Annotated in this window: 196 protein-coding genes and 15 pseudogenes (2 of these 211 cut by a window edge); 122 read left to right on the top strand and 89 right to left on the bottom strand. The window is 69.4% G+C overall.

Annotated elements, in window-relative coordinates:
• From RIN75_RS10905 to RIN75_RS10890, 4 genes and pseudogenes are all read left to right on the top strand, one after another.
• Positions 1–767, top strand: partial view of a PLP-dependent aminotransferase family protein gene (locus RIN75_RS10905; protein ID WP_309111713.1) — the 3' portion only. 685 nt of this gene lie to the left of the window's left edge; the window shows 767 of its 1,452 coding nt (coding positions 686–1,452); its start codon lies off the left edge, out of view; it ends in the stop codon at positions 765–767.
• Positions 768–1,454: 687 nt separating this feature from the next.
• The gene (locus tag RIN75_RS10900; protein WP_309111712.1) at positions 1,455–1,592 is read left to right on the top strand and encodes a hypothetical protein; all 138 of its coding nucleotides are present in this window, start codon (positions 1,455–1,457) and stop codon (positions 1,590–1,592) included.
• 25 nt (positions 1,593–1,617) lie between these two features.
• Positions 1,618–2,901, top strand: a pseudogene (gene eno / locus RIN75_RS10895) (phosphopyruvate hydratase).
• 735 nt (positions 2,902–3,636) lie between these two features.
• Positions 3,637–4,041: a VOC family protein gene (locus RIN75_RS10890; RefSeq protein ID WP_309111711.1), complete on the top strand. Its 405-nt coding sequence runs from the start codon at positions 3,637–3,639 to the stop codon at positions 4,039–4,041.
• Between the two features lie 44 nt (positions 4,042–4,085).
• On the opposite strand, the gene RIN75_RS10885 is transcribed toward RIN75_RS10890, so the two are convergent.
• Positions 4,086–5,120 carry an IS110 family transposase gene (locus tag RIN75_RS10885; protein WP_309111710.1) on the bottom strand — a complete coding sequence of 345 codons (1,035 nt, stop codon included), beginning with the start codon at positions 5,118–5,120 and terminating at the stop codon, positions 4,086–4,088.
• A gap of 291 nt (positions 5,121–5,411) precedes the next feature.
• Between RIN75_RS10885 and RIN75_RS10880 the strand changes: the two genes are divergently transcribed.
• Both RIN75_RS10880 and RIN75_RS10875 read left to right on the top strand, forming a co-directional pair.
• Complete coding sequence (locus RIN75_RS10880; protein ID WP_309111709.1) at positions 5,412–6,155, top strand: transposase family protein; 744 nt, start codon at positions 5,412–5,414, stop codon at positions 6,153–6,155.
• A gap of 310 nt (positions 6,156–6,465) precedes the next feature.
• Positions 6,466–6,690, top strand: coding sequence for a hypothetical protein (locus RIN75_RS10875; protein ID WP_309111708.1), 225 nt, complete (start codon positions 6,466–6,468; stop codon positions 6,688–6,690).
• 240 nt (positions 6,691–6,930) lie between these two features.
• On the opposite strand, the gene RIN75_RS44055 is transcribed toward RIN75_RS10875, so the two are convergent.
• On the bottom strand, positions 6,931–7,170 hold the full coding sequence (locus RIN75_RS44055; protein WP_375295936.1) for an integrase core domain-containing protein: 240 nt from the start codon (positions 7,168–7,170) through the stop codon (positions 6,931–6,933).
• On the opposite strand from RIN75_RS44055, the gene RIN75_RS10870 reads away from it, so the two are divergent.
• Entirely contained in the window at positions 7,069–7,302 is a 234-nt protein-coding gene (locus tag RIN75_RS10870) for a hypothetical protein (RefSeq protein WP_309111707.1), read from the top strand. The genes RIN75_RS44055 and RIN75_RS10870 overlap by 102 nt on opposite strands.
• A 54-nt stretch (positions 7,303–7,356) precedes the next feature.
• Here the strand turns inward: RIN75_RS10870 and RIN75_RS10865 are convergent, their stop codons facing one another.
• The 7 genes from RIN75_RS10865 to RIN75_RS10835 all read right to left on the bottom strand — a co-directional run bounded on the left by RIN75_RS10865 (position 7,357) and on the right by RIN75_RS10835 (position 13,514).
• A complete protein-coding gene (locus RIN75_RS10865) occupies positions 7,357–8,013 on the bottom strand; it encodes a hypothetical protein (protein WP_309111706.1) in 657 nt (218 codons plus the stop codon).
• Positions 8,014–8,037: 24 nt separating this feature from the next.
• Positions 8,038–9,501, bottom strand: a complete 1,464-nt coding sequence (locus RIN75_RS10860; RefSeq protein WP_309111705.1) for an NF041680 family putative transposase — start codon at positions 9,499–9,501, stop codon at positions 8,038–8,040.
• Between the two features lie 96 nt (positions 9,502–9,597).
• Complete coding sequence (locus RIN75_RS10855; protein ID WP_309111704.1) at positions 9,598–10,431, bottom strand: type II CAAX prenyl endopeptidase Rce1 family protein; 834 nt, start codon at positions 10,429–10,431, stop codon at positions 9,598–9,600.
• Positions 10,432–10,535: 104 nt separating this feature from the next.
• Entirely contained in the window at positions 10,536–11,579 is a 1,044-nt protein-coding gene (locus RIN75_RS10850; protein WP_309111703.1) for a hypothetical protein, read from the bottom strand.
• Positions 11,576–12,193: a TetR/AcrR family transcriptional regulator gene (locus RIN75_RS10845; RefSeq protein WP_309111702.1), complete on the bottom strand. Its 618-nt coding sequence runs from the start codon at positions 12,191–12,193 to the stop codon at positions 11,576–11,578. The genes RIN75_RS10850 and RIN75_RS10845 overlap by 4 nt, the downstream gene beginning before the upstream one ends.
• Before the next feature lie 221 nt (positions 12,194–12,414).
• Positions 12,415–13,062: a carbonic anhydrase gene (locus RIN75_RS10840; RefSeq protein ID WP_309111701.1), complete on the bottom strand. Its 648-nt coding sequence runs from the start codon at positions 13,060–13,062 to the stop codon at positions 12,415–12,417.
• Positions 13,059–13,514: a Sua5/YciO/YrdC/YwlC family protein gene (locus RIN75_RS10835; RefSeq protein WP_309111700.1), complete on the bottom strand. Its 456-nt coding sequence runs from the start codon at positions 13,512–13,514 to the stop codon at positions 13,059–13,061. The genes RIN75_RS10840 and RIN75_RS10835 overlap by 4 nt, the downstream gene beginning before the upstream one ends.
• Before the next feature lie 1,238 nt (positions 13,515–14,752).
• Between RIN75_RS10835 and RIN75_RS10830 the strand changes: the two genes are divergently transcribed.
• Together RIN75_RS10830 and RIN75_RS10825 are read left to right on the top strand one after the other, a co-directional pair.
• Positions 14,753–14,902 (top strand): reverse transcriptase domain-containing protein, encoded by a 150-nt coding sequence (locus RIN75_RS10830; protein WP_309111699.1) that lies wholly within the window; start codon positions 14,753–14,755, stop codon positions 14,900–14,902.
• Positions 14,903–15,007: 105 nt separating this feature from the next.
• Complete coding sequence (locus tag RIN75_RS10825; RefSeq protein WP_309111698.1) at positions 15,008–15,457, top strand: group II intron maturase-specific domain-containing protein; 450 nt, start codon at positions 15,008–15,010, stop codon at positions 15,455–15,457.
• 172 nt (positions 15,458–15,629) lie between these two features.
• On the opposite strand, the gene RIN75_RS10820 is transcribed toward RIN75_RS10825, so the two are convergent.
• The 3 genes from RIN75_RS10820 to RIN75_RS10810 all read right to left on the bottom strand — a co-directional run bounded on the left by RIN75_RS10820 (position 15,630) and on the right by RIN75_RS10810 (position 18,801).
• Complete coding sequence (locus tag RIN75_RS10820) at positions 15,630–16,391, bottom strand: transposase family protein (RefSeq protein WP_309111697.1); 762 nt, start codon at positions 16,389–16,391, stop codon at positions 15,630–15,632.
• Between the two features lie 74 nt (positions 16,392–16,465).
• Positions 16,466–16,948, bottom strand: coding sequence for a hypothetical protein (locus tag RIN75_RS10815; protein WP_309111696.1), 483 nt, complete (start codon positions 16,946–16,948; stop codon positions 16,466–16,468).
• A 230-nt stretch (positions 16,949–17,178) separates the two neighbouring features.
• Entirely contained in the window at positions 17,179–18,801 is a 1,623-nt protein-coding gene (locus RIN75_RS10810; RefSeq protein WP_309111695.1) for a SulP family inorganic anion transporter, read from the bottom strand.
• 795 nt (positions 18,802–19,596) lie between these two features.
• On the opposite strand from RIN75_RS10810, the gene RIN75_RS10805 reads away from it, so the two are divergent.
• The 11 genes from RIN75_RS10805 to RIN75_RS10755 all read left to right on the top strand — a co-directional run bounded on the left by RIN75_RS10805 (position 19,597) and on the right by RIN75_RS10755 (position 29,283).
• Complete coding sequence (locus RIN75_RS10805) at positions 19,597–20,901, top strand: N-acetylneuraminate synthase family protein (protein ID WP_309111694.1); 1,305 nt, start codon at positions 19,597–19,599, stop codon at positions 20,899–20,901.
• 415 nt (positions 20,902–21,316) lie between these two features.
• Positions 21,317–21,892, top strand: a complete 576-nt coding sequence (locus tag RIN75_RS10800; protein ID WP_309111693.1) for a Na+/H+ antiporter subunit E — start codon at positions 21,317–21,319, stop codon at positions 21,890–21,892.
• On the top strand, positions 21,889–22,167 hold the full coding sequence (locus RIN75_RS10795) for a monovalent cation/H+ antiporter complex subunit F (RefSeq protein ID WP_309111692.1): 279 nt from the start codon (positions 21,889–21,891) through the stop codon (positions 22,165–22,167). Before RIN75_RS10800 ends, RIN75_RS10795 begins: the two co-directional genes overlap by 4 nt.
• On the top strand, positions 22,164–22,478 hold the full coding sequence (gene mnhG / locus RIN75_RS10790) for a monovalent cation/H(+) antiporter subunit G (protein ID WP_309111691.1): 315 nt from the start codon (positions 22,164–22,166) through the stop codon (positions 22,476–22,478). Before RIN75_RS10795 ends, mnhG begins: the two co-directional genes overlap by 4 nt.
• Positions 22,475–23,464 (top strand): DUF4040 domain-containing protein, encoded by a 990-nt coding sequence (locus tag RIN75_RS10785; RefSeq protein ID WP_309111690.1) that lies wholly within the window; start codon positions 22,475–22,477, stop codon positions 23,462–23,464. Before mnhG ends, RIN75_RS10785 begins: the two co-directional genes overlap by 4 nt.
• Positions 23,461–23,829, top strand: a complete 369-nt coding sequence (locus RIN75_RS10780) for a cation:proton antiporter subunit C (protein WP_309111689.1) — start codon at positions 23,461–23,463, stop codon at positions 23,827–23,829. The genes RIN75_RS10785 and RIN75_RS10780 overlap by 4 nt, the downstream gene beginning before the upstream one ends.
• On the top strand, positions 23,826–25,304 hold the full coding sequence (locus RIN75_RS10775) for a monovalent cation/H+ antiporter subunit D family protein (RefSeq protein WP_309111688.1): 1,479 nt from the start codon (positions 23,826–23,828) through the stop codon (positions 25,302–25,304). Before RIN75_RS10780 ends, RIN75_RS10775 begins: the two co-directional genes overlap by 4 nt.
• Positions 25,297–26,796: a proton-conducting transporter membrane subunit gene (locus RIN75_RS10770; RefSeq protein ID WP_309111687.1), complete on the top strand. Its 1,500-nt coding sequence runs from the start codon at positions 25,297–25,299 to the stop codon at positions 26,794–26,796. The genes RIN75_RS10775 and RIN75_RS10770 overlap by 8 nt, the downstream gene beginning before the upstream one ends.
• The gene (locus RIN75_RS10765; RefSeq protein WP_309111686.1) at positions 26,793–27,062 is read left to right on the top strand and encodes a hypothetical protein; all 270 of its coding nucleotides are present in this window, start codon (positions 26,793–26,795) and stop codon (positions 27,060–27,062) included. Before RIN75_RS10770 ends, RIN75_RS10765 begins: the two co-directional genes overlap by 4 nt.
• On the top strand, positions 27,052–28,737 hold the full coding sequence (locus RIN75_RS10760) for a Na(+)/H(+) antiporter subunit D (protein WP_309111685.1): 1,686 nt from the start codon (positions 27,052–27,054) through the stop codon (positions 28,735–28,737). Before RIN75_RS10765 ends, RIN75_RS10760 begins: the two co-directional genes overlap by 11 nt.
• Positions 28,738–28,839: 102 nt before the next feature.
• On the top strand, positions 28,840–29,283 hold the full coding sequence (locus tag RIN75_RS10755; protein ID WP_309111684.1) for a GNAT family N-acetyltransferase: 444 nt from the start codon (positions 28,840–28,842) through the stop codon (positions 29,281–29,283).
• 82 nt (positions 29,284–29,365) lie between these two features.
• On the opposite strand, the gene RIN75_RS10750 is transcribed toward RIN75_RS10755, so the two are convergent.
• From RIN75_RS10750 to RIN75_RS10725, 6 genes and pseudogenes are all read right to left on the bottom strand, one after another.
• Positions 29,366–30,073, bottom strand: a complete 708-nt coding sequence (locus tag RIN75_RS10750; RefSeq protein ID WP_309111683.1) for an IS630 family transposase — start codon at positions 30,071–30,073, stop codon at positions 29,366–29,368.
• On the bottom strand, positions 29,989–30,444 hold the full coding sequence (locus RIN75_RS10745) for a helix-turn-helix domain-containing protein (protein WP_309111682.1): 456 nt from the start codon (positions 30,442–30,444) through the stop codon (positions 29,989–29,991). Before RIN75_RS10745 ends, RIN75_RS10750 begins: the two co-directional genes overlap by 85 nt.
• A 65-nt stretch (positions 30,445–30,509) precedes the next feature.
• Positions 30,510–30,971 (bottom strand): CBS domain-containing protein, encoded by a 462-nt coding sequence (locus RIN75_RS10740; protein ID WP_309111681.1) that lies wholly within the window; start codon positions 30,969–30,971, stop codon positions 30,510–30,512.
• 306 nt (positions 30,972–31,277) lie between these two features.
• Positions 31,278–31,607 (bottom strand): DUF3040 domain-containing protein, encoded by a 330-nt coding sequence (locus tag RIN75_RS10735; RefSeq protein WP_309111680.1) that lies wholly within the window; start codon positions 31,605–31,607, stop codon positions 31,278–31,280.
• Between the two features lie 551 nt (positions 31,608–32,158).
• Complete coding sequence (locus RIN75_RS10730) at positions 32,159–34,126, bottom strand: acyltransferase family protein (protein WP_309111679.1); 1,968 nt, start codon at positions 34,124–34,126, stop codon at positions 32,159–32,161.
• A 1,178-nt stretch (positions 34,127–35,304) separates the two neighbouring features.
• A pseudogene (locus RIN75_RS10725) lies at positions 35,305–35,457 on the bottom strand (Imm1 family immunity protein); the annotation flags it as partial.
• A 92-nt stretch (positions 35,458–35,549) separates the two neighbouring features.
• Between RIN75_RS10725 and RIN75_RS10720 the strand changes: the two are divergent.
• Both RIN75_RS10720 and RIN75_RS10715 read left to right on the top strand, forming a co-directional pair.
• On the top strand, positions 35,550–36,518 hold the full coding sequence (locus RIN75_RS10720) for an IS30 family transposase (RefSeq protein WP_309111678.1): 969 nt from the start codon (positions 35,550–35,552) through the stop codon (positions 36,516–36,518).
• A gap of 101 nt (positions 36,519–36,619) precedes the next feature.
• Entirely contained in the window at positions 36,620–36,832 is a 213-nt protein-coding gene (locus RIN75_RS10715; protein WP_309111677.1) for a hypothetical protein, read from the top strand.
• A gap of 65 nt (positions 36,833–36,897) precedes the next feature.
• Here the strand turns inward: RIN75_RS10715 and RIN75_RS44050 are convergent.
• The 3 genes and pseudogenes from RIN75_RS44050 to RIN75_RS10705 all read right to left on the bottom strand — a co-directional run.
• Positions 36,898–37,116, bottom strand: a pseudogene (locus RIN75_RS44050) (DddA-like double-stranded DNA deaminase toxin); the annotation flags it as partial.
• Between the two features lie 537 nt (positions 37,117–37,653).
• A pseudogene (locus RIN75_RS10710) lies at positions 37,654–38,639 on the bottom strand (IS5 family transposase).
• A gap of 71 nt (positions 38,640–38,710) precedes the next feature.
• Positions 38,711–39,748, bottom strand: a complete 1,038-nt coding sequence (locus RIN75_RS10705) for a diguanylate cyclase (protein WP_309111676.1) — start codon at positions 39,746–39,748, stop codon at positions 38,711–38,713.
• Between the two features lie 58 nt (positions 39,749–39,806).
• Between RIN75_RS10705 and RIN75_RS10700 the strand changes: the two genes are divergently transcribed.
• The 3 genes from RIN75_RS10700 to RIN75_RS10690 all read left to right on the top strand — a co-directional run bounded on the left by RIN75_RS10700 (position 39,807) and on the right by RIN75_RS10690 (position 43,470).
• Positions 39,807–40,187, top strand: a complete 381-nt coding sequence (locus RIN75_RS10700) for an NACHT domain-containing protein (RefSeq protein WP_309111675.1) — start codon at positions 39,807–39,809, stop codon at positions 40,185–40,187.
• 442 nt (positions 40,188–40,629) lie between these two features.
• Complete coding sequence (locus RIN75_RS10695; RefSeq protein WP_309111674.1) at positions 40,630–41,328, top strand: hypothetical protein; 699 nt, start codon at positions 40,630–40,632, stop codon at positions 41,326–41,328.
• A 60-nt stretch (positions 41,329–41,388) separates the two neighbouring features.
• Positions 41,389–43,470, top strand: coding sequence for an NB-ARC domain-containing protein (locus tag RIN75_RS10690; RefSeq protein ID WP_309111673.1), 2,082 nt, complete (start codon positions 41,389–41,391; stop codon positions 43,468–43,470).
• Between the two features lie 173 nt (positions 43,471–43,643).
• Here RIN75_RS10690 and RIN75_RS10685 read toward each other — a convergent pair whose 3' ends face one another.
• The 4 genes and pseudogenes from RIN75_RS10685 to RIN75_RS10675 all read right to left on the bottom strand — a co-directional run bounded on the left by RIN75_RS10685 (position 43,644) and on the right by RIN75_RS10675 (position 47,308).
• On the bottom strand, positions 43,644–45,077 hold the full coding sequence (locus tag RIN75_RS10685) for a hypothetical protein (protein ID WP_309111672.1): 1,434 nt from the start codon (positions 45,075–45,077) through the stop codon (positions 43,644–43,646).
• 470 nt (positions 45,078–45,547) lie between these two features.
• Complete coding sequence (locus RIN75_RS10680; RefSeq protein ID WP_309111671.1) at positions 45,548–46,654, bottom strand: hypothetical protein; 1,107 nt, start codon at positions 46,652–46,654, stop codon at positions 45,548–45,550.
• Positions 46,655–46,788: 134 nt separating this feature from the next.
• A pseudogene (locus tag RIN75_RS44045) lies at positions 46,789–46,965 on the bottom strand (glycoside hydrolase family 15 protein); the annotation flags it as partial.
• A 7-nt stretch (positions 46,966–46,972) separates the two neighbouring features.
• Positions 46,973–47,308: a hypothetical protein gene (locus RIN75_RS10675; protein ID WP_309111670.1), complete on the bottom strand. Its 336-nt coding sequence runs from the start codon at positions 47,306–47,308 to the stop codon at positions 46,973–46,975.
• Positions 47,309–47,401: 93 nt separating this feature from the next.
• Between RIN75_RS10675 and RIN75_RS10670 the strand changes: the two genes are divergently transcribed.
• Both RIN75_RS10670 and RIN75_RS10665 read left to right on the top strand, forming a co-directional pair.
• Positions 47,402–48,151, top strand: a complete 750-nt coding sequence (locus RIN75_RS10670) for a phage Gp37/Gp68 family protein (protein WP_309111669.1) — start codon at positions 47,402–47,404, stop codon at positions 48,149–48,151.
• 572 nt (positions 48,152–48,723) lie between these two features.
• Positions 48,724–49,785, top strand: coding sequence for a three-Cys-motif partner protein TcmP (locus RIN75_RS10665; protein ID WP_309111668.1), 1,062 nt, complete (start codon positions 48,724–48,726; stop codon positions 49,783–49,785).
• A gap of 858 nt (positions 49,786–50,643) precedes the next feature.
• Here RIN75_RS10665 and RIN75_RS10660 read toward each other — a convergent pair.
• Positions 50,644–51,126, bottom strand: coding sequence for a hypothetical protein (locus tag RIN75_RS10660; RefSeq protein WP_309111667.1), 483 nt, complete (start codon positions 51,124–51,126; stop codon positions 50,644–50,646).
• Positions 51,127–52,464: 1,338 nt separating this feature from the next.
• Here RIN75_RS10660 and RIN75_RS10655 point away from each other — a divergent pair.
• The 8 genes from RIN75_RS10655 to RIN75_RS10620 all read left to right on the top strand — a co-directional run bounded on the left by RIN75_RS10655 (position 52,465) and on the right by RIN75_RS10620 (position 67,356).
• Positions 52,465–54,036, top strand: a complete 1,572-nt coding sequence (locus RIN75_RS10655; RefSeq protein WP_309111666.1) for an NERD domain-containing protein — start codon at positions 52,465–52,467, stop codon at positions 54,034–54,036.
• Complete coding sequence (locus RIN75_RS10650) at positions 54,033–57,200, top strand: helicase-related protein (RefSeq protein WP_309111665.1); 3,168 nt, start codon at positions 54,033–54,035, stop codon at positions 57,198–57,200. The genes RIN75_RS10655 and RIN75_RS10650 overlap by 4 nt, the downstream gene beginning before the upstream one ends.
• The gene (locus tag RIN75_RS10645; RefSeq protein WP_309111664.1) at positions 57,197–58,978 is read left to right on the top strand and encodes a DUF1998 domain-containing protein; all 1,782 of its coding nucleotides are present in this window, start codon (positions 57,197–57,199) and stop codon (positions 58,976–58,978) included. Before RIN75_RS10650 ends, RIN75_RS10645 begins: the two co-directional genes overlap by 4 nt.
• Complete coding sequence (locus RIN75_RS10640; RefSeq protein WP_309111663.1) at positions 58,975–62,136, top strand: RNA polymerase sigma factor RpoD/SigA; 3,162 nt, start codon at positions 58,975–58,977, stop codon at positions 62,134–62,136. The genes RIN75_RS10645 and RIN75_RS10640 overlap by 4 nt, the downstream gene beginning before the upstream one ends.
• Positions 62,123–63,868 carry an AIPR family protein gene (locus RIN75_RS10635; protein WP_309111662.1) on the top strand — a complete coding sequence of 582 codons (1,746 nt, stop codon included), beginning with the start codon at positions 62,123–62,125 and terminating at the stop codon, positions 63,866–63,868. Before RIN75_RS10640 ends, RIN75_RS10635 begins: the two co-directional genes overlap by 14 nt.
• Before the next feature lie 145 nt (positions 63,869–64,013).
• Positions 64,014–65,882 carry a DNA cytosine methyltransferase gene (locus RIN75_RS10630; RefSeq protein ID WP_309111661.1) on the top strand — a complete coding sequence of 623 codons (1,869 nt, stop codon included), beginning with the start codon at positions 64,014–64,016 and terminating at the stop codon, positions 65,880–65,882.
• 869 nt (positions 65,883–66,751) lie between these two features.
• A complete protein-coding gene (locus RIN75_RS10625; RefSeq protein ID WP_309111660.1) occupies positions 66,752–67,003 on the top strand; it encodes a hypothetical protein in 252 nt (83 codons plus the stop codon).
• Positions 67,000–67,356, top strand: a complete 357-nt coding sequence (locus tag RIN75_RS10620; protein WP_309111659.1) for a hypothetical protein — start codon at positions 67,000–67,002, stop codon at positions 67,354–67,356. The genes RIN75_RS10625 and RIN75_RS10620 overlap by 4 nt, the downstream gene beginning before the upstream one ends.
• A gap of 285 nt (positions 67,357–67,641) precedes the next feature.
• Here RIN75_RS10620 and RIN75_RS10615 read toward each other — a convergent pair whose 3' ends face one another.
• Positions 67,642–68,325 carry a spore photoproduct lyase family protein gene (locus RIN75_RS10615; protein ID WP_375295935.1) on the bottom strand — a complete coding sequence of 228 codons (684 nt, stop codon included), beginning with the start codon at positions 68,323–68,325 and terminating at the stop codon, positions 67,642–67,644.
• Here RIN75_RS10615 and RIN75_RS10610 point away from each other — a divergent pair.
• From RIN75_RS10610 to RIN75_RS10580, 7 genes are all read left to right on the top strand, one after another.
• Positions 68,276–68,413: a hypothetical protein gene (locus RIN75_RS10610; protein WP_309111657.1), complete on the top strand. Its 138-nt coding sequence runs from the start codon at positions 68,276–68,278 to the stop codon at positions 68,411–68,413. The two genes, RIN75_RS10615 and RIN75_RS10610, sit on opposite strands and share 50 nt — an antisense overlap.
• Before the next feature lie 185 nt (positions 68,414–68,598).
• Positions 68,599–68,937, top strand: a complete 339-nt coding sequence (locus tag RIN75_RS10605; RefSeq protein ID WP_309111656.1) for a hypothetical protein — start codon at positions 68,599–68,601, stop codon at positions 68,935–68,937.
• Between the two features lie 1,215 nt (positions 68,938–70,152).
• The gene (locus tag RIN75_RS10600) at positions 70,153–73,581 is read left to right on the top strand and encodes a LamG-like jellyroll fold domain-containing protein (protein WP_309111655.1); all 3,429 of its coding nucleotides are present in this window, start codon (positions 70,153–70,155) and stop codon (positions 73,579–73,581) included.
• A gap of 33 nt (positions 73,582–73,614) precedes the next feature.
• Positions 73,615–80,412 carry a polymorphic toxin-type HINT domain-containing protein gene (locus tag RIN75_RS10595; RefSeq protein WP_309111654.1) on the top strand — a complete coding sequence of 2,266 codons (6,798 nt, stop codon included), beginning with the start codon at positions 73,615–73,617 and terminating at the stop codon, positions 80,410–80,412.
• Positions 80,413–80,418: 6 nt separating this feature from the next.
• Positions 80,419–81,060: a suppressor of fused domain protein gene (locus RIN75_RS10590; protein WP_309111653.1), complete on the top strand. Its 642-nt coding sequence runs from the start codon at positions 80,419–80,421 to the stop codon at positions 81,058–81,060.
• A gap of 271 nt (positions 81,061–81,331) precedes the next feature.
• Positions 81,332–81,610 carry a hypothetical protein gene (locus RIN75_RS10585; RefSeq protein ID WP_309111652.1) on the top strand — a complete coding sequence of 93 codons (279 nt, stop codon included), beginning with the start codon at positions 81,332–81,334 and terminating at the stop codon, positions 81,608–81,610.
• Between the two features lie 231 nt (positions 81,611–81,841).
• The gene (locus tag RIN75_RS10580) at positions 81,842–82,273 is read left to right on the top strand and encodes a polymorphic toxin-type HINT domain-containing protein (RefSeq protein ID WP_309111651.1); all 432 of its coding nucleotides are present in this window, start codon (positions 81,842–81,844) and stop codon (positions 82,271–82,273) included.
• On the opposite strand, the pseudogene RIN75_RS10575 reads toward RIN75_RS10580, so the two are convergent.
• Positions 82,274–83,094: pseudogene (locus RIN75_RS10575) on the bottom strand (transposase family protein). It lies immediately after the preceding gene.
• Positions 83,095–83,284: 190 nt separating this feature from the next.
• Between RIN75_RS10575 and RIN75_RS44040 the strand changes: the two are divergent.
• Positions 83,285–83,725 (top strand): annotated as a pseudogene (locus RIN75_RS44040) (hypothetical protein); the annotation flags it as partial.
• Between the two features lie 110 nt (positions 83,726–83,835).
• Positions 83,836–84,090, top strand: coding sequence for a hypothetical protein (locus RIN75_RS10570; protein WP_309111650.1), 255 nt, complete (start codon positions 83,836–83,838; stop codon positions 84,088–84,090).
• Positions 84,091–84,627: 537 nt separating this feature from the next.
• Here RIN75_RS10570 and RIN75_RS10565 read toward each other — a convergent pair.
• Together RIN75_RS10565 and RIN75_RS10560 are read right to left on the bottom strand one after the other, a co-directional pair.
• The gene (locus RIN75_RS10565; RefSeq protein ID WP_309111649.1) at positions 84,628–85,797 is read right to left on the bottom strand and encodes a site-specific integrase; all 1,170 of its coding nucleotides are present in this window, start codon (positions 85,795–85,797) and stop codon (positions 84,628–84,630) included.
• A 177-nt stretch (positions 85,798–85,974) separates the two neighbouring features.
• On the bottom strand, positions 85,975–86,337 hold the full coding sequence (locus RIN75_RS10560) for a hypothetical protein (RefSeq protein WP_309111648.1): 363 nt from the start codon (positions 86,335–86,337) through the stop codon (positions 85,975–85,977).
• Between the two features lie 488 nt (positions 86,338–86,825).
• Between RIN75_RS10560 and RIN75_RS44035 the strand changes: the two are divergent.
• From RIN75_RS44035 to RIN75_RS10530, 8 genes and pseudogenes are all read left to right on the top strand, one after another.
• A pseudogene (locus RIN75_RS44035) lies at positions 86,826–87,164 on the top strand (IS30 family transposase); the annotation flags it as partial.
• Positions 87,055–87,477 carry an IS30 family transposase gene (locus tag RIN75_RS10555; protein ID WP_309111647.1) on the top strand — a complete coding sequence of 141 codons (423 nt, stop codon included), beginning with the start codon at positions 87,055–87,057 and terminating at the stop codon, positions 87,475–87,477. The pseudogene RIN75_RS44035 and the gene RIN75_RS10555, both read left to right, overlap by 110 nt.
• A 60-nt stretch (positions 87,478–87,537) precedes the next feature.
• Positions 87,538–87,696, top strand: a pseudogene (locus tag RIN75_RS44030) (hypothetical protein); the annotation flags it as partial.
• Complete coding sequence (locus RIN75_RS10550) at positions 87,696–88,118, top strand: Imm10 family immunity protein (RefSeq protein WP_309111646.1); 423 nt, start codon at positions 87,696–87,698, stop codon at positions 88,116–88,118. The pseudogene RIN75_RS44030 and the gene RIN75_RS10550, both read left to right, overlap by 1 nt.
• A gap of 1,205 nt (positions 88,119–89,323) precedes the next feature.
• Positions 89,324–91,798 (top strand): ABC transporter substrate-binding protein, encoded by a 2,475-nt coding sequence (locus tag RIN75_RS10545; RefSeq protein ID WP_309111645.1) that lies wholly within the window; start codon positions 89,324–89,326, stop codon positions 91,796–91,798.
• Positions 91,799–92,072: 274 nt separating this feature from the next.
• Positions 92,073–92,714, top strand: a complete 642-nt coding sequence (locus RIN75_RS10540) for a hypothetical protein (protein WP_309111644.1) — start codon at positions 92,073–92,075, stop codon at positions 92,712–92,714.
• Positions 92,715–92,938: 224 nt separating this feature from the next.
• Entirely contained in the window at positions 92,939–94,024 is a 1,086-nt protein-coding gene (locus tag RIN75_RS10535; protein WP_309111643.1) for an IS630 family transposase, read from the top strand.
• 55 nt (positions 94,025–94,079) lie between these two features.
• Positions 94,080–94,325: a cellulose binding domain-containing protein gene (locus tag RIN75_RS10530; protein WP_309111642.1), complete on the top strand. Its 246-nt coding sequence runs from the start codon at positions 94,080–94,082 to the stop codon at positions 94,323–94,325.
• A 41-nt stretch (positions 94,326–94,366) separates the two neighbouring features.
• On the opposite strand, the gene RIN75_RS10525 is transcribed toward RIN75_RS10530, so the two are convergent.
• Together RIN75_RS10525 and RIN75_RS10520 are read right to left on the bottom strand one after the other, a co-directional pair.
• A complete protein-coding gene (locus tag RIN75_RS10525; protein ID WP_309111641.1) occupies positions 94,367–96,718 on the bottom strand; it encodes a family 43 glycosylhydrolase in 2,352 nt (783 codons plus the stop codon).
• Between the two features lie 58 nt (positions 96,719–96,776).
• Positions 96,777–99,698 (bottom strand): family 43 glycosylhydrolase, encoded by a 2,922-nt coding sequence (locus RIN75_RS10520; RefSeq protein ID WP_309111640.1) that lies wholly within the window; start codon positions 99,696–99,698, stop codon positions 96,777–96,779.
• A gap of 561 nt (positions 99,699–100,259) precedes the next feature.
• Here RIN75_RS10520 and RIN75_RS10515 point away from each other — a divergent pair.
• From RIN75_RS10515 to RIN75_RS10505, 3 genes are all read left to right on the top strand, one after another.
• Entirely contained in the window at positions 100,260–101,288 is a 1,029-nt protein-coding gene (locus RIN75_RS10515) for a LacI family DNA-binding transcriptional regulator (protein WP_309111639.1), read from the top strand.
• 666 nt (positions 101,289–101,954) lie between these two features.
• Positions 101,955–110,795: a LamG-like jellyroll fold domain-containing protein gene (locus RIN75_RS10510; protein WP_309111638.1), complete on the top strand. Its 8,841-nt coding sequence runs from the start codon at positions 101,955–101,957 to the stop codon at positions 110,793–110,795.
• Between the two features lie 16 nt (positions 110,796–110,811).
• Positions 110,812–111,423, top strand: coding sequence for a hypothetical protein (locus RIN75_RS10505; protein ID WP_309111637.1), 612 nt, complete (start codon positions 110,812–110,814; stop codon positions 111,421–111,423).
• Positions 111,424–112,253: 830 nt separating this feature from the next.
• On the opposite strand, the gene RIN75_RS10500 is transcribed toward RIN75_RS10505, so the two are convergent.
• The 10 genes from RIN75_RS10500 to RIN75_RS10455 all read right to left on the bottom strand — a co-directional run bounded on the left by RIN75_RS10500 (position 112,254) and on the right by RIN75_RS10455 (position 124,015).
• The gene (locus RIN75_RS10500; RefSeq protein ID WP_309111636.1) at positions 112,254–112,496 is read right to left on the bottom strand and encodes a hypothetical protein; all 243 of its coding nucleotides are present in this window, start codon (positions 112,494–112,496) and stop codon (positions 112,254–112,256) included.
• A gap of 30 nt (positions 112,497–112,526) precedes the next feature.
• A complete protein-coding gene (locus RIN75_RS10495) occupies positions 112,527–112,937 on the bottom strand; it encodes a hypothetical protein (RefSeq protein ID WP_309111635.1) in 411 nt (136 codons plus the stop codon).
• Positions 112,938–113,353: 416 nt separating this feature from the next.
• Positions 113,354–114,619 (bottom strand): cation:proton antiporter, encoded by a 1,266-nt coding sequence (locus tag RIN75_RS10490; protein WP_309111634.1) that lies wholly within the window; start codon positions 114,617–114,619, stop codon positions 113,354–113,356.
• A 525-nt stretch (positions 114,620–115,144) separates the two neighbouring features.
• A complete protein-coding gene (locus RIN75_RS10485) occupies positions 115,145–116,260 on the bottom strand; it encodes a histidine kinase (RefSeq protein WP_309111633.1) in 1,116 nt (371 codons plus the stop codon).
• Positions 116,257–116,910 carry a response regulator transcription factor gene (locus RIN75_RS10480; protein WP_309111632.1) on the bottom strand — a complete coding sequence of 218 codons (654 nt, stop codon included), beginning with the start codon at positions 116,908–116,910 and terminating at the stop codon, positions 116,257–116,259. Before RIN75_RS10480 ends, RIN75_RS10485 begins: the two co-directional genes overlap by 4 nt.
• Positions 116,911–117,035: 125 nt before the next feature.
• Entirely contained in the window at positions 117,036–118,265 is a 1,230-nt protein-coding gene (locus tag RIN75_RS10475; RefSeq protein ID WP_309111631.1) for a heparan-alpha-glucosaminide N-acetyltransferase domain-containing protein, read from the bottom strand.
• A gap of 198 nt (positions 118,266–118,463) precedes the next feature.
• The gene (locus tag RIN75_RS10470) at positions 118,464–120,911 is read right to left on the bottom strand and encodes a DUF2156 domain-containing protein (RefSeq protein ID WP_309111630.1); all 2,448 of its coding nucleotides are present in this window, start codon (positions 120,909–120,911) and stop codon (positions 118,464–118,466) included.
• Between the two features lie 27 nt (positions 120,912–120,938).
• Positions 120,939–122,237 (bottom strand): alpha/beta hydrolase-fold protein, encoded by a 1,299-nt coding sequence (locus tag RIN75_RS10465; RefSeq protein WP_309111629.1) that lies wholly within the window; start codon positions 122,235–122,237, stop codon positions 120,939–120,941.
• Between the two features lie 151 nt (positions 122,238–122,388).
• A complete protein-coding gene (locus tag RIN75_RS10460; RefSeq protein ID WP_309111628.1) occupies positions 122,389–123,498 on the bottom strand; it encodes a sporulation protein in 1,110 nt (369 codons plus the stop codon).
• A gap of 247 nt (positions 123,499–123,745) precedes the next feature.
• A complete protein-coding gene (locus RIN75_RS10455; protein ID WP_309111627.1) occupies positions 123,746–124,015 on the bottom strand; it encodes a GlsB/YeaQ/YmgE family stress response membrane protein in 270 nt (89 codons plus the stop codon).
• Between the two features lie 462 nt (positions 124,016–124,477).
• Between RIN75_RS10455 and RIN75_RS10450 the strand changes: the two are divergent.
• Positions 124,478–124,787: pseudogene (locus RIN75_RS10450) on the top strand (C40 family peptidase); the annotation flags it as partial.
• Positions 124,788–124,848: 61 nt separating this feature from the next.
• On the opposite strand, the gene RIN75_RS10445 reads toward RIN75_RS10450, so the two are convergent.
• Entirely contained in the window at positions 124,849–125,613 is a 765-nt protein-coding gene (locus RIN75_RS10445; protein WP_309111626.1) for a hypothetical protein, read from the bottom strand.
• Positions 125,610–126,524, bottom strand: coding sequence for an ATP-binding cassette domain-containing protein (locus RIN75_RS10440; RefSeq protein WP_309111625.1), 915 nt, complete (start codon positions 126,522–126,524; stop codon positions 125,610–125,612). The genes RIN75_RS10445 and RIN75_RS10440 overlap by 4 nt, the downstream gene beginning before the upstream one ends.
• 110 nt (positions 126,525–126,634) lie before the next feature.
• Between RIN75_RS10440 and RIN75_RS10435 the strand changes: the two genes are divergently transcribed.
• From RIN75_RS10435 to RIN75_RS10380, 12 genes are all read left to right on the top strand, one after another.
• Positions 126,635–127,993 (top strand): histidine kinase, encoded by a 1,359-nt coding sequence (locus tag RIN75_RS10435; protein ID WP_309111624.1) that lies wholly within the window; start codon positions 126,635–126,637, stop codon positions 127,991–127,993.
• Between the two features lie 4 nt (positions 127,994–127,997).
• Positions 127,998–128,642 (top strand): response regulator transcription factor, encoded by a 645-nt coding sequence (locus RIN75_RS10430; protein WP_309111623.1) that lies wholly within the window; start codon positions 127,998–128,000, stop codon positions 128,640–128,642.
• A gap of 374 nt (positions 128,643–129,016) precedes the next feature.
• The gene (locus tag RIN75_RS10425; protein ID WP_309111622.1) at positions 129,017–129,604 is read left to right on the top strand and encodes a family 43 glycosylhydrolase; all 588 of its coding nucleotides are present in this window, start codon (positions 129,017–129,019) and stop codon (positions 129,602–129,604) included.
• 182 nt (positions 129,605–129,786) lie between these two features.
• Entirely contained in the window at positions 129,787–131,268 is a 1,482-nt protein-coding gene (locus tag RIN75_RS10420; RefSeq protein WP_309111621.1) for a family 43 glycosylhydrolase, read from the top strand.
• Positions 131,269–131,468: 200 nt separating this feature from the next.
• Positions 131,469–133,784, top strand: coding sequence for a glycoside hydrolase family 97 catalytic domain-containing protein (locus RIN75_RS10415; RefSeq protein WP_309111620.1), 2,316 nt, complete (start codon positions 131,469–131,471; stop codon positions 133,782–133,784).
• Between the two features lie 396 nt (positions 133,785–134,180).
• Positions 134,181–135,383: an urea ABC transporter substrate-binding protein gene (gene urtA, locus RIN75_RS10410; RefSeq protein ID WP_309111619.1), complete on the top strand. Its 1,203-nt coding sequence runs from the start codon at positions 134,181–134,183 to the stop codon at positions 135,381–135,383.
• Positions 135,359–136,342 carry an urea ABC transporter permease subunit UrtB gene (urtB, locus tag RIN75_RS10405; protein WP_309111618.1) on the top strand — a complete coding sequence of 328 codons (984 nt, stop codon included), beginning with the start codon at positions 135,359–135,361 and terminating at the stop codon, positions 136,340–136,342. The genes urtA and urtB overlap by 25 nt, the downstream gene beginning before the upstream one ends.
• Positions 136,339–137,439 carry an urea ABC transporter permease subunit UrtC gene (gene urtC, locus RIN75_RS10400; protein ID WP_309111617.1) on the top strand — a complete coding sequence of 367 codons (1,101 nt, stop codon included), beginning with the start codon at positions 136,339–136,341 and terminating at the stop codon, positions 137,437–137,439. Before urtB ends, urtC begins: the two co-directional genes overlap by 4 nt.
• A complete protein-coding gene (urtD, locus tag RIN75_RS10395; RefSeq protein ID WP_309111616.1) occupies positions 137,436–138,212 on the top strand; it encodes an urea ABC transporter ATP-binding protein UrtD in 777 nt (258 codons plus the stop codon). The genes urtC and urtD overlap by 4 nt, the downstream gene beginning before the upstream one ends.
• Positions 138,213–138,905, top strand: coding sequence for an urea ABC transporter ATP-binding subunit UrtE (urtE, locus tag RIN75_RS10390; RefSeq protein WP_309111615.1), 693 nt, complete (start codon positions 138,213–138,215; stop codon positions 138,903–138,905).
• Positions 138,906–138,918: 13 nt separating this feature from the next.
• Entirely contained in the window at positions 138,919–139,695 is a 777-nt protein-coding gene (locus tag RIN75_RS10385; RefSeq protein WP_309111614.1) for a GntR family transcriptional regulator, read from the top strand.
• A 90-nt stretch (positions 139,696–139,785) separates the two neighbouring features.
• Positions 139,786–139,923: a hypothetical protein gene (locus tag RIN75_RS10380; RefSeq protein ID WP_309111613.1), complete on the top strand. Its 138-nt coding sequence runs from the start codon at positions 139,786–139,788 to the stop codon at positions 139,921–139,923.
• Positions 139,924–139,936: 13 nt separating this feature from the next.
• Here RIN75_RS10380 and RIN75_RS10375 read toward each other — a convergent pair.
• Positions 139,937–140,134: pseudogene (locus tag RIN75_RS10375) on the bottom strand (ADP-ribosylglycohydrolase family protein); the annotation flags it as partial.
• A gap of 59 nt (positions 140,135–140,193) precedes the next feature.
• Here RIN75_RS10375 and RIN75_RS10370 point away from each other — a divergent pair.
• From RIN75_RS10370 to RIN75_RS10350, 5 genes are all read left to right on the top strand, one after another.
• A complete protein-coding gene (locus RIN75_RS10370; protein ID WP_309111612.1) occupies positions 140,194–140,490 on the top strand; it encodes a hypothetical protein in 297 nt (98 codons plus the stop codon).
• 254 nt (positions 140,491–140,744) lie between these two features.
• Positions 140,745–141,986, top strand: coding sequence for an extracellular solute-binding protein (locus RIN75_RS10365; protein ID WP_309111611.1), 1,242 nt, complete (start codon positions 140,745–140,747; stop codon positions 141,984–141,986).
• A complete protein-coding gene (locus RIN75_RS10360; RefSeq protein ID WP_309111610.1) occupies positions 141,983–142,894 on the top strand; it encodes a sugar ABC transporter permease in 912 nt (303 codons plus the stop codon). The genes RIN75_RS10365 and RIN75_RS10360 overlap by 4 nt, the downstream gene beginning before the upstream one ends.
• Positions 142,895–142,905: 11 nt before the next feature.
• Positions 142,906–143,775, top strand: a complete 870-nt coding sequence (locus RIN75_RS10355; RefSeq protein ID WP_309111609.1) for a carbohydrate ABC transporter permease — start codon at positions 142,906–142,908, stop codon at positions 143,773–143,775.
• Positions 143,772–145,127 (top strand): GH1 family beta-glucosidase, encoded by a 1,356-nt coding sequence (locus tag RIN75_RS10350; RefSeq protein WP_309111608.1) that lies wholly within the window; start codon positions 143,772–143,774, stop codon positions 145,125–145,127. The genes RIN75_RS10355 and RIN75_RS10350 overlap by 4 nt, the downstream gene beginning before the upstream one ends.
• Here the strand turns inward: RIN75_RS10350 and RIN75_RS10345 are convergent.
• Together RIN75_RS10345 and RIN75_RS10340 are read right to left on the bottom strand one after the other, a co-directional pair.
• Entirely contained in the window at positions 145,124–145,540 is a 417-nt protein-coding gene (locus tag RIN75_RS10345; protein WP_309111607.1) for a hypothetical protein, read from the bottom strand. The genes RIN75_RS10350 and RIN75_RS10345 overlap by 4 nt on opposite strands.
• A 96-nt stretch (positions 145,541–145,636) precedes the next feature.
• The gene (locus tag RIN75_RS10340) at positions 145,637–148,570 is read right to left on the bottom strand and encodes a BTAD domain-containing putative transcriptional regulator (protein ID WP_309111606.1); all 2,934 of its coding nucleotides are present in this window, start codon (positions 148,568–148,570) and stop codon (positions 145,637–145,639) included.
• A 331-nt stretch (positions 148,571–148,901) separates the two neighbouring features.
• On the opposite strand from RIN75_RS10340, the gene RIN75_RS10335 reads away from it, so the two are divergent.
• From RIN75_RS10335 to RIN75_RS10305, 7 genes and pseudogenes are all read left to right on the top strand, one after another.
• A complete protein-coding gene (locus tag RIN75_RS10335) occupies positions 148,902–150,068 on the top strand; it encodes a beta-ketoacyl synthase N-terminal-like domain-containing protein (protein WP_309111605.1) in 1,167 nt (388 codons plus the stop codon).
• The gene (locus RIN75_RS10330; protein WP_309111604.1) at positions 150,058–150,660 is read left to right on the top strand and encodes a histidine phosphatase family protein; all 603 of its coding nucleotides are present in this window, start codon (positions 150,058–150,060) and stop codon (positions 150,658–150,660) included. The genes RIN75_RS10335 and RIN75_RS10330 overlap by 11 nt, the downstream gene beginning before the upstream one ends.
• Positions 150,661–150,857: 197 nt before the next feature.
• Positions 150,858–151,616: pseudogene (locus RIN75_RS10325) on the top strand (sigma factor-like helix-turn-helix DNA-binding protein); the annotation flags it as partial.
• Between the two features lie 216 nt (positions 151,617–151,832).
• A complete protein-coding gene (locus RIN75_RS10320; RefSeq protein WP_309111603.1) occupies positions 151,833–152,201 on the top strand; it encodes an HNH endonuclease signature motif containing protein in 369 nt (122 codons plus the stop codon).
• A gap of 34 nt (positions 152,202–152,235) precedes the next feature.
• The gene (locus tag RIN75_RS10315) at positions 152,236–153,189 is read left to right on the top strand and encodes a bile acid:sodium symporter (RefSeq protein ID WP_309111720.1); all 954 of its coding nucleotides are present in this window, start codon (positions 152,236–152,238) and stop codon (positions 153,187–153,189) included.
• 249 nt (positions 153,190–153,438) lie between these two features.
• Positions 153,439–154,092 (top strand): MFS transporter, encoded by a 654-nt coding sequence (locus RIN75_RS10310; protein ID WP_309111602.1) that lies wholly within the window; start codon positions 153,439–153,441, stop codon positions 154,090–154,092.
• Complete coding sequence (locus tag RIN75_RS10305) at positions 154,089–154,250, top strand: hypothetical protein (RefSeq protein WP_309111601.1); 162 nt, start codon at positions 154,089–154,091, stop codon at positions 154,248–154,250. Before RIN75_RS10310 ends, RIN75_RS10305 begins: the two co-directional genes overlap by 4 nt.
• Here RIN75_RS10305 and RIN75_RS10300 read toward each other — a convergent pair.
• On the bottom strand, positions 154,198–154,683 hold the full coding sequence (locus RIN75_RS10300) for an NUDIX domain-containing protein (RefSeq protein WP_309111600.1): 486 nt from the start codon (positions 154,681–154,683) through the stop codon (positions 154,198–154,200). The genes RIN75_RS10305 and RIN75_RS10300 overlap by 53 nt on opposite strands.
• A gap of 15 nt (positions 154,684–154,698) precedes the next feature.
• Positions 154,699–155,322: a class I SAM-dependent methyltransferase gene (locus tag RIN75_RS10295; RefSeq protein WP_309111599.1), complete on the bottom strand. Its 624-nt coding sequence runs from the start codon at positions 155,320–155,322 to the stop codon at positions 154,699–154,701.
• A gap of 146 nt (positions 155,323–155,468) precedes the next feature.
• Here RIN75_RS10295 and RIN75_RS10290 point away from each other — a divergent pair, with 146 nt between their 5' ends.
• From RIN75_RS10290 to RIN75_RS10280, 3 genes are all read left to right on the top strand, one after another.
• Positions 155,469–156,881 (top strand): MFS transporter, encoded by a 1,413-nt coding sequence (locus RIN75_RS10290; RefSeq protein ID WP_309111598.1) that lies wholly within the window; start codon positions 155,469–155,471, stop codon positions 156,879–156,881.
• 65 nt (positions 156,882–156,946) lie between these two features.
• Positions 156,947–157,162 (top strand): heavy metal-associated domain-containing protein, encoded by a 216-nt coding sequence (locus RIN75_RS10285; RefSeq protein WP_309111597.1) that lies wholly within the window; start codon positions 156,947–156,949, stop codon positions 157,160–157,162.
• A 74-nt stretch (positions 157,163–157,236) separates the two neighbouring features.
• Positions 157,237–157,647 carry a hypothetical protein gene (locus tag RIN75_RS10280; protein WP_309111596.1) on the top strand — a complete coding sequence of 137 codons (411 nt, stop codon included), beginning with the start codon at positions 157,237–157,239 and terminating at the stop codon, positions 157,645–157,647.
• 33 nt (positions 157,648–157,680) lie between these two features.
• On the opposite strand, the gene RIN75_RS10275 is transcribed toward RIN75_RS10280, so the two are convergent.
• Complete coding sequence (locus RIN75_RS10275; protein WP_309111595.1) at positions 157,681–158,298, bottom strand: DUF305 domain-containing protein; 618 nt, start codon at positions 158,296–158,298, stop codon at positions 157,681–157,683.
• 52 nt (positions 158,299–158,350) lie between these two features.
• Positions 158,351–158,734, bottom strand: a complete 384-nt coding sequence (locus RIN75_RS10270; RefSeq protein WP_309111594.1) for a hypothetical protein — start codon at positions 158,732–158,734, stop codon at positions 158,351–158,353.
• 137 nt (positions 158,735–158,871) lie between these two features.
• Between RIN75_RS10270 and RIN75_RS10265 the strand changes: the two genes are divergently transcribed.
• Together RIN75_RS10265 and RIN75_RS10260 are read left to right on the top strand one after the other, a co-directional pair.
• Positions 158,872–159,456, top strand: a complete 585-nt coding sequence (locus RIN75_RS10265) for a DUF4396 domain-containing protein (RefSeq protein ID WP_375295934.1) — start codon at positions 158,872–158,874, stop codon at positions 159,454–159,456.
• A 39-nt stretch (positions 159,457–159,495) separates the two neighbouring features.
• Positions 159,496–160,005, top strand: coding sequence for a DUF1360 domain-containing protein (locus RIN75_RS10260; protein WP_309111593.1), 510 nt, complete (start codon positions 159,496–159,498; stop codon positions 160,003–160,005).
• 50 nt (positions 160,006–160,055) lie between these two features.
• Here RIN75_RS10260 and RIN75_RS10255 read toward each other — a convergent pair whose 3' ends face one another.
• Positions 160,056–160,382: a hypothetical protein gene (locus RIN75_RS10255; RefSeq protein ID WP_309111592.1), complete on the bottom strand. Its 327-nt coding sequence runs from the start codon at positions 160,380–160,382 to the stop codon at positions 160,056–160,058.
• Positions 160,383–160,460: 78 nt separating this feature from the next.
• On the opposite strand from RIN75_RS10255, the gene RIN75_RS10250 reads away from it, so the two are divergent.
• From RIN75_RS10250 to RIN75_RS10235, 4 genes are all read left to right on the top strand, one after another.
• The gene (locus RIN75_RS10250; RefSeq protein WP_309111591.1) at positions 160,461–160,661 is read left to right on the top strand and encodes a hypothetical protein; all 201 of its coding nucleotides are present in this window, start codon (positions 160,461–160,463) and stop codon (positions 160,659–160,661) included.
• 136 nt (positions 160,662–160,797) lie between these two features.
• Positions 160,798–161,994, top strand: coding sequence for a S8 family peptidase (locus RIN75_RS10245; RefSeq protein ID WP_309111590.1), 1,197 nt, complete (start codon positions 160,798–160,800; stop codon positions 161,992–161,994).
• Between the two features lie 148 nt (positions 161,995–162,142).
• On the top strand, positions 162,143–162,361 hold the full coding sequence (locus tag RIN75_RS10240; RefSeq protein WP_309111589.1) for a hypothetical protein: 219 nt from the start codon (positions 162,143–162,145) through the stop codon (positions 162,359–162,361).
• Positions 162,362–162,990: 629 nt separating this feature from the next.
• The gene (locus RIN75_RS10235) at positions 162,991–163,197 is read left to right on the top strand and encodes a hypothetical protein (RefSeq protein ID WP_309111588.1); all 207 of its coding nucleotides are present in this window, start codon (positions 162,991–162,993) and stop codon (positions 163,195–163,197) included.
• A 108-nt stretch (positions 163,198–163,305) separates the two neighbouring features.
• Here RIN75_RS10235 and RIN75_RS10230 read toward each other — a convergent pair whose 3' ends face one another.
• Positions 163,306–163,767 (bottom strand): VOC family protein, encoded by a 462-nt coding sequence (locus RIN75_RS10230; RefSeq protein ID WP_309111587.1) that lies wholly within the window; start codon positions 163,765–163,767, stop codon positions 163,306–163,308.
• A gap of 414 nt (positions 163,768–164,181) precedes the next feature.
• On the opposite strand from RIN75_RS10230, the gene RIN75_RS10225 reads away from it, so the two are divergent.
• From RIN75_RS10225 to RIN75_RS10210, 4 genes are all read left to right on the top strand, one after another.
• A complete protein-coding gene (locus RIN75_RS10225; RefSeq protein ID WP_309111586.1) occupies positions 164,182–164,943 on the top strand; it encodes a TIM barrel protein in 762 nt (253 codons plus the stop codon).
• Between the two features lie 230 nt (positions 164,944–165,173).
• Positions 165,174–166,040, top strand: coding sequence for a maleylpyruvate isomerase N-terminal domain-containing protein (locus tag RIN75_RS10220; protein WP_309111585.1), 867 nt, complete (start codon positions 165,174–165,176; stop codon positions 166,038–166,040).
• A 41-nt stretch (positions 166,041–166,081) separates the two neighbouring features.
• Positions 166,082–167,473, top strand: a complete 1,392-nt coding sequence (locus RIN75_RS10215; RefSeq protein WP_309111584.1) for a 3' terminal RNA ribose 2'-O-methyltransferase Hen1 — start codon at positions 166,082–166,084, stop codon at positions 167,471–167,473.
• Positions 167,473–169,959 (top strand): polynucleotide kinase-phosphatase, encoded by a 2,487-nt coding sequence (locus RIN75_RS10210; protein WP_309111583.1) that lies wholly within the window; start codon positions 167,473–167,475, stop codon positions 169,957–169,959. The genes RIN75_RS10215 and RIN75_RS10210 overlap by 1 nt, the downstream gene beginning before the upstream one ends.
• Positions 169,960–169,999: 40 nt before the next feature.
• Here RIN75_RS10210 and RIN75_RS10205 read toward each other — a convergent pair whose 3' ends face one another.
• From RIN75_RS10205 to RIN75_RS10195, 3 genes are all read right to left on the bottom strand, one after another.
• The gene (locus RIN75_RS10205; protein WP_309111582.1) at positions 170,000–170,179 is read right to left on the bottom strand and encodes a hypothetical protein; all 180 of its coding nucleotides are present in this window, start codon (positions 170,177–170,179) and stop codon (positions 170,000–170,002) included.
• The gene (locus RIN75_RS10200) at positions 170,180–170,311 is read right to left on the bottom strand and encodes a hypothetical protein (RefSeq protein ID WP_309111581.1); all 132 of its coding nucleotides are present in this window, start codon (positions 170,309–170,311) and stop codon (positions 170,180–170,182) included.
• A gap of 135 nt (positions 170,312–170,446) precedes the next feature.
• Positions 170,447–171,058 carry a hypothetical protein gene (locus tag RIN75_RS10195; RefSeq protein ID WP_309111580.1) on the bottom strand — a complete coding sequence of 204 codons (612 nt, stop codon included), beginning with the start codon at positions 171,056–171,058 and terminating at the stop codon, positions 170,447–170,449.
• Positions 171,059–171,191: 133 nt separating this feature from the next.
• On the opposite strand from RIN75_RS10195, the gene RIN75_RS10190 reads away from it, so the two are divergent.
• Together RIN75_RS10190 and RIN75_RS10185 are read left to right on the top strand one after the other, a co-directional pair.
• The gene (locus RIN75_RS10190; RefSeq protein ID WP_309111579.1) at positions 171,192–172,472 is read left to right on the top strand and encodes an FAD-dependent monooxygenase; all 1,281 of its coding nucleotides are present in this window, start codon (positions 171,192–171,194) and stop codon (positions 172,470–172,472) included.
• 147 nt (positions 172,473–172,619) lie between these two features.
• Positions 172,620–174,071 (top strand): DHA2 family efflux MFS transporter permease subunit, encoded by a 1,452-nt coding sequence (locus RIN75_RS10185; RefSeq protein ID WP_309111578.1) that lies wholly within the window; start codon positions 172,620–172,622, stop codon positions 174,069–174,071.
• Positions 174,072–174,252: 181 nt separating this feature from the next.
• Here the strand turns inward: RIN75_RS10185 and RIN75_RS10180 are convergent, their stop codons facing one another.
• Positions 174,253–174,642, bottom strand: coding sequence for a GNAT family N-acetyltransferase (locus RIN75_RS10180; RefSeq protein ID WP_309111577.1), 390 nt, complete (start codon positions 174,640–174,642; stop codon positions 174,253–174,255).
• 413 nt (positions 174,643–175,055) lie between these two features.
• On the opposite strand from RIN75_RS10180, the gene RIN75_RS10175 reads away from it, so the two are divergent.
• Both RIN75_RS10175 and RIN75_RS10170 read left to right on the top strand, forming a co-directional pair.
• A complete protein-coding gene (locus tag RIN75_RS10175) occupies positions 175,056–176,123 on the top strand; it encodes a hypothetical protein (protein ID WP_309111576.1) in 1,068 nt (355 codons plus the stop codon).
• Complete coding sequence (locus tag RIN75_RS10170) at positions 176,120–176,347, top strand: hypothetical protein (protein WP_309111575.1); 228 nt, start codon at positions 176,120–176,122, stop codon at positions 176,345–176,347. The genes RIN75_RS10175 and RIN75_RS10170 overlap by 4 nt, the downstream gene beginning before the upstream one ends.
• A gap of 14 nt (positions 176,348–176,361) precedes the next feature.
• Here the strand turns inward: RIN75_RS10170 and lexA are convergent, their stop codons facing one another.
• Together lexA and RIN75_RS10160 are read right to left on the bottom strand one after the other, a co-directional pair.
• Entirely contained in the window at positions 176,362–177,015 is a 654-nt protein-coding gene (lexA, locus tag RIN75_RS10165; protein ID WP_309111574.1) for a transcriptional repressor LexA, read from the bottom strand.
• Positions 177,016–177,086: 71 nt separating this feature from the next.
• A complete protein-coding gene (locus RIN75_RS10160; protein WP_309111573.1) occupies positions 177,087–178,001 on the bottom strand; it encodes an LLM class flavin-dependent oxidoreductase in 915 nt (304 codons plus the stop codon).
• Between RIN75_RS10160 and RIN75_RS10155 the strand changes: the two are divergent.
• From RIN75_RS10155 to argG, 3 genes and pseudogenes are all read left to right on the top strand, one after another.
• Positions 177,995–178,522 (top strand): annotated as a pseudogene (locus RIN75_RS10155) (hypothetical protein); the annotation flags it as partial. The gene RIN75_RS10160 and the pseudogene RIN75_RS10155 sit on opposite strands and share 7 nt — an antisense overlap.
• 51 nt (positions 178,523–178,573) lie before the next feature.
• Positions 178,574–178,750 (top strand): hypothetical protein, encoded by a 177-nt coding sequence (locus tag RIN75_RS10150; RefSeq protein WP_309111721.1) that lies wholly within the window; start codon positions 178,574–178,576, stop codon positions 178,748–178,750.
• Positions 178,751–179,165: 415 nt separating this feature from the next.
• Positions 179,166–180,611, top strand: a complete 1,446-nt coding sequence (gene argG / locus RIN75_RS10145) for an argininosuccinate synthase (RefSeq protein WP_309111572.1) — start codon at positions 179,166–179,168, stop codon at positions 180,609–180,611.
• A 424-nt stretch (positions 180,612–181,035) separates the two neighbouring features.
• On the opposite strand, the pseudogene RIN75_RS10140 reads toward argG, so the two are convergent.
• Both RIN75_RS10140 and RIN75_RS10135 read right to left on the bottom strand, forming a co-directional pair.
• A pseudogene (locus RIN75_RS10140) lies at positions 181,036–181,191 on the bottom strand (DUF2867 domain-containing protein); the annotation flags it as partial.
• Positions 181,192–181,276: 85 nt separating this feature from the next.
• On the bottom strand, positions 181,277–181,480 hold the full coding sequence (locus RIN75_RS10135; protein ID WP_309111571.1) for a hypothetical protein: 204 nt from the start codon (positions 181,478–181,480) through the stop codon (positions 181,277–181,279).
• A gap of 173 nt (positions 181,481–181,653) precedes the next feature.
• On the opposite strand from RIN75_RS10135, the pseudogene RIN75_RS10130 reads away from it, so the two are divergent.
• Positions 181,654–182,262 (top strand): annotated as a pseudogene (locus RIN75_RS10130) (MMPL family transporter); the annotation flags it as partial.
• A gap of 46 nt (positions 182,263–182,308) precedes the next feature.
• On the opposite strand, the gene RIN75_RS10125 reads toward RIN75_RS10130, so the two are convergent.
• Positions 182,309–182,752: a GNAT family N-acetyltransferase gene (locus RIN75_RS10125; RefSeq protein WP_309111570.1), complete on the bottom strand. Its 444-nt coding sequence runs from the start codon at positions 182,750–182,752 to the stop codon at positions 182,309–182,311.
• Between the two features lie 145 nt (positions 182,753–182,897).
• Between RIN75_RS10125 and RIN75_RS10120 the strand changes: the two genes are divergently transcribed.
• A complete protein-coding gene (locus tag RIN75_RS10120) occupies positions 182,898–183,239 on the top strand; it encodes a helix-turn-helix transcriptional regulator (RefSeq protein ID WP_309111569.1) in 342 nt (113 codons plus the stop codon).
• A 22-nt stretch (positions 183,240–183,261) separates the two neighbouring features.
• A complete protein-coding gene (locus RIN75_RS10115; RefSeq protein WP_309111568.1) occupies positions 183,262–183,981 on the top strand; it encodes a DUF2330 domain-containing protein in 720 nt (239 codons plus the stop codon).
• 117 nt (positions 183,982–184,098) lie between these two features.
• On the opposite strand, the gene RIN75_RS10110 is transcribed toward RIN75_RS10115, so the two are convergent.
• On the bottom strand, positions 184,099–185,370 hold the full coding sequence (locus tag RIN75_RS10110; protein ID WP_309111567.1) for an AAA family ATPase: 1,272 nt from the start codon (positions 185,368–185,370) through the stop codon (positions 184,099–184,101).
• A 55-nt stretch (positions 185,371–185,425) separates the two neighbouring features.
• Between RIN75_RS10110 and RIN75_RS10105 the strand changes: the two genes are divergently transcribed.
• The gene (locus RIN75_RS10105) at positions 185,426–186,652 is read left to right on the top strand and encodes a tetratricopeptide repeat protein (RefSeq protein ID WP_309111566.1); all 1,227 of its coding nucleotides are present in this window, start codon (positions 185,426–185,428) and stop codon (positions 186,650–186,652) included.
• On the opposite strand, the gene RIN75_RS10100 is transcribed toward RIN75_RS10105, so the two are convergent.
• A complete protein-coding gene (locus tag RIN75_RS10100) occupies positions 186,649–187,002 on the bottom strand; it encodes a BlaI/MecI/CopY family transcriptional regulator (protein ID WP_309111565.1) in 354 nt (117 codons plus the stop codon). The two genes, RIN75_RS10105 and RIN75_RS10100, sit on opposite strands and share 4 nt — an antisense overlap.
• A 337-nt stretch (positions 187,003–187,339) precedes the next feature.
• Between RIN75_RS10100 and RIN75_RS10095 the strand changes: the two genes are divergently transcribed.
• The 7 genes from RIN75_RS10095 to RIN75_RS10065 are packed head-to-tail and all read left to right on the top strand — an operon-like array spanning position 187,340 to position 194,218.
• A complete protein-coding gene (locus RIN75_RS10095; protein WP_309111564.1) occupies positions 187,340–188,545 on the top strand; it encodes an MFS transporter in 1,206 nt (401 codons plus the stop codon).
• Between the two features lie 11 nt (positions 188,546–188,556).
• Positions 188,557–189,393 carry a cupin-like domain-containing protein gene (locus RIN75_RS10090; protein WP_309111563.1) on the top strand — a complete coding sequence of 279 codons (837 nt, stop codon included), beginning with the start codon at positions 188,557–188,559 and terminating at the stop codon, positions 189,391–189,393.
• A complete protein-coding gene (locus tag RIN75_RS10085) occupies positions 189,390–190,601 on the top strand; it encodes an aminotransferase class I/II-fold pyridoxal phosphate-dependent enzyme (RefSeq protein WP_309111562.1) in 1,212 nt (403 codons plus the stop codon). The genes RIN75_RS10090 and RIN75_RS10085 overlap by 4 nt, the downstream gene beginning before the upstream one ends.
• The gene (locus RIN75_RS10080) at positions 190,598–191,455 is read left to right on the top strand and encodes an aldolase/citrate lyase family protein (protein WP_309111561.1); all 858 of its coding nucleotides are present in this window, start codon (positions 190,598–190,600) and stop codon (positions 191,453–191,455) included. The genes RIN75_RS10085 and RIN75_RS10080 overlap by 4 nt, the downstream gene beginning before the upstream one ends.
• A complete protein-coding gene (locus RIN75_RS10075) occupies positions 191,452–192,315 on the top strand; it encodes an acetaldehyde dehydrogenase (acetylating) (protein ID WP_309111560.1) in 864 nt (287 codons plus the stop codon). Before RIN75_RS10080 ends, RIN75_RS10075 begins: the two co-directional genes overlap by 4 nt.
• Complete coding sequence (dmpG, locus tag RIN75_RS10070; protein ID WP_309111559.1) at positions 192,312–193,316, top strand: 4-hydroxy-2-oxovalerate aldolase; 1,005 nt, start codon at positions 192,312–192,314, stop codon at positions 193,314–193,316. The genes RIN75_RS10075 and dmpG overlap by 4 nt, the downstream gene beginning before the upstream one ends.
• The gene (locus RIN75_RS10065; protein WP_309111558.1) at positions 193,313–194,218 is read left to right on the top strand and encodes an ornithine cyclodeaminase family protein; all 906 of its coding nucleotides are present in this window, start codon (positions 193,313–193,315) and stop codon (positions 194,216–194,218) included. The genes dmpG and RIN75_RS10065 overlap by 4 nt, the downstream gene beginning before the upstream one ends.
• Here the strand turns inward: RIN75_RS10065 and RIN75_RS10060 are convergent.
• Positions 194,196–194,681: a MaoC family dehydratase gene (locus RIN75_RS10060; RefSeq protein ID WP_309111557.1), complete on the bottom strand. Its 486-nt coding sequence runs from the start codon at positions 194,679–194,681 to the stop codon at positions 194,196–194,198. The two genes, RIN75_RS10065 and RIN75_RS10060, sit on opposite strands and share 23 nt — an antisense overlap.
• 64 nt (positions 194,682–194,745) lie before the next feature.
• Between RIN75_RS10060 and RIN75_RS10055 the strand changes: the two genes are divergently transcribed.
• Positions 194,746–196,098 (top strand): hypothetical protein, encoded by a 1,353-nt coding sequence (locus RIN75_RS10055; protein WP_309111556.1) that lies wholly within the window; start codon positions 194,746–194,748, stop codon positions 196,096–196,098.
• Between the two features lie 88 nt (positions 196,099–196,186).
• Here the strand turns inward: RIN75_RS10055 and RIN75_RS10050 are convergent, their stop codons facing one another.
• The 5 genes from RIN75_RS10050 to RIN75_RS10030 all read right to left on the bottom strand — a co-directional run bounded on the left by RIN75_RS10050 (position 196,187) and on the right by RIN75_RS10030 (position 199,833).
• Positions 196,187–196,642, bottom strand: coding sequence for a hypothetical protein (locus tag RIN75_RS10050; RefSeq protein ID WP_309111555.1), 456 nt, complete (start codon positions 196,640–196,642; stop codon positions 196,187–196,189).
• A complete protein-coding gene (locus RIN75_RS10045; protein ID WP_309111554.1) occupies positions 196,639–197,187 on the bottom strand; it encodes an LD-carboxypeptidase in 549 nt (182 codons plus the stop codon). Before RIN75_RS10045 ends, RIN75_RS10050 begins: the two co-directional genes overlap by 4 nt.
• Before the next feature lie 300 nt (positions 197,188–197,487).
• Positions 197,488–197,697, bottom strand: a complete 210-nt coding sequence (locus RIN75_RS10040; protein ID WP_309111553.1) for a radical SAM-modified peptide, FtsH ternary system-associated — start codon at positions 197,695–197,697, stop codon at positions 197,488–197,490.
• Positions 197,694–198,710: an AmmeMemoRadiSam system radical SAM enzyme gene (gene amrS / locus RIN75_RS10035; RefSeq protein WP_309111552.1), complete on the bottom strand. Its 1,017-nt coding sequence runs from the start codon at positions 198,708–198,710 to the stop codon at positions 197,694–197,696. The genes RIN75_RS10040 and amrS overlap by 4 nt, the downstream gene beginning before the upstream one ends.
• Before the next feature lie 148 nt (positions 198,711–198,858).
• Positions 198,859–199,833, bottom strand: a complete 975-nt coding sequence (locus tag RIN75_RS10030; RefSeq protein WP_309111551.1) for an iron-siderophore ABC transporter substrate-binding protein — start codon at positions 199,831–199,833, stop codon at positions 198,859–198,861.
• 99 nt (positions 199,834–199,932) lie between these two features.
• Between RIN75_RS10030 and RIN75_RS10025 the strand changes: the two genes are divergently transcribed.
• Genes RIN75_RS10025 through RIN75_RS10015 form a run of 3 tightly spaced genes read left to right on the top strand, consistent with a single transcriptional unit; the run spans position 199,933 to position 202,786 of the window.
• Entirely contained in the window at positions 199,933–200,958 is a 1,026-nt protein-coding gene (locus RIN75_RS10025; RefSeq protein ID WP_309111550.1) for an iron chelate uptake ABC transporter family permease subunit, read from the top strand.
• Positions 200,955–201,998, top strand: coding sequence for an iron ABC transporter permease (locus RIN75_RS10020; RefSeq protein WP_309111549.1), 1,044 nt, complete (start codon positions 200,955–200,957; stop codon positions 201,996–201,998). Before RIN75_RS10025 ends, RIN75_RS10020 begins: the two co-directional genes overlap by 4 nt.
• Entirely contained in the window at positions 201,995–202,786 is a 792-nt protein-coding gene (locus tag RIN75_RS10015; RefSeq protein WP_309111548.1) for an ABC transporter ATP-binding protein, read from the top strand. Before RIN75_RS10020 ends, RIN75_RS10015 begins: the two co-directional genes overlap by 4 nt.
• 700 nt (positions 202,787–203,486) lie before the next feature.
• On the opposite strand, the gene RIN75_RS10010 is transcribed toward RIN75_RS10015, so the two are convergent.
• The 13 genes from RIN75_RS10010 to RIN75_RS09950 are packed head-to-tail and all read right to left on the bottom strand — an operon-like array spanning position 203,487 to position 218,869.
• Positions 203,487–206,540, bottom strand: coding sequence for a WD40 repeat domain-containing protein (locus RIN75_RS10010; RefSeq protein ID WP_309111547.1), 3,054 nt, complete (start codon positions 206,538–206,540; stop codon positions 203,487–203,489).
• Entirely contained in the window at positions 206,540–208,468 is a 1,929-nt protein-coding gene (locus RIN75_RS10005) for a hypothetical protein (RefSeq protein ID WP_309111546.1), read from the bottom strand. The genes RIN75_RS10010 and RIN75_RS10005 overlap by 1 nt, the downstream gene beginning before the upstream one ends.
• Complete coding sequence (locus RIN75_RS10000) at positions 208,465–209,085, bottom strand: hypothetical protein (RefSeq protein WP_309111545.1); 621 nt, start codon at positions 209,083–209,085, stop codon at positions 208,465–208,467. The genes RIN75_RS10005 and RIN75_RS10000 overlap by 4 nt, the downstream gene beginning before the upstream one ends.
• Positions 209,082–209,345 (bottom strand): hypothetical protein, encoded by a 264-nt coding sequence (locus RIN75_RS09995; protein ID WP_309111544.1) that lies wholly within the window; start codon positions 209,343–209,345, stop codon positions 209,082–209,084. The genes RIN75_RS10000 and RIN75_RS09995 overlap by 4 nt, the downstream gene beginning before the upstream one ends.
• Before the next feature lie 3 nt (positions 209,346–209,348).
• Positions 209,349–210,143 carry a hypothetical protein gene (locus RIN75_RS09990; RefSeq protein WP_309111543.1) on the bottom strand — a complete coding sequence of 265 codons (795 nt, stop codon included), beginning with the start codon at positions 210,141–210,143 and terminating at the stop codon, positions 209,349–209,351.
• An 8-nt stretch (positions 210,144–210,151) separates the two neighbouring features.
• Entirely contained in the window at positions 210,152–211,306 is a 1,155-nt protein-coding gene (locus tag RIN75_RS09985; protein WP_309111542.1) for an AAA family ATPase, read from the bottom strand.
• Positions 211,303–213,180 (bottom strand): ATP-binding protein, encoded by a 1,878-nt coding sequence (locus RIN75_RS09980; RefSeq protein ID WP_309111541.1) that lies wholly within the window; start codon positions 213,178–213,180, stop codon positions 211,303–211,305. Before RIN75_RS09980 ends, RIN75_RS09985 begins: the two co-directional genes overlap by 4 nt.
• Positions 213,177–213,980, bottom strand: coding sequence for a hypothetical protein (locus RIN75_RS09975; protein WP_309111540.1), 804 nt, complete (start codon positions 213,978–213,980; stop codon positions 213,177–213,179). Before RIN75_RS09975 ends, RIN75_RS09980 begins: the two co-directional genes overlap by 4 nt.
• The gene (locus RIN75_RS09970; protein ID WP_309111539.1) at positions 213,931–214,971 is read right to left on the bottom strand and encodes a JAB N-terminal domain-containing protein; all 1,041 of its coding nucleotides are present in this window, start codon (positions 214,969–214,971) and stop codon (positions 213,931–213,933) included. Before RIN75_RS09970 ends, RIN75_RS09975 begins: the two co-directional genes overlap by 50 nt.
• The gene (locus RIN75_RS09965; RefSeq protein WP_309111538.1) at positions 214,953–216,410 is read right to left on the bottom strand and encodes an effector-associated domain EAD1-containing protein; all 1,458 of its coding nucleotides are present in this window, start codon (positions 216,408–216,410) and stop codon (positions 214,953–214,955) included. Before RIN75_RS09965 ends, RIN75_RS09970 begins: the two co-directional genes overlap by 19 nt.
• The gene (locus RIN75_RS09960; RefSeq protein WP_309111537.1) at positions 216,407–217,408 is read right to left on the bottom strand and encodes a ThiF family adenylyltransferase; all 1,002 of its coding nucleotides are present in this window, start codon (positions 217,406–217,408) and stop codon (positions 216,407–216,409) included. The genes RIN75_RS09965 and RIN75_RS09960 overlap by 4 nt, the downstream gene beginning before the upstream one ends.
• Before the next feature lie 4 nt (positions 217,409–217,412).
• Positions 217,413–218,042: a hypothetical protein gene (locus RIN75_RS09955; RefSeq protein WP_309111536.1), complete on the bottom strand. Its 630-nt coding sequence runs from the start codon at positions 218,040–218,042 to the stop codon at positions 217,413–217,415.
• The gene (locus RIN75_RS09950; protein ID WP_309111535.1) at positions 218,039–218,869 is read right to left on the bottom strand and encodes an effector-associated domain EAD1-containing protein; all 831 of its coding nucleotides are present in this window, start codon (positions 218,867–218,869) and stop codon (positions 218,039–218,041) included. The genes RIN75_RS09955 and RIN75_RS09950 overlap by 4 nt, the downstream gene beginning before the upstream one ends.
• Before the next feature lie 203 nt (positions 218,870–219,072).
• Here RIN75_RS09950 and RIN75_RS09945 point away from each other — a divergent pair, with 203 nt between their 5' ends.
• Genes RIN75_RS09945 through RIN75_RS09925 form a run of 5 tightly spaced genes read left to right on the top strand, consistent with a single transcriptional unit; the run spans position 219,073 to position 224,443 of the window.
• Positions 219,073–220,074 carry a hypothetical protein gene (locus RIN75_RS09945; protein ID WP_309111534.1) on the top strand — a complete coding sequence of 334 codons (1,002 nt, stop codon included), beginning with the start codon at positions 219,073–219,075 and terminating at the stop codon, positions 220,072–220,074.
• Positions 220,075–220,105: 31 nt separating this feature from the next.
• On the top strand, positions 220,106–221,176 hold the full coding sequence (locus RIN75_RS09940; protein WP_309111533.1) for a hypothetical protein: 1,071 nt from the start codon (positions 220,106–220,108) through the stop codon (positions 221,174–221,176).
• Positions 221,173–222,873, top strand: a complete 1,701-nt coding sequence (locus RIN75_RS09935; RefSeq protein WP_309111532.1) for a hypothetical protein — start codon at positions 221,173–221,175, stop codon at positions 222,871–222,873. Before RIN75_RS09940 ends, RIN75_RS09935 begins: the two co-directional genes overlap by 4 nt.
• A complete protein-coding gene (locus RIN75_RS09930) occupies positions 222,870–223,934 on the top strand; it encodes a hypothetical protein (RefSeq protein ID WP_309111531.1) in 1,065 nt (354 codons plus the stop codon). The genes RIN75_RS09935 and RIN75_RS09930 overlap by 4 nt, the downstream gene beginning before the upstream one ends.
• Positions 223,935–223,957: 23 nt before the next feature.
• A complete protein-coding gene (locus tag RIN75_RS09925; RefSeq protein ID WP_309111530.1) occupies positions 223,958–224,443 on the top strand; it encodes a hypothetical protein in 486 nt (161 codons plus the stop codon).
• Between the two features lie 410 nt (positions 224,444–224,853).
• Here RIN75_RS09925 and RIN75_RS09920 read toward each other — a convergent pair whose 3' ends face one another.
• Positions 224,854–226,212, bottom strand: coding sequence for an MFS transporter (locus RIN75_RS09920; RefSeq protein WP_309111529.1), 1,359 nt, complete (start codon positions 226,210–226,212; stop codon positions 224,854–224,856).
• Between the two features lie 186 nt (positions 226,213–226,398).
• Between RIN75_RS09920 and RIN75_RS09915 the strand changes: the two genes are divergently transcribed.
• On the top strand, positions 226,399–226,545 hold the full coding sequence (locus RIN75_RS09915; RefSeq protein ID WP_309111528.1) for a hypothetical protein: 147 nt from the start codon (positions 226,399–226,401) through the stop codon (positions 226,543–226,545).
• A gap of 324 nt (positions 226,546–226,869) precedes the next feature.
• On the opposite strand, the gene RIN75_RS09910 is transcribed toward RIN75_RS09915, so the two are convergent.
• Complete coding sequence (locus RIN75_RS09910) at positions 226,870–227,700, bottom strand: NAD-dependent epimerase/dehydratase family protein (RefSeq protein WP_309111527.1); 831 nt, start codon at positions 227,698–227,700, stop codon at positions 226,870–226,872.
• Positions 227,701–227,790: 90 nt separating this feature from the next.
• Between RIN75_RS09910 and RIN75_RS09905 the strand changes: the two genes are divergently transcribed.
• Positions 227,791–228,333, top strand: a complete 543-nt coding sequence (locus RIN75_RS09905; protein WP_309111526.1) for a MarR family transcriptional regulator — start codon at positions 227,791–227,793, stop codon at positions 228,331–228,333.
• On the opposite strand, the gene RIN75_RS09900 is transcribed toward RIN75_RS09905, so the two are convergent.
• The 4 genes from RIN75_RS09900 to RIN75_RS09885 all read right to left on the bottom strand — a co-directional run.
• Positions 228,330–229,061, bottom strand: a complete 732-nt coding sequence (locus tag RIN75_RS09900; RefSeq protein ID WP_309111525.1) for a MoaF C-terminal domain-containing protein — start codon at positions 229,059–229,061, stop codon at positions 228,330–228,332. The genes RIN75_RS09905 and RIN75_RS09900 overlap by 4 nt on opposite strands.
• 112 nt (positions 229,062–229,173) lie before the next feature.
• A complete protein-coding gene (locus RIN75_RS09895) occupies positions 229,174–229,719 on the bottom strand; it encodes a YdeI/OmpD-associated family protein (protein ID WP_309111524.1) in 546 nt (181 codons plus the stop codon).
• Position 229,720: 1 nt separating this feature from the next.
• Complete coding sequence (locus RIN75_RS09890; protein ID WP_309111523.1) at positions 229,721–230,122, bottom strand: VOC family protein; 402 nt, start codon at positions 230,120–230,122, stop codon at positions 229,721–229,723.
• 85 nt (positions 230,123–230,207) lie between these two features.
• On the bottom strand, positions 230,208–230,686 hold the 3' portion of the coding sequence (locus tag RIN75_RS09885) for a BTAD domain-containing putative transcriptional regulator (RefSeq protein ID WP_309111522.1). It continues 2,257 nt past the right edge of the window; 479 of the gene's 2,736 nt are visible here — the last part of the coding sequence; its start codon lies beyond the right edge, outside the window; its stop codon occupies positions 230,208–230,210.

Genomic DNA, 230,686 nt, shown 5'->3' with positions numbered 1-230,686 from the left:
GACCAGTGCCGGTACCGGTCGACGGCGACGGACTCGACGTCGATCTCGCGACCGACCTCGCACCGCACGCACGCGCTGCCTACGTCACCCCGTCCCACCAGTTCCCGACTGGCAACGTGATGGGACTCGCGCGGCGACTGCGCCTGCTCGATTGGGCCGCCCGCAACGGAACCTGGATCGTCGAGGACGACTACGACAGCGAGTTCTGTTACGACAACCGGCCACTGCCCGCGCTGCAAGGTCTCGACGACCACCAGTCCGTCGTGTACGTGGGCACCCTCAACAAGATCGCCTATCGTGGCTTGCGCCTCGGCTACCTGATTGCGCCGCCCGCCGTCACGGACGCCTTCCTCGCCGTGGCGGACACGATGTCGACGTCCCCGCCGGTTGCCGTGCAGTCCGCCATGGCGGACTTCATCTCCGAGGGCCACCTCAGCCAGCACATCGGCCGGATGCGCACGACCTACCGCGAACGCCGCCAACTCCTCGTCGACGAACTCCACCGCGTCCTCGGCGACCGGATCCAGCTCGAACCGGCCTCACGTGGCATGCACATCCTGGCCACGCTCAACGCTGTTCCCAACGAATACCTGGCCAGACGCGGTACGGCACGCGGCCTGGACCTGCGAATGCTGTCCGACTACACGCAAACCCCGATGTCTCGCGAGGCGATTGTGCTCGGATACACCCACCTCCGACCAGAACAGATCCGATCCGCAGTGGTCGACCTCGCCTCACTCCTGTCCACAACAGACAGACGACTGTGAAGGTGGGACAGCAGGCATCGAGTATAAACCGTGCCGGAGGCGACATCGAACCCATCGGCCAAACGGGCGCGAGTGTCGTCGGTGCGCGAGCACGAGCAGCACTGCTGACCAGGAGCGGGCCGCCGCCACAGCGATCGGCCCTGTGTTCGGTGCTCACGGAGCAGGTCGCCTCCGTAGGGCACGTACCGAACCTGGGCTGACCTGGGGATCTGTGTCTCCCGGCCGACCGCGCGCTTGTGCGTGGCTGGGGAGACCTGGTTTGAGCTGGGGAAATTCTTGAGGTCTTGGCTTGAGCCCAGGTGCGGGCGCCTGGTTGTGAGGGCTTGGCCACGGGCGTGACGAGATCACGGATGGTGACTCATTCACATTGGGCTACTTGCGGAGCGTGATCGTCGTGTCGGGCTGGTCGGGTCTGCAGTTCCGTCTCCGGAAGAGGACATCCATGACTGTGGCTATGCGTTCGCGTACTCCAGAGGACCGCCTGAGTCGACTGCGGGAGCGGCTGCGGGGTGTCCACGCTGGCCGAGGGGCGGGTGGAGTCCTCGAAGAGGGCTCAAGGGGTGCGGCCAAGGTAGGCCCAAAGCCGCCATAACCCGAGTTCCCGCAGATCAACGCCTTGAGCCCGGAGGCTGATCAAGAGTTGGAGATGGCCCTGCGGTCGAACTGCGGGTCGGCTCGATCGTCCGGGTGGGCGGGCTGGCGGCCGCCGGCCGGTACCGCATGTCCCGCAGGAGGTTGGCCGAGGCGACCGGGGTGACCGGGGTGACCACCGAGGCGGAGGCGGTGCTGGCTCGTTGCGCCGAGTACGTGCAAGATGCTTCTTGACCGATACACCCACCAGAGGAGTGAGATGACCGCGATCGTGCGCGTCTTGGACCGGCAGGTCCTGGACAGTCGTGGCAATCCGACCGTCGAAGTCGATGTCCACCTCGATGACGGCTCGTTCGGCCGCGCCGCGGTGCCGTCCGGCGCGTCGACCGGCACCAACGAGGCCGTCGAGCTTCGTGACGGCGACAAGTCCAGGTACCACGGCAAGGGCGTGCGCAAGGCGGTCGGCGCGGTGAACGGCGAGATCGCCGACGCCGTGCGCGGCCTCGACGCCGAGGACCAGGCCTCGTCGACCGGACCATGATCGAGCTGGACGGCACGCCGAACAAGGGTCGCCTGGGGGCCAACGCCACCCTCGGCGTCTCGCTGGCCGTGGCCAAGGCGGCCGCCGCCGCGCACCGGCAGCCGCTGTACCGCTACGTCGGCGGCGTGTTCGCGCACCTGCTGCCGATGCCGATGATGAACATCATCAACGGCGGCGCCCACGCCGACAACGCCATCGACTTCCAGGAGTTCATGATCGCGCCGGTCGGCGCGGAGAACTTCGAGGAGGCCGTGCGGATCGGCTCCGAGGTGTTCCACACCCTGCGCAAGACGCTGCACGACGCCGGCCACAACACCAACGTCGGCGACGAGGGCGGCTTCGCGCCGAACCTCAACTCGGCGGACGAGGCGCTGGAGTTCGTCGTAGGCGCGATCGAGAAGGCCGGCTACACCCCGGGCGAAGACGTCGCGCTGCTGCTGGACCCGGCCGCGTCGGAGTTCTACGCCGACGGCGTGTACGACTACAAGGGCGAGGGCCGCAAGCGCTCCGTCGAGGAGCACGTCGCCTACCTGACCGAGCTGGTCGACAAGTTCCCCATCGTGTCCATCGAGGACGCGATGGCGCAGGACGACTTCGACGGCTGGAAGCAGATCACCGACGCCATCGGCGACCGCTGCCAGTTGGTCGGCGACGACCTGTACTGCACCAACGTCGAACTGCTGCGCAAGGGGCATCGACCTGGGCATCACCAACTCGATCCTGGTCAAGGTCAACCAGATCGGCACGCTCACCGAGACGCTGCTGACCGTGAACACAGCCTTCAAGGCCGGCTACTCGGTGGTCATGTCGCACCGCTCGGGTGAGACCGAGGACTCCACCATCGCCGACCTCGCGGTGGCGGTGAACTGCGGCCAGATCAAGACCGGCTCGCTGTCCCGGTCCGACCGGACCGCCAAGTACAACCAGCTCATCCGCATCGAGCAGGAACTGGGCTCGCAGGCCGAATACGCGGGCCGCACCTCGCTCGCCGGCCGCCGCTGATGCCGTGTGTTGGGGTGCGCCCCGCGGCCCGCACCCGACCACACGCAGGCCAGGCCCAGGAGTCCGGGGCCGGGTTGCCGATCAGTCTCGTCTCGCCGCGCTCGTCGCGCACGATGCGGCTCGCACCGATCGTGGCGAGGTCCCAGTGGTCCAGGGCCGCCCCGCTCTCGTGCGACGAGCCCAATTCGTCAGAGTTTTCGGCACGCTGATTGCCTGCTTCATCGGCATCTTCCGTGTCGCGCAACAGCCGGATGCGGATCAGCGACGAACGACGCATGGTACGGGCTGGCCGACCCGCTCAGCGGTCTGACCCAGGGACATGTCGGAGGCCGACGGACGCCGCCTGGTAGTCGGGATTGCCTCGGTGATCAAGATCCTTGTAGACGCTGCCAGGCTCCTTGCCTGACCGGCCTGGTCCTTGCAGCCGGTGGCGCGTCTCGGAGGGGTGACCCGGTGATCGGTCCTGTGGGCTGATCGGCCAGGCTGATCCCGCATGTCGAGTGCGGGAGGTGGGCGGAGTCGGACGATCGGTGGGGCGACCCGCACCTTCACCGACCCGCGGCTCTGCGCGGCGATCACCGACCGGCTCGCCTTCGCCGGCAACATCATCGAGACCGGCACACACAGTCTTACCGGCTCGCCCACGCCCGCAGCACCCGCGCGAGCTGAAACCACTGCCGCGACACGCCACCTGCTGCTGCCGGCCCGAGACCGGATGCGACCACAATTACGTTCATGGCGTTCCTGCAGCTCACCGCGATCATCGTCGAGGACTACGACGACGCGATCGCCTTCTTCACCCAGGCACTGGGATTCGAGCTGGCCGAGGACTCGCCGGCCCGCACCAACGACGGCCGTCCCAAGCGTTGGGTAGTCGTCCGCCCGCCGGGCGCGGAGACCGGGATCCTCCTTGCCCGCGCCGACGGCGAACACCAGGGCGCTGCGATCGGCAACCAGCACGCCGGTCGGGTCGGCTTCTTCCTCCGAGTCGATGACTTCGACGCCACCTACCAGCGCATGGACGCCGCCGGGGTCGAGTTCCTCACCGAACCCCGAACTGAGCCCTACGGCCGGATCGTCGTCTTCCGCGATGTCGCCAGCAACCGCTGGGACCTCCTAGGCCCCGCCACCTCTTCCTGATCTCAGTCCGGGGCCACATCGGGGGACTGTAAAACGCTCCTCTGTCAAGCGGGGGTTGGCCGGGTGCTGGTGGCGTCGGCGTGTAGGGCGCGGTAGACGACGTCGGAGAGGTGTCGTTTGAGCCTGCGGAGGGCTTCGAGTCCGCCGTCATTGGCGGCTCGGCGGCGGGCGAGCAGGTTTCGGGCGTCGGGGTGGCAGCGGGCCTGGGTGAGGGCGATGCGGTGCAGGGCGGCGTTGAGTTGTCGGTTGCCGGTGCGGCTGAGTCGGTGGCGGGTGCGGTTGGATGACCAGACGGGTAGTGGCGCGGTGCCGTTGTGGCGGGCGTAGGCGTCGCGGGAGCGGAACCGGCGGATGTCGGCGGTCTCGCCGAGGATCTCGGCCGCGGTCAGTGCTCCGCGGCCGCGGATGCCGAGCAGGGTGGGGGCGAGTTGTGCGACGAGCGGACTGATCTCGTCGAGCAGCGCATTGATCTGTTCGGTGAGACGTCGGCAGTGCTCGACCAGGGCGCGGGCCAGGCGGGCCACCGTCCCGTGGTGGGAGTCCAGTCGGGTGATGATGGCCTGGTGTGCGCTCATCCGGTCCGGTGATCGGGCGGCGGGGTCCCGATCCGGTTCGAGTTCGTGCAGGTGCCACCGCAGGCGGTTGATCGTGCGGGTTCGCTCGTCGACCAGGGCTTCGCGCATGTCGACCAGGAGCCGGACTTCGCGGTCCGGGCCGTCCGGTTGGGCGGCGGGCAGGTCGGGTTCCCGCAGGGCGGCGCGTGCCACGGCCAGGGCGTCGATGGGGTCGGATTTGCCGTGGGTGCGGGCGGCGTCCCGGGCGCCGGTCATCAGCTTGGTCGGGACGCGGACGACGCGTTCGCCGGCGCCGAGCAGGTCGGCTTCGAGCCGTCGGGTCATGTTGCGGCAGTCCTCGACCGCCCATACCCGCTGTTGGTCGTGTTCGGCGGCCCAGCGCAGCAGGGCCAGGTGGTCGGCGCTGGTGGTTCCGACGGTCTTGGTGGCGGGTTTGCGGCCCGGCTCGTTGACGATGACGGCGGTGTGGGAGCGCTTGTGGGCGTCGATCCCGATGACGATCACGGCTGAGGATGTTCTCCTTGGCGGGACGGTGGATCAGCCGGTGGCATGTCCCAGTCGAGATGGGTGATCATGCTCCTCTCAAGCCATACCGGCAGTCCTGGAGTCCGGCGGGCCGCAGGATTTACAACAGCCACCATGTGGGGCAACGATGCGGCCGGGCGAACCCACCGGACTTGATCAGAATGACACTGGAACGAGCGGTTCTGTCGCTGATTGCGTGATCAACGAGTTCAGGTGTCCACTGGCAGCTTCGGCGAGTCTGTGATCATTTTCTGGTGTGGTCATGACTGGTTGGACGTTCTGCTGCCGCACCTTGCCGGCGTGGTGGTGGAGCGGGTCGAGCGGACCTCCTCGGGCATGCGGATCTGGGCGTGTACGAAGGTACAGACCGCGCCTTGCCCATCCTGCGGTGTGCGGTCGGGTCGGGTGCACAGCCGCTACGACCGGAAGCTGGACGACGCTCCGGTGGCCGGTCGGCCGGTGGTGCTGCGACTACGGGTGCGCCGGTTCTTCTGCGATCACCCGGAGTGCGAGGTGGGGACGTTCTCCGAACAGGTCGACGGTCTGACCGTCGGTCACGCACGGCGCACCCTGTCGTCGCGCACCGCGTTGGAGTGCATCGGATTGGCGTCGGCGGGCCGGACCGGAGCACGCCTGGCCGCCGGTCTCGGACTGCCGACCAGTCGAAGCACGCTGCTGGCTGACCTGTCCGCTCTTTCCACCCGGCAGGTGGTGTCCGCGTCGGTCTCCGAGGACCGCCGGATGTTGATCGAGCTGTTCTCGCGGATGCGGTCGGGTCGAGGCTTCCTCAACGACCTCACCGCTGTTCCGACGGACGCGAGGGGTGTCATCAAGCCCACTCTGGTGATCGCCGGCCGCAACGACGGTTCGGTGCCGTTCGCCCGTGCCGAGGCGCTTGCCTCCGCGGTCCCGCACGGCAGTCTCGTCGAAAGCAGCGCCGACGGCCACTTCATCTGGCTCGGCCTCGACTGGCCGGTGATCAGCGGCAGGATCCGCGACTTCCCGGCTGCCTGAGTACCGGCCGACACGGGTCCGGAGGAGTCGGCAGGCGGGTGCCTCGTCCGTGCCGGTAGTCGGGGCCTGCGCCGTCGGTCCGGGCAATGCCGCCCGCGTGGGCTGTCGCCGGCACGTGCTGGTACGCGCGGGCAGGCGTCGTGACCGCTACGTGCGACGTCGCGCCGTTGCGTTGATGCCCCGTGAAGGACCGGGTGCTCCATCCCGGTGGTCGTGCGTGTCGATACGGCCATAGGTGGCGAAGCAGACGTGGGGGCTCGATAGGGTGGCACGGTCATGATCGACTACGTAACGTGAGGGGAAGTCACCAGTGGCTGTTTCCGTGGACTTGGCCAAGCAGTTGGACAAGGCGTACGAGGGGCTGACCGTGGCCGAGGTCCTCGACGCGCCGGTCGCGGCGTTGGCCGGGGTCAGTGAGGGTGACGCGGAGAAGTTGGCCGCGGCCTTCGGGATCAAGACCGTGCGGGACCTGGGGACCAGCAAGTACTTCAAGCTCGCCGCAGCTCTGGTGGACCTGGACCGGGCTGCCGAGTAGCGTCGCGGACAGTGCTGTTTCGGCGGGGTGCGGGCCGAAGCGCCCGCGCCTCGTCGGACCGGCCCGGCTGTGGGCGTGAATACCGGGACAGTCCGGCTCCTGTCCATGCCATCGTGCCTGGTGCCGCCCGGCAGTTCCTGATCCACGTCGCGCTGTGGAGCGTTCGGTTGACCACCGCGCTGGGAACGGTGGTCCGGCATGGGACTGATAGTGTGCCGCTCGAAAAGTCATCGCTGCTGTTCAAGCGGCTTGTCTGTACTCGTTGACGAGGCCGCCGAAGATGCGGGTGCGGAGCACTCTGTGGGCGGCAAGGTCGTGTACTGCGGCAGGGTGCTGCTGAGCCTCGAGTGGTAGTTGGTCGCGGGCCTGGTGGGGTCGGTGGCGGTTGTAGTGGTCCTCGCAGGTCTTGAGGACCTCACGTGCGTGGCTCTCACCCGTGATCAGGATGTGGTCGAGGAGTTCGCGTCGGAGGGTGCCGATGACCCGTTCGCAGTGGGCGTTCATCCTTGGTGCCTGCGGCGCGCACTTGATCACGCGCAGGTCGTCGCCCTGAAAGATGGCGTCGAACGTCTGGCTGTACTTGCCGTCGCGGTCACGGAGAAGGAAGCGTAAGGACTCCGTCCGGCGACCGAGGTCGGCGGCGAGGTTCCTGGCCTGCTGCGCGGTTCATGCCTGTGTGGGGTGGGCGGTGACGCCGGTGATGCGAAGGCGCCGGATGCCGTGTTCGAGGAACGCCAGTGCGTACAGACGTCTACCGAGCGCGGTGTCGATGTGGAGGAAGTCCGCCGCGATGATGCCCTGAACCTGGGCGGTGAGGAACTGCCGCCAGGTTGGACCGGTGCGGCGTGGTGCCGGGTCGATGCCCCGCGTCGTGAAGGATCTGCCAGACCGTCGAGTAGGCGATGCGGTGGCCGAGCCGGGCCGGTTCACCCGGATCCGGCGGTGACCCCATCGTGGACTCTCCCTGGCGAGCCGCAGCACGAGCGACTTGACCGCCGCTCGTGTCGGTGGGCGTCCGGTGTGTGGCCGCGCGGAGTAGTCCCGCCTACGGGCCACGAGTGTGCGGTGCCAGGCGAGTAGGGTGCCCGGCGTCACCGGGAGGACCTCCCGCCACCGCCGACGACCCACCAGTCCAGCGAGGGCGGCGAACCACAACCGGTCGGCGGGCTCATAGCGGACCGGTCCCGCGACTTGCCGACGGAGCACCGCGTTCTCGTGCCGCAGCACGAGCAGCTCGGCATCTTTCGCCGCCTCGCTGCGCAGCAGCACCGACGGAACGGACAACAACCTCCGGGTCACCGAGTACAGCAGGGACACGATCACCCGGACATGCTCTCAACCTGCCATTTAACTTGTTCGGCGGGGTTTGGTGCCCTTCTTGTAGTGGGTTGGTCGGGTGTATGCCTGGCCGGTGGCCAGGAGTAGTCCGACGTCGAACCGTTGCGCGGTAACGCGGTTCCTCGATCCGGGTGGTCGTCCTGGTCCGGGTCGGGTGGATTTCGGTGCCGCCGCTGGACGTGCGATCTTCGTGTGGAGGTTGCGAAATCCGCGGCGGACGCGGGCCGGGGTGAGTCTGTCGGGTTCGACAGGGCGTTCCCAGGGGTGGCGTAGGTCGGCGACCAGTGGTCGGGCCAGGCGGAGTTGGGTGTGGGCGGCGAGGATCAGCCAGGTCCAGCGGTCGGCGGCCTCGGGGCTGCGCAGTCGGGGCTTGGTCCAGCCGAGGGTCTGTTTGAGCAGGCGGAATGTGTGCTCGATGTCGAAGCGCCGCAGGAACATCTGCCAGTAGCGGTCGACCTCGGCGGGTCCGGCGTCGGTGTCGGAGCACCACAGCCAGACGGGCTTGTTCACCCCGCCGCTGGGCAGGTGTTGCACCGTCAGGCGGATGACGGTGCCCTCGATGAGCGGCAGCGGCCCGTCGTGGTCGATCCAGGCGGCCCGGCGGGTCATTCGCGGGTGCAGCCGGTTCCAGGCCTGTGCGGTGGCGGTGCCGTAGAGACGGGTGTCGGTGCGGGTCGTCACGTCCTCGGCGCCCCAGGTGGCCGGATCACCGAAGACGAACTCGCTGCCGTGCTTGGGCCGACGTCCCCTGGACGGATTGCGGACCGGGGTCGGTGCCGGGCGGAGCAGCACCCGGTCCGACCGCATCCGCCCCAGCACTTGCACCGGCAGATCCGCCAACAGGTAGGCGATGCGGGGTGCGTCGTAGCCGGCGTCGAGCACCACCAGGATCTCCGGATCGCCCTGCTTCCACTGACCGGCGGCGATCAACCGCCCGACCACCGCGCGCAGTTGCGTGACGGTCACCGCGGCGACGTCCGCGCCCGGCGGCAACCGGACCGCGTCCAACAAGGCGGTCCACGACGTGCCACCGGTCTCCAATGCGGCCACGAAGGAGTACGGCCGTCCCGGGATCATGCGGTGCTCGTTGCGGCCGCGGCCGTAGGTGTGGCAGAAGGAGCGGTCCGGGCAGGTGTTGCCGTCCGGACGCAGCCACGGCGAGACGTCCACCGCCAGCACCAGGCGACCGTCCGCCGCACGGGACAGCGGCAGCCCGGCCAACGCGTCACGTAACCGTTCCGAGTCGATCCGGCCGTTGTTGACCGCGTCGTACAACCCGCCGTGCCCTCGTCGATGCTCCGGCGCCAGCGACAGGCCGACCAGCGTCCGCACCGGCCCATCGGCGCACAGCACGGCAACGGCCAGCTCGAACAGCCCGTCCGCCCGGCGGGTCAGGCAACGGTGGAACTCACGCCGGAACCCGGACAACTCCCCGAGTGCCGGCCCGGAGTCGAGATGGTGCACACTGATCACGCAGCCCTTTGGTCGATCATCCTTCTGTCGCAAGAGCGATGATCAACCAAGGGCTGCTTCCATGATCAACCGGAGTGCACGTCACCGACCGGGACCTTAAACAGCAAGCTCAAGCGGCGGCAGCACTGCTCTGCCGGCGACGATGACCTTTCGAGCGGCACAAAGGGCTGGGTCAGGACGGTTCCCGGCCGAGCAGCGCGGGCTGCGCCGCGCTAGGCGTGCCACCATCACGATCGCGACCGCCAGGGGCAGGATGCCGAGGAGGATCCGCACCTGTGTCTCGTCGGTCATGTGGAGGGTGTCGTTGTTCAGTAGGTAGCCGAACGATGTGCTGGTGGCGTGGACCGCCGCGCAGAACCAGACTGTTCCGGATACGGCCCGCAGATAGGTGAGACCGATGCCGGTGCCGAACGCTGTCGCGACAGCGGGGAGGCCTGCGGTGGGCGTGATCGCGAGGAGCACGAGGGTCTGGAGGGTCGTGGTGGCCGTGAGGAGGGGCCAGCCGCGCATCCGCTCGGCGAGGTTCGTGTACACGTATCCGCGGAAGAGCGACTCCGCGGGTAGCGAGTAGACGACGAACGTGACCACGATGGTGAGCGGGAGGAGCAGGGCGAGCCGTCCCACGGCTGGTGGATCGGCCGCTGGGGCGATGTCCAGCGCGCCTGTGCCCAGCACAATGCCGAGCCCGGCCACCACTGGCAGGAGCCAGGCGAGGATGCCGGCGGCGGCCGGGCGCCAGCCGCGGTGGGGCGACGCCAGTGCGAGGTCGGACCACGAGCGGCGGTCGGCCGGCCGCACGGCGAGTACGACGAGCGCGGCCCAGCACAGGCCCTGCACGGCGAGTGGGAGGTGCCGGTCCAGCCAGCCGTCGTTCGTGGCGGGCAGGAGAGCACGGCTCAACGCCCCGGTGCCCGATGCCGCCGCGGCCATCAGGATCCCCTTCGCGCGGGGTGCCCTCTCGCCGGACCGCGCCCAGTACGCGGGATCGGGGTGCGGGTGTCGTCCTGTCCGTTCGTCATGTCCGTCCTTCGTGCTCAGGTCGCGTGATCGGCGGCGCGTGCCGCGTGCGCCGCGTAGCGCTCGGCGATGGTGTGGAAGGCGCGTTTCTGGCGCCAGTGCTCGGGTTCGTCCGGGTCGCCGGTGCGTGGCGGTGACACCGCGACCACCCCGAAGCTGGCCATGTCCTCGTCCCGCACGGGATCGGGCCGGTGCGGCAGTTCGGGATGACTGAAGACATATACGAAGACCCCTCGGACGCCCATTCGCTCGAAGAGGTCGAACGCCCTGTCCAGGTAGTCGGCCTGCACCTGCTCGTCGCGGACGGGGCGGCCACGCAGCGGCCGGTCGCGCCTGCCGGAGAGCACGTCGAACCCGCCGGCCCCCTTCTCCGCGGCGCCCCGGTAGGTGCAGCACCCGACTTCCGTGGCCAGCACCGGTGCGTCGTGCGCGGTCCGGGCGGTGAGGCCTGCCTCGAACCGCCACTCGTTGGTGGCGTCCGGGTAGGCGTCGAGCCCGACGTAGTCGAACCTGGTCCAGTCGACCCGCTCCCAGTCGCCCGAGGAGTAGGTGAGCGGGCCGTCGAAGTGCTCGCGGGCGACGTCGACGGCGCGGTCGAGAACCCGCCGCAGGCGCCGGTTGAACCAGGGCAGCAGCGGCGCGGCCCAGGCCAGGTTCCGACTGCGCCGGACGAAGGTACGGCCCGGCACGATACCGGCCATCGAGGTGCTGACCTCGCAGCCGAGGTTGAGCCCGACCTGTGCGGCGCCGGGCACGCGCCGCAACCCGGCGGCAATCCGCGCCGTCTCGGCGATGTCGGCCAGCAGCCGAGGGTCCGGCAGGTCGAAGGGCCGGGGCTGGAGCCAGGTGTGGAGCCCCAGCCCACTCGCGATCTCGCCTGCCTCGGCGAGCCGCCGGGTGCTCGTCGCCATGACGGACACAGCGTTGCAGTGCAGCTCGTCGCGGATCACCCGCAGGTCCCGTTCCACATCGGGGAGCCGCCATCGCGTGCGTGACCACCAGTCCTTCTCGTAGCGCACGCCCGCGTCGTAGCAGATGCCCCGGAACTCGAAGGTGGTCATGAGGCGCCCGGCCGGACCGCGCGCAGGATGAACGCCACCAACCGCCTGCCGTAGTCGTCGAGGTCGAGCGACTCGTCCTTCTGCCATTCGGTGAGCACGCCGTCGAGCCCGTGTACCACGGTCAGAGCGGCGATGCGCACGTCGAACGCACCGAACTCGCCCGCGTCCCGGCCGGCCTCGAGGATCCCCACGATCCCCTCGATCTCCTCATCGCCTGACTGGAGGTACAGGGGAGTGCCGGACTCGTCCCGATGACTGATCACGATCTCGGACGCGGCGAGCCACCTGGTCCGGTGGTCACGCAGGTACTCCAGTTGCCCGGTGATGGTCGCGGCCAACCGTTCCGTCCATGTGCGGCAGCTCGCGAGTGCGGCACCGACCGCCTCGCCGCACTCGTCGAAGACGGCGGTGACCACCTCGCGCAGCAGTTCCTCCTTGCCGGCGAAGTGGTAGGAGATCACGCTCTTCGAGATGCCCGCGGTCGTCGCGATGTGGGCCAGCGAGGCGTTCGCGTAGCCACGCTCCGCAACCGTCTCGATCGCGGCATCGATGATCTGCCGGCGCCGTGCCACCTCGACAAAGGATCGGCCGGTCGACCCGTTTTCTGAACGCATGGACAAAAATTAGGCCGATCGGCCTGATCGGTCGAGGGCGTTCGGAGCCGTCCGCCAAACCGCCTGTGGGGTGCCAGAAGTCGGCCGCACGGTTTGACCTGCGGTTAGGTGGCTGCGTGTTCAAACCGGCGTCCCCTGTCTCCCACGGGACAACCATCCCTCTTGGTTCAGGTCTCCACGCTACGAGGGGAAGCACACATCGGCCGATGGCCCGGCGGTGGTCATGGAGCGGGGTTTGGGGCAGCGGCTTCCATCGGCAGGCCGCGGGCCGTGACGACCCGGGCGCCGCCGTCTGCCAACTGGTATGACAGGCCCACCACGGCGGTCTGCCCGGTCGTGACCTGGTCGGCGAGCACCCGGGAGCGATCAAGGAGGAGAGCGACGGTATGCCGGATGTGCTCGGCGATGATGTCGTCGTCCTGGGTGAGTCCGGTGGCGCGGGCGGACAGGACGCTGGGCGTGACGCGCTCGATGAGGTCGCGCACGTATCCGGTGGCGACGACACCGTCGGTGAGAGCGGCGCGGGTGGCGGCGACCGCGCCGCACGAGTCGTGTCCCAGCACCACGACCAGCGGACAGTCCAGCATGCTCGCGCCGTACTCGATGCTGCCCAGCACCTCCGGCCCCACCACATGGCCTGCGGTGCGGACCACGAACAGGTCACCCAGGCCCCGGTCGAAGATGATCTCGGCGGCCAGGCGCGAGTCGGAGCAGCCGAAGAGCACGGCGAACGGGCGCTGGCCGGGTGCGGTCTCGGCACGGCGCGCGGCGTCCTGGTGCGGGTGCTGCGGCGTGCCCGAGATGAAGCGCTGATTGCCGGCCAGCAGCAGATCGAGAGCTTCGGACGGAGTCAGCGGAGCATCGGTCATAGCCGCAGGCTACGACCAGGCCGCACCTGCCCGCCACCTGCTCGATGGGCCCGCCACATCAGCCGCGAGCGGCGTCCCGCCGAACGGGTGGTTCCAGGAGGCCGCCCGCTCACCGCCGGTGTCGGTGGCCTGGGGTCACGGAACGGCGTGTAGGTCGGGCGCCACCGTCCACCGGTGATCGCGCCCGCGCGGGTGAGGACGGGGACCGCACCGGTGAGATCCACGATGGAGAAGGCGACGGCGGCCGCGGTGGGCCCGCCGTCCAGGTAGACGGCGACCGGGTCACCGAGCATGCCCTGCGCGGCATCGCAGTCCTGTGGGGAGGGCTGTCCGGTCAGGTTGGCGCTGGAGAGGACCATCGGCCCGGTCTCAGCGAGCAGGCCAAGCACCATCGGATGGGACGACATCCGCATCGCGACCGTGCCGTGGGTCTCGCCGAGGTCCCGGGTCATCGACGGCTGGTGGCAGACGATCAGGGGCAACCCACTGGTCAGAACGCCTCCACCAGAGCCCACCCGCGCTCGGGAAGATCAGTGAGCCTTTTCCGTGCGTCCAGTAGAGCGGGGGTTGATCATGTAGGTGGTTGATCGTCGTTCGTAAGCTCGTCGTCGCCTGCCGGTGTGAGTCCGGTCCGGGTAGCTGCCAGGAGGCCCGGTAGCAGACTGGCGGCTTGGTCTGGAAACGGGCCGGGTCGAAGCTAGTGTCGAAGGCCCTATGGGGGAGCGACTGAGCGGTCCGTAGCGTGAAGCGAAGCCTGCGGCGTCGTTACTCAGCTGCCTGTTGTGGGTGGCACTAGGGAGAGCCGAGCCCTTCGAAATCGGGGTGAAGGCCATGGAAGCGGTGTAGCGCCTGGATTGCAGCCGCGAGGAACTCCCGGGCGTATGGGGCTCGGAACGTTCAGATGGTGGCGGCGGGAATTGGAGAGGCCCTCCCCGGTCCGGCGATCTGCGGGTGGTGTTGTCGGAGCGTGGTGTCCTATAACCGATGATCTCGGGAAATGGATCACTGGCCGGGAGGGGGTCGGAGGCGGCCGTAGTGCCGGTTGAGCCGAGCGGACAACACAACCGCCGGTGATGGGAAGGGCCGCTACTTCGTCGACGCGCCTGATGTTGAGGAGGAGCCCGGTGAGTGCCGGTTTGGCTGGTCCCGCCGCTTCGGGATCGATCGTTGATCCGGTTCGCGCCTTGCGCACATGCGCTGTACCGGGCGGCCAAGGCCGATCCCGGACGTCGGTTCCATGCGCTGCGAGACGAGATCTTCCGCAGGGATGTCTTGTGGCGGGCGTGGGTCGCGGCGCGCCGTAACGACGGTGCACCGGGCATCGACAAGACCACCCTGGACCAAGTCGAACAGCACGGGGTTGCTCGTCTGCTGGGCGAGTTGGCCGGCGAACTGGGGGGCGGCAGCCATCGGCCGTTGCCGGCGCGGCGGGTGTTCATCCCCAAGCCGGGCAGCAGCGGGTTGAGGCCGCTGTCGATACCATCGGTGCGTGACCGCATCGTGCAGGCCGCGGTGAAGATCGTGCTCGAGCCGGTCTTCGAAGCGGACATGCTGTCGGGCGGTTTCGGGTTCCGCCCGAAACGCTCGGCGCACGGCGCCCTGCAGGTCCTCATCGAGGAGTCCGCGCGGGGGCAGGCGGTGGGTGATGCTGTGCGCAGGGGTGATAGAGCACGGTCTGGTTCGTCGGGAGATGGCCGGCAGTCCGCAAGGCGGGGTGGTTTCCCCGCTGCTGTGCAACGTCTACCTGCACCGGATGGACCGGCAATGGTCGACACGAGAGCAGGGGGTGCTGGTCCGGTATGCCGACGACGTGCTGGTGATGTGCAAGTCCCGCGAGTAGGCCGAGGCTGCCCTGCAGCGGCTTCGACAACTGCCGGCCGAACTCGGCTTGCAACCGAAGGAGACCAAGACCAGGATTGTGCACCTCCAAGTCGGTGGGGAAGGTGTGGGCTTCCTCGGCTTCCACCACCGGCTGGTGACATCCCGGCCTCGCGACGGACGACGCCCGTTCACCTTCCTCGCCCGCTGGCGCGCGAACAAGGCCAAGCAGCATGCCCGTGACCGGATCCGGGAACTCACCGCCCGGCGCCGGCTGCTGCTGCCCGTTGAAGTGATCGTGCAGGATGTCAACGCGTTCCTGCGCGGCTGGGCCGGGTACTTCCGTTACGGACACTCGGCGGAACGCTTCAGCAAGATCAGACAGTATGTGCGGATGCGGATCGCGTTATGGCTCAGCAAGCGCCACCGCCGCAGCCGCCACTTCGGCCGTTGGGCACTGCTGCACTTCACGCCCGACGAGTTCGGTCTGATCCGGCTCTACGGAATCGTCGTGCAACCCAGGGCTGGCAAACCCTGGCGGGACAAGCCGAATGCCGGCGGTGGACGACGTCGGTAAGCCGTGTGCGGGAGAACCGCATGCACGGTTTGACGGGCGAGAGCTGGAAACGGACCCAAGACCGGCCACGGCCATGGAGAAGAACACCCTGACCGGGAAACCAGTCGGGCACTGCGGCTCCATGCCCTACCGCCGAGCAGCAGGCACCGCGCCAGCTCCCGACCCTCCAACCTCATCCAGCGTTGAGGTGGAGTGTGAGGACGGCTCGGGTCAGGTCGGTGATGCGGGTGGTGGAGCAGCGGAGTCTGCGCAGCAGCCGCCAGGCCTTCAGGACCGAGACGGCTCGTTCGCCGAGGGCGCGGATGCGGCCATGCGAGCGGTTGACCGCCTGCTGACCGGGCGAGAGGTTGTGCCACTTGCCGCGATAGGGCACGCGGACCGGGCCGCCGGCGCCCCGGTAGGCCCTGTCCGCCCAGCATGGGATGTCCGCTGCGGCTAGGGCGTCGACGATGCCGTGGGTGCGGGCCGTGGTCAGGTCGTGGGTCGAGCCGGGCAACGCGGGCGAGGTCCAGAGCAGTCGCCCGGCGGGGTCGGCGGGGACTTGGATGTTCATGCCGTGGCGCTTGTGTTTTCCCGAGTGGTACGGGCGGTCGGCGGCGATGCGGTCGATGGGCGGCAGGGTGCCGTCGAGGATGATGTAGGCCTTGCGCGTGGCGACTTTCAGCGCGTCGGCCAGGTCCGGTGCCAGTGCGGCCAGGAGTTGGACGGCTTCGTGGATGTAGCGGCAGACGGTGGCCGGGCCGACGCCGAACCCCGCGGCCAGGCGGCTGTAGGTGTCGCCGCAGCGCAGATGCGCCAGCACCAGCAGGGCCTGGTGTCCGGGCTCGAGCCTGCGCCACCTACTGCCGATCCGGCGCCGGTGCGTGGTCAGTTCCCGCGCAAGGAGCTGAAGGTGTGAACTGGACAGGTCGATCGCGGATGGGTAGACAAGCACTCGAAGCTCCTGGCGATGGCCTTGCTCTTGGTCGAGAAGTCATCTACCAGGAGTTCGCCATGCTTCCACCACGGTCACCGCCCACACCGCCAGGTTGGAAAGGCCTCAGTGACCAAGTCGTGCAGGGCGTCCGGGGAGGCGCCCAGCACCGGCGAGGGCATGGCACGGCCCCGGCCCTTGGCCTGCAGCGCGACGATCACCATGGCCAACGCGGTGGACAGCTCGATCCGCTCGCGCAGCACGACGCCGACCGCCGCACAGGCGGCCGGCAGCACCAGGGCCAGTGCCCACCCGGCGATCCTATGCGACCGGGTCAAGGCTCCGATGACGGGATTGCGCCCGATCCGCCACCACACACCCCGACGGGCCTCGTGGTGGGTGACCATGTGCATGTCGATCGGACCGGACGCCTGGAGGACCGCCGCGCCGATGCCCTCGTCGAACACCTGGGCCAGCCGCGAGCGCCGGGGCGTGCCGAGCACCAGTTGGGTGGCGTTCACCCCGCGGGCGAACTTTAACAGCGCCGTCGGCACGTCGTCGCCGACTACCGTGTGCAACGTCGCGCCAATGTCATCGGCGAAGCTGCGGCACTTGGCGAACGCCGCGTGAGCGCCGGACCCCGAACGTAATCCGGCGCACTGGAACAAGACCGTGTCGCCTGTGTTCCGGTGCGTTGATCGGTTCACGGTCGGCGGCTCCACGGCGGCAGGACGCAAAGTCCACAGTGAACTCGCCCACAAGCACCCACCGGCTGAGCGGGAACCTGCGGAGCCGCCCTCGATGTCGGTTACAAGACATCCCTTGGTCGGTTTTCGACGGCGGCGTCGAGCCTGCCCCGTTGGTCCTCGGTCGCGAGCGCGATCAGCCTGCTCTCGATGTGCGGTGGCAGGTCTTTGATGTCCACCTCGACGCCGGACTTGTGCGAGTGGTCGATGAAGGTCAGCAACGCCTTCGCCCCGGACATGTCCATGTAGTCCACGTTCCGCAGGTTGAGCGACAGATCCGACCGGCTGTTGCGCAGAGTGGAGAAGACATGGTCGACGGACAGGAACGACAGGGGCCCTTCGATGCGGTAGGTGTCGCCGCCTTCCGGCACGATCAGGGCTTTCCGCCGGCGTGACTGCACGAAGTGGACGATGAGGGCCAGGGTGACGCCGACCGCGACGGCCACGGTCAGGTCGACCAGCACGGTGACGATCATCGTCGCGAACATCACGACGACGTCACCTCTCGGGGAGACCCGTGCTTTGCGCAGGCTCTCCCAGTCGAACATGCCCAGCGCGGTCAGGATCAGGATGCCCGACAGGACCGGGAGGGGGATGTACTGCACGACGGCCCCGAGGCCGGCCACCAGAGCGAGCAGGAGGACGCTGTGCGTCGCGGCTGACAGCCCGGTGCGGCCACCGCTTCTGACGTTGACCACGGACCTGACCGTCGCGCCGGCGCTCGCCAGGCCGCCGAACAACCCGCTGGCCATGTTGCCGAGCCCCTGGCCGACGAGTTCCCTGTTGCTGCGGTGCCGGCCGCCGGTGATGTTGTCCATGACCACCGAGGTCAGCAGCGAGTCGATCGAGCCCAGCAGCGCGATGCTGAGCGCGGGCAGCACGAGGGTGAGGATCAGCGAACCGCTGAAGTCGGGAATGGCGATCGAGGGGATCGACTCCGGGATCCGACCGATGTAGTCGACCGCGGTGTTGAGCGTGACCGGACCGATGCGCACGTCGCGCAGCAGTGGGTCGGCCAGCGGCAGGATCGCGGTGATGGTCACGAGCGCGATCAGGCTCGACGGAATCGACTTGATCACCCGTGCGGACACGAGCATGAGCACGATCGTGGCCGCGACCACCAGGAAGCTTCTCCGCACCTGATCGAGCTCGCCCAGGATGATGATCAGTGCGATCCCGCCCATAAACCCCGACACCACGGGGTGGGGTATGTAGCGGATGAGCGATCCGAGCCTGCACAGCCCGAACAGGATCTGGAACGCGCCCGCCATGACGAACGCGATGAACGCGGACTCCAGTCCGTGCGCGGCGATGACCCCGGTGGCGACCACGGTGATGGGGCCGGTGGGCCCGGTCACCTGACCCGGCGTGCCGCCGAACACCGCGGCGAAGAAGCCGGCGAAGATCGCGCCGTACAGTCCGACGAGCGCCCCCTCGGAGGTGCCGGTCGCGGTGACGCCGAAGGCGATCGCCAGTGGTAGCGCGACGACGGCGACCGTCAGCCCTGAGAGAATCTCTGTGGTGATTCGCCGGCCCATGGGCTCCCCTCGCTCCACGACATGCTCACCTGCGCACCGCGAGCAGAGCTGCCGATCGGACTCCCCGCACTCCTGCTCCTGATTGCAAAGGTGTCGTAAAGATCTTTTCAAGGCAAGATCAAGGCAACCCCATCGAAGCCTGTCCACATGCCCTTGACAGCCGCCGGCGGCGACACGCGGCCGAGCTCCCCCACTTCACGCCAACAGCCCTGGCCTGCGCGGAATCGCCCGGCCGATCGAGCAGACGGGCGATATTCCACATCAAAACGAATGAAAATTCCCATAATGTGGACTGCGTTTTGTGACCAGTGACACACACACCGTGACATCGTCACCCGCTCGGCATGCGCATGGTCACGAACGCCCTCAGGCGCCCCCGGACGAACGCCCACTGCGAACGAGTCATCGGCACCATCCGACGCAAAGCCCTCGACACCCGCAGACTGCTGCACACCTGGATCCCGGCCGGACTCGTCAACGAGTACAGACACGCCGCGCGATCAGCGGCGATGACTTTCGAGCGGAACGGGGGGTTGCGGGTCTCCACGCGCGAGCCGGGTGGTCCGTCGCCGCCGACCGCCACCCAGGCAAGCGCAAGACCACCGGACGACGGCCGCGAACACTCCGCGCCCGTGCTTCACCGTCCGACTTGTTGAATTTACAACGATCAGCAGATGAAGGTTGACAGCGGGGCACACCCCTCGGGTAGGTTCAGCGCGCTGATGCGACCGGATCGACGGTCTGATCACGATGTGCCGGGAAGCCTGGTCGGCGTGTGCTTCGCCGTCGACTGGAGTTGATCTTTATGTTACCCCTGCCACACGAGTCTGCCGTGCCCGAATTCCACATCGGCGCGCGCCCCATCAGGCCCGCCCACCCGGCCGTTGGTGATCGCCGAGACCGGCATCAACCACGAGGGCGACCCCGCCAAGGCCCACCGGGATGATCGACGACGCACTCGACGCCGGCGTCGAGTGCGTCAAGTTCCATCCAGACGCACGTCGTCGAAGACGAGACGATCCCGACGACGTCGTGCCGGGCAATGCCGACGAACCCATCTCCATCTACACGATGACGCAGCGCTGCGCCCTGTCCGCGGAGGTCGAGCGGGACGTCAAGGACCACGCCGAGGAACGCGGCCTGATTCTCCTGTCCACACGGTTCTCCCGGGCCGCGGCGGACCGGCTCGCGGCGCTGGACGTGCCCGCGTACAAGATCGACTCCGGCGAGTGCGACAACTACCCACTGGTCAAGCACATCGCGGGACTCGGCAAGCCGGTGATCCTCCGAGCAGCCCACCATCGACTTCGCCTACGCCTGCGTCGTCACGACCCGCCCGGTGGCGCGGGCGAGGTGTTGACCGAGGGCAACACGTGGGTCAAGCGACCCGGTACCGGGCAGATCAGGGTGCGGACCACTCGTCCGTCCTCGGCAGGCGTGTCCTGCGCGATCTGCCCGCGGACCGGCAGGTCGCCTGGAACGACCTCGCGGATGCCTGACCGTTCCCGCGAGGTGCCGTTCGTCACCGACACCCGTGCGGACTTCAGCAAACTTCGCCAGGTCATGCTCGCCGTCCAGGACAGCGAACGCCTGACCGCCCGCATCGTGTCGGCCCGGGATGCACCTGCTGCGCCGTCACGGCTACACCGTCCGGGAGGTCGAACGCGCCGGGTTGCGCAATCTGCACCTGATCCCCAACCAGGTCGACGGCGAGCCGATGGCGCCGGCGCTGCCACCACCGTCCAGGCGCTCACCCGACTGGTCCACGAGGAGCGGCCCGACGCGATCGTCGTCCACGGCGACCGAGTCGAGGCACTGGCCGGCGCGCTCGTGGACAACCCCGCGCAGACCACGTTCGAGCACGCCTGGGGCGCCCCCGTCCACGTACGCCCGAACACCGCCTGCGCCGGGAAGCGGACCTGCTCAAGCAACGATTTCCAACACCACACGAGGCTGCTCGCCGAGCAGGTGGCCGCGATCGAGGTCAGACTCGGCACCCTGGAAGCCGACCGGAGGCTTCCGGTGGGTGGTGCCGGCGACGGTGACGACTCCGGCGAAGCTGCGGCGCTGCTCGACGCGGTCAGGAGCGAGCACAGCCGTGTCCGTGCCCGAATAGCTGCGGTCGCGAGCTACGAGGAGCGCATCCACCGCCTGGAGAACGCGCTCGCGCACCAGCCGTCGCAGGCGGAGGAACCTGCCTCATCTGCACGACTGCCCGGCCGCACCGCGTGCCCGGCACGGGAATGACTCGATCGTCACCCCGCGCCGGGCACAGCGCCCACAGCCGTCCATGACCGCGCGAAGCCTCTCATGTGCAAGTGGGCGTCGGACGGGTGTGGCACGCGGCGCCGCACCGGACAATATTGTCGCTATTGTCCGGTTCAGGTAGGTTCATCCAGTAACAACGTGCCGCTGTCTCGAGAGTAGGCGATCATGTGACTGTCCGGAGAGGCGTCCGCTGACCGCGAAGCGGAAGTCGTTCCGGCCTGTAGCCATCCATCGGGAGGATGCCGCGTCGATGCTGTTGCCCGACCATTGCCGAATCGGTCCTGGCGACAAGGACGACCACCGACGCCGGAGCGCATTCGTCCCCCGAGACCAGCGCACCCGGCGGCGGGGCCGATCGCGGCGATTCCTCCCATCGCCCAGTCCGCGAGCCCCGATGCCCAAGCGCATCGGGACCCGACCGCGTTATGGCACGCCGGTCGGAGACCTCGATCTGACCGGCAATTTTAGCGCCGTTCGACGATTGGAGTGGTTCGTGCAGTGGGTTCTCCGCATGGCGCCTACCTTCGTCCTGTTCTGGCTGGTTCTGTCCGGGCATCTCGACGCGCTGTTCCTGACGCTCGGGGCGCTTTCGGTCGTCGTGGTGTGCTGGATTTCCGTCCGCGCGGGCATCGCCGACTCCCAGAACATCACCGCACGCCTGTTGCTGCGGCTGCCGATGTACTTCCTCTGGCTCGGCAAGGAAGTCCTCACCTCTTCATGGGTTGTCGCGCAGAAGGTGTGGTCGCCTCGCGTCGTGTTGCGCCCGGCTGTCGATGACACGCCCGCCCGGGACATGTCCACCATCTCGCGGGTGATCTACGCGAACTCGGTCACGCTCACCCCGGGCACGCTCTCCCTGGACGTGGGCGAGGGGCATGTGGAGATCCACAGTCTCGACGCGTCGGACATCGCGAAGCTCCAGGACGAGAAGAACCTGCGCCGGGTGCGACTCTTGGAGGCACGTAAATGATCTACGCGGTGATGGCCGCGCTGCTCGTCACCATGGCCTTGGTCCTGATCCGGGCGTTCGTCGGTCCTGGCCTCTACAACCGCATCCTCGCCGTCAACATGTTCGGCACCAAGGCCGTGCTCTTCGTCGCGGTGGCGGGGTTCCTCTTCGGACGACCGGAGTTCCTGGACATCGGCATCCTGTACGCGCTGGTCAACTTCGTCGCGGTCATCGCCGTGCTCCGGCTGACCCACCACGACGGACCGATCGGCGACGGAGAGGGCGAGCGAGCATGACCGTCATCGAGGTGCTGAGCGGTGTGCTGCTGGCCGCCGGCGCCTTCTTCGTGGTGACCGGCGCGGTGGGATTGGTCCGGTTCCCGGACTTCTACACCCGCATCCACGCCGTCGGCGTGACCGACTCGGCGGGCGCCGGTCTCATCCTGCTCGGCCTGCTCCTGCGGACCACGGAGTGGGAGGTCGGGCTCCGCCTGCTGATCATCTTGCTGTTCATGGTGATCACCAGTCCGACCGCGGCGCACACCCTGGCGCAGGCGGCACGCCGGGACGGTGTGCCGGTCTGGCGTGCGGGGGACACCAGGCGATGACAGCGTTCGTGCTGGTGAACATCTCGCTGTTCGCCATCCTGGGGGCCACGGCGCTCGCGATCACGCGGATGCGGGCCCTCTACGAGGCCACCATGTTGACCGCGCTGTTCAGCCTGGTCACCGGCAGCCTCTTCGTGTTGCTGGACGCGGTCGACGTGGCGTTCACCGAGGCGGCGGTCGGGGTCGGCATCAGCACGGTGCTGCTGCTGGGTGTGCTGTCGCTGACCCGCTCCCGGGAGGCCGTCACACCGCGCCGACGGCGGCTGCCCGCCGCTCTCGTCGTGCTGTTCGCCGGCGGCGCCCTCGGCTACGCGGCCCAGGACCTGCCGCCGTTCGGCTCCGCCACGACCCCCGTGCGCGACCACCCCGTGACCGAGACCTACCTGGTCCAGTCGCAGCAGGACATGGGCATCCCGAACACCGTCACCTCCGTGCTGGCGAGCTACCGCGGGCTGGACACGCTCGGCGAACTGGTGGTGGTGTTCACCGCGGGCGTCACCGTCCTGCTGCTGCTCGGGCCACTCACGCGTCGCAACCACCCGGTGAAGAAGGATCTCGTCCTGGCCGACTACCGCGTCCTGCGCGTCGTCAGCGGGGTGCTGATGCCGTTCATCCTGTTGTTCGCCCTCTACGTGCTCTTCCACGGCGACTACGGCGCCGGCGGCGGCTTCCAGGCAGGGGTGATCTTCGCATCCGGGTTCGTGCTGTACGGCCTGGTGTTCGGCCTGGACAGAGTCCAGCAGGTGCTGCCGCAAGCGGTGCTGTGGGTGCTGATCCCGCTCGGCCTGCTCCTGTTCATGGGGCTCGGCGTGGCGACCGTGCTGCTCGGCGGCTCGTTCCTGGACTACGACACGCTGCGGCCCGACGACACCGCGGCCGGGCAGCGCCTCGGGATCCTCCTGGTCGAAACGGCCATCGGCCTCACCGTCGCCACGGTGATGACGTCGGTGTTCTTCAGCTTCACGGGCCGAGGTGCGTCACGATGATCGGATCCCACTACGTCTACTGGTTGACCTTCGCGCTCATGATGATCGGCCTCTACGTGGTCATCAGCCACGGCAACCTGATCAAGAAGCTGATCGGCCTCTCGCTGTTCCAGGTGGCCGTGTTCCTGTTCTACATCAGCCTCGGCAAGGTCGACGGCGGCACCGCGCCCATCATCACCGAGGGCACCCAGACCTACTCCCACCCGTTGCCGCACGTCCTCATCCTGACCGCGATCGTGGTCGGTGTGGCCACCCTCGCGGTCGGCCTGGCGCTCGTCGTCCGCCTCTTCGAGTCCTACGGCAGCCTGGAAGAGGACGAGATACTCCGGCGCGACACCACCGACCGCGACGGCGTCGCCTCATGACGGGGCAGCTCCCGGTCCTCCAGGTCCTCCTCCCCCTGCTCGGCGCACCGCTCTGCGCGCTGCTGCGTTCCCGCGTCGCGGCGTGGCTGCTGTTCCTGCTGGCGGCGCTCGGCTCGTTCGGCTGCGCCGTCCTGCTGGCGCAGCGCGTGGCCACGGCCGGAACGCAGCGGTACTCGGTGGGCGGCTGGACCGCCCCGGTCGGCATCGAGTTCGTGATCGACGACTTCAACACGCCGGTGTTGCTGCTGGTGTCGCTCATCGCCACGGTCGTCGCCGTCTTCAGCCGTCGCAGCCTCGCCGCCGAAGTCGCCGCGAAACGCGTCCCGCTGGTGTACGCCTGCCTGTGCCTGGTCTTGGCGGGGATGCTGGGCATCGCCGTCACCGGCGACGCCTTCAACGCGTTCGTCTTCCTGGAGATCATGTCGCTGGCCTCGTACGCGCTGATCGCGATGGGACGACGCAGGCGCGCACTGCTCGCGGCCTTCCGCTACCTCGTTGTCGGCAGCGTCGGCGCCGTGTTCGTCCTCATCGGCATCGGCCTGGCCTACGCCGTCACGGGCACCCTCAACATGGCAGACCTGGCGCAGCGGCTGGGCGGGCTCCACGGCAACCGGGCGCTGTACGCCGCGGTCGTGTTCGTGTTCATCGGGTTGGCGGTCAAGATGGCCGTGTTCCCGTTGCACGCCTGGCTGCCGGATGCGTACGCCCAAGCCCCGTCCGCGGTCAGCGTGCTCCTCTCCGCCACGGCCACCAAGGTCGCGATCTACGCGCTGCTCCGGTTCGCGTTCACCGTGTTCAGCGCGACCCTGGTGTTCGGCGTGATGCCGATCGGCCGGATCGGGGCGCTGCTCGCGGTGCTCGCGATGCTGATCGGGTCCGCCGTCGCCTGTTTCCAGACCGACCTCAAGTACCTGCTGGCCTGGTCGAGCATCGCGCAGATCGGCTACATCGTGGCCGGCATCAGCCTCGCCACCACGGCGGGCGTGTCGGCCGCCTACCTGCACGTGATCAACCACGCCGTGACCAAGGCGGCGTTGTTCGCCGCGGCCGGGCTGCTGGTCCTGCGGCTGGGCTCGACGCGGCTCGACGACCTGGCCGGTTTCGGCCGCCGCATGCCCTGGACGTTCGCCGCCGTCGTCGTGGCCGGTCTCGGCCTGGTCGGCGTACCGCCGACCGCCGGGTTCGTCAGCAAGTGGGCGTTGGCGACAGCGCTGCTGGAACGGGGCCAGTGGCCGGTGCTCGCCGCGATGCTGGTCGGCTCCCTGCTCGCGCTGGTCTACGTCGGGCGCATCGTCGAGGTCGGCTGGTTCCGCGAGCCGTCGCTGGTCACGGTGATGAACCGACCGCCGGTCTCGATGGTCGCCGCGATCTGGTTCCTCGTCCTCCTGTCGGTCTACTTCGGCCTCGACCCCACGTTGCCGTCGAGTCTGGCCGACGCCGCGGCGGCGGCGCTGCTGAGCGACGGGGGTGAGTGACCTGCTCGCGACCTGGACCTCGCCCGACCAGGCCACGGCGTTGCCCGTCATCGCGGCGTTGCCCTTGCTCGCAGGTGGCGCCGTGCTGCTCCTGCGACGCCACCCGAACCTGCGGGAGGCGGCGTCACTGGTCGGCGGGATCGCGCTGGCGGTTGCGGTGCTCGGGCTGTGGCCCGCGGCCGGCCGGGACCTGCGCTTCGAACTGTGGTCCTGGCTGCCCGGCCTGTCGTTCGAGTTCGCGCTGGAGCCGCTGGGCCTGCTGTTCGCTACTCTCGCCGCCGTGCTCTGGCCGGTGACGACCGTCTTCTCGATCGGCTACCTGCGGGGCAATCGCGAGACCGACCAGACCCGCTTCTACTTCTTCGTCGCGCTGACCATCGCCGCCGCGATGTGGATCGCGCTGTCGGCGAACCTGATCACCCTGTTCGTCGGCTACGAGATCATGACGCTGGCGACGTGGCCGCTGGTCGTCCACAAAGGCGACCCGGACGCCGAACGCGGGGGCCGCACCTACCTCGTGCTGCTGCTGGCGACCTCCGTCGGGTTGCTGCTCCCGGCGATCGCCTGGACCTGGCTGTTGGCCGGCAGCACGGATTTCCGACCCGGTGGGCTGCTCACCGGCCACGCCGGGACGACCGTCCTCGTCGTGCTGTTCACCCTCTACCTGTTCGGCATCGGCAAGGCCGCGTTGATGCCGGTCCACCGCTGGCTGCCGGCGGCGATGGTGGCACCGACCCCGGTGTCGGCGCTGCTGCACGCGGTGGCCGTGGTCAAAGCCGGCGTGTTCACCGTCCTCAAGGTCGCGGTCTACGTTTTCGGGATCGACACGCTGGACGTGAGCGGCGCGGCGCGGCCGATGATGTGGGTCGCGGCGGTCACGCTGCTCACCGCCGGCGTGATCGCGGTGCGCAGCGACAACCTCAAACGCCGCCTCGCGTACTCGACGGTGAGCCAACTCGCCTACGTAGTGCTGGCCGCGACGCTCGCTCGTGACGTCGCGATCGCGGGCGGCGCACTGCACATGGTGGCCCACGCCATCGCCAAGATCACGCTGTTCATGTGCGCCGGCGCCGTCTACGTCACGGCCCGCAAGACCCGGGTGAGCGAGCTGGACGGGCTCGGGCGCACGATGCCGTGGACGTTCGGCGCGTTCCTGCTGGCCTCGGTCTCGGTCATCGGCCTGCCTCCGCTGGGCGGCATGTGGAGCAAGTGGCTGCTGCTGATGGGCGCCGCCGAGGCCGACCAACTGGTGATGATGCTGGTCCTGCTGGTCGGCTCGATGCTGGCGCTGGCCTATCTGATGCCGATACCGGTGCGCGCGTTCTTCCGGCCGCCACCCGTGGCGCCACTGCACGGTGAGGCGTCGCCGGCCCTGGTCGGACCGCCGGTCCTGACCGCGATCGGGTGTGTCGCGCTGTTCCTCGTCGCGGAGGCAGTGATCGCACCCCTGTCCGGAATCCCGGAGCTGTCCGGAATCGTGGAGCTGCCGTGAACGACGACCGCCGATGCCTGGACGAACCCCGCAACGTGACCCGCATCGTGTACGGCCTCGCGGCGCTGTGCGTGCTGGCGATCGTCGCCGACGTCTTCTACCGCAAGAAGCCGCACTTCGGGGTAGACGGGTGGTTCGCCTTCTACCCCCTGTACGGCTTTGTCGGGAGCGTGGGCCTGGTGCTCACGGCGAAGTGGCTGCGGCGGTTCCTCAAGCGCGACGAGGACTACTACGACCGGCCGGAACGGGATGAGGATGACGATTAGCCCCGCCCTGGTGGTGATGCTCGGCGCGCTCGGCACTCCGCTGCTGCGCGGTCGGGCGCGCGGCGCGCTGCTGGTGTCGCTGCCGATCGCGGGCCTGGCCGTGCTGTGGGTGCTGCCCGAGGGCGTCGGCTCGTCCTTCGAGGTGTTCGGCCTGGTCCTCACCCCCGTGCGGGTGGACGCCCTGTCCCGCGTGTTCGCGACCGGCTTCCTCGTCGCCGCGCTGCTGACCGCCGTCTACGCGCTGCACCTGCAGGATTCGTTGCAGCAGGCGATGGTCCTCGTCTACGCCGCAACCGCCGTCGGCGGCGCACTCGCCGGAGACCTGCTGACGCTGTTCGTGTTCTGGGAGTTGGCCGGCCTGTCGTCGGTCTTCCTGATCTGGGCGGGCGGGACCGAACGCAGCTACCGCGCCGGCATGCGCTACCTCGCCGTCCAAGTGCTCTCCGGACTGCTGATGCTGGCCGGAATCGTGCTGCGGGTCACGGCGGGCGAAGGACTGGAGTTCGGCTACCTCGGCCTGGACGGACCGGGCGGCACACTGATCCTCTGCGCGATCGGCCTCAAGTGCGCGTTCCCCGTACTGCACGCGTGGCTGCCCGACACCTACCCGGAATCGACCGTGGTCGGAGCGGTGGCGCTGTCCGCGTTCACCACGAAGCTCGCCGTCTACGCGCTGGCGCGCGGCTACCCCGGCACCGAGATGCTGGTGTGGATCGGCGCGATCATGACCTGCTTCCCGATCTTCTACGCGGTCATCGAGAACGACCTGCGCCGGGTGCTGGCCTACAGCATGATCAACCAGCTCGGGTTCATGATCGTCGGTGTCGGCATCGGCGGCGCCTTCGGGATCAACGGCGCGGCCGCGCACGCCTTCGCAGACATGGTGTTCAAAGGCCTGCTGTTCATGAGCATGGGCGCTGTGCTGATGCGCACCGGCACCGTCAAGGGGTCCGAGCTCGGCGGCCTCTACAAGTCCATGCCGCAGACCGCGGTGCTGTGCATGATCGGCGCCGCGTCGATCTCCGCCTTCCCCCTGTTCTCCGGTTTCGCCTCGAAGTCGCTGATCATGGAGGGAGTGGCGCAGGACCACCGCATGGTGATCTGGCTGATGCTGCTGTTCGCGTCGGCCGGCGTGTTCCACCACGCCGGCATCAAGATCCCGTACTTCGCCTTCTTCGCCCACGACCGCGGCCACCGGGTGGCCGAGCCCCCGGTGAGCATGCGGGTCGCGATGGCCCTGGCCGCCCTGCTGTGCGTCACGATCGGCGCGGTGCCCTCGCTGCTGTACGGCCTGCTCCCGTACCCGGTGGAGTACGAGCTGTTCACCACGCCGCACGTCATCAACCAACTCCAACTGCTGCTGCTCGCGTCGATGGCCTTCACCCTGCTCGTCCGCACCGGCCTCTACCCGCCGGAGCTCCGCTCGGTGAACGTGGACTTCGAAGTGGTCTACCGGCGGTTCCTGCCCTCAGCTTGGCACGCCGCGGCACGAGGCCTCACACGGCTGCGCGCGTGTGTGAGGACACCGGTGCGGCGTGACGCGGAGAAGCTCTGGATGGCCGCCACCCGCTCTCTGCGGCCCGACGGCCGTGTCGCGGTGACCTGGTCGACCCACCTGATGATCTGGTGGCTCGTGCTCGTGCTCGGCGGTGTTCTCCTGCTGGCGTTGCTGTGACCGGGGACCGCTACCAGAGGTTGAATCGTCAGGGTGAGGTCGGCCTCGACACCGCCGTCGATCAGATGGTGGGTGGCCATGTTGAGCTGACAACATGGTTCCATGGGTGCAGTGGATCTTGGTGAGTTCGCCGTGCGCCGCGCGGGTGAGTCGGATGCAGAGGCGCTGGTTGGGATCGATTCGGTCGCGGCTGAGGGTGACGGCCCGCGGCGGGCGAGCATCCGGAAGTGGTGCCGGGAAGGCCTGGTGGCCGTGGCCGAGGGTGCGTCCGGACCGGTGGGTTACTGCGTGGTGGAGTACACCTTCTTCGAACAGGGCTTCGTCACGATGCTGATGGTGACGCCCGGCGCCCGTGGCCGAGGTGTCGGTGCGCGTCTGCTTGAGTCCGCCGAGAATTCCTGCACAGCTCCGAAGCTGTTCACCTCGACCAATGTGTCCAACCAGCCGATGCAGCGGCTGCTCCAGCGCGCGGGGTGGAACCCGGTCGGCCTGCTCCATGGCTTGGACGAGGGCGACCCCGAGTTGTTCTACCTGTGTCCGAGGTAAGGAAGACCGGTGGCACCCGGTCTTCGGTGTCGGTGACGACGAGGTCGCAAATTCGCCGATACAAGAGGTTGAATGGTCGGGATCAGGGTGGCTCTGGGTCGAGGGTGAGGCCGGTCTGGGCGAGGAAGCCTGCCAGGAGTCCGGGTCGGTACTGGATGCGTTTGAGCCGGTTGCGCACGATGGCGGCGAGGTGGTCCACGCCGGTGACGGCGAGATTGCCCAGGCTGCGTTTGACGTGGGACCAGACGTCCTCGGTGGGGTTGAGGTCGGGCGCGTAGGCCGGTAGTCGGATGACGTGCAGCCAGTCCCGGCCGGTGACCAGTCGCCGCATCGCGGTGCTGATGTGGGTGTTGAGATTGTCCCGGATCACCACGATCTCGGCTTTGAGGTACTGGTGCGCGGCATCCAGCAGAGCGGCGTAGTCGGTCTCGGCGAAGCTGCGGCGTCCGCCCTTGCGGGCGCGGTGGACCTTGACCCGGTACAACAGGTGCGGGCGTCGCCCGGGCCGGACGCAGAACAGTCCGGCGACCGAGATACGGCCCGATCCCCTGCCCGACACCGGAATCACCGGGGTCCGGCCGCGCGGCGCCCAGGTCCGTGCCTTCGGCGGCCGTAGCGTGTGACCCGCCTCGTCCTCGAAGCAGATCCAACGCCCCACGCTCGGCCGCTGACTTTTTGCCCGCCGCCACGCCTCCCGCCGCCACGTCACGACGGCCTCGTCGTCGCGTTCGATCGGCCGATGCGCGGGCATCTGCGGGCTGAACCCCATGTGGTGCAACAACAACGACACTCCGCGCAGGGTGTACCGGAGATCCGGAAGAGTCGCCCGATCAGATCGGCGACCCGCGCCAGGGTCCACCGCTGGTCCTCGGTGTAGCCGTGTGCGGCTGGCCCCTCGTCCAGCGCGGCGGCCAGCCGGTCCAACTGCTCCGGGCAGAGCCGACACCCGGTGCCCGACGGCCCCTTGGACGCCAACCCGACCTCACCGTCCGCCGGCCATCGCCGCCGCCACACGTACACCGCGTTGTGCGACACCCGAAGCCGTCTGGCGATCTCCGGCACCGACACGTCCTGGGCGAACAACTCCGCCGCCTGCAACCGAACCGCCTCACGCCGGGCCCGCCCCTCGGCCGTCAGCCCGCCACCATCGGGATAGCGCACCCGAGCCACATATCGCACCCATCGGCCGCAGCCAGCCCGACACGCCGTGACCTAACCCTGACGATTCAACCCCTGGAGTCGGACAGCTCGCGCAGCGTTGCGTCGAGCAGCTCGAACAACGTGATCGCGCCCAGCAACGTGCCGTCCTCGCCCACTACCGCGACCAGCGGGCTGTGGGCCCGTTCCATGAGCTCGGCGACCTGCATCACCGTCTCGCCGGCCCGCACGACCAGCGGTTCCCACCTGCCCTCGGGCAACAGGTCACGCACTTGCTTGCCGACCAGGCGGGCACACAGCTGGTCCGCGTGCCGCTCGGCCACCACGCGCGCGAGTGCCGGGTCGACCCTCATGTACAGGGGGACCAGGAATCGAGCCACCTGGTACGCCGGCAGCGCGGTGACCGGCTTGCCGTCCTCGACCACGATCAAGCCGGGCAGTCGTTCGGAGACGAGTTTGCGTACCGCCGCGACCGCGCTGGAATCGGCGGTGATCGCAGGGAAGTCGACAGCGAGCTCTCCAGCCTGCACGACACCGACACTACCCGAATTGCCCGACTTCCGCCTATCATCCAATTGGTCCGTTTTCCCGCGCACTGGGTCCGCCGGCGCGGACAGCGGCGTTGACCAGCCGAGGGAAGTCCGCCGTCACCCGGTAGTCAGACGAGTCGCAGGCTCATCGAAGGCAGGACGCAGCGGTCCGCCACATGGCCTGTCAGGTCGAGCACGTGTTCGGTTGATCCTCGACGCGGCGGCCCGATCGGCCGCTACCCGCCCTGGCTCGACTCCGCTTGCTCACTTCGATGGGCGGATCCGGCGCTCGTCCGTTGCGGACGGTCATACGGCCGCACCTCGATCCGAGTCGGGTGGTGGCCCGCCGTCGTCGTCCGGTCCGCATGCCCGGGAGGACGGCGGCGGTGAGGACATGAGGAGGCGGACCCAGATGGCGGCGGCGATCAGCACGCCGACGACGGCCAACGTGAGGTCGGCCGGCAGGCCGACCAACACCACTACCGGACCGACCACCACCACAGCGGTGGTCCAGCCGGTCATCTCTCGGCGGCTTGCGGCCTCCATGGAGCGAAGGCGTCGGGTGAACTCGGGATCTTCGCTCTCCAGGAGCTGTTCAATCGTTCGGAGTTGGCGTTGCTCGTGGTGGTTCAACATGGCGGACTCCATGCGAAACGCGGCTCGAGACGGTCTGCTGTATCGCTCTCCCCGCTCGCGGACAGAGGAGTTGGGCCCGGTACTGGCGCGTGCGCGGTACCGACGCGAGCAAGCCGATCGAGATCAGGCCGCCAATGCCGGATACTACCGCGTCATGGTCATCGTGACTCGGACTCGGCGTTCCCATCAGCACGGCCCGGCATGAGCCACAGCGCCCAGCGCAGATCACCTCCTCCCCGTCGGTTTGCGGCTCGGTGCCACTCGCTCGTCGGCGTTCTTCTCATGTTGACCCCAACCAGCGGTCGACAAAGGAGCAGAGAAGGCCGACGAACGACTACCCAGCTCGCCGATGACCGGCAAGTACGGCGTGTTGTCCTGCGCCGACGTCGTCCGCCGCCTCATGCCTGCTTTCGCCACGCCCCTGACGCGAGTCCGGATGCGGAGGTTCAGACCGAAGCATCGAGCGCGGTGCCCTGCACCGATCACGAATGAGCAGGACGGCGAGAGCGGGGCCTCACGAAGAGTCGGGCCACCGCACCGGCCTGACCGAACTACTCGCCGAACAGGGCGAGCAGTTCGGCTTCCACGATCGGCGCCATCGTGGCCATGAAGGTGGCGCTGACGTGGTTGTCGTCGAGGTAGACGTGCACGTTGCCGATGACCGGCGGGCACAGCTCGGGTTCGCAGAAGTAGTCGCTGAAGTCCGCGAACGCCACGTTCGACGGCAGGTCCGGGATCCGCTGGTACGGCGGCTCCTCCGGCAGCACCTCGGCGCGGGGCGTGCTGCACGACGCGGGGTCCATGCCGTGGGAGACCAGGCAGGCCGAGGGCCCGAAGCCGAAGCGCGGGTTGTCGCGCACGGCCACGACCCGGATGCCTGCGGATTCGAGCTTGCGCCACTGGGCGACGAAGCCGGCGGGGGTGTCCTCGGTCAGGCCGGCCCGGACGTCGCGGGTTCCGTTGGCCAGCACGAGATCGGGATTGAGCGAGATGATCTCTGCCGCCGCGTCGGCGTTCCACTTGATACATGCCGCGTCGCCGGGCATCGCGTCGGCGTCCACGGAGAACGGGCAGGCTCCCTTGAGCATCGAGACGATCTGCCAGTCGTGGTGCTCGGCGAGCTGCGTGAGGGGTGCCAAGTACTGCTGCATGTGGGAATCGCCGACCACGACGATCCGCTTGGTCGGGGTGTCCGAACTCGGTCCCGTGCACGCCTCCAGCTCCCGGTTGCGCGTCGAGGCACGGCACACGCTGTCCGGGTGCGGGGCGAAGTCGTCCGGCAGCGACACCATCGGCGGGACGATCGTCGCGTCCTCCGAGCCCCAGTACTCGAAGTCCGGCGTGCGGGCGAGCGCTCCCGGGTGGTCCGGGTCGTCGACCAGCAGTTCGTAGGAGGCCGCCTTGCGGTCGCTGACGACCTGCCAGCCCCCGGCCGCGACCAGCACCGGCACCAGCAGGGCGACACCGAACCGGTAGGCGCCCCACGGCCTGGCCACCCCGATGCCGGAGCGGCGGACGGGCGCCTCCACCCCGTGGTAGGTCGCCACCGACAGCAGCACGGATAGCGCGATGACGAACAGGCCACCGGCGATACCGACCTCTTCCCTGCCGCGCACGACCAGGTAGAGCACGAGCACCGGCCAGTGCCACAGGTACAACGAGTAGCTCAGGTCCCCCAGGTAGCGCAGGGGGCGTGCGGCCAGCAGCCGGTCGGCCCCGACACGGCTGCCGGTGGTGCCCGCCGCGATGATGGCGGCGGCGCACAGCGTCGGCCATAGCGCCAGGTATCCCGGGAACACCGTGCCCACCTGGAGAACCAGCCCGCACGCCACCAGGCCCACGAGCCCGAGCCAGCCCAGCACGACCCGCAGTCGCCGGGGCAGCACCACGGCGTCGACCGCCAGGGCGAGCAGGCCACCCAGCGCGAACTCCCACGCCCTGGTCAACGAGTGGAAGTACGCCAACGGCTGGTTCGCCGCGGTGAGCACCACGGAGAACGCCAACGACCCCACGAACACAGCCGCCGACAGACCCGCCACCGATCGCCTGACGCCCCACCCGATCCGGCGGCCGATCCACACCACGACCACGGCCAGGATCGGCCACACGAGGTAGAACTGCCCCTGGATGGACAGCGACCAGAAGTGCTGGACGACACTCGCCTCGTTGGGCTGGTTGAAGTAGTCCGCCGCGTCGGACACCAGCTGCCAGTTCTCCAGGTAGAGCGCGGCGGCGACGACTTCCCGAACGGTCTGGAACCAGCGGTTCTCCGGCAGCACCAGCATGCACACCGCGATGAGCACGACCAGCACGGTCAACGCGGCGGGGAACAACCGCCTGATCATCCGTCCCCACAGCGGGACGAACTCGACCCGGCCGCGAACCGCGGCACGCACTAGCTGTCCGGTGACCAGGAAACCCGAGAGCAGGAAGAACACGTCCACTCCGCCGGAGACCCTGCCGAGCCACACGTGGTACACGACCACGAGCGCGACCGCGACCGCACGCAGCCCCTGCAACTCCGGACGGTATCGGCGGTCTTGGCCTTCTGCCGAAGACGAAACCTGGACGGCGGAAGAGCCCGCACGAACGAGCGACGAGGACAACAAGATCAACTCCGGGACAGGATCGGGCCACGACGCCGACCAGACTTCCCGGCACACCTTGCACTGCCACTACCCGGAGTGACATTGCGTGACGAACCGTACCCGAGGTCACCCGCCCCGTGTCAACGTGACGCCGGTCCCGTCCTAACGATCGGAACACTGTGACGCCCGCCGCGCTCAGCGGCAAGGTTACCTTACGAGCCCGTCCCATCCGACACGGCGTCCTCGCTCCCGCCCTCACGAAGGTGCGCAAACACCGCGAGTGCGATGAACAAGGAGCCCATCGCCGCGAATGCGAGCACTCGACTCGACCACACGGCCGCCAAGATGACGTTCACCAGCGCGCAGACAATATGGACAGCGACGACGACCCACGCCAGGACACGAACCGCACCGGTGATCACGCCCTCAGTTGCCGACCGAGGAACACGGTCGTCAGACGAGCCGGAGCCTGACCTTCGCCCGTGAGACGCGGCAACGGTGTGTCCCATGTGATGCTCCAGCTTCTGGACGGCTTGGACCGACATGGCCGACCAGACTTCCCGGCACACCTACCGGACAGCGTAGGGCATGTACTTCAGGGTCGTTGCAGGACGCACGCGCCTTCTGCGAAGGCTTCTGCCTTGCCTACAACCATGGGCACCGTAATTCCGGCATCGGGATGCACACCCTCGCGTCCGTCCACTTCGGAACCGCCGAACAGATCCGCGACCAACGCCAGGCCACTCTCAACCGAGCCTACGCCCGGCATCCGGAGCGTTTTGCACGCCGTCCCGTCCACCCGCACTGCCCGACGTGGCCTGGATCAACCAGCCTGCCGAGCAACGTCAACCGGCCCCGTAGACACAACCTGTCTCAGTTGACTTGACAACTACCGATCTTCAGCAGAAACTTGCCGATACGGCATTTTTGAAACTGGGCACCGCCAAACTCAAGGGCGATGACGTGAATGCCAACAAGGAGGTCGTGCCACCACCTGGGGCATGACTGTGAAACGGGCTGACGGCGTACGTTCCGCACACTGCCCTTCGTGCCCAGTTGGCATACTCGGCGTCCATACGGCGCAACGGTGAAGATTCGTAGGTCGAAGGTCAGAAGACGTCCGACTTCTGCCAGTCCACACACGTCGGGCGCAGGCCCGTTTCTGTCAACTCCTCCAGCGCCTCGCGTAGCTTCTCCCACGAGATGGCAGCATCAGCCGGGAACCGCGTACGGGTGTCAAAGTCCACGAATAGATCGACCTCGTGATCGTCTGCCGGGTGAACCGGGCAGGTTCAGACGGTCGTAGCATCTGATCGTGGGGTTCGGTGGGGAAGGATTGCCCACCGTGCGTCGGATGTTGACCTTGGCCGATCGGGAGGAGATCTCCCGTGGGGTGGCCGAGTCGTTGCGGTACAAGGAGATCGCTGCCCGGATCGGGCGTGATGCCTCGATCGTGTCCCGCGAGGTGAACCGTCACGGCGGCAGGGACGGCTATCGGGCGGTCACCGCCGACGGGGCCGCGGGGAGGGCCCGGTCGAGGCCGAAGCCACTCGCGGTGGACCGGAACCCGGTTCTGAGATCGCGGGTGGTCGGACTGCTACGGGCGGGCCGGTCACCGGCGTCGATCGCGGGCCGGTTGGCACGCGACCACGACGGCGGGGACGCTGTGCGGGTGAGCCACGAGGCCGTCTACCAGTGGGTCTACGCCCAACCTGTCGCCACGCTGAACCGGGAGCTGATCGCGCTGCGGACCGGCCGCACCGGTCGTCGGGGACCGCGCCCGGCACCCGCGCCACGCATCCGTGAACCCCGCTACCTCGACGAACGCCCCGCCGAAGCCGAAGGCCGGGCGGTCGCGGGACACTGGGAGGGGGACCTGGTCATCGGCAGGGGCGGCCGCAGCGCGGTGGCCACGCTGGTCGAGCGCACCAGCCGCTTCCTGCTCCTGGTCCCGCTGCGCGGACGCGACTCGCTCACCGTCACCGACGCGATCATCGCCGCTGTCGGCGACCTCCCGGCATCGGTCAAACGCTCCCTGACCTGGGACTGCGGCTCCGAGATGGCCCTGCACAAGCAGGTGACCGCCACCGGGCTGCCAGTGTTCTTCGCACACCCGCACTCACCGTGGGAACGCGGCAGCAACGAGAACCTCAACCGCATCGTCCGGGAGTTTCTGCCCAAGGGCGTCGACATCCCGTCCGACCCGCGTTACCTCGCCGCCATCGCCGCCGAGATCAACGACCGACCCCGTAAGATCCACGACTGGAGAAAACCCAGCGAGGTATTCACCGAACTCCTCGAAGCGGATGCTTCCACCGCCTGAACTCGCCCCGTCGTGGCCCGTGCGTACGAGCTTTTCGTTACCCAGGCTCGCATCATGCTTTCGGGCGTTCCTTCAGCGGCGCCGTGCCCTTCGGAGTGCACATGGACCCGATGGTCAGCTGGCAGGAAGCTGGGCGGTCCCATCGTGTGGATCGCCGCGATGCGTCGGGGCACGTCGATGTCGAACTTGAGCTGATGGTCCGGCAGATTCAAGGGACCACCGAGAGTGGGACGGTCCTTCACGCAGACCACCGTCGGGTGGAACTGCTTGTGTTCGAGCACCTCGCCGAGGACACGTTCAAGATCAGAGTCTGACTCCACGGTGACGGGGTCGTCCGCGTCATTCGTGTCGGCGAGGTACCAGAAGTCGAGTGCGTGCTTCACCTTGTGCTCCTCCCGTGGAACGTGCGGGTCTTCCGTGGATCGTGCACCGTCATGGACTGTCCCGGTTCCAGGATGAAGGGTACGAGGTTCTTGCAGGAGTAGGGACCAGCGCACATCGGGAAGTTGATGACCAGGTCAACGTGAGTGTCGACGCTGTTGCGGAGCCGCCATGCCACTTTGCCCTCCACGTGCTCGCCGGTTGTGACCCTGCGCGGCCCGGTCGGTGGGAACCCTCGGCCCGTAGGTGTTCAGCGATCGCCTGATGCTCGCCCTGCGCATCCTGACCGCTTTGGACCACGTCGGAGTTGCCGTCCTGATCGCGGTAGAACCCGCTGGTGACGTAGGTCGGGAGCTGTTCCTCTGTCGGTCGGCCCACGTTGACTCCGGATGTGCAGGTGCCGATGCGGTCGATACCGCGGCAGTTGGTCGAGGGGTTGAGGGGCCGGGAAGTGCCGGCGGTAGCGCGAGGGCATCACTCTGAAGAGTCCTGCGGTACATCTCGACCCCTTGGTGCCCAGCAGTGACGATTTCAGACAGTTCCGCGACCCTCTTGGTGGCCTCCGACCACGCCTGAACCGCCTGGTTGAACTCCTCCTCAAGGTAGCCCGAGCCCTGCATGACCTCGGTCAGCAGCTCCGCTGCCTCGTCAGCGAGCTGCCCTGCCTGGGACAGGGCGACAGCGGCCCGGAACTGGTCGGCTGGGGACAGGTCGGGTAGCCGCGAAGTCCCCTAGGGCGTGTCTGGAGTTGTGATCATGATGTGGGTTGGAGGCTGCGCATCCAGATCACGGCACCACGCAGATGCAGGCCGGCGAGGTAGCTTTCCGGTTTCTTGTCGTAGCGGGTGGCGAGCCCTCGCCATGCCTTGATCTTGTTGATGCAGCGTTCGACCGTGTTGCGTCCTTTGTAGAGCTCGGCGTCGTGGGAGTGGGGCCGTCCGCCGTGGCGGCCCTTGTTCTTCCGGTTGGCGGCCTGGTCGGCCTTCACCGGGATGACCGCCTTGATGCCGCGTCGACGCAGATGGGCGCGGTTGGCGCGACTGGAGTAGGCCTTGTCGGCGGCGACCGCGTCGGGCCGGGTGCGCGGACGGCCGACCGGTCCGCGGACCTTGATCGCGTCCAGGACCGGGACGAACCGGGGACTGTCCGCGGCCTGTCCCTCGGTCAGGACGAAGGTCAGCGGTCGGCAGCGCGGGTCGGAGGCGAGGTGGACCTTGCTGGTCAGACCGCCGCGTGAGCGGCCGAGCAGCGCCGCGGTCAACCGTGCCCGGCGTCGTCGCCGACGTTCCCGGTCCGGGTCCGGCGCCCCGTGCTCCTCGACGACGGGCGGCTCCCGCCCCGTCGTGCTGCCCCTTTTGACTCCTCGGCCGCCTTCTCCAGGCAGGTCAGGACCTGCTCGCCCAGGCGCATGCCCGCCGCGTCCTGGTGCGCGCGGGCGACCGTGGAGTCCACGCCGACCAGCGACAGGTCGACCTGTCCACGCCCGGCGGCCTCGGAGATCATCCCTTCCATCAGCGCCTGGAAGACACCCGCGTCACGCCACAGGCGGAAACGGTCGTAGACCGTCTGCCATGACCCGAATTCCGAGGGCATCTCCCGCCACCGACCACCCGAACGGAACCTCCACAGCACACCCTCGAACTGCTGCCGCAGCCGCTGCGGGTACGGGCCGAACCTGCCGATCGGCAGGAACGGCTCGATCAACTCCCACTCTCCGTCGGTGAGTTCCGTGCGCGTCACGCCAACCTTCTATCAGCCAACGACCAGCGCCGAGAACACCCCCATACCTCGATCACAACTCCAGACACGCCCTAGACGGCCGATCGGAGTGGTGCCCGGTCGGCGCAGCAGGGCCGCGTCGGGTGTACGGGGTGGTCCTCTTGGTCGGTGCGGGTGGTGACCCATTGCACGGCCGGGGCGAGGGTGGTGAGCAGTGCTGTGGCCAAGGGGGTCAGTTCGTAGACGGTCGACTTGGGGAACCGTGCCGGTTGCTCGTGTCGGGTGACCAGGTTCTTGTCCTCCATGCGGCGCAGGGTTCGGCCGAGGATGCTGTCGTGCAGCCACCGGTCGGGGTCGGGCTGTCCGATGGTGGTGCTGTGGATGGTGGACAGGATCTCGGTGAAGTGCCGAGGTCCGTCGGCCAGTGTGGCGAGGATGGCGGGCACCCATTCGCCTTTGAGTAGTTGGACCACCTCGTAAAGGCCGTGCCAGTAGGCCGGTTCCCCGATGTGGATGGCGGTGTCGGTCGTCGGTCGCGGCGAGGAGGGCCGCTGGGCGGGTACGTCACGCCGAAACGATGGGGGCATCTCGCCGAGGTCGTCGGATCGGTCGAGGTCGATGTCTACTGCCTGCGGGCCGATGCGGATGGTGTTGCGCCCCGCTCTCTTGGCGTGACGCAGGGCGGTGTCGGCGTCCAGCAGCAGCGTCTCGATACCGAAGCTGTCGGCTGTAGCCGTGTGTACGGCGGCGCCGATCGAGGCGGTGAGCCCGCGGACGGTGACGGTGGAGTCGGCGGTGACGGTGGCGTCGAGGGCGATCGCAGCAATGCGGGCGCTGATGCGTCGCGCCACCGTGAACACTTGTTCGGTGTCGGCACCGGGCAACAGGACGACGAACTCGTCGCCGCCGAGGCGGGCCACCAGATCGGAGTCCCGCACGGCCGTCCTGAGCACCTGGGCGGTCGCGGACAGCACGGCGTCGCCGGCCGCGTGGCCGTACTCGTCGTTGACGGACTTGAAGCGGTCGAGGTCCAGAGCGAGTACGCCGACTGGCCGGTGACGACGCCGGGCTTCGTCGAGGGCGTGCGGAGTGTGGGCATCCCAGCCCCACCGGTCGAGCAGGCCGGTCAACCGGTCCCTGCCCCAGCTCCCCTGGGGCTGGCCGCACAAGCGACACTGCGGGCTGCTGGTGCTCGGCTCACCCGGCGCGGGCAAGACCACCATGCTGCTCACCCTCCTGGAAGACCTGCTGGACAACGCCGCACACGACCGCACCTACCCGATTCCGGTGGTTTTCCCGCTGTCGTCGTGGGCCTCGGACCGCGACCGACGGTTGGAGGAATGGTTCGTGGACGAGCTCTGCGGCCCGCTCTACGGGCTGCCGCGCGACCTCGCCGAACAGTGGGTCACCGATGAACGGGTGCTGCCGCTGCTCGACGGGCTAGACGAGGTCGCCCTGGGCAGGCGGCCCGCCTGCGCCCGAGCGATCGACGCCTTCCACGCCACCCACCGACTGCTGCCGTTGGTCGTCTCCAGCCGCGCCGCCGACTACGAAGCACTGGATCTGTGACTGTCCCTCGGCGCGGCGCTGTTCATCCAGCCCTTGACTCGCGCACAGACCGAGGACTACCCGGACCGGCTCGGTGAACCCGTGACCGGTCTGCGCGAGGCACTGCGCGCCGAGCCCTCCCTCTGGGAATTGTTGCAGACGCCGTTTCTGCTCAACGTGGCCGTCCGGGCCTATCAGGGACTGCCCGCCGAGGATGTCGGCTCGGACGGCACGTTGCGGCACCGGCAGAGCCGCCTCATCGCCGCCTACGTCGACCGGGCCGTCCGACGCAAGCGTCCGGGACAGCGGTACAAACCCTCCGAGGCGGTGCGCTGGCTGGCGTTCATCGCGCGGGCAGTGGGCCGTGAACTGGAGACGTTCTTCTTCGTGGAGACGGCCGACCTGTCCTGGTTGTCGCCGCCGCGCGAGCGGTTGGTCGCGGTGTTGACAGCCGTGCCCGGGGGTGTTCGCGGGGGCCTCGATCGGGCTGCTGACCGGCCTGTTCTTCGACCTCGCCACGGGCCTCGCGTCGGGGATCGTCTCCGGGATCGTCTTCGGTGTACCTCTGGCGCTGCTCGGCGAAGAGCCCTCGGTCGGACATGCGGTCCGCGGCGACCGGCGCGCCACGCTGGTGCAAGACATCAGGCAACTGGCGTCTTTCGGCGGACCTCTGAGCCTGCTGCTCATGGTGCTCGGGGCGGTGCTGGGCCTCGTCGTCGGTGCCGCGGTCGGCGTGGTCGCCGACGCGTCGCTCGTCGACACGATCCTGCGCGCAGTGCTGACCGGCGTGGTTCTCGGAGCGCTGCTGCTCACGGCCCAGCGCCGGGCACGCTCGGCGACCGAGACCTACGCCGCCCTGGTCGAGGCAACAGCCCTCCTTCACACCACGACCCTCGCGACCGCGCTCAGCCTCGAGCACACCGGACCTCCGGACCGCGAGACCGGGTGGACCGTGACGTGCCTGCTCCAAGGCCGCCCCGATCTCATCCCGTTCACCCCGGAAGACCGGTTCCCTTCCCTGGGAGTTGCGGAGCGTCCGCTTCCCGGTGAAGCGGATGTTCGAGCAGGTCGAGGTGGGGATTGCCGGCGGTCTACCGGCTTCGTCGGCCGCATTTCTGCGGTGTGTCGGCGCGCTGTGGGTCTGATGGTGTGTGCTGGTTGATCGGTTGGCGGGACCGGGACGGTGAATGTGGCGGACGTGACGGCCGGGGAAGGCGGTGGCGTGTCCGAGCTCGACCAGCGTGCGGTCGCGTCGACTGCCGGGGTAGTGGTGCAGGCCGGTGGCGACGCGACGGTCACGGTCGGGCGGGCCGCGCGGCGGGTGGCGTGGCCGGTGAGGGTCGGTGTTCCACCGGTGCTGGCGAACCACTACCAGGAGCGGCAGGCCCACGGGCTGCTGACGGAGGCGTTGGCCTCGGGGCGGACCGCGGTTGTCGTGGGGGCCGTGCGGGGCACGGGTGTGGTGGTGTCGGGTTTGGGTGGGGTGGGCAAGTCCCAGCTGGCCGCCCGGCACGCGTGGTCGGTGTGGTCGGACGAGGGCGTGGACGTGGCGGTGTGGGTCTCGGCGTTGTCTCGTGACGCCGTGCTCACCGCCTACGCCCAAGCCGCGGCGCAGGTGTTGGTCGATCGCGATCCGCCGATCGCGAACCTCTCGCCCGAAGAGGTCGCGGAGACGTTCCGGGCGTGGTTAGCCGCCACGTCGCGACGATGGCTGGTCGTACTCGACGACGTGCAGGACCCCGCCGACGTACGAGGACTGGAACCATCCGTGGGCGCTGGCGGGCAGGTGATCATGACCAGCAGGCTGCGCGGCTCGGCGCTGACGCGTGGCGCGCACCGGGTGATTGAGTTGGGAGTGTTCACCGAGGAGGAGGCACTCGATTACTTCACCGGGGCGCTGGGAGGGCACGAGGGCGTCGGCCACGCGCAGCTGCGCACCCTGGCCGAGCAGTTCGGACGGCTGCCGCTGGCGCTGGGACAGGCCGCGGCGTTCATCGCCGACCAGCCCCTGCTCACCGTCGCCGACTACCAGGCGATGCTGACCGACCGGCACCGCACCCTGGCCGAGCTGACCCCACCCGAGGGCAGCCTGCCCGAGCACCAGATGACGGTGGCGGCGACCTGGTCGCTGTCCATCGAACGCGCCGACCGGCCCGACGACCCCGCACGACCCGCAGGCGCGGGACTGGCCCGGCTGCTGCTGGAGATCGCCAGCCTGCTCGACCCCAACGGCACCCCGTTGGCGGTCTTCACCAGCCGACCCGTCCTGGACCACCTCACCATCCGCGCAAGCCGCGAGGTGCGCACCGACGACGTCCGTGACGGGCTGACCCGCTTGCACCGCCTCACGCTGCTCACCCTCGACGCGGCACAGCAGGCACGAACGGTGGCCGTGCACGCCCTGGTCCAACGCGCCGTCCGCGACAGCATCCCCGCCGACGCGCTGCACGACCTGGCCCGCACCACCGCCGACGCCCTCTGCGCGACGTGGCCCGAGATCGACAGCACCCACATTCGCTGGACCAGGGGATTGGGTTCCAGCACCGATCTGGGCGTGGCCCTGCGTTCCTGTGCCGACACCCTGCGGAGCCACGCCGATTCGGCCCTCTGGACCCCGGGACCCCACGTGTTGCTGGATCGTGTGGGTAAGTCGCTCAACGACACCAACCAGGTCGGCACCGCGCTCGACCACTGGCGCACGCTGCACCAGCAGGCCCACACACGCCTAGGCCCCGACCACCCCGACACCCTGACCGCCCGCCACAACCTCACCTTCTGGCGGTGCGAGGCCATCGACCGGCAAAGCGGCCCGGAGTTCAGGACGTCCCTCGCCGACCGCCTGCGCGTCCTGGGCCCCCGCCACCCCCTCACCATCAGCCACAACCGTGGATTTCTGTGGCCGAGTTCGAGCGAAGCATCAGGCCCTGCGGGGGCCGTGGAGGAGTTCACGATGCTGCTCGCCGACCGTCTGCGGATCTCAGGGCCCGACCACCCCCACACCCTGACCGCCCGCAACAACCTCGCCCGCTGGCAAGGAGAGGCCGGCGACCCGAAACGCGCGGTCACGGAGTTGAACGCTCTCCTGCCCGACTACCTGCGACTCCTGGGTCCCGACCACCCTGAGACCCTGTCCACGCGCCACAACCTCGCCCATTGGCGAGGGCACGCCGGACACCCGGCACGCGCGCTGGAGGAGTTCGAAGTCCTTCTGTCAGACTGCACCAGGATCCTGGGGCCCGACCACTCCCACACCCTGTGCATCCCCGACAACATCGCGCGTTGGCGCCCACTGGGCCGGACCTGATCGACACGGTCGGCCCGCATCTTCGTCTGCGGTGACGGAAATCAATCAAGTCGGTGGTGCAGCAGATAGTGGCACGATCAACATTATGACTTCAGTGTAGACTAAAAAGCTTTTATGCAAGCTAAATTTGTGTTGATCTCGTTGGAGGTACCGCTCGACCCCTGCGAAGGGCTTCAACGCAGGTAGTGGTCTGTGCGGGGCAGGAAGGGTGCGAGCGCTTGGAGGGTGGGTTCGGGGTCGGGCGGCATGGCGATGGGGTGGTTGAGCGGGTCGGTGCGGTGGGCGTGGTCACGGGCCCAGTGCAGCCATTCGCGTGCGGCCACGGCTTGGTCGGGGTCGTCGAGGGTGTCGATGCGGGCTTGCATGGCGTCGAGGTAGACATCGAGTTGGCGGGCGCGGGTCCAGGCGTCGAGCTGTTTGTGCAGCGTGTCGGCGCGGTGGCTCTCGACGAGCATGACCTTGGCGCGTGCGAGGCGTTGTTGTCGTTGGATCTCCTGCCGGTGGCGGCGTTCCTGTTCTTCCTGCTCGGCTCGGTGGGCGCCGTCGGCGCGGTGCTCGAGTTCGCGCAGGACTTCGGGCAGGTGGTCGTCGAGGTGGATACGGGTGCCGTCGGACCAGGTGGAGCGGTGGTACTCGTGCCGACCGGGGATCTCGATGCGTAGTCGTTGGCTGGGCGTGTAGTCGTATTTGGGGATGTAGCTGGTGTTGGGCCAGCGTTGCTTGTCGACGAGTTCCTTGGCGGTCGGGACGTGGTCGGCGCGGTCGTTGAGTTGGGTGATCCGCAACCGCACCTGGTGGCCATGGATGTGGAAGACGAGCTGGTGGACGTCGTCGCGGCGCCGGTAGCCGTCGTTGGTGACCGCCGCGACCTTGTGGCCGCGTTCCTGCGCCGCGGCGGTCAGCGCGTGCAGTAGTCGCAACGCGCGGGCACGGGCCGGCCCGACCACGGGCAATGCCTGCCCGGAGTCGCGGAGGGCCGCGATGGCAGGGTGCGGGTTCCTCAGCCGCTCGGGGATCTGGACCGGCGCGACGGGCGGTGCCATCCAGTCCGGCAGATCGACGATCGACAGAACCCTGCGTTCCCACCGGTTGGAGCGGACGAGGAGTTGCTTGCCTGCGGGGAGTCGGTGGCCGCGCCGGATGGCGTTGACCTTCGCGGTGAAGCTGCGGTCGTCGCCCTCATTGCGGATGTCGACGGCGAGCGTGCCGCCGGCGGCGAGGACGGCGGCGACGAGTTCGTCCGCCACCGACTGACCGGGCGTCGGTGTCGGGACTGCGGCCTTGCCGGTCGCCGCGGTCTTCTTCATCGACGCCGGCGCGGACGTCGCGCTGGCGGTGACACGTGCTCGCGGTTTCACCACTGGGGCGGGAAGAGGCGCGCCTGGTGACGGGTACGAGCCGTGGTCGAGGTAGTAGCGGCCAGCGGGGGTCAGGGTCGCACGCCACCTACCGTCCAGCCGGTTGATCGACAATAGACGGCGCGCCTGCAGCGCCCTGGCCGAGACCTTGTGCTGCTGCCCCGGCCACACGCCGTCGGGACACCCGTCCGCGACCCAACCCAGGACCTCGACCTGATGCGGGTTCAGCGGCTTATCCGCTCGCGCCATCGGACAGTTCTACAGCACAGCACCATCATGGAAGACCCGATCCGGCGGGCCGCACCCCGTCCGCCGGTGTACACCGCGTGTCTCGGCGGCTTGCCGTCCCACTGGAGTCACCTGATCGGGGGTTCGGCACCCACTGTCACCTCCGCGGGATGGACAGTGGAGCCGTGTCCGAGACGGAACGAACCCGGCATATCGTGACGTCACAAGCGAACCTCGGGCACCGAACAGCGGCCTTGATCGTCGGCCGATCAGGGCGACACTGCCCGCGGCATTGCCGGAATTGACGCCGCAGACCGCACGGATCTGTTGGAGATCGTGGTGCAGCTGTCGCAGGACTGCCAGCAGCGTCCGACAGCCAAGGATGGTGAGCAGCCCTCATAACCGGGTGCGCGCAAGCTGCATGGTCGCCGGCTGAGCCGCGCAGGATGGAGGCATGCCCTGGCGACGCCGCGGGGCCCTGGATCAGGTCACTACTTCCCACCCTGTTGGGTGGCGGGCCAGATCTCCCACTTGTTCCTCGCGCCGCGACGAACCTCCGCGTCGGGATGCTCGACCTGGAGGTCCTTCAGACGCTGAAGGACCTGCGCGATTGGCAGCCCTGACGGAATCACTGCCAGAGGCTGAGGCCGCGGAGTGGCGGGGACGGTCTCCTTGGCTGCAGGAACAGCCAGCATGGCGCGGACTTTCTGCAGACACGCAGCCCAGTCCGGCCATGCCGGACACGGGGCGATGTCCCTGAAGTCTCCTCCCCACTTGGTGTAGCCGTGCCAACTCGACGGGCTGACGCACTCCGAGCACATGTTCGCTTCGGTCAGGGGCGGCATCGCAGCGAGCTGGGTGAGCTGGCGCCTGTCGGAAGCGAGCTTCCGGCGCAGACTGGCACGATCGCTCTTGTCGAGACCTTTGGATGTCAGGCGTTGCTTGATGTCGCTAACCGAAGCCCGGAGTTGCCGCACCTCCCGCTCTCGCCGGATGCGGAAGTACATGTGCGTGATGGCGCGTCGGTCGGCGGGCAGGCGGCCGTGTTCGTCCACCACGCTCTCCCGATCGCCGACCAGGACGCGAAGCCGATCCACATCCGTCCGCATCTGATCGATGCGAGTGTCGAGTTCTTCGATCTCGGCAGCCCGCCTGCTCGGGTCCATGGCAGGTGCACGCTCACCGCTTGCAAGAGCCGCTCTGCCGTCCAGAGCATGCTCCAGTTGAGCTTCACGTTCCAGCAGTCGAAGCCGCGCGGCGGCCCGGTCCCCGTCGAAGTGCGCTACACGGGCGAGCCGCTCCGCTTCCCGGCGCGCGACTCGTGCCGCGATCCAGGCGTCCTGGGCTTTCAGACGCTCGTCGATCCCCTCATTCGACAACGGCCGGAAGTCAGGCTCCGCTCTCGTCCACTGGTCGAAAACCGCGTCGGCAGCAGCCAGGTCATCGGCACGGTCCTCCGCAACCCAGGGATTCCATCGCCGCTCCTCATTTAGGCTGATGATGAGAGCTCGCGCTGCGGAGAACTCCTCGGCGGATGCCGTCGCCCACGGCTCCGGCTTCCACAGGGTCCCATCAGGCTCCAAGATCTGCTCGGGCATCGCCCGATGGTATCGGCCTGTCGGTGTCCTCGACCTGAACCGCCTGATGACAGGCTGTCCGACTGGAATGCCATGTATAGGCGTATTCGATCGCAGTGGTCGAGCTCTGGTCTGCGATAGGAGGTGACGAAATTGGCGTCGCGCAGCCAACAGCGCTGGTGGTCCCGGTCACGGATGCCGCCCCGCTCCTCGGGCAGCGAGGTGGTGGCGGCGGCCATGATCGCGCCGGTGTCGTGGTGCACCAGGCCCTTCAACGTCAACGCCGACCGCAGCACCAGGTCCGACTCGACCAGCGGCAGCTTCAGCATGGCCTTGGGCTTATGCTGCGTCGCCAGCGGGGCTCGCCGTCTCGGCCTGGAGGAGGGCCTGGTCCCGGAGCTCCTCGGCCCATGCCCATGCGGCGCTGGGGTTGCGCAGGTAGAAGCGGTGACGCGAGTCCCCGTGCGCTACTGGTGTGAGTAGCCCGAGCGAGACCAGAGATCTTATGGGGCCCTGCAGGTTGCTGATGGTGATGCCCAGCTGCCCGGCCAAGGTGCTGAGGGAGACGAAGCCGTCGTCGGCTGCGGCGACCGCGAGCATGACTTCCAGGCGGTAGCGCTGGCCGAACGCGGCCTGCGACCGGTCCCGTAGAAGAACTCGATCCGGTGACGCCATATGGTCATCTTACGAGTTTTACGTTACGACTTGTTCGTAAGTTCGAGTCGAACCGGTGTTCGAGCCGGTGCCGAGGGCAGGCAAGGGGCAGTCATGGGCAGTCGCTCGACGATCGAGTGGACCGAGGTCACCTGGAACCCGACGACGGGGTGTGACCGGATCTCCAAGGGTTGCGACAACTGCTACGCGTTGGCACTGTCCAAACGGCTCAAGGCGATGGGGACGGAGAAGTACCAGAACGACGGCGATCCGCGCACGTCGGGTCCCGGCTTCGGGGTCACGCTGCACCCGGACACCCTCGACCAGCCGTATCGGTGGCGTACTCCGCGGGTGGTGTTCGTCAACTCCATGAGCGACCTGTTCCACGCCAAAGTCCCTCTGGGCTTCGTGCGCCGTGTCTTCGAGGTCATGGCCGACACTCCCCAGCACACCTACCAGGTGCTCACCAAGCGCTCGACCCGACTACGCAAGCTGGCTGACAAGCTCGACTGGCCCGCCAACGTGTGGATGGGGGTGAGCGTGGAGGACGGCGACCAGCTCACCCGTGTCGACGACCTGCGTGCCGTGCCCGCCGCAGTGCGGTTTCTGTCCTGCGAGCCACTGCTGGGCCCGTTGACCGGACTGAACCTCGACGGCATCGGCTGGGTCATCACCGGCGGCGAGTCGGGTCCGAACGCCCGCCCAGTGGACTCGGCCTGGGTGCGGCAGATCCGCGACGCCTGCCAGAAAGCCGACGTCGCGTTCTTTCACAAGCAGTGGGGCGGGCGCACACCGAAGGCCGGTGGCCGCGAGTTGGACGGGCAGACCTGGGACGAGATGCCGCAGCTCGCCACGGCCCGTTGACGTCGCCGTCACCCTCTACCGCGAGTGGGACAGGCGGCGCCTCACACTGGCCGGATGGCCTGGTTCTCGAACTTGTTGTTCTTCCCTTTGAGGTGAGGTGGTGCCACACCTTCATCGGAGAGTTGGCCCATCGTGGGAAGAAGAGATCGGCATCTGGCAACTGGTTGCCGTGCGTGACAAGTCATGCGCGCAGAGCTATACGCTTCACGTGGCTCATCGCTCCGGCGGGGTCGTTGCCTCTGATCGGCATCAGTGTGACCACTACTGGCAGCCGCCAGATGCTGTTCGCGAAGCTGAACCCCACAAGCTCTACCGGTCGAGCGGGGAATCCGTCAACGTCGGGGAGGAGTCGGGGTTGAGGACCGTCCGCTCAAGTGCCGGAGGTTGATACACGTTCGGCGAACCAGCTGTCACCCGCTTGGAGTATTGCGCGAAGTTGTCTACACCTCTGACTTATTCGATTGAACATGAAACCTTCTGGCCTGCTTGCGATCACGGTTATGGTGCATGTGGAGCGCCCGTGACATGAGGAGCCTGCGATGCCGGTCAAAAGGAGTGTGCCATGGCCCATCGTGGAGCACACGTTGGCCAAGCACGACATATACCGGCGTTACCTCGAACGGTGGTTCCCTATCCTGATCGGGGGCTCCAACGCCTACCCATCAGCCACGTACGCGGAGGGATTCGCCGGTCCCGGCGTGTACGCCGGCGGCGAGCCGGGGTCGCCGATTATCGCGCTGGAGGCCTACCTCAGCAAGGTCCCGAACACGAAGTCGCTGGCGAAGTTCCTATTCGTCGACGATGATCCGCGCTGTGTGACGATGCTTCGGCAGCAGCTGACCAAGCGCTTTCCCGAGCGTCCCCGGCCGCGGGACCGCATGTGGATGGACGTGGTCCAAGGCAAGTGCGGCGAGCTCCTGGAGCAGTACCTGACCGAGCGTGACTGTTGGGGACAGCCGATTCTGGCAGTGCTGGACTCCTGGGGCAACGCACCAGTGCCCTACCCGCTGCTGCGGCGCCTGGCGCGCAATCCGGCCACCGAAGTCATCGTGACCTTCGGAACCCAGCACTTCGTACGCTTCGTCGAGCAACTGGGAGCCGACGCGGACGGGGTGTTCGGGGGCGACCAACGCTGGCGCCAGGTCAAGAACCTCCCGGACGGGGAGGCCAAGCGCCGGCACCTGCTCGACTGCTATCGGCGGTCCCTGAGCGACGCGGGGTTTCAACACTTGCTGGACTTCGAGTTGATCGACCGACGCGGCGAGCCCTTGTACCTGGTCTTCGGTACCAACCACCCCCGCGGCGTGGAGAAGATGAAGGACACGCTGTGGGAGGTAGACCCTGTACAGGGCGTCGGCTTCCAGGACCCACGCGACGAGCAGCACGAGACACTGTTCGACGTCAACGAGCCGTTGCTGGCCCCGCTCGCCAGGCTGCTCGTACCGGTCATCGAACGCGGCGGTGAGGACGGAGTGGCGGTACAAGAGCTGAGGGACTTCGCGCTGCGGGAGACGGTGTACCGGCCTCAGCACGTCACCCCTGCGCTGCAACCGCTATTGGAGAAGGGAACCATCCGCTCCGATCCGGTGCATCGCATCCGCCCCAGCGGCCGGGTGTGGAAGATGGTCAGCTGATCGTTACGTCATTCAACTGCCGTCGGGATGTTGATGCCGACCGAACTGTCGCTCAACGTCACGGGGATGAGGAGTAGCGCGGTGGTGCAGCTGATCGACAGCTGTGACCGGGTCACTTGATTCACGCACACGTGTGCGACCTCCACGCGGCCGCCACGGGCGGGCGGTGGGAGGAAGTGTGGGAGGAAAGTGGGAGAATCCATTGAGCCGCAACGGAACCGAGCTGCATCGAACCGCGCTCAACGGCACGGCCGTCACCTGCTGATTCGGTGTTTTCGCAGGTCGGTTCATGATCGGGGCACCCCTGGGGGTCAAGGGGTCGCAGGTTCAAATCCTGTCGTCCCGACGGTCTGAAGGAGCCCGCTGGCTCTGGGTGAAAGCCCAGGTCAGCGGGCTTTTTCACGTTGCGCGGTTGATCTTGAATTGGTCACGAAACGGTAACGTTGCGATCTTGGTGAACGCTGTTTAGGAGCGAAAACAGGAGCGAGTGGCTCCAGATCTTTGACCAGCGCCAAATGGGGTCGTCCCGAACGGGTGAACCTGCCCAACCGTCACCAACTGTGACCCGTTCGCATGAACCGTCGCCATGCTGCGCCGAATGCCTCAAGACGGCTCTGACTTGCCGTTATGGCGTCCAACCGGCCTGGACCGACGCGTGCGGACACCACGGCGGGGCTGCGGCGGGGCGGCGGGCCTCGGCTGCGTAACTCCAGTTGCCATGGCGACGACTCTCCCACGCAGAATTACACCATCGCGGCGTGCGGTAGTGCGCACTTGGCCGCGATGGTGCACGCCGTGGTTCGTGGTCAACGGTTCCTGCTTAAGGTCCTCTATCGAATTTCTCGACCACCCCGAGTGTCAGGCGCCGATCCATCCCGTCGTATACGGGTCGACGCTGTACATCTCGACGTAGAACCAGACATTGTCACCGATGCTGGGTTGCTGATCGTTCAGTTCCAACCAGCCGCTGAATCCCGGTCCCCAGAACTTCCAGCTGTCGCAGTGCCCGCTCGCATAGCAAGCGCGCACGCCGATGGTCTGTGCGGGTTGCGGTCTGCTGCGCAGCGCTATGTTGATGTCCGCACATTTGTTCGTGGTGATGTACCACGTGGCGGTGGTGTCCGCGTACCCTGGGTCGTCCCCGAGTCCACCTGGGATCCTGTACGGAGTGCCGTTGTCCTGGCTCCCTGCGTCCCAGGTCACGACGTTGTCCCAAATGCAACTGCTGAGCGCGCCAACACCACCGTGGTCGCCTTTGCCGGTATCCGCAGACGCCGACATTGGTGCGAACGACATGAGCATGATGGCGATGAGCGCGCTTATGGTCCGCGTGCGTTTCATGACCTACCTTTCCGGCGGGAGTGCCGGCACTCTCAACAGGCCAGCTCCCCGTTCCCTTGGTACTGCGATAATCAGTCGCCGTGGACCGCGATGTCGGAGTGCGCGGCTCACGACATGACCGTCAAGTCTGACGGTCTTTCCCCATTCCGCGATAGAGCCGGCTGGTGAGCCATTCGAGTGGGTTTCCGAGATGCGCCGCGAATGGTCGTACGGCGCGTGGTGCAGTGTCCGGTATCGGAGTCGTCCGGCTGGCCGCCAGGGAAACCGCCACGTCCGAACACACGCGCCACTCGAGCCCAAGTCCACTCCAGGCCGGCATCCGGCGGCGATGTCGTCCGCAGACCCCTGGGTGGGGAGGGGAAGCGCAGCGGCAGCCGAGGACGGCAGGGAACCGCTTTGGTTGCCGTGTCCCAAGTCACATCGACGCTGGCCGGAACGCAGGGGTGCGGCTGGCGCCAGTATCGCGGTGTCCCACGCGCGGGCCGTCGGTGCGGCGAAGATCAGGTACAGCAGTCGTAACGCCACACCCCACGATCATGCCCTGGTGGTCCAGGGTGCGCGATCGTCGCAGCTCAGCAGCCCAGTGCAGAGTTCTGACACCCCACAGGCCGTACTTGCCGTCGCGGTCGCGGAGGAGGAAGCGTGGGTTGAGGATGCCTCTCCCGGCCAGGTGGACGACGCGGCGTGGGTCTACGACATCGGGGAGAACTCGGACTGCCCGGTGGACGATCCACAACGAAGCGCACGCCCAGGCGGTGAAGTGCACTGCGCAACGCCAGCTCGGGCCGAGTGCCGGACCGCTTCATGCGGCGCATCACCTTCGCGGTGGCTGGGCGTGTTGCATGAGGTGCCGCCCCAGGATCGAGGTAGGTGTACACACCCTCATGCTGCCTGCGACCTCTGACAACCTGGCCACCTCGACAACGGTCGACATCGTGCGCGGGATACCGAGCGCTTGCGAGATGAGGGCGATCTCAGGTGGTTGCCGCAATGGCGCGACTGGTTGGAACCTGCCCGTCCGAGCAACTGCCGACTGCAGCGCTTGGAGCTTGTTCGCACGTGCTGCCACATGGGTGTTTCACCACTCGGACGACGCGGCGCGGAACCGCAAAAATAGGGTTCACAGGCACATCAAAGGTGCTCTGATCGCATAACAGGATCGACATGAGCACGTGATCGAAGCTCACATTTGTTGCCGTGTAACCATGTCACCCGAACGAGCGATGGATCGTTCGCGCACGACTGCTTAAGTGCCAAGAGGGGGACTCCACTGAACTGCTCGAACACACTTTCGACCACCACCCCCACTCGTAGCAAAGCAGGCAGGTCATCGTGCGCATGATCCCGGATTCGGTGCATCCCGGTGCCAGCCGGGCCGAGCAGGAGATCTTCTCCCAGCTGGCCGCACTCGAAGTGGCCGGGTGGGAATACGCCTTGCACAGCACCAACCTGCCCGAGCACGACCGCAAGCGGGTGTGCGAGATCGACTTCCTCTTGCTGGGCGAACGCGGCCTGCTGGTACTCGAAGCCAAAGGTGGCGAGATCCTGTTGAGGAAGGGTGTGTGGCACACGCGCGACCTCAAGGGCAATCGGCACCGGCTCAAGGAGAGCCCTCTCGACCAAGCGCAGACCAGCATGTTCGCCTTGGAGAAGGTCCTCCGCCGAACCACGGCCGACTCAGATCTGGTCGAACGCACCGTGTTCGGGTACGGAGCTGTCTTCCCTGACAGCGAGTTCGACGCGGTCAGCGTGGAGTGGACCCCGGAAATGGTGATCAACTCGGTCCGCCTGGCGTCCGAGGGGTGGGCGGAGTGCCTCGACCGGTTGGGCGCGTTCTGGGAGAACAAGCTCGGCGGGAGGGGACCTCTGTCACCCGATGACGTCGAGCGCTACCTCAACGTCCTCCGCCCCGACTTCGACCGCGTGCTGTCCCTGCGCCGTCTCGACGACCTGGTCGAGAAGGAACTCGTCGCCCTGACCAAGAACCAGTACAAGGCCCTCGACCAACACCGCAGGAACCCGCGGGTGGTGTTCGAGGGCGGCGCCGGGACGGGCAAGACCATGCTGGCGGTCGAGATGTGCAGGCGGGCCCGGGCCTCCGGCGAACGTGTCCTGCTGACCTGCCGCAGCCACGTCCTCGCGGCCTTCATCCGCTCACAGCAGGACTTGGACGGCATCACCGCGGTCCCGTTCGACCAGGTGTCGGCTTTCGGCGCGGACGCCTTCGACGTGGTCGTGGTGGACGAGGGGCAGGACGTCGTCAACCAGCACGACCTCGGCGTGCTGGACACCGCGCTGGTCGGCGGGCTGGCGGACGGCCGCTGGGCGTTCTTCCTCGACTCCAACAACCAACGTGGGCTGGTCGGTCGCTACGAGGACGACGCGAAGGTCAGACTCGACTCCCACCGCCCCACTTTCGTCGACCTGATGGACAACTGCCGGAACACCATCGAGATCGTTCGCGCCACCCAGGAGCGCACGGGGGCCGATCTGGGAGTGACCAAGGCAGGCCACGGGCGCGAAGTCGTGGTGGTCGAGGAGGGCCGCGAGAAGGCGGTCGCCGCGGTGTTGGCAGCCCTCACCGAACTCGAAGAGCACGATGTGCCCCTGGAGCAGGTCGTGCTGCTGTCACCGCACCAGTTGAGTGCATCGATCTTCGTCGAACTGCCGGTGGAATGGCTCGAACGCATCGACGTGCTGGACCTGATGCGCATGCGTCGGCCCGGTCGAGGGCGTGTCGGGTTCGCCCAGGTAGCCGACTTCAAGGGGTTGGAAAGCCGGTACGTCCTGCTGGAAGTGGACGAGACGGCTGATGAGAAGGCGGCGCGCGCGCAGCTGTACGTGGGCATGACCCGGGCCAAGGCCGCGCTGTGGGTGGTCAAGCCGGGCGGAACGGGAGTGAACGGGTGACGGAGGTGCACACCACGGGCTTCCCGGACCGGGACCGGGTGCTCGAGTACCTGCACGACCAGCTGGTCGGCCCGGTCGACGGGGACGACGAAGTCCTCTACGAGAAGGCACCACAGCACCGGTACTTGACCGCCGTGCTGTACCCGATGTCGCTCGCCCCGCTTTCCGCCGCCGCGAGCGGTCCGGTGGATGACGCCGAGGAGGTCGACGACCAGGCGGGTGCCCTGATCGAGGACGACGACGACGATCCAATCACCCTCGCGGGGCAGAGCCGGCCGAGTTCGGCGGGCATCAGCTTCATGATCGCGGATCGGTCCGCGATCACGGTGGAGGTGCGGGCCGCGCGGTACCGCCGCCTCTCGGACGAGGACGACGAGTGGCAGCGCGAACCGCTCGACCTCGTGGGAGGTGCCGCGCTGACGGTCGAGCCCCCGTCCGCCGGGAACCACCGGAAGGTCGACCTGTGGGGCGAGGCGGCCAGCGCCGAGGTCACCTGGCGCCCGCACCCCGACGGGGTGATCGTCACCGTCGTCCTGGTCAACCGAAAGGTGCAGGAGCAGCGCCGGGCGGTGGCCCCGGAGGACTGCCTCTTCCAAGTCGGGCTCCGCTGCCGGGTCGCGGAAAGCACCATCATCCGCTACCCGACGCAGGCACGGACGCACAGCGACGACGAAGCGGAAGAACTCGAACTCCAGTACCGCGATGTGCCCGTGTACGCCGTCGGCCACGGAACGGCGGCTCGTTGGGACACCGCAGGCGATCGGCCCGAGTGGGTTGGCACGTCGTTCCTCCCGGTGCACGTCGTGCCGGATGTCGCCTTCGACCTGCCCGACGTGGCGGACGCCGTGCGGCTGAACGGCCTCGCCGAGATCGCCACCACCCCGGGGCCCGTGTTCGCGGCCCTGACCCGCTTCGTCGACCGGTACTCGGACTGGATCGGGAAGACCTGGGACGCGGCGCCCGCGGACCTCGACCCGCGCCTCCGCCCCGCGTCGGAGCGGTTGCGGGACCGTGCGATCCGGGCCAGGGACCGCATGCTCGCCGGCCTGGACTTCCTGCGCGAGGACCGGGACGCGCTCGAAGCCTTCGCGCTCGCCAACAGGGTGATGTCCATGCAGATGGCGCACAGCCGGCCGCACCTCGCCGGTTCACCGCACGCCCCTTCGGAAGCGCCGGACCCGCGGGTCGACTACGACTCGCTCAACCCCACCTGGCGTCCCTTCCAACTCGGTTTCCTGCTGATGACGGTGAAGGGCGTGGTCCGGGAGGGCGAGGACCGCGACCTGGTCGACCTGATCTGGTTCCCCACCGGCGGCGGCAAGACCGAGGCGTACCTCGGGCTCGCCGCGTTCACCGTCCTCCACCGGCGGCTGACGCTGGGGGACGGCGGAGCGGGCACCACCGTGATCACCAGGTACACCCTGCGCCTGCTCACCAGCCAGCAGTTCCAGCGAGCCGCGACCATGATCGCCGCCTGTGAGCTGGTGCGCCGCAGCTCCAGCGGACGGCTCGGCAGCCGCCCCGTATCGATCGGCTTGTGGGTCGGCGGCGAGAACAGCCCCAACAGCTTCGTGGACGCCCGCCGATTACTCGCGAGGGCGCGTGACGGTGCGGCGGGCGACAAGGGGTTCCAGATCGAGTCCTGCCCGTGGTGCGGAACCCGGATCGTCCCCGGCGACCAGCACGACGAACAGCGGTGGGGCATCTCCGCGACCAACAACTCCTTCCGGGTGCGGTGCTTGAACGACAAGTGCCCGTTCCGCACGGAACTGCCGATGTCGTCGGTGGACGAGGACCTTTACCAGAACCCGCCCACCATGCTGGTCGGCACGGTCGACAAGTTCGCCCGCACGGTGTGGAACGAGAACACCGGCGTGTTCTTCGGGGCGGGCCGCGACCCCGGTCCGTCGCTGATCATCCAGGACGAGTTCCACCTCATCTCCGGTCCGCTGGGCACCATCGTCGGCCTCTACGAAGCGGCCTTCGACGTGCTGATGGAGCACCTGGGGAACAAGCCGAAGATCGTTGCCGCCACAGCAACGATCCGCCGGGCCGACGAGCAGACCAAGGGTGTCTTCGGGCGGCCCGTCGCGCTGTTCCCACCCGCAGGTCTCGACGCCACCGACTCGTACTTCGTACGCACGAACCACGCAGCACCCGGTCGCGCCTACATGGGTGTCATGCCGCAGGGCCACACACCGCTCACCGCGCTCATCCACGTCGCCGCGGCGCAGTTGCAGGCGCCGCTGGAGGTGGAGCTGACACCCGCGGCCGAGGACGCCTACTCCACCCTCGTCGTCTACCACAACAGCCTCCGCGAGCTGGGCAAGACGATCAACCTGGCCTCCGACGACATCCCGTCGCGGTTGAAGGTGATCGCACGGGCCGAGGACCACGTGCGGCAGCTCCACGACGACAACGTGGTGGAGCTGACCAGCAACGTGGCCTCCGCGCAGATCCCGAAACGCCTCGACCGGCTGAAGCAGGCGCACGACGCACCCGGTGGCGTCGCCTTCCTGGCCAGCACCAACATGATCTCCGTCGGCGTCGACGTCGGCCGGTTGGGCATCATGACCGTCGTAGGCCAACCGAAGACGACGGCCGAGTACATCCAGGCCACCAGCCGCGTGGGGCGCAACGCCGACCGCCCCGGCCTCGTGGTGACGGTCTACTCGCCGTCCAAGCCGCGCGACCGGTCGCACTACGAGTCGTTCACCCCCTACCACGCGAGCCTCTACCGCTCGGTGGAGCCGAGCTCGGTGACCCCGTTCTCGGTACCGGCGCGACTGCGCGCCCTCCACGCCGACCTGGTCGTGCTGGTGCGCCACGCGCTCGGCCTGTCGGGTGATCAGCAAGCTGCGTCGTTCGACCCCGATGACCAACGCTTCGCTACGCTCGTCGAGAAGTTCCTCAACCGGGTGGAACGGGCAGATGCGACCGAGCTGAAACGGGTCGAGACCCACTTGGACACCCTGATCGAGAGGTGGGTGAAGCGGGCGGCCGACGCGGAACCCGTCGGCGGCCTGCGCTACAGCCAAGGTGGACGCGAGCGGCCCAAGCTGCTCAAGCGGTTCACCGAGCGGGGTGATGGTTGGGCGACGCTCGACTCGATGCGCAGCGTCGACGTCGAGGTCCACGTGCAGGTGAGGGGGCCTCGCAAGTGACGGTGCGCAAGGTTCGACGTTCACAGGTCATCAGCCCGTTCGGACCCGGGGCGATCATCGACCTCGTCGGCGAGTCCTTCGTGGTGGAGGACGCGGGCAGGTGGCCTCGTCAACGCGTGCCCGTCGACTTCCCCAGGCTCGCCTCGTACCTCGGGGTGAACTCCCTGGCCTCGCCCATGCCGGGCAGGCCGATCCCCTACTACAGGTTCCCGCAGTGGTTGTTCTGCCCGGCTTGTCGGCGCATGAGCCGGTGGTCGTACACCAGAGAAGTCGCCAACACCCCTCCGACGTGCGAGCACTGCCCCGGCGGGAAGCAGCTCATCCCCATGCGGTTCGTGGCGGTGTGCGCCGACGGGCACATCTCGGACGTCGACTGGGTCCGCTGGGCGCACTCGGCCGATCGCCGCGACCGCAACCAGAACCAGTGCCAGCGCTCCGACTTGAAGTTCCTGAACAAGGCCAACGTCGGCGGCGGCCTCAACTCCCTCGTCGTGCGGTGTGTGCCCTGCGGCGGTGAGAGATCGCTGGACGGGCTCACCACGAGCGTCGGGCTGAAGCACATCGGCAGCAAGTGCACCGGCAGGCAGCCGTGGCAGGACCAAAAAGACGCGAAGGTGTGCGCGAAGCAAGTCGTGGCGATGCAGCGCGGGGCGTCGAGCGTGTACTTCCCGAACGTGGTCAGCGCAATCGACATCCCGCCCGACTCGGACTGGAGTTCCTTCAGCGAGCCGTTGGCCGTCTTGCGGAAGAGAGACGATTTCCGGTTCCTCGTCAACAACCCGGGCTACAAGTTGGCCAGGGCCATGATCCAGGTCATGGCCGACGAGCACGGCCTGTCCGTCGCCGAGGTCGAGGCGGCGCTGGCCGACGAGATGAGCGCACCCCAAGCACAGCCCGGCGGGCCGGAGAACATCCGCCCGGACGAGTGGGCGGCCCTGATCAACCCGAGGGAAGGGGAGCACCACCACCAGGACCAGTTCATCTCACGACGGGCCGATCGCCCGCTGCGCGCCGCGGGTGGGACCACGGACGGCTGGAGCCGGCTGATCCCGGAGGTCGTGCTGGTCGACCGCCTCCGCGAAGTTCGGGTGTTGACGCACTTCGAGCGCTACGCGATGGAGGAGAAGGTGCCGTCGAACCTGAGCGACGACCCGGACTTCCTACCGGCCGTCGAGGTGTTCGGAGAGGGGTTCTTCCTCAGGTTCGACGAGCAGGCCCTCGTCCGGTGGGAGAGGTCCGCTCCGGTGGTGACCCGTTGCCGGCGGTTGGCCGAGCGGCGCGAGCTGACGGGTGCGACCTGGCTACCCGAGCCCACACCGCGCTTCGTGCTGCTGCACACCCTCGCGCACCTGCTCCTGCGCAACACCGCCTTCGAAGCCGGCTACTCGACATCTTCGCTGCGCGAGCGCCTGTACGTGACGCAGAACGGCGGTGGTCCCCCGATGTCCGGCGTGCTGATCTACACGGCGGCAGGCGACTCGGAGGGCACGCTGGGCGGCCTGGTCAGGATGGGCGAGTTCCCCCGGTTGGGCAGGCTCCTCGACATGTCGATCACCGCCGCCCTGTGGTGCTCGTTCGACCCGGTGTGCGCGGACCACCCCGGACAGGGGCCGGACGGGCTGTCGCTGGCCGCGTGCCACGCGTGCTCGCTGACGCCCGAGACGAGCTGCGAGGCGGCGAACCGGCTGCTGGACCGGCGCCTGCTGGTCGACCCGGAGTTCGGGTTCTTCAAAGACCTGGCGGCAACCGCCGGCGGTGTCCCGGGGAGCCTCCTGTGAGCGCCGCGTTACGCGCCCCGGTCCACGAGGCGCCCCGTTACGCCGTGGTGGCCGCCGTTCCCGAGGTTGACCAGGCGCGTGAGGCCGTCGCGGCGTACCGCCGCCTTCGGGGGCATGGCAAAGAGTTGCACGTCATCACCCGGTTCAGCGTACTGACGAACCGCATCCGCACGCTGATGCCGTTCGAGAGCCGCGGCGACACCGTGATGACGTACCACTCCTACTTCGCCAACGTTTGGCGCACGGTGCTGCGGATCAAGCAGCCGATGGCGGACGACTACGACATCGACTTCTGGGAGTTCAAGCACCACCTCCGGGCTCGTTACGTCCGGCCGCTGGACCGACGGCACGTCATCGTCGTCCAAGGGCAGCAACTGCCGCGCGACTTCTACACGGTGCTCCGGCTGCTCAGCATCGAGGCGACGGTGTTCGTCGACCCCGTGCAGACGGTCGACGACTCCGGCACGACGCTGGAGGACCTGACCGCACTCCTCGGCGCGGGAACCGCCACCACCTCGCACGAGGTCGACAGCGGTACCGCGCAGATCCACGAGTTGCTGGCGCACATCGGAGACAGGTCCTTCCCGGTGGCCGCGCCTCACCTCGAAGGCCCGCGACCGGTGCTGGTCGACCACGAAGACGTCGACGAGGAGATCCGGTTCGTCGCGGACCATGCGGCAGCGCACCGCGACCTGCAGATCGGCGTGTTCCTCCCCACCCGGGAACTGGCCCAAGTCTTCAAGGACGGGATCGGAGACCTGTTCGACGGCAAAACGCAATGGCACCTCTCGGGCGTCAAGGTCCCGAAGCACGCCACGATCACCTGGTCCGACCCCGGCGTGAAGGTGCTGACGTGGGCCAGCGCCATCGGCATGCGTTTCGACCACGTCGTGTTGGCGGGACTCGACCACGTGGAGGACCGCTTCCGGTTGGAGAACGCGCTGCGGGTACTCGGTCCGACGGCACGTTCGGAGCTGTTCCTCTCCTACTCCGGTGTCGGACGACCCACCTCGTTGAGCGGGCTGAGGCCGGCCTTGCTCGACGACCGAACCCGCGACGCGCCCGACGGCGAATGGGTGGAGGCGAGCCCGACCCTCGAGTTCCCGGCGCCTCACCCCGCTGCGCCGGAGCAACCGGCTCCGCCCACCCCGTCAGCGGTCGACAGCGCTCGCGCCCTGCTCGCAGTCCCGATGCGGAGCAACGCCCGGTCCAAGCGACTGCTCACCGCCGAGCAAGAAGTCGGGTTGGCACAGCTCATGCGGTCAGCCGACGAAGAGCTGTCGGACGAACTGCCGAAGGGCTTCCGCTCGACCCTGCGTGACGACGACGTCCGGGCCCGAGCGTTCGACGCGATGGTGCTGCACAACACCGGTCTCGTCGGCTCGTGCATCGGCAGGCACCTCGGCTCGGGACTCGACTACGACGACCTGTACCAGCACGGGCTGCTGGGCCTGATGCGGGCGATCGAGAAGTGGGACGGCTCGCGGGGGCTCAAGTTCTCCACCTACGCGATGAACTGGATCAACCAGCACATGGGTCGCGCCGTTCCCGATGAGGGCGCGACGATCCGGCTACCGGTCCACAAGTACGAGGAAGTCCGCAAGGTCCGCGCTGTCCGGAACAGGCTGCTCCTGGAGCAGGATGACGCTCCGATCGTGGAGATCGCCAAGCGCACCGGGTTCTCCTGGGAGAAGGTGGTGGACTGCTTGCGGTTGTCCAGGGGCGTGATCAGCCTGGACGCACCCCTGGGCGCGGACGGCGAGATCTCGTTCGCGGAACTGGTCCCCGCTCCGTTCGAGCACCACTCGAACCCCGACTACGTGCTCGACAACGAACTCGGCGCCGAACTCGTGCGGAAAGCCCTGTCGTTGTTGAAGGAGCGCGAGGCGGAAGTGCTCAGGCTGCGGTTCGGCTTCGACGGTGGTGACGACCGCACCCTGGAGAAGATCGGCGAGCACTTCTCGGTCACGCGCGAGCGGATCCGGCAGATCGAGAGCAAGGCGAAGAGCAAGCTCGTCGAGAAGCTGGCGGACGTGGGTCTGGTCGCCGGTGGCGCGAACCCCGTTCCCCCGAAGGAGGTCTCGCTCCGCCGGTTGAGCATCGTGCGGACACCGGTCCGCGAACGGCGGCAGCTCGGCGCGGAGATCGCCACGGGGTCGGGTTTGGTGGAACGGCTCGGCGCCGCGGGTGAGGACAGTGCGGTCGGCCACCTGCTGATCGCCTTGGTGGACCGCGCGTTGTCGTCCGGTGCCCAGCACGTCCGGATCAGAACCGCGGGCGCGGGCACGAGCTCCAGGCTCGCCCTGGTCCACGACGGAGCCGCCTTCGCCGGGTACGCGCTGCTCTCGACCCTCCGCGAAGGGCAGGAGGTGTCGCGCGGATCCGCGACGCTCGGTGTCGCCGCCGCCCTGTACGACGAGGTCACCACCTGGGACTCCCACACTTCCTCGGCGTGCCTGGTCCTCACCTCCGCGGCGGACACCGACGCTTGGTGGCTGCACCGTGCCACGCGTAGGCTGCCCACAGGGCTGCTGCCGGAGGTGAAGTCCGACCGGTGGTCGGTCGTGCTGCTCCGGGCCCCGCGGCCCCAGGTCGCACGTGCCCGCGTCGGTGTGGTCCTCGACCGGTGCGTCCGCGACCTCGGCGTGGTGTTCGGCGAGTTGTTGCGGCGGAAGGTCGAGATCGACGTCAACGGACGTGCGGTCACCGCTCAGGACCCCTTCCTGTGGGGCAACCCGGCCGGTCAGCACCTCGGGGAGGAGCGGGTGACGGCTGCGGGGTTGTCGGTGGTGGCGAGCCCTCGCGTGCTCCCCCACCCGGACGCCCTGCGGGCGGGTGACACAGCTTCGGTGGGCGACCCCGCCGACTGGCGGACGAGCCAGGGCTTCTACGTGCGGTGCGACGGTCGGTACCTCTCGCGCGGCGGCTGGCTCGGGCTCGACGGCCTGGACATGGCGGAGGGCACCGCACTGGCCAGGGTGCTCGTCGAGGTACCGCCCGAACAGCGCGCCGCGTGGGGTGGAGATCACCCCGGTGCCACCGTCGTGCCGCCGGAGCCGCTCCGGCCGAGGTTGGCCGCTCTCGCCCGCATAGCGCGCGGCAAGTCCGAACTCGTGATCGAACGACACCGAACTGGGGGACGACGTGACGGACGGTGAACTCGCCGCCTTCACAGCCGAGTTGCGGCGCAGGGTGGACGACCGCGTCGTGGCCGAGCCGGAACTGATGGCGCGGGACGCGTTCGTGACCGTGGTCGGCGAGCACCTGATCGACGACGGGGCGCTGGACGACTTGGAGACCTGCTACCTGTTGGCACCGTGGCAGAACCGCCGCGTCGAGGTCGCCGGTTACGACATCACGGGTGACGGCACGATCCTGCACCTCGTCACGGCCGAGTACGGCATGGACGGCGAGCCGTTGAAGCGGGAGCGGCTCACCCAGTTGGTCCGCCGCGTCGGCGCGTTCGCGGAGTTCTGCCGCAACGGCCTGCACGAGCAGCTGGAGCGGTCGAGCCCGGCGTACGACATGGTCGAGCGCATCCACAGCGCGTGGCCCCAGCTCCAAATGATCAAGATCTTCGTCTTCACCGACGGGAAGACCGGGTTGCGCCGCGCGGAGGAGGCCACCGTCGCCGGTCTCCCGACCCTCGTGAACGTGTGGGACATCGGCCGCCTCCAGAAGCTGATCAGCTCGGGCGCCCAGCAGGAGGACATCCTCATCGACGTCGCGAAGATGGGGTACGAGGTGCAGTGCCTGGAGTCGCCCGAACAGGCCGACGGATACCGCTGCCTGATGGCGATGCTGCCCGGGAAGCTGCTCGCCGACCTGTACGACGAGCACCACAGCCGTCTGCTCCAGCGGAACGTGCGCGCCTACCTCCAGGCGCGGGGAAAGGTCAACAAGGGGATCGCGGAGACGATCAAGGAACAACCCGGTCGATTCCTGGCCTACAACAATGGCGTCTCCGCCACCGCTCGCGCGGCGGACCTCGAACGGACGTCGAACGGACTGGTGCTGCGCAGCCTGACCGAGTTGCAGATCGTCAACGGCGGGCAGACCACGGCCTCGCTGCACCACGCGGCCCGCAAGGGAATCGACCTGTCCGATGTCACCGTTCCCGCGAAGATCACCCTGATCCCCGACGACCGGCTGGACAGCATGGTCCCGGAGATCTCCCGCTACGCGAACTCGCAGAACGCCGTCACCCCGGCCGACTTCGAGGGCAACAGCCGATTCCACGTCGGGTTGGAGCGGTGGTCCCGCACCACCTGGGTGACTCCGCTCGGTGTCGACGTCGAACAGACCCGTTGGTACTACGAGCGTGTGCGCGGGCAGTACGACGTGGAGAAGAACAAGTTCACGACGGCCGCCGCGCGGCGCAAGTTCGACCGCGAGAACCCAGTGCGGCAGCGGTTCGGCAAGACCGACGCCGCGAAGTACGAGTACGCCTACTCGCTCCGGCCGGAGGTCGTGTGCCAGGGCGCTGAGAAGTGCTTCCGGACGTGGACGTCGGACGAGGGCCTCGCCGAGCGCGAAGCGCCCGACGACGTGTACTTCCGTCACTTGGTCGCCAAGGGGATCGTGTTCCGCCAAGTGCGGATCATCATCCAGAAGCAGAACTTCGGCGGCTACCTCGGGCAGACCGCGGCGCACACCGTGTCGTTGATCGTGCACACGCTCGGTGGGCTCGACCTGGACCGGCTCTGGCGCGAGCAGGCGCTGCCCGAGGCGATCGCGGCGGCGGTGCCCGACGTCGCGAAGGCGGTGCGGCGGGTGCTCACCTCACCCCCGAGCGGCGGGAACGTCACCGAGTGGGCGAAGAAAACCGCCTGCTGGGAACGCGTCCGCGCTGTGGGCTGGGCTCCGCCCTCCGACGTCCTCGCCGGTTAGGCGACTTCATCCCCATTTCATCGTTCGCGCGTCGGGGCGGCCGAACGGACCGGTCCCGGGAAGTGGCATGGCAGAAGTTGAGCAGAACAAGATCGTCGGTGGTGGAGGTCCCACGCGGGTCCCTGTTCGGTGGACGGGAGGCGACGTGGCGGTCTACGCGGTGAAGCTCGAGCGCAGCGACCTCCTCCAGTTGCCGGTGCACCCGGACGCGTGCACCGAGGAGACGTTCGAGCAGTGGTGCGCCGAGAGGGTGGCCAACGGCGCCCGGCTCGCGGTCGACCTGTTCTCCGGTGGCGGCGGGTTGAGCCTGGGCCTGACCGACGCCGGGTGGACCGTCGCCGCTTCGGTCGACCACAACAAGTTCGCGCTCCAGACCCACCGGGCGAACTTCCCGGGCCTCGCGCTCGACGTGGACCTGGGAGACCCCAGGAAGCGCGCCGCGTTGATCAGGATGCTCAAGCGCGTCGACGTCGACCTCATCGCCGGGGGACCGCCGTGCCAGCCGTTCAGCAGGGCTGGGCGCAGCAAGATCCGCAGCCTGGTGGACGCGGGTGTCCGCGACGAGTTCGACGAGCGCAAGGAGCTCTGGCGGGCGTACGTCGATGTCGTGCTCAAGGTGAAACCCCGTGCGGTGCTCATGGAGAACGTCCCCGACATGGCCCTGGGCGACGACTTCCACGTCGTGCGGCGGATCGTGGACATGCTGGAGGACGTCGGGTACCGGACCAACCTCCGCTTGGTCGACGCCTGGCAGTACGGCGTTCCCCAGCACCGCAAGCGCCTGATCCTGCTCGCGCGTCATGACAGCGACACCTTCACCTGGCCCAGCCCGGGTGAACCGGTGACCGTGCGGGATGCGATCGCCGACTTACCCAGCCTCGGCCTCACCACCGGTGGTCGCGAGCTGCCCTACTCACCCACCGGCGAGGTGTCGGAGTTCGCCGCGGTGATGAGGCGCGGCACCGGCGCGGAAAGGGTGTGGGACCACATGACCCGTCCGGTTCGTGACGACGACCGCGAGATCTTCGCCTCGATGACGTCCAAGACGCTCTACGCCCACATCGACCCCAGCCTGCGCAGGTACACGGCGGAAACGTTCGACGACAAGTACAAGCGCTTGGACTGGGACGAGCTGAGCCGCTCCATCACCGCGCACATCGCGAAGGACGGCTACTGGTACATCCACCCGTCGGAGAACCGCACCCTCACCGTTCGCGAGGCCGCCCGCATCCAGACGTTCCCGGACGACTTCCGCTTCGCGGGCAGCCGCAGCCACGCGTTCCAGCAGATCGGCAACGCCGTGCCGCCGTTGCTGGGCAAGGCCGCGGCCACCGCCCTCATCCCTGTACCGGTCACCGACAAAGCCAGGCAGAACCGGTGGCGTGTTCTCGCCAACCACTTGGCCGCTTGGGCCGAGGAGCGGCGTGCCGGGAACTACTGGTGCGTGCTTCCCGGGGACCAGTTGACCCCGGCCGTCGCCGCAGTCGTGGCGATGCTGGACCCGTCACCTGTCGAACTGGCCGCATACGCCCGTGGCCTCCGCGAGGTGGCCGCGAGAGGGCGGGTCACCAAGCGAGCAGTGGACCTCATCGAACAAGCGGCGGTCACACGCGCAGCTGCGGCAGCGGTCACGCGCTTGCGGCAGTTGCAGGACGACAGGAAGCTCTGGCTGCACCCCCAGGACATGCCGGAGGTCTTGGCCCTCCCGCCGGGGAAGACCGCTCTTCTGAAGCTGCTGGCAGGCGACGACGTCCTGTTGACCAGCCAGCCGGTCATCCGCGTGTCATCACGCGTGCTCAACACCAGCTCGGAGCGGGCGAACAGCCTGACCGACGGTAGGGTCGACCTCTCGCGCTTGGTGGGAGGCGACTCCAGAGCACCGTTGCGCATGGCCGCGCTGCGCCTGGTCGGCCAGCTCCACTGCCACAAGCAAGCACCGATGTGCGAGGGGTGTCCATTGGCCCGCCAGTGCGTGACGGCCCGCAACAGCGAGTTCTCGGACAGGCTGTTCTGACCTAGGACCACAGATGATGCGGACGGCCCGGCCGACATGGTCGCCCGTTTAGACCGGGCCGTCGACAAAGAGCGATTCCCCCTCATTCCAGAACTACGGTGCGATTCCCATCTGGCGCCGGTCGCGCGTCCGGCAATACCACGAGTACGGTTTGCACCATCCTTTGCACATTGGACCTTACCTTGAGCCGCACTGCTACAGCATGTACGCCCGCGTCCCCAAGCACCTCCGAATCAGGGCGCCGAAATTCCGAAAGATCCTCAAGTTCAATCGAAGGCTTGAGAGTTCGGGAGCGTTCCGTATGCTTGATCCATGTCATTCGTCAGCCATCTCTACCGCGGTGAAATGGGTGACTGGTTCACCGAACGGCTCACCGGCACCAAAGAGGTGGCGGACGACGTGGTGACTCGGGTCCGGTCGCACCCCAAGGTGCGACCAGCAGGACAAGTCGATCTCCGACATTGGGATCGAGCAGGTAAGACGGTCGTCGCGCGATTAGCCGCAGCGGTGCAGGCCGCTCCCCCGTACTCCGCTCTGCTCGGACTCGTGCGCATCGGCCTCGTCACCCGCGAGTGGGCCGACGGCCAAGCGATCCGCTACCCGACGCACGCTGGGCTGTCGGTGACCGAGCGAGCGCGTGCGCTGGACCTGCGACCCACCCCGCAGGGCTGGTTGGACTTGCGGGACGCCGTCGAACGCGGTGCGGCCATCATGCCCTCGGCCTCGATCGAACAGGCCGAACGGCGGATCCAGCGACCCGGCATGCCGGATGAACCCGTGCTCGCGGAACTGTTCGACCGCATCCGCGCCTACTCCTGGGCGCACGCGCCGGTAGGCGGCTGGGGGACGAGGGACCCGAGAGAGGACTGGTGCGGTTGTGCTGGCTGCTGGCCGCCTTCGGCTACGCCTACCGCAACGAGAGCGTGGGCCACCCTCTGTTCCGCCTGTTCCGCGACAAACCACCCACCGTGCGCCAATTGCACAGCGCCGCGACCGACGAGGCTATCGCCGACCCCCTCGAACTGGTGCGACTCCTGAGGGACTCCGGCTCCTTCGAAGAGATGCGGAAGTTGGCCGGGAACCCGCCGATCGGCGCCCCGCTGGGATCGCTGCACCAGTGATCTTCGACCACTGGGACGACACCACCGCGGTGCTCCACGGGCCGGACGGCGGTACGTTGCTGGACGTCACCACGGTTGAAGCATTCGACGGCGACCACGTCCGCAAGCGGCTCTGGAAGCTGCTGGCGGGCGCGTGGCTGGACACCGAGGACCTCTTCCGAATCCGATCTGTCGCGATGTACGCGGCACGACACGGGGTTCTGCTCACCTGGCCACTGGACGAGTTGGAACGCGCGTTGCTGGAGACCGGGAATCCGCTCGATGCGCGGCGGACACTCGTCGTACTCGCCAAGCGCCTTCGGGCCGAGGACTACGCGCGCAGGCTCGAACACCGGCCACCAGTCGACTCCTGAAGCGTTCCGCATAGGGATCCGTCACGCCCCATGCCCAGTCGCGGTGGGAAGACAAGGTGCGCACAACACGCCACTGCCGCCTGCGATACGGCATAGCGTTTGGCATCAGGTCGTCCTGACCGGGTCCGCCGTGTGAGTGGACGTGTCGCGAGTGGCCGACTCCCTTCGGACTGCAGAGACATACGTTGTCGAGGATTCACTCCGCTCGGCGCAATCCACGCGGAGCTCAGCACCTTTGCCGCCAGCTGCGTTCCGCACGGAGGTCGGCGGTTCCGACCAGGTTCGTCAGAGCGCGTAGCGAACGCACAGGTACGGGGAGTGCTGGTCGACGAGCGCGAGCAGTTCGTCCAGCAGGCGGCGTTCGAGGCCGCGCCGGTAGCGGACGTTGGTGCCACGCCCTCGCTGCGTTTGGTCTCCTGCAGGTTGGGGCGCCACACAGCACGTCCTCCGCGCGGGGGAGCCGGTTCGCCTCGTGCAGCGCCTGATTGTGGGTGAGGACACCGCGTCGCCCAGCGCCTGCAGCAGCTCGCGCCAGTCGTCCAGCCAGCCGTCGTGCACGACGACCGGGCTGAGGTTGACGTGCACCTCGTAATCGGCGGCGCGGAAGTCGTCCAGGGCGGCGAGCCGCTCGGCGATCGGGCTGGTCCGCAGGTCGAGCAGCTTCGCGGTGCGTTCGGACATGAGGGAGAACCGCACCCTGGTGCGCTTTCGGGGGTCCCAGTCCAGCAGGCCGCGGTTGACGTGCTTGGTCGCGAAGGACGCCTTGGCCGTGGGCAGCCCGCGGAAGAGTGTCACGAGGTCGCGGACGTTATCGCTGACCAGCGCGAGCTCCGCCCGGGACGGATCGCCGCCGACGCGTTGACGTCCTGCTGCACGGTGCGCGGATCGCCCTGTCCATCGACGGGTCCTGGGCGCGCGGGTGTGGCGCCTGGCGGGCGAACCGGAGCTGCTCGACGTCGACCCGCTCAACGGCCACCTGGTCGCCGACCGCGTCGTGGTCGTGCGGGAACTGCCGGACTTGCCCCGCGCGTGGCCGCAGTACCCAGGGCATTACTAGGGCAAACCGCCGGGACGGCCGATCTTCGAGGTCGAGTACGGTGGCCAGAAGCACTACGTGTCCGTGTCGGTGGGCAACAACGGCTACATCGTCGGGGCCACCATGCGCGGTGCGGACAGCCCGTTCGACGGTGCCCGGCGCGATCCGCGTGCGGAGACCGATCCGACCTGTCGGGGATGGGTACGATGATCGGCGCGGTTTCGGTGCGGTTGGCGCCCGAGTGGGGTACGGATCCGCTGTGGGTGCGCAGGGAGGGCGACCCGATTCCGGGGAACTGTTCGGCGGATCGGTTGGGGCGTGAGTTCGGTGTGTCCGCCCGGCTCGTGGCGGCCATCGACGCGTGGGATGATGAGTTTCAGGCGGTGTACGACCCGGACGACCCTGCTGACTCTGGCTTCCCGGACGAGGCGGCCACTTTGGCGTGGCATGAGCGGGGCGAACGGTTGGCTGAACGGTTGGCCAAGGTGCTTCAGATTCGAACGGAGTTCCACACAGCGTGTGGAGATCGCGTTTTCGGCAGTTAGATTGCGTGCGTCCGGCCTTGCGGGCAACGGTAACCCTGAGACTCGGACGCACATCGCGTTGTGGCCGTGGCACGCGGTCGAACCGCTTGATACTCGACCAGGAGAGTGGTCAAGGAGGAGCGTATGGAGGAGAGTTCGTTGTGCTGCAACGGAATCTCGCCGCGTCGAACTGCACTCAACCGAGCTGTCTCAAGCTGCGCTCCCCCTGTTTCCGCTGGTCAGCGCATGATCTAGGCGACCCTGGGGGTCAAGGGGTCACGCAGACCCTTTCTGCAGGTAGAGCTAATGCGGAGCTCCCTGTCTGTGTCTGCGTATGAGTCCAGGGTGCGGTCGTTGAGTGCCTAATGGGAGCACGCTGTGGGAGCAGGGTGGGAGCCGTCGGGTGCATTCAACGGTAGTGAGTTACGTCCAACGGCTGCCAACAGTATCGTTTTGCATGGGGCAAATGTGTTTCTGCTGGTGTAGGCCTTTTGTTGGCTTCATTCACACTGATGTGCTCTTCGAACCGCGCTCAACGGCATCGAACGGCACAAAAACGCTGGTCAACAGCGGTGAACGTGTGCTGGCCGGGTAGCGCTGGGAGGTGAGCACTTCTGCAACTCCGAAGAGCCGGTTCGTGCTCTTGAGGACCGTGTGGCTGATGGCCGTGCAAGGATTGGTCGGTGCGACAATGAGTCGACGTCTGCTCACCCGAACGGCGGATCGAAATGCGAGGCCGCCGGTTGGGGCAAGTAGTCGGGCCGATCCGGTCACTTCCCCAATTGATTCGCAATGGAGGATTCTCGGATGTACGCCGACTCGCCCCACATGGTCGAATGGATGTCGCGGCGAAATTCTTTCCGTGTGATCGGCTCTGTTTCGGCGGAGTCCGAGACATATCTCGCAAGCTTGCCCTGGGCGTCGAGTAGGGTCGACTGGATGAAACTTCGAGATGTCCGCTTCGAAATAATTGAGAGGTCATCCCGCTCCTGCCAGCGGGTCGCGTCGCGCCGCACCCGCGGAACGGACGGGAACGGCTGCATTTCACCGTCTTGACTTCGGCTGACCCGCCCGACTACCCCCTCCCTGACCGTCGAACACCCACGGTCAGCGCGCACGGAGCGTGATTGGACCATTTGGTCGCTGCTGCATGTGGCCCGTGCCCGTCATAGTCCTCAGCGGGGTCGGGAACCTCGTATCAAGACTGGGCCGCAGGTCGGCCTTGGGGGGCTTTGCATGAGATCGCGCGTTGGCGCGCGGGGATTCACCCTGCGCGCGCTCGTTGCTGTGCTTTTCGTCGGTGGTGTCGTCGCGGCGCCGGGTGTGGCGCTGGCCGAACCGGTGGTCCCGGAGTCGGCGCCCGACGAGGCCACGGCCGTCGGGTACGCCCGGCAGTCCGGGACTCCGGTCCGGGTGGACTCGGCTACCTCGGAGACCGAGGAGTTGACGGCCAACCCGGACGGGACCATGACGTACACCCAGCACGCGCAACCGGTGCGGGTGAAGCGTGACGGCGGGTGGGTCCCCGTCGACCTGACGTTGGAACGGCGTCCGGATGGCGGTTTCGCGCCGAAGGCGGCCCCGGTGGAGACGGTGTTCTCGCCCGGCGGCATGGGGTCGGGGGCCGCGCCGTTGGCCAAGATCTCGCAGGGTTCGCACGAGGTCGGGCTCGGGTGGCAGCGCGATCTGCCCACGCCCACGGTCGACGGCGCCACCTTGACCTACGCGAACGTCCTGCCGGACGTGGATCTCAAGGTGGAAGCCGGCATCCGGGGTTTCAGCCAGGTCCTGGTGGTGAAGACCCGCGAGGCGGCGCAGCACCCGGAGTTGGCGGACATCGCCTTCCGGACCCATTCCAAGGACGTGACCGTGTCGAGTCCCGCCTCGGCACCTGGGCAGCTCGTCGCCCTCGACAGCCGGGGTCTCCCGGTGTTCGGCGGCGACGCTTCGTGGATGTGGGACTCCTCGGGCGAGTCGGACGCGAACCACACCGACGGGCCCGCGCGCGGTGACCGCCGGGCCGAGATGGCCGTGGAGGTCAAGTCCGACGCCGTCGCGGTCAAGCCGGACCAGGACTTCCTGCGCGATCCGAGCACGACCTACCCGGTGGTGCTCGACCCGTGGTACTGGTGCACGAACTGCACGAAGGCCCACCACGTCGTCGTGCAGGACTCGTGGCCGACGGCGAAGAACTTCGACAACTCCGAGGGCGTGTTCGCCGACCTCAAGGCGGGCTTCGTCAACGGGACCGAGTTGGGCACGCGGGCCCCTGGTATCTCGCGGTCGTTCGTGCAGATGAACACCGGTGCGATCAACGGCAAGCAGATCCACTGGGCGACGCTGGGCATGAAGGTCGTCCACACGTACTCGTGCAGCCCGTCACCGACCGAGATCGGTCTCGCGGGGTGGATGGACACGAACACCGACTGGTACAGCCAACCCGCGTGGATCTACACGCTGGCCGAGGTCAACCAGCGCAACAACGCCAGGTTCTGCCCGGAGGACGGTGGCGCCGAGGCCGTCGTGACCAGGGCCGTGGCCGATGCCGCGGCGAACAACTGGCAGCTCACGACGTTCGGCTTCCGGGCCAAGGACGAGAGCGCCCTGGACGCCTCCTGGCGGAAGTTCGACCTGAACCCCTACCTGCAGGTCACGTACAACAGCTACCCGAACACGCCCAGCGACCTCGGGATGGAGGCGTGGGGGCCGAACGCCGGCGACCAACTGCCCTGTGCCGTCGGGGCGAACCGCCCGCACGTGGGCACCGCCACCCCGCGGCTGCGGGCGAAGGTGTCAGACCCGGATCGTGGAATGCTGACCGACACCGGCTTCCTGGTGGAGCGGGGACCGTCGGGTGGCGACGTCCCCCTGATCGAGCTGGTCCGCAACGACATTCCGTCGGAGTCGTTCGCCGAGGTCGGGATCCCCGAGGGCACCCTGGTCGAGAACGGGCTCTACCACTGGTCGGTCTACACCGGCGACGGCAGCGTGCGGTCGAACCGCTCCGGTGACTGCGAGTTCGTCGTGGACACGGTCGCGCCGAACACGCCGCTGGTGACCTCGACGGACTACCCGACCACGAACTTCAACGGAACCGTCGGCAAGACCGGGATGTTCACCTTCGAGGTCAACGGCAACACCGGGTACGGCGGCTCGATGGACGTGACGCGCTACGGCTGGTCGCTCAACGACGACACCGTCGCGGCCACGTTCGTGAACGTCACCGCGGCCGACGGCAAGGTCACGGTGCCGATCACGCCGAACCGCGAAGGCGTGAACGTGCTGTACGTGGCCGCGTACGACAAGGCGAACAACCGGTCGGCCACCAGCGCGGCGTACACGTTCAAGGTGGCACCGCCGACGGGTCCCGTGGGGGAGTGGAAGCTCGACGAGACCGCTGGTGCCGTCGCGGCCGACACCAGCGGCGGCAACCACCCGCTGGCGCTGAGCGGTGGGGCCGTGTTCGGGGCCGGTTACGCCGGCAACGGGTTCGTGGGCAACGGCACGACGGCCGTCGCCGCCACGTCCAGCGCGGTGGTCGACACGTCGAGGTCCTTCTCGGTCGGCGCGTGGGTCAAGCTCGCCGACACCACCGGCGCGTACACCGTCGCCGGCCAGGACAACGCCTCGCACAGCTCGTTCTACCTCCAGCACGCGGAAGGTCGTTGGACGATGACCGCCGCCAGGGAGGACGGGCAGGGTTACGTCCGCGCGGTGTCGACCTCGCCGTCGCAGGCGGGCCTGTGGACGCACGTCCTGGGCGTCTACGAGCCGGACCGGGCGACCGTCTCCCTCTACGTCGACGGCAAGTACCAGGCGTCCACGACCCAGCCGCTGTGGAAGGTCACCGGCAGCTTCGTCGTCGGTGCCGCGCGGTGGGCGGGCAACCGCGCCAACCACCTCCCGGGCGTCATCGACCACGTCCGGGTGTGGGACAGGGTGCTGAACGCGCAGGAAGCCGCGAACGAGGCGAATCTGGTCGTGCCGCGTGCCCGGTACCAGCTCGACGAGCGCACCGGGACGACCGCGCGGGACGAGGTGGCCGGGGTGGCCGCCACGCGTTCGGGTGGCGCGACGTGGGCCGGCTCGTCGGACGTGTCGTCGGCGAGCGACGAGAAGTGGCTCGCGTACGACAACTCCGGGACCGGGCAGGTGAGCGTGCCGCGTCCGGCGCTCCTGCGCACGGACCGGTCCTTCTCCGTGGCCACGTGGGTCCGGCTCGGCGACTCGGCCGGTGGTGCGCGGACCGCGCTGAGCGTGCACGACCCGTACTTCGCCCCGTTCTCGCTCGGCTACGCCGACGGCAGGTGGAAGTTCACGATGGCCCGCTCGGGGCTGGGCGCGGTCAACACCTGGCGCGCGTTGTCCGACCACCCGGCAGTCACCGGCCAGTGGGTGCACCTGGCCGCGACCTATGACGCGCCGGCCAGTCGGATCTTGCTGTACGTCGACGGCGTGCGCCAGACGACCTTCTCGCTCACAAGGCCTGACGGCACGGGCGTCTCCGGCATGAACACCTCGGCCCAGCTGTGGATCGGCCGGGACACGTCCGGGAGTTCGGCGTCGGAGGTCTGGGCGGGCGACGTCGACGACGTCCGGGTCTACTCCGGGGTGCTCGACGCGACCGCGGTCCGCGACGTCGCCCTCACCACGCAGCACTTCTGACCCGTTCCGACTTTTGCCACGAGAGGGCTTGTGATGAGTGCTGTCGCGCGTAAGGCGGGCAGGAGAGCTGTCGCGCTCGCGGTCGTGTCGATGCTGGCGATGTCCACGGCGCAGGCCGTCGCGGTGCCGGGCAACCAGTACTCCTGGGAGCTTCCCCCGCTCCAGAAGGAGGACCCGGTCGCAGCGCAGTCGGTGAACGTGGCGGCGGTGCCGCCCGACCCGGCGGCCAGTGCCGTGGTGACCAAGCCGGTCGAACCGGCCACGTTCTGGCCCGCCACCCTGTCCGGTCAGGTCGACCTGGGCGCGTCGGGCACCACGCCGGCGCAGGCCGCCGCACAGGCCGCCGGGACTCCGCTGCGGATCCCCAACACCCCGATCGCGGTGGGGCTGGCCGCGGAGGCGCCGGCCGGCAGCAAGATCGTCAAGGGGCAGGTGCGCGACCGCCAGGGCAACGCGCTGGTGTTCACCCTCGCGGACGGGGGCGGTGCCGCCGGACTGCCGTTGGTCTTCACGGTCGACTACAAGGCGTTCGCCAAGACCTTCGGCGGCGACTACGGGTCGCGCCTGCGGCTGGTGCAGCTGCCGGCCTGCGCGCTGACGACCCCGGCTCTGGCCGCCTGTCAGGTGCAGAGCCCTGTCGAGGCGGAGGCGAACAACGTCACTGCGGGTGCGCTGTCCGGTCGCACCACGTTGGGGTCCACGCCGACGGTGTTCGCCGCCGTGGCGTCCGCGTCGGGGCCGTCGGGCAGCTTCGCGGCCACCTCGCTGGCGCCGGCGGGCTCCTGGACCGCGGGCGGCGCGTCCGGTGACTTCACCTACAGCTACCCGTTGCGCGTTCCGCCGGCGATCGGCGGCGCGGCCCCGTCCGTGGCGCTCGGGTACTCCGCGCAGAGCGTCGACGGACGCACGTCGTCGACCAACAACCAGGCTTCCTGGGTCGGCGACGGGTGGGACATGTCGCCGGGCGGGTACGTCGAGCGGCAGTACAAGCCGTGCAGCTTGGACCTGGGCGGCAACAACGGCGACACCAAGACCGGTGACCAGTGCTGGGCCACCGACAACGCCACGATCAGCCTCGCCGGCGTGTCCGGGAAGCTGGTCAACATCCCGGGCACGCAGGAATGGCGTGCGCAGAACGACGACGGCGCGCGGGTCGAGCGGCTCTTCGGCGCGCCCAACGGTGACGACAACGGCGAGCACTGGAAGGTCACCACGACCGACGGCACCCAGTACTTCCTGGGCGCCAACCGGCTCCCGGGCTGGGTCGACGGCAAGCCGGAAACCCGGTCGACGTGGACGACGCCGGTGTTCGGCAACCACGAGGCCGAGCCGTGCCACCGGCCGGGCGACTTCGACGGCTCCTGGTGCCGGCAGGCGTACCGGTGGAACCTCGACTACTCCGTCGACCGGCACGGCAACGTCACGACGTACTACTACAACCAGGAGATCAACAACTACGGCCGCAACGCCGACCCGGCCAAGGCCACCCCGTACGTGCGGGGCGGCTGGTTGGACCGCGTCGAGTACGGCCTGCGCAGCGAGGACTTCTACGCCGCGCCCGCGGCGAAGGTGAACTTCGAGACCGCGGAGCGGTGCCTGCCCTCCTCGACGGTGAACTGCGACCCGGCGCAGCTGGCCGACGGCACCAAGTCGTCGTGGCCGGACGTCCCGTTCGACCAGATCTGCAAGGACGGCGAGTCCTGCACCCACCGGTTGACGCCCTCGTTCTTCTCGACCAAGCGCCTGATGAAGGTCGTCACGCGCGTCGCACAGGCCTCCGGCGGCTACCAGGACGTCGACTCGTGGACCCTGGAACACCAGTTCCTGGCCACCGGCGACGGTCTCGCTCCCGCGATGAACCTCCGCTCGATCGTCCACACCGGACTCGTGGGCGGCAGCGTCGCCCTGCCTCCGACGGTGTTCTCGCACCGGGCGATGGCCAACAGGGTCGACATCGGCGGGGACCACCGGCCGCCGATCACGCGGTACCGCATCGAGGCCATCACCGGTGAGGCGGGCAGTCACACGCAGATCACCTATGCCGGTGAGGACTGCGTGGTCGGTTCCCGGATGCCGGCGTCGGCGGAGTCGAACACCCTGCGGTGCTTCCCGACCTGGTGGGCGCCGGACGGCGCGCGTGAGCCGGAGCTGCACTGGTTCCACAAGTATGTCGTCGCCTCGGTCGTCGAGGACGACCGCACCGGGGCCTCGCAGCTGATCAAGACACGGTACACCTACGTCGGCGACCCGGCGTGGCACTTCGACGACAACGAGTTCGCCGACCCGGAGCGCCGGACGTGGTCGCAGTGGCGCGGCTACGAGACCGTCCGCACCACCAAGGGCGAGACGCCGAGCCCGCAGACGGTCACGGAGGTGCAGTACCAGCGCGGCATGGACGGCGACCGCCTGCCCGGTGGGGCGGTCCGGGACGTGTGGACGGAGAACAGCGAGCACGAGCGGATCGAGGACGTCGAGCGGCTGCGCGGGTTCGTCCGCGAGACCCGGCAGTACAACGCCGGCGAGCTGGTCTCCGCGTCGGTCAACGACCCCTACCTGCCCGACACGCCGACCGCCACCGACGCCGCGGGCAACCAGGCGTTCGTCACGGGCAACGCCTCCGTCCGGGGCCGCACGAAGCTGTCCGACGGCACGTGGCGGCGCACCAGGGTGGACAAGCAGTTCACCGCCGAGGGGATCGCCTGGCGGGTCGAGGACCACGGCGACACCGCGGTGGCCGGCGACGAGTCGTGCACGACGTCGACGTTCGCGCGCAACGAGGACCTGCGGCTGCTGACGCTGGCGCACCAGGTGGAGACGGTCAAGGGGGACTGCACCGTCACCGCCTCGCCGACCACGATCCTGTCCTTGGCCCGGTCGTACTACGACGACCAGCCGCTCGGCGCGGCCCCGACCCGCGGGTTGATCACCAAGGCCGAGGTGCTGGACAAGTGGGACGCCACCGGGCAGACCTGGGTGATGGCGTCGCGCGCCACCTACGACAAGTACGGCCGGCCGCTGGACGTCTACAACGCCGAGGGCAAGAAGACCACCACGACCTACACGCCCGCCGACGGTCCGGTGACCGGAATGTCGAGCACGAACCCCTTGGGCCACGTGTCGAAGGAGTTCCTCAACCCGGCATGGGGCACCTCGATCGCGTCCCTGGACGTGAACAACCGCCGTGCCACGCTCAAGCACGATCCGTTGGGCAGGCTGATCGCCGCCTGGACGCCCGGCCGCGACCCGGCGACCACCAAGGCCGACGCGGAGTTCGAGTACCAGTACAACAACGACAAAGCCAGCGTCGTCATCAGCAAGCGGTTGCTGGACAACAACCAGTACCTGGCCGTCTACACGCTCTACGACGGCCTGCTGCGGGAACGGCAGACCCAATCTCCCGCGCCCAACGGTGGCCGTCAGGTGTCGGACACCTACTACGACTCGCGCGGCCTGCCGTACAAGGTCAACGGCGTCTACTGGAACAGCGGCGCACCCGGCGGCACCCTGACCGGGGCGTTCGACAACGAGGTGCCCGGCCAGACCATCACCGAGTACGACGGCATGGGCCGCCCGGTGAAGGCGAGCTTCCGCAAGCTCGGTGTCGAACAGTGGGCCACCGTCACCTCCTACGGCGGGGACCGTGTCCACACCACCCCGCCGCGCGGCGGCACGGCCACGACCGTGATCACCGACGCGCAGGGCAGGGCACTGGAGAAGCGCCAGTACACCGACGGCCTCGGCAGTCCCTACGACGCCACGAAGTACACGTACACCGCCGCCGGCCAGCTGGAGACCGTCACCGACCCGGCGGGCAACGTCTGGCGTTACACCTACGACCTTCGCGGTCGCGTCGTCGCCACCGACGACCCGGACACCGGTCACAGCACGACCGCCTACACGGTGCTCGGTCAGATCGCGTCGACGACCGACAGCCAGGGCCGCACGATCTCCAACACCTACGACGACCTCGGCCGGCAGACCGCCCGCTTCGAAGGCTCGACCGCGGGCAGGAAGCTGGCGGAGTGGGAGTACGACACGCTCCCCGGAGGTGTCGGCCTCCCGACGCTGTCGCGGCGCCTGGTCGACGGCCATGCCTACGAGCGCAAGGTCTACAGCTACGACCCGGCCGGGCGGCCGACCGGTGAGACGGTGACGATCCCGGCGGTGGAGGGTGTGCTCGGGACGAGCTACACCGTGCGCCAGTCGTACACGCCGACGGGCAAGCCCTTCATCACGCAGTACAACGCGGTGGTGTCGGGCGGGAAGACGATCGTCCCGCGTGAGGCCGTCGGCACGTACTACAACGACATCGGTATGCCCTACACGTTGCAGGGCAGCGAGCTGTACGTCGCGCACACCGGCTACTCCAGCTTCGGCGAGGTGCTCCAAGAGGTCTACGGCAGCGAGGACCCGGCGGCGAAGAACGTCTGGGTCACCAACACCTACGAGACCGGCTCACGGCGGCTGACCCGCACCCAGGTCGACCGCGAGACCCAGACCGACAGCCGCATCGCCGACCGGAACTACACCTACGACCAGGCGGGCAACATCACCCGCATCGCCGACACACCGCAGGGGCGGCCGTCGGACATCCAGTGCTTCGCCTACGACTACCTGCGCCGGATGAACGAGGCGTGGACCCCGTCGTCGGGCGACTGCGCCCAGCCCCGCTCGGCCACGGCCCTGGGCGGCGCGGCCCCGTACTGGAACTCGTGGACGTTCGACAAGACCGGCAACCGCCTGACGGAGACCCAGCACAAGGCGGCCGGCGACACGGTCCGCACCACCACCTACCCGGCGCCCGGCGCACCGCAGCCGCACACCGCGCGATCCGTCACCACCACGGGGCCCAACGGCACCTCGTTGGACACCTTCGACTACGACAACACGGGCCGCACCAAGTCCCGCAAGATCGGCGGCGACGAGCAGAAGTTGGAGTACGACGCCGAGGGCAACGTCTCCCGCATCGTCAACCCGGACGGCAAGGAGTCGCGCTACCTCTACGACGCCAATGGCGGCCGGCTGATCTCCCGCGAACCCTCGGCGACGACGCTGCACGTGTTCGGCCAGGAGATCCGCCTGGACACCGGCACCACGACGCCGTCGTGGACGCGCCAGTACAGCCACAACGGCCATGTTGTCGCGGTCCGCAACAGCGTCACGGGCCTGAAGTACATGGCCGGCGACCACCAGGGCACCAACCAGTTGGCGGTCACGGCGGGCTCGATGGAGATCGCCCAGCGCCGCCAGACCCCGTACGGCGCACTACGCGGCGACGTGCCGGGGACGTGGCCGGACAAGTTGGGCTTCGTCAGCGGCCGCAACGACGAATCCGGCCTGACCAGTGTGGGCGCCCGGCTGTACGACTCCTCCTCGGGTCGCTTCCTGTCGGTCGACCCGGTGATGGACAACAACGACCCGCAGCAGCTCAACGGGTACGCGTACGCCAACAACAGTCCGGTGACGTTCAGCGACCCGACCGGGATGATCCGCGACTGCGGCCCGGACGGCGTGCTGTGCGGCCGCAACCCGGCTCTGTTCGACGGTCCGGCGGGCGGTCCGAACGACACGTACGAGCGGGAACGCGGCTACTACCAGTGGCGCGAGCGGATGTGGCAGCAGGCGTCCAACGGCGCCAACGGCGAGACCCAGGCTGCCCTCGACGCGGCGGGCATCAGCTGGGAGGAGTACCAGCGCGCCCTGGCCGAGGCCCACAAGACCAAGTGGGACGTCATCAAGGAGGTCGCCTGGGAGGTCTTGAAGGACATCTCGGGCTGGAACGACATCGTCGACTGCTTCACCAAGGGCGACATCTGGGGTTGCGCGGGCGTCATCACGGGCCTGGTGCCGTGGGGCAAGGTCGGCAAGATCCTGGAGGCCGGCTACAACGCCCTCAAGGCGGTCAACCGGCTGGCGAAGATCATCGACAAGGCCAAGGGCGTCCTCCGCCGCGTGCAGGCGATCACCGAGAAGGTGTCGTCGGCGATCACGGAGCGCTTCAACAAGCTGACCGCCGACGGCCCGCCGAGATGCCACAGCTTCGTCGCCGGGACCCGGGTTCTGATGGCCGATGGCTCGACCAAACCGATCGAGGAAGTCGAGATCGGCGACAAGGTCAAAGCGACCGATCCCGTGACCGGGGAAACGACGGACCGCGAGATCGTCGCCACCATCGTCCACGACGACGAAGGCGACATGACGCACCTGACCGTCACGGCGGACACCGGCACGACGGGCACGATCGATGCGACGTCGTGGCATCCGGTGTGGGTCGAGGCCGAAGACCGGTTTGTCGACATCGGCGATCTCCAGCCCGGACAAAGCCTCACTTCCTTTGACGGTGCCGCTGCGGTCGTTGCAACTGTCGATCGTCGCAGTCACGTGGAACCGGTATACGACCTGACCGTGGAGGGAGTGCACACATACTTCGTGGTGGCGGGGACGATCTCCGTCCTGGTGCACAATTGCGGTAACAGCGATATTGTCGAGCTTTACCGGTCGCCGGGCTTGGGCAATCGGGCGAACGAAGCGCGCGGCCTCAATGCGGCCAACCACTCCGGGAACCACCCGACTGCATATCTCTCGAATAGCCCGATCGGTGCTGCTCAATACGCCGGAATCGGTCACGACGCAGGGTTTCACGTGTTCACGATGAAGCCCGGGTTCCGTGAGGCGTTCGGCGACCTGGAGTTTCCGTTGCCGAACAAGGATGGCGTGCCGGGACTGACTGAGTGGAGGATTCCGTCGGCCCGGTTCGACGAGTTCAACTCATATATAGATCACGACAAGACCAGATGGGTCGTCGCCTACCGCGGGTGGTGGGAAGACTGATCGTCGTTGCTGGCACTGTGGTGGTATCGTGCAGACTTTCGCTTGCCGGTCCTTGGAGATCAGACGATGAATGACCGCGACACGACTGCTCGCCTTGAGAGGTACCTGGAAGAGTTGCGTGCGTTGACGGGTGTCGATCCGCTGGTTCGCGAAATCGTTCCTCCGAGTGATGAACGCGGGCGGGTTCTGGCTATAATTCACAGCGGTTATCCGGAGACGGGTTGCCTGACGGGGTTCACCTATGGTCTCTCGTTGGCGGAACACCCTGAGTGGGCAGGCGTCCGCCGGGAGTTGACGATCACCGTTCGGTCGGGCGATCTTGATTGGCTGACCGTCCCGGCCCGCGCGGTCGAAGCGATGCGGGGGATATCGGCGTTCAATCGGGGGCGAGTCCTCGGTCACGTGGAACGTTTCGTCGGACGTTCGGGCATGTCCAGCCTGCTCCTGGCCGACCCCCTGCCCGATTGGGGTCGCCACACCCTCGAAATCGGACTCGGTCGTGGTTCCGAAGACAGTGACCGGGTTGATCTCGTCGGTGTTTTCCTGCTGCACGCTTCGGAGAGGGAGTTCGCTAAAAAGAATGGGTTTGAGGCATTGTGGGCCTTGCCGTGGGATCGCCTCGACCCGATGCGTCCACCGATCGTGTGAGACAGGTTCACATCAGCTCGAGGCGCAGTTGGGTGGTTCCAACCCCGAGCCCCGAAACTTTGTGACGATTTACAACTACGCGAACACCCCGTGATGCGCGCGTATGAGAACCAGGTGTGGTGCGCGGTGGACGATGGTGGCAGTCGAGCGCTTACAGTGCTACGCCAGCGTACAGCGGCTCGGAGCTGTTGCCTCGCGGCGTTACCATCAGTGCGCAAGGTAATGGTGGATTCTACCTGTTCGTCACCGTGCTGAACAGGACGAGGCCGTGATGGGTGAGATCGAGCGATTGGTCGCTGTTGTGCCTCCGCCCCCGGGGCGGCGGTCTTCCATCGACTGGACGCGTGTGTCGGCCGAGCTCTCAGTGGAGCTCCCCGCGGACTACGTGGAGCTGATCGAAGTTTACGGAAGTGGCCAGTTCGACGAATACCTCTACTTGTTGGAGCCGTTCTGCTTCAACCCCTACTACGACCTGGTCGCGAGTACAGGGATCGACGTGACGCTGTGCGAATGCTCTTCGACGAGGGTGAGCCCAGGCCGGCTGAGTTGACGGACCCGGAGAACCAGGTCATCCCGTGGGCGTCCACCGACAACGGTGAGTACTTGTACTGGCTGGTGCGCCCAGGGGTCGACCCTAATGACTCCGGGGTGGTCGGGCAGGGCAGTTCCAGCAGTTCGTGTGAGATCGCCGCACGGTTCGGGGTGTGGCTGGTCGGGTGGGCGCGGGCCGTCTGGTTTCCAGCGGACCGCGTGCAGGAACAAACCGGCGCTGTCGTACGCGGTGGCGTCGGCGGTCACGGACAAGTTCAACAAGCTGACCGCCGACGGTCCGCCGGCCAGCTGTACCCTGCACAGCTTCGTGGGCGGAACCCTGGTGTTGATGGCCGACGGCTCGACGAAACCGATCGCCGAGATCGAGATCGGCGACAAGGTCAAGGCCACCGACCCGAACACCAAGGAAACCACCGACCGCGAGGTCGTGGGGACGATCGTCCACGACGACGAGGGCGACATGACGCGCCTGACCGTCACGGCGGAGGACGGCACGACGGGCACGGTCGACGCCACCTCCTGGCACCCGGTGTGGGTCGAGTCCGAAGGGCGCTTCGTCGACATCGGTGAGCTGAAGCAGGGTCAGCGCCTGACCACGACGGACGGCGCTTCTCCGACGGCCACTGAGCCTTTCCGCGTAATGGTTCCTGACGGTCTGTGATCATGTGGTGCGGTCGTGGTCGATGTGCAGGAGCACGAGGGCGGCTGCGACGATCCTGCCGATCGCCCAGGGACACAGGCTGACGTTCCGCAGGGCCTTGAAGGTGGTCTTGAGCAGGGAGTTTCCGCGTTCGCCGATCGCGCGTTTGCCGTTGTGGGCTTTGTTGTGGGTCTTCTGGTCGTCGGTGAGTTCGCCGCCCTGAGGTTTCTTGATCGCGACGGTGATGGTGTCGGCCTCGCCCTCGTAGCCCAGGTCGCCGAGCACGGGCAGGTCCTGGGCGGTCCAGACGGCCAGTGCGGGCAGGATTTCGGTGTGGGCACGCAGCGCGCTGGTGTCGTGTTCCCGGCCCGGTCGCACGTCGGAGGTCCACAGGGGCCACCCGTCGGGTGCGGTGACGACCTGGATGTTCCCGCCGTGGTTGGCGTGTTTGCCGGACCACCAGAGATCCACGCCGGGAGTGGGGCCCGGGATGCGGCACCGGTCGGTCTCGATCAGCGTGCCGTCGACGCTGACATGGCCGTGACCGGCTGTCTTCGCCGCGAGCAGCGCTGATTCCAGTGCCGGCGCCTGGGCGGCCAGGACGGTGATGCCCTCGTGCAGGTAGTCGTAGGCGGTGGGCCGATCGCGTTGTCGCAGGCCAATTGCGCTACGCGGGTGCCGTCGAGGAACCAGCGCAGGACCAGGACGGCGTGCTTGAACGGGCTCAACGCGCGCGTATCGGTGCGGGTGCCTCGTCGGAGGCGTTCGCCGCGCAGGAGGCCGGACAGGAACAGCACGGTCTGGTCGCGTACCGGCAGAGTTGCGGTGTATGTGACACTCATCAGGCGCAGGACCTCTATGAAGTTGATCTCGGAAGGACCACCTTCATACCGGGGTTCTGCGTTTTTTGTTGCGTTGTAACAGGTTCGGCGTGCCCGCCCGCCTTGGCCGGTCCGACTACCCAACGCCACCGAGAGTTACTCGGAAAGGCTCACTGAAGTCTCGCGCTACACGCGTTTTGAACCGGTCCACGATCTCACGGTCGAGGGCGTCCACACTTACTATGTGCTGGCTGGCTCGGCACCGGTGCTAGTACACAACTGTGGCACCGCGACCGTCCGCTGGGACAAGGACATGGAGCACGCCACGATCAGATTGGACGCGGACGGTGTGTCCCTCGAGACAAAGCAGGTTCTGCCTGGTTGGGACGGCGTGGAAAGCCCGAATGGCAGGCCCACGACCGGTGCTATAGCCGAGCCGTTGGGTGAGAACGTGGTCGAGCGCACCTTCAACCTGCCTAACGCAGCTCGAGCGCTGAAAGCGCAGCAAGACTCCATCGGTGCTCCGCTAGGTGCGTATGATGGTATTCACAACAGCTGTGTAACCTATTGTGTAGGAATCTTGGTCGCAGGCGGAGTGGAGATACCATCGGGCGCGCGCGGTATGGTCTACCTTAAGAGAACCTTGGGTTAGGGGCGACATTGCTGGAAAGTGGCGAGCACTACGACCAAGTTCTAGCTGACATCATTGTCAGCCCTAGGGTCGGTGTCGGGCACATTCGATTGGTTGGAGATGTCATATCCGTGCGCGCTCAGTTGAGTATGGGTATGCAGGGTGCGGTAGGCATCTCTTTCGAGCAGCGCGCGAATATCGTCGAATCTGTACTAGAGTTGGAAGAGGGCTATCGGCAGTGTTGGGCGGCCCTGGCTGCCGAAGGTAATTTCGAGCGAGCTGCTCGCCTGTTGCCGCAACTCGAGCAGACTCTGAGTCTCGCAGTAGACGGGCTGCTTAGCATTGCGCGAGCTAACGGTATTCGAATCGAGCGCTTTTCAAGATGATCGAACGTGGTGGGTGGAACCGGAGCCGCCTGCCTTGCGCGCGTCCCCCGCCAACGCACCTACGGAATCTCTCGTTTCAACACATCGCCTGCCCCTTTTGGGGTGTGCGGAGCGTGTCGCACCGAGGAGGCGAATCTCCATGGGCAGGCGCGTTGCTTGATCTTCCGTCAAGGGAGTCGACAAGGAGGAGTGGAAGGAGGAGAATCCGTTGTGCCGCAACAGGTCCGCCTGCGCCGAACTGCGCTCAGCAGAGCTGTTTTAGGTGCCGCTGAACCCGCGTTCGCAGGTCAGGGCATGATCAAAACGACCCTGGGGGTCAAGGGGTCGCAGGTTCAAATCCTGTCGTCCCGACGGTCGATGGAAGCCCGTCTGATCATGGCGAAATGCCTGATCAGACGGGCTTTCGTCTGTCAGTGGGTTGATCTTGCTCTGATCCACTACGGGGACCGCTTGTGGACCATCTGTGGACCTCGGAAGAATTTCGGGAAACTAGACCGCCCGTAGACGTGGCGTTCCGGGCGGCTTTTGCAGGTGGGCCTACAGCAGCGCCCCGGCGTCGGTGACGGAGCGCTTGTTGGGGTGCAGGTAGCGCTGGGTCGTCATCAGCGACCCGTGGCCCGCGATCCGCTGAAGGTGGTGGACCGGCACCCCGGCGTCTGCCATCCAGGTCAGGCCGGTGTGGCGGAGGCTGTGCCGCTTCAGGTGGTCGAACCCGAGCTGGGTGACCACGTCATCCCAGTGAGTCGCGTCACGGAGCACGGCGGTGGTGATGCGGCCACCGCGCGGGCCGACGAACAGCCGGGCGTCCTTGGTGCCGTCCGTGGCCGCGATCCGGCGCTGGACGAGTTCGCGGATCTCTTCGATGAGCGGCACGGTGCGGGCGCGCTTGCCCTTGGTGCCCTTGTCCACCAGGCCGCCGGGCGCGGTCGTGGTCTGGCGTCGGACCGTCCAGGTCCACTCGGTGGTGTTGATGTCCTTGACCCGGACTCCGGACACCTCCCCGATGCGCGCGGCTGTGCACGCGGCGAACAGGACGACGTCGCGCCATCCCTCGTACTGGCTGGCCGACGTAGCGGCCAGCGTGTCGGCCAGGCGCTGGAGGGTGGCCCAGTCGGGCAGGGCCAGCGAGCGTGGGTCGTCCAGCTCGTCTTCGACGCGTGCGTACTGCTTCTGCCAGCCGGTGATGCGTGCCGGGTTGCGGTCGATGATGCCGTCCCGGAGCGCCTGCTCCATGACGCGCACGAGCATGGCGAGGGTGTTCTTCACGACCGACTTGCTGCACTCGTCGGCGATCCAGCCCGTCTCCGGGTCCATGACCGCCCGGTCGACCGCGCCGGTGGTGATCATGCGCACGGGCAGGTGTCCCAGGGAGGGCACGATGCGCAGCTTCCACCCGGACAGGTAGGGCGGCAGCGTCTTGTCCTCCAGGCCGCGCAGCGCCAGGGCCATGTTGGCGTTGCCGTACTCGGCGAGCGTCATGCTGGCTTGGTTCGGGTCGATGCCGCCGGCTGCGGCGCGCTTCATGGCGTCGATCCACTCGGCGGCTTCCTCCTCCGACTCGCACGAGTGCGAGCGGGAGGGACGCTTGCCCGTCTCGGGGTCGGTCCAGCGCACCCGCGCACGAAAGGGCGTCGGTCGGTCGGGCAGGTACTCGATGTCCGTCGACAGGGAGACACCGATCGGTGGTCGGTTGCGCTTCGCGGGCATGTGAGTTGGTCCTTTCAGGACGGTGGGTGTGCGGGTTTCGTGACAGCGCAGGCTGTTCGACGGTTCGTTTCGTGACGTCAGGTCTCGTGTCGCGCGCGTGCGTTGCGCGCGCGTGTGCGCAGGCACGCGTTGGTGGTGTGTGCGGGCTTCTGACGTCACGTGACGTCAGAAGCGGGGTCATGCCGGGCGCTTGGCGGCTCTGCGGCTGTCGGCGCGCGGGAACAGCGTGCGAACGCGTTGTCGGCAGGCGTCGAACCGCGCCTGGTCGAGCGCTCGGTTGAGGACCAGCGCGCGCAGGGTGGCCTTCGCGCGCGTGATCCGGTCGGTGCCGCGTTCGACAACGAGTTCGGCGATGGTGGCCCGCACGTGGTCGGCATCGGCGAGTTGAGCGGCGGTCAGGTTCGAGGTGTAGAGGATGGCGACCAGATCGTCGGTGCGCAGCGGGATGCTCAACGACACGCTGGTCGCCGCTCGACCGCGCCCGTCGACCCGGTAGCCGGGACGGATCTCGACCGGGTGGCCGTCGATGTAGGCACGCATGTCGCCTCCTGTCTGGTGTGAAGGGATTGCTGCAACATGGCGGGAGGGAAGAGGCAGCCTGGTAGTCAGGCCGCCTGGTGTAGGAGGGGAGGACCGACTTCGGCACGCGCCCGAAGGGCGCAGAAGGTCGCGCCGAAGGCGTCCTAATAGGACTGTGGGACTCCGTTTGGGACGGTGGTGAAGTGCCCGGCGAACGGTCCGGCCGTGCATCGGTCGCCGAGCCGGTCGCCATCGGTCGTGCGGCCGGACCGTTCGCGCGGTGGGAGCGGTGACGGGTCGTCTGCTCGGTCGCGTGGTTGAGGTCAGCCGGTCGAGCGGCTGCACTCCCGGTCGCCCCGACCGAACGCCCGGTCGCGGCCCGGTCGCCTCCCGAGCGGTCGGTTCGACTGCGACGCACGGGGCCTGTCCTCCTTCCTGGTCTGCCGGACCTGCGCGGTTAGCGCGGTTAGCGCGATTTGGTCTTGACCTGCGGTTTTGCTCTTGGGCGGGTGAGCCACGAGGCCGTCTACCAGTGGGTCTACGCCCAACCCGTCGCCACCCTGAACCGGGAGCTGATCGCGCTGCGGACCGGCCGCACCGGTCGTCGCGGGCCGCGTCCGGCGCCCGCGCCGCGCATCCGCGAACCCCGCTACCTCGACGAACGCCCCGCGGAGGCCGACGACCGGGCCGTTCCCGGTCACTGGGAAGGGGATCTGGTCATCGGCAAGGGAGGCAGGAGTGCGGTGGCCACCCTGGTGGAGCGGACCAGCCGCTTCCTGGTCCTGGTCCCGCTTCGCGGACGCGACTCGCTCACGGTCACCGACGCGATCATCGCCGCCGTCGGCGACCTCCCGGCCTCGATCCAAACGGTCCCTGACCTGGGACTGCGGCTCGGAGATGGCGTTACACCACAACGTCACCGCCACCGGACTGCCGGTGTTCTTCGCCCACCCGCACTCGCCCTGGGAACGTGGCAGCAACGAGAACCTCAACCGCATCGTGCGCGAGTTCCTGCCCAAGGGCGTCGACATTCCCTCCGATCCGCGCTGCCTCGCCGCCATCGCCGCCGAGATCAACGACCGACCCCGTAAGATCCACGACTGGAGAAAACCCAGCGAGGTGTTCACCGAACTTCTCGAAGCGGATGCTTCCACCGCCTGAACTTATCGTCCCGTCCAGGGTGATCCGTTCGCCAATCTCGCGCCCGTCGCCCCTGGTGAATCGGTCCGGATTGTCGGCCAATTGCCGCCTTGTCCTCGTTGTAGTGGTGCGATGAACCGCATGGTGAGCGAGCTTGGAGTCAGCGTGCTCTACGTATACGATGGTCCGCGCGGTGCCGGTCAGTGGATTGCAACTGGTGGCTGCGGGAGGAGGGGTTGATGGTCGAGGTGACGGCTCGCTACTTCCGCTTCGTGGAGGACGAAGACGACGAAGTGCTGGAGGCTGGTTTCGCGGAAACCGAAGATGGAACTGGTTTCGTCTTGCTGATACAGCGCAGCCTCTACGAACCGGAAGAGCAGGAAGTCCATTTGGGTATGGACACGTACTGTCTCGTGAGCGGCGGACAGAGCATCTACGGTGGGCTGCGCCGAGCGGTCAGGCTTGATCAAGGACTGGATTTGACGCTGTCGTCGGAGGCTGCGGAGTTGTTGGAGTTGCCCGTCGACCTCCAGGTTCGCCTGGACGGCGAAGCTGCTGCTGCAGCCGAGGTCCTGGACGCTCTGCCGCGAATCGTGATGTGGGGGCGGGAAGAGGAACGTCCCGAACTCTTGGGTTTCGACGGCGGTCGTAGTCAGGAGTAGGCCTAAGAACCCGCTCGCCGCCGGAATCTCACGCTGATCGTGGCGAGGTCGGCACCTGCCGGAGTCGTGGGGATCGTCATGGTGCATGTCGGGGCCTCGGTTGTGTTCTTCATGTCCGGCACCCACGAAATCGCGATCGGGCGCTGATCCGCCGTCCGCCCCGCCCGGAAGTCGATCGCTTCGGACGCCCCGTCTTAGCGGTTGCCGCGTGGGGTGTCCGTGTTGCGATCCGCGGGACGAGGGGCGAAGAACTACGCCGTTCCCCTTCTGGTCTTGTGGTGCGCGGTGTTGTGGTCGGCCCTGCGGGCGATGGCAACCTCGTGTCGATGGTCCAGCAAAGCGGTCACGCCTCCGAGGCCATCGCATCGGGATCGCCGTGGGAGATGGTCGAGCGCACGACGGAGTTGCGGCCTGCCGCGCGTCGGCGTACGCCCACTACGAGCTGGCCACGGGGCACATCGCCGTGACCGAGTTGTACGTGCACCTGGTCGAAGCCGAGCGCAGGGGTGGCCCTGACGCTCCTGGCCTTCGAGGCTGTTGAGCCGGACTGCTCGTTCAGCCGTTTGTCGTGCCTGGCGGACCGTTCGGCGCTGGCCACCGTTCCGTGTGTATCTACTCGCAGGTCGTAATAAAGGGCGCGCCTTGGGATGTTTCGACCAAGTGGATGCAACGGGGGCGCTGTATGGAGTGGCCTGTTCGGTGTCATGAGTGGTGAAGGTTACGAATCGGGCAACTACCGAAAATTGCGGCTTGTGTCACACGGGCGAGCTGTAGGGTGCCGCTACCGCGATGATCGGGCGTCGTCGTTTCTTTGTGCGCTTGTCAGAGGTGGGAGACGCGTGAAGGGTTGAATGTATAACGTTTCCGGCAGTCCTGACGATTGCCCCAGGGTGGACTTCGGGGCGTTATGCCTTTTGTGCGCCGTGAACGCGACGGTTGGAAGCTGCCTGTCCGGGGTGGTAGCGGCGGCCACGTTTATCGGAATGGAATGCCTGCGCGCCGTGGGCGTGAGGTGCCGCCGATGACGACGACCGGAAGATGTCTAACGGTCGGTGTTCACGATCGACGAAGTCGGAGTGGCGCCTGAGCGCGCCTACTCTGCGATCTTGTTCCGTGAAACTGCGAGTCTTTCGCAAATAGGTCGACCGCTGTCGCGTGGGTACCGCTATTGTGCGGCCACATTTCTGGATCGTTACAGTGACCTGATGGAAGTGTGCTGGAGGTTTGTGCAAATGACGTGGATTCAAGCGATCAAGCCGGTCGATGGCATGGACAGGCTGGTTTCCCTCCTCGACGACGTGACGGGCGGCAAGCCCAAACTGCCTTCCCTGGTGGTCGTTGCGACGTCGACCGACGCGACGTCGAACGCCGAGTTCCTTGCTGCTCTCAAAACCAGGTTGTCCGGTTCGGGCAACAGCGCCCTGGTGCCGCACGCGTATGCGGACCAGGACCTCGTCGAGTCGGCCGCAAAGAAAGGCCTACCGCCGTATGCGGCGTTGCTCGACCTGATTGTGCAGGGACTACGGCGCCGTATCCCCCGCGGCGCGGGGAGAAACTGGAGACCTCAGAGGTTCCAACTGGCACAGGACATCCTCGATGCCGATGGGAAGATCGACGCGGCGGGCCAGGCCAGGCAGAGGGCCAGGCTTCTTGCTCTGCTGTACGAGCACTGGGAGAGCCGTAACCCCCTGCTCGGCTGGGCTCGTGGGATGAGCCAGACGGACTTGCCGGTACAACTGGTCGGCACGTTGCTCACCGCGATCCTGAGTGGTCCGCTCAAATGGCTGTACACCAGGAGGCTCAACGGTCGCTCGACGCGATGGTTCCGCGACCTGGTGAAGAACAAGGTCGGCGAACCGGGTGACTTCGCATCCCAGGCGTTCCCACTGCTGTCCATCGGCGATCTGGGAGAAGAGCCCCGCGAGACCCTGCATCGCCAGGTCCTGGTCAGGGCGATCCTGGAGGACCTGTCCGACCTGATGCGACCCGGCCGGATCTCGCCGCGCCGTCGCCGCCGCCGCTGGACGCCGGTCCTGCTGCTGGATGGTGCTCATCCGCGCGTCGCAGCCCTGGTCGACGAGTTCGCCCAGCAGATGAAGGACCTCAGGCCCGCCCCACTGCTCGTCATCGGCACGCTGGACCCCGAACACGCAGCTCGCGTCGCCAAGATCACGCACGACGTGCCCGACGCGGCGACCACGTTGAATCGGTTCGTCGATGGCGAGCGGGCCGCGTTGCCGGAGGCGCCTTACCTGGCGGTCCGATTACCGGTGGCGGGGGAGGAGTCCGCGGAGGAGAACCCGGCCGTCAGGACGTGGATCGAGTCGCATCCCCGCGTCACACCGCAGGTGCCGGGAGGTCTGTCGGCGGTGGCGCCGCTGTCGGTCGTGGTCGCCCTGCTGGCCGGTGCGGTCGGGTTCGGCGGCTACCAGTACCTGCTGGGTGGCTGCTCCGACACGAAGATCAACGCCTCCGGTGAGCGCGTCGGCGTCATCGAGGCCGGGTGCAGCTTCGTCAGCGGCAAGATCGTCGACAACGACCGCGTGCCGAAGCTCGCGACCCTCGAAGCGCAGGCGGTCGAGAACAACAGCGACGTGGACAAGCTCAAGGACCGGCAGGGCAACCCGCGCTACTACCGCACCGTGATCTTCTTCGGCCCGCTGACTCGAGCCGACCAGGCCGAGAGCACGGCACCACCGAACGCCATCTGGCAGCTGGAAGGGGTGGTCCATAAGCAGAAGGAGCACAACGAATTGGCCGACAGCGACGACGGCAAGGTGCCGGTGAAGCTGGTCCTGGCCAACAGCGGCGACCGGTTCGCCGACGGGCGGTGGGTCGCCGAGCGGATCGCGGAGCGCAAACGGGCCGGGCGCGGCGAACTGGCGGCCGTCATCGGCATCTCCCAGAGCAGGCCGCAGGCGCTCGAGGCGGTCGGCCGCCTCAGCGGCATCCCGGTGATCGGCGCGGCGATGTACGGCAGCGGCATGACGGCCAACCCGAACATGTTCCTCTCGTCACCGTTCAACGCGGCGTTCGCCGAGGAGATCGCGAAGTGGGTGCGAGCACAGCCCGGCACCCAGGGTGCCGCGGTCGTCTACGACCCCGACGACACCTACTTCAGCAAGGAACTACACGCCGACCTGAACGAGCGCAACGTCGGCTCGCAGGAGAAGGACGTCGTGGCGAAGGAGGTGCCCGCCGTGAACGGCACGACCGCGCCCACGCTGGAGACAGACGACGTGGAGCGGCTGTGCGCCGAAGCCGACGCCGTCGTGCCGGTTATCGCCAGCCGGGGCGATCAGCTGCTCAAACTGCTTTCCATCGGTGCGCACGTCAAGGCGTGCAAGGATCGCGTGGACCGTCCGATTCGGATGATCTCGGGGCCGGGTGGGGTGGTGGTCGCGGGATCCGGTGTCCTGGCCAACTATCCCTGGGTGAAGGTATGGGTGACAGGCTTGGCCGGTACGGCCGAGCAGAGCGAGCGGATCGCGGGCGCCAATGCCTTCGGGATGGCCGCTCAGGCGATCGCGAACGCTCATCACCTCACCACACAAGTACCCGTCTGGGAGGTCTCCCAGGTCCTGGCCTGCCTGCGGGACCCGGAGTTCGACTACGACGGCCTCAAGCCCAACGTCCCAGGCGTCGATGAGGGCCGCATACACATCATCGAACCGTCGTGAAGAACGGAAATCCACGTCCGGCTGGACTTCGAAGACGTTGTGGGCGAGCCGATGGGGCGGTCGGGTCCTTCGACTACCTGCTGATGCCCTCGACATCGAGTATCGCGGAGTCTCATTCGCCGCAGAGTGGAATCGTAGTTCGAGACAGCGGCGTTCTCCGCAAAAATCGGCCTCGGGTCGGTCCGGGTGATGAACGTGGCTGCGGTGAGGATTTGGCGATCTGGTTTCATTGCCGCGCAGGTCGGGATGGCCGGAGCGAACTTTGGGAGTGGACATGCGGAGGAAGAAGCGGGCCGAAGGGGAGCCGATCGACCCTGCGGTCCAGGCGGCGCACGTCAACCGTCGAGGTGCCGTGGCGGTGGGCGTAATCGCCGCCGTCGCCACCTTGGCGGCAGCTGTGATCACGGCGTACTCGACCGGCCGCAAGCAAGGGGCTGATGCGAGCCCGCCGTCCACGGTCACGGTAGTGCAGACCGTCGCCGGGCCGGCGTCCGGCACTGACACGAAGTCGGCGTCGGTGCCCACCACGTCGGGCATCGTGCGGGCCGGTAACGGCGTGCCGCGCCAGATCCAGATCGACACCGGAATGGGGGTGGATCTGGATGTGGCCGACCCGCGCCCGGTGGAGGCTTCCGGGCCTAACGGCGACCTTGACCTGTACTTCGGCAAGGACATGCTCAGCGCGAGCCAGTCATCCCTGATCTTCTACGGCGGTACCCAGTACGACGCCGAGACGGAATGCCCCAAGCTGTTGGAGAGCACCACCGGACACCCGAGCACCCCATCGGCGGTGGGCGGTCAGTACTGCTACCGGACTTCCAAGGGCACGGTCGGCTGGATCAGTGTCAATTCCGTCGACTTCGACAGCGGTCCGCCAATCAACCATGTCGTGCTCAACTACAAGCTGTTCACTTAGCGGCCCGGTGCTGCCGCGCGCTCGGGTCTCGGCGCGCAGTAGCACCGGGCGGCCGTTCAGGATCCGTGTGCTTCCTAGACTAGTAGCGTGTCGCTGCTTAGTTGTGGTGCTTGCGGCTGGGAGGCTGTTGTCCGGCAGGTTCTTTCCCCTGCCGGACAAGGACTGGTGTGGTGGTATCGCATTTGAAGCGGCCGGTCAGGCTGTCGGCACGGGATCGTGAGGAGTTGACCCGGTGGACCACGACGGGTGTGCATCCGGCGTCGTCGATCATGCGGGCGCGGGTGCTGCTCGCGCTGGACACCTCGGCGGGCGAGCCTGATCCGAAGGAAGTGGTCGCGGCGCGGCTCGGAGTCTCGGGCGAGACGCTGCGGCTGGTCGCCAGGCGGTTCGCCGAGACCGGCGGCGATGTCCTGGCCACGATCTCGCGCAAGAAGCGCTGCCTTCCGCCGGTGCCGTCCCCGGTGACCGGGGAGGTGGAGGCCCGGCTGATCGCCCTGGCGTGCCCGGCGCCGCCGGAGGGGTATGCCCGGTGGTCGTTGCGGCTGTTGGAGGAACACGTCCAGCTCACCGAGGACATCCCGAACCTGGACCACTCGACCATCGGCCGGGTTTTGAAAAACGGAACTGCGTCCTCATCTGAGGAAGCTTGGAACATCCCGCCGCGGGCGAACGCGGAGTTCGCCGCCCGCATGGAGGACGTCCTCGCCGTCTACGCCCGGCCGCACGACCCCGCCCGTCCCGTGGTGTGCATGGACGAGAAACCCTTCCAGCTACTGGGCCGGGTCCGCGACCCGCTCCCGGCCCGGCCGGGCCGCGATGCCTGCGAGGACAGCGAATACGCCCGGTGCGGCACCTGCTCGATCTTCGTGTGGGCCGAGCCCTTACGCGGATGGCGCCGCGTCCACGCCCTGGCCCGGCGCACCAAGATCGACTGGGCCGGGCAGGTCAAACACCTGCTGACCGTGGACCATCCCGACGCCGAGACCGTGGTACTGGTCATGGACAACCTCAACACCCACGGCATCGCCTCGCTCTACGAGGCCTTCACGCCCGACGAGGCCTTCGCCCTGGCCCAGCGCCTGGAGATCCACCACACCCCCAAACACGGATCCTGGCTCAACATCGCCGAGATCGAACTGTCCGCACTGTCAAGGCAATGCCTCGACCGCCGTATCAGCGACCTCGACACCCTCAACGCCGAACTCGCCGCCTGGCAACACGCCACCAACGCCAACCAGCGGGGAGTCGACTGGCAGGTCACCACCGACGACGCACGCGTCAAACTCCGCCACCTATACCCCAAAGGTTAGATGCGACGGTCTACTAGTGCTGTGTCACGCAACGTTGGTCGGGTAATCGGTCCAGGTGTGCACGGCGGCGATCAACGGCTGGTCGCTGGTCTTCACCCTGCCGACCGGGCAGACCATCACCTCCGGCTGGAGCGCCACCTACTCGCCCACGTCCGGGCAGGTGACGGCCCGCAACGTCGCCTACAACGCCTCGATCCCGCCGAACGCCTCGATCGGCATCGGGTTCCAGGCGACCCACGGCGGCAACACCGCCAAACCCTCTTCCTTCACCCTCAACGGCATGGCCTGCGCCACCGCCTGACGGGACGAGGCGGCCCGGGACCTCCCGGGCCGCCTCGCCGCTCAACGGCAGGTGTGTGCGTCGTACGGCACCGAGAGCGCGCTCGACACCTCGTGCCCGTCGACGGTGGCGGTCGCGGTGACCGTCGCCGCACCGGCGGGCACGGCCCGTTCACCGGTCATGAACGGGTGGAAGCGAGTCTTGCCCGGCTCGACGTCGTCGAACGTCTTCGCGCCGTAAGGGGTCTGTACGACCACGTCGACCGGCACGGACTCGTTGTTGGTCACCCGCACGGTCAGCTTGGCGTTCGGCCCGGCGCACCCCGTGTCCGCGGCGCCCGCCACCTTCAACGACGGCTTGGCGAACCGCCAGCTGTCGACCTCCGCCAGGTCCCGGCCGTCGGGTCCGACGAACGTGAAGTACACGTCGTGCACGCCCGACACGCCGTCGAGCTCGGCGCCGACCTCGGTCCACTGCCCGACCGGCCCGTCGACCGGGATGGTCGCCACGACCGGACCGGTGCGGTCGTCCAGGCGGACCTGGATGCTCCCACCGGCGACGAGCGGCTTGACGCGCGCCGACACGCCGGTGGCGACGGACCCGAAGTCGGCCGACGACAGCGACGTCCAGTCACCGTTGTCGACGTCGTGCAGGGCCAGCTGCGGCACGTCGTTCGGTGCGTTGAGCCGCTTGGTGGCCAAGCCCTGCTGCCACGCGATGGTCTCCGCCTCGATCACCCGGTAGGGGTCGAGGTGGCGGATTTGCTCGACGCCGTCGAACGTGCCGAGGACCTCCTTCACCGTGCCGTCGGCGTTGAACTCCAGCTTCGCGATGTGCGGGCTGCGGAAGCCCTGCGTCGCGCCACCGGTGATGCGGCGGTTCAGCGTCTGCGCGTGGTAGGTGAAGTAGTGCTCGCCGTTCAGCTCGAAGACGGACTGGTGGTTGTTGCCGCCCGCACCGAAGTAGACACCGGGGTTCTTGAAGATGACCCCCGCGTACTTCTCGGGCGTCCACGGGCCCATCGGGCTGTCGGCCATGAGGTAGGCGATCGCGCCGGTCGGCGGGCCGTTCGGGTCGATCGGGCCGCCGAAGCCGAAGTTGGACGAGTAGGAGTAGTAGTACTTGCCCTCGCGCTTGAAGACGTGGCCGGCCTCGAACATCAGCGGCGCGTCGATGGTCTCGGCCGCGCCCTCGGTGCTGATCATGTCGTCACCGAGCTTGATGACGCGCGTCGACTTCGGGTGGTTGGTGTTCTCGTAGGAGTTGGAGCCGTCGTTGCCGCCACCGCCGAAGTACAGGTAGCCCTGGCCGTCGTCGTCGATGAACACGCCCGGGTCGAACAGCCAGTTGCGGCCGTCCGAGGCGCCGGGGGTCTGGGCGGTGATGAGCAGGCTGCCGCGCTCGTCGCGCCACGGGCCCAGCGGCGAGTCACCGACCAGCACGCCGGTCGCCGCGCCGTTGTTCGCGAAGTAGAGGAAGAACTGCTCCTTGCCGTCGACCACGCGGCTCTCGACCGCCGGTGCCCACGACTGCGAGGCGTACTTCGCCAGGCCGTTCGGACCGGCGACCGGGATCTCGCCGTGGTCGGTCCAGTTGACCAGGTCGTCGGACGAGATGACGGTGATCGTGTTGATCCCGCCGTAGGTGTTGGTGGGGGAGGTGCCGTTGGGACCCGGGTTGTACACCTGGGTGTCGTTGGTCATGTAGACGTACACCCGGCCGCCGTGCACGAACGCATTGCCGTCGGCGCCGAACTTGTGGGAGATCAGCGGGTTGCCCTCGCCGGGGTTCTTGCCGAGCACCTCGATCGTGGTCGACGGGGTGAACTCGCGCAGGACGACGTCGTCGACCTTGAAGTCCATCAGGTGGGTCGCCGGCGCGGCGGCCGGGTCGGCGACCCACGGCGTCTCGACGAAGACGCGCGGCGTCGCGACAGACTGGCCGGCCGGGATCGTGAAGGTGCCCTGGAGCAGGCCCCACTGCCCGCGCGGCAGGGTCCCGGTGCCCAGGTTGGTGTAGGTCGAGCCGCCGTAGTGCATGGTGACGAAGAACTGCTTGGTCGCGGGGCTCGCCGGGTTCTCGTACTTCACCCGGGCGGTGACGGTGTAGGTCTTGCCGGCCTGCACCTTGCCCGCCAGGTCCTGCGCCGGTCCCGAACCGGTCGTCTTGCGGTCGGTCACCAGCACCGCGCCGGAACCCGAGTAGGCGTCACCGGTGGGCGTCAGGGTCGCGCCGTCGGTGGCGTTGCCGTTGTTGACGGTCCACCCGGACAGGCCGTCCTCGAAACCGGGGTTGGTGATGAGGTTCGGCCCGGCGGCCGCCGCCGTCGGTGCGACTGCGAGACCTCCGGCGAGCAGGGCTCCGACGGCGAAGAGGACGGCTGGTCTCCGCCGCTGCGGACGTTGTCGATCCACGGGTTCTCCTTGTTCTGGGTGTGGGGGTCTGGGTGCGGTTGCGGGGGTCTGGGTGCGCTCACCGGCAGGTGTGCGCGTCGTGGGGTGCGGTCAGCTCGACGGTTCGCGGCTCACCGTCGACCGTCGCGGACGCGGTGACCGACGCCGAACCCGCCGGCACGTGCCGCTCCCGGGTCTGGAACGGGTGGAAGCGGGTCTTGCCCGGCTCGACGTCGTCGAACGACTTGGTGCCGTAGGGCGTGTCCACCGAGACGTCCACCGGGACCGCTTCGTGGTTGGTGACCTCGATGGTGAGCGCGACCTGAGGTCCCGCGCACCGGGTCTGCGCGGCCACCGCCACGGCGACCGGGAACCGCGCCACGCCCAGTCGGGCGAGCTCCAGGCTCAACGCCAGCTCCGGCGCGTCGATCTGGTTCTGCGTCCCGAAGGCGGATGCCCGTGCGGCCTGGGCCTTGCCGAGCGCCGCGCGCATCGCGGCCCACGAGTCCGCGGGGTAGTGGTGCTCGTCCAACGTGGACGCGTGCCCGATCGCGGCGTCCAGGTCGCCGGTGTCGAGCGGCTTGCCCTCGGCGGTCAGCGTGTCGCTGAGCAGGTAGTGGTCGAAGTCGACCTGCCCGCCGGCTTGCGCGGTCGCGTAGTTGAACAGGCCCCACCGGTGGCCCATGAAGTGGGTTAGGCTGCCGTCCAGGGTCTGCGGCCCGACGCGGTCGCCCAGCCGGTGCCAGGTGAGCCCGTCCAGGCTGTAGTGGAACGTGGTCCAGCCCTGGCCGGTCGGCGCGTCGAACTCGGCGTCACCCTTGAGGTGCACGGTGGTGGCGTCGCCGAGCGGCACCGCGGTGCCGGGCACGAAGGTCTCCGCGGTCGCCTGGTCGAAGGTGACCGGGAAGGGCTGCACCCGGTTGACCACCCCGAGCGTGTGCCGCCCGTTCACCCGCTTCACCGCGACGTAGGAGAAGCCGCGGTTGTACATCGCCAGGCCCGCGACGTCGCCGTCCTTCATCCGGGAGAAGTCGAGCTTGGTCTCCGCCGAGGACTTCGGGCCGAACGTCCGCTGCGAGAGCGTGTTGCGCGCCTCCTCGAACCACGTCAGCTCGGCCCGGTTCGACAGCTTGGTGTAGACGTAGCCGCCGGTGACGACCTTGCCGGTGGTCAGTCGCAACCAGCCCTCGCGGTCGGTCAGCGACCAGTAGCGGTTGTCCGGGGCATGGTTCCACTGCCAGGCCGGCCCGAGCCGCGAGCCGTTGGGCCTGATCTCCGCCTCGGTCGGGTGCTCGGTGGTCACCGGTTGGCCGATGACCGAGACGTCGTCCAACAGGTACTCGACGCTCGACGACGGCGGCTGCGGGTTGGCCCACGGCGTCTCGACCGCGAACGTCACCTTGCCCGTCTCGGCCGTGCTCGGCACCGTGTACCGGCCGGAGACGGTCGTCCACCGGCCCGCCTGGACTTCGCCGGACGCCATCACCTGCACGCCCGCGCCCCAGTCCGCGACCAGGTTGAACCGCACGCTCGCCGGGCCCGCGGCGTACTTGACCTTCGCCGACACCTGGTAGGTCACCCCGCGTTGCAGCACGCCGTCCAGGGATTGGTTCGGCCCCGAGCCGTTGAGCGTCCGGTTGGCCACCTTCAGCGCCGTGGTGCCGTCGACGGGCTCCAGGGTGAGCTGCGCGCCGAACTGGGCCGCCCACGGCGATACGGTGCCGGACTCGAAGCCGGGGTTGCGCACCAGCTCCACGCCGAGCAGCGATTCGTCGACCTCGGGCGGGGACGGGATCGTCCACTGCTCGTCCATGTAGGCCTTGTGCGGCGCGTCGTTGGCGAAATCGTCCGAGGCGACGACGCTCTTCTGCCGCTCCAGCGCCTCCTCGGCCGGGCTCAGCCGGATCGGCTTGGCGAACTCCCCGTTCACCGGCACCACGCCGTGGTCGCCGAAGGTGGGCCAGCCGTCCTGCCAGGTGGCGGGGATGAGCGCCGGGATGCGGCCGACCGGGAACGAGTCGCGGAAGAACATGCCGTACCAGTCGGTCCGGCCCCCGTCCCGGGCGATCGGCACGAGGCTGCCCTGCGCGAAGCCGTTCGAGTTCAGCACGCCCCGCGCCCGGTACGGGTTGCTGCCGTCAGCCGTCGCGTACCACCCGAGGAGTTCCGTCGAGCGGAAGAGCACCACCTGGCGTCCCTGGCCCGGCGGCCACGTGATGATCACGACGTAGTAGTGCCCGTCGATGTACTGCACCTGGGCGCCCTCGAACAGGCCGCCGAGGAAGGGCGAGCCGGGGTAGTCGGCCGGCCGCAGGATGTTCGGGTACTCCGCCACCACCCTGGTCAGGCCGCTGTCCAGCTTGACCGCGCTGGTCGACCCCGACCCGTAGAAGATGTACGGCGTGCCGCCGTCGCGGTCGTCGAAGTACAGCGACGGGTCGTGGAACGCGCGCCCCAGCGGCAGTCGGGTCCAGGCGCCGTCCTCGATGTCGTCGGTGCTGTAGAGGTAGGAGCCGCCGAGGTTGTTGGTGTTGAACGCGACGTAGAACTTCCCCCGGTGGTAGCGCAGCGACGACGCCCACTGGCCCTGGCCGTAGGAGTTCTGGCCGTTGCGCAGGGAGAACGAGTCGCCGACGCCCAACCGGTCGAAGACGTAGTTGACGATCTCCCAGTTGACCAGGTCGTAGGACTTCATGATCGGCGCGCCGGGGCTCAGGTGCATCGTCGTGCTGATCATGTAGTAGACGTCGCGGCCCTCTTCGTGCTCCGCCGCCGGCACGCGTTCCACGCTGACGTCGGGCACGTCGGAGTTGAGCAGGGGCACGGAGTAGGTCCCTTCACCCCGGTCGGTGGACGTGTACGAGGACGCGGGCACCCACTCGTCCGCCGCCTGCGCCGGCGGGCCGACCGAGGGCAGGACCGCACCGATCAGGGCGACCACGGCGAGGGCGGCCGTGGCGGCTCTCCGCCGTCGTGGGGGTGCGTGGACGATCAGGGGCATGGACGGCTCCAGACGCGGTCGTGGCGGAAACCGGGTGTTTCTCCGGGCAGTCGAGCGCAGCGCGCGGCGGGACAGCCTGTGATCGCTAACATCTGACCGCGCTAAACGCGGGAGGTCAGCGGTTGAGGTGTCCTGGTGAATGGCGTGGGTCGGCGGTGTCAACGCGATGTTGCCGGACAGTGTTAGCGATAACACAAGTAGGTGTCAAGGTTGATCCGCGACCCGGCCCTTCGGTCGCGCCGGACGTGCGAAACATTTGCGTGACCGGCGGGGGTGGCCGGTGGCGATGGCATCTAAAAGAGCCGGATTTTTAGCGCGCGCCCGCGTTGACTGGCCAAATGGCGCCCGGCTACATTGAGTCGCCGATCACCGTCGATCAGTCCCGATGTCGAAACTTTTCGATTGCGGACCGCCGGTCACTGCCGTGGCATCCCGTTGACGATGACGTCGGGAGTTTCCCTGCGACGAACCCGGCGGTGCGCTTTCCGCTGCTCGGCCCCGGTTCGGTGAGCGCGTGTGGAGGGGGCGGTAGTGGGTAACAGGACTTCCGGTGCGCCCGCGATGGCCGACGTCGCCAGGCTCGCCGGCGTGTCGCACCAGACGGTGTCACGGGTGCTCAACGGCCACCCGTACGTCCAGAAGCAGACGCGCTCACGCGTGCGGGCGGCGATCGAGGAGCTGGGCTACCGGCCGAACCGGGTGGCCCGCGCGCTGGTCACGGGCCGTTCGCAGCTGATCGGGGTGGTGGCCCAGAACACGACCCTGTGCGGGCCCGTCTCGCTGCTGGCGGCGTTCGAGCAGGTGGCGGTGACGGCCGGGTTCGTGGTGACCGCGCACCGGGTCAACGCGCTGGACCGCGAGTCGATCACCAAGGCCCTGGAGCGGCACCGCGACCAGCGGGTGGCGGGCATCGTCGTCATCGCGCCGACCGCGTCGGCGCACGACGCGGTGGACACCGTTCCCCCCGACGTGCCGCTGGTGATGGTCGACGGTGACGTGGAGCGCTCGACCCCGTTGGTGACCGTCGACCAGGCGGCGGGGGCGCTCGCCGCGACCACCCATTTGTTGGAGGCGGGTCACCGCACGGTGTGGCACGTGTCCGGCCCGTCGGACTGGTTCGACAGCCTCGGCCGGATCAAGGGCTGGCGGTCGGCGCTGGCGGCGGCGGGCGCGGAGGAACCGCCGATCGTGCCGGCCGACTGGAGCGCCGCGTCGGGCTACCGGGCGGGTCAGGTGCTGGCCCGGATGCCCGAGGTCACGGCGATCTTCGCGGCGAACGACCACCTGGCGCTGGGCATCCTGCGCGCGATGCACGAGCGGGGCCGCCGGGTGCCGCACGACGTGAGCGTCGTGGGCTTCGACGACGTGCCGGAAGCGGCCTACTTCATCCCGCCGCTGACCACCGTCAAACCGGACTTCGGCGCGGTCGCGCGTGACGCTTTGGATTTGCTGATGGCCCAGATCGACGGGAACCCGATCGGTGAGGTCCGGCGCACGTCCACGCCGACGCTCGTGTCGCGGGACAGCGTCCGACTGGCGTCGGACCCGGCGTTCCGCACCGGTCGAGCGCGCCCGCGCAAGCGCTCCTGAACGGGCGTCGGCGAATCATTTGCGGGTGGCGCCCGGCCGTGGTCCGCCTTCTCTCGGTCGTCATGTTTCCGTCGCGAACCGTCGCCCCGGTAGCAACGGAATGTCACGGCCAACCGCCCGACAAAGTGGTTTCCCGTTCTGTGGAAGTCTTCTCCACGTCCAGCTCCTGCCCGTGGCAGTGCGCGCTCAACCAGTGCCGGAGCCGGTGCGGCGTCCTCGGTCCGGAACGCTCCCTCACGGTGTGGCGGTGGTGCAGGCAGGCGGTCTGACCTCCCGCGCAGCACGTGCGCAGGCTGGCTGCTCGGGCATCGAACGTCATGGACGCGAGTGGCCGTGCCGTCCGCGCATTCGGCCATGATCAAAAATGCAGGACCAGTGCGCGATGGTGTGAACTGTTTTGTTCATCACGTAACGCGGGCTGTTGGTGGGCTATTCGGGTGACACCGAGCGCGGTGGTCGTGCGTGGTGGTTGCCGATTTTCCGGAATGGCGACCAGGTGGTGTCCGTTCGGGGGTCGTTGCTCCGTTTGGAGTCTTCTTGGATGCGCCGTCGTGAGGTGTGCTGTCTGCCGGTCTGCGTGCCTGCATGTGGGCCGGTCGCTGTCCCTTGTGGACTCGGCTGTTGGGTGTTCGAGTTCGAGGGGGGACCGTGCGGTCTGCGGGCGGTGTGCGCGTTGGCGTTGTCGGGGTCGTGCTGGCGTTGGTCGCGTCGGTGGCGAGTCCGGTCGGCGTGGTGGGTGCTGTCGCGGTTGGCGCGGTGGGGGAGGTTCCGCAGCAGGAGTGGGGCAGTGCGGCGGGGCGCAGTCACGAGGCGACGAGTGACCAGACGCGGGCCGAGGAGGAGCCGGGCACGGTGCGGGATTCGCCGCCGGCACCGGGTGGTCTGCCTGCCGATGAGCCGTACCCGGACCCGGAGTTGGGTGGTGAGGGGCCGGCGCAGGAGACCGTCGTCGAGGTCGGCGTCGGTGACGGTTCGACCGTGCCCGTCGAGGGCGGTGACGGGACGCCACGAGAGCTGGTGAACCGGCGGTCGTCGGACACGCAGGAGTTCGTGAACCCGGACGGCACGCGCACGAGGCGGGTGTTCCAGGGACGGAAGTTCTTTTCGCGCAACGGGTTCTGGTTCCCGATCGATTCGACGCTGGTCGAGGAGGACGGGGCGTGGCGGAGTCGTTCGGATTCGGTGAACAAGCGGTTCGCCGATTCGGCGGACGCGGCGACCGTGGCGTCGCTGGAGTTGGAGCCCGGTGTCTCGTTCGGTTACGGCCTCGCGGGTGCGACCGGCGTGGAGGCGCGGGTCGAGGGCGCGGCCGTCACGTACCCGGACGTGCGGGCGGGTGTGGACCTGGAGTTGGAGGCGACTCCGCACGGGATCAAGGAGACGTTGATCCTGGATTCGGCCGATGCGCCGACGGAGTGGGATTTCCCGTTGCGGCTCAACGGGCTCACCGCGTCGCTGGACGCCGGGTCGGTGGTGTTGAAGGACGCCGCGGGTGTGGTCAAGGCGGTGGTGCCGCCGGGGTTCATGGAGGACTCGGCGATCGACCCGCGCTCGGGTGAGGGCGCGCGGTCGCGGGGTGTGACCTACCGGCTGGACGGTGACGTGCTGCACGTCAGCCTGGACAAGGCGTGGCTGTCCGACCCGGCTCGGGTGTTCCCGGTGAAGGCGGACCCGAGCGTGGTGTCGCACCACACGGACGGGTCGACGTTCGTGCAGTCGCCGTGGAACGCGGACTACTCGGGTGACCCGACGTTCAGCGTGGGCACCTACGACGGTGGTGCGAGCAAGGCCAACGGGTTCCTGAAGTTCGACTCGGTGGCGTCGGCGCTGGCGGGCAACTACATCCTCGACGCCAACCTGTGGCTGTACAACGTGTGGTCCTACTCGTGCAACGCACGCCGGGTGTGGGTCAACGACGTCGACCAGGCGTGGAGCCTGTCGGGCAACAAAACCTGGCCGGGGCCGCAGTACGGTGCGGAGTTGGGGTACGCGGACTTCGCCAGCGGTTACAGCAGCGGCTGCAACCAGAGCGGTGCGTGGCACAAGATCCCGCTGGGCAGTGCGGGTGTCGGTGTGGTGCACCGGTGGACGCACGGCGGCACGAACAACGGGTTGACAGTCCGCGCGTCGGAGTCCGACAGCTACGGGTGGAAGAAGTTCGCCGGCCGCAACAGCGCGAACCAGCCGTTCCTGGAGATCACCTACAACCCGTACTGGGCGACCTATCAGGTCGGGGCGATGACCAAGCCGGTGACCTCCAGCCAGGACGGCACCATGCAGGTGACCGTCACCAACCACGGCCGCGACACGTGGACCGCGGGCGGCAACTACAAGCTGCACTACCGGCTGTGGAACAGCGCGGGCACCGAGCTGAGCGACGTCGCCTGGACGGCGATGCCGCACGACGTGCCGCCGGGCGGGTCGGCGACGGTGAACGCGACGATCCGCACGCTCAAGCCGGGCAGCTACACGCTCCAGTTCGACATGGACCACTACGGCACGACGAAGTTCAGCACTACCGGCGTGCCGATGTCGGCTGGCGTCGGCATGACCATCCCGAACCAGGTGCCGGTGGTGACGGCGATGTCGCCGTCGAGCAACTACGTCAGCGAGGTGCTCAACCCGACGTTGACGCTGGGCGGTCGTGACCCGGACAACTACCCCGGGAACGGGCTGGCGTACCTGTTCAAGATCTGCGACGCCGGTGGCGACAACCTGCAGAACTGCGTCGAGTCCACCTGGAGTTCCTCGCCGACCTGGACGGTGCCGGACGGGAAGATGGCGTGGGGCAAGACCTACGCCTGGTACGGCTCGGTGGGGGACTGGGGCAGCAACTCGCCGTGGAGCCAGCCGGCGTTCCTGACCGCGCAGACGCCGCAGCCGGCGGTCACCAGCCACCTGGGTGCGGCGTCGACGGCGACGAGCGGGTCGGTCGATCCCGGGGTGGGCAACTACTCCACGACGGCCACGGACGCGGCCCTGTCCGCGGTCGGGCCGGCGTTGTCGGTGGTGCGCAGCTACAACAGCCTCGACCCGCGCAGGAACCTGGCGTTCGGCGCCGGGTGGTCCACGCGGTGGGACACCGCGATCGTCCCGGACAACGACGGCACCGGCAACCTGCTCATCACCTACCCCGACGGCGTTCAGGCGCGGTTCGGCAAGCGGCCGGACGGCAGCTACGCCCCGCCGGCGGGCCGGTTCGCGACCCTGGTCGCCGTCACCGGCGGTGGCTGGCAGCTGACCACCAAGGGCCACGTCAACTACCGGTTCGACGCGGCGGGCCGGCTCACGTCGATCACCGACGACTTCGGCCGCAGCCAGACGCTGAGTTACGACTCCGGCGGACGCCTGAGCACCGCGACCGACACGGTGTCCGGGCGCAGCCTCACCTTCACCTGGACCGGCGGTCACGTCACGCGCGTGGTCACCGGCCCGGACATCGCGCTGGCGTGGGACTACACCTATGACGGCGACCGGCTGACCTCGGTGTGCGACCCGACCGGCGCGTGCACCGCCTACGAGTACGGCGATGTGCTGCACTACCGCAGCACCGCACTCGACGCCGGCCCCATCGGCTACTGGCGGCTCCAGGAGGCTTCCGGCACCATCGCCTCCAACCGCGCGCCCAGGGGTGGCCAGAACCACGGCACCTACAACAACGTCACCCTCGGCGCGCCGGGCGCGATGCCGGGCTCGTGGATCACCTCCGCGGCGTTCAACGGCGCCACGTCGTTCGTGAAGCTGCCCGACAGCAGCATCGGCACCAAGCGGCAGTTGACCGCGGAACTGTGGTTCAAGACCACGTCCACCGCGGGCGGGGTGCTGCTGGCCACCTCGGCGCAGGCGCAACCCAACACCACCGCCACCGGGTCGGGCACGCCGATCCTGTACGTGGGCACGGACGGCAAGCTCTACGGCCACTTCTGGAACGGCAACGTCACCGGCATCGTCACCCCGGGCACGGTCACCGACGGCAACTGGCACCACGTGGTGCTCACCGGCGCCGCCGACCGCCAGACCCTCTACCTCGACGGCGCCGCCGTCGGCACCCAGAACGGCCTGATCGACCACAGCGAGGCGCTGACCCACATCGGTGCCGGCCTGGTCAACAGCCGCGCCTGGCCCGCGCGTCCGGCCGACGACTGGGGCCACTTCAACGGTCAACTGTCCGACGTCGCCCTCTACGACCGGCCGTTGAGCGCCAACGCGGTCGCCGAGCACTGGGCCGCGCGCAACCTGACCAAGGCACTCACGAAGATCACCGTCCCGGGTGGTCGAGTGGCCTCCCAGGTCGTGTACGACCGTGCCGCGGACCGGGTGTCCACCCACACCGACCACAACGGCGGCAAGTGGACTTTGACGTGGCTGGCGCCGGAGTCGAAGACCAACATGTTCACCAGCCTGATCAACCCGGACGGCCAGTCCACCCAGTACAACTACGACCCGAGCCGCGGCGGTCGCGTGACCCGCATGACCGAGCCGGGCAGCGCGATCACCACGTACAGCTACGACACCGGCGGTTTCCTTCAGGAGACCATCAACCCGAACAACGTCAAGACCACGATGGTGAACGACGGCCGGGGCAACGTGCTCTCCCGCAGCGTCGGCTGGGCCAACCTGACCTCGCGCACCACCAGCTACGCCAACTACTTCCTCAACGCCGACGACCCGCTGGACCCGCGCAACGACCGCGTCACCGAGCAGCGCGACGGACGTTCCGCGAACAGCGCCGACAACACCTACCTGACCACCTTCAGCTACACGACCTCAGGCGACCTGGCAGGTACGACCGTGCCCGGCGGCGACGCCTCCTCGCGCCGCTCGACATCGGTCACCTACACCACCGGAACCGAGGCCGCCATCGGCGGCGGCACCATGCCGCCCGGCCTCAAGCGCACCGAGACCAACACCGGTGGCGGCGTGACCACCTACGCCTACACCAGCCGCGGCGACCTGCGGGAGATGACCGACCCGGCCGGCAAGAAGACGGTCCGCAACCACGACGCACTCGGCCGCACGACCGAGGAGAAGGTCATCTCCGCCACCTTCCCCAGCGGCGTCACGACCACCTTCACCTATGACGGCATGTCGCGCCTGCTCACCCGCACCGAGCCCGCGGTGGCCAACGCGGTCACCGGCACGGCGCACCAGCAGCGCACCACCAACACCTACAACCCCGACGGCACCATCGCCACCACCAAGGTCGACGACGCAGCGCTCAACGACCCCGGCCGCACCACCAGCTACACCTACGACCTCTACGGCCGCGTCGCCACGCTGACCGACCCGACCGGCGCGGTCACACGCACCGAGTACGACACGATGGGGCAGCCGACCAAGCGCATCGACGCCGTCGGCACGGAACTCACCTACACCTACACCACCGCACGGCACCAACTCGCCACGACCACGGTGAAGGGCTTCACCGGCGACGGCGGCGCGCCCCGTGACATCGTGCTCGAATCCCGCGCCTACGACCCCGGCGGCAAACTCGCGAGCCGCACCGACGCGATGGGCCGCACCATCGCCTACGACTACAAAGCCACCGGCGCCCTGTTCTCCGACACCCTCGTCGGCTACAAGGACCCCGACACCGGCACCACCTACGACATCAACCTGCACATCTACCGCTACGACGGAGCCGGGAACCTCGACGGCCTGGAAACCCGCGGCGGCCTCTACTACACCAGCTACAAGCGTGACCTCGCGGGCCGCGTCGTCGAGGTCCGCGACAACGACAACGCCTGCCCGGCCAAGTGCGGCAACACCGGCCACGCGCGGACGACGGTCAACACCTACGACGCCAACGACAACGTCACCAGCACCATCGTCAAGGCGCCCGGCGGGACCAGGGTCGCCCAGACCGACTTCACCCACGACGCGCTCGGCCGCGAACTGACCCGCGCCGTCCACACCGGAACCTCCACGCTGGTGACGACAACCGCCCGCGACGAACTCGGCCTGGCGCTCACCGTCACCGACCCCCGGGGCAACACCCAGTCCTTCGGCTACGACGCACTCGGGCGCGTCACCACGACCACCGGACCGGCCGTCCCGGTCGAGGCCAACGGCCAAGCCCCGGTCACCACCTCGGCCGTGACCAAGACCGGCTACAACACCTTCGGCGAGCCCGTCGACCGCCTCGACCCGCTGGGCAACGTCACCCGCACCGCGTTCGACGCAGCCGGCAGGCCGACCAGCACGACCCTGCCGCCCTACACCCCACCGGGCGCGACCGAGCCGATCACCGCCACCACGAACGCCACTTACGACGGCGCAGGTCGAGTCACCGCTACCACCGACGCGCTCGGCAACACCACCAACTTCGACTACGACCAACTCGGCAACCGGACGCGTCGCACCGACCCGTTGCTGCCCGGCCAGACCCAGCGCGGTGTGTGGACCTCCACCTACGACCCGCTCGGTGAACTGCTGTCCACCACGGCGCCCAACGGCGCGCAGACCTCCGCCACGTACGACATGCTGGGCAACAAGATCACCTCGACCGTCGTCGAACGTGTACCCGCGCCCACCCGCAACCTCACCACCCAACTCCGCTACGACGAGCTGAACAACCTCGCCTCGGTCACCAGCCCGGACGGCCACAAGACGCAGTACGTCAACGACGACAAGGGCAACCGCGTCTGGACCTCCAACCCGCTCGGCCAGACCACGAGTGCGCTCTACGACGCGGCAGGCCGACTGGTCATGGGCACCGACGCGCTGGGTGGCAAGACCACCGCGACCTACGACCTGGCCGGCCGCCTGACCACCACCAGCGACCTCGCCCCGTCCGGGTCGGTGCTGCGCACGCACACCTTCGGCTACGACGCGGCCGGCAACCAGACCAGCTTCACCGACAGCCTCGCAGCCACCACGACCCGCACCTACGACGCCGCGGGCAGACTCACCACCATCACACGCCCGGTCACCGGCACGACCTCGATCACCACCAGCTACGGCTACGACGCCGCCGGCAACCTCACCCGCGCCACCGATGGCAACGGCAACCCCACCGTCTACACCACCAACACCTGGGGCTTGCCCGAATCCACCATCGAACCCGCCACGGCGCAGACCCTCAACGCAGCCGACCGCACCTACACCAACACCTACGACAAGGCGGGCCGGCGCACGACCGTGACCAAGCCCGGCGGCGTCACCATCACCCACGAGTACGACCCGCTCGGCAACGTCATCAAGCAGACCGGCGCCGGTGCCTCGGTCGCCACCCCGGACCGCACGTTCGGCTACGACCTCGCCGGCCGCATGACCTCCGCCGGCGGCAACACCTACACCTACGACGACCGCGGCAACATCGTCAACGCCATCGGGCCGTCGGGCAACTCGTCGTTCACCTACGACAACCACAACCGACTGTCCACAGTGGCCACCGCCACCGGCACGACCACCTACGGCTACGACACCACCGACCGCCTGACCACCGCCACCGACCCGGTCACCGGCGTCACCGCCACCTACACCCGCGACGCCCTCGGCCGCACCACCACCATCGGCTACGGCACCGGCACCTCAACCCGCGCCTACACCTACGACCCGCTGGGCCGCATCGCCACCGACACCGTCACCGCACCCGGCGGCACCGCGACCACCAGCACCACCTACACCTTCGACACCGAAGACCACCTCACCGCCAAGACCACCACCGGCCTCGCCGGCGCCGGCACCAACACCTACACCTACGACCAAGCCGGCCGCCTGAAGTCCTGGGACAACGGCAGCACCACCACCAACTACGGCTGGGACAACAACGGCAACCTCACCCAGGACGGCACCACCACCGCCACCTACGACCAACGCAACCACCTGCTGACCCGCGGCGACACCAGCTACACCTACACGGCCCGCGGCACCCAGGCCACCCGCACCACCGCCGGCACGACGACCAACGTCGCGTTCAACGCCTACGACAACCTCGTCACCGACGGCACCACCACCAACACCCACGACGCACTAGGACGCCTACACACCACCGGCAACCGCACCCTGGCCTACCAGGGCACCGGCCAGACGATCATCAGCGACGGCACCGACTTCTACAGCCACACCCCCGACGGCACACCCCTGGGCATCAAGCAGGGCACCGCCACCGGCCTGGCCGTCACCGACCTGCACACCGACCTCGTCGCCACCACCAACCCCGCCACCGGCACCCTCACCAACTCCCGCACCTACACCCCCTTCGGCACCGTCCAAGCCACCACCGGCACCCAACCCACCCTCGGCTACCAGCACCAGTACACCGACCCCACCACCGGCAACGTCAACATGGGCGCCCGCTGGTACCAACCCGGCACCGGCGCCTTCACCAGCCGAGACACCGCCACCCTCGATCCCACCGACCTCCTCAACGCCAACCGTCACGCCTATGCCTCGGCCAACCCCCTGGGCATGATCGACCCGGAGGGTTTCCTTGCGATCGGGGTCGTGATCGCCGACATTGTCGGGACCGCAGTGGGCGGTACTGCGGCCCGAGGAGCAGCCGGTGCCGCCGTCGGCCGCGCTGCGAGCGCCGTCGGCTGGACCAACTTCTCAACCGGCTTCGGCGGACGGGTCGCGACCGGCCTGAGTTGGATCATTCCCATGCCCGGTGACTTCGAAGCCACCTGGCGGAGCGGCATCAACCGGTCGAGACTCGTCGTCCAACCGAAGCCGATACGGCACGCCTGCATCCGTTGGTGTGCCGACAAGGAGGAGGACCCCGATCGGAGGATCGTAGAGCCTGGGCCGGAGGACGAGTCCGGCACCGACTGGCCTCGGGACGACGGCAGCGAGGAAACCACCGAGGTCCGGGACAACCGTGCCGAACGCGTCCTGAACAACGCCATGACCGCAGTCGCGCCACCCGCGCTCACCGCGACCATCGCCGCCGGTATCCAGGCGATGATCGACGCGCTCAACAACCAGGCGCGAATCGAACTTGGTATTGTCGGGCCGGGAGGGGAGTCGGTCCAGTACCAGCCGGGGCAGGCCGACGGAGGTTCTGGTCTGGCTTGGTTGCCGCCGGCTCAAGGTCACGATGAGAGTCACTGCCAGACCGGTGGCTATCTCGGCTCCGGTCCATCCGGCGAACGCGTTCGCGGCCCCCAATTCTGGGAAGACAGCTGTCCGGTGCCGGCTTACCTGGCCGATCCTCGCACTGGTGGGCGCAGATACAAGTCTTCGTTCGTGGAAGGGCCCTTGCCGGACTACGGTCAAACGTCGCTGTACGTTCGGTACCACCCTGTAGCGGGCGTTATTTACAAGTGGGGTATCTCGAAAAACCCGATCGATCGCTACCCGGCGAGCGACTACGCGGATGGCAGTCGAATGCTGATCATCAAGAACTTCGACACACGCACCGGTGAGGGCTCTGCTGAAGCTGCTGAGCGCTACCTTGTGGAACGCTGGCCAGGGCCGGTCAACGACGAGCCTTGGGCTGGTAGCGTTCCGACCGACCAGCCTTGGACGTCGGGTGTCGAAGATGTGAAGCGTGGAAGGTTCTGACTCGATAGGAGTGGGTGTGGACGACGAGTTGTACGATCGAATTCGAAGCCGGGCTCTTGTCGTACTCGATCAGTACTATTGCCCGCTCACGCGGGAGGAACTGTCTGTGATCCTTCGCGCGCACTTTTCGTTCGAAGTCGGACCAGGTGACCTTGAGGAGGTTCTGGGTCTGGAGGAAGAAGCCTTCGACGCCGGAGGTCGTCGTGACGTCTGGCTTTGCCCCGGGCTCGAACCTCCGGACTTCTATCCAGATCCGGACTTCTTGACCCGGTCCGACTGGCGACCGCGCGATCGGGTTGTCGAATATACCTTCGAGGCGGAGCGGCGAACGTGGGTACTTCGCCGCCTCGCCGACGATGTCTTGGGCTTCCTGGAACGTCGAAACGACCCGTCGTTGTTCGCCGAGCTGTTTGCACTGCTCCTTGAAAAAGTCCCGGAGGATCTTGTCCGTGAACGTCTGGGGACGCGCCCCAGGGATATCTTCGATGCAGACTTCGTGGAAGCTGTCCGGGAGTTGGCCGAAGATCGTCATGGAGAACTGGCACTCAGTTCACGGCGAGGTGGTTTCGCGGCCGGCATGCAAGACCTGGAGCTCCGCGCCAGACTTTTCGGTCGAAGTGACGAGTAGCTCTTCGGAGATGTCGACTTGACAGATCGATGGTCGAGTCCACTTCACTCTCGCACTACGTGAACAGGATCTATAAGTCCCGGCAATCACCGAAGTCACGGGTCTTGGCGCTGCAGAAGTCGTTGCCGTCCTCGCTCTGTCCGACCACTACAAGGCGCTGCTGACCACAGTCCCGTAACGGACGTACGCAGGTGTGGTGCTGATCCAACCCAACGGCGCGCGGCAAGGTGGCAAACTTGCTCGCACTCTTCACGAGCCCGGTGTCGTCCACGGTCAACACCCGTCCTTAGCGCGAACCCAGTTCACGGTAGGACGGCGAACCGGCGCTGCGGCGCAGTCGCCGTAAATCCCCCGCGAACTTCAACAACGGTGTGTCCTCGGCCACGAGTGGCCGTTCATGACCTGGCACGGCGAAGTGTTTTCCAGGCACCTTCCCATCGCCCAGCTGCGCAAGATGGTGGTCTGCGCGCCAACCGCGTTGTTCACCTCAGACGCCGCAGAAGCTGTGGAAGACAGAAACGTGATGGCGGCCGTGAACGACGCTGCAACGGCAGTGATAATGGCAATTTTCTTCAACCAGGAAATGCGCATTGACCCACACTGGCCCTGGACCGACGTGATCACCAACGCGTTCGAGCGGCAAGCCTGCCGGACCCGGCTGACCAGCGGCAGCACTCCATCCCGACGAGCACCCGACCACCTCCGTGGAACCCGGCGCCCACCCGACGCGACAGCCGGGCCCTCACCATGCCCACAGGACAGAGACACCGGCCCGGCCAAGCAAAAACGGCCCGCCGGCAAAGCTGACGAGCCGTCATGCAAGATCGAGGTCAGGGCACTTTGTATCCGGCGGCACGGAACAGTTCATACCATTCGGATCGGGTGAGCGGGATGTCGGAACCGAGCGCGGCGGCCGTGACACGTTCTGGCGTGGTCGTGCCGAGCACGACCTGCATCTGCGCGGGATGGTGCGTGATCCAGGCGACCGCGATCGCCTCGGCCGGCACGTCGTATTTGTCGCTCAGCCGGTCGATTACGGCGCGGGCACGACCGCGTGCGGTGACGTCGGCCACCGCAGTGAACTTTGCCTGTACCCGGAGGTTCTAAGCCACTGCGGAGAGCCTGATTTTGGGCGCGTTCGACCGCCAGTTCACTTTCGCCTTTTTCTGGGCATCACCTGCCGGTGGCCCGTTGGCTTTCGGTTTCAGCGGGGAGTCGTCCCGCTTCACCGGCAGAACCGGCCACGCGTCGCCTGGTGGTAGCCAGGTCGCGGTGGGCCGTCGCAGGTTCTGCCGGGATTTCCTCGACAGCGCCATCCATGCGCCGGAGGTCCGTGGCTGGTCGGCTTCCGGCCTGCGGCGTCGGCGTCGTGCGGGGACGTCGGGCAGGGCCATCCACCCTGCCGCGCCACCGGCGACCAGGGCGTGCAGGACGGTGAGGACGATCTGCAGGACCGTCGGCTCACCGTCGAAACCGGCGAGGATCTGGGAGGCCCCGGCCACCGCGAACAGCACCACGATCGTGGCGGGACGCGGTCGGCGGAAGCTCACCCGTCCAGTGTGACGATCACGACCGCCTGGTGACCACCACGTGATCAGGATTCACCCAGCCGCAGTACCGGCCGGCGGGCGGTGATCCCCATGTTCGAGACGACGACGGGCCTCGGCTGCCGGGCGGTGGCGGTCCTCCGGGCGACGCGGTGCGGACGCGTCCAGGTGAGCCCGGGCAGCGACCCGGATTTCCTGGTCGACGGGCCGGCGTTCTGCGACCGCCCTCGGCGCGAACTCTGGTCCACGCCGGTCTGGTGCGCCCGGCACGTCCCGGCCGGGTCGGCGACATCGTGGCGGCGACGCTGACCGACACCGGTCGCGTCGTGCTCGCGGATGCGGACCAGGGCCTGCGCGGTTCCGTCGCGTGATCGCGTGGGAGTTCAGCGACGAGCCGGTTTCACGGGTGTCAGCCATTTGACGGTGGGACCGGCGCCGATGCCGTGCAGCACCACGCTGCTGAGGACCACGGTCACGGTGACGAGCAGGATGGTGTCCGCGGCGGGTCCTTCGGGAAGCCTGTTGAAGGCGAGGAGACCGAAGACGATCGACGTTGTGCCGCGTGGCCCGAGCGCCCCGATCTGGAGGCGTTCCCGTTGGGAGAGCGATGATCCGGTGAGGGAGAGGTGCACGGGGAACATGCGGACGACGGTGAGCGCCGCGATGCTGAAGAGCGCGACATGCCAGGGCAGTCCGTCCGAGAACGCCACCACGGCGGTGATGCCGACGACGAACCACAGCGTCGTGGTCAGCAGGGTGGTGAAGTCCTCCAGCAGACGGAAGTCCTCGTCCAGCGCCCCGCGGCGCAGCAGGTCCCGGCCCTGCGGAGCGTTGCGGATCTGGCGGGCCTTGGCTCGCCGGTGGACGTAGCGGAACGTGATGCCGCAGACGAAGGAGGCCACGAACCCGTTGCCGTCGACGGCGACCGTGGCGGTGTAGGTCAGCAGCGGTACCAGCAGCACGACGACGCGGCCGGACTGTTCGGTGAGCCATCCCGATCGGTGCGCAGCGACCAGCAGCACCGCGAGTCCCGCACCGAGCAGGAGACCGGCGATGAGGGCCTTGAGCGCGAAGGGCAGCACGGTGGCCAGCGCGGAGAGCGGTGTGCGTTCCTGGGTGTCGTCGCCCGCCAGGATCAGCGCGAACAGGAACAGCGGCGAGATGATGCCGTCGTTGTACCCGCTTTCCACGTTGAGGACGCTGCGCACCCGCGACGACAGACCACGATCGCGCACGACCCGTTCGGCGGGGGCGAAGTCGATGGGCACGACCACGCCGGCGAGCAGCAGGAGCACCGGCCAGGGCAGGCCCGGGAACAACCACCAGCCGAGCAGCATCGCCGCGACGAGGCTGAGGGGCATCGCGATGAGCAGCACCCTGGCCGCAAGCCCCGGTGAACTGCCCCACAACCGCCCGCCGCGAACCTCGGTGGCGTCCACGAACAGCAGCACGGCGAGCACGATCTCGGCCACGTACAACATCGCCTGGGTGTTCAGCGCGATCTCGATCGACTGATCGTTGACCAGGCCGATGACAACACCCGCCGCGACGATGACGACAGGAGCGCCGAGGTTCCAACGGTCCAGCCGGGCCGCCGCGAAGGAGCGGACCGCCATGGCTATCGCGATCATGAGGAGCAGCGAGTTCATGTGACCGTGCTTTGTGAGGCGGCGTGACGGGCAGGAAGTGTACTGTCCGCGGGCCCATTGTGGACATTCAGCGCTTCGTCATCCCCCAGGTGGCTGGTGTTACCGGGTCACCTGGCTGGAACGTCCATCTGGTTCGCCGGTGCTGGGTGCCGTGCGGTGTGGCTGATGATCGTTGAGCCGGTCCGCGGCGGCGTTTTCGCCTGCCCGGATCGTGATTTTCAGCCACGGACCGAGAAGGCGGAGTTGTTTTGCCGTGCGCACCCCGATTGGCCGCGCGACCTGGCGAATGCTTCTGGGGTACGCCAGACCGCAGCGGCTCACCATCTTTTTCGGAGGGGCACTCGTCCTGCTGAGCGGTCTTGCCGCCGCCGCACAGCCGCTGACGGCCAGGGCGCTGGTGGACCGGCTCGGTGTCCGGCGGCGAGCGGCAACGGCAACGGGTCGCGATCGCCCGCGTTGCTCGGCCGGCCGCGGTTGTATGAGCGGGTGCTCGGAGTGCGCCGATCCGGTGCACTCCGAGCGTGGTCATCCGTGTGCCGTGCCGACTGCCGTGAGCGGTAGCCGCAGCCGTAGCTGGAAGCCACCGTCGGGCATGGGGCCGGTGTGGAGTTTCCCGCCCAGCAGCGTGGCGCGCTCCTGCAGTCCGACGAGCCCGTGCTGTGCGCTGGGCAGGGCGAGGGTCGGTCGGGTGGGTGGGGTGTTGGTGACGGTGACGGTGAGGTCGGTGTCGTCGTGGGTGATCTCGATGGTGGCGGTGGCGCCGGGGGCGTGCTTGCGCACGTTGGTGAGCGCTTCCTGGATGGTGCGGTAGATGGCCCGCTGCGCGGGTGGTTCGAGCCCTTCGGGCGCGGTGCCGACCATCCGTGCGTCGATCGCGCTGTTGGCGATGAGGCGTTCGAGGTCGGTCAGTGTGGGTTGCGGGGTGAGTTCGGTCGCCGGGGTGCCGGAGGCGCGCAGCAGGTTCACCATGTGGCGCAGCTCGTCGAGCGTGTTCACCGAGAGCTGCCGGACGTTCTCGGCCGCCTGCTTGGCGTCCGGGTCGGTGGTGCTGACCATGAGCGCACCCGCCTGCACCGCGATCAGGCTCACCTGGTGGGAGACGACGTCGTGCATCTCGCGGGCGAGCTGGTTGCGTTCGCGGGCCAGGATCGCCTCCGCGTCGAGCCGCCGCTCGTGCTCCCGTGCTTCCTTGACCTCTTCCAGCCGCAGAGCCAGCTCGCGCTGGGAATGCAGGAACTGGCCGAGGAGGATCGGTGCGAGCGCCGTCATCGTGAAGTAGATGAGGCCGAGCAGCGTGTAGGAGTCCCAGATCGACGGAGCGAACTCCGTCATCGGGAAGACGAAGCCGGCCGCGGCGAGGAGCCCGCACCCCGCGAGCAGCCACCAGTCGCGATAGCGGCTGGAGACCGCGTAGAGAGCGGCGATCGCCGGAACGATCGCGCCGGGCGCGAGCACGGCCGGCAGTGTCGCCAGGAAGGCCGGTAGCGGCAGGCGTTCGCGCGCCAGGAGGGCGAGCACCGCGATCGCGATCGTGACCACCGCGTACGGCGCGTCCTCGGTGATCGTGGTCAGCACGCCCTCGGCCAGTGCGAGGGCGAGCACCACGGCGTCGACGAGCCTGGGCGGAACTGTCGTGGTCACGACTGTTCGCCATCGAGCAGGCCGGCCCGCTGCGCCACCAAAGCCGCCTGCACCCTGCTGCCCACGCGCAGCTTCGTCAGGATCGCGCTGACGTGGTCCTTCACCGTGCCGACACTGACGTGGATCCGGGCGCCGATGTCGGTGTTCGACAGTCCCTCGGCGATCAGCACGAGCACCGCGCGTTCGCGCTCGGTCAGCTGGCCGACCAGCTCGGAGGCCTGCGAGCCCGCGCCGGAGCCGAGGTAGCCGTCCACGACCGTGCGGGTGACCTTGGGTGAGAGCACCACACCACCGCTGACCAGCGTGCGCACCATCTGGGCGAGCTGTTCGGGCCCGGTGTCCTTGAGGATGAACCCGGCCGCACCCGACCGCAGCGCCATGGCGATGTACTCGTCGGAGTCGAACGTCGTCAGCATCGCCACGACCGGCGGCGGCTTGAGACTCTGCAGCTGACGCAGGATCGTCAGGCCGTCCACGTCCGGCATCCGGATGTCCAGCAGCACGAGGTCGGGCTTGAGCAGACTGATCTCGCGCACCGCCTGCGTTCCTGTGGGCGTCGCTACGACCTCTATGTCTCCAGCCGCCTGGAGGATGAGGCGGAACCCCGTCCGCACCAGCTCCTCGTCGTCCACGACGACCACCCGGATCATGTCACGCTCCTCTGTGGATCCTGCACGCGTGCAGTCTCGCCGAGACCGGCTCGGCAGCGCCATCCGGGAACCGGCGGGTCGGACCCGGCCGACCGGCAGGTCGTGACCAGCCGGTCGGCCCGGGTTCAGCGGATGTGCTTCGCCGGCTTGGTGGCGAGGTTGAGCAGGTACTCCAGCGGTCCCCGGCGGAAGAAGCGGGACCAGACCCAGGCGAACGCCATGGCGCCGAAGATGAACATGAGCACCGGCGTCCAGGACGTCTGGGACTCGGACCCGGCGGTCACGCCGGTCACGGACGCACCGGAGGCTCCGGACATCTGGGACGACAGCAGGAAGTGGCCGACGTAGGCGGTCAGGGACATGGTGCCCACGGCGATGATCGGTGCGGCCAGGCGCCGCAGCAGCGGCAGGCGGTCGACGGCCGTCATCGCGAGCACGATCACGGTGATCGCGACGCCGATGCAGCCGATGACGTCGAACGGCATTCCGCTGTGCGGCCCCGAGGTCAGCAGTGACCAGGCCGATCCGGTGGTGCCGGGCGGTGCCATACCGCCGATGGCGTCGGGCTGCGCCATGTCACCGGCGGGACCGAAGTCCTTCGGCCCCTTGCCCGTGCCCGAGCCGCCGGGACCCCTGGCGCTCTGCGTCTCCGCGGCTTCCCGGACGCCGTCGAACAGCTGGGCCAGCAGCCAGGAGGTGCCGTAGGCGAACACGGCGAGGGCGGGACCGAACACGGCCAGCCGCTTCCGCACGGTGCCGGAGGTCACGTCGAGCCGGCCCAGCGCCATCCCGGCGACGATGAACGCCATCCAGGGAATCGCCGGATAGAAGCCGGTGAGCGTGAGGTCCACAAGTCCCGCGCCGCCGAGTTGGGCGAGTGGGTCGTAGGCCTTCATGGCAGCCCTGGCGGGCTCGGTGATCAGGGACTTGAGGCCGAAGGCCAGCACCGGCCCGACGACGGCGATCCCGGCCGCGATGGTCGCCAGCGTCCTGGCGCTCAGCCGCAGCAGTGGCATGGCCAGCAGGAAGAACAGCCCGTAGGAGGCGAGGATCACCACGTCGCCGTAGAACGTGATCATCACGGTGCCCAGGGCGAGCAGCACCACGGCCCTGATCGCGATCCGGGCCTTCGCCTGCCGCCCGGCCACACCGGTCTTCGGCTCCAGGCGGCCCGCGATCAGCATCAGCGAGAACCCGGCGAGCGTGGCGAACAGGGCCGACGAACGGCCCTCCGTCAGGTGCCGCACCCAGGCGCCGATGCCGCTCGCGTTGGTCGCCGAGGGGCCGAGGTGCACGACGTACATGCCGAACACGGCCAGCGCGCGGGCCAGGTCCACCCCGACCAAGCGCCCCATCGAGGGAGTGGGTTCTGTTGCCGTACGGGTCTGGGGAGGCGATGTCTCCGGCGCAGCTGAGGCGTCCTGCGGTGGTGGCATCTGTGTCATACGGCAACTGTGGCGGTGCGGCAGGTGACGGGGCCATCCGTCAGGTTGGGGTGCGGACCCGCCACCCGGCCGGACCTTCCGGCCGACCGGCTGGTCTGCGGTGGCCGTTCACGAGCGGTCGATCACCCTCGCGGCGAGGCGGAAACCCTGTCGTGGGGTGACGTGGGGCAGGTAGGCACGACTGACCGCGTTCGCGATGCGGGGCAGCGCGGCCGCGTCCGGGTAGGCCATGTACATCGGCCGGTAAGCCGGCTGGAACTTCGCCTTGAACGCGAACAGGGAGCGGAAACCGTAGACCGGTTCCATCACGTGTCCGGTGACGTCCAGCACTCTCTGCAGCAGCCGGGGACGTTCACCCCGGTCCAGCCGGGCGAGCGGTGCGCCGGACAGGCTCAGGAACCGGACTCCCTCGTTCTTCAGCTCCAGTGCGGCCGAGGCGATCAGGAACTCCATCGTGCCGCGGAAACCGTTGGCACGGCGGCGCATGAAGTCGAGCGTGTAGCCGATGACCTCGCCGTCGGCGTAAACGGGCAACCAGCTCGTGATGCCGTGCACGGTGCGGTCGGCGTCGATCGCGAGCAGGCACCGCACGCCATCGTCGGTGAGTTCCGCGAGCCCGCCGAGCGTGAAGCCCATCTCGGGCAAACCCCTGTCCGCCACCCATTCGGCGGAGATCGACCGGACCTGGTCGGTGATCGCGAACGGCGCGTCGGCGTAAGTGCACCACTCGGCGGCGATCCCTTCCTTGGCGGCCTTGTTCAGCGCGGTGCGCACGTCCTGCCACTTCTTGCCGGTGAAGGCCAGCGTGTCGAGTTCGATCACGGTGTCCTCGGCGACCTGCACCGCCTGCCAGCCGAGCGGGGCGAGGACGTCCCGGGTCTCGGCGCTGATGCTGTAGAGGCACGGCGTCCAGCCGTTCTCCTGGCAGAACTCGGCGAATCCGCGCACGGCGTCGATCCGTCCGGGTCCGATCGGGTCGCCGACGGTCAGTGCGATCGTGGCCACCACCCGGTACGCGATCACCGTCTCGCCGTCCGGGGTGAACCAGTACTGGTTGCCGCGCCACGTCGTCATGTACGACAACGACGACCCACCGTGTCGCCGCACCAGTTCGCGGGCGCGGGCCGCTTCTTCCTCCGACGATGACGGCCACGCTCGCCAGGACGCCATCAACAGACCCGCCAGCACGATCAGCCAGAACACCACGCCGGTGTACTCGAACAACAGGGTGCCGACGAGCCCGTGCGCCTGGAAGTGCAGCGGTACCAGTCCGAGATGGCCCGGCGGCAGGAACCGCGTCGGCAGATCGGCGAGCAGCTGGAGAAAACCGGGCTGCGGTGCGAACCGGTCGCGCACGAGGTAGCCGCCGAACACGTACAGCGCGGACAGCAGGCCGATGCTGCCCAGCGTGAACCGCCAGAACTTCCGGATCGCGTGCCGGGGCAGCCGCACGGTGAAGTACTTGCGCCGCAGCAGCAGCACGAGGGTGATGGCGAGCGGTGCCAGGATCGGCACGCCGTAGGAGAAGCCGACTTCCAGGTCACCGCTGTCGGGGAACCGCGCGGCCCGCGCGACGTACCACCCGGTGACCGCCGCGCAAGCCGTGGTGACGCCCAGCGCCGACCACCAGGCGAACCGCCGCCCGCGCCGAAGCCCTTCCGCGAGCACCAGCAGCAGCAACGCGGGCAGCAGTGACATCACCAGCGCGGGGAACCGTCCGTAGGACAGCTGGATCAGCATCGCGCGGCACTGCTCGGCCGCGCCGGAGGCGCACGCGAGGTCCACGTCGTCCTGCGCGGGCTGGGCGACCGCCACCACGTCGGAGAACCACGACAGCGGGCCGTTCGGGAACGGCGACATCATCGCCACCACCGGTCCGAGCGCCGATGCGGCCACCAGAAGGCCGACGAGAACGCGCTTCTCCGCCAGGGTTCCCGGCGTGCGGGCTTCGTCGCGGCGGAGGAAGAGCGCGCCGATCAGCAGTCCGGCCACGCCACCGGTCAGCCGGAGCAGATCCTCCAGCCATCCCGAGTACAACACGAGTACGAGCAGTGACAGGGCGGTGATGAGTCGGACGCGGCGCCGCCACAACACCGGCATCCGGAACGTCAGCGCCAGCGCGAGTCCCACCCCGCCGATCGACGGCCCGGCCGCGACCGCGCCCGTGAGCGAATCCAGCCAGGACCAGCCGAGGTCGCTGCCGAGCAGCACCACACCCAGACCCAGGAACACTCCGATCACGTGGGAGGCGAGGAAGATCGCCGCGGTGCGCAGGACACCCAGCTCGCGTTCGGCCAGGGTGCCGAAGACGAGCAGTAGCACGGTGGTCGCCACGTAGCCCGTGAGATCCATGGCCCACAGCACCGAGGAGAGGGAAGTCCACAACGGACTGTCCGGGCCGAAGCCGATCCGCGCGAGCAAGTCGTCGTTCCGGCCGCCCGGCGCGCCGGTCAGCGCGCCGACGGTCCAGAACGCGATGAGGAAGACACATGTCAGCGGAGCGGTCCGGAACAGCCTGCCGATCAGGCTCGTGACCCGGTCCAGTTGTGCGCTCATGTCCCTCGTTCCCGTTGGTCACCGCGGTCATCTGCTCAGCCCTGTTCGCGAGGCGAGCCACGGCAGGGAGTCGTAGAGGCCGGGCCGCCACACGTTCCAGTCGTGCCCGCCCGGAAGTTCTTTCCACAGCACGTCGACACCGGCCCTGCGACATGCCTCGAACACCTCGGCGTCCGCTTGGCGGTAGAGCGCGTCGTCCCGCCCCGCGACGATCACGCCCGCCGTCCGCGGAAATCGTTCGCGGGAAAGGATGTCCATCGGGTTGACGCGTGCGAACGCCGCTTCGTCCCCACCGAACGCGGCCTTGACCGTCTCGGCGCGGGAGCCCAGCGTCGGCTCGCGCTGCCCGGTGAGGTTGATGAAATTCCCGTACACGTCCGGCGCGCGCACCGCGAGCTGCACCGCGCACGTGCCACCCTGGGACAAACCCGCGATGGTCCAGGCTTCGCGGCGCTCGTCGACCGTCAGTCGCCGCTTGATCCACTCGGGCACCTCACGGGCCAGGTACGTCTCCGACTGCCCCAACTTCGAGTCCAGGCACAGCGGGTTCGCCATCCGTGCACCGAGCTGGTCGGCCACCACCACGATCGGTGCCAGCCCGTCGTGCGCGCGGGCGAACGCGTCCAGGCGCTCGGTGAGCCGGCCCGCGTCGAACCAGTCACGCGGCGAACCGGGCTGTCCCGGCAGCAACACCACCACGGGCAACCGCGGACGAGGCGTCGCCGCGTACGCGGGCGGCAGGTAGATCCACGCCGGACGCGCCTTGAACGAACCGGGTATCGACGCCTCCGAGACCGTGCCCTTCTCCGGCAGATCCGCAGGCTTCCGCCATACATCGGCGAGCTTGCCGCCCGCGGGTACCTCGATCACGTTCGACGCCGGCTTGGCGGCCTCGTCGAGATCCACCCGGTCGTTCTTGAGCAGCTCGAGCACCGCGCGTGATGTGGGGTAGAAGCCGAAGTGCGCGTTCGTCGCCGTCAATGCGCCCGTCATCACGACCAGCACCAGCACCACGCTCAGCAGCCGCCAGTACCACCGCCCGGCCCGCAGTCGTGCGACCACCAGGCACACCGCGAGCAGCGTCGCACCCACCCACAGCGTCAGGATCGCGGGCAGCGGCTCGGGCCATGGCTTCCACAAGTGGTCGACCAGGAGCTTCAGCCCCGCCGTCACAGCGGTGCACGCCAGGACCACGCCCGGGACGATCCGGGTCCACCACGTCCGGTTCTTCCGGGTTGCCAGAGCGACCAGCGCGAGCACACCGACGACGGTTGCGGTGACGGGGATCGGCCCGCTGATCAGCGACAGGTCCAATGGGCTGAGCATGGCGTTCCTCGGGTTCGCTCTGGACGAGAAGGTCCTCAGCGGACATCCATCCACAGCGGGAAGTGATCTGCTTCCTCAGCAGCGAAGGTGCGTGACAGGCGTCCTGAGGGGGAGTGACGCCTGTCACGCTGGTCTCGTCGTGAGGGCCGGGTCATCCCTCGTCGTCGCCGAAGAACTCCTCGGCCATGCTGCTGATCGCCATGCCGCCGAGCACACCGCCGGCGACACCGGCCGCGCCGGCGGCGAGCATGCCGCCCATGCCCGCCCCGCGCTGCCGACCGCGGTGGTCGTAGTCGTCGTGGTCGTAGCCGCGACCGCCGTAACCGGGCTGACCGCCATACCCGGGCCGTCCGCCGAAGCCCGCCTGCCCGCTGAAGGCGGGGTTGTGGCCGTTGTGGCCGCCGAACGCCGGGTTGTGGGCAGCACCGCCGAACGCGGGGTTCGGCCGGCCGCGCTCGGCGACCTGCGCGAGCCAGCCGCTGATGGCCGCGGCCCAGTCGGTGACCTGCGCCTCCTGGTGCGAGAGCCGAAGGTGGCCGAACGTGTCACCACCGGACGAGAACCCGCCGCGGCGCCGGTCGGCCTCCAGGATCACGTGCAGCTCGTTCTCGTTGGCCACGAAGGTCAGCTCGACCTGGTTCACCCCGCCCGCGAACTGGGCCGGCGGGAAGAACTCGAGTTCCTGGTAGAAGCCGAACTCGTGCGGCACACCGGGCAGGCGCCCTGCCTCGACGTCGACGCCGCGGAACGAGAACCCGAGCTGCCCGAACGCGTCCAGCACCTTGTTCTGCGAGGGCAGCGGACCGACCAGCACCGGGTCCAGGTCCCCCTTGTCGGGTGCGCCCGAGACGATCAGCTCGGTGCGCACACCCACGCTCAACCCCGGCAGGGCCGCACCGCCGACCGCGGTGATCGGCGTCTCCCACGGCACGGGCAACTGGAACGGGATCGACACCAGCTGACCCGCCGGCACCCGCAGCCCTTCCTGCACGACCACCCGGAAGAACTCCGTGTCGCCGCCGTCGTGCTCGTCATCGCCGCCGAGACCGCCGAAGCCCCCGAAACCGCTGAAACCGCCACGCTCGACCTCGACCTTGGTGACGAGGGACAGCACGACCTGGCCGATCTCGGCGTCCGAGCCGCCGCCCTGGATCCGGACCTGCCCGGTGATCGGCCGGCCGGGCACGGCGTGCGGCGAGTCCAGCACGGTGTCGACGGACGGGCCACCGATGCCGAAGGCGCTCAGCATTCGACTGAACATGCGAAGGTCTCCTCGTTGGTCGGGTGAAATCAGGTCTGGTGCAACGTTGTTCAGGCGTTGGAAGGTTGTGCGCCCGCGCAGTGCCGTGTCCGGAGTGTTGTGGGTTCTTGGGGTTGGTCCCAGCTGCCGGGCGTCCGGAACAGCCCGCCACCCGGCTGGACTCCACCCCGCCGATCGGCCGGTCAGGTTGCGCGGTAGGCGTCGCCGAGGGGGTGGAGCGACGCCTACCGCGCGGGCTCGGGCGTGGCTAGAGGTGCCTGCGGCCGTACAGCCCGGCCGCCAGGCTGACACCGCCGGCGGCGAGCGCGATCTGGATGAACAGCTCGATCCAGTCGATGCCGCGGGTGTGACCCACGCCGAGCGCGTTGGCGGCGAATGTGCCGATCAGCGCGGCGACGATGCCGATCAGGATGGTCAGCCAGATGGGGATGCGTTGCCTGCCTGGTACGACCAGCCTGCCCAGTGCGCCGATGATCAAACCGATGAAGAGTGCGCTGAAGATGCCGGAAATGGCCATGTTGCCTCCTTGGGCGTCAGTTCGGCCGAATGACCGAAGTCGTTCGCGACATCCGAGGAACTTCATGCGCAGCACCGGACATCATCACCGAGAGGACAAATCTCATGTCGCTGCAACGTCTTCCCGTGTCGCTGCAACGTCTTCCCGGAATGCCATGACACAAGTGTTGCGGATGCCGGCCTGGTCTCCCAGCTGCCGGGCGTCTGGAGCGACCCCGCTACCCGGCTGGAGCCGCCCCCGCCGGTTGACCGGGTTACAAAAGACCTCCACGCGGGGCGTTCGAGACCTGCGGCAGTGGCCAGAGCGCTTCCGAACGCCAGTACGCTGGTGACCGAATGCGGCCGGCGCCCGAGCGACACCGATCCGGTCGCCTCGCGACAGCGGCACAGCCCGTCCACACCTGCCGAGCTGTCAAGGGAGTGGGCAAGGAGGAGTGGGAGGAGGAGAACTCGTTGTGCCGGCGGCCACACCGGCTTCGACTGCTCAGGCCTCACCAAAGCCGCCTACGCCGCCGCCGGTCTCACCCTCCCTCGCACCGCCCAAACCCAACACGACGCAACCCCCCAACGTCCCCGCCGGACAACCCCTCCTCCCCGGAGACCTCGTCTTCTACGGAACCCCAGGCAACATCCACCACGTCGGCCTCTACATCGGCAACGGCCTCATGATCGATGCCCCCGACTTCGGCCAAGTCGTCAAGATCGAGCCCTACCGCTACAGCGGCGACGACTACGCGGGCGCAACACGTCCAGCGAGCGCGGCCGAGTTGTAGGGTCCGCGCACGCTTGACCACTTCCGCGTGTAGTGAAGGCATTCCGTCCGTTCCCGCCCAGTCAGGCGTCACGGCGGGTGAACAACGTCCAGGCGACCGCCAGGACGATGGCGACGAATACCGTGAGGACGCCGCCGGACACCCACCGGTCGAAGAACTCCGAGTAGTCCGTCCCACCCACGTGGATCAACCGCTGCCCGGCGGCGAACGGGAGGAACTTGACGACAGGCGCCAACCAGTTCAGCGCGGGGACGTAGCTCAGGCTGAAGATCAGCTGTTCGACGATCAGCGGCACGACCAGGAGCACGGTCAACGCCGCCGGCACGCTGCGGAAGAGCTGAGCAAGCGCCGCGCCCAGCACCGTCCACAGCACGACCAGGACGAGGTAGCCGGGAAGCGCCTCGTCGAACGGCGGGCCCGTCAGCGCCGGCACCTCGCCCCACACGGCCAGGACGGCGACGATGTCGGCGAGCAGGGACACGACCGCGACGGCGAGCGCCGTGGCGGCCAGGACGGTGAGCTTGGCGGCGAACAGCGCCGAGCGACGCGGCACGGTGGTCAACGTCGGCTGGATCGTGCCGTACCGGTACTCGTGACCGGTGGCGAGGATGCCCATGGTGGCGAGGAACACCGCGGCGAAGGGCACCGGAAGGTCGGCGCCGCCGCCGGTCAGGGCCGCGCCGACGATCTCGTGGTTGAGCGGAGGGGTGGTGAGGGCGACCGCGACCGCGCCGACGAGGTTGAGAAGCAGTGCCGAGGCGATGAGCCAGTAGGTGGAGCGGAGGGTGCGGATGCGCACCCACTCGAACCTCAGTGCGTCGCTCACTCGACACCTCCGGCGACGTACTCCTCGGAGGCCGCGGTGGCGGTGATGAAGGCGTCTTCCAGAGAGGCGGTTCGGGCGGTCAGCTCCCGCACCATGATGTTGTTGCGGTAGGCCACCTCACCGATGTCCCCCATCGGCATGCCGGACACCCGCAACGCGCCGTCGTCCAGCACGTGGATGTCGACATCGTGGACGGCGCGGCGCAGCGCATGCGACAGGCGGTCGGCCTCGGGGCTGCGGACCAGGACCGTCGCGTGGGTGAACTCGCGCACGAATCCGTCGACGATGCCGTTGTAGATCATCGAGCCGCGGCCGATGACGACGACCTCGTCGGCCATCAACGACATCTCCGACAGCAGGTGACTGGAGACGAGGATGGTTCGGCCCTCGTCGGCCAGCGACTTGAGCGTGTCACGCAACCAGTGGATGCCGTGGGGGTCCAAGCCGTTGGCCGGTTCGTCGAGGATGAGCGTCGCGGGGTCACCCAGCAGCGCCTGGGCCAGCCCGAGCCGCTGCGCCATGCCGAGCGAGAAACTCCTGGGTTTCTTGTGCGCCACGTCGGCCAGGCCGACGAACTCGAGCACCTCGTCGGTCCGAGACGCGGCGATGCCGCTGCCCGCGGCGAGCATGAGCAGGTGGTTGCGCGCCGAGCGGGTGGGGTGGAACGCCTTGGCTTCGAGCACCGCGCCGATCTCCCGCGCGGGGTGCCGGATGGCGGTGAAACGGCGGCCGTCGAACAACGTCTCGCCACCGCCGTGGTCGAGACCGAGCATGAGCCGCATGGTGGTGGACTTGCCGGCCCCGTTCGGGCCGAGGAAGCCCGTCACCACGCCGGGGCGGACCTCGAAGGACAGACGGTCGACAGCGACCCTGTCGCCGTATCGCTTGTGCAGTGCGGTAGCGGTGATCACGACGTGGACGCTAGGGAGAGCCGCCGTGCCGCTGCATCGGTCTTCCGCCAGGGCGGCACCCTGACTTTCGTCAGGGGTGCGCCGGCCTCCGAGGTTTGTATCGTGGGCCGGTGCGGTACCGACGGGTGGACCTGGCCTGGGGCGCGCTGCTGCTCCTGTCAGCCGGGCTGTCCCTGCCTGGAGCCCTGACGTTCGACGGCGGCGGCTGGCTGTCGGTGCCGATGGTCGCGCTGTCCTATCTCGCGGGTCGGTGGCTCGGGTCGCTCTCGCTCGCGCTGTGGGTGTTCACCGCCGTGGCGTTCACCGGCCTCGCGTCGGCGTACTGGTTCTCGGCCGACCCGCTCGCGAGTTGGCTTTCGGTGGTGTTCTTCGAATTCACCGCCGCGGTGCTGCCCTGGTGGGTCGGCCGCTACCGCCATCTGCGCGCCGAACAGCGCGAGCAGGAGCGCGGCATCGTCGCGGAGCAGGCGCGGCTGCGCGAGCGGGCCAGGATCGCCCAGGACATGCACGACCTGCTCGGGCACGAGCTGGCGCTGATCGCCCTGCACGGCGGCGCGCTCGAACTCGCCGCGGGCCTCACCGACGAGCAGCGCGCCGCCGCCGGTGAACTGCGGGCTGGTGCGGTCCGGGCCACACACCGGCTGCACGACATCGTCCAGGTGCTCGGCAGCGCGGACGCCGCAGCCGACCTGCGGCCCGCGGCCGAGAGCGTCGACGACCTGGTCCTGCGGGCCGCGGCAGCCGGCCTGAGGGTGCGACTGCGGCGTGACGACCCACCCGGCCCCTGGTCGCCGATGACCAGCCAGGCCGCTCACCGCGTCGTCCAGGAGTCCCTGACCAACGTCGCCCGACACGCGCCGGGCGCCCGGGTGACCGTCACCATCACCCGGCAGGACGCCCGCACCCTCGTCGAGGTCGTGAACGACGTGGCACCGCGACCGGGCGCCGGCAAGGGGACCGGTCAAGGGCTGATCGGGCTGGCCGAGCGGGTCAGGCTCGTCGGCGGCCAGCTGGACGCCGGCCCGTCGCCGGACGGGGGCTGGACGGTGGCCGCCGTGCTGCCCGACGACGTGACGCCGTTGCGGATCGAAGATGGTCGGCCGGGTTTCGAGCCCAGGCTCGCCAGGAGACGGCTGCTCCAGGCCGCGGCGCTACCGGTCGGTGTCGGGCTGGCACTGGTCGCGGCGCTGGTCGCCGTGCAGGTGGCCACGGTGACGAGGACCGGGCTCGCACACGACCGGTACGACGAGCTGCGGCTCGGTCAATCGCGAACGGACCTCGCGGGAGTACTGCCGCCGAGTGCGATCGGCCAAGAGCCGAGGGTGGTCACCCCGCCACCGCGACCGGCCGGTGCGACGTGCGTCCACTACCAGGCCGGCGACGGCCTGCTGGACCTCGGCCCGGATCTCTACCGGCTCTGCTTCGTCGACGATCTGCTGGCCTCGAAGGACCAGCTGGAACGGGCGTGATGCGATGATCCGGGTGGTGGTGGCCGACGACGAGGCGATGGTCCGCGCCGGCGTGCGGGCGGTGCTGGCCACCGACGGCGGGATCGAAGTCGTCGCCGAGGCGGCCCACGGGCACCAGGCCATCGAGTTGGTGTGCGCGCACCGTCCCGATGTGGCGTTGCTGGACATTCGCATGCCCGGTCTCGACGGCCTGGCGGCGGCCGAGGAGATCGCCGCCGTCGCACCGACGACGAAGGTCGTCATGCTGACCACGTTCGGCCAGGACGATTACGTCGCCCGCGCACTCGGCGGTGGTGCGGCAGGCTTCCTCCTGAAGGCATCCGACCCACGTGAACTGATCACCGCCGTCCACGCCGTCGCCGCCGGAGCGGCGTTCCTGTCACCGGCCGTCGCCCACCGCGTCGTCCGCAGCTACCGCGCGGTGGGCGCCTCGGCGACTCGCGCACGACAGCGAACGACGACACTGACCGACCGGGAACGTGACGTCCTGGCCCTGCTCGGTGCCGGGCGCTCCAACGCGGAGATCGCCCGTGTCCTCCACGTCGTCGAGGGCACGGTCAAAGCCCACGTCAGCTCCATCCTCGACAAACTCGGCGTGCGCAACCGGGTCGAGGCCGCCATCCTCGCCTACGAGTCCGGGCTGAGCTGAGTCGCGGCGCTGCCGGTCTCGGCGTCAAGATTGATGCAGCTCCGTGGGCTCGTGTGGACGTCGCGGGGTGGCCTGGGTGAATCGCAGGTGGAACACGTCTCGGCCGACGTCTGTTATCGCTAACAGAGTTGTTGTTCGGGTCGGGTCGGGGAGTGGCCAGCCTGTTCGAATCACGGACGTGAACCTGCTGGACCGCCACCACTTGGCATGTTGACGAATGCAACAGGCAACTCAAGGTTGAATACGTCCAATCGGCGGATGCCGGCGCGCCGGAAGACGCGGCTTTCTGGAAAGCGGGTCTTGAGCTGCGCGGACCGTCGCTGTTAACGTTCACACTCCGCGCGCCACCTCGATCCCCACGATGGAGTGGACCGATGAACGCTGCTGTTCCCGGGAGGTTTGTCCGCAGACTGGCTGTGGTCGGGTTGGCGGTCGCGACCGCGTTCGCGGGCCTGGTGGTGGTGATGCCCGCGGCGCACGCGTCGCCCGCCGTGCGGTTCACGAATCCGTTGGCGGAGCATCGGGCGGACCCGCACATCTTCAAGCACACCGACGGCTTCTACTACTTCACCGCGACCGTGCCGGAGTACGACCGGATCGTGCTGCGCCGGGCGACCACGATCCAGGGCCTGGCGAGCGCGCCGGAGACGGTGATCTGGCGCAAGCACGCCACCGGCGAGATGGGCGCGCACATCTGGGCGCCGGAGATCCACTTCATCAACGGCAAGTGGTACGTCTACTTCGCCGCCGGACGCGCCGAGGACAAGTGGCGCGTCCGGATGTACGTGCTGGAGACCGCCGACTCCAACCCGCTCACCGGCACCTGGGTGGAGCGCAGGCGGATCGTCACGCCCTGGGACACGTTCTCGCTCGACGAGACCACGTTCGTGGCGAACGGCGTTCGGTACCTGAGCTGGGCGCGGGCCGAGCCCGGCGCCGACTCCACGTTCGTCCTGGAGTGACGCTCCCAGCCCACCCGACCCCGATCACATCCCACCGCCGGTAGCCGAGCCTCCGGTGGCCGGACGGTGGTCAGCCCGGTGCCGCTCCACCCGATCGTGGAGCCGGTCACGTCTGTCCCTGTGTCGTGCAACGCGGCCGTGCGCCCGCACGAGTCCGAACCCTGTGGCACCCCGGAGTGATCATGCTGCCTTCCCCGCCCAGTCCAGCCCCGCGCCGCCTGCTGTCGCTCGTCGCGGCCTTCCTCGTGGCGCTGTCGTCCGTGCTGATCGGCCAGAACGTGGCTGTCGCGGCGGCCGGCCCGTCGTTCGTCAACCCCGTCGTGCCCGTGCCGAACAGCGCGGATCCCACGCTGGTCACCTACAACGGCGCGTACTACTACGTGGCGACGACGTGGACCTCCGACATCGTGATGCGCAAGGCGACCACGATCGCCGCCCTGCGCAGCGCCCCGGAGCAGCGGGTCTTCACGGCGACCCAGAACGAGGGCTGCTGCACGATGTGGGCCCCGCACCTGGAGCAGATCAACAACCGCTGGTACCTCTACTACTCGGTGCAGCCGAAGGAGGGGTTCGGCGAGCGCCGCACGCACGTGTTGGAGAGCGCGGGCAGTGACCCGCTGGGGCCCTACACCTACCGCGGCATCCTCAACCTGATGCCCAACGGCGGCTGGGCGATCGACGGCGCGGTGCTCAAGCTCAACGGCGCCAACTACTTCCACTTCTCCGCGTTCGGCCCGGACGGCCTCCAGTCGCTGTTCATCGCGCCGATGGACACGCCGTGGTCGGTCTCCGCGTTCGGCACCCGCATCTCCGCGCCCACGCTGGCCTGGGAACGCCAGGACGGCAACGTCAACGAGGGCTCGTTCGCGTTGCAGCGCAACGGCCGCACGTTCCTGACCTACTCGGCCAGCGCGTGCTGGGGCCCCAACTACAAGCTGGGCATGCTGGAGTACAGGGGCGGCGACCCGCTGGCGGCGAGTTCGTGGACGAAGTTCCAGGACCCGATCTTCCAGCGCAACGACGCGAACGGCGTGTTCGGCCCCGGCCACCACTCGTTCTTCACCTCGCCCGACGGCACCGAGACGTGGATCGCCTACCACGCCAACGACTCCGCGTCGCAGGGCTGCGGCACGACCCGCACCACCCGCGTCCAGAAGATCTCGTGGAACGCCGACGGCACGCCGAACCTGGGCACCCCGGTCTCCACCTCCACCGTGCTCCAAGGTCCTTCTGGTGAGACCGGCGGCCCGGTGGCGCGGGTGCACATCAAGAACCGGCACAGCGCCCTGTGCCTGGACAACTACAACTTCGGCCTCAAACCCGGCTCCGAAGTCCGCCAGTGGACCTGCAACACCGCGCCCGTCCAGGACTGGTACCTCACCCCGAAGGGCGACGGCTACTACGAGATCTTCAACGGCTACAGCGGCCTGTGCCTGGACAACAAGGACTTCGCCACCGCGCCGGGTTCGCCGGTGCAGCAGTGGACGTGCAACGGCCTCGCCGTCCAGCAGTGGCGGCTGACCACCACCAACGGCCGCACCACGCTGGTCAACAAGCACAGCGGGCTGTGCCTGGACAACTACAACTTCGGCACCCAGCCCGGCGCCGAGGTCCGGCAGTGGACCTGCAACGGCCTGGCCGTCCAGCAGTGGGACCTCGCCTGATGCGACCGGTCGCGCCGACGCGACCTCCCGCGTCGTCCACTGACACCCGGGGCCCGCAGCCGCACCAACTCCTCGCGCTCGGGCCTCACCCAGTTGTGCAGCGTGTACGCGCAGATGCCCAGATCCGCGCGACCGGCTCGCGGGTCTCGGCCACGATCCGCACCACACCGGCACGGAACTCCGGATCGAAGGAGCGTCTCTTGTCTCCACGACCCAACCACGTGTCCCGCAACCACCCGGAAGGCCGCATGAAACTCCTCCGACGAAGCGGGTTTCGACTCGCCGGCACGGTCGCCGCCGTCCTCGTCGGCACAGGCTCGGTCACCGCGGTGCCCGCGTCCGCCGCCACACCGGGGAGCTGGACCTCGGTCCAGCCCGGTGCCGCGCAGACCGGCTGTGACGGCGTGCGCGCCACCGTGGCGCTGGACGCGAACGGCGCCCTCTCGCTCGGCGCGACCTGGAACTGCCGCCAAGCCCTGACACCCGCTCCGATCGGGCTGGTGACCAGCCAGGTCGACTTCACCACCGGACTGGAGTTCGTCAGTCGCACGGACACGCCGATCTCGTACAGCTACGAGGTCGCAGCGGGCAAGTCCCGCGCCCGGACGCGGTCCGCGACCGAGACGAGGCTGGTGTTCGCGAAGGGCTCCGCGCGGATGACCGTGCACGTCCGCACGTCCGCGGATGGTGTGGCGCTGCGCTACGAGCTGCCGTCGGGTGCGACGGTGCTGAGGGAGGCGACGTCGTTCGAACTGCCGACCGACGCCCAGCTGTCCCGGCAGGTGTTCAGTCCCGATCACGAGAGGGGCTATGTGACCTCTGCGGTCGCCGACGTCCCGACGGGCTCCTACGACATGGCCATGTTCGCCCAGCTGGCCAACGGCACGCGGGTGCTGCTCGCCGAGTCCGGCGTGGACGGCGACTATTCGGGTGGCTGGTTCACCCACACCCAGGGCACCGGCCGGTTCACCGTCGCGCTGGCCGACGCGCAGATCGTGCGATCCGGCGCGTTCACCACCGCGTGGCGCACCGCCGTCATCGGCAGCACGGCGACGATCGTGGAGTCCACGCTGGTCGACGACGTCGCACCCGCGTCGAAGGTCTCCGACACCTCGTGGATCAAGCCGGGTGTCGCCGCATGGCCGTGGCTGGACGGCATGTTCGACACCCAGCGCGACCTGACCAAGCTCAAGCAGTGGGCCGACTACGCCTCCTCGCAGGGCTGGCCCTACCTTCTCGTGGACGACGGGTGGAAGGCCAACCAGGCGATCATCCCCGAACTCGTGACCTACGCCCGGGATCGCGGCGTGCGGATCATGCTCTGGTACCACTGGCAGGACCTGGACACGCCCGCCGAGCGGGACGCGGAGTTCACCAAGATCACCGGGTGGGGCGCCGTCGGCGTCAAGATGGACTTCATGGGTTCCGAGACCCGGGCCCGTCACCAGTGGTACGACGCGGCACTGGCCGACACCGCCCGGTACAAGCTGATGGTCGACCTGCACGGCTCGCGCCTGTCCGTCGGTGTCCACCGCACCTGGCCGCACGTGCTGACCAACGAGGCTGTTCGGGGCGAGGAGTACCCTGGCGGCCGGGACATCGGGCACGTGGCCGCGCTCCCGTTCACTCGCGGCGCACTGGGCCCGACCGACTACTCGCCGATGAGCTTCCAGCAGCGCAACCCGAACAGCGACGCCGCCGAACTCGCCCTCGGCGTGCTCCTGGACAGCGGCATCATGCTGCCCGGCAGCCGCATCCCGGACTACCAGGCGCGGCCCGAGGCACAGCGGTGGATGCGCATGCTGCCGACCGTGTGGGACGAGACGAAGTACGTCTCGGGCGACCCGCTCACCGGAGGGGTCATCGCGCGCCGCAACGGCGACCGGTGGTTCGTCGGCGCGCTCAGGCGCGGCGGAGCCACCACCATCAGCTACCCGACCACGTTCCTCGGCTCCGGTACCTGGCACGCGGAGATCACCACCGACGGCTCCAACGGCCTCACCCGCACCAGCAAGGTCATCCAGGCCGGTGACGCGCTGAGCATCCCGGTGGTCGCCAACGGCGGCCACGTGGTGAGGCTGACCAGGGTCCCGGTCATCCCGACCGGGAACCGCACGGTGACCATCGCCGGCAGCGGCCACGTCCTCGACGTGAAGGGCCGAAGCCTCTCGGACAACGCCGAGATCATCCGCTGGCCCAGCACCGGCGGCACCAACCAGCGCTTCGCGTTCGTGCCCCTCGGCGACGGGTACGCGCGGATCGTCAACCAGGAGAGCGGCAAGGACGTCGTCATCCGGTGGGGCTCCCGCGACGCGGGAGCGAAGGCGATCCAGTACTCGTACGAAGCCAACGAGAACACCAACGACGAATGGCTGGCGGAAGACGCGGGCAACGGCCGTATCCGGCTCTTGAACCGCCACAGCGGTCTCTACCTCACCGCGGGCAGCGCCCAGGGCGACCAGTTGGAGCAGCGCCCGCTCGACGGCGCAGGCCACCAGATGTTCACCGTCTCCTGATGTCGTTGAAGGAGACAGCCATGTAGCAGTACCTCACCGGGTCAGAAGCCTGCGCCGTCACCGGGGCCGTGGTCGAGAGCCACGACCCCGGTGACGGCGATGGCCGCCCGCGTTCATCGAGGACCATCCCGCGTTACCAGTAGGTCACGCGATCCGATCGCCTCCGAGCCGCCCGGCCACCCAGGTGTAACCGGGCACCGCCACCGTCGCAACATCGCGTACCTAGCGTCACCGCCCATGGATACAGGCCTGTATCCAGCAGCTCAGGGGCAGCACGAACCCGGCTAGAGGGGTCGTCGGGTGTGCACCTGCGCTGTCTCGGCCTTCGTGAAAGGCGCATGGCGGATGGACATCTCACGAACTCGGCGACTGGTCGCTGTGGTGGTTGTGGCGGCGATGGGATTGCTCGTCGGCTGCGGTGCCCGCGTCTCGGACGACGCGGGGACGGGCGTCGCGGGTGCTGCCTGCGTCGACACCTCCGGGTCCACGGTCAAGATCGGCTTCCTCAACTCGCGCTCGGGCACGATGGCGATCAGCGAGAACACCGTCTACAACGCGCTGAAGCTGGCCGCCGACCAGATCAACGGCGCCGGTGGCGTGCTGGGCAAGCAGCTCGCGGTCGTCGCCGAGGACGGTGCGTCGGAGCCGACGGTGTTCGCGGAGAAGGCCGAGAAGCTGATTCGTGCCGACTGCGTCGCGGCGGTGTTCGGCGGCTGGACCTCGTCGTCGCGCAAGGCGATGTTGCCGGTCTTCGAGTCCAACAACGCCCTGCTGTTCTACCCGGTGCAGTACGAGGGTCTGGAGTCGTCGAAGAACATCTTCTACACCGGCGCCACCACCAACCAGCAGATCGTCCCGGCCCTGGACTACCTGAAGGAGAAGGGCGCCAAGAGCCTTTTCCTGGTGGGCAGCGACTACGTGTTCCCGCAGACCGCCAACAAGATCATCAAGGCGTACGCGAAGGCGAACGGCATCGAGGTCAAGGGCGAGGAGTACGCGCCGCTGGGCCACACCGACTTCTCGACGATCGTCTCGAAGGTCAAGACCGCCGACGCCGACGCGGTCTTCAACACCCTCAACGGCGACTCGAACGTGGCGTTCTTCAAGGAGTACAAGAACGCCGGCCTGACGGCGGAGGCGATGCCGGTGCTGTCGGTGTCGATCGCCGAGGAGGAGGTCGGTGGCATCGGGGTGGGCAACATCGTGGGCCAGCCGGTGGCCTGGAACTACTACCAGACCATCGACAGCCCGCAGAACAAGAAGTTCGTCGCGGACTTCAAGAACGCCTACGGGCCCGCGAAGGTCACCTCCGACCCCATGGAGGCCGCCTACACGTCGCTGTACCTGTGGAAGGGCATGGTCGAGAAGGGGAAGTCGTTCGCGGTGCCGGACGTCCAGAAGGCCGCGGGCGGGGTCAGCTTCGAGGCTCCCGAGGGGACGGTGACGGTCAACGGCGACAACCACCACATCGCCAAGACCGCGCTGATCGGCAAGATCGGCCCGGACGGGCTGATCTACACGGACTGGACCTCGGGCAAGCCGATCGAGCCGGACCCGTACCTCAAGTCCTACCCGTGGGCCGCCGGACTGTCCGGCTGAGCATCCCGCACGAGCCGCCGGCCGGGGACGACCCGGCCGGCGACCCGTCGCTGTCGACTCACGAAAGGCATGTCGTGGAAGTCCTGCTGAGCCAACTGTTCAACGGCCTGTCGGGAGGGTCGATCCTCCTGCTGGCCGCACTCGGCCTCGCCCTGACGTTCGGCCAGATGGGTGTCATCAACATGGCGCACGGCGAGTTCATCATGGCCGGGGCCTACACCGCCTTCGTGGTGCAGGGCGTGCTCGGCGACGCCGGGCTGTCGCTGCTGGTGTCGTTGCCGGCGGCGTTCGTCGTGGGCGGTCTGCTCGGCCTTGCCCTGGAAGCACTTCTGCTGCGGCGCATGTACCACCGTCCACTCGACACGTTGCTGGTCACGTTCGGTGTTTCCCTGGTGCTGCAACAACTGGCCCGTGACTTGTTCGGCACCGCGGGGGTCGACGTGGCCGCACCGGGCTGGCTGTCGGGCCCGGTGGAGGTGCTCGGGTTCGCGTTCCCGAGGACCCGGTTGTTCATCCTCGTGATCGCGGTCGCGGCCGTGGTCGTGCTGTCGGCGCTGCTCGCGTTCACCCCGTTGGGGCGCCGGATTCGCGCCACGGTGCAGAACCGCGCGCTCGCGGAGAGCTCCGGCATCTCCACGCGGCGCACCGACCGCGTCACCTTCTTCGTCGGTTCCGGTCTGGCCGGTGTGGCCGGGGTAGCGCTCACGCTGATGGGCTCCATCTCGTCCAACCTCGGCACCGCCTACATCGTCGACGCCTTCCTGGTGGTCGTGGTCGGCGGGATCGGCCAGATCAAGGGTGCGGTGATCGCGGCGTTCGTGCTCGGCGTCGTCCAGTCGTGGGTCGAGTACTCCACCACCGCGTCGATCGCGAAGGTGGTCGTGCTGGCGCTGATCGTGGCGTTCCTGCAGGTGCGCCCCCAGGGCATCTTCGTCGTGCGGACCAGGAGCCTGGCATGAACCTCAAGTCGTCGTTCACCGGCAGGTGGGCGGTGGTCGGGGGTTTCGCGCTCGCCGCGGTGCTCCTGCTCGTCGTCGCCCCCGCGCTGCTCTCGTCGTTCCGGCTGGGCCTGCTGGGCAAGTACCTCTGCTACGCCATGGTCGCCGTCGGCATCGGGCTGGCGTGGGGTCGCGGCGGCATGCTCGTGCTCGGGCAGGGCGTGTTCTTCGGGCTCGGCGCCTACGTCATGGCGATGCACCTGAAGCTGGCCGACGCGCCGGCGAGCACCGGCGTGCCCGACTTCATGGCGCTGATCTCCTCGGACGGCGTGCCGGTCTGGTGGGAGCCGTTCCGGTCCGGTGTGGTGACCGTTCTCGCGGTCGTCCTCGTCCCCGCGGCCGTGGCCGTCCTGTTGGGACTCGCCACGTTCCGGAGGCGAGTGCGCGGCGCGTACTTCGCCATCCTGTCGCAGGCGCTGGCCGCGGCGTTCGCGATCTTGCTGATCGGCAACCCGCGCAGCACCGGCGGGTCCACCGGGCTCAACAACTTCAAGGGTTTCTTCGGGTTCTCCCTGCGCGACCCGGCCAACCGGCTGATGCTCTACGTCATCGCTGCGGTCTCGTTGCTGGCGATGGTCGCCCTGGCGCGGCAGCTGATGGTCAGCCGCTACGGCGAGCTGCTCGTGGCATGCCGTGACGCCGAGGAGCGCGTGCGGTTCCTCGGCTACGACCCGGCCGTGATCAAGACGTTCGCCTACGCCGTCGCCGCGGTGATGGCCGGTGTCGCCGGGGCGTTGTTCGTGCCGATCGTGGGCATCATCTCGCCCAACGACGTCGGCATCATCCCCTCGATCGGGCTGCTCGTCGGCGTCGCCATCGGCGGGCGCACCACGCTGCTCGGACCGGTCCTCGGCGCCATCGCCGTCGCGTGGGCGGAGACGTCGCTCTCGGAACGGTTCCCGTCGGGCTGGACCTACGCGCAGGGGCTGTTGTTCATGCTGGTCGTGGCGTTCCTGCCGGGAGGACTCGCCTCGCTGCGGGGGTGGCGTGCACGGCGGCGGGAACCAGAGGCCGCGCAACCGCCACCCGTCCCGACGCTTTCGGGGAGTTCACGATGAACGCCGACTACCTGGAGCTGACCGACCTGACCGTGAGCTTCGACGGGTTCGTGGCCGTGGACCGGGTGAACCTCTCGGTGCTGCCGGGCGACCTCCGCTTCCTCATCGGCCCCAACGGCGCCGGCAAGACCACTCTGATCGACGCGGTGTCGGGCTTGGTGCCGGCCACCGGAGCGGCGCGGTGGGCGGGTGTGGACCTGGTCGGTCGCAAGGTGCACCGCATCGCCCGGCTCGGCGTGGGACGCACCTTCCAGACCGCGACCGTGTTCGAGGAGCTCACGGTGACGCAGAACCTCGACATCGCGGCCGGTGCCCGGCGCGGCGTGCTCGCACTGGCCAGGCGCCGCTCCCGGGTGCCCGAGGTGGTTGTCGAGGCGATGGAGACGGTCGGGCTCACCGAGCGCGCCGACGCCCTGGCCGGCACGTTGTCGCACGGGCAGAAGCAGTGGCTGGAGATCGGCATGCTGCTGGTGCAGGACGCGAAGCTGCTCATGCTCGACGAGCCGGTGGCCGGCATGAGCTCCGACGAGAAGGACGAGACAGGACGGCTGCTCCAGCGCATCGCCACCGGCCGCACCGTCGTGGTGGTCGAGCACGACATGGACTTCATGCGGGCCTTCGCCACGTCGGTGACCGTGCTGCACGCCGGGAAGGTGCTCGCCGAGGGCTCGGTGGCGCAGGTGCAGGCCGATCTGCGGGTGCAGGAGGTCTACCTCGGTCCCGGCCGGCACTCGCAGGCCGAGGCGGAGGCCGTGTTGGGGGAGGGGGCGTAGATGCTGCAACTCGTCGACGTGGAGGTCGCCTACGGGCGCACGTCCGTGGTGCACGGCGTCACCGTCGAGGTGCCCGCCGGTGGGGTGACCGCGATCATGGGCCACAACGGCGCCGGCAAGACCACGCTGCTGCGCGCCGCGGTCGGGACGCTGCCGGTCCGCTCCGGACGGGTGCTGCTCGACGGGGAGGACGTCACCGCGTTGGCCCCGCACAAACGGGTGGCGCGCGGGCTGGGGTACGTACCGCAGGGACAGCAGTCGTTCGGGCAGATGACCACGATGGAGAACCTGCGCGTGGTCGCGGACGGGCGGCCGCGTGGCGGGGCGTTGATCGACGAAGCCCTGGACGTCTTCCCCGCCCTGCGCGGGTTGCTCGGCCGCCGTACCGGGCTGCTCTCCGGCGGGCAGCGCCAGCAGCTCGCGATCGCCCGCGCGCTGGTCGCGCAGCCGCGGGTGCTGATCCTCGACGAGCCCACCGAGGGCATCCAGCCGTCGGTGGTCGCGGAGATCGAGGACGTCGTCGTGGCGCTGACCCGGCGCGGCGACCTGTCGGTGCTCCTGGTGGAACAGCACGTCGGCTTCGCGCTGTCGGCCGCGCACTCGTACTACGTGCTCGCGTCCGGCCGGGTCACCGCGTCCGGTGCCGGTGGCGAGAGCGCGCTCACCGACGTCCGGGCCGCGATGACCATCTGAGGGCAGTCGCACCGTGTCCAGGAGCGAGATCAACGCCGATGCCCCGTCCTCGCTGCGTGAGCGCGTCTACCTGGCGTTGCGCGAGGACGTGCTGGGCGGGCGGATCGGTCCCACCGAACGGCTCACCGAGCCACGCCTGTCGAGGCTGTTCGGGGTGTCGCGCACGCCGGTGCGCGACGCCCTGACCCGGCTCGTGGCCGACGGGCTGCTCGCCCGCGAGGAGTGGGGTTACTCGGTGGTCGTGCCGAGCATGGCTCGTGTCCGCGATCTCTACGAGGTGCGCATCGCGGTGGAGCTGCGCGGTATCAGCCGAAGCATCGAGAACCCGCAGGTGCGCCACGACGCCGACGCTCTCGGCGCCGAGCTGGAGCACTGGTACGCGCTGCGGGCGGCACCGCCGGAGCCGTCACCGGAGTTCGTGCTCGAAGCGGAGCGCTTCCACACCGCGCTGCTCGCCTCGTCCGGCAACACCGAACTGGTGACGGTGCTGGCGGACGTGACCCGTCGCATCCGCCGGGTCCGCATGTACGACTTCCTGGTCCCCGGCCGGATCGAGACCTCGATCGACGAGCACATCGAGATCGCCGAACGGGTGGCCGACGGCGGCCTGGAGACCGCGCACCGCCTGCTGCACCAGCACATCGGGGAGTCGCTGGAGATCGTCGTCGAACGCGCCACCCGCGCACTCGCCGCGATGAACGCGCTCGCCGGTCCCACCCCCACCTACTTCGGTTCCCCGGACGACAGGTCCGCCGGTGTTCGACGCACTCCTGGTCGCCAACCGCGGTGAGATCGCCTGCCGCCTCCGCGACCTGGCCGACAAGCTCGCCGCCGCCCGGCCCCGGCCCCGGCGGCGGCACGCTCGACCAACGCACACCTGGTGCTGCGCGGCAGCGTCGCGCTCCGGGCGTGGCTCGGCGAGGTCGCCCGCGAACCCGGTGACCTGGACTTCGTGGTGGTGCCGAAAACCTTCGCCGTCGGCTTCGGCGAAGGGGTGTGGCGCTCCGGAACCGCCTAAGCCGGACTGCGAGTCAGTCGTCCGGATAGCGGGTGGTCCAGGTGGGGGTTAGTGGGGTGGGGTGGAATTCGGTGAGCATGTCGTTGCCTGTTTCGGTGATCACCTCGCGGAGTTCCAGGCGGTTGAGCCATGTGGGGTTGAGGGTGGGTTCTCCGTAGAGGGCACCGACGATGTTGCCGCACACCGCGCCTGTCGAGTCGCTGTCGTCGTCGTGGTTACAGCGAAGTCGTTTTACGGGCTATCTGGGGGAATCAGGGTGGGCTCATTGCCGTGGATTCGGTGGGGGGCGATTTTTATCGGTATCTGCTTCCGGTTGTGTTGGCGCACGAGTCTGCGGAGAGCCTCGCGGTTGCGGTTTTGTCGGATGAGATTGCGCCTGGGATTTCGAACCGGTTGTCGTTGATGGATCGGGCGCGGGATGCGTATCGGTGGGCTGCTCGCCTTGGGCTGGGAGAGTTGCGGCAGCGCGCGGCTGGTTTGTTGCGCCGGTTGGCTCAAACGCCGGGTGAGCTTGAGGATGTGCGCTTCATGTGGAAGGCGCTGGGGATTCCGGAGTCGGCGCCGTAGTCGGCCGGGCCGAGTTTGTAACCGGTTACATCGGGTGTTGAGGTGACGATGACCAGGGCGGATGCGGCTCTACCTGCGTAAACGCGGTGGGCGTGGGCAGGGTGGGTTACCGGTTCGTTACTTGACCGTGTCGGCTGGGCGCGGCTGTCATGTGAGGGGCCAGAACCGGTCCGAGTGGGCCGGTTGTATTCGTCGGAAAGTCCTGTTCCTGCTGCGGATTTCCGGCGTGCCCGAAAACAGGGAAGGGGCCGGAAATGGGACGTACCGGGCCGCTGATCGGCGTGGGGCTGCTGGTGGCGGGGCTGGTCGCCGGCTGTGGGGGCGTGGGGGACGGGAAGACCCGGATCGCCATCGGGTTGTTCGGCAACTTCGGGTACCAGCAGTTGTTCGAGGAGTACGAGCGCACCCACCCGGACATCGACATCACCGACCGGACCGCCTCCTACTCCGACCACCACAAGAACCTCGCCGCCCACCTGGCCACCGGCAACGGCGCGGCGGACATCGAGGCGGTCGACACGGGGTACATCAACCAGTTCAAGCAGAACCCCGAGAAGTTCGTGGCGCTTGACCAGGGGTTGAAGGACCAGTGGCTGGCTTGGAAGTGGGAAGCGTCGCTGGGCAAGGACGGGACGCAGATCGGGTACGGGACCGACGTGGGTGGGCTCGCCATCTGCTACCGGCGGGACCTGTTCGAGCAGGCCGGGTTGCCTGCGGACCGGGATGCGGTCAGTGCGTTGTGGCCCACCTGGGAGAAGTTCATGGAGACCGGTCGGCGGTTCCAGGCTTCCGCGCCGCAGGGGGTGAAGTTCTTCGACGGCGGGCCGACGGTGCTCAACGCGATCGTGGGGCAGGCGCCGGTCGGGTACTACGACAAGAACGACCGGATCGTGGTGGGGGAGAACGCCGATCTGCGGACCGGGTGGAACCTCGTCACCGGGGCGGTCGCGGACGGGTTGTCCGCGGGGCTGCTGTTCAGCACGCCGCAGTGGAACACCGGGATCAAGCAAGGGCAGTTCGCGACGATGGCCTGCCCTGCCTGGCAGATGGCCAAGATCAAGGACCAGGCGCCGGACACCAAGGGGAAGTGGGACCTCGCGGCCGTACCGGGTGGCGGCGGGAACTGGGGTGGCTCCTACCTGACGGTGCCCAAGCAGGGCAAGAACACCGACAAGGCGCACGAGCTGGCCAAGTGGCTCACCGCCCCCGAACAGCAGGCCAAGGTGTTCGCCGGCGCGGGTCTGCTGCCCTCGACGCCCAAGGTCTACGGCGAGCAGTCGATCAATCAGCTCACCTCGGACTTCTTCAACAACGCGCCCGTGGGCAAGGTGTTCATCGAGGCCGCGAAGTCGCTGCAACCCCAGTACCAGGGCCCCAAGGCCGGTGACATCCAGACCGAGCTGGGCAACGCCATGCAGCGCGTCGAGCAGGGCAAGCAGAGCGCGGACGAGTCGTGGGCGCAGTTCGTCCAGGACGCCGGGAGGCTCGCCGGATGAGCGGCGAACGCCGCTACCGCTGGGACACCAGGTACGCGCCCTACGCCTACATCGCGCCGTACTTCCTGCTGTTCGCGGCGTTCGGCCTCTTCCCCCTGCTCTACACCGCCTGGGTGTCCACACAGGACCGGAACCTGCTCGACGGCGACGCGGCGACGTGGGTGGGGCTGGACAACTACGTCCAGCTCCTCACCGCGGACCCGTACTTCTGGAACGCCATGGGCAACACGCTGAGCCTGTGGCTGCTCACCACCGTCCCGCAGATCCTGTTCGCCCTGGCCATCGCCCAGCTGCTCAACCGGCGCATCCGCACCCGCACGGTGTTCCGGATGGGCGTGCTGCTGCCCAACATCACCTCCGTCGCCGCGGTGACGATCATCTTCGCGCAGCTGTTCGGTCGCGACTTCGGCCTGGTCAACTGGGTGCTGGAGCTGTTCGGCGCGGGCCGGATCGACTGGCAGGCCGGGACGGCCAGTTCGCACACCGCCATCGCCGCGATGGTGGTGTGGCGGTGGACCGGCTACCACGCGTTGATCTTCCTGGCGTCCATGCAGGCCGTGCCGACCTCGGTGTACGAGGCCGCTCGGCTGGACGGCGCGAGCCAGTGGCAGCAGTTCTGGCGGATCACCGTGCCGATGCTGCGCCCGCAGATCATCTTCTCCACGGTGATCGCCACCACGGGCAACATGCGCCTGCTGGCCGAACCGCTGCTGTTCAACCCGGGCACCGCGGCGGCCACCGGCGGTTCGGACCGGCAGTTCCAGACCGCCGCGCTCTACCTCTACGAGCAGGGCTTCGCCCGGTACGACTTCGGCTACGCCTCGGCGATCGCGTGGCTGCTGGTCATCGCGACGGTGCTGGTCACCGGGCTGAGCTACCTCGCGGCGCGCCGCATCCGGACGGACTGAAGGGGCGATCCATGACCACGTTGCTCGACCGTCCGGTCGTTGTGGCACCGGTCCGGCGCAGGGCCGTTCCGCTGCCCGGGCCGTGGACGTACGCCGCGCTCGTGGCGGTGCTCGCCGGGTCGGCGTTCCCGGTGTACTGGTCGCTGGTCGTGTCCTCGCAGACCGCGGACAAGGTGGACCAGGTGCCGCCGGTGCTCGTGCCCGGTGGCCACCTGTTCGCCAACATCGCGCGCGTCTTCGACACCACCGACTTCGCGTTGGCGTTGATGAACTCGCTCGTGGTGTCGGGCACCATCACGGTGTCGGTGGTGTTCTTCTCGACGTTGGCCGGGTTCGCCTTCGCCAAGCTGCGCTTCCGGGGGCGCAATGCCTTGATGCTGGTAGTGATCGCCACGCAAGCGATTCCGACTGAGCTGGGCGTCATCCCGCTCTACATGATGATGAGCGATCTCGGCTGGGCGGGCGAGTTGCACGCGGTGATCGTGCCCGGACTCGTCACGGCGTTCGGCGTGTTCTTCATGCGGCAGTACTTCGAGCGCGCGGTGCCGGACGAACTGCTCGAAGCCGGCCGCATGGACGGGTGCAGTTCCCTGCGGCTCTACTGGCACGTGGTGCTGCCCGCCGCGCGACCCGCCGCGGCCGTGCTGGGCCTGTTCACGTTCATGCAGGCGTGGAACGACTTCTTCTGGCCGCTGGTCGTGCTGGTGCCGGAGAACCCGACCGTCCAAACCGCACTGTCCACTTTGGCCAGCGGCTACACCACCGACTACACCCTCGTGCTCACCGCGGCCACCATCGGCACCGTGCCGGTGCTCGCGGTGTTCCTCCTGTTCGGCCGCCAGATCGTGGGCGGGATCATGCAAGGAGCACTCAAAGGATGACCGACTTCCCTTCCGGGTTCCGCTGGGGCGTGGCCACGTCCTCCTACCAGATCGAGGGCGGGGTGGCCGAGGACGGGCGCGGCCGGTCGATCTGGGACGCGTTCTGCGAGGTGCCGGGCGCGGTGGCGGGCGGGGACACCGGGGCCGTGGCGTGCGACCACTACCACCGCTGGCCGCAGGACGTGGATCTGCTCGGCGGGCTGGGGGTGGACGCCTACCGGTTCTCCGTGGCGTGGCCGCGCGTCCAGCCCACCGGCGCCGGCCGGGTCGAGCAGCGCGGCCTGGACTTCTACCGGCGGCTGTGCGAAGCCCTGCTGGAGCGCGGCATCGAGCCGTTCCTCACGCTGTACCACTGGGACCTGCCGCAGGCGCTGGAGGAACGGGGCGGGTGGCGGTCGCGCGACACCGCGTTGCGGTTCGCCGAGTACGCGGTGGTCGTGCACGACGCGCTCGGTGACCTGGTGCGCAAGTGGACGACGTTCAACGAGCCGTACGTTTCGTCGATCGTCGGCTACGGCGAGGGACGGCACGCCCCTGGTGCCCGTGAGGGACATGGCGCGTTGGCCGCCGCGCACCACCTGCTGCTGGCGCACGGGTTGGCGGTCCAGGCCATGCGCGGCGTTGACGGGCACGAGTTCGGCATCGTGCTCAACCAGTCGCCGTCGGTCCCGGTGTCCTCGTCGGAACGCGATGTCGCCGCCGCGAAGAGGCACGACCTGTTGCTGCGCAGGCAGTTCACCGATCCGCTGTTCGGCGGCCGTTACCCGGCGGACTTCGGGGAGGTGTTCGACGGCGTCACCGACCTGTCGTTCAGGCAGGACGGGGACCTGGAGGTCATCGGCGTCCCGCTCGACTACGTCGGCATCAACTACTACTACCGCCAGCACGTCGCCGACGCGCCGCACCGCGACCCCGACCCGGCCACCCGCACGGCGATCGACATCGGCATCGACACCACCCGGCTGCCCGACGTCCCGCGCACCGCGATGAACTGGCCGGTCGAACCGTTCGGCCTCACCGAAACCCTGGTGGGCCTGCGCAACCGCTACCCGACCCTGCCGCCGGTCTACCTCACCGAGAACGGCTGCGCGTACCCGGACCGGCTCGACCTGGCCGACCAGGAACGCATCGACTACCTGCGCGAGCACCTGGCCGCCGCGCGGGAGGCCATGGCCGCCGGGGTGGACCTGCGCGGGTACTTCGTGTGGTCGTTCCTGGACAACTTCGAGTGGGCCCACGGCTACAAGTACCGCTTCGGCCTGGTCCACGTGGACTACGAAACCCAGGTCCGCACACCCCGCGCCAGCTACCACTGGTACCGCGACCTGGTGGCCCGGCAGAGGAATCTCTAGTCGTTCACGCGTGTGCGTTGGTAGGTCATGGGAAGGAGCCACACGGCCAGCAAGACGGGGAACCACAGCACAAGTCGCTGCCAGATCAGGTCGTCGGTGCGGACGACGTGCGTCTCGTGGAAGAGGAGGTGGGGCGCGTTGAACACCAGCGTGGCGATCAGGACCGCGCGGACGAGCCTCGGTTCCGGCCACCGGACGCACACCGCCGCAACGGGCACGATCTGCACCGACGCCAGCCCGAGGTCCCGCACGAGGTGTTCGTTGTACGGCGGGAACATGCTCACCCACGCGTGGTCCGGTGTCGGGTAGGAGGAGAAGAACCCTTCGGGCGACACGACCGCCCACAGCGCCGGCCCGGCCTGCAACAGCGCCAGCAGGGCGATGCCGGTGCGTAGCAGTGTCGTGGTGCTCACCCCGCCCGGATAGCCGCCCCGCACCGACGTACACCCGCCGCCCGGCTCGTCACCCGAAAGGGTTTGCGCTGATGTACCACGCCCTGCGACCGGGGGTCAGCCGGCGAGGCGTTCGTGCAGTTCGGCGGCTCCCGGGGTGTCGGTGACGGCGTGGATCGCCAGGGCCTGGCGCCAGTGGTGGCGGGAGGTCTCCGGGGTGTCGGCGCCGGCGTCGCCCAGACCCCGGTGCGCGCGGGCCTGTTGCGGGCGGTCGCCGACCTGTTCGGCGATCGCCAGGGCGCGGGTGAACTCCGCGGCGGCGTCGGTGCAGCGGCCCAGGCGGAGGTACTCCTCGCCCAGCGCGCAACGGATGTCGCCCTCGCTGGCGCGGTGGTTGGCCTGCCTGCTCGCGGTCAGCGCCCGGTCGAGGTGGTCGAGGGCTTTCTCGTGCTCACCGAGCAGGCCGTACGCCTCGCCGATGCGGCACAGGGCGTAACCCTCGCCGACGCGGTGGCCTTGCGCGCGACCCTGCGCCAGCGCGCGTGTGTGCAGCTCCAGCGCCTGCCGGTACTCGCCCCGGTTGCGGTGGACCACGCCCAACTCGCACAACGCGTACCCCTCGCCGATGCGGTCGCCGATGCGCACGGCCAGTTCCAGCGACTCCGTCAGGTACGCGGTGGCTTCGTCGTGGCGCGCCATCCGCCGGAACGCGACACCGATGTTGGCCAGCGCCGCCACCTCGGACGCCCGGTCGTCGGTGCCGCGGATCAACGCGAGGGCGCGCCGGTTCGCGGCGATGGCGTCGGCCTGGCGGCCCGCCAGGCTGTGCAGCACGCCCAGCGAGCGCAGCGAGAGCGCCTGCCGCTGCCGGTCGCCGCACGCGGTGAAGACCTCCAGCGCCTCCTCCTGGTACGCGCGGGCCTGGTCGTGCTCGCCCCGGCGGTAGTGGTCGTGGCCCAGGTTCTGCAGGGCGCGGCCGCGTGCCGGGAGGTAGGTCGCCGCGTGCAGGGCGCGCAGGTCGAGCGCGAGGGCGTCGTCCATGTGGTGGCGCAGGTGCAGGTAGCGGTGCAGGACGTCGGAGAGGGGGCCGGGGCGGTCCAGGGAGAGCAGGTTCGCGCGTTCGGCGTCCAGCCATGCCAGCGCGTCGTCGTAGCTCTTGGGAGCTTGCGGGGTCGGCAGGTCGGGGCGGTGGGCGCGCTCATGCGGGGCGATGGTGTTCATGGCCGCCGCGGCGGTGTGCAGGTAGTGGTCGGTGAGCCGGGTCAGGGCGGTGTCGCGGACGTCCTCGGGATCGATGTGCTCGGCCTGCTCGCGGGCGAAGTGGCGGACCAGTTCGTGGAACCGGTACCGGCCCGCGACCGGCTGCTCCAGCAGGTGCACGTCGACCAGGTCCTCCAGGAGCTTGCGCGCGGCGGCGACATCGACACCGGCCAGCGCGGCGGCGGCGTGGGCGTCGACGTCCGGACCGGGGTGCAGCCCCAGCAACCGGAACAGCTCCTGCTGCGGCGGGGTGAGCTGCCGGTAGGACAGCGTGAACGCGGCGGCCACGCCCCGGTCGCCGGCGGTGAGCTGGGCCAGCGGCCGGTCCTCGCGCAGCCGGTCGACGAGGTGCCGGACCGTCCACACCGGACGGGTGCGCAGCCGGGCGGCGGCGATGCGGATCGCCAGCGGCAGGTGCCCGCACAGCGTCACCGCCTCGGCCACGGTGTCGGCCTCGGCCGCGCAGCGGTGGTCGTCCACGATCCGGGTGAACAGCGCGACGGCGTCCTCGCGCGGCAGCACGTCCAGCGACAGGGTCCGCGCGGCCTCCAGGTCGACCAGCCGGCGGCGGCTGGTGACCAGGGTGAGGCTGCGGGACGTGCCGGGCAGCAGGGCGCGGACCTGCTCGGCGTCGGCCGCGTCGTCCAGCACGACGAGGACCGCGCGGTCGGCCAGTTCGGCGCGCCACAGGCCGGCGCGGGCGTCCAGCGTGGTCGGGATGGCCTCGCCGGGCACGCCCAGCGCCCGCAGCAGGGTGTCCAGGGCGGCCATCGGCGTGACGGGCTCGCGGACCGCGCTGTGGCCGTGCAGGTTCACGAACAGCGCGGCGTCGGGGTAGCGGTCGTGCAGCCGGTGCGCCGCGTGCACGGCCAGCGTGGTCTTCCCGACGCCCGCCGTGCCGTCGACCGCCTCGACCACGGCCGCGGTGGACGGCGGCGGATCGGCCAGCAGGCGGGCCAGTTCGGCCTCCCGGCCGGTGAAGTCCACGACGTCGCGGGGCAGGGTGTTGCGGGTCGCGGGCTGCGGCCCGGCGGGGGCGGCCAGTTCGACGTCGCCGCGCAGCAGGCGTTCGTGCAGCTCGCGGACCTCCTGGCCGGGGTCGACGCCCAACTCCTCGGCGAGGACCCGCCGCAGGTCCTGGAACACTTCCAAAGCCGCCGCCCGCCGTCCCGAGCGGTAGAGGGCGAGCATCAGCAGCGCGCGCAGCCGCTCCTGCAACGGGTGCGCGGCGACCAGCCCGGTCAGCTCGGCGACGCTCTCCGCGGTGCGCCCGGTGTCCAGGCCGACGCGGGCCCGCAGCTCCCGGGCGCTGAGGTGGCGCTCCAGCAGGCGCTGCCGTTCGGCTTGCAGCAACGGCCCGTCCAGCCCGCTGAACGGCTCGCCGCGCCACAGCGACAGCGCCGCGTCGACGTGCGCGGCGGTCGCCGGCAGGTCGCCGTCGCGGTAGTGCCGGTGGGCGGCGTCCAGGTGCCGGTCGAACACCACCAGGTCCAGGTTCGACGGCTCGCCGCGCAGCAGGTACCCGCCCTCGGTGAGCACCAGCGGCTCGTCCGGCCCGCGCAGCACGCGGCGCAGCCGGCTGATGTAGGTCTGCACGGCGTTGCGCGAGTCGCGCGGCACCTGCTCGCCCCACACCCCGTCCACGATCCGGCGCAGCGGCACCGGCTGGTTGAGCCCCAGCAGCATCACGCCCAGCACGGACTGCTGCTTGGCCCACCCCAGCGCTATCTGCTCGGCCTCGCGCCACGCGGTCAGCGGACCCAGCGCGGCATAGCGGATCCCGGAAGGCATAGATTCCCCCATTTCCTCCCCGAGCGGGACAGCGTAGGCCGATCGTGTGGGGTCGACTAGCGCCGTTTGAGGGATCCGGCTCGTTGTGCTTGCCCACAACAGGGCGCTGACCTGCCACTAAGGCGCTGTGACAGCGTTGCTCAACAGGGCTTGCGCAGGCTGTCTGCCGTGCGCCGCAGGGGGCGGCGCCGGCGGTGGAAGCGGGTTCGCGCGCCGGAAGGGGGAGTCGGCGTCGGGACCCGCTTCCACCCGGATGCCGGGTTTCCGGACTTCCGGGTTCGCGGTTTCCGGGTGTTCGGCTCCGGGTTCCCGGCTTCTGGGCGGGAGGGCCATGGAGCACGTCGACGTGGTGGGGATCGGCGCGGTCACCGGGTACGGGTGGGGCGTCGAGGCGATGTGGGACGGGCTGCTGGCCGGCCGGACGTCGGCCGCGCCGCACACCGGGCTGGGCGGGACGTTCCCCGACCCGTGCTGGTACGCCCGCGTGCCGCACCCACCGGGCCCGTCGGCGTCCACCCGGTACGGGCGGGCCGTGACGGCGGTGGCCCTGGAGGCGCTGGCCGACGCCCGTGCGCACGGCTGGCAGCCGGGGGAGCGGGTCGCCGTGCTGCACGCGACGACCGGCGCGGACCGCGAGCGGTCGCGTGAGCGCTACCTGGGGCCGGACGACGTGAGCAGCCGCCGCAGGTTCGCGGAGCAGCTGTGGACCACGCCGTTGGGGCAGGTCATGATCGACAACTCGTTCTTCGGGCCGAGCGCGGTGCTGAGTGCGGCGTGTTCGTCGAGCCTGCACGCGGTGGCGATGGCGCACCGGCTGCTGGCCTGCGGGGATGCGACCGACGTCGTCGTGACTTCGGCGGACGTGGGGTACGACGGGGAGGAGATCCGGCTGTACGCCGAGCTGGGGGCGTTGGTGCACGACAGCCCGCCGGACGAGGTGTGCCGGCCGTTCCAGGAGGGGACACGGGGTTTCGTCATCGGCGAGGCGGCCGCGGCGGTCGTGCTCACCGCGAACCCGCAGGACGCCGGCTACCTGCGGGTGCTGTCCACCGCGTTGGGGAACGACGCGTACCACCCCGTTTTGGTCGAGCCGTCGGGGCGGCAGGTGGTGGCTACCGTCGATCGTGCGTTGGCTGATGCTCGGGTCGATCCGTCGGAGATCAGTTTGTACGTGGCTCATGCGGCCGGCACTTCGGATTCGAACGCGGCCGACGAGACCGTGCTTGGTCATCTGGGGCCGAAGACGGTGGCTTACGGGCTGAAGTCCTTGCTGGGGCACACGTTGGGCACCGCGCCGCTGCTGGATTTGGTGGCGTTGGCTTGTGCGTCGGTGGAGGGTGTCATCCCGGCGCCGCACCCGGTGAGCGACCGTCGGCACCCGCAGCTCGCGGAGGGCCACTTCCTGCATCCCGGCGGGTTCGCGCTGCAGTTGGGGTTGGGGTACGGGGGCAACATCGCCGCGGCGGTCGTTCAGCCGCACATCGGGGGTGAACGGTGAGTGCGTTGGCGATACTCGACTGGTGAGAGGCGAAGTCGTTCTGGTCCGCCATGCCCGGTCGGTCCCGCCGTCGGTGAACGGCCCGGATGGCTATCACAGGCCGTTGACATCGGAGGGCGTTGCGCAGGCTGAGGCTTTGGCGGACGAACTGACCCGGCTCGGGCCCGTTCTGATCGTCTCCAGCCCGTACCTGCGCGCTGTGCAAACGGTCGAGCCGACTGCGGTGGCGCTGGGCGTGCCCGTCCACCGCGATCACGCGTTGCGGGAGTGGGACTCCGGCTTGGCGTTCACCCCCGAGTACGCCCGCCACTACGCCGAGAGCTGGGCCGACCCGCACCACGCCCGGCCGGGTGGGGAGAGCCTCCACGAACTGTCTGTTCGAGCCACCGACGTCCTGACATCGCTGGCCCGGCAACACCCGGACGGCACGGTGGTCGTCGGCAGCCACGGCACGTTCATCTCCCGCGCCCTGGTCGGGTTCGGCCGGACCACCGTCGACTGGCCGTTCAGCCGCGCCATGCCGATGCCGGCGATCTACCGACTCCGCTTCACCGATGATGGAGTGCGGGTCGGCGGCCCCGGCCTCCTGTGATGGGCTTTGTCGGGATCACTGCGGTTGCACCGCGGCGTAGAACTGCCTCGCCAGTTCCCGCACCGGGCCGCGGCACTGCTCGTCCTTCCCGTCGTTGGGCGACTTGCGACTGCCGCTGTGCGCGATGAGCACCGCGTTGTCGTCGAGGATTTCGAGGGTGCAGCCGGTGGTGTCGTTGTCCCGCCAGCGGGCGTCCGAGCCGAGGTTCGGGCTGGCTCACGACCGTCACCAGCCGCATCTGCCTCGATGTCCTTGGGTCGGCGCGTGCGCGGCGGGAGCAATACGTGGGGGAGTGGATTCCTGAGCCGTTGCCGGATCCGACTGAAGTGCCTACGGCTGATCCGGCGGACCGGGTGACGCTGGACGAGTCGGTCGGTATGGCGTTTCTTGTCGCGCTGGAGTCGATGACGCCGGCTCAGCGGGTCGCGTTGATCCTGCACGACGTCTTTCGGTATTCGTTCGCTGAGATCGCCGAGATCACCGGGCGGACGCCGGCTGCCTGTCGGGAGCCGGCCTCCGCGGGCCGACGCCGGGTGCGCGTGTCACGACCGGCAGCGGTTGTCCATCAGGCCGAGTTGGTGCGTGACTTCAAGAAGGCCTGGGAGGCGCAGGACATCAACGCCCTGGTCGGGCTGCTCGACCCGTCCGCGACCTTTACCGCGGACGGTGGCGGGTTGGTCGTCACCGCTATCGAGCCGATCGTGGGTGGCGTGGAGATCGCGCAGTTCATGGTTGCTGTGGCGAGCAGTGTGCCCGGTGAGTTCGTGATCAGGGAGCGGACCGTCAACGGGCAGCCTGGGCTGCTGGTCCAGAAGGACGGCGTGATCGCGGCGGTCTACGCGTTCGACATCGAGGACGACCGGATCACGCGCATCTGGGCCGTCCGCAACCCCGAAAAGCTCCGGCCGTGGAGCGGCGTTGGGCAGGAAGGGGGCGTCGGGGCCCAGGGCACTTGAGGGCTTCGTGGGTCGATCCCACCTGGGCACGGCAAGGTGTGTGGATGGGAAGGGCCGGCGCATGTCCGCCGAGGTCCCCAGTACAGGTACCGCGCGCCGGACTCGCCATGCGGTTCGCGGTGATTCACGCTGTGTGGCGCTGGGTTTCACCCGATGCGGTCGCTCGGCGGGCGCGCCTGTCCGGTGCGGACCGGTGTCCGGCGTAGGGTCACGCGCATGGCCGTGGGTGGCAGCAGGCGGGCACGGGCCGCCCGCAAGCGGAAGCGACGCATGGAGCGCGCGGAGAACGACCTCTCCGCGGCCGAGTGGACGGCGCTCAAGGCCGCCTGGGGCGGCTGCGCGTACTGCGGGTCCACCGGCACACCCCTCCAGAAGGACTGCGTGCAGGCGCTCTCGCGCGGGGGCCGGTACACGCTCGACAACATCGTGCCGGCGTGCGGGTCGTGCAACGCCAGCAAGTGCAACGCCGAGGTCACCGGGTGGTTGCGGCGCAAGCGTTTGGACGAACGTGCCTTCCTGCTCCGCCACGTGGAGGTCAACGCCGAGCTGGCCTTGCGCTTCGCGGAACCCTCTGAGCAGGACTAGTCGTCCCGCGGCCGTATCGTTCCCGGGCGTGCGGGTGGTGGAGTGGGTGGAGCGGCGCCAGGTGTGGGTTTACCTTGGCGGCATTGTGGTGGGCGTGTTGGTGGGGGTGGTTGTTCCCGGGGTTGGGGCGGGGTTGGAGAGGGGGATCAACCCTGTTCTGGGGGCGCTGCTTTTCGTCACGTTCCTGCAAGTGCCGGCTCGTGAGTTGGTGCGGGCGTTGGGGGCGGGGCGGTTCATCGGTGCTGTGTTGGTTGTGAATTTTGTTGTGGTTCCGGTGGTTGTTGCCGGTATGTTCGGATTTCTGCCGGACGAACCCGCGGTGCGGGTTGGGGTGTTGCTGGTGTTGCTCACCCCGTGTGTGGACTACGTGATCGTGTTCAGCGGGTTGGCTGGGGGCAATAGCGAGCGGCTGTTGGCGGCTACGCCCTTGTTGCTGCTCCTGCAGATGTTGTTGCTGCCGGTGTTCCTGGGGTCCGGGGTGGGGGACATCGTTGAGGTTGGGCCGTTCCTCGAAGCGTTTGTGTGGCTGATCGTTGTGCCGCTTGGGTTGGCGTGGGGGACGCAGGTGTGGGCGGGGCGGCATCGGGCCGGCGAGGTGTTCGTGCGGAAGGCCGGGGGGACGATGGTGCCGTTGATGGCGGCCACGTTGTTCGTGGTCGTTGCGTCGCAGGTGTCTGAGTTGGAAGGTGATGTGCGGGTTGTGGTTGGTGTGGTGCCGTTCTTCGTCCTGTTCCCGGCGGTGATGGCGGTGCTGGGGGTTGGGGTCGCGCGGGTGTTCCGGCTCGGTGTCAGGGACGGGCGGGCGGTTGTGTTCAGTGGAGCTACGCGGAACTCGCTGGTCGTGCTGCCGCTGGCCCTTGCGCTGCCGGACGCCTACGACGTGGCGGCCGTCGTGGTTGTCACGCAGACGTTGGTCGAGGTGATCGGCATGGTGGTCTACGTGCGGGTTGTTCCGCGACTGCTGCCCTCGGTGGGGCGGGCGAAGTAGAGGTCGAGCGCACGGTCATGCACACCAACACCGGCTGGCGGGACTTCGGCCTGGCCTTCAAGGTCGTCGAGGCCGTGTTCGGCGCGTGACCCGTTCCGGGTGAGCCGCGTGACCCGCTCCAAGTGAGATCCAATCCGCCCCGCCCATGGTGGGACGAAACCGATCTCTTGGACTACCGGGGAGTGGTGTGCCCGTGGGGCGTAAGCGGTTCGTGGTGCCGGGGAGTGTGGGGCGGACGGCGTTCGCCGCGTGTGCGGCGCGTGCGGTGGAGGGGAGTCGGCCGGACGCGTTGGCGCACGACCCGGTCGCGGCGGAGTTCGTGCTCGCGGCCGGGTTGGCGGGGGAGTTGCCGCTGCCGGTGGCCGACGTCACGCAGGACTCGATGCTGTCCTCCCGGTTCTCCGGGTGCGGACCCGCGTGTTCGACAACTTCCTGCTCAACGGGAGTGCCGACCAGGTCGTCGTGCTGGCCGCCGGGCTGGACGGGCGCGCCTTCCGGCTCACCTGGGCCGCACCCCGTGGACCTGTACGAGGTCGGGCGGCGGCGGGCGGTGTCGCGGACGTGGCGGTGTGGCTGCCCGCCGGGCTCGGCGCGGTGCTGGTCGTCGGGTTCGTCCTGAGGTCGCGGCGGCGGCCGGACCCGCTGATCGACCTGGGTCTGTTCCGCGACCGGCAGTTCTCGGTCGCCGTGGTGACGATGGCGCAGTTCTCGGTGGCGTTCTTCGGCGTCATGCTGCTGTTCCCCACCTACTTCCTGTTGGTGCGCGGGGAATCAGCGCTCGCCGCTGGGCTTTTGATGCCGTCGCAGGGCGTCGGGGCGCTGATCACCATGCCCATCGCGGGCAAGCTCGCCGACCGGATCGGGGCCGGCCGGGTCGTCCTGCCCGGGCTCGTGGCATCGTGATCGGGTTGGTGCTGTTCGCGTGGGTGGGCGCGAAGAAGCCGTACTGGCAGTTGCTGGCCGCGTTGTTCATGTTCGGCCTCGGCGTCGGCGCGGCGATGATTCCGATCATGGTGGCGGAGCTGCAAAGCTGCGGCACGAGCAGGTCGCGCGCCGGGTGAGCAGCACGTCCACGAACTCGTCCTGCCGGTCGGGCAGCAGGCCGTTCGCCTTGTCGAGCGGGATGAAGAAGCACTCGAACACCATCCCGTCGTCACCGCCCTCCCCGTCGCCGGAACGCACCACGTGCGTCCAGCGATCTCGCGATTCGCTCGTCGTGGCCCGGTAGAAGATGGTCACGCGCGCCTCGCCCGTGTGGGGGTGCGGTCGTTGCTGCACGCCCAGGGAACGGCCCACCTCGACGTCGGCGAGACCGGTCTCCTCGACGACTTCGCGAACGGCCGCCGCTTCCAAACTCTCACCCGCATCGACCCCGCCGGCGGGCACCTGGGTGCCCGCCTCGGGGAAGTCGTGGTGGTCGAAGACGAGCAATTCCGGTCCCCGGACGCTCTCGCGGACGACGTAGATGGCGACACGGACGCGAACTTCGGTCATGCGTTCCTCGCCGGGTCAGCGGCCGGGGGCTTTGGCGTGGACGAGGAAGACCGATCGGGGGCGGTCGGTGGTGGTTTTGAGTTCGGTGGCTGAGGCTTGGGTGAAGCCGGCTGCCTCGGTGAGGTGGATGGCCGCCGAGGGAGTTGGGGGTAGGGCCAGGTCGCGGGGGATGAGGGCGGCGAAGGTGGGGGAGGGGTTGAAGGTTTCCGGGGACGGGAGGCTGTAGGCCAGGACGCCGCCGGGGCGGAGGATGCGCAGCCAGTCGGTGAACGCGGCCATGCCCAGGAAGTGCAGCGAGGACGCGCACAGGACCACATCGGCGGTTCCGTCGGCCACCGGGGCCGGGACCGCGTCGGCCACCCGCCAGTCGATGACGCCCGACGGGTCCAGGGACTCGGCCTTGGCCGCGGCGGACGCGATCATCGCAGGTGACAGGTCCACGGCCACGATCCGCTGTGGACGCAGGTGTTGCAGGGCGGCGAAGGCGGCGTGGCCGGTGCCGGTGGCCACGTCGACCACCAGGCCCCCGGTTGTGGGGATGTCGGTGACCAGGCGTTCGGCGATCACCTGGTGGAAGTCGTCCTCGTCGTAGGCGGCGGCGATGGCGTCGAACGGTGTGGTGGTCCCATCGGCGGTCATCGGCGCATGGTAACGGCTGGTGCGGGCGGGGGTCGGCTGATTTTCGCGAGGGGGCGAAGACGGGTCTTCCATACCCCTAGGGGGTATGTTACGGTTCCGGCCGTCAGATACCCCTAGGGGGTATGCGAAGAGCGAAGGGAACGGTCATGACTCCCGACCCGCGCCGGTGGTGGGCACTCGGTGTGCTCGCCGCGGCCCAGTTCATGGTCATCATGGACACGTCGATCATCGCCGTGGCACTGCCGGAGATGCAGAGCCAACTCGGCTTCACGCCCAGCGGTTTGCAGTGGGTGTTCAACGCTTACGCCGTCGCACTGGGAGGACTCCTCCTGCTCGGCGGCCGGTTGTCGGATCTGTGGGGCGCTCGCAGGGTTTTCGCGGCGGGTTGGGGCGTCCTCACGCTCGGGTCGATCGTGGCCGCCGCGGCCGGTGACGCCGGTACCGAGGTGGCCGGCCGCGCCGTGCAGGGTGTCGGTGCGGCACTGCTCGCGCCGGCCGCGATGACGTTGCTGATGGTGTTGTTCGCCGGACAGCCCAAGGAACTGCCCAAGGCGCTGGCGTTCTACGGCGCGGCGGCGCCCGCGGGCGGCACGGCGGGGGTGTTCCTCGGTGGCGTGATCACCGAGTGGTTGACGTGGCCGTGGGTGTTCATCATCTACGTGCCGATCGGTCTGCTCACGCTGGCGTTGACGCCGAAGCTGCTGCCCGCCGTCCTCGGGCGGCCCGGCGGGCTCGACGTCGGTGGCGCGATCGCGGTGACCGGTGGCCTGGCGCTCGCCGTGTACGCGATCGTCCAGGCTCCCGAGCGGGGCTGGACCTCGGCCGCGACCGTGCTCCAGCTGGTCGGCGCGGCCGTGCTGCTGGTCGCGTTCGCGCTGGTCCAGCGGGGTGTCCGCAACCCGTTGATGCCGCTGGAGGTGTGGCGCACGCCCGACCTCGCGGCGGCGAACCTGGCGATGCTGCTGCTGGGCGCGGCGTGGATCCCGATGTGGTACTTCCTCAACCTCTACGTCCAGCAGGTGCTCGGGTTCGGCGCGTTCGCCAGCGGTGCCGCGCTGCTGCCGATGACCGCGCTGATGATGGTCCTGATGACGACCGTCAGCGGTCGGCTGATCGCTCGCTTCGGCGCCAAGCCGCTCATCGTCGCCGGTCTGGCCGTGCTCGCCGCGGGCCTGGGCGTGCTGGCCACGGCGGACCCGGGCGGCAGCTTCGTCGCCGACGTCCTGCCCGGGTCGCTGATCTCGGCGGTCGGCATGGCCTTGGTGTTCATCCCGGCCACCATGGCGGCCATCGGCGGCGTCGCCCCCGAGCAGGGCGGGCTCGCGTCGGGCATCGTCAACACCACCTACCAGGTCGGATCGGCGCTGGGCCTGGCCGCCATGACCGCCGTGGCCAACTCGCAGGGCGGGAACCGGCTGGGTGACGCGGTCGCGCTGACCGACGGCTACTCGGCGGCGTTCGTCGCGGCGGCCGTGGTGTCGCTCGGCGGCGCGGCGCTGGCCGCGGTGACGCTGGGCCGCGCGAAGGCCGCTGCCGAGAAGGTCGCGGCGCAGGTCTGACCACGGTTCTGATGTGCTAGGTTCTGAATACCCCCACCGGGTATCAATCGAAGGGAAGAGACACCATGTCCACTGAGTCCTCGACCACCGACTTCGTCGTGCAGGGCATGACCTGCGGTGGGTGCGCGTCCAAGGTGACCGGCGCCGTCCAGGCCGTGGCCGGTGTGACCGACGTGCGGGTCGACCTCTCCGGCGGCCGGCTCAGCGTCACCGGCCCGGTGGACGAAGCGGCCGTCACCGCCGCCGTCGAAGGCGCGGGTTACGCGGTCTCGCGGGCCTGATCCGCGGGTGTCGCCCCGGTTCCCCCAGGGAGCCGGGGTGACCTGTGTTCGGAGTCGACGTGGGAGGAGCGGACATGCGGGGCGTGGTGGACGCGCTGGTCGTCCGGTACGAGAGCAGTCAGCGGGTCGTCCTGGCCGACGACGCCCCGGGGCCGCGGCAGTGGTTCGCCGGCGTCGACCACGTGGACGAGCACGGCGACACCGTCGAGACCATCGGCTACGCGGTCCTGCACGTCCTCGACGGGCTGCTCGTCGTCGATTCCGTGCGGTTCAAGGGGAAGTGGCAGGGGCGCGGGCTGGAACCCCTGCTCGTGGGCATGGCGATCGACCACCTCGGGGCGGGTCGGCCGGTCGAGCTGCGGGTGCCGGACGAGGTGCTGGCCGAGCGGCTGGGGTTCGAGCGGCGCGACGGCGTGTGGAGGCTCGACCCGGCGGTGGGCCGGTTCGCCGACGCGATGAAAGCGGTCCGCGCGGACGTGGGGTGATCCCCCGCGCCGCGGCGGCGCGGGGGACCGGACTCAGCTACCCGCCTTGAGCAGGGCGTTCATCTCGTCGATCTCCTTCTGCTGGGCGTCGATGATCTGCTGCGCCAACTTCTTCGCGTCGGCGTTGACGCCCTGCTGGAGTTCGGTCTTGGACATGTCGATCGCGCCCTGGTGGTGCTTGACCATGCCTTCGAGGAAGAGCTTGTCGAAGTCGGCGTCCTTGGCCTGCTTCAACTTCTCCATCTCCTCGGCGGTCATCATGCCGGCCGCGGACGAGCCGTGACCGTCGTGCTCGCCGCTCGCCGGGGGCGCGCCCCAGGCGGCCAGCCACGCCGTCATGGTCTTGATCTCCGGGTCCTGCGCCTTCTCGATGCGGGCGGCGAGGTCCAGCACCTTGGGGTTCGACGTGCGGCCCTGGGCGAGCTTGGACAGCTCGATGGCACCCTCGTGGTGCGGGATCATGCCCTGGGCGAAGGTGATGTCGGCGTCGTTGCGGTCACCGGACGGCGCGGCGGATGCGCTCGTGGTGGCAGCGGTGGTGGTGGTGTGGGTGGCGCCGTGGCCGCCGGAGTCGGTGTTGCCGCACCCGGCGAGCACGAGGCCGGTGGTCAGGACGGCCAGCGCCGTCCCGACGAGGTTCTTCCTGGTCATGGTGTCCTCTGCTGTTGTGCGTTCGGGTTGTCCGTCCTGTGTGGACGACGGATCACAACCTGAGCACGCAAAGGGTTGCCAGCAGGGCGGGTGCGCCGCGTGGTCCGGGTGGTGAGTGGACGACGCGGGCGAGCAGGGTGCCGAGGCGTTCGGCGGTCTTGCGGTCGCGGAAGGCGATCAGGGCCAGGGCCGCCAGGGCGAGCGCGGCACCGAGGACGGCCAGGCACAGGTGCAGCGCGTCGTGGTCGTTGGGCGCGGGTTCTTCGGGGGTACCGTGGGTGCAGCAGGCCGTTGCGGCCGGTGCGTGGCCGTGCTCGGCATGGGTGCCGAGGCCGTGCTCGGCCCGGGTGCTGAGGTGGTGCATGCCGATGACCGCGAACACGACCGTCCACACCAGGACCCAGTGCGGGGCCCGGCTGCGGACGAAGGCGGTCACGGGCCCCAAGATACACAACCTACGAAGCTGCATAGTAGCGGCGCTGTTGTTGATCGCACAGGAGTGTTGCGGTGGCTCAGCAGAATGTTAGCCTCCGTCGGATTTTACCCCCGCGGGGTATCGGATAGGGGAGAGCCATGCAGGATTCGCACGACCACGCGGCACACGAGGGCCACCACGGCGCTCACGAGAGGCACGACGCCGGCCATGAAGTCCACCACGGCGGCCACCACTCCGATCATGGGGAGCATGGTGGGCACGAGGGGCACGGTGCGCACGTCGGGCCGGTGACCTGGGGCATGGCCGCGTCGGCGACCCTGCACTGCCTGACCGGGTGCGCGATCGGCGAGGTGCTGGGCATGGTCATCGGCACCGCGCTCGGCTGGGGCAACCTGCCCACGATCGCGCTCGCGGTCGCACTGGCGTTCGTCTTCGGCTACGCCCTGACCATGCGCGGCGTGCTCAAGGCGGGCGTGGGCTTCCGCGAGGCGCTGAAGGTGGCGCTCGCCGCCGACACCGTGTCGATCATCGTGATGGAGGTCATGGACAACGGCGTGATGCTCGTGGTCCCCGGCGCGATGGACGCGGGCCTGGCGTCCCTGCTGTTCTGGGGCGCGCTGGCGTTCGCGTTCGCGGTCGCCTTCGTGGTGACGTGGCCGGTGAACAAGTGGCTCATCGCGCGCGGCAGCGGACACGCCGTGGTGCACGCGTACCACCACTGATCGACGTTTCGGCGGACCGTGCGCGGCAACTCTGCGTGCATGGGACTTTCCGCGCCGTTCCGCCGCACCCGCGACGCCCACGCCCGCGACGGCGGCCGGCCACTCGGGGGTTACCTCGTCTCGCTGGCCGCCTACGCCGCGCTGGCCGGTGGCGCGGTCGTGCTGGGGCGGCGCAGGGGTGTCCGACTGCCGGACCGGGTCCGGGTGGCGGACGTCGTGCTGTTGGCGGTGGCGACCCACAAGGCGAGCCGGTTGCTGACGAAGGCGTCCGTCACCGCCGTGCTGCGGGCGCCGTTCACGCGCTACGAGTCCCCGGCGGGGGAGGGCGAGGTCAACGAGTCGGTGCGCGGTGAAGGGGTCCGGCACGCCGTGGGCGAGTTGGTGACCTGCCCGTTCTGCGCCGGGGTGTGGGTGGCCGGCTTCCTCACCGCCGGTCACGTCCTCGCGCCGCGCGCGACCGGTCTGGCGGTGACAGCCCTGACGGCGGTCGCGGCGTCGGACTGGCTCCACCTCGGCTACGACCGAGTGAAGCAGGCGGCCCGGGGGTAGGCGTCGTCCCTGGCCTGCCCGAGGTCGGTGCCGACGGCGGTGCCCGCTGGTCAGCGGCCGCGTGTCGGGGTGTGGCCGGCTACGCCGTGCCGCAGGGGTGTGGTCGGGTCGGGGGAGTGGGCGGGGGACACCTGCGGTGCCCGGTGTCCGCTGTCGGCCGGGGGTGTGGCGCGCTGGTCGCCGCCGGAGGGTTGCGCGCCGCTCTCGACCTCGTCCAGCCGGGCGGTCAGGGCCTCGATGACGGCGGTGCGGTGGGCGTGCGCGCGTTCGTGTTCCAGCACGCGCCGGAGGTCCTCGGCCGACAGCGACCGGATGCGGTGGCGCAGGTCGCCGAGCGCGAGGTGGTCGTAGTCCCGGATGGGGAAGGCGTCGTCCATGTGCGGTCGGCTACCCGGCCGCCGGGTGGGAAAACCTCCCTGCCGGGTATCCGGGGCGCAGCAGGAGGGAGACCGACCATGACCACCCCGCAGGACGACCGGGAGCGCGAGTACGACGCGGCGAGCCGCGCTTCCCTGGACGAGCAGTCCGACGGGCCGCTGGACGAGGGCAACCCGCCGGGCCGCTCGGACACCGGCTCCAGCCACCCCGAGGCGAGCCCGACCGGCAACATCGGCATCGCCGACTACGCCGTCGACGACGACCCGGACCGGGGGTAGGGCATCACCAACGAGTGACGGCGTGTTCACGCAATTCGGATGACCGGTCAACGGCTACACCCGAACGGCTGAGTCGGGCTCGCCTGACCGGGTGCGACCATCGTGAACCCCTGCACGCCGCCGCTTGAGGAGAGCCATGCGAAAGCTCCCGGGCACAACCCTGTTCGCAGCCCTGCTGGTCGCCGCCGTCGCCCCTGCCGCACCCGCCTCCGCCGCCGGTGCGGAGTCCTACGTCGTCCTGCTCCGGGACGGTGCTGCCCTGTCCGCGTTCACCGCCGACCCCGCCGTCGCGGTCACCCACCGCTACGAGTCGGCGGTCCGCGGCTACTCCGCGCGCATGACCCCGGCCACCGCGGCCCGCCTGGCCCGTGACCCGCAGGTCGCGCTGGTGCAGCGCGACGGCGTCGTCACCATCGCCGCCCAGTCCGTGCCCACCGGGATCGACCGGGTGGACGCCGAGGTCAGCCCCACCGCGCGGATCAACGGCGTCGACGAGCGGGTGGACGTGGACGTCGCCGTCATCGACACCGGCATCGACCTCGACCACCCGGACCTGAACGTGCACGCCGCCGGCGCCAAGAACTGCTCCAGCGGGCGCTCCGCGGACGACGGCCACGGCCACGGCACCCACGTCGCCGGCACCGTCGGCGCCAAGGACGACACCAACGGCGTCGTCGGCGTCGCGCCCGGCGCCCGCGTGTGGCCGGTCCGCGTGCTGAACAACAGGGGCAGCGGCTCGTTCTCCGACATCGTCTGCGGCATCGACTTCGTCACCGCGCACGCGAACGAGATCGAGGTCGCCAACATGAGCCTCGGCGGCTCCGGCACCGACAGCGCCTGCGGCTCCAACCAGGACGCCATGCACGAGGCGATCTGCCGCTCCGTCGCCGCCGGCGTGACCTACGTCGTCGCCGCCGGCAACAGCGCCGCGAACTCGTCGACCTTCGTGCCCGCCGCGTACGACGAGGTGATCACGGTGTCCGCGCTGGCCGACTTCAACGGCAAGCCGGGCGGCGGTGCCGCGTCCACCTGCCGGACCGACGTGGACGACACGTTCGCCGACTTCTCCAACTACGGCGCGGACGTCGACCTGATCGCGCCCGGCGTGTGCATCCTGTCGACCTGGCTGAACGGCGGCTACAACACCATCTCCGGCACGTCCATGGCCAGCCCGCACGTGGCCGGCGCGGCGGCGCTCTACAAGGCGACCCACCCGACGGCGTCCCCGGCCGCGGTGAAGTCCGCCCTCCAGGCCGCGGGCACGTCGGACTGGACCACGTCGACCGACCCGGACAGCACCCACGAGCCCCTGCTGAACGTAGCGACCTTCTAGGACTCCGAGTCCACTGTGGACTCCGGCCGGTCGAACCCGGCCGGGGTTCGCGCGTTCGAGCACTCGTCACGGTGAACTTTGAGCGCGCCTCGTTCGTCGGCGGCTCCACGGGGTAATCCTCCGGCAGAACGGAGGAGGTGGAGTGGTGATGGCAACCTACGGCGATGCGGTGGAGTTGACCGGGTTCACCGGGATTCGGAACCGGCGCGCCAGGAGCCGCCGGCCCGCCCTCGCGTTCGCCGCCGCGGTGCTGGTGGCGGGGTTGGCGGCGATCGTGGTGGACGAGCCGGTGGCGGGGTCGGCCGGGGTGCGGGCGCAGGTCAGCCTTGAGGTGCCCGAAAAGACCGCGCACATGCCGGCGGAGTGACCCCGGGTCGTGACCCACAAGGGCGGCCGTGGCGAGGAAGAGCACGGCTCCCACGACGCCGGTCACGTGCACGACCGTGGTGAACGCCGCTCGGGCGTTGTGCAGCAGGTCCGCGGCTTGGGCGGCGGGGAGGTCGCGGGCGGTGGCGATGGCGCCGGCCAGGGAGTCGGAATCCGACCGCCCGCGGTACACGGCCGCCGCGACCACGCCCAGCAGCGCGAAACCCAGCGAGCCGCCGAAGTAGTTGCCGGTCTCCGACATCGACGCCGCCGACCCGGCGCGTTCCGGCGGGACCGACCCCACGACCAAACCCGTGCCCAACGCGAACAACGGGCCGGTGCCCAACGCCGGCACGGTGATGCCCACGACCACGGCCACGAGCGAAGTCGCGCCGGCCACCTCCATGCTGCCCGGTGCCCGAGGTCCACCCGAACCGCGTCCGCCCACGCCTCGACGGCCCCCAAGACCCGGAACTCCACTTCCGGTACCTCTCCCTTGTTGCAAGCCTACTGCAAGTCGGGTCCCCGACCATGCGCGCAGCACTTCGTGAGGGGAGATGCGCGACATGCGCAAAAGGTTGCTTTCGCTGCTCGCGGTACCGGCTTTCATCACGGCCGCGGTGCTTGCCGGTGCCGGTCGGCGAGCGCCTACTCCGAGGCTGCGACGAACTCAACGCCACCTGTGGCCCGCACCTGTACTGCAAGACCGACGTCTACACGGGCTACGACTCGGACTACGAGTACTCGGCGGATGGCTGGCTGAAGTACGACGTGGACAACGACGGCAAGGGCCGGCTCCCGGTCATGCAACTCACGGGCTCCCCGGTCATCCACTGACGGCTCAGGCATTCGCCGTTGCGGTCCAAGGGTTTCCGCCGCCGAGTCCCTGAGCTGACGAAGGGGCCGCTGATCCGGTCGTTGTGCCGGTCAGCGGTCCTTTCGCCGTCAGTCCAGGCAGAACTCGTTGCCCTCGGGGTCTTGCATGACGATGAAGCCGCCGTCCAGCGGGGGGTTGGGTTCGTGGCGGCGGAGGCGGGTGGCGCCCAGGGTGACCAGGCGTTCGCATTCGGCTTCCAAGGCCGCCATGCGGGCTTCACCCTCCAGGCCGGGGGCGGCGCGGAGGTCGAGGTGCACTCGGTTCTTGGCGACCTTGTCCTCCGGGACCTGTTGGAAGAACAGGCGTGGGCCCTGGCCGTCCGGGTCTTCGATGGCGGAGCGGGTGTTGCGCTGGTCTTCGGGGACGCCGATCCGCGTCAGGAAGTCGTCCCACGCGGCCAGGGGGTCGGCGCCTTCGGGGAGGTCTACGCCGGGTGGGGCCGGGTGGACGTAGCCGAGGGCGTCGCGCCAGAACGTGGAGAGCGCGCGCGGGTCGTGGGCGTCGAAGGTGACCTGGAACTGGCGGCTCATACGGTGCTTCCGTTCGGTCCGAGTGGGTGAACGGAGCCACTGTGGCACCTTTCGCGGTCAGGTGCTGTCCGCGATTCGGCCAAGCGGCGCAGGAAGTTGCTGGATGTATCGGGGTTTGACGTGGTGGATGTTGGGGCGCTGGCTGAGGGTGGCCGGTGTGAGCCCGGCACGCCTGCATATGTCCTGCCCGTATCTGGGTGATGTGCCGGCGATGAACGTTCTGCGCTGGACTACGGGGACGCCGGGTGTGGTGGTGTCCGGCGAACGGCTTCGTGCCCTGGTTGGGAGTGCGGTGCGGTGGGCGGCGGCGGATGCCAGGCTGCCGAGCGCCTGACGGGTGGCGAGAAGTCGCCACTTGCTGGGTTGTGTGTGATTCGGTGGGATAGTGTTCGATCCTGCTCACCGGAGGTGCTGATGTTCGAACTGTCCGTCAACCTGGAGTGGCTCTTCGGGGAACGGGACGACCTCGGCGGACGTGTGCGGGCGGCGGCTGAGCTGGGGTTGCCGGCCGTGGAGGTTTGGGGTTGGCGGGGGCGGGACGTGGACTCGCTGCAACAGGCCCTGCGGGAGACCGGGGTCGAGTTGCAGACGATGTGCGTCGACCCGATGGGCACGCTGGTCGATCCGGCCACGCACGACGTGTTCCTGGCCGCGGTGGAGGACTCCGCCGCGCTCGCCGACCGGCTCGGGTGCCCGTACCTGGTGATCACCGCGGGGAACGAGCGCGACGTGCCGCGGGTGGAGCAGCGGCGGGCGGTGGTGTCGGCGTTGACGCGTGCGGCGGACGTGCTCGTGGGGCACCGGGCGGTGTTGTTGCTGGAGAACCTGAACTCGCGGGTGGACCACGTCGGGACGTTCCTGGACTCGACCGCGGAGTGCCTGGACATCGTGGACGAGGTCGGTTCGCCGCAGGTCGCGCTCCTCTACGACCACTACCACTCGCTGGTGATGGGCGAACGGCCGGAGGAGGTCCTGGCCGGGCGGGTCGACCGGGTCCGGCACGTCCAGATCGCCGACGTCCCTGGCCGGCACGAACCCGGGACCGGCACCGTCGACTGGGCCCACGAGCTGTCCGTCCTGCGCGACCTCGGCTACACCGGCCGGCTCGGGCTGGAGTGCACACCCACGACCGCCACCGCCCAAGCCCTGGCCCACATCCGTCGGGCGACGTCCTGACGTGCTCCGGCCCTGTGGATCGAGCGCGCCCAGGGCTGGTCGGGCGACCTGCGGTTCCAGCTGCCGGCGGGTGAGGGCGCCCTCCGCGAGTGCGAGACCGCGTTGGGCCGGCGGCTTGCCCGGTGGCCTGGCGGGACTGCTGCGCGAGTCGGACGGCGTGCTCGGCGAGTGCGGGTGAATCCGCGAAGCCGCGGGGGGTGCGCGACCATCCATCACACTGTTATCGTTCGGTGGCGGAGGGGGTGGTCGTGGTGGACCAGGTCGGTGTGGTGCGTGAGGTGTTACCGGGGTGTGCGCGGCGGTTCGCTGAATTGGTGGTTGGGGCGCCGCCGGACGCCAAGGCCACCGCCGACTGGACGGTGGCCGACACCGCCGCCCACGTGGCCTCCATCGCCACCATGTACACCTCGATCCTCGCCCCCCAAGGCGGCCCGGTGCCGGTCAAGCCGTTGGCCGAGGCGGTGCTCAAGGTCACCGTGGACACTGTCGCCGATCTGAACACCATGGCGTTGCGGCACTTCACGAATCGCGACACGGAATCGACAACCAAAGGGCTTCGGTCCGATGTGGACACAATCCTGCAACTGACCGAGGGCACCGACCACGACCGCACGGTCCCGTGGCTGGGTGACTCCCGGGTGCCCATCGGCGGCGTCCTCGCCCACCTGGTCAACGAACTGCTCGTCCACGGCTGGGACATCGCCCGCGCCGTGCGCGCCCCGTGGCCGATGCCCGCACGTGAAGCCGCGCCGTTCTTCGACCTGTTCGTGGTCGGCATGATCCGCAACGACACCGGGCTGCTGCTCCAAGGCCCACCGCCGAGCGAACGCCGCATCGCGGTGGCCTTCCGGTCCCGCCACACCGCGCCGGTCACGCTCGTGCTGCACCGCGGACAGGTCAGCGCGGAGAACGGCCCCGCGGACGTGCGCGTCAACTTCGACCCGGCCACGTTGAACCTCATGATGTTCGGCCGGATCAGCCGGGCCCGCGCCGCGCTCACCGGCAAGCTGTTCGTCTCCGGACGGCGGCCGTGGCTGCTGCCGGAGTTCCTGCGCACGGTCCGGCTGCCGACCAACGCCAAGCCGCTGAACGGATAAATCCGCCGCGCGCGAGGGCGGTCATCAGTCAGACTGCCAGCGTGTTGCTGACCTTGACCACGACCCACCAGCCGGCCACCGACCTGGGGCACCTCCTGCACAAGCACCCCGACCGGGCGCAGGAGTTCCGGACCTCGGCGGGGACCGCGCACGTCTTCTACCCGCGCGCCGACGAGCAGGAGTGCACCGTCGCCCTGCTGCTGGAGGTCGACCCCGTCGCGCTGGTCCGAGGTCCCGGCAGCACCCTGACCCAGTACGTCAACGACCGGCCGTACGTGGTGGGTTCGCTGCTGACGGTCGCGCTGGGCTCCGTGTTCCGCACCGCCATGAACGGCCGCAGCCAGTCCCGGGCGGAGCTGGCGGCGACACCGATCCCGTTGCGGGTCAACGTTCCCGTGCTGCCGCACGCGTTGGCGGAACGGCTGTTCGCGCCGTTGGGCTGGGACGTCGCGGTCGAGCCGATCGCGCTCGGGGACGGCACCGACTCGCGCTACGGCGACGTGACGCTGACCGGCACGCACAAGTTGTCCGACGCGCTCAAGCACCTCTACGTGCTCTTCCCCGTCCTGGACGGCAGCAAGCACTACTGGGTCGACGAGGACGAAGTGGACAAGCTGCTGCGCGCCGGTGACGGCTGGCTCGCCACCCACCCGGACCGCGAGCTGATCACCACCCGGTACCTGGCGCGCAAGAAGCCGCTGGTGCAGTCCGCGTTGACGCGCCTGGCCGACGTGGACGACGTCGAGCCCGAGGAACTGGACAACGCGCTGGCCGAGCCGACGATCTCGCAGGCGGAGCCCAAGGTCTCGCTGGCCGTGCAGCGGCGGGACGCGGTGGTGGCGGCGTTGCGGGCGGCCGGAGCGCGGCGCGTGCTGGACCTCGGCTGCGGTGGCGGTGCGTTGCTGCGCGCGCTGGTGCAGGTGCCGGAGTTCACCGAGATCCACGGTGTCGACGTGTCCGCGCGGGCCTTGCAGGAGGCGGCGCGCAAGCTGCGGCTGAACCGGATGGCGGACCGGCAGCGGGAGCGGGTCGTGCTGCGCCAGTCGTCGCTGACCTACGCCGACCCCGCGCTGACCGGGTACGACGCGGCGGTGCTGATGGAGGTCGTCGAGCACCTCGACCCCGAACGGCTGCCCGCGCTGGAGCACTCGGTGTTCGTCGTGGCACGGCCCCGAACCGTGCTCGTGACCACGCCGAACGTCGAGTACAACGCGTTGTTCGAGACCCTGCCCACCGGGCAGTTGCGGCACAGCGACCACCGGTTCGAGTGGACCCGCGCGGAGTTCCGCGAGTGGGCGCACGGCGTCGCCGAGCGGCGCGGCTACGCGGTGTCGTTCGAGCCGATAGGACCCGAGGACCCGGCGCTGGGCGCGCCGACGCAGATGGCTGCCTTCGTCCTCGATGACAACAGCACCCTTGGAGAGCAGGACTGATGGAGCTGAAGATCCCGGACCTGTGCCTGGTGGTGCTGGTCGGCGCCTCCGGCTCGGGCAAGTCGACGTTCGCGCGCAGGCACTTCGCGCCGACGCAGGTCCTGTCCAGCGACTACTTCCGCGGCCTGGTGGCCGACGACGAGAACGACCAGTCCGCGTCGGGTGACGCGTTCGACGTGCTGCACTACGTGGCGGGCAAGCGGCTCGCGGCCGGGCGCACCACGGTGATCGACGCGACCAACGTGCAACGCGCCGACCGGGCGCTGCTGGTGGAGATCGCGCGAGAGCACGACGTGCTGCCCGTGGCGATCGTGCTCGACCTGCCGGAAGAGGTGTGCCTGGCGCGCAACGCGACCCGGCCGGACCGCGACTTCGGTCCGCACGTCGTGCGCCGGCACCGCACCGCGCTGCGCAAGTCCTTGAAGTTCCTCGGCAAGGAGGGCTTCAAGAAGGTGCACGTGCTGCGCAGCCAGTCCGAAGTGGACGACGCCACGATCGTGCCCGAGCGGCTGCTCAACGACCTGCGCCACGAGACCGGGCCGTTCGACGTGATCGGCGACGTGCACGGCTGCCGCCAGGAGCTGGAGGACCTGCTCGGCGCGCTCGGCTACGACCTGGTCCGCGACGCGGAGGGCCGCCCTGTGGACGCGGTGCCGCCGGCCGGGCGGCGGGCGGTGTTCGTCGGCGACCTCGTCGACCGCGGGCCGGACACGCCGGGCGTGCTGCGGCTGGTGATGGGCATGGTGTCCTCGGGGCACGCGTTCGCCGTGTGCGGCAACCACGAGCAGAAGCTGGTGCGCGCGCTGCGCGGGCGGAACGTGCAGGTCAAGCACGGTCTGGCGGAGTCGCTGGCGCAGTTGGCCGCGGAGACCGAGGAGTTCCGCCGGCAGGTGGAGCGGTTCTGCGACGGGCTGGTGGCGCACTACGTGCTGGACGGCGGTGACCTGGTGGTCGCGCACGCCGGTCTGCCCGAGCGCTACCACGGCCGGGCTTCGGCGCGCGTGCGCGGTTTCGCGCTCTACGGCGACACGACCGGCGAGACCGACGAGTACGGGCTGCCGGTGCGCTACCCGTGGGCGACCGAGTACCGCGGGCGCGCGACCGTCCTTTACGGACACACGCCGACGCCGGAAGTGGAGTGGGTCAACAACACCATGTGCCTGGACACCGGTGTGGTGTTCGGCGGCAAGCTGACCGCGTTGCGCTACCCGGAGCGCGAGGTCGTCTCCGTGGAGGCGCGCAAGGTCTGGTACGAGCCGGTGCGCCCGCTGGTCGCCGCCGCGCCGGACCGCGAGCCGGACGTGCTGGCGCTGGGCGACGTCTCTGGTCGGCGCACGATCGAGACCGCGTACCGGGGCCGGGTCACCGTGCGGCCGGAGCAGGCCGCGTCCGCGCTGGAGGTGATGAGCCGGTTCGCGGTCGACCCGCACCGCCTGCCGTACCTGCCGCCGACGATGGCGCCGACCGCCACGTCCAAGCGGCCGGACGTGCTGGAGCACCCCGGCGACGCCTTCGCCGAGTACCGCGCGGCGGGCGTGCGGGAGGTGATCTGCGAGGAGAAGCACATGGGCTCCCGCGCGGTCGTGCTGGTGGGCAAGGACTCCGGCGCCGTCTACACGCGCACGGGTCGGCCGTTCTTCGACGGGGAGCTGGGGGAGGAGCTGCTGGCACGCGTGCGGTCGGCGGTGACCGAAGCCGGGTTGTGGGGGGAGTTCGACACCGACTGGCTGTTGCTGGACGCGGAGCTGATGCCGTGGAACGCCAAGGCCACCGGCCTGATCCGGGACCAGTACGCGGCCGTCGGCGCGGCGGCCGTGGGTGCGCTGAGCGCGGCGTTGGAGGTGTTGCGGGCGACCGCCGCGCGCGGTGTGGACGTGTCGGAGTTGTTGGCGCGCACCACGTCCCGTTTGGCCAACGCCGTCGGGTACCGGGACGCGTACGAGCGGTACTGCTGGCCGACCACGGGTCTGGACGGCGTTCGCCTGGCGCCGTTCCAGCTCCTGGCGACCGAGGGCCGCACGTACCACGACCGTTCGCACCTCTGGCACCTGGAGACGTTGGCGCGCTTGGACTCGCCGTTGTTCACCCGCACCCGGCACCTGGTGGTCGACACGGGCGACGAGGATTCCGTGGCGGCCGGTGTCCGGTGGTGGGAAGAACTGACCGCGGCGGGCGGCGAGGGCATGGTCGTCAAGCCGCTGGCCAACCTCACGGTCGGTGAGCGCGGCCTGGTGCAGCCGGGCGTGAAGGTGCGCGGCCGGGAGTACCTGCGGATCATCTACGGCCCGGACTACACCGAACCGGCGAACCTGGACCGGCTGCGCCAGCGCGGGTTGGGCGCGAAGCGGTCCTTGGCGTTGCGCGAGTACGCGCTGGGGTTGGAGGCGCTGGAGCGGGCGGCGCGCGGTGAACCGCTGTGGCGGGTCCACGAGTGCGTGTTCGCGGTGCTGGCGCTGGAGTCGGAACCGGTCGACCCGCGGTTGTGATGGGGCCGCCCCCGGGAGTCGTCCCGGGGGCGGCGCTTTACTACCTGAGGGCGTAGGCGCGGATGATGGTTTGGCGCTGGGAGTCGTCCTCGGGGTCGGCGATGTTCGTGCGCAGGGAGGCGAATTTCGCGTCTGCCGGGTGGAATGCGATCGCCTTCCACTGCGTGCCGTCACGGGTGATGCCGATGTGCGGCCGGCCTTGGCCTGCCTTGACGTCCACTCACTGTGATCCGCTCAGGGTGGCCTTGTCGCCGGTCACCAGGGTCACCGTCACGCCCGGTTCGGCGGGAGTGGTGTTCGTTGGTGCTGCTTCGGCTTGAGCCGGGACGACCGTGGCGGTGGCTAGTGCCACGGAGAGCAGGCTCGACCGAGCCCCCAGTGGGACATCGACCCCTCCAGAGAACCGCGACAACACCTCGCCGGTTGTCGCTTCCGGCGAGCAATACGCGGTCACCCGGCTCGGGCGTTGCCTTGCCCGAAGGAAGGGTCAGGGCTGGTGCGGCGGCTGCTGCTGCGGCGGATAAGGCGGCTGCTGCTGGGGCGGGTGCGGCGGCTGTTGTTGCGGCGGGTATTGCTGCTGGGGGAACTGCTGCGGCGGGTACTGCTGGTGGGGGTACTGCGGCGGGTACTGGTGCTGGGCCGCTCGGCGGCGTCGATTCCGTCGAACGACCACCACGATCAGCACGATCACGCCGATGATCAGCAGCAGGACGAACACGCCGATGCCGATGATCCACCACATCACCGTCTTCCCGAACGAGTTGTCCGGGTCGGGTTGGATCTTGCGGGGACCGAAGGCCTTCTCCAGCTCCTCCGCCGTGCCGGAGTACTCCTCGCCGTTGAGCGTGAGGACGACCTTGTCCACCTCGGCCGGGTAGGTGTCCCACACCAGGCGGGCGATGTCCTCGCCGTTGCCGCCTTCCGGGCCGCCGGTGGCGGTGATGCTCACCGTGTCGAAGCCGTTGCTGGTGTTGTGGTTCACCGAGACGTTGGAGTAGCCGGCGTCGTTGATGCGCTTCGAGAGGTTCATGACCTCGGTCAGGGCGCCGCAGGCGGTGGCCACCAGGAGGCACAGGAGTACGACTGCCAGGCGCTTCATCACGGTTCCCCTCGACTCGCCACGACGGTGAGGGTACTGCCGGGGGCGGCGGTTCGTGCTGGACACGCCGGGTTCGGCCGGAGCGGCATTCGGGGAGAAGCCGCGGGTCGGCCCGGTGTGCCACCTTCGGACAATGGGGACGCACGCGGTTGTGCTCGGCGGCAGCATGGGTGGTCTGTTAGCCGCGCGGGCTTTGGTGGGGCACTACGAACGGGTGACCGTGGTCGACCGGGACGCGCTCCCGGCCGGGGCGGATCACCGGAAGGGCGTGCCGCAGGGCAAGCACTTCCACACCGTGCTGTTGCGGGGTGCGCAGGCGCTCGAACAGATGTTCCCGGGGCTGGTGGACGAGTTCGTCGCCGAGGGCGTGCCCCGGTCGAACTTCACGCTTGAAGCGACTTTCGTGCTCAACGGCCAGCGGATGATCCGCACGGACACCGGGGCGACGGCGATCCAGCTCACCCGGCCCATGCTGGAGGGCACGATCCGGTCGCGGGTGGCCTCCCACCCGGGCGTGAAGGTCGTGGACGGACAGGAGGTCCTGGAACCGGTCTTCGACGGCCGAAGGGTGACCGGGGTGCGCACCTCGGCGGGCCTGCTGGAGGCGGACCTGGTCGTGGACGCGCTCGGGCGGAGTGGTCGGAGCCGGAAGTGGATGGCCGAGTGGGGTTTCCCGGTGCCCGCCGAGGACACCATCGAGATCGACACCATGTACGTGAGCCGGTTGGTGCGGCCGAAGGTGCCGTTCCGGGACAAGCTCACGCTCGTCGGACCGATCCCGGGCCGGCCGAACGGGTTCGCGTACGCCGCGCAGGAGGGCGACCGGTGGATGCTGACCGTGGTCGGCATGGCGGGCGACCACCCGCCGACCGACGAGGACGCCTTCCTCGAGTTCCTGCGCCGGTCCGCGCCGCCGGACGTGTTCGAGTCCATCGCGTCGGCCGAACCGCTGACCGAGCTGCGGGCGCACCGGTTCCCGGCCAGCCTGCGCCGGCGCTACGAACAGCTCAACCGGTACCCCGAGGGGCTGCTGGCGTTCGGTGACGCCGTGTGCAGCTTCAACCCCATCTACGGGCAGGGCATGACGGTCGCGGCGATGGAGGCGGAGGCGTTGCGCAAGTGCCTGAGCGAGGGCGAGCACGACCTCGCGCGCCGGTTCTTCCGGGCCGCGGCCAAGATCATCGACCCGGTGTGGCAGTTGAACGCGGGCGGTGACCTGGCGCTGCCGGAGATCCCGGGGCGGCGGCCGTTGTCGACGCGGCTGGTGAACCGGTACGTGTCGCGGCTGCAGAAGGTGGCCGGGCACGACCCGGTGGTGGCGACGGCGTTCGTGCGCACGATCGGCCTGCTGAACCCGCCGTCGTCCATGTTCGCCCCGCGCGTGCTGGCCCGGGTGCTGTTCGGTCGGGCCTGACCTGTCACGGGTCGCGTACGCGCTGCTACGGGCGTCTGCCGGCGGCGAAAATGAGGTCCGGACTGTCGGTGTGCCCCGGTAGGGTTGATCTGTCCGGGGCGCCGATGCCCTTTTTCGCGCGCCCGTTTTTCTTCTGGGGGACCTCGCATGACTTCCGCAGGTGTGTCCGACGCCGTGGCGCCGCCACCCGAGCTCAGCCGCGGCGACCGCACGGTCATCGGTGTGCTGCTGGTGGCCACGTTCGTGGTCATCCTCAACGAGACCATCATGGGCGTCGCGCTGCCGGTGCTGCTCAACGAGCTGCACGTCTCGGCGGCCGTGGGGCAGTGGCTGACGGCCGGCTTCCTGCTCACCATGTCCGTGGTGATCCCCATCACGGGCTTCCTGATCCAGCGCTTCTCCACCAAGGCGCTGTTCGGCGCGGCGATGGGGCTGTTCAGCGTGGGAACGCTGATCGCCGCCCTGGCGCCGGGCTTCGAGGTGCTGCTCGCGGCCCGCGTGGTGCAGGCCTCCGGCACGGCGATCATGCTGCCGCTGCTGATGACCACGGTGATGACCCTGGTGCCCGCCGAACGCCGCGGCGCGGTGATGGGCAACATCTCCATCGTCATCTCCGTCGCGCCCGCGATCGGTCCGACGGTGTCCGGCGTGGTGCTGGACCTGTGGGGCTGGCGCGCCATGTTCTGGGTAGTGCTGCCCATCGCGGCGGCCGCGATGGCGCTGGGCCTGAAGTTCGTCTCGCCGGTGGGCGAGCGCAGCGACGCGCCGATCGACCCGGTGTCGGTCGTGCTGTCGGTGTTCGGCTTCGGCGGCCTGGTCTACGCGCTGTCCAGCATCGGCCACTCCGGCGGCTCGGCGTCGACCACCCTGTGGGTGTCGCTCGCGGTCGGCGTGGCGGGCATCGCGGCGTTCGTCCTGCGCCAGGTCTCCTTGCAGCGCAAGGACCGGGCACTGCTGGACCTGCGCACGTTCGGCGTGCGGACGTTCACCATCACCAGCGTGCTGATGATGGTGATGATGGGCCTGCTGCTGGGCGTGGCGACGATCCTGCCGATCTACATCCAGAACGTCCTGAAGCTGGAGCCGCTCACCACGGGCCTCCTGCTGCTGCCCGGCGGTCTGCTGATGGGTCTGCTGTCGCCGTTCGTGGGCCGGCTGTACGACAAGGTGGGGCCGCGCATCCTGCTGATCGTGGGCACGGTGGCGACCAGCGCGTCCCTGTGGTTCGCCACCACGTTCTCGGCCGACACGGCGGCCTGGTTCGTGCTCGCGTTCCACCTGCTGCTCAGCCTGGGCTTGGCGTTCTCGTTCACGCCGTTGTTCTCGGCCGGCCTGGGTTCGTTGCCCATGCGCCTGTACTCCCACGGCAGCGCGGTCTTCGCGACCGCGCAGCAGCTCGCGGCGGCGGCCGGTGTGGCCCTGCTGGTGAGCGTGATGAGCGCGCGGGCGGCGAGCCTGAGCGCGTCCGGGGACGCGGCGGGCGCCGAGATGGGCGGCGTCCACACGGCCATGCTGCTGGCGGCGGTGCTGTCGCTGGTGGCGGTGGTGGGCGCGTTCACCATCAAGGGCGGCAAGGCGGAGACGCCGGCCGCGCACTGAGGTTCGTCGCGGTATTGGTGCCCGGGAGCCCTTGTGGGTTCCCGGGCACCGGCGTTTAGCAAGGCTGGCGGCCTGCGAGGCGCGGGCTAAGTGGCCAATGCCGGGGGAGAGGACCGTGGTGAGCGCGGACCCCGTGGTCGGCGCAGGCGATCGACGCACAGGGCGGCCGCATCGCGGTGCCCTACACGACGGTCGCGGTCGTCAGCGTTCGGCGGTAGCGGACCTCGTGCAGTTCGACGGTCCCGTCGGCGATCGTCTCGACCCTCGTCCTGCCGTCCGGTGACCAGCCCGCCCGCGCGTAGAACCGGCGCCCCCGGTCGTTGGAGCCCAGCACCCACAGGGTCGCCTCGTGGTAACCGCGCTCCTGCAACGCGGCGACCGCGTGGTCCAGCAGGGGGCGGCCCTGGCCGCTGTGCCAGTGCGTCGGGTCGAGGTTGATCGCGTGCAACTCGCCCGTGCTCGGCTCGGCGTCGTCGTCGCGGCTCGGGCCGACGACCGCGAACCCGGCGACGGCATCCTCGTGCTCGACCACGAACCCCCGGACGCGTCCGCCGCGAGCTGCCGTTCCCACCCTCGCCGGCGGTTTTCGACGGACAGCCCGGCCAGGAAGTCCTCGGGCATGTGCCCGGCGTACGCGACCCGCCAGGCCTCGACGTGGATCCGGGCGATCTCGGTGGCGTCGGAGGTGGTCGCGGGCCGGATGTGTGGGCTGGGCACGGGGCGAACATCGCACCGCCGCCAGCACCGCACGGTCACTTCTGCCCGAAGGTCGGCAAGCCCTACACCGCCACCCTGACCGTGACGGACCGCAAGAACCAGCCAGGCACCACGACCCGAACCGTCCGCTGCCACAAGCACATCGACACCCTGTTGTGCTTCGCTTCCTGATCACCTGAACGGGTGCCGGTCCTCGCCGAAGGACCGGCACCCCATCGCCGCCGTCCCGCTACCCTGGGTGCCTTCAGCACGACGGAGGGGTGCGGCATGGGGGTTCGGCGGTTGCTGGAACGGGTCCGGGCGCGGCAGGCGGAGGGGATCGTCGCCGTTCCCGTGCGGTCGGAGGAGCCGATCGGGGACGCCACCGCGTTCGTGCCCGGCGAGGTGTACCTCGAAGTCCGGCTGCGGCAGATGTGGCTGACCAACGAACGCGAGCTGTGGCGCGAGTACCAGCCGTTCGGCGCGGTCGTCACCGAGTTCCTGCGCGACGGCCGGCGCGTGTCGATCCCGTCCGTGCTGGGCGCCAACGAACTCAGCCGCCGCCTCCAGGTCACCGCGGCCGACGACGCCATCGAGGTGGGCAACATCCGGGTCGCCGGGCCCGTGCCGTACGAGGGCGACGACGTCAGCGTACTGCTCGCGCTGTTCCGCACGCGGACCGCCGACTGGATGGCCCGTTCCCTGACCGTTGTCGAGGACGTGGCCTCCGCGGTCGGTTTCACCGGCCTGGTCGCCACGACCGCCATCGCCGACGCCCTGGTGCGCGGCGTCGAATCGTTGCTGGACATGAACGACGTCGAGCTGCGCGTGGGCGCGTACTGCGCCTGGTCCTCGCCCACCGGCCCGGACGGCACGCCCGCGTCGTCCACCGAACTGCGGCCCACGCACTACGCGATCATGCGCCGACCGCGCGTCGGCACCTCGGCGTCGGACCTGGACGCGTTGCGCGTCAAGGACGGCCGCCTGCACCGACTCGACAACGGCGTGCTCGTGCCCTACAGCGAACACGACTTCATGCTGATCAGCGTGGAGGCGAGGAAGAACCGCGACGACGTCCGCGGCCTGCCCTGGTACCAGCTGTGGACGCAGACCCTGCGCCTGCTGTTCGACGGCGACCTCACCGGCGCGCGCCAGCGCTGGCTCCAGACCGCCGGCGCGATCTTCACCGACGACCTGACCCGCGGCCACCGGCAGCGCCTGTACGAGGAGTGCGAACTGGAGTTCGCCGCGCAACTCCAGCGCTTCGCCGCGGCCGGCATGGCGTTCCGCGGCGACGACACCCCCACGACCGCACCCGCCACGGCCGACGACGTGGTCCGCCGGGTGTTCGGGTGAACGCGGAGGACGCCCTCCACGAGCAGGTCATGCAGGCCAACGCCCGGCTGGGCGCAGGCCGCCGCGACGAGGCAGAACGCCTCCTGAGCCGAACGGGAGGGTCGCCGGACGACCGGGCCTGGGCTCTGTTGACCATGCAGGCCACAGACCCGACCTACACCGCCCGCCCTTTCGCGGACCCGGTGAACTGGGCGTCCTTCGCCGTCTTCGGCGCAGGCACCTAGCCGGCCCGTGCGCGTCAGACGCTGCGCAGCACCGACACGACCACACCCAGGATGGTCGCCTCGTCCCCATCGATGTCCTCGTACGCCGGGTTGCGCGGCTCCAAGACCACGTGCCCACCCCGCCGCCGGAACACCTTCACCGTCGCCTCCCCGTCGATCATCGCGGCGACGATCTGCCCCGAGTGGGCCTCCGGCTGCTGCTTCACCACCACGATGTCGCCGTCGCAGATGGCCGCGTCCACCATGGAGTCACCACGCACCCGCAGGGCGAACACAGTCCCCCGACCGGTCAACTCGCGGGGCAACTTCAGCACGTCGTCCACGTGCTCCTCGGCCGCGATCGGCACGCCGGCCGCGATGTCGCCCACCACCGGCACGGGGACGTTGTCCGAACCGGACTCGACCGACGCCCTGCCCGACAGGAACATCCGCACGTCGATCGGTCGGGTCATGGTGTCGCTCCGGCGCAGGAAGCCCTTGTCCTCCAACGCCGCCAGGTGCTTGGAGACCGACGAGGACGACTTGAGCCCCACGGCGTCGCCGATCTGGCGGGTGCTCGGCGAGTAGCCGTGGGCGCTGACCCAGTCCCGGATGGCGACCAGGATGCGTTGCTGGCGCTCGGGCAGGGCTGCGGCGTCGAGGTCGTCGAACTCGTCGTAGGGGGTCACCCGGCGAATGATAGGCCGATTGATCGGCCGATCACCGCCGTGCCCCGCCGGTCACCGCCGCGCCCCGCCGATCACCGCCGTGCCTCCGCGATCGCCTCCCGGACGGCGGGTGCCACCTCGGCGGCCCAGCGGGCCAGGGTGTCCGCGTCCGGGGTGCCGGCGCGCGGGGAGAACAGGATGAAGCCGGACGCGCCGTGGTCGAGGACCGCGCCGGTCAGCTCGTCCACCCACTGCTCGACCGAGCCGCCGATCCACCGGCCGTCCTCGCCGCGCGTCTTCGCCAACGGTGCGGCGGTGATGCGGCCGGGGAAGTTGTAGATGGTGCGGACTTCGCGCGGGTCGCGGCCCACGGACGCCGCCGCCTCGTCGACCACCGGGCGGGATGTCCGATAGCGGTCGCTGAGCCAGTCCGCCGCGTGGCCGGGGATCCAGCCGTCGGCGACCCGCCCGGTGGCCGCCAGGGATTTCGGGCCCACCGAACCCGTCCACACCGGCGGGGCCGGGGTGGGGGCGGGCTCGATCTTGTTCACCCGGTAGTGATCACCTTCATGGGTGACAACCGGCCCGCCGCCGGAGAGCTTGCGGATCAGGACGATCGCTTCCTCGAACGCGTCCACGGCGTCGCCGGCGGACAGGCGGGGCACGCCCATGTCGGCGATGCGGTCCCACAGCCCGCCCGCGCCCATGCCCAGCACGACCCGGCCGCCGGACAGCGCGGACAGCGTCGTCACCGCGCGGGCCAGCATCGGGGCCGGTCGGGTGGGCAGGTTGGTGACGTTGGCGAAGCCGGCGAGGTGTTGGGTCTGCCCCAGGACGTAGCCGATGGTGGCGTACGCGTCGAGGCGGTTGCCCAGGTAGGGGTGGTCGGACAGGGAGAAGACGTCGAGACCTTCGCGGTCGGCCCGCTGCGTCATCCGCAGCAGCTCCGGCCCGTCGTCGACCACGCTGTGCGCGCCGAACCCGAAAACCACTTCCGGCAGTGACATGGTCGTGCCCCTCAACGCTCGATGCCGAACCGCGCGGCGAAACGGCTGGTGAACAGGTCGGCGCCCTTGTACTCGACCACCGTCCCGACCGGGACCACGACGGGTCCCTCGGGCGACGGGAACTGTCCGACACCGCCGCGCGGGCCCAGCGGCAGCAGGATCATCGGGTGCGGCGCGGCCTCGTAGGTCCGGGTCGGCTCCTCGCCGCGCAGGCGGGCGGTGATGTTGGCGGCGACGACCTCGGCGTGCCGCATCGCGTACCCGGCCATCTTGGCCTCGGGCAGGTCGGTGAGGTCGCCCAGCGCGTGGACGTGGTCGTAGCCGACGACGTTGAGCGTGCCGGTGACGGCGACGGTGCCGCGCGGGCCGGGGGTGGTGAGCCGGCCGTCGGCGAGGTAGCCGCTGTTGACCCGGACCCCGTGGGCGCGGAACCAGATGTCGGCGGTGATGTCGCCGGCGGTGAACTCGGCCAGGTCCTCCGGCTCGCCAAGTCCAGCGTCACCGGCCTCGTCGACCGCACCGAGCGCAACGGCCTCGTCCGCCGGGAGCAAGACCCGCAGGACGCCAGGGGTGTGCACGTCAGCCTCACCCCAGAGGGCCGCAAGCTCGCCGAGGACTTCTACGCCGAGACCTGCCGCCGGATCCACCTCCTGCCCGCCACCGTCGACCCCGCCGAACGGGAGACCCTGGCCGACCTGCTCGGACGGATCGTCGTCGACAACGAAGTGCCGGTCGTGTTCATGACCTGAGCCACACGAATTTGTAGTGTCCCATCGAGGGCGGTTCGGCGCGGCGGGAGCGGGTGCGGCGGGGCGGGTGGCGGCGCGGCGGGGGTGGCGCGGCAGGGGTGGCGCGGCAGGGGTGGCGCGGCAGGGGGCGGCGAGGTGGCGTGGCGGGCGCGGTGGAGAGGTGGGCGCGGCGCGGCAGCCCGCCCGGCCTGTCGGCCCGCCCGGCCCGCCAGCCCGCCCGGCCCCGCCCGGCCCCGGCTGAGCCCGTCCGGCCCGGCCCAGCCCGGCCCGGTCCGGTCCGCCCAAGCTAAGCCCTGGTCACGCGCCTCGTCCCGGCCCCCACCCCAACCCCCGGCCTTCGGGTCACCGGAGTGATGCCGGCCTCATCGGCGGCCTCGCTATGCATGACCATACGTCGTCGTGCATAATTCGAGTCGTGTCCAAGGTGCTCACTTCCCTCCCCGCCGGCGAACGCGTCGGCATCGCCTTCTCCGGCGGTCTCGACACTTCGGTGGCGGTCGCGTGGATGCGTGAGAAGGGTGCGGTGCCGTGCACGTACACCGCAGACATCGGTCAGTACGACGAACCGGACATCGCCTCCGTGCCCGGCCGCGCCGCCAGCTACGGCGCCGAGCTGGCCCGCCTGGTCGACTGCCGGGCCGCCCTCGTCGAGGAAGGGCTCGCGGCCCTGGCCTGCGGGGCGTTCCACATCCGGTCCGGTGGTCGGGCGTACTTCAACACCACCCCGCTCGGCCGCGCGGTCACCGGCACCATGCTGGTGCGCGCGATGCTCGACGACGACGTCCAGATCTGGGGCGACGGCTCCACCTACAAGGGCAACGACATCGAGCGGTTCTACCGCTACGGCCTGCTCGCCAACCCGTCCCTCCGCATCTACAAGCCGTGGCTGGACGCGGACTTCGTCAACGAGCTGGGCGGCCGCAAGGAGATGTCCGAGTGGCTCCTCGCGCGCGGCCTGCCCTACCGGGCCAGCACCGAGAAGGCCTACTCCACCGACGCCAACATCTGGGGCGCCACGCACGAGGCGAAGTCGCTGGAGCACCTCAACACCGGCATCGAGATCGTCGAGCCGATCATGGGCGTGAAGTTCTGGGACCCGTCGGTGGAGATCGAGGCCGAGGACGTCACCATCGGGTTCGAGCAGGGCCGGCCGGTCACCATCGACGGCAAGGAGTTCGGCTCGGCGGTGGACCTGGTGCTGGAGGCCAACGCGATCGGCGGCCGGCACGGCATGGGCATGTCCGACCAGATCGAGAACCGGGTCATCGAGGCCAAGTCCCGCGGCATCTACGAGGCGCCCGGCATGGCGCTGCTGCACGCCGCCTACGAGCGGCTGGTCAACGCCATCCACAACGAGGACACCCTCGCCGCCTACCACAACGAGGGCCGCAAGCTGGGCCGCCTGCTCTACGAGGGCCGCTGGCTGGACCCGCAGGCGCTGATGATCCGCGAGTCCATCCAGCGCTGGGTCGGCATGGCGATCACCGGCGAGGTCACGCTGCGCCTGCGCCGGGGCGAGGACTACTCGATCCTGGACACTGCGGGCCCCGCGTTCAGCTACCACCCGGACAAGCTGTCCATGGAGCGCACCGAGGACTCGGCGTTCGGCCCGGTGGACCGCATCGGCCAGCTGACCATGCGCAACCTGGACATCGCCGACTCGCGCGCCAAGCTGGAGCAGTACGCCGGCCTGGGCATGGTCGGCAGCCGGCACTCGTCCCTCATCAGCGCCGCCCGCGTGGAGCCGACCAAGCTCATCGGCGCGATGCCGGAGGGCGGGGCCGAGGCGATCGCGTCCCGCGGCAAGACCGTGGACGACGAACTCCTCGACCACGCCGCCCTCGAATCCGGCAACGACTGATCGACGCCCGCGTGCACCGCGAAGCCGGCCACGACTGACCGACGCCCGCGTGCACCGCCTCACGGGAGGCGGTGCACGCGGTCAGGCTCGACCGGGTGACCGATCCGCCAGGGCCACCTGGTCACGCCGACACCAACCGGTGGATCTCGCGCGGCTTGGACTCCCGGTCATCGAAGGCGACATCCACGTCCGCCGCCTGCACGGCCGCGAACCCCGCCTGGAACGCCTCCTACGACTCCCACTGCACGACCGACACCACCGCGCCGCTCGCGGGCGCCCACCACCCCTCCGCCGACAGGCACCCCGGCACCGCCCGGAACACGTCGGCGACCTGCCGGACAACACGTCGGCGACCTGCCGGACGCGGACCAGGAAGGCCTCGCGGTGGGCGGGGTGCGGGTAGTGAACGCGACCATCCCGTACTTCACCGCTTGCTACTCTGCTGCCAGCCGCGCCCGATCATGCGGATCAGCGCGGGGTCGACGACCTGGTGCCGCAACGGCCGGATCGCGGCCATGTAAGCCCGCCCGAAGAGGCTGTTGGGCTTGACCAGCACGGCAATCTGGCCGCGGTGCCCGCCGCACCGAGGCCGGGTTGGCGAAGTAGAACGCCGGGACGCGGTACCAGACGTCGTCCAAAGTGGACTCCTGGCCGAGTGCTCGACGTCAGTTCCGCATGTGGTCGAGGAAGCACAGGCAGTCCCGGGTGGGCGGCGGGCGTGGGATCGGCGCTTTCAGGCGGGCTTCGGCGAGCGCGACCACCTCGTCCGGCGCGGCCAGGGCGCGGGCGCCGATCTCCGGTAACCGGTCGAGGACGTCGAGGAGGGCGGTTCCCTTCGGGAGGGCGCGGACCAAATCGAGGTCGAGCACGCCGATCCGGTCGCCGTCAGCGGCGGCGTAGGTGACGAGCGCAAGCCGTTCCTGGCCACCATGCTGAAGTTGGCGGTCGGCATCGACTACGCGCTGTTCATCATCAACCGGTACCGGCAGGTGCGTTGCCGCGGCGGCAGCGCACCTTGCCGACGAGTGCGGTGCGGGAGCGGGTGGCCGTGGGGCCGGCGCTGGTGTTGTTGGTGCTGGTGTTCCGGTCGTTGCTGGTTCCGTTGGTGGGTGTGCTGGGGTTCCTGCTCACCGTGGGGACGTCGCTGGGGGCTACGGTGGCGGTGTTCCAGTGGGGGTGGTTGGCGGATGCGGTCAACTTGGACACGACCGGGCCGTTGATCAGCCTCACGCCGATCATCGTCATCGGGATCTTGTTCGGGTTGGCGATGGACTACCAGGTGTTCCTGGTGTCCCGGATGCATGAGGCCCACCACCGGGGTGTGGAGCCGCGTGAGGCCATCAGGACCGGGTTCCGGCAGGCCGCGCCGGTGGTGGTCGCGGCGGCGTTGATCATGTTGTCGGTGTTCGCCGGGTTCGTGCCGTAGGGTGAGGCGACCATGAAGTCGATCGCGTTCGCGTTGGCGATCGGGATCCTCGTGGATGTGTTCGTGATCCGGATGGTCGTGGTGCCGGCGGCGTTGGCGCTGTTGGGGGAGAGCGCTTGGTGGCTGCCGAAGTGGTTGCGGTGGTTGCCGGAGCTGGACGTCGAGGGGACGGCGTTGACGGGGACGGTGGAGGTCGAACGTCCTCGGGTGACCGTCGACGCTTAGAGCGCGAAACGCGTTCCTCCTCGAAGGCCGGTGCCGCAGGTTTCCCTCATCGCGGGCACAGGTAGAACAACTCGGGGTCGCCCTCGTCCAGGCCGTGGAGCAGGCCGACCGGGTTCCACCCCGCGCGCTGGAGCAGTCGCTGCATCGGCTGGTTGGACACGTTGGTCGAGGTGAACAGCTTCGGAGCGGTGCGGGAACGCTCGGCGGACTCGAGCAGACGCGCGCCGACGCCTCGGCCACGGGCGCCGGGTGCCACCATGAGCATCGTGACGAAGCCCTGTTCGAAGAAGGTGTACTCCACCACGCAGTAGCCCACGGGCCCGGACGTGCCCTCGGCCACGGTCACCAGGCCTTCCCGGCACCACCGCCGGATGCTCGCCCGCCGCCGGCCGTCACCCTCGGCCGCGACCGAGTCGATTCCGACCAGCTTCTCCACATCCGACTCATCCGCGCGGCGCACGGCGAACTCACCGAGATCCACTGCACCCACGGAACCATGTTGTCAGCTCGACATGGCTACCGGCCATCTGATCGACAGCGGTGTCCAGACCGATCCAACCCCGACGGTTCGACCGCCGCGCCCGCGCGGGCGTCTGGCGCATCACCCGTTTGGTGTGCGCAACTAGCATGACGGCATGGTCAAGTCCCGCCGTCGGTCGGCGTCGCCGTTCTGGAAGTACCTCGAAGCCAGCATGGAAAGGAGCGGGTTGAGCACCAGTGATCTCGTGCGTGCCGTCGGTGTGCACCGCAGCCGGCTCACCGACTGGCGGCGGGGGAGGTCGGTGAGTCTGGAAACCGCTCGGGCGTTGGCACACCTGTTCGAGGTGCCGATCCTGGAGGTGTTGGTGGCGGCCGGGTTGTTGACCCAGGACGAGGCGGACGCCCGGCCGTTGCGGGATGCCACGTCGATCAGTGACGAGGTGCTGGTCGCGGAGTTGCACCGGCGGCTCGGGATGGGGGAGCGGGAACCCGAGTGAGGCTCGGAGCGTCACAAGCGCCATGCGGATCATGGTCGTCCTCGCCCTGGTCGCCGTGTTCGGCACGGCCGGACCGGCGGTGTCGGACGCCTGTGCGTGTGGCGCGATCGTGGCGAACGAGAAGCTCCAAGCCCAGCAGGAGACGGCGCTGGTCGAGCTGGACGGGCGCACCGAGGCGATCACGTTGTCCGTCGACGCCCGCTCGGACGCCTCGCAGGCCGACTTCCTCGTGCCGGTGCCCGCGCGGGCCCGGTTCGAGGTCGCGGACGGCGGGTTGTTCGCCGAGTTGGACCTGATCAGCCGGCCGGAGGTCCGCAAGCGCCAGGTCGTCGTGGACGGGGACGGGAGCGGGGCCGCGCCGCCGGAGCGGGGTGGGGCCACCGTCGTGGACCACGTCGAGGTCGGGCCCTACGAGGTCGCCCAGCTCGCGGGCACCGACTCGACGGCCGTCCAGCGGTGGCCGGGTGACCACGGGTTCACGCTGCCCACCGCCCTGGGCGGCGCGCTCACCCCGTACCTCGCGGAGAACCGGCTGGTGGTGGCGGTGCGCCTGGCACCGTCGTCGGGCAGCCTCGCGGACGGGCTACCGCCCATGCGGGTGGAGTTCGAGACCGACGCCCCGGTCTACCCGATGAGGCTGTCCGCCGCGGCCGAGCGCGTGCAGCCGCTGCGGCTGCACGTCCTCGCGGACCACCGCGTCGACATCGGCAACCCGGCCCCACGGGGTCGGGCCCCGAGCTGACGTTCGCCGGACCGGTGGACAGGCACCCGGATCCCCCGAAGGTGTCCGCGCTGTTGCCCGGACACGGGCGTTTTCCTGCGCCGCAGACTGGCCACGTGATGGCGGGACGATCGTGGCTCAGCGGCGGCGTTTCTTGAGGTATGCGGCCAGTTCGTCGTAGGCGCCGGCGTCGTTGCCGTACAGCGCGTAGTTGCGCGCGGTTTCCATCCACTCGCCGATGCTCGGCCGCACCGACCTCGCCGCCTCCTGAAGGTGCCGCTGCGTGATCGGCGAGTGCCGCCCGCTCGACATCGTCTCGTCCAGCGCGCTCTCCGTTGCCTGCTCGCAAATCAGCGCGAGATCCGCGCCGGACATCCCGTCCGTCGCCTTCGCGATCTTCCCCAGGTCCAACCGCTCGGTCGGCCGCCCCCGCAGGTGGAACGCCAAGATCGCCTCGCGGGCCTCCACATCGGGCGGCAAAACGAGCACGCTGCGGTCGAAACGGCCTGGGCGGAGCAGCGCTGTGTCGATGTCCCACGGGTGGTTGCTCGCCGCCAGTACGAACACGCCCTCGTTGTCCGTGCTCGCCCCGTCCAACTCCGCCAGCATCTGGTTCACCACACCCCGCATGGACGACCCACCCCCACGCAGGTTCGACCGCTTCTGCCCCAGAGCATCCATCTCGTCGAAGAACAGCACACACGGACGGTTGCGGCGGGCGGTGTCGAAAATGCTGTGGAGGTTGCGTTCGCTGCTGCCGATCCACATGTCGAGAACGTCGTTCAGGCCGATCTCGTAGAAGTTCGCACCCAGCTCACCGGCCAGCGCCCGCGCGATCATCGTCTTCCCGCACCCCGGCGGACCCCACAGCAGCAGGCCGCCGCGCAAGGACTTGCCGAAACGGAGGCTCAGCTCCGGATTGCGTAGCGGTGCCAGGAAGGACAGTTCCAGGCGCTTCTTGACGTCCGCCAAGCCGCCGATGTCGGCCAGGGTCACGCCGGTCGGGCCGATGTCGCCCAACGGTTCGGTCATGGGCTCGCTGGACGACCACTGCTGGAAAATCTCGTCGGCGGTGTCGGGCACGGTGGACGCCCGTACCGGAGGAGGAGCGGGGGACGGAGGGGCGGCAGAGGGCGAAGGGGTGGCCGGGGGCGAAGGGGCAAGGGCGTCGGCTAGGCGTGTGTAGGAAGCGGCCTTGGGGTCGCCCATGGCGTGGGCGGCAGCGGCGGCGGTGCGTAGGGCGGCCACGTGGTCGGGGACGGCGGCCAGGACGGTGGTCGCCTGTTCGAAGGCCTCGGCCGGGCGACCGGCCTCCAGGAGGAGCCGAGCTACGTGTTCGCGCACCGCGTGGTTGTCGGGGTCCGCGTGAAGTGCGCCTAGCAGGGCCTGGATCACCGGGTCGTCCGTCACGCGGCGTAGGGTACTGGCACGGCGCACCCGGGGTGGGCCGGTCGTGGGGGGTGTGATGGACGACGGTGCTGAGGTCGCGGTCCAGCGCGGGCGGGTGTTGCTCGACCTCGGGCGGGCGCGGGAAGCCGAGGCTCAGTTCCGGGCGGCGCTCGCGGCGGACCCGGGTGATCCCCGAGTGCACACCCTGCTTGCGCAGGCACTGCTGAGGCAGGAGAAGTACGCCGACGCGCGGGACGCCAGCCGGGCAGCGCTGGCGGCTGCGCCGGAGTTCGTGCTGGCGCACTCGACGCTCGCGGCGGCGCTGGCTGGGCTGGGTGAGCACGCAGCCGCACTGGACGCGGTCCGGGGCGGGTTGGCGCTGGCGCCCGAGGTCGCCGGGCTGCACATGCAAGAGGCGTACGTCCTGTTGGCGCAGAAGCGCAACGCCGAGGCGCTGGTCAGTGCCGAACGCGCCCGCGCCCTCGACCCGGGTGACGCCGACACCGCCGCTGCCCAAGCCGCCGTCCTCTACGAGTTGCAACGCCTGGACGACGCCGACGAAGCCGTCCGGGAGGCCCTCCGGATCGACCCGCAGAACCTCGACGCGCACCGGGTCCGCGGCCTGCTGGCGCTGCGCCGCGGTGGTGGCCGCCGAGCCGTGGACGCCCACCGCACCGCGATGCGCCTCGACCCCACCGACACCGGCATCCGCGAAGGACTCTCGGTCGCCCTCAAGTCCCGCAACCCGCTTTACGGCCTGCTGCTGCGGATGAGCCTGTGGCTCAACGCCCAACCGAAAGCCCTGCGCTGGGGCTTCCTGCTGCTGCCGTTCATCCTGACCCGCCTGCTCCGGCCGTTCGAGGGACAGACCTGGGCTCGGGTCCTTCTGGTACTGGTCGTCGCTCTGGTGCTGTTGAGCTGGACGTTGGAACCGTTGATGAACCTCGTCCTGCTCTGCACCCGCGACCGGCACCTGCTCAACCGGGCCGCCCGGCTGGCCACGTTCGCCTTCGTCGGGTTCGGCGGCGCGGCGCTCGTCGTGGCGGTCCTCGGGACGGCCGGGGGTCCGTCGCGGCTGCTCGGGCTCGCGTTCGGACTGGGGTTGTGGGCGATGGCGGTCGGGTCGGCGCACACCATCGGCGCGAAGCCCCGGCGCATCCTGCTGACCGCGTCCTGGGTGGCCGCCGCGGTGGCGGTGTTCGCGTTCGCGGCCACGTTGGGCGGGTCGGGTGGGGCGGCCGCGGCCGTGGGGATGGTGTTCCTCAGCGGCATCGCGGCGACCTGGTTCACCGTGCTGAGCTAACGCCGGCGCTTGCGCGGCAAGGCTTTGCGCAACAGCTCCGTCTCGCGTTCGGAGGCGCTGCGCGCGAAGTGCAGCAGCACGCCTTCGGGGTCGCCGGACGTGGATAAGACCTGGCGCAACGCGTTCGCGGCCGCCTCGGCCCGCCCCACGGCCGGTTCGTAGCGGTAGGCCTTGCCGTCGAGTTCGCGCTGGACCCAGCCCTTGCGGTGCAGGTTGTCCAGCACGGTCATGACCGTGGTGTACGCGAGCGGCTTCCCCAACCGGCCCAGGACGTCGCGGACCTTCATCGTCCCGGACGCGCCCCACAGCACGTCCATGACCGCGCTCTCCAGTTCACCGAGTCCATGCATAGCGCCCCCCTTGCTCGTCCCACATGCTACCGAGCGTGAGTCACCAAGGACGGGCCGTGTCCGGGCGCGTCGAAAAACCTACCGGCGCAGGTTGACGAATGGGTCGGAATTTGATTGTCCGGAATGATCGACGATCTTGTCCGGTGATCGGGAATCGGTCATTCCGGCAATCGGGTGAAACACTCCGGAGTGCGCTGTTCGGACGCCCGTAGGGCTGCCTTTGCGGGCGTTGACACCGCAGTGTGACCTGCATAACATGGCGACCCGCTGCCTGGGCGAAGAGGCCGTGAACGAGGTGGGAAAGGCGGCCTGCGAGCGCCTGGGAAAAGGGGGAGTGGTGGCGGGGGCCGATTCCGGGTTCGGGGCGTATTCACGTTTGCTGCGGGAGCCCGGGGCGGTCGCGTTGGGATTCTGGGGCATGGTCGGTCGGTTCCCCATCGCGATGCGGCCGATCAGTTGCCTGTTGTTGATCTCGGCGGTCACCGGGTCGTTGGGGGACGCGGGTGCGGTGGCGGCGGCCATGCTCGTCGCGCAAGGGCTGGCCAGTCCGGCGCTGGGTCGGCTCGCGGACCGGGTGAGCCAGCGGCGGGTGCTGCTCACCGCCTGCGCCGCCCACGCGGCGGCGATCACGTCCCTGGTCGTCGCGATCCTGCTCGGCGCACCGCTGTGGCTGCTGGTCGTGGCAGCGGCGGCCACCGGGTGCGCCTCGGTGTCGTTCACGTCGTTCATGCGGGCTCGCTGGACGAAGATGGTGGACCACGGACTGCTGCGCACCGCCTTCGCGCTGGAGTCCGTGCTCGACGAAACGATCTTCCTGCTCGGTCCGCTGCTGGTCACCGCGTTGGCCGGCGCGCACCCGGCGGCCGGGCTGGTCGCGTGCGCGGTGCTGACCACGGCGGGGTCCGTCATGGTCGCGCTGCACCGCAAATCCGAGCCGGTGCCGGCACCGACCGCCGAACGGCCGCCGCGGGCGATCGGTGTGCCGGGCGTGCGGGTGCTGATGGTCGCCTACGCGGGCATGGGCTTCCAACTCGGCGCGGTCGACGTCACGATGGTCGCGTTCGCCCGCGAGTGGTCGATGCCCGCGCTGGGCGGGGTGTTCCTGTCCCTGACGGCGGTCGGCAGCCTCGCCGCCGGGGTGGTCTTCGGGGCGGTGGACGCGAAACTGCCGCCCAGGCGGCTGTTGACGGTCACGACCGGGGTGTTGGCGCTCGGGGCGGTCCCCTTGGCGTTCGCCGGTTCCCCGCTAATGATGGGTTTCCTCGCCGTGGTGGCGGGCATCGCCATCGCGCCCGCCCTCATCACCGGCAGCACGCTGCTGGAGTCGTTGGCGCCCAAGGGTTCCCTGTCGGAGGGGTTCTCGTGGCTGACCAGCGCGGGTGCGGTGGGCATCGCGTCGGGCACGGCGGTGGGTGGTCGGCTGGCCGACGCCGGGTTCGCCCGGTCGGCGTGGGTGGCGGTCGGCGGCGGGGTGCTCGCCCTGGCGCTCAGCGTCGGCGGTCGGGCGGCCCTGCGCCCGAGGCAAGAAACGACAGCACAGTGAGGAGTGCAGCAATGAGCACAACGGGCTTACCGGTGCCGCGCCTGTCGTTCGACGAGTTCACCGCCTTCGGGCGGGAAGCGCTGATCCGGGCCGACGTCCCGGTGGTGATCACCCTGCCGGACAGCGTGCAGGGCCTGGGCCGCGACGGCGTGGCCGAGCGGCTGGCGGGCATGCGCGTCACCCTGTTCACCGAGCCGAGCAACAAGCAGAACTCCCAGCGCTGGACCACCCGCGAGATCGAACTGCGCGAGTTCTTCGCGGACGAGCGCTACCTGAACGACCCGGGCACGTGGAACCGGATCGTCTCCAACATCCGCAACAGCCCCGAGGACGTCAACGCCATCCTCGGCTTCGACGCCGCGAAGCTGTTCGACTACCAGCGCTCCCTCAACGCCGCCAACCTGTGGATCAGCCACAAGGGCGTGTTCACCCAGAGCCACTTCGACGAGCTGGAGAACTTCAACATCGCCCTGGAGGGTCGCAAGCGGTTCGTGCTCGCGCCGCCCGGGTCGTTCGAGTACTACCCGCGGTCGATCCGGCGCGGGTTCGGCGACAAGTCGCAGGCCTTCGACTTCGACGACGTCGACGCCCGCCGCTTCCCCAAGCTGGTGGCCAAGCTCGCGCAGCGCCGCGAACTGGTCCTCGAACCCGGCCAGATGCTGTACCTGCCGCTGGGGTGGTGGCACCAGGCGGAGTCGTTGGAGGACATGAACATCAACATGAACTTCTGGCTGCGCGACCCGAAGATCTTCCGCCGCCCGTACGTGCTGGGCGTGGCGCTCTACACCGCGCTCTACCGCAAGCTCAAGGGCGTCTACAACTACCAGCCCGCCGAGGGCGCGAAATGAGGGACATCGACCCGACCCACCGCTACCGCAACAACGACAAGGCCATCGGCGTCGGCAACGCGTTCTGGGACATGTCCGAGCAGAACGGCCTGGCGGGCATCGTGGCGGACCTCGACGACGGCGTCCTGCGCACCGCCGACGGGCACGAGTTCGTCAACTTCACCTGCTGCTCCTACCTCGACCTGGACTCGCACCCGGCGGTGATCGAGGGCGCGGTGGCCGCGCTGCGCCGGTTCGGCGTGCTGGACCACTGCATCCCGCGCAGCCGCGTGCAGATCCCGGCCCTGCTGGAGCTGGAGGCCTCGCTGGGGGAGCTGTTCGGCGCGGACGTGGTCAGCGCGATCTCCGCCGGCGTGGCCAGCGCGGGACTCCTGCCGCTGATCGCGTCGGGCCACCTGGGCAACGGGGTGCGGCCGCTGATGGTGTTCGACAAGAACTGCCACGTGTCGATGGCCGGCGCGAAGCCGTCGTGCGCCGACGAGACCGAGGTGGTGACCTGCGACCACCACGACGTCGGGTTCCTGGAAGACATGTGCAAGCGGTACCGGCGGGTCTGCTACGTCGTGGACGGCTCGGACAGCCTTGGCGGGTACGCGCCCGTGCGGGAACTGGCGGAGTTGCAGGAGAAGTACGGCCTGCTGGTGTACTACGACGACTCGCACTCGATCTCGGCCTACGGGGAGCGCGGCATCGGCTACGTCCGCTCGCACAGCCCGGTCCTGGACGAGCGGACGATCACCGTGGCCACGTTGAACAAGGCGTTCGGCACCAGCGGCGCGGCGATCATGCTGGACGGCTACCCGAAGAAGGTGCTGCGGATCGTGGAGCGGTTCGCGGGGGCGTTGAGCTACTCGCAGCCGATGAACACCGCGGCGGTCGGCGCGTCCCTGGCCTCGGCGGAGATCCACCGCACGCCGGAGCTGGGCATGTTGCAGAAGCGCTTGTACGCCAACATCGAGCTGTTCGACTCGTTGCTGGCGTCGGAGCAGTCCGGGTCCACGTACCCGATCCGGGTCGTGCCGGTGAGCGACGAGGCGGTGGTGGCGGCCGGTCGGCGGGTGTTCGAGGCCGGGTTCTACGTCTCGCCGGTGTTCTTCCCGATCGTCGCGCGCGGCACGGCCGGGCTGCGGGTGATGTTGCGCGCCGGGCAGACCGAGGAGCAGATCCGGTCGCTGTGCGCGGTGCTGGGGGAGGCGACCGCCGCATGAGGGCCATTCCGCGCAGCATCCTGTACACGCCGGCGTTGTCGTTGGACCGGGTGGTGAAGGCGTGGACTTATGACGCTGATGTGCACCTGATCGACTTGGAAGACGGTGTCCCGGGGCCGGAGAAGCCGGCGGCACGGTCCGTGTGCCTTGCGGCGCTGGAGAAAGCGCCCGAGCCGCGGAACATCGCCGTGCGGGTCAACCAACTGGGGACCATCGAGGCCGTCCGGGACGTCGTCGCGCTCACCGAATCGCCCGTGCCGCCGGGCATCGTGATGATGACGATGGTGGACTCGGTGGTGGAAGTGGGCCTGTTCAGGGACATGTTGGCTTCGGCGGGTGTCCGGCCGGAGATCTACGTGACCGTGGAGACGCCCGCCGCTGTCCTGCACGTCGATGCGATCGCCGAGGCGGCGGACGGCCTGGTCCTCGGGTCGGCCGACCTGGCCGCGACGCTGGGCGTCGAGATCACGTGGGCGGGCATGTTGTCTGCAAGGCAGGCCATGGCGTTGGCGTGCGCACGTTACGGGACGGCGTGCATCGACACGGCCAACTTCCGGCTCGCCGAACCGGACGTGCTGGCCGACGAGATCGAACGGGCGCGTGAACTCGGGTTCCACGGCAAGGCCACGGTGCACCCGAGTGAGTTGGCCGCGATCAACGCCGCCCTGCGCCCCGACCCGGAACGGCTGGCGCACGCCCGGCGCGTCACCGAGGCCGTGCGGGCGGCGGACGGCGGGATCGCGGTACTGGACGGCAGCATGGTCGGCCCGCCCTTCGCCCGCCTCGCCCGGGACACCGTGGCCGCCGGCGACGCCTGGGCCGCGCGCTTCGGCCCCGTGGGAGGTGCGAGATGACCGAAGTGGCCGTGATCGGGACCGGCGCCATCGGCCGGGACCTGGTCGGCAAGATCCACCGCTCACCCGTACTGGATTGCGCCCTGGTCGCCGGGCGCAACCCGGAGTCGGAAGGCCTGAAGCACGCCGCCCGGCTCGGCTACCCCACCTCCGCCGAGGGCATCGACGCCGTCCTGGCCGCCGGACCGTTCCCGATCGTCTTCGACGCGACGAACGCGTTGTCGCACAAGGAACACTGGCAGCTCCTCAAGGACGTCGACACCCTCCTCATCGACCTCACGCCGAGCCGCGTCGGCGACATGGTCGTCCCCACCGTCACCGGCACCCGCGCCCCGGCCGCCCGCGACGTCAGCCTCATCAGCTGCGGCGGCCAGGCCGCGATCCCGGTCGCGCACGCGCTCGCGGGCCGGTTCCCGGTGTCCTACCTGGAAGTCGTGTCGACGGTCGCGAGCCGCATCGCGGGCCGGGCGACCCGGCTCAACCTCGACGAGTACGTGGCCACCACCCAGACCGCGCTCACCGAGTTCTCCGGCGTGCGCGACACCAAGGCGATCCTCAACATCAGCCCGGCCGTCCCACCCGCCACCTTCCGCACCGCCATCCACGCCGTCGTGCCGGGCGCTTCCGCCACCGAGGTCCGCGCGGTGGTGGCCGAGGCCGCCGAACGGGTGCGGGCCTTCGCGCCCGGCTACCGGGTGTTGGCGTGCGAGGTGAACGGCGACCGGGTCGTGGTGTCGCTGGAGGTGGCGGCGGACAGCGACGTGCTGCCTCGTTACGCCGGCAACCTGGACATCATCAACTCGGCCGCCATCCTGGTGGCCGAGCAGCACGCGGCGCGGCCGGTGGTGGTGGGCGGGTGAAGCCGGTGACCATCTACGACCCGACCCTGCGCGACGGCCAGCACGCGGTGAAGCACCAGTTGAGCGCGGCGGCGTTGCGCGGGTACGCGGAGGCGGCCGACGCGGCGGGCATCCCGGTGGTCGAGGTCGGGCACGGCAACGGGCTCGGGGCGTCCTCGCTCCAGGTCGGCCGGGCCGCCGTGAGCGACGACGTGATGCTGTCGACCGTGCGGGAAGCGTTGCGGCACAGCCGGATGGGCGTGTTCATGCTGCCCGGCTGGGGCACCTCCGACGACCTCCGCAAGGCCCTCGCGCACGGCGCGGACGTGGTCCGCGTCGGCGTGCACTGCACGGAGACCTCCCTGGCCGAACGCCACCTCGATTTCCTGGCGAGCGAGGGCGCGGAAGCGCACTGCGTGCTCATGATGAGCCACATGGCCTCGCCCGCCGAACTCGCCGGGCACGCGGTTACCGCGGTCGGATACGGAGCCCGGGGCGTCGGGATCATGGACTCGGCGGGCCACTTCCTGCCATCCGACGTCAGCGAGCGGATCGGGGCGATCGCCGAAGCCGTGGACGTGCCGGTGATCTTCCACGGCCACAACAACCTCGGCATGGCCGTGGCGAACTCGGTGGCCGCCGCCGAGGCCGGGGCCGCGATCATCGACGGCTGCGCGCGGGGCTTCGGCGCCGGCGCGGGCAACACCCAGCTGGAGGTCCTGGTCCCGGTGCTGGAGCGGACCGGTTACCGCACCGGCATCGACCTGTACGCCCTGCTGGACGCGGCCGAGTTCGCCGAACGCGAGCTGATGCCCGCGCCGCCGGTGACCGGGTCGTTGAGCATCGTCAGCGGTCTGGCCGGGGTGTTCTCCGGGTTCAAGCACCCGGTGCTGGAGGCGTCCGCGCGGGCCGGCGTGGACCCGCGTGACGTGTTCTTCGAGCTGGGTCGACGGCAGGCGATCGCCGGTCAGGAGGACCTCATCGTGGACGTCGTCGCACACCTGCGGGAGGTCGCCCGATGACCGACCCGGAAGCCCTGGCCCGCGTGGTGGACGCGCTGGCCGAGGCGTTCGCCGACCTGTCCGCCGGCCGCACCCTCTCGCCGTCCCGCACCGTGATCGAGCACGGCCCGCACCGCCAGCTCCTGACCGGGACGGCGGTGTGGGAGCGGCGCGGCGTGGCCACGGTCAAGATCACCACCATAACGCCGGACAACCCCGATCGCGGGCTGCCGCTGATCCACGGCACGGTCGTCCTGGTCGACCTGGAGACGGGCCGTGTGACCGCCCAGTTCGACGGTGCCGACCTGACCGCCGTGCGCACCGGGGCCACGGCTGCTTTGGCCACGCGCTTGTGTGCTCCGGAGGACGCCGCCGAGCTGGCCGTCATCGGGGCCGGCGTTCAGGCTCGTGCGTTGGTGCGGGCCATCTCTGCCGTCCGGCCCGTCGAGCACGTCCGCGTCCACTCCCGCACTCGGCCGGACGCCTTCGCCGAGTGGGTCCGAGAGAGTTTCGGGCATAGTGTTTCGCTGGACGATGACGTGAAAACGGCGGTCGAAAACGCAGCGATCGTCTGCACGGCCACATCTACCGACGACCCGACTCCGCTCGTCGATGCGTCCTGGATCGCGGACGGCGCGCACGTCAACGTCATCGGTGGCACGCACGAGGACGCCATCGAGGTGGACCCGACGCTGCTGGCCAAGGCTTTTGTGGTTGTGGAGCAGAAGGAGGCGGCCATCGCCGACGCGGGGGAGGTGCGGGCCGCCTTGGCCGGTGGGTTGATCCGGGAGGCCGACCTGCACGAGATCGGCGCGATCACCGGTCGTCCGCCCGGTGCGACTTCGGTGTTCCGCAGCGTTGGGATGCCGATCGAGGACACCGCCGCGGCGGCTGCTCTCTTCAGCTTCGGCAGCGGACCATGAACGAGCGCTCGAACACGATCACGGTCTCCCCGGTCGACTTGGTCCCCGTGGTCTCGACGGTGATGATCCCGTTGCCGGGCCTGGACTTCGAGAGCCGCCTGCCGAGGATGCGGCTGGTCGCGTAGAGCGTGTCGCCGACGAAGACCGGGTCCTTCAGCCGGACCCGGTCCCAGCCGAGGTTGGCCACCGCCCGCGCGGACAGCGCCTGCACGGTCATGCCACCCACCAGGCACAACGTGATGCCGCTGTTGACCAGCACCCGCCCGTACTCGGCCCGCGCCCCGTAGTGGGTGTCGAAGTGCAGCGGGTGCTGGTTCATGGTGAGCAGGGTGAGCCAGGTGTTGTCGGTCTCGGAGATCGTGCGGCCGGGCCAGTGCCGGATCACCATGCCCGGCTCGAAGTCCTCGTAGTCACCGCCGTGTTCCTCGACGTACTCGTTGTCCCCGACGCGGCGCAGGGTCATCGCGGCACTCCTTCCCGAGCGGTCACCGCAAACCGTACAGTCGTTGCCTGCCACAGTGGACGGAGTGGATTCGGGGGACTTCGTGACCAAGACCCATCCGTGGTTCGGCGCCCGCCGGCTTCCGGTCATGGCTCCCGCCGACACCATCCGGGAGATGCTCCGCACCGGCATCCGGGACACGGGGTGGCCCTACCAGCCGCTGATGCCCGCCGCTCCGATCGCCATCCCGCGCAAGTCCTACGCCGAGCTGTTCCGGGTCACCGCCGCGCTGCTGGACCTGGTTCGCCGGACCGCGCTGGAGGCCGGGGCGACGACGGCGGATCGCCTTGCCGCGTACCGGATGCCGGAGAGCGAGCACCGGCTTTTCGTGGCCGACCAGTTCGTGGAGGAGCGTTACGCGGACTGCGTGACGCGGCCGGACATCGTGATCGGTGAGCACGGGCCGCAGTTCCTGGAGTTCAACGTCAGTGGCGCGCTGGGTGGGCCGGTGGAGACCCACTGCCGGCTGGAGGTCTGGCGCGCGTTGTACGCCGACGAGTTCGGGCGTGCGCCCTTCGAGCACCGGAGTCCCTTTGCGGTGCGGGCGGAGATGTTCCGTCACCTGAGCGAGGAGTTGGGGGTGACGCCGAGGATCGCGGTCGTGGGCAGTACCAGGGATCAAGGGGTCGAGTCGACGCGGTACTTCGATCTGGAGACCGAGTACTTCAACAACCACGGGCTTGCGTCTCGGTTTTTCGAGCCGGAGGACCTGCACGAGGCTTGGGACTGCCCACCGCACTTGCGGTATCCGTTGGGGCTGCGGAACTTCACGATTCCGGACTGGGTCGAGCTGGGGATCGGTGTCGATCCGGTGCAGGAGGCTCTGGACAACGGGTGTCTGTTGGTGGGGACGCAGACGTCAACGTTCTTGTCCAGCAAGCTGACCATGGGGTTGTTGTCGGAGGGGCGGCCCTGGATGACTGCTGCGGAACGGGATCTGGTTGCGCGGTACCTGCCGTGGACGAGGGTGTTGACGGAGCGCAAGACCACGTGGGAGGGACGGATCGTCGACCTGGTTCCTTTTGCGGTGGAGCACAAGGACGAGCTGGTGTTGAAGGAGGGGTTGGGGATGAGCGGGAAGCAGGTGATCATCGGGAAGGATGCGACGGTGGCGGAATGGGAGGCCGCCGTGGGCCGGGCTGCTGGGATGGGGACCAGTGTGGTGCAGCGGTATGTGGAGCCGCGGGGGTGCCGGCTGGCTATGGTCGCGGACGGGGTTGACGAGCCTTACGAGGCTGTGGTTGCGCCGGTGTTGGGGCCGTTGTTGTTCGGGGGACGGCCGGCGGGGTTGTTCGCCCGGTTCTTCGGTGACGGGCGGGGTGGGGTGGTCAGTGTGATGGGGGCCAACAGCTCCGACAACTGCGTGGTTGCCGTCTAGTGCTGTGACCGCACACGTTCACCGGCCCCGGGGGTGCCGGCGGGGGCCGTCGGTTCACTGATCCGCGGCGTTCAGCTGACCAGTTCCGTCATCGCGTGCGGCCCACCGCCGGTTCGAGCAGCGACAACGCCCGCCGCTGCGCATCGAGACCGACGCGGATGCCGACCGGCATCGGCAGGTTCGGGCCGGCATGCCCGAACTCGACGTTGCCCAGGACCGGGATGTCACGGTCGCCGAGGACGTCGAGGACCATCTCGGGCAGGGTCGGGGAGGCACCGGGCTCGAGTCCGCTGATCTCGCGCGGAACGCCGACGACCATGCCGGAGATCCGATCGAGGATGCCGCAGTGTCGCATCACCTGCAGATAGCTCCACACGTGCGATGCCAGGCCACCCGTCTCCTCCCAGAACAGCACCGCACCGTCGAACCGTTCGAGCGGCAGCGCGAAACGCGTCGCCTGCGCCAGCACGATGCGATTGATCACCCCGCCGATCAGCCGACCTTCGACACGACCGGGACGCCGGCACTCCCACGACGGGCTCACCGGCAGCGCACCGATCGCCGCGGTACCGGTCGGCAACCTGGAGTAGAGCTTCTCGAGTTCCGCTTGGCGCGCCACGGGCGCAGACTGCCAGTGCCCGCCGAAGCCGGGACCGCCATGTCGGCGTGGAACCCGACCAGACCCGTGCGCGCGTAGAGCACCAGATGCAGCAGCGAGATGTCGCTGTAGCCGAGGATCGGCTCGGGGTCGGCCCTGATCGCCTCGACGTCGATCAGGTCGAGGTAGCCGAGCGCCGTTTGGCCACCGTCACTCGCGATGATCGCGCGCACCTCAGGATCACGCAGAAGACCGTTGAGCTCCCCGGCGATCTCCGCGGGCGTGGCCGCGCTCCACCAATGGCGCCGACCTGCTTCGAGCAGCGGAGCCCGACGCACGCGGAATCCCATCCGCTCGAGCACAACCACCGTCCGCTCGACGTTGGGCTCGTGAGCGGCATGCAGCGGACCGGACAGCGATGCGATGACAACGAGATCTCCGGGCCTCAAGGCACGCGGTCGAAGCAGTTGAGGCAGTGCGGAACCGGTCATGGCGTCAGTGTCGCCAGTGGCCTTGGCAGGGTCACGCGGTTTTCGCCGGCCGTCCGCCCCAGCCCTTCTCGCTGCGGATGCGGGCTCGCCGGCGCAACTGGGCCGCGAGGACATCTGGATGGTGGGCGTTGGTGTTGCGCCGGCACAGGCAGGCCTGCAGGGCGCGGGTCTGGGCGGTGTGGTTGTGGTGGTCGGAGTTGGCGACGCTGAACTGCCGCAGTGGCCCGAAGTGGGCCTCGACCGGGTTGGCCCCGGACGCGCAAGATCGACTTCAGCGCGGCGAGGGTCCCGGTCGGAGCACTAGCCGCAGAGCATTTGTTGGATGGCGTCGGGGCCGAGCGCTTCGAGGAGCTGTTCGATCAGTTCGGGGCGGAGGGCGTCGCCGAGGATCGAGATCTCGCCGTTCTCGACGCTGATCCGGAGCCGGACCAGGCCGCCGGTCGGGTGGTCCGCGTACTCCTCGGGCTGGACCAGGTCCGGGAGGCTGTCCACGAATTCGTAGTTCGTCATCGCCAGATCCCTTGGATTGTGGTGCCGCAGTGCGGGCAGGTGCCGGTGTTCAGGTCGTTGCGGTCCAAGCCCCAGATGGTGCGGTGGATGACCGGGGTTCGGCAGGTCGGGCATTGGGTGGTGCGGCCCTCGTCGCCCAGGGCTCTTTCCACGTAGACGTGGTGGAGGCCGGCTTGGTGGCCGATCTCGCGGGCTTCGGCCAAGGCGGAGGGGGTGGTCGGGTTGTCGTGCGTGCGGCGGTAGGTGGGGGTGAAGCGGAGGAGGTGCCAGGGGACGGCCGGGCTGATGTCGGCTATGAAGGTGGCGATGGCCGTCAGGTCTTCGGGGGAGTCGCAGACGCCTGGGATCAGCGGGGTGCTGATCTCCAGCCAGACGCCGGCGGTGTGCAGGGCGCGGACGGTGTCCAGGACCGGGATGACGGGGGAGCCGGTGAGCTTGTGGTGGCGGGCGTCGTCGGTGCCCTTGATGTCGATGTTGACGGCGGTGAGGGCGGGGGCCATCAGCTCGGCGGCTTGCGGGGTGAGGAAACCGTTGCTCTTCCAGAGGACTCGTGCGCCCTGTGCGGCCAGGTCGAGGGTGAGTTCGGCGGCCAACGAGGGTTCCGAGTAGGAGAGGGCGACGAAAGCGTCTCGGGCGGTGGCGTCGCGAGCGGTTTCCTCGGCGTCGACCGGGGTGGCGGACCAGGTGTCGTGGTCGCGGCCGTACTGGGAGATGCGGTGGTTGACGCAGTAGTCGCAGCGGAACGTGCAACCCGGCGCGGCGAGTGTGACCGTGTGGGAGCCGGGGCGCACGTGGTAGAAGGGCTTGCGCTCGACCGGGTCCAGGTGGCGGACCGAGGTGGCTCGGGTGGCCGTTTCGAGGGTGTCCGCGGTGCGGCGGCGGACCTTGCAGGCGCCCAGTTGGCCGTCGGCGAGGGAGCAGCCGGTCGGGCAGAGCGTGCACAGGAGCCTGGTGCCGGAGGGCTCGAAGAGGACCGCGGGGGACCAGGTCACCTCGCGGCTGGATCGGTCCATCCCGCGATGATGGCACGGGGGTGGGAAGGGGTGTGGGCCGCTGCGCGGCTTCACCCGAACAGCGGAGGGCGCCCGCCCCGGGGGAACGGGACGGGCGCCCTGCGACTACTGCGACTACGGGATCGCTGTGACCACCGGATCGCTGTGACTACGGGGTCACGCCGAACTGGTTGGCCAGGTCGGTGAGCATGGCGTTGGCGCCCTGGAGGCTCACGGCGGTGAACCACGTGGTGTCGTTGACGTCCACGATCTTGCCCTTGAGGGTGCCCCACAACGGGTTGGCCTGGAACTTGGCCTTCGGGTCCTCGGCGTTCTTCGTCTCGTCCTGGTAGGCGGCGACGAACAGCATGTCGCCGTCCAGCTTGGTGATCTCCTCCTGGCTGAGGTTCACCGAGATCTTGTCCTTGACGTCCGGCTGGCCGTCGGGGCGGCCGATGCCCGCGTCGGCCATGACGATGCCGGGGTAGGACGCGCTGCTGTACAGGCGGACCGTCGGCTCACCCTCGACGAAGCGGACCACGGACGCCTTCGGGTCCTTGCCCAGCTTCTTCTTGATGTCGTCGCCGATGCGCTTGGCGCGCTTCTCGTAGTCGGCGATCTTCTGCTCGGCCAGGCTCTCCTTGCCCAGGGCCTTGGCCAGCAGGCGGATGTTGTCCTTCCAGCTCGCGCCGGTGGTCTGGCTGAACACCGTGGGCGCGACCTTGGTGAACTGGTCGTAGAACTTCTCGTGGCGGACCTTCGCCGAGACGATCAGGTCCGGCTTGATGTCGTAGAGCTTCTCGACGTCCGGGTTCTCCAGCGGGCCGACCTGCTGGGCGCCCTCGCCGTACTTGCGGTCGTCGCCGAGGTAGTCCGGGAGCTGGTCGTAGTTGCGGTACTTCGTGTACGCGACGACCTTGGCCTCCAGGGCGAGGGCCGCGTCCACGTAGCTGGAGTCGAGCGCGGCCACGGTCTGCGGCTGCGTGTTCAGGGTCGCGGTGCCCATCACGTGCTCGACCGAGCGCGGGTAGCCCGGCGCGGCGCTACCGGTGGTCTGCGTGGAGGCTTTGTCACTGGCCGTGCACGCGGTCAACGCCAGCAGCGCGGTGGTCGCGGCTACGGCTGCTCGCCAAGGTGTCGTCATGTGGGCACTCTCTCTGCGCTTAGGCTTACCTAACGGACCTTAAGATGACGTCCGTCCGAAGTGGAAGTCGACAGTTACCCAGGCGACAGGAGAACCGGTGTGACGGTGGTGGCCAGGGCCGGTCTTGCCGGTCGCCGGCGGCGCCGGGTCGTGGGGCTCGCGGTGCTCGTGGCGCTGCTGCTGGCGGTGTGCGCTGCGAGTATCACGTTCGGTGCGCGGACGATTCCACTTGGTGCGGTGTGGGACGCGCTGGTCCGTCCGAACGGGACGGAGGCGGACATCATCGTGTGGTCGCTGCGGGTGCCGCGCACGGTGATGGGGGTGCTGGCCGGGTTGGCGCTGGGCGCGGCCGGGGCGTTGATGCAGGGGCACACCCGCAACCCGTTGGCCGACCCGGGGTTGCTGGGGGTCACGCAGGGTGCCGCGTTCGGGGTCGTGTTCGCGGTGGTCGTGCTGGGAGTCGACCGGCTCTACGGGTTCATCTGGTTCGGCTTTTTGGGCGCGATGATCGCCAGTGTGGCCGTGTTCCTGCTGGGGGCGGTCGGTGGGCGCGGGGCCACGCCGGTGACGTTGGCATTGGCCGGGGCGGCGGTCAGCGCGTTGCTGTACGGGCTGATCGCGGCGGTCGTGCTGGGCAACGAGCAGGGGATGGAGATCTACCGGTTCTGGCGGGTCGGGTCCATCGCCGGGCGGGACTTCGGGCTCGTGGGGCAGATCGTGCCGTTCCTGGTGGCGGGCTTGGTGCTGGCGGTGGTCAACACGCCGGGGATGAACACGCTCGCGTTGGGTGAGGACGTGGCGACGGCGTTGGGGCAGCGGGTCGTCCGGACGCGGGTGGTGGGTGTGGTGGCGATCACGTTGTTGGTGGGGGCGGCGGTGGCGGCTTGTGGGCCGATCGCGTTCCTGGGGTTGGTCGTGCCGCACCTGGCGCGTGCTGTGACCGGGCCGGACTACCGGTGGCTGGTGCCGTTCTCCGCGTTGCTGGGGGCGGTGTTGTTGCTGGTCGCCGACGTGCTGGGGCGGGTGCTGACCGGGGACAGCTTCGAGGTCGGCATCCTGCTGGCGATCATCGGCGCGCCGGTCTTCATCGTGCTCGTGCGGCGGAAGGGACTGGCCCGGATATGAGGGTTGTCGCAGCTGGGCCGGTCGCCTGGAAGGTCCGGCCCCGGGTGGTCGCGGTCGCGGTGGGGGCGTTCGCGTTGTTGGTCGTCGTGGCGGCGGTCAACATCGGGATGGGCAGTTCGCGCATCGGTGTGCTGGACGTGCTGGAGACCTTGCTGGGTGGTGGAACCGCGCGGGAGCGGGGGATCATCTTCGATCTGCGGCTGCCCCGGACGCTGACCGGCGTGCTGGTCGGGGCGGCGTTGGGGTTGTCGGGGGCGTTGTTCCAGTCGTTGGCGCGCAACCCGTTGGCCAGCCCGGACGTGCTCGGGATCACGTGGGGCGCCGGTGCGGCGACCGTCGCGGTGATCGTGCTGGGCGGGTACCGGGGGCAGGTCAGCGGTGCGGTCAGCGCGCTGGGGGTGCCGCTCGCCGGGTTGGTCGGCGGGTTGGTGGCCGGGGTGCTGCTGTACGCGTTGTCGTGGCGGCGCGGGATCGACGGGTACCGGATGGTGCTGATCGGCATCGGGTTGTCCGCCATCGGGTACAACACTGTGTACTGGCTGTTGACCATCGGTGACGTGAACGACGCCGCGCGGGCGGTGACGTGGATCGTCGGCAGCCTGTCGGAAGCGTCGTGGGACGCCGTGGGTCCGGTTCTGCTGGCGTTGGCGCTGCTGGTGCCGGTGACGTTGGTGTGCGGGCACACCATCGGCGGGTTGCAGTTCGGCGACGAGACCGCGCGCGGGCTGGGGATTCGCGTGGACGCGGCGCGGGGGACGTTGTTGCTGCTGGGCGCGGCGTTGGCGGCGGTCGCCACGTCGGCGGCCGGGCCGATCACGTTCGTCGCGCTGGCCACGCCCCAGATCGCGCTGCGGCTGACCCGGTCGCCCCAGCCGCCGCTGGTGGGGTCGATGCTGATCGGGGCGTTGTTGACGGTGTCGGCGGACCTGGTGACCCGTTTGGTGATCCCGGACCTGCCGGTCGGTGTGCTGACCGCGATCCTCGGTGCGCCTTACTTGATCTTCCTGTTCGTCCGGAGCCGCCGGGAGGCGCGAGCGTGAACGTCCGTCTGAGTGCCCAGTCGCTGCGGTTGGGGTACGGCGAGAGCGTCGTGGTCGACGACCTGAGCGTCGACGTGCTGGACGGCACGATCACGGCGATCATCGGGCCGAACGGGTGCGGCAAGTCGACGCTCTTGCGCGCGTTGGCCCGGCTGCTGCGGCCGTCGTCCGGGGCGGTCCTGTTGGACGGCAAGGAGATCGACCGGTTGCCGACGCGGGAGGTGGCGCGGGTCGTCGGGCTGCTGCCCCAGTCGCCGGTGGCGCCGGAGGGGTTGACGGTCGCGGACCTGGTCGCGCGGGGACGGCACCCGCACCAGCGCTGGTACCGGCAGTGGTCGTCGGCGGACGAGGAGGCCATCGAGCGGGCGTTGGTGCTGACCGGGATGGCGGAGCTGGCGGACCGGCAGGTCGACCACCTGTCGGGCGGGCAGCGGCAGCGGGCGTGGATCTCGATGACGCTGGCGCAGGAGACTGACCTGCTGCTGCTCGACGAGCCGATCACTTATCTGGACTTGGCGCACCAGATCGACGTGCTGGACCTCGTGCACCGGCTGCACCGGGAGCGGGGGACGACGGTGGTGATGGTGCTGCACGACCTGAACCTGGCGGCCCGGTACGCGGACACGTTGGTGGCGATGCGGGGTGGGCGGGTGCTGGCGCAGGGGGCGCCGGGGGAGGTGTTGACGGAGGCGATGTTGGACGAGGTGTTCGGGTTGGCGGCCAAGGTCATCTCCGATCCGGTGTCGGGCACGCCGTTGGTGATCCCGGTGAGCGCTCATCTGGCTTGAGCCAAACCCGCTTTTGCCGCGCAGCGGCTGCTTTTGCGCCGCAGGCGCCCATATGGGCTATCAGCCACAGGAAGGGCCTCGGTTCGTCCCCCGTACGGCCTGGGCGAAGCCCAACCACGCTTTGGTCTTTTGTGCAACCACGCTTTACCGGTTGCACAAAAGACCAAAGCGTGGTTGCCTCCGGCAGGCCGTGCGGGGGACGAACCGACGCTCTTCCACCCCCGGGGGCCTGCCGCGCGGCGAGCGCCGCTTTTGATCTTGCGAGCGCGCAGCGCGTTCGGCTTGGAAGCGCGTCGGCGCTGTTCAAGAGCGCGAAGCGCGTTCCTCCTCCAGCAGTGCGGAGCGCGTTGCGTGACCACGCGCGAAGCGTGGATTTGAGAGCGTAAGCGCGAGCCTGAAGATTAAAAGAGCCTCGCCGGCGGGCGAGCCGCCAAGGATGACACAACTGCAACTGCGGGGGGCTTCTTGCTTGTGCCATCCCCGCATGACCACCGCATGACCCGGCAAAGCCGACCACATTTTTGGCCGGGTGCCGCTAAAAATTTTGCTCGTTCCTCACAAAATTTTCGGCTGCACCCGACCAAAAATGTGGTAGCCCTTCGGGCGGGCCATACGGGGATGACACAAGCAAGAAGCCCGGGTTGAGGTGTGTCCCCTCGGTGGACTGCCCGCACGGCGAGGCCAGGTGCCCGCTGGGCCGCTAGCCGGTCAGGGTGGCGACTACCACGTCCAGGACCTCGTCGGCCGAGGCGTCGCAGCGCAGTGTCAACCGGTCCCCGCCGGGGCGGCCCGGGTAGCGGACGCGGATGCAGCGGAGGTCGGGGCGCTCCGGGATCTCCTGGTACTGGTGTGTCAGCACGATCGTCCACGCTGGTCCGGCCAGTGGGTCGGCAAGACCGTCGGCGATCCGGTCTGCTGTGCGCAGTGCCGTGCTGACGTCGGCACGGCTGGTCGCGCCGCCGGTCCACAGGGTGGTCAGGTCCTGGGGTCGGGAGATGTGGGCTACTGCGCTGGGGGTGGCCATGCGGACGACGGCGCATCGGTGGTGGTCGTCGACGAGTGCGGACGCGACCAGGTGGGCCACCATTCGCAAAGTGACCCCGACCTGGCCGTGGGCGGCTGGGCTGTCGTCGAGGAGGAGGACGGCGGAGCGCAGGACCGGTGGTAGGGCGCCTTGCCTTGTCCGGTACAGGAGTTCGCCGCGGGTGTAGCGCAAGCCCAACAGCTCCGGGAGCGCTAGTTGGGTGGGGACCAGAGCGTTCACCGCGCCGTGGCGGGCCAGGCCGGCGCGTTCGCCTAGTCCTGCGCCCTGGGCGCGGCCGGCGGCTCGGGTGGTCAAGCGCAGGCCGAGCAGGCGGCGTTGGCCGGTGTCGAGGGCCCACAGCTGTTCGCGTAGCGCGCGCATCCGCACTGGCAGCAACGGTTCCGCCGCCACCGCCTCGGGGCCCAGGAGGCCCAGCATGGTCAGCAGGCGGTCGTCGATGTCGTCCAGCACGCCGACCAGTGCGGCTAAAGGGACCTCGGGGCGGACCGGGTCTGCGGCGGGTGCGGCCAGTGCGGCGGACAGTGCGCCGGTCAGTTCGTCCTCAAAGGACTCGGCGGGTGGCTCGAAACCGGTTTGCGGCGGCAGTTCTGCGGCGAGGAGCACGACGACACCTACCAAGGCGGCCACCGGCCAGCGGAGTCCGCGTAGCGCCACGACTCCGGCGTGCCCGCGCAACCAACCCAGCCGCCCGTCGTCCCGGCCCGCGACCACGGCCAGCAGGTCGGCCACTGTGGACAGTGCGACTGCCACGCCGGCTCGCGCGGTCACCACACCCAAGGTCGTCAGGACGCCCGGGTCGAACGGCAGGGGATTGGTTCCGCGGTCGGTGTCGGCGTCCATGCGCCACCGCGACACCACACCGCCGGCGTACCCGATGCCGATCTCGTCGTCCGGGGACCATCGGACCGCCCACACGTCCCCGACGCCGTCCGGTCGGGGCAGGACCCGGGCGACCTTCCACGCCGTGACGTCCCACAAAGCGACGGTTCCGGGGGAAGCGCCGGGGAAGGCGAGCATCGCGGAGTCCGGGGACCACGTCAGGGCAGGCGCCCACCCGCGTGACCGGCCGGCCCCGGCCACGCGCCTGGCCTGCCAACCGGCGACGTCCCACACCGCCACGCCGGAGTCCGCCGCCGCCAGGTACCGCCCGTCCGGCGACCACGCCACTGGTCCGAACTGCGACCTCCCGGGCGTTTCCGCGGGACCCGGCACGCGTTCCCAGGTCTCCGTGTCCCAGAGGACGACCCGTCGACCGGAACTCGCGGCGAGCCGAGAACCGTCCGGTGACCACGTGACCCGGCCGACGCCCTGCCGGGCGGGCAGCACTCGGCCACGAGGCTCCGGCGCACCCCGGCGCACGGTGTAGACCAGGACGTGGTCGGGGGTGGGGCCAGGGCCCGGGACGGCGAGCATCCGGCCGTCTGGCGACCATGATGGGGCTTGACCGCCGGGTACAGAAGCGACGCGCTGGCCGGTGGCGGCGTCCAGCACCACCACGGTGTCCGTCTCGGAGTTGTGGAACGCGACCGCCACCAAACCGGTCGCGGACGCCTCCACGTCGAGCACGCCACCGGGCACCGCGGGAACGTCCGCCGCCCACAGCGGCTCCTCGGCCGGGTCGCCGGTTCGCACCACCCGGCCGTCGGCCTCCTGCACCACGTAAGAACCGTCCAGCCAGGCGAAGCCCGGACCCCACCGGTTCTCGCCCGCCGGCACCAGGACGTCCGACCGCACGGCGAGCACCCCGGCGTCGACCGCCCGGTCCCGACCCACGCTGCGCGCCGCCCGCACCGCCCACCGCCGCACCGCCGCGGTGGCCGCCGCCCGGTCGGGGGTCGGCTTGGTGTCGGGCATCCGCCACACCCGCACCTCGTCCGGCGTGGCCCGCACCGCCACCGCCCCCGACCCGCCGACGTGCAACCCGCCCGCCTCGCGCAACGCCGCCGGCAGCGTCCAGACCAGGTCCAACTGCCGGTCCACCACCGCGACCTCGTCGCCGAAACCGACCAGCAGGTGCGCACCGCTGCGGGTGAAGCCCAGCGCGACCGGGGCCTGCCGGCCGCCGAGGTCGCGTCGGTCGAGTCCGCGCCAGGACGCGGTGTCGATGGTGAACACGTCCCGCGTGCCGGCGGCGGCGACCAGGCTCCCGTCCGGCGACCACGCCAGTCGCACCACGGGGTGCGTGGACGTGCCGATGCTGCGCAGCATGGCCTGACGCGGCAAGTCCCACCACTGCAACGCGTTGGGCACCGCCACGCACAGCGCCGGTTCGCCCGGCCGCCACGCGAGGGCGTTGACCCGGCCGCCGGTCTCGTAGCGGCTCACCACGGACGTGCGCCGGTCCAGCACCACCACCTCGCCGGACGCCGTGCCCAAGGCCAGCAACCGGCCGGTGGCGTCCACGGCCAGCGCGGTGACGTTGTCGCGGTCGCCCACTCCCGGCGGCAGGCGGCGGGATGCCCCGGTGTCCGGGTCGAGGGCCTGCGCCACGCGGTTGGCCAGGACCACGGGGTCGTACCCGTCGTCGGCCCACTGGACCTCAACGGGGTGCTCGTCGGCGACCGCGATCCGCCGCGTCCACACCGGAGTTCCGGTCAGGTCCACCAGTTCGATGCCCGAACGGCTCACCGCGAGCAACGCCCCCGCGTCCGGCGACACGGCGACACCCCGGGCCGCGCACGGCACCGCAGCGACGAGGTCGGAGTCCATCACTCCCCGGCCGCCTGCTCGTACAACCGGGCCGCGCGGTAGAAGTCGCCCGCCAGCTCCAACTGGCGGGCCGCCGCGGCCAGGTCACCGGACAACTCCAAGCGGGTCGCGGCCGAGATCAGCCCGACCCGTTGAGCCGGCTCGTGCTCGGGCGCGCCGACCGCTTCCGGTTTTCCGGGTCGGGCCACTTCTGCCAAGCGTGCCAACAACTTCTCGGCCGTCGCGGACAGCCCGTCGCGCACCTCGGGCGGGTCTTGCAGCCACAGCGACCACGCCGGCACCGCGTCCTCCGCGCGGAACCGGAACGCGCCCTCCGCGGTGGCCACCACGACCGTGCCGCGGGCCAGCCCGAAGTGCTCGACCAGCGCGTTCGCCGGTGGTCGGGGGCGCAGGGCGGTGCCGGACTCCAGGTACAGGCCGTCCGAGCCGAACCGCGCGACCGGGACGCCGAACGGCACCGGGTCCGTGGTGCCGCCCGGTTCGACCAGCAGGTGCCGGCCGGGTCCGGGGACGACGTGCAGCGCCTCGCGGGCCGGGCCGTGCGCCAGGAACACGCGCAGGGCGGGCAGGTCGTCGTCGGACACCAGGGTCGCGTCGACGCGGTCGGCGGTGGTGTCGTCGCGCACCAGGGCGATGCCGATGGCCACCCCGTCGACCGGTGTGGGTGCGTGGCGCGGGGGAGCGGCGACCGGCAGGTGCAGGGTCGGGGCCGTTTCCCGTGCGGTGACCACGACGTCCCACACACCGGACCCGTCGGACGTCACGGCCCACCTGCGCCCGGCCGGGACGGAGGCGGCGAGGACGTCGTCGTCGACGGGGTAGCGGGCGCGGTGGTCGACGAGCAGTGAAGGGCCGACCTCGCGGCACACGACCGTGTCGGGGAGCGCGGACGTGGTGCGCAGCAACGACTTCGGCAACGCGGGACCACCCTGACCGCCCAGCCGCAACAACACCGCCGGTCGGACTTCCTGGTTTCGGCGCAGTTGGATGGCGGTCACGGTCACCGGGACATCACTGTCCAAACAGGACTTGACGAGTGGTGCGGCGAGCAGACCTGGTGTCAGCACGGAGACTTCGCTCCGGTCCGGTCCGGTTGCCGGCACGGCGGCGGACGCGGCCAGTTCAGCGGCGGTCACCACCGGCCAGGTTGACGTGTCCGGCGCCGGGCCGATCTCGGCGCCGAGGGCGAGTGCGGCTTGCTCGGCGGCATCCGTGATCGGCAGGCACACCGAGCCGTCAGGGGCGCGGTGGCAGCGCAGGGACTGGTCTTCCACCGCGCCCAGCAACGCCAACGCGGCGGCGTCACCGCGGAACCAGGCCACCCGTGCGCTGCTGGACGGTGGTGAGGGTGGTGCGCTCGGCTCCGGGACGGGGTCGCGGCGCAGTGGACGCACGTCGCCGATGTAACCGCCGGGTCCCCGCCCGCGCGCGTCCGAGGCCGGTGGTGGCTGCGGCGACCACGGCTGGCTCGGCGGCGAGGGCGGTGGTGACCACGGTTGGCTCGGCGGTGGGGGTGGTGGGTCGGGAGGTGGGGGTGTGGGCCAGAAAGGCTCGGGGGGCCAAGGCACGTCGGCGGGCCAGCCGGGTGGTGGGGGACCATCGGAGTCCAAAGCCCACAGCATCTCCTGCGGGATCTCCGGCGGCCAAGGCCACTCGGGAGGCAGCTTGGCGGGCCGGGGCGCGGTCGGGTCCAGCAGCCACAGGACCTCCGGCAGCACCTCGGGCGGCCACGCCAACTCACCCGGCCAGTCCACCGGCCGCGACCCGTCCACCGGCAACCCCATGGCCGCCAACGTCTCCGCCGGCAACCGGGTCAGGTCGATGGGCACCAGCACCAGATCCGCCGGCGGCTCCAGCGGCCGGACGTCGAAGGGCGGCGGCGTTCGACCCTCCGAGGGCTTCTTGCGGCGCATCCGGTCCCAGATCACGCCGCACCCCCGGGCAGCCCGGCCGTGCCGCCCAACGCCCGCTCCGCCCACTCCCGCCACTCCACCAGCACCGCCGGGTGCCCACCGGCATAAGCGTCGGCGAACACCTGCGCCGCCAGGTCCGGCCGCCCCACGAGGTCCGCCGCCTCGACAGCCCACCGCTGCGGCGTGCCCCACTGGCGGTGGTCCAGCGCCGCCAACGCATCCCGCAACGCCGAGTGCCCACCGCCCTCCAGCGCCCGGCACAGCGCCCGCACGATCGTCCGCCGCACCCCCGGCTCGGCCCGATCGCCGTCGACCAGCCACCGCGCCCGCGCGGTGTTGCGGCCCGCGGTCACCAGCACCCAAGCGGCCGACACGACGTCACCGGCCTGCTCCCAGCAGCCCGCCGCCTCCTCGACCCGGCCCAGCCGCAACCAGCACGACACCGCCTCGGGCACCAGCCGCGCCCGCGCGTAGCAGTCGGCGGCCCGCTCCAGGTCCCCGCCCCGCTCGTACAGCACGGCCGCCGGGTGGAGCGTGCCCGCGCGCTCCCGGCAGCGGGCGGCCTCCAGCGGCAGCCCGGCCTGCTCGTAGCAGTCGGCCGCGCGTTCGAGGAGGCGCCGGGCGTCGGTCACCCGTTCTCCTGGGTCTCCGCCGTCCGGCCGCGCTCGCCGTCGTCATCCTGCGGCGCCCACGCCTCCACCGCGGGTCGGCGGGTCGCCAGGTCCTCCTCGACCAGCGGACGCGGGTCGAGCACCCGGCCGACGCGGTGGGCGATCTCGTCGTGGACGGCGTCGTGCGCCTCGCCCTCGCGGGCCGCGCCCAGGTCGTCCACCTGGAACAGCTCCACCTCGCCGGTCTCGGCGTTGATGCGCAAGCTCACCCTGACCCGCACGGCTCACGACTCCATCTCGAACTGGATCTCGACCACGCCGTCCTCCTCGCGCACCACGAAGTTCTGCGCGCCGTTGCGGACCGCGAACTCCGTGATGGCGCCCTGCACGCCCGCGACCATCGCCCGCTGCACGCCACGCATGGTGCGTTCGTGCACCTCCTCCAGGCGCTGCTGCGCGGCCGACCGGAGTTCCCGTTCCCGCAACCGGGACTCCTCGTCCAGCTTGCGGTCGGCGTCGGCTTGCGCGTCGGCCTCGGCGGCGGCCGTGCCGCGTTCCCGCAGCAGCCGGGCCTGCTCGTCGGCCTCGCGCCGCAACGCGGCCCGGCGCTGCTCGGCGAGTTCGTCGGCGACCCGTTCGGCGGCGCGGCCGGCTTCCTCCTCGGCCTTCTCCTTGGTGCGGCCCATCCACTCGTCCTCGTACCAGAGGCCCTCCTGCTCGGTCTCGACCTCGTCGGTGACCTCGCCGGACTCGACCCGCGTCGCAGAACCCTCGACCTCGACGTCCGCGGTCAGCCGGACGGTGATCTCCAGGTCGCCGGTCGACGGCCGGTACACCACCAGCCCGTCGGGCACCCGGTGGTGGTAGTCCTCGCCGACCACTTCCCACTCCGGGTCCTCGGCCAGGGCGCGTTCGAAGGCGATCAGCAGCGGCCGGGCCAGCAGGGTGCGCAGGGACCGGGTCATGGTGGCCTCGCCGGCCACCGTGCCCGCCGCCCGCGCGGTGCGGACGACCTCGGTCCGCCACGCCTCGGAAATGACCCGGGTCGCGCGCACGACGACCCGTCGGGGATTGCACATGGCTACTCCTAGCTCGTCTTCCGCAGCCGCTGGGTGACGTCGTTGATGAGCCCGCGGACGGTGTCGATGGCCGCGTGCTCCTGCGGGTGCCGGCGTTGCAGGGGTTGCAGCACCTCCTGGTTGAGCACGCGCAGGGTGGTCATGACCGCGGAGCCGTCCGCGCCCGCCGGGTAGTCGTCGAGCTGCCGCACCCGCTGGTGGGCCAGTTCCAGCAGCGCGGTCACCGAGCGGCCGGCGTCCTCGCCGTCCACCGCGCCCAGGTGGTTGTCCAGCACGCCCTTGGCGACCTCGGCGTCACCGGGCTCGGTCCAGATGTGCCGCAACGGCCACAGGTCGCGCGGGTGGGCCACCTCCGCGCCGCGCAGCAGCGCCGCGCCCGCCACCAGCTTCAGGCCGCGCACGATCCGCCGGTCCGACAGCGCCACACCGCGCGCGGTCAGCTCGGCCACCACGTCGGCGTAGCGGGACCGGACCTCGGTGAGCCGGACGTGCCGCAGCTGCCGGGTCAGCTTCGCCAGGTCGGACACCGACACCAGCGGCGAGGTGTTCACCCCGCCCCCGCCCAGCTGCTCGGTCTGATGCTGCCAGCCCCGGTCCAGCAGCTCGTGCAACCGGATGCGGGCCACCGGCTCGACCTCCAGCCGCAGCAGGAACCGGTCCGCGAACGCCAGCAGCGCCGGGTCCTCGGGCAGTTCGCTGGACGCGCCGAACAGGCTCACCAGCCGCGCGGGCTGGCGCGTGCCGCCGTTGTCGAACGACCGCTCGTTGAGCACCGCCAGCAGGGTGTTGAGGATGGCGCTGCTGCCCTGGAACACCTCGTCCAGGAACACGATGTCCGCCTCGGGCAGCATCCCCGTGGTGCGGATGCGGTAGGTGCCGACCTGGAACTGCTGGAAGTCCAGCGGCCCGAAGATCTCCGACGGCTCGGTGAACCGGGTCAGCAGGTAGCGGAACTGGGAGGCGTTGACCAGGCCGCAGAACCGCGAGATCAGGTCGGTCTTGGCGGTGCCCGGCGGGCCGATCAGCAGCAGGTGCTCCTGGCACACCGCGGCCAGCACCATCAGCCGCACCGCCGCGCCCCGGCCGACGAACCAGCCGTCCAGCTTGCGCTCCACGGCGGCCAGCAGGTTGACCGTCCGCGTGGTCTCCTCGGGCCAGCTCACACGCGCCCCCGACCCACGTGCTCCCGCTTGCGGCTGATCTGGTGCAGGCCCACCAGCTCGCCCAGCTGCGTCGGCGTCGGCGGTCTGCCCTCGTACCGGGCGGCCACGAACGCGTCCCGGAACAGCGCCCGGATCTCGTCGCCGTTCCAGTCGACGGTGGCCCGCACCAGCGCCTCGGTGATCCCCTCGACCGGGACGCGGTAGCGGCGGGCGTGCACCCGGATGATGTCGCGGCGGGCGTACTCGTCGGGCAGGTCGATGGGGAAGCTCGCGAACCGGCTCGGCCGCAGCAGCGCCGAGTCGATCAGCTCCAGCCGGTTCGTCGTGCCGATCACCAGCATCTGCACGTCCGGGCGGAACCCGTCCATCTCGGTGAGGATCTGGGCGACCATCGCGTTGCCCGCGCGGCTGCCGCCGTCGTCGCCGCTGCCCCGGCGGGCGGCGATCGAGTCGAACTCGTCGAACACGATGACCGACGGCGCGTTGCGGCGGGCCTCGGCGAACAGCTCGCGGATGCGCCGCTCGCCCTCGCCGACGAACTTGTTGGTCACCTCGGGGCCGGACACGATCTGGATGGTGGCGTTGAACTTGTTCGCGACCGCCTTGGCGAACAGGGTTTTGCCGGTGCCCGGTGGCCCGTAGAAGATGAACCCGCGCGGGGTGAGTTCGGCCCGCAGGTGCTGGTCCTCGTCGGGCAGGGCGCGGGACATGTTCATGATGTGCAGCGTGCGTTCGAGGGCGGCTTTCACGTCGTCGTAGCCGCCGATGTCGTCCCAGCTGACGTCGGGGATCTCGAAGCTGGACGACTGTTGCGCCTTGAACGCCCTGATGGTGTCGCGCAGCTCGGCCACGGTCGCCTGCGGGTTGCCCTCGTGCTGCTGGTGGGCGTACCGCATCGCTTGGCGCAGCCGGACCGGGCTCAGGCCCGCCAGGAACTTGTACAGGTCGGTGTTCTCGCGGACCGAGAAGTGCGCGGCCTCTTCGCGGGTGATGAGGGCCGTTTGGGACGGCAGTTCCTCGCCGGTGTGCAGGCGGACCAGCCGGGGCGTGCCCTCGATGGCGATGCGGGTGCTGAACCGGGACGCCAGCACTTCGGGGACGGGCAGCGACGGGTCCGCGAAGGCCAGCAGCACGCAGCGGGAGCCGTGGGTGGAGTAGAGCAGTTCGATCAGCTCGCGCGACTCGTTGGACAGCGCGCCGTCCTGGCCGCCGCCCAGCAGGTCCAGGTGCGGCACGACGAGGACTTGGCGGTCCTTGATCTCGCGGACCAGGTCGCGCAGGCGGGACAGCAGGCGTTGGCGCAGGGTCGCGGGCGGGGCGGGGAACCCGGCGACCGGGGGCTGGGGCTCGTCGCCGTCCGATTCCAACAGCTGCGGGTCGCGGCCGGCCTGTCGGACGATGTGCTCGGCCAGGTGGGGGACCAGGATCTTCTCGCAGGTGATCAGCACCGACTGGTCGGCGCGCAGCAGTGAGGCCGCCGCCTCGATCTCGACGCCGTGGGCGAGCTGGGTGGCCTGCTCCTCGGTGATCTTCTCCGGGTGCCGGGGCGACGGCGCACCCGGCTCCGCCTGGCGCGGCGGCGGGCCGGCGCTCGGTGGTGGGGCTGCGTGCGGTGGTGGGGCTGCGGACTGGGGTGGGGTGCCGGGGGTCGGTGGGTGCAGGACGGTGCCCGGCGTGACGTCGGAGCGGAGTTGGAACTCCAGGTCGAAGTCGTGCAGCGGCAAGGCGGCCTGGTCCGGGCGCAGCGGTTCGACCAGCAGGCACCGGTGCCGGGCCAGGACCGCCGCGACCGGGCTGCTCGGCGCCTCGCCCAGCACGTCCACCCGGGTCTCGGGCTGCTCGATGACCACCCGCAGGCTGATCGGCTCGCTCATCGGTACCTCCAGTGGAACCGGATGCCGTCCAGGTAGCCGGTGAACGCGGGCCGCGCGCGCAGGTCGCGCCGGTGCGCCCGTTCGATCGACGCCAGCGCCTGCCACCACCGCGCCGTGGCCACCAGCAGTTCGCCGCCGTCCGCCTCGGCCTCCCGCAGCCGCGCCCGGTGCGCGTCGCCGAAGTACGTCATCGCCGCCTCGTACACGTCGAGCACGAAACCCCGGTCCCGGAACCGGAAGCGCTCGAACACCTCACCCCGCCACCGCGCTTGCCCAGGTCTGGTCGGCACGTCGGCCAGCCGCAGCACGGCGGCGCGCCGCGCGGGCGGGTCGTCGATCGCCTGCTCCAGCACGGCTTCCACCTCGTGCTCCTCCGCCGGCGACGGCACCTCGAACAACGCGTGCAACGGCGACCGCGCCAGCACCGCCTCCCGCAACCCGCCGTCCAACGCCGCCAGGCACCGCGTCGAAACCCCGTAGTGCGCCACGATGTCCGCGCCCGACCGCGGCATCGGCACCGCCTCCAGCAGCCGGGCCGCGACCGACCTCCGCTGTCGCCCTCCCACCGCCGCGCACAGCACCGCCGCGCCCACCCCGGCCGGCCGCGGGTCACCCAGCGGCGGACCGCTCAGCCGCAGCTTGGCGCTGGTGACCGCGACCAGCCGCCCGACCGCGGCGAGCACGTCGCGGCCGGGTCGGGCCAGTTCCGCGGGCGCGGCGAGGTCGCCGCGGGGCGGTTGGCCGCCGCGGTCACTCGTCGTCCACTCCAACACCCGCAGGGAGGTATCTGTCGCGCTCATGTCTGATCCACTGGGTGCAAGCCCTCATGTCGTTGTCCTGGCGGCCGTAGAAGCGCAGCACCCGTCTGTGCTTGGTCACGTTGAGCAGGCCGGCCACCTGCCAGGGCCTGCGGAACGTCGCGAAGTGCAGGTCGAGGTCCACATCGGACAGTCCCAGGCCGGTGCCCGCCTCGAACAGGTGCGTGTGGTACCAGCCGACCAGCTCCTCGCCCTGACCGCGCTCGGCGCGCAGCTGGTTGACGGCGGCGAAGGAGTCGGCGGTGAAGGTGAAGTGGCCCTTGCCCGCGCCGGAACTCTGCGCGGGCGTCACCGCGGTGATCTCGACCAGGTAGCGGGTGTCGCCGCCGGCGATCGCGCGGACGGTGCCGAGGAAGAACCCGCCCTCCTCGATGCGCTGCGACAGCGGCAGGTCCGACAGCAGCAGCGACTGCGTGGCCGGGGTCATCAGCACGTTGATCGGCGTGAGGTACTCCTCCGGCATCCCGTGGTCGGCGGGTCGCACCTCGGCGACGGCCGGTTCCTCCACCTTGTTGATGGTGAACAGCGGCTGGTTGTTGGGGCGGTGCAGGTTCACGTCCACCGCGCCCTCGATCGACGGGGCCTTGCGGTAACTGCGCTCGCCGTCCAGCACGGGATGGCTGATCCGGAACGACCAGTGCGGCTCGTCGGCGTCGATCCGGTCCACGAACCGCCGCAGCACCGGCCCGAGCAGCGCGCCCACCCCGAACTTGCGCCGGTACACGACCTGCTTGCCGCGCACCGCCAGCACGTCCAGCTCGCCGAAGTCGGGCAGCAGGTTCACCAGCCGGTCCTCGACCGGCGCGTCCTCGCCGACCTGGTGGAACACCAGCACGAACGTGATGTCCTCGTCGGCCTCGTCCAGCGCCTCGCGCAGCAGCGGCTCCAGCGACAGCCGGCCGAAGTAGCGCGGCCGGGGCCGGTCACCCTTGAACAGCATCACCTCGGCGATGGTCATTCGTCGCCGCCCCACGCCCGCACGGTCAACGGCATCGGCGCGCGCCCCTGGTCCGCGGCCTCCTTCGCCAGCTCGTGCAGCCGCCGCCCGCCGATGGCCTCGATGGCGTCCTGACCGGCCTCGGACCGGGCCCACAGCGCGGCCTGGCGGTCGAAGTAGCCCTCGCCCTCCTCGTCGGGGTCGAGCACCTCGTAGTTGCGGTAGCCCGCGATGTCCACCAGCATCCCGCACAGCTCGGCGAAGTCCAGGTCCGGCCGGTAGGCGTCGATCAGCGCGCCCAGGCACACCGCGCCCTTGGGCAGCCGCGCCGCGGGCAGCCGGGCGATGTTGGGGTGGAACACCGGCGACTGCCACAGCACCAGCGGCGCCTCGCGCGGGAACTCGCGGTCCAGCGCGATCAGCACCTCGTGCTCGCCGACCGGCACCGGTTCGGGCCGGTACGGGTCGGCGTCCTCGGGCAGCGCGAACCCGGTGGTGGTGATCCGGATGGTGAACTGGGTGGGCAGTTCGCGGCTGTTCGTCTTGACGATCTCGAACCCGTCGTGCCGCCGGGCGTAGGCCTCGATCTGGGCGCTGGCCTTCTCCACCCACTGCTGCCACCGCCGGGTCGAGCCCGCGGTGGCCTGGGCGGCGACCTGCATGGCGTCGCCGTCGCGCACACCGGCCTCGTGCAGCGTCTGGTTCGGGTCCAGCCTGCGGGGCTGGCCGTCCGCGCCGATGACGTCCACGACCGTGCGCTGGAACTCGCCGCGCCGGTTGCGCACGGCCTCGTCGTCGTACTGGCTGAGCACGGCGAACGGGATGTCGGAGACCAGCGTGGACGCGGGCACCGCGCGCAGCTCGAAGGGCTGGCCGTCCGGGCCCTGCACGACCAGGCTCGCGATCAGGTACGGCCGGAACGGGTGCCGCTCGTAGTTCACCGTGGCGTTCGACCCGCGCTGGGACAGCTCCTGCTGCACGGCGGCCACCATCTGGTCGGCCCGCCGGCCGGGGTCGGGGATGCGCACCGCGGACACGTGCGGTGTCGTGTAGAGCAGTTCGGCCTCGGGACCGGCGACCGCGCGCACCGCGTCCACGAACGCCGAGTGCTGGTCGGAGGTGACGGCGTAGAGCACGAAGCAGGGGCCGCTGTCCTCCAGCCTGGGCGGTGGTTCGGCGGTCTCGGGGCTCTCGGTCCGCGCGGTGGGCGCGGGGGTGTCGGCGGTGAGCTGGGTGAGCCACCCCGCGAACGTGCGGTTGTCCGGGTACCAGCTCAGCACCGTGCGCACGACGGTCTCCGGGCCGTTGGCCATGATGCCCAGTTCGAGCTGGCCCACCACGTGCAGCCAGAACGCCTGCGCGTTGGTGAACGCCGGTATCCGGCCGGGCGGGTAGCCCGTCTCGCGCAGGAACTCGCGGGCGGGTTCCTCGGTGTCGAAGATCGCCGCGAGGTCGCGGGCCAGCTCTTGTCTCATGGTGCTCCTTCGCCGGTGGGGGCCAGCTCCAGGTAGCGGAGCCGACCGGCGGAACCGGGGGTGACGACGGGCAGCAGCTCGCGCGGCGCGACGCCCAGGTCGGCCAGGCGCGCCCCGCCCGGCGCGTCGCGCAGGTGGACGCTGGTGCGGCCGTCGACCGGGAACGGCGTCCAGGTCAGCGCGACCTCGTCGTCGCGGACGGCTGCCAGGAGGTCGCCTGCGGTGCTGAAGTGGTTGTGCGCCAACGGGAATACCTCGGTGACGGTCTCGTGGAACGGGCACTCGGGGTCGCGGTCGAGACGGACCTGGTGCGCCGCGCCGCGAACCGGGTCGACCCGCACGACGGTCGTGCCGGGGCGGTGGCCGAACAGCAGCCGCAGGGCGGTGGTCGCCATCCACGACGCCACCAGCGCGGAGATCGGGGCGGACGCGCCGTGGTGGTGTGGTCGCACCAGGTCCGCGCAGCTCCACGGGTCGTCGGTGGCGGCCCGGTCGGCGGCGCTCAGGCCGCAGCCGAAGCAGGCGTCGTCCACCGCGTGGTAGCGCACCTCGCCGCCCCACGGGGACGTGCCGCCGTCCAGCAGCGGCACGCCGACCAGGTTGCACCGGGTGGTCAGCCGCAACCGGGCGGCCAGGCTGTCCAGGCAGCTCACCACCAGCGACGCCGACCGCAGCTCGCCCAGCCCGACGGCTGCGGCCAGTTCGGCGTGCCGGGGGTCGACCACGGTGTCCGGCGCGATCACCTCCAGCGCCTCCGCGGCGGCCTCCACCTTGGCCCGCCCCACGTCGGCGGCGCGGAACAACGCGCCCCGGCTCAGGTTCGACTCGCTGACCACGTCCGGGTCGCACAGCACCAGCCGGCCCACCCCGGCCTGCCCGAGCAGCCGCGCCACCTCCGTGCCCAGCGCCCCGACCCCGACCACGACGACCTCCGCGCGCGCCAAGGCGGTCTGGTCCCACCCCGGGACCAGCGCGTGCCGGGCGTAGCGGTCGGCCACCGCCTCACCTCTTCCGGTAGCTCATCGGGCAGTGCACGAGCTTCTTGTTGAGCAGCCAGCGGTCCCGGCAGTCCAGGCCGCGCGCGGGGTCGTGGTGGACGGGCAGCTTGCACTTGGGCGCGGTCTCGTCGCACGGGCACAGCACGACCGCCTCGAACGGCCGCAGGCTGTGCCCGCAGCCCGCGCAGCGCACCCGCTTGGGCAGGTCGGCGACCATCCACGAGGTCGGCTTGAGCCGCTTGGCGACCTGGTTGAGCGCGTCCAGCTTGTCGATGGCGGCGTAGAACTCGGCGGTCATCGCCGGGTCGTCCTGCTGCCCGACGGCCGCGTCCCCGTGGCACGGCAGTTCCTCGCCGGCGTGCACGACGCGGGCCGCGCCGTCGGCGGTGGCGTGCTGGACGTGGACGCGGTCGTTGATCCGGAACGTGTGCCGGCACACCGGGCACACCTGCTGGCCGCCCGCGACCCAGAACGAGTTCGCGGTGGTCACCGCGGGCCCGTCGACGCCGGAGTTGGTGCGGTCCTGGCCCCGCCGCAGGCCCTCGTTGAACCCGTCCTCGGCGGCCAGGTCGACGGTCGGCTGCGGTGCGCGGTGCTCCGGTGCGGCGGGCTCTGGTGCGGGGTGCTCGTTCATGCGGTGCCCTCCAGGTAGCGCATGCCGGAGACCGGGCAGCCGCGCAGCCCCATCTCGGCCAGGCCCGCGTCGTAGCCGCGGCGCAGCGTGCCGCCGTGGCCGAGCGCGGTGTAGAAGCCGCGGGTGAACGCGGTGGCGCACTCGTCGCCCAGCGGGATCGTGGAGCCGATCACGGCCTCCGCGCGCGACCGCAGCGCCTCGGCGTAGCCGGTGGTGTAGCAGGAGTTGAGCAGGACGCAGCGCAGGTCGTCGAGCACGGCGAAGCTGCGCGCGAGGTCGTCCACCGCGACCGGGGCGGCGTTGCCCGCGTCGTCCTCGAACACCAGGCTGCCGTCCGCGGTGCCGTGCCCGGAGAAGTGCACGAGTTCGGGCTGCGCCTCCAGCAGCGCGGGGACGATGTCGCGGACGCGGGTCGCCGGGTTCACCACCACCGACAAATTCCGCAATCGTGCGGATATCTCCAGAATGGTGCGGTGCTCGACGTCGAGCCGAACTCGCGCCGCATTAGTCGGCGACGACAACAGGCACAGCGCGCGACCCGGTCCGGAACCGGCCGCCAACCGCCGCAGTTGCGCATTCGCCGGATACCACTCGAGCGCCGCGAGCAGGAGCTTTTCCAAGTCGAGTGGAAAACCGCCGTGATCGATCCGGCGGCACACCTCCCGCCAGAACTGCTCGGGCGGCAACGAGTCCGGCGGTGGCACGCTGGAGGCGGGCACACCCGCGTCCTCCAGCAGCGCCAAGCAGGACGAGCGGTCCCCGAACAACGTCCCGAGCAGGGCGAACGCGCCTTCGCGCCGGAGTTGCCGGAACGTCACCCGACCCACGCGCTCTCCATCTTTTCGGCATTAGCGGATGGACGCCCCCAGTGTCGCGCATTCGGCGGGCGGTGTTACGGAGTTCCGGAAACTTCCGGCGGCCAATAGGCCGTTCGGTGTCATCTCGGCGACTTCGCTCGCAGGCGGCTCCCGCGGTGTCTACCGTCGCGGACATCCGGGTTCGACTCCTCGACCGACTCCCTGGGAAGTGCATGACCGAACAGCTCCAGTTGATCCTCGCGGGCGACTTCGGACGCGGTTTGCAGACCTACGACGTCGAGTTCGACGGGCGGCGGCGACTGGACGGACCGCTGCTGTCGCGGTACGGCCGCAACCGGGTCAACGAGCCCGTCGCGCTGCGCTCGGCCGGCCCGGACCCCGAGTCCGTGGTGCTGCTGCGCCGCGAGGTGGACGCCCTGACCCGGCTGCGCGGCCGGCTCACCGAGCGCCGCTACCCGACCCAGCTGACCCGGCTGATCGGGCACAACCCGGACCACGAGCCGCCGTACCTGCTGCGCACCAACCGGGGCGAGCCGTTGAGCCGGCTGGAGATGCCGCTGCGCGCCGACGTCCTGGGCCCTGTGGTGGACGACCTGGTCCGCATCCTGCGCTACCTCGCGGTCAGCGGCCTGGTGCACCGCCGGATCGGCCTGTCCACGCTCCACTGGGACGGCGAGGGCCTGCAACTGGTCGACTTCGAGCACGCCGTGCTGTCCGGCCTGCCCGCGCCCGCGTGCTCGTGCTGCCCAAACCGCCCGCCGCCCGAGGGCACCGCGCGCCGCCAGGACGACCTGCTGGACGCGGGACTGGTGCTGTACCGGCTGTTCACCAACGAGGACGTCACCGACCCGGTCGAGGTGCGCCGCCGGTTGGCGCTCCAGGACGTCGTGGTCCGCGACCTGCTGGCGGGCGTGTTCGACCCGGACCGCACCCGCCGCCCGGACCCGCTGGCCCTGCTGCGCCGCCGCAAGCTGCCCGACCCGCTGTCCGGTTCCGGCCGCCCGGTGACCACGATCGCCGACCGGGAGACCGGCGGGGTGGAGGCGTTCGAGCGGCTGCGCGCCGAGCAGCGCGCGTTCGCGGCCTGGTACCAGCAGAACGCGCACGTGTTGCTCAAGGAGCCGGTGTCGCCGACCCGGGTCAAGGCGATCGTGTGGACGTCGGTCGTGGGGCTGGTGGTGCTGGTCGTGGTGCTGTGGGGGGCGCTGTCGTGAGCCAGTCGCCGGTTCGGTGGGGGTGGCTGTCGTGAGCCGGTCGCCGAGTTCGTTGCAGTGCCCGATCTGCCTGCACACCGTGCTGTGGTCGGCCGCGCCCGTGGTGGTGCTGGACGCGCAGGGCGAGGAGACGCCGTTCCAGCCGCTGCCCGGGGAGAACCAGGAGGTGCTGTTCAACCGGCTGGCCACCGCCTACCGGGTGTGCACCGGCGGCGGCACCCGGCACTACCTGCCCCACGACTACGGCGACTACGACGAGCGCGTGGTGGTCGGCGTGATCGGGCAGGGCGCGGCGGGCAAGAGCCACCTGCTGGCCGCGATGGTCGGCCAGCTCATGCGCCGGGCCGCGCCGCTGCGCGACATCGGGCTGCTGGTCGAGCCGCTGGACCTGCGCATCCACCAGCGGTACATGAGCACGGTCGTGGAGCCGTTCCTGGGCCGGCGGCAGCGGCTGCGCGCGACGCCGGCGACGGCCATCGAGTTCGCCGACGCCTTGAAGGTGACCAACCTGCGCACCGGGCGGCGGTTCGCGCTGACGTTCTTCGACGTGGCGGGCGAGGTGCTGGAGCGGGTGGACCCGTCGGTGGCGTTCATCGGCGCGGTCAACGCCCTGGTGTTCGTGATCGACCCGGAGACCGTGCCGAACCTGTTGCGCGGCAGGCCGGAGACCACCGGCGACGCGGCGTTCGACGTGACGTTGGGGCGGATCTCGGCCATCCGCAACCGGCGGCGGCTGCCGTACCTGCCGATCCCGTCGGTGTCCGTGGTGGCCAAGGCGGACCTGCTGCGGTTCCGCTCGTCCAAAGTGGACCACTGGTTGTCGCGGGACGCCGAGGCGGAGGAGTTCGACTTGAGCACGGTCGAGGAGGAGAGCCGGGACGTGTACTCCTACCTGTTCGCGCGCGGCGCGCACCGGTGGCTGGCCCCGGCGGAGCGGTGCGCGTGGTCGACCCTGCACTTCGCGTCGGCGGCCGGGACCAGTCCGGAGGGGGCGGAGTTCCCGGCGGTGGCGTTCCGGCAGCGGCGGGTGCTCAAGCCGTTGCTGTCGTTGCTGGCGATGAAGGGCGTGCTGACGCCGACGCCGGTCGGGGGGTGGGTGTGAACGCGGACCTGTCCCGGGTCGACCAGGTCGTCTACCGCTGGTCGGCGCGTTCGCTGCTGGGCCGGCGGGGTGTCGGGCCGGTGGCGTCGTCGCTGCCGCCGGACGCGCTGGACCAGTGGGACCAGCGGCTGCACGAACTGGTGTGGGCCGCGCCCGGTCCGCCCGGGTTGGTGTTCCTGGACTTCGACGGCGTGAAGGTGCTGATCCACAAGAAGGACGTGCCCGACGCCAACGGCCGCGAGGGTTCGGCTTTGGCGCACGTGCTGATCGGCCGTTCCCTCAACGCCTGGCACGCCCTGGGTCTGTCCACGTGGGACGGTTGGAGCGGCGAGGGCGACGAAGTCGGTGTCGATCTGGAGGCCTTGCACGCGGGCTGGCTGCACGCCGCCGCCGAGCAGGGCCTGTGGTCGTTGCGCGGTTCGGTGCGCGACCTGTCGCCGGGGCTGGTCGGGGACTTCGTCGCGACCCTGCTGGCCGAGCCGGGCGCGGCGCTGACCGTGGTCGACCCGCCCGCGCCGCCGGTGGAGCTGCTGTGCGCGTGGCTGGACATCACCGGCGAGCCGCTGACCTTCGCCACCGCCGAGCCCGGCGACACCGGCCGCCACCTGCCGCGCGTCGTGTTCCTCACCGCCGCGTCGGGCTTCTCCACCCACGCCACCACCCGCACCCGGGTCCGCTTGGGTGGACCACGTGAGGCGAACCCGTTGCGGCACTTCACCTTCGCCTTGGCCAGCCGCTACTCGCGCCGGGGTTGCGAGGCAATGACAGCGCTGCTACCCGCACAACCACTGGCCACCGCCCGCGATGTCGAGGCGTGGGCGCAGCGGGTCCAGTTCAAGCCCGGGGTGCTGGCCGACGTGATGGACCTGCTCAGCCGGTCCACCAGGGGTGAGTTGACGCCCGTGGAGGAGGACGTGCTGCGGTCGGGGGTGGTGGACGAGCACATCGTGGAGCAGATCCGGCAGACGCCCGATGGCGACCTGGCGAACACTTTGGTGGACGTGCAGGCCAACGGGAGTGCGACAGCGCGGGCGTCCGAGCACCGGATGTTGGGCGAGCTGGCGCGGCGGATGGCGACCCGGCCGTTGTCCGAGCCGGCCCGCAAGCTGTTGCCGTTCTTGCGTTTCGACAGCACGACCTTGGTGAAGGAGTTGGCGCGCACCAAGCCTGTGGCGCACGGTGTGGAGTCGTGGCAGGAACTGGTGGCGTTCGTAGGATTGCTCACCACTTTCTCCCTGACCGACGAACGATGCCTGGGCCTGGTCTTCCAAGCAACGTCCAGACTCCAAACCGCGACCCTGTTGCGTTGGCTGCACGAGGACGGCGCGCGCGAACCCGCGACGTGCGAGTTGGTGCTGCGCAGCCTGCCCGGTCGCAAGAACTCCGGCGACCAGCGCAAGGCCGCGCGGGAGGCGTTCCTCACGGGTGATGCTTTGGCGCAGGTGGTGGACGTGCTGCGCCCCCAGAGCGCGAGCGCCGCCGTGCCGCTGTACGACGTGCTGGTCGGGACGGTGTTCGGGCCGGACTTGGGTAGCACCCGCATCATCGGCGACGTCCTGCGCTTGCTCCCGGCGGACGCGCCACCCGCGTTGCTGCACGTGTTGTACACGAGGGCGGACAACGCGCGCGTGCGCCGGTTGGTCGCGGACGCTGCGGCCAGGCGATATTTCGAAGGAAACGGATTGGCGGACCGATGACTCTCGAAGCCCTCGCCGACCGCTTCGACACCTGGGCCCGCCGTCCTGGTGCCGCCGCCGACGTGTTGCGCGGCATCGGCGAGGACCTGCGCGCCGGTGGCCATGCTCTGGTTGGCAGCCCGCTGGTTCAGTCCTACCCGCCCGAGGTGCTGCTACCCGATCAGGGGCGCCCCCGATGGGTGGCGTGGCTGGAGGTAGTGCGCGACCTGCTGGTCTTCGTCCCGGTCGGCTTCACGTGGTGGCGGCTGAGCGGCGCTTTGGAGGCGCACGAGCGTGCGAACAGCAACGAGTCCTTCTTGCTGGGCTGGCAGCGGGGGTTCGGTGGCCAGGTGCCAACTCTAGGCGGGACCGCCGCTTTCGTGGCCTTCATAGTCTTCGTGATCATCGCCCTAACCCTCGCCGCACACCTGTCGGGCAGCCGCCACACCGCAACCCAAGCCGACGACCGCGCAGCCCTGGCGCAGGACCTGGCAATGGCGACCGTCCTAGTGGGCCGAGTAGAGGTGGAAGGCGAAGTCCAACTAACCAAACGCCAGGTCCGAGACTTCGCCGCCCGAATCGGCGCCTCCAACTCGGCCCTGGTCAGCGCCCTCAAAGACACCGGCCAAACCATCGCCGGCGCAGTAAAAACCGGCCCAGGCAGCCACTTGCACAGCGCCCTGACCGAATGGACCCAAGCCGCCCGGGCCCTAAAGGACATGGGCACCGCCCTACAGGCCCCGGCTGAAACCCTATCGGCCCTCATCGCCCTGCACGAGACCGTAGTAGCTGACGGCCGAGCCCTTCAAGGCTCCCTGTCTTCCCTGATCGGCCAACTGGACCAGGCAACCCAACGGGCGGAGGCAGACGCCCAAAGCCACCGCGAGGTGGCCGGCGAGGTAGCCAGATCAGCCGAACGCTTGGGCGAATCCCTGGACGTCTTCCGCGAACGCACCGAAAGCCTGAGCGAACTGGTAGCCCAACTCCGCTACGCCCTGGACCGCATGGACCACCGCTACGACGGCTGGGACGACACTCCCCTGGACAACGCCCGCCCCATGTCCAACGGCGACCACCAATGACCCGCCAACGCAAACTTCACGTGGTGTTGTTGGCCGGCTGGCTTTTCGCCGACCTGTTCCTGGTCCTCTTCATAATCGGCCTGGAATCCACCCCCGGCACCGCCACAGCTTCCTCAACAACCACCACAACAACCACCACCACCACGACAACCGCCCCCACCACAACCACCACCGTCGCCGAACGCGTGCTCGACCGAACCCCGGTGAAGATCGAGGTAGAAGCAGACCTGGACCGGCTGGCAGCGGAGGGTCCGGACGGCCCGGTCGCGGCGGGCGTCCTGGACGCGGTAAGCCGAGAGGTAGCCGCACGCGGCCCGGGCCGAGCGGTAGGTTTCGTCCTGGTCTTCGCCGCCGGCCCTTTGGACGGCGTGGCCGAGGCCCAAGAGCGCGCGAAGATGGTTCTCAGCGCATTGCAATCCCGCCAACCGGCCTTCGCCGACGCCAGCGGCGAGGGCTTCTGGCGCGGCGGCACCGACATCCTGGAACTAGACATCTTCTTCTACCGCTGACCAATACCCCCGCCACCCTCGGGTCGCACCGCACGTCGGGCCGTGTTGCCGTGTCGGGTGGGGCCCGCCGGGTTTGACAGGGACTGCCGCATCGGGCCGCGTTATCGGCTACGCAGCCGGGCCGTGTTGTCGGCTAGGCCGCCGGGTCGCGCTTCGGGCCGAGTCGGCTGCAGAGGTGGCCAGGCCTGCTGGCTGGGTTGCGCGGCCGCGCCGGGGTTGTACCGATGGGCCGGGCCGCCGGGCGGAGCAGTCGTCCGGGGCTGGCGGGCAGGGTTGCCGGGGGGCGTGTGTCGGGCGAGGCCTGTCGGGTGGGGTTGCCGGGTGGGGCCGCGTTGCCGGGTCGGGTGTGCGTTGGTCGGGGCCTGTTGGGGTGCGGGCGGGGGTTGGTGGCGGTGTGGTTCGTGGGTTGGCTAGCGGTGGGTGGCGTGGGTGTGGGCGTGGGTGTGGGCGTGGGTGTGGGCGTGGGTGTGGGTTTTGTGGGGGAGGGGGCGGGGGTGGTGGCGGCGGCGGGAGGTTGGGCGGGTGGTGGTGTGGGGGTGGCCGGAGGGTGGGAGGACTGGGTGGGGGCGGCGGAGGACTCGGTGGGCTAGGGCTGCTCGGCGGTGTGGGGGTGCGGCGAAGACCGTGGTGGCGAAGGCGGTGGCGATCAAGGTGAGGGTGCCGGCCAGGACCAGGGTTTCGGGGGCGCCCAGGTGCTCGCACAGCCAGCCCAGAAGGGGTGCGCCTACGGCACCGGCTGCGGCGCCCACCGCGTGGTTGACCGCGAGAAGACGGCCGCGCATGCCGTCTGCGGTGTCCAGTTGCAGGCGGGTGCTCATGGTGGTGTCGATGACCACCGCGCCGGCTGCGATGGGTAGGAGGACTAGAGCGAAGCCCCAGGTGCCAGGCATCACGCCGCCGATGGCCTGGAAGATGCTTGTCACGCCTGCGGCGATGAGGAGGAGGCGGAGGGTGAGCTTCCGGCATGCCGACGCTGCCAGGCCGCCGACCACGGTGCCGATGGCGAAGATCGTTGACAGCACGCCGTAGTGGGTGGCGCTGTCGCTCATCGCGGCCATGGTCACCTGGTAGTTGCGGCCCAGGCTGGACAGCACGAAACCCAGCGCGAACAGCAGCAAGAGGCGGCCGGACGCGGTGACGTAGCGGAGGCCTGCCCGCACACCGGCCTGTTCGCGGGGGCTGACCGCCAATGGATGCAGTTCGTGAGTGCGCATGGCCAGGACGGCAACTACCACTGCCATGAAGCTGAACGCGTTGATCACGAACAGGGCTGGAGTGCCCAGTGCCGCAGCCAGCACTGCGGCGCTGCTCATGCCCAGGATTCGGCCGGTGGAGCTGAGCACCGAGCCGAGCGCCAGGGCGTTGCCCAGGTCCTCGCGCGACACCACCTGGCCGCCGAACCTGCCGAGCGCGGGGCCGTCGAACACCGAGACGAGGCCGGCTGTGGCGGTCAACGCGAAGAGGACCGGGATCGGCGCGTTCTGCCACACGGCGAACGCCAGGATGCCGGCGATCAGGGCGTGCAGCGACTGGCAGGTGAGGATGATGTTCCGGACCGGCAACCGGTCGGCCAACGACCCGGCCCACGGCCCCAGCAACACCGACGGCAAGGTGCCCGCGAGCACGGACAGGCCGACCGTGGCGGCGGAGCCGGTGCGCTCCATGACAACCCAGTTGAGGCCGATCAACTGCATCCACGTGCCGGTGACCGACACCAGGTCGGCCACCGCCCACAGGCGGTAGTTTCGGCCGCGCAACGCGCGGAACATCGGGGCTCCCTGTACACGATCCTCGGGGCCTCGACGTGCCCTGCGAACGGCGTACACAGTAGGCGTCGGTTCTCGCCTCCAAACCCTGTTGATCAGTGAATTCCTTCACGTAACGCGGGAACACGCACGGCGCACCACGTTTTCGACCTGTGGCGCCGGGCACCCCTCGGCCGGGAGGTGGCTGTGATGACCGAACCGGAACCGACCGAACACGAGGACCCGGAGGAGTTCGCGGAGGAAGCGGGCGTGGACCCCACACCCCAGGAGGTCGACCACTACCGGGAACTGGCGGAGGAAGTACCGCCCTGGTCCGAGCCCGACGAGCCGCAATAACGGACGGGGGTGGGTGTTGGGATGCGGCTGCCGCGGTGACTTGTGGCGGCTGGTGGACGGGGGTGAGTGTTGGCGGCAGGCGGCTCCTTGTGGGGGTTGGTGTCGGCTGGTGGGGATTGGCCGGCGGTGTGGTGGAGCTGGAATCGGTGGGCAGGAGTGGCGCGCTGGGTGCGCCCGCCCGCCGTGCTGGTGGGCGCGGCGGGCGAGCGTGAATGGGGGTGGGCGCGGGCGAGGGTGGGGGTGTCGGGTGGACGTGGTGGCCCGGTGGGGTGGCGGCCCGGTGGGGTGGCGGCCCGGTGGGGGTGGGCAGCTAAGCCGGGTTGGTTAGTAGGAGCCGGTGAGGAGGTCGGTCAGGGCTGTGGGGTGGTGGGGTTCCAGCCGACCGACTTGCGGGTGGCTGTGGAGGTCACGGTCTGGTCCAGGGCCAGGGCGTCCGCGAACTGCTCGCCCACGACCTCGGCGGCGGTGGGCCACGGGTGGGCTCGGCCCTGGCCGCCGGCTGCCTGGTCGGCTGCGGCGGCCAGCGCGACGGTGGAGACGGCCTCCTCCGACACGCCGTGCAGCACGGTGCCGGGGCTCGGCGGACTCCACGGCCAGGGCGAACAACTCCGCCAGGTCGTCCACGTGGACCATCGGCCACCTCGTTGTCACCGCGCCGGCGTAGCGGCCGGCACCGTCCTCCTTCGCCCAGCCGACGAGCATCGACGGGATGCCGCCCCCGCGGCCGTGCACGATGCCGGGCCGCAGCACGACACCGCCCGCTGTCAGCACCTGCTGCTCCAGGCGCGGCCGGTAGCCGACGATGGGCAGGGGGTTGGTGGGGGCGTCTTCACCCAAGGGTGTGTCGCCCGATGCGCCCAGGACCCACACGCCGCTGGTGTAGACGACGCGAGCGCCACTGTCGAGCAGCGCTGCGAGGGCCGCCTTGCCCGCCTGCTCGTCACCCGGCGGCGGCGCTACGTGGACCACCGCGTCGACACCGGCGGCCGCGCCGGCCGGCGACGTGGGGTCGGTCAGGTCGCCCACGCGCACCTCGTACTGGCCGCCTTCGACCCCGCTCCGGCTCAGCGCCACCACCTCGTGGCCGCGCTCGACCAGCGCCTCCGCCACCGCGGACCCGATGTACCCGGTCGCTCCGATCACCAAGGTCTTCACTGTCGTCCCCCTGTCCGGTAAGCTTCTCAACGTCGAGATAATTCATATCAAGAGGATTGTCTCGATGTCAAGAGTTTTAACGTTGAGAGTTTGGAGGGGCTGGCCTTGGGCGCCGATCAAGCCGCACGAGCCGAGCGGGACGCGGTCGACGAGCTGACAGCCCAGTGGGAGCGCGAACGGCCCGACGTGGACGTTTCGCCCATGGGCGTGATCGGACGGGTGTCCCGGCTGTCGCGGGTCTTCGAGCGCAGGCTGAAGGACTACTTCGCCACGCACGGCCTCGAACCCTGGGAGTTCGACGTCCTCGCCAGCCTGCGCCGCTCCGGCGCGCCCTACGAGCTGACCGCGGGCGCGCTGCTGAAGTCCGCGATGGTCACCTCGGGCGCGATCACCAACCGCATCGACCGGCTGGAGGCGAAGGGCCTGGTCCGCCGCGGCCAGTCGCCGGACGACCGCCGCTCCGTGCGGGTCCGGCTGACCGACGAGGGCCTCAAGGTGGTGGACGACGTCCTCGTCGGCCACATCGCCAACGAGGAAGCGCTCCTGGCACCCCTGTCACCGATGGAACGGGAGTTGCTGATCAAGCTCCTGCGCATGCTCCTGGTCGAGCACGGCGACACCAGCCTCGGCTAACCCAGGGGGTGGATGGTCGTGCTCAGCAGACGGCCGTGGGCGCCGAAGGTGAAGTGGGTCGGGGACTCGCCGGACTCGTCCAGCCCGAACAACGCCCCGTGCGACCGCATCCGGGTCACGTCCCGGTGGTCGGCCACGGTCACCGCCGCACACGGGATCACCTTCTCCCGCCACGTGAACACGTAGATCCCCGGCCGCAGCTCATACGTCGTGTTCTCGTCGGTGTCCGCCAAGCCCTTCTCCGGCCCGGCCAGGCACTGCCACGTGTACCAGTGCGCGCTGAGGTACACGTGCTCGTAGGTGTGCTCCGTGCTGTAGACCCACATCGCCCGCCTCCCGATCAAGGCCGGGCTCGGCGCCGGAACGGGACCGGTGGCTCCCGGCAGGGCGAAGGGCGTGAAGCGCTGGGTGACCCGGGGCGTCCCGGTGTCGTTGATCGTGGTGGTCACCAGCAGCGCCCGGTTCGCCCGCACGTCCAGGAACAGCGAGAACGCCTCGCGCCCTCCCGGGTGGAACTGGCTGTAGTACAGGTCGTCGTCCACCGGGAACGTCTCGCACGGGTGCGTCCCGCCGTCCCACTCGACGGACGAGCCCGTGAAGCGCACTGGCCCGTCCAAGCCGAACGAACGCCCGTCCAGATCGGCGACCGTGGGCGCCTTGTTCTGGTCGAAGCCGGGGGCCAGGCCGTCCAGGGGCAGCCAGGTGGAGGTGTCCGACAGCGTCGTCATCGCGGTCCTTTCCCGGGGGTGCCGGCAAGTCTGGTGCCGGCGGCACCACGGCGGAACGGCGCGCGAGAACCCCGTGCGGCGCGAGACAAACGCGGTGCACAGGCGGCCAACCTCACCGGGCGCGCACACCCGAAGCGGCCAACTCGACCGTGCGGGCGATGCGGCGTTCCCGCGTCTCCGGTCGCTTCGCCCCCACCACCCACGCCACGATCAGCCGCTTCGACGACGGCGGGAAGGTCGCGAAGTGCTCCCGGGCCGCGGGGGAGCGGTCCAGCGCCGCCACCAGGTCGGCCGGCACGGTGTCCGGGTCGGGCACCGGGTCCCACGTCCCCGCCGCCTTCGCGAGGTCGATCACGGCCTGACCGGCGGGTGTCATCAGACCCTCCGCGATCATCCGCTCGGCCCGCTCCCGGTTCACCCGGCTCCACGTGCTGCGCGTCGTGCGCGGGGTGAAGCGCAGGCGGGATGAGTGTTCGTCGTTCTTGCGGTGGTGGCCGTCGATCCACCCGAAGCACAGCGCCTGCTCGACCGCCTCGGCGTAGCGGACGCTCGGCGTCGGGCTGTCCTTGTGGTGCAGCACCAGCCAAACCTCCTTGGCGGACGCGGAGTTCTCGGTCAACCAGGCCCGCCACTCGGCGGCGGTGGGTGCGCTGAACACGTCACGCCCCCAGCACGTCGAGGTAGTGCTGGTTGAACATGACGCCGAGGACGTTGCCGAACGGGTCGACCACGGACGCCGTCACGAACCCCGGACCGCGCTCGACGGGCTCCCGGTGCACCTTGCCGCCCAGCGCGACCAGCCGGTCGAACGCCCCCTGCACGTCGTCCACCGCCCAGTACGCGATGGCACCGCCGGGCTGCTCCGGCGCGGGCCCGGCGAACCGCCGGTCGATGATCCCCAGCTCGTGCTGGTAGTCGCCGATCCGGAACTCGATGTAGGCCGGCGCGCCGTCGACCTCGCGCACGAAGTACGGCTGGATGCCCAGCACCTCGGCGTACCACTCGCGCGCGGCGGCCAGGTCGTCGGCGAAGAAGCTGATGGTGGTGAGTCCTCGCAACATCGGGGTGGCTCCTCTCGAACGGGCTGTTGGAGACCATCCTCCGAGTCAAAGTGCTCACCAGCTGAGCAGTTTTCCGGACCAAAAATCAGCGCAGGTTCGCGCGAAGGTCCAACGCGGTCACATGGTGCTCCCGCGCCTCGGCGACCCGGCCCAACTCGGTCAGCGCCTCGGCCATGGCCTCGTGCACGCGGGCCTGTTCGGCCTGGTAGCCGGTCTGCCGGCTCAACTCCAGCGCCTCTTCGAACCGGGGCAGCGCGGCTTCCGGGCCGTCCAACCGGCGCGTGGTGCGGGCGGCGTCGAAGAGGATGCCCATGCGCAAAGTGCGCACCACGCCGGCGGAGAACTCCAACGCCTGCTCGAAGTACCGGTAGGCCGTCGGCTTGTCGCCCAAGTGCCCGTACAGCACGCCCAACGCGCCCAACGCGACCGCGCCCAAGCCGGAGTCCTTCAGGTCCCGCGCGATCTCCACCGCCTCCTCCAACCGCGTGCGGGCCTCGTCGTAGCGGCCGAAGTGGATGTCCTGGTCGCCGGAGTTGATCTGCGCCACCGCCACGCTGTGCCGGA

It is taken from the genome of Saccharothrix sp., assembly GCF_031180885.1.
Taxonomy (GTDB): domain Bacteria; phylum Actinomycetota; class Actinomycetes; order Mycobacteriales; family Pseudonocardiaceae; genus Actinosynnema.
The sequence above is the reverse complement of the archived record's forward strand: the minus strand, read 5'-3'. Positions and strand labels throughout refer to the sequence as shown.

What these genes read in the sequence shown, in the direction of transcription:
- RIN75_RS10890 (WP_309111711.1), top strand. Translation starts at nt 3,637, where the DNA reads ATGGCGTTCCTGCAGCTCACCGCGATCATCGTCGAGGACTACGACGAC.
- RIN75_RS10855 (WP_309111704.1), bottom strand. Translation starts at nt 10,431, where the DNA reads ATGGCCGCGGCGGCATCGGGCACCGGGGCGTTGAGCCGTGCTCTCCTG.
- RIN75_RS10850 (WP_309111703.1), bottom strand. Translation starts at nt 11,579, where the DNA reads ATGACCACCTTCGAGTTCCGGGGCATCTGCTACGACGCGGGCGTGCGC.
- RIN75_RS10845 (WP_309111702.1), bottom strand. Translation starts at nt 12,193, where the DNA reads ATGCGTTCAGAAAACGGGTCGACCGGCCGATCCTTTGTCGAGGTGGCA.
- RIN75_RS10840 (WP_309111701.1), bottom strand. Translation starts at nt 13,062, where the DNA reads ATGACCGATGCTCCGCTGACTCCGTCCGAAGCTCTCGATCTGCTGCTG.
- RIN75_RS10835 (WP_309111700.1), bottom strand. Translation starts at nt 13,514, where the DNA reads ATGACCCGGGACCTCGGCGAGACCCACGGCACGGTCGCGATGCGGATG.
- RIN75_RS10830 (WP_309111699.1), top strand. Translation starts at nt 14,753, where the DNA reads ATGGCCGGCAGTCCGCAAGGCGGGGTGGTTTCCCCGCTGCTGTGCAAC.
- RIN75_RS10805 (WP_309111694.1), top strand. Translation starts at nt 19,597, where the DNA reads ATGATCGACGACGCACTCGACGCCGGCGTCGAGTGCGTCAAGTTCCAT.
- RIN75_RS10800 (WP_309111693.1), top strand. Translation starts at nt 21,317, where the DNA reads ATGCCCAAGCGCATCGGGACCCGACCGCGTTATGGCACGCCGGTCGGA.
- RIN75_RS10795 (WP_309111692.1), top strand. Translation starts at nt 21,889, where the DNA reads ATGATCTACGCGGTGATGGCCGCGCTGCTCGTCACCATGGCCTTGGTC.
- mnhG (WP_309111691.1), top strand. Translation starts at nt 22,164, where the DNA reads ATGACCGTCATCGAGGTGCTGAGCGGTGTGCTGCTGGCCGCCGGCGCC.
- RIN75_RS10785 (WP_309111690.1), top strand. Translation starts at nt 22,475, where the DNA reads ATGACAGCGTTCGTGCTGGTGAACATCTCGCTGTTCGCCATCCTGGGG.
- RIN75_RS10780 (WP_309111689.1), top strand. Translation starts at nt 23,461, where the DNA reads ATGATCGGATCCCACTACGTCTACTGGTTGACCTTCGCGCTCATGATG.
- RIN75_RS10775 (WP_309111688.1), top strand. Translation starts at nt 23,826, where the DNA reads ATGACGGGGCAGCTCCCGGTCCTCCAGGTCCTCCTCCCCCTGCTCGGC.
- RIN75_RS10760 (WP_309111685.1), top strand. Translation starts at nt 27,052, where the DNA reads ATGACGATTAGCCCCGCCCTGGTGGTGATGCTCGGCGCGCTCGGCACT.
- RIN75_RS10755 (WP_309111684.1), top strand. Translation starts at nt 28,840, where the DNA reads ATGGGTGCAGTGGATCTTGGTGAGTTCGCCGTGCGCCGCGCGGGTGAG.
- RIN75_RS10735 (WP_309111680.1), bottom strand. Translation starts at nt 31,607, where the DNA reads ATGTTGAACCACCACGAGCAACGCCAACTCCGAACGATTGAACAGCTC.
- RIN75_RS10720 (WP_309111678.1), top strand. Translation starts at nt 35,550, where the DNA reads ATGTTGACCTTGGCCGATCGGGAGGAGATCTCCCGTGGGGTGGCCGAG.
- RIN75_RS10715 (WP_309111677.1), top strand. Translation starts at nt 36,620, where the DNA reads ATGGACCCGATGGTCAGCTGGCAGGAAGCTGGGCGGTCCCATCGTGTG.
- RIN75_RS10685 (WP_309111672.1), bottom strand. Translation starts at nt 45,077, where the DNA reads ATGGCGCGAGCGGATAAGCCGCTGAACCCGCATCAGGTCGAGGTCCTG.
- RIN75_RS10680 (WP_309111671.1), bottom strand. Translation starts at nt 46,654, where the DNA reads ATGCCCGAGCAGATCTTGGAGCCTGATGGGACCCTGTGGAAGCCGGAG.
- RIN75_RS10675 (WP_309111670.1), bottom strand. Translation starts at nt 47,308, where the DNA reads ATGGCGTCACCGGATCGAGTTCTTCTACGGGACCGGTCGCAGGCCGCG.
- RIN75_RS10670 (WP_309111669.1), top strand. Translation starts at nt 47,402, where the DNA reads ATGGGCAGTCGCTCGACGATCGAGTGGACCGAGGTCACCTGGAACCCG.
- RIN75_RS10660 (WP_309111667.1), bottom strand. Translation starts at nt 51,126, where the DNA reads ATGAAACGCACGCGGACCATAAGCGCGCTCATCGCCATCATGCTCATG.
- RIN75_RS10655 (WP_309111666.1), top strand. Translation starts at nt 52,465, where the DNA reads ATGATCCCGGATTCGGTGCATCCCGGTGCCAGCCGGGCCGAGCAGGAG.
- RIN75_RS10605 (WP_309111656.1), top strand. Translation starts at nt 68,599, where the DNA reads ATGATCGGCGCGGTTTCGGTGCGGTTGGCGCCCGAGTGGGGTACGGAT.
- RIN75_RS10600 (WP_309111655.1), top strand. Translation starts at nt 70,153, where the DNA reads ATGAGATCGCGCGTTGGCGCGCGGGGATTCACCCTGCGCGCGCTCGTT.
- RIN75_RS10595 (WP_309111654.1), top strand. Translation starts at nt 73,615, where the DNA reads ATGAGTGCTGTCGCGCGTAAGGCGGGCAGGAGAGCTGTCGCGCTCGCG.
- RIN75_RS10585 (WP_309111652.1), top strand. Translation starts at nt 81,332, where the DNA reads ATGGGTGAGATCGAGCGATTGGTCGCTGTTGTGCCTCCGCCCCCGGGG.
- RIN75_RS10565 (WP_309111649.1), bottom strand. Translation starts at nt 85,797, where the DNA reads ATGCCCGCGAAGCGCAACCGACCACCGATCGGTGTCTCCCTGTCGACG.
- RIN75_RS10560 (WP_309111648.1), bottom strand. Translation starts at nt 86,337, where the DNA reads ATGCGTGCCTACATCGACGGCCACCCGGTCGAGATCCGTCCCGGCTAC.
- RIN75_RS10550 (WP_309111646.1), top strand. Translation starts at nt 87,696, where the DNA reads ATGGTCGAGGTGACGGCTCGCTACTTCCGCTTCGTGGAGGACGAAGAC.
- RIN75_RS10545 (WP_309111645.1), top strand. Translation starts at nt 89,324, where the DNA reads ATGGAAGTGTGCTGGAGGTTTGTGCAAATGACGTGGATTCAAGCGATC.
- RIN75_RS10540 (WP_309111644.1), top strand. Translation starts at nt 92,073, where the DNA reads ATGCGGAGGAAGAAGCGGGCCGAAGGGGAGCCGATCGACCCTGCGGTC.
- RIN75_RS10520 (WP_309111640.1), bottom strand. Translation starts at nt 99,698, where the DNA reads ATGCCCCTGATCGTCCACGCACCCCCACGACGGCGGAGAGCCGCCACG.
- RIN75_RS10515 (WP_309111639.1), top strand. Translation starts at nt 100,260, where the DNA reads ATGGCCGACGTCGCCAGGCTCGCCGGCGTGTCGCACCAGACGGTGTCA.
- RIN75_RS10490 (WP_309111634.1), bottom strand. Translation starts at nt 114,619, where the DNA reads ATGAACTCGCTGCTCCTCATGATCGCGATAGCCATGGCGGTCCGCTCC.
- RIN75_RS10480 (WP_309111632.1), bottom strand. Translation starts at nt 116,910, where the DNA reads ATGATCCGGGTGGTCGTCGTGGACGACGAGGAGCTGGTGCGGACGGGG.
- RIN75_RS10475 (WP_309111631.1), bottom strand. Translation starts at nt 118,265, where the DNA reads ATGGGGCGCTTGGTCGGGGTGGACCTGGCCCGCGCGCTGGCCGTGTTC.
- RIN75_RS10470 (WP_309111630.1), bottom strand. Translation starts at nt 120,911, where the DNA reads ATGAGCGCACAACTGGACCGGGTCACGAGCCTGATCGGCAGGCTGTTC.
- RIN75_RS10465 (WP_309111629.1), bottom strand. Translation starts at nt 122,237, where the DNA reads ATGCTCAGCCCATTGGACCTGTCGCTGATCAGCGGGCCGATCCCCGTC.
- RIN75_RS10460 (WP_309111628.1), bottom strand. Translation starts at nt 123,498, where the DNA reads ATGTTCAGTCGAATGCTGAGCGCCTTCGGCATCGGTGGCCCGTCCGTC.
- RIN75_RS10455 (WP_309111627.1), bottom strand. Translation starts at nt 124,015, where the DNA reads ATGGCCATTTCCGGCATCTTCAGCGCACTCTTCATCGGTTTGATCATC.
- RIN75_RS10430 (WP_309111623.1), top strand. Translation starts at nt 127,998, where the DNA reads ATGATCCGGGTGGTGGTGGCCGACGACGAGGCGATGGTCCGCGCCGGC.
- RIN75_RS10425 (WP_309111622.1), top strand. Translation starts at nt 129,017, where the DNA reads ATGAACGCTGCTGTTCCCGGGAGGTTTGTCCGCAGACTGGCTGTGGTC.
- RIN75_RS10420 (WP_309111621.1), top strand. Translation starts at nt 129,787, where the DNA reads ATGCTGCCTTCCCCGCCCAGTCCAGCCCCGCGCCGCCTGCTGTCGCTC.
- urtA (WP_309111619.1), top strand. Translation starts at nt 134,181, where the DNA reads ATGGGATTGCTCGTCGGCTGCGGTGCCCGCGTCTCGGACGACGCGGGG.
- urtC (WP_309111617.1), top strand. Translation starts at nt 136,339, where the DNA reads ATGAACCTCAAGTCGTCGTTCACCGGCAGGTGGGCGGTGGTCGGGGGT.
- urtD (WP_309111616.1), top strand. Translation starts at nt 137,436, where the DNA reads ATGAACGCCGACTACCTGGAGCTGACCGACCTGACCGTGAGCTTCGAC.
- urtE (WP_309111615.1), top strand. Translation starts at nt 138,213, where the DNA reads ATGCTGCAACTCGTCGACGTGGAGGTCGCCTACGGGCGCACGTCCGTG.
- RIN75_RS10365 (WP_309111611.1), top strand. Translation starts at nt 140,745, where the DNA reads ATGGGACGTACCGGGCCGCTGATCGGCGTGGGGCTGCTGGTGGCGGGG.
- RIN75_RS10360 (WP_309111610.1), top strand. Translation starts at nt 141,983, where the DNA reads ATGAGCGGCGAACGCCGCTACCGCTGGGACACCAGGTACGCGCCCTAC.
- RIN75_RS10355 (WP_309111609.1), top strand. Translation starts at nt 142,906, where the DNA reads ATGACCACGTTGCTCGACCGTCCGGTCGTTGTGGCACCGGTCCGGCGC.
- RIN75_RS10350 (WP_309111608.1), top strand. Translation starts at nt 143,772, where the DNA reads ATGACCGACTTCCCTTCCGGGTTCCGCTGGGGCGTGGCCACGTCCTCC.
- RIN75_RS10340 (WP_309111606.1), bottom strand. Translation starts at nt 148,570, where the DNA reads ATGCCTTCCGGGATCCGCTATGCCGCGCTGGGTCCGCTGACCGCGTGG.
- RIN75_RS10335 (WP_309111605.1), top strand. Translation starts at nt 148,902, where the DNA reads ATGGAGCACGTCGACGTGGTGGGGATCGGCGCGGTCACCGGGTACGGG.
- RIN75_RS10320 (WP_309111603.1), top strand. Translation starts at nt 151,833, where the DNA reads ATGGCCGTGGGTGGCAGCAGGCGGGCACGGGCCGCCCGCAAGCGGAAG.
- RIN75_RS10300 (WP_309111600.1), bottom strand. Translation starts at nt 154,683, where the DNA reads ATGACCGAAGTTCGCGTCCGTGTCGCCATCTACGTCGTCCGCGAGAGC.
- RIN75_RS10295 (WP_309111599.1), bottom strand. Translation starts at nt 155,322, where the DNA reads ATGACCGCCGATGGGACCACCACACCGTTCGACGCCATCGCCGCCGCC.
- RIN75_RS10290 (WP_309111598.1), top strand. Translation starts at nt 155,469, where the DNA reads ATGACTCCCGACCCGCGCCGGTGGTGGGCACTCGGTGTGCTCGCCGCG.
- RIN75_RS10285 (WP_309111597.1), top strand. Translation starts at nt 156,947, where the DNA reads ATGTCCACTGAGTCCTCGACCACCGACTTCGTCGTGCAGGGCATGACC.
- RIN75_RS10280 (WP_309111596.1), top strand. Translation starts at nt 157,237, where the DNA reads ATGCGGGGCGTGGTGGACGCGCTGGTCGTCCGGTACGAGAGCAGTCAG.
- RIN75_RS10275 (WP_309111595.1), bottom strand. Translation starts at nt 158,298, where the DNA reads ATGACCAGGAAGAACCTCGTCGGGACGGCGCTGGCCGTCCTGACCACC.
- RIN75_RS10265 (WP_375295934.1), top strand. Translation starts at nt 158,872, where the DNA reads ATGCAGGATTCGCACGACCACGCGGCACACGAGGGCCACCACGGCGCT.
- RIN75_RS10260 (WP_309111593.1), top strand. Translation starts at nt 159,496, where the DNA reads ATGGGACTTTCCGCGCCGTTCCGCCGCACCCGCGACGCCCACGCCCGC.
- RIN75_RS10255 (WP_309111592.1), bottom strand. Translation starts at nt 160,382, where the DNA reads ATGGACGACGCCTTCCCCATCCGGGACTACGACCACCTCGCGCTCGGC.
- RIN75_RS10250 (WP_309111591.1), top strand. Translation starts at nt 160,461, where the DNA reads ATGACCACCCCGCAGGACGACCGGGAGCGCGAGTACGACGCGGCGAGC.
- RIN75_RS10245 (WP_309111590.1), top strand. Translation starts at nt 160,798, where the DNA reads ATGCGAAAGCTCCCGGGCACAACCCTGTTCGCAGCCCTGCTGGTCGCC.
- RIN75_RS10240 (WP_309111589.1), top strand. Translation starts at nt 162,143, where the DNA reads ATGGCAACCTACGGCGATGCGGTGGAGTTGACCGGGTTCACCGGGATT.
- RIN75_RS10230 (WP_309111587.1), bottom strand. Translation starts at nt 163,767, where the DNA reads ATGAGCCGCCAGTTCCAGGTCACCTTCGACGCCCACGACCCGCGCGCG.
- RIN75_RS10225 (WP_309111586.1), top strand. Translation starts at nt 164,182, where the DNA reads ATGTTCGAACTGTCCGTCAACCTGGAGTGGCTCTTCGGGGAACGGGAC.
- RIN75_RS10210 (WP_309111583.1), top strand. Translation starts at nt 167,473, where the DNA reads ATGGAGCTGAAGATCCCGGACCTGTGCCTGGTGGTGCTGGTCGGCGCC.
- RIN75_RS10195 (WP_309111580.1), bottom strand. Translation starts at nt 171,058, where the DNA reads ATGAAGCGCCTGGCAGTCGTACTCCTGTGCCTCCTGGTGGCCACCGCC.
- RIN75_RS10190 (WP_309111579.1), top strand. Translation starts at nt 171,192, where the DNA reads ATGGGGACGCACGCGGTTGTGCTCGGCGGCAGCATGGGTGGTCTGTTA.
- RIN75_RS10185 (WP_309111578.1), top strand. Translation starts at nt 172,620, where the DNA reads ATGACTTCCGCAGGTGTGTCCGACGCCGTGGCGCCGCCACCCGAGCTC.
- RIN75_RS10175 (WP_309111576.1), top strand. Translation starts at nt 175,056, where the DNA reads ATGGGGGTTCGGCGGTTGCTGGAACGGGTCCGGGCGCGGCAGGCGGAG.
- RIN75_RS10160 (WP_309111573.1), bottom strand. Translation starts at nt 178,001, where the DNA reads ATGTCACTGCCGGAAGTGGTTTTCGGGTTCGGCGCGCACAGCGTGGTC.
- RIN75_RS10120 (WP_309111569.1), top strand. Translation starts at nt 182,898, where the DNA reads ATGGTCAAGTCCCGCCGTCGGTCGGCGTCGCCGTTCTGGAAGTACCTC.
- RIN75_RS10115 (WP_309111568.1), top strand. Translation starts at nt 183,262, where the DNA reads ATGCGGATCATGGTCGTCCTCGCCCTGGTCGCCGTGTTCGGCACGGCC.
- RIN75_RS10105 (WP_309111566.1), top strand. Translation starts at nt 185,426, where the DNA reads ATGGACGACGGTGCTGAGGTCGCGGTCCAGCGCGGGCGGGTGTTGCTC.
- RIN75_RS10100 (WP_309111565.1), bottom strand. Translation starts at nt 187,002, where the DNA reads ATGCATGGACTCGGTGAACTGGAGAGCGCGGTCATGGACGTGCTGTGG.
- RIN75_RS10090 (WP_309111563.1), top strand. Translation starts at nt 188,557, where the DNA reads ATGAGCACAACGGGCTTACCGGTGCCGCGCCTGTCGTTCGACGAGTTC.
- RIN75_RS10085 (WP_309111562.1), top strand. Translation starts at nt 189,390, where the DNA reads ATGAGGGACATCGACCCGACCCACCGCTACCGCAACAACGACAAGGCC.
- RIN75_RS10080 (WP_309111561.1), top strand. Translation starts at nt 190,598, where the DNA reads ATGAGGGCCATTCCGCGCAGCATCCTGTACACGCCGGCGTTGTCGTTG.
- RIN75_RS10075 (WP_309111560.1), top strand. Translation starts at nt 191,452, where the DNA reads ATGACCGAAGTGGCCGTGATCGGGACCGGCGCCATCGGCCGGGACCTG.
- RIN75_RS10065 (WP_309111558.1), top strand. Translation starts at nt 193,313, where the DNA reads ATGACCGACCCGGAAGCCCTGGCCCGCGTGGTGGACGCGCTGGCCGAG.
- RIN75_RS10060 (WP_309111557.1), bottom strand. Translation starts at nt 194,681, where the DNA reads ATGACCCTGCGCCGCGTCGGGGACAACGAGTACGTCGAGGAACACGGC.
- RIN75_RS10045 (WP_309111554.1), bottom strand. Translation starts at nt 197,187, where the DNA reads ATGACCGGTTCCGCACTGCCTCAACTGCTTCGACCGCGTGCCTTGAGG.
- RIN75_RS10040 (WP_309111553.1), bottom strand. Translation starts at nt 197,697, where the DNA reads ATGACGAACTACGAATTCGTGGACAGCCTCCCGGACCTGGTCCAGCCC.
- amrS (WP_309111552.1), bottom strand. Translation starts at nt 198,710, where the DNA reads ATGGACCGATCCAGCCGCGAGGTGACCTGGTCCCCCGCGGTCCTCTTC.
- RIN75_RS10030 (WP_309111551.1), bottom strand. Translation starts at nt 199,833, where the DNA reads ATGACGACACCTTGGCGAGCAGCCGTAGCCGCGACCACCGCGCTGCTG.
- RIN75_RS10020 (WP_309111549.1), top strand. Translation starts at nt 200,955, where the DNA reads ATGAGGGTTGTCGCAGCTGGGCCGGTCGCCTGGAAGGTCCGGCCCCGG.
- RIN75_RS10010 (WP_309111547.1), bottom strand. Translation starts at nt 206,540, where the DNA reads ATGGACTCCGACCTCGTCGCTGCGGTGCCGTGCGCGGCCCGGGGTGTC.
- RIN75_RS09990 (WP_309111543.1), bottom strand. Translation starts at nt 210,143, where the DNA reads ATGTGCAATCCCCGACGGGTCGTCGTGCGCGCGACCCGGGTCATTTCC.
- RIN75_RS09980 (WP_309111541.1), bottom strand. Translation starts at nt 213,180, where the DNA reads ATGAGCGAGCCGATCAGCCTGCGGGTGGTCATCGAGCAGCCCGAGACC.
- RIN75_RS09975 (WP_309111540.1), bottom strand. Translation starts at nt 213,980, where the DNA reads ATGAGCGCGACAGATACCTCCCTGCGGGTGTTGGAGTGGACGACGAGT.
- RIN75_RS09965 (WP_309111538.1), bottom strand. Translation starts at nt 216,410, where the DNA reads ATGAGACAAGAGCTGGCCCGCGACCTCGCGGCGATCTTCGACACCGAG.
- RIN75_RS09955 (WP_309111536.1), bottom strand. Translation starts at nt 218,042, where the DNA reads ATGAACGAGCACCCCGCACCAGAGCCCGCCGCACCGGAGCACCGCGCA.
- RIN75_RS09945 (WP_309111534.1), top strand. Translation starts at nt 219,073, where the DNA reads ATGACCGAACAGCTCCAGTTGATCCTCGCGGGCGACTTCGGACGCGGT.
- RIN75_RS09930 (WP_309111531.1), top strand. Translation starts at nt 222,870, where the DNA reads ATGACTCTCGAAGCCCTCGCCGACCGCTTCGACACCTGGGCCCGCCGT.
- RIN75_RS09920 (WP_309111529.1), bottom strand. Translation starts at nt 226,212, where the DNA reads ATGTTCCGCGCGTTGCGCGGCCGAAACTACCGCCTGTGGGCGGTGGCC.
- RIN75_RS09915 (WP_309111528.1), top strand. Translation starts at nt 226,399, where the DNA reads ATGACCGAACCGGAACCGACCGAACACGAGGACCCGGAGGAGTTCGCG.
- RIN75_RS09900 (WP_309111525.1), bottom strand. Translation starts at nt 229,061, where the DNA reads ATGACGACGCTGTCGGACACCTCCACCTGGCTGCCCCTGGACGGCCTG.
- RIN75_RS09890 (WP_309111523.1), bottom strand. Translation starts at nt 230,122, where the DNA reads ATGTTGCGAGGACTCACCACCATCAGCTTCTTCGCCGACGACCTGGCC.